Annotated in this window: 193 protein-coding genes, 6 tRNA genes, 3 rRNA genes and 1 pseudogene (2 of these 203 running past the window's edge); 65 read left to right on the top strand and 138 right to left on the bottom strand. The window is 71.7% G+C overall.

Annotation, left to right across the window (positions count from 1 at the left end; translation table 11 throughout):
* The 3 genes from ACN9MM_RS28530 to ACN9MM_RS28520 form a co-directional block, all read left to right on the top strand.
* A protein-coding gene (locus ACN9MM_RS28530) for an Lhr family ATP-dependent helicase (RefSeq protein ID WP_426366542.1) crosses the window boundary here: on the top strand, positions 1–1218 show its end. The gene continues 3432 nt to the left of window position 1, outside the view; only the last 1218 of its 4650 coding nucleotides appear in the window; its start codon lies off the left edge, out of view; it ends in the stop codon at positions 1216–1218.
* Between the two features lie 174 nt (positions 1219–1392).
* Positions 1393–2196 carry a DNA-formamidopyrimidine glycosylase family protein gene (locus tag ACN9MM_RS28525; RefSeq protein WP_426366541.1) on the top strand — a complete coding sequence of 268 codons (804 nt, stop codon included), beginning with the start codon at positions 1393–1395 and terminating at the stop codon, positions 2194–2196.
* Between the two features lie 44 nt (positions 2197–2240).
* Positions 2241–3005, top strand: coding sequence for an SDR family NAD(P)-dependent oxidoreductase (locus tag ACN9MM_RS28520; RefSeq protein ID WP_426368849.1), 765 nt, complete (start codon positions 2241–2243; stop codon positions 3003–3005).
* Between the two features lie 497 nt (positions 3006–3502).
* Here ACN9MM_RS28520 and ACN9MM_RS28515 read toward each other — a convergent pair whose 3' ends face one another.
* The 8 genes from ACN9MM_RS28515 to ACN9MM_RS28480 form a co-directional block, all read right to left on the bottom strand.
* Entirely contained in the window at positions 3503–3886 is a 384-nt protein-coding gene (locus ACN9MM_RS28515; protein WP_024758922.1) for a helix-turn-helix domain-containing protein, read from the bottom strand.
* Positions 3887–3995: 109 nt separating this feature from the next.
* A complete protein-coding gene (locus ACN9MM_RS28510) occupies positions 3996–4517 on the bottom strand; it encodes a CinA family protein (RefSeq protein ID WP_426366540.1) in 522 nt (173 codons plus the stop codon).
* Complete coding sequence (gene pgsA, locus ACN9MM_RS28505) at positions 4514–5188, bottom strand: CDP-diacylglycerol--glycerol-3-phosphate 3-phosphatidyltransferase (protein WP_426366539.1); 675 nt, start codon at positions 5186–5188, stop codon at positions 4514–4516. The genes ACN9MM_RS28510 and pgsA overlap by 4 nt, the downstream gene beginning before the upstream one ends.
* Positions 5185–6690: a 30S ribosomal protein S12 methylthiotransferase RimO gene (gene rimO, locus ACN9MM_RS28500; RefSeq protein ID WP_426366538.1), complete on the bottom strand. Its 1506-nt coding sequence runs from the start codon at positions 6688–6690 to the stop codon at positions 5185–5187. The genes pgsA and rimO overlap by 4 nt, the downstream gene beginning before the upstream one ends.
* A 102-nt stretch (positions 6691–6792) precedes the next feature.
* Positions 6793–7617 carry a helix-turn-helix domain-containing protein gene (locus tag ACN9MM_RS28495; protein ID WP_382868723.1) on the bottom strand — a complete coding sequence of 275 codons (825 nt, stop codon included), beginning with the start codon at positions 7615–7617 and terminating at the stop codon, positions 6793–6795.
* Positions 7618–7839: 222 nt separating this feature from the next.
* Positions 7840–10641: a DNA translocase FtsK gene (locus ACN9MM_RS28490; RefSeq protein WP_426366536.1), complete on the bottom strand. Its 2802-nt coding sequence runs from the start codon at positions 10639–10641 to the stop codon at positions 7840–7842.
* A gap of 147 nt (positions 10642–10788) precedes the next feature.
* Positions 10789–11463 (bottom strand): response regulator, encoded by a 675-nt coding sequence (locus tag ACN9MM_RS28485; protein ID WP_093873786.1) that lies wholly within the window; start codon positions 11461–11463, stop codon positions 10789–10791.
* A gap of 304 nt (positions 11464–11767) precedes the next feature.
* Positions 11768–17245 (bottom strand): HAMP domain-containing protein, encoded by a 5478-nt coding sequence (locus ACN9MM_RS28480; RefSeq protein WP_426366534.1) that lies wholly within the window; start codon positions 17243–17245, stop codon positions 11768–11770.
* A 269-nt stretch (positions 17246–17514) separates the two neighbouring features.
* Between ACN9MM_RS28480 and ACN9MM_RS28475 the strand changes: the two genes are divergently transcribed.
* Complete coding sequence (locus tag ACN9MM_RS28475; protein WP_426366533.1) at positions 17515–20160, top strand: SpoIIE family protein phosphatase; 2646 nt, start codon at positions 17515–17517, stop codon at positions 20158–20160.
* Positions 20161–20259: 99 nt separating this feature from the next.
* Here ACN9MM_RS28475 and ACN9MM_RS28470 read toward each other — a convergent pair.
* The 6 genes from ACN9MM_RS28470 to dapA form a co-directional block, all read right to left on the bottom strand.
* Positions 20260–20332, bottom strand: a tRNA-Thr gene (locus ACN9MM_RS28470).
* Positions 20333–20336: 4 nt separating this feature from the next.
* A 5S ribosomal RNA gene (gene rrf / locus ACN9MM_RS28465) occupies positions 20337–20453 on the bottom strand.
* Between the two features lie 84 nt (positions 20454–20537).
* Positions 20538–23657, bottom strand: a 23S ribosomal RNA gene (locus ACN9MM_RS28460).
* Positions 23658–23944: 287 nt separating this feature from the next.
* Positions 23945–25470: ribosomal RNA gene (locus tag ACN9MM_RS28455) — 16S ribosomal RNA — on the bottom strand.
* Together the 16S, 23S and 5S rRNA genes with 1 tRNA gene alongside form the textbook arrangement of a ribosomal RNA operon.
* A gap of 511 nt (positions 25471–25981) precedes the next feature.
* Positions 25982–27667, bottom strand: a complete 1686-nt coding sequence (locus tag ACN9MM_RS28450) for a ribonuclease J (RefSeq protein WP_426366531.1) — start codon at positions 27665–27667, stop codon at positions 25982–25984.
* 100 nt (positions 27668–27767) lie between these two features.
* Positions 27768–28667: a 4-hydroxy-tetrahydrodipicolinate synthase gene (gene dapA, locus ACN9MM_RS28445; protein WP_426366530.1), complete on the bottom strand. Its 900-nt coding sequence runs from the start codon at positions 28665–28667 to the stop codon at positions 27768–27770.
* Between the two features lie 337 nt (positions 28668–29004).
* On the opposite strand from dapA, the gene ACN9MM_RS28440 reads away from it, so the two are divergent.
* The gene (locus ACN9MM_RS28440; RefSeq protein ID WP_426366529.1) at positions 29005–29244 is read left to right on the top strand and encodes a hypothetical protein; all 240 of its coding nucleotides are present in this window, start codon (positions 29005–29007) and stop codon (positions 29242–29244) included.
* A gap of 54 nt (positions 29245–29298) precedes the next feature.
* On the top strand, positions 29299–29859 hold the full coding sequence (locus tag ACN9MM_RS28435; protein WP_426366528.1) for a hypothetical protein: 561 nt from the start codon (positions 29299–29301) through the stop codon (positions 29857–29859).
* Here the strand turns inward: ACN9MM_RS28435 and ACN9MM_RS28430 are convergent.
* The 6 genes from ACN9MM_RS28430 to eccD form a co-directional block, all read right to left on the bottom strand.
* Complete coding sequence (locus ACN9MM_RS28430; protein ID WP_426366526.1) at positions 29849–30301, bottom strand: hypothetical protein; 453 nt, start codon at positions 30299–30301, stop codon at positions 29849–29851. The genes ACN9MM_RS28435 and ACN9MM_RS28430 overlap by 11 nt on opposite strands.
* A gap of 5 nt (positions 30302–30306) precedes the next feature.
* The gene (gene dapB / locus ACN9MM_RS28425; protein ID WP_426366524.1) at positions 30307–31059 is read right to left on the bottom strand and encodes a 4-hydroxy-tetrahydrodipicolinate reductase; all 753 of its coding nucleotides are present in this window, start codon (positions 31057–31059) and stop codon (positions 30307–30309) included.
* Positions 31060–31084: 25 nt separating this feature from the next.
* Positions 31085–32464, bottom strand: a complete 1380-nt coding sequence (locus tag ACN9MM_RS28420) for a M16 family metallopeptidase (RefSeq protein ID WP_426366523.1) — start codon at positions 32462–32464, stop codon at positions 31085–31087.
* Entirely contained in the window at positions 32461–34680 is a 2220-nt protein-coding gene (locus ACN9MM_RS28415; RefSeq protein ID WP_369146847.1) for a polyribonucleotide nucleotidyltransferase, read from the bottom strand. The genes ACN9MM_RS28420 and ACN9MM_RS28415 overlap by 4 nt, the downstream gene beginning before the upstream one ends.
* A gap of 296 nt (positions 34681–34976) precedes the next feature.
* Positions 34977–35267: a 30S ribosomal protein S15 gene (gene rpsO, locus ACN9MM_RS28410; RefSeq protein ID WP_189806146.1), complete on the bottom strand. Its 291-nt coding sequence runs from the start codon at positions 35265–35267 to the stop codon at positions 34977–34979.
* Positions 35268–35468: 201 nt separating this feature from the next.
* Entirely contained in the window at positions 35469–36941 is a 1473-nt protein-coding gene (gene eccD, locus ACN9MM_RS28405) for a type VII secretion integral membrane protein EccD (RefSeq protein ID WP_426366521.1), read from the bottom strand.
* Positions 36942–37146: 205 nt separating this feature from the next.
* Here eccD and eccCa point away from each other — a divergent pair, with 205 nt between their 5' ends.
* Positions 37147–41100, top strand: coding sequence for a type VII secretion protein EccCa (gene eccCa / locus ACN9MM_RS28400; RefSeq protein WP_426366520.1), 3954 nt, complete (start codon positions 37147–37149; stop codon positions 41098–41100).
* Between the two features lie 87 nt (positions 41101–41187).
* Positions 41188–41472 (top strand): DUF397 domain-containing protein, encoded by a 285-nt coding sequence (locus ACN9MM_RS28395; protein WP_426366518.1) that lies wholly within the window; start codon positions 41188–41190, stop codon positions 41470–41472.
* Between the two features lie 65 nt (positions 41473–41537).
* Here the strand turns inward: ACN9MM_RS28395 and ACN9MM_RS28390 are convergent, their stop codons facing one another.
* The 4 genes from ACN9MM_RS28390 to eccB form a co-directional block, all read right to left on the bottom strand.
* Positions 41538–41828 carry a WXG100 family type VII secretion target gene (locus ACN9MM_RS28390; protein ID WP_382868529.1) on the bottom strand — a complete coding sequence of 97 codons (291 nt, stop codon included), beginning with the start codon at positions 41826–41828 and terminating at the stop codon, positions 41538–41540.
* A gap of 53 nt (positions 41829–41881) precedes the next feature.
* The gene (locus tag ACN9MM_RS28385; protein WP_365225803.1) at positions 41882–42220 is read right to left on the bottom strand and encodes a WXG100 family type VII secretion target; all 339 of its coding nucleotides are present in this window, start codon (positions 42218–42220) and stop codon (positions 41882–41884) included.
* A gap of 190 nt (positions 42221–42410) precedes the next feature.
* Positions 42411–43676: a type VII secretion-associated serine protease mycosin gene (gene mycP / locus ACN9MM_RS28380; RefSeq protein WP_426366516.1), complete on the bottom strand. Its 1266-nt coding sequence runs from the start codon at positions 43674–43676 to the stop codon at positions 42411–42413.
* A 13-nt stretch (positions 43677–43689) separates the two neighbouring features.
* Positions 43690–45234: a type VII secretion protein EccB gene (eccB, locus tag ACN9MM_RS28375; protein ID WP_426366514.1), complete on the bottom strand. Its 1545-nt coding sequence runs from the start codon at positions 45232–45234 to the stop codon at positions 43690–43692.
* A 190-nt stretch (positions 45235–45424) separates the two neighbouring features.
* Between eccB and eccE the strand changes: the two genes are divergently transcribed.
* From eccE to ACN9MM_RS28335, 8 genes are all read left to right on the top strand, one after another.
* Entirely contained in the window at positions 45425–46729 is a 1305-nt protein-coding gene (gene eccE / locus ACN9MM_RS28370) for a type VII secretion protein EccE (protein WP_426366513.1), read from the top strand.
* Positions 46729–47502, top strand: a complete 774-nt coding sequence (locus ACN9MM_RS28365) for a hypothetical protein (RefSeq protein WP_426366512.1) — start codon at positions 46729–46731, stop codon at positions 47500–47502. The genes eccE and ACN9MM_RS28365 overlap by 1 nt, the downstream gene beginning before the upstream one ends.
* Before the next feature lie 228 nt (positions 47503–47730).
* Positions 47731–51033: an SCO5717 family growth-regulating ATPase gene (locus ACN9MM_RS28360; RefSeq protein WP_426366511.1), complete on the top strand. Its 3303-nt coding sequence runs from the start codon at positions 47731–47733 to the stop codon at positions 51031–51033.
* Between the two features lie 192 nt (positions 51034–51225).
* Positions 51226–53058, top strand: coding sequence for an ABC transporter substrate-binding protein (locus ACN9MM_RS28355; protein ID WP_426368848.1), 1833 nt, complete (start codon positions 51226–51228; stop codon positions 53056–53058).
* A 3-nt stretch (positions 53059–53061) separates the two neighbouring features.
* On the top strand, positions 53062–54123 hold the full coding sequence (locus tag ACN9MM_RS28350) for an ABC transporter permease (RefSeq protein WP_426366509.1): 1062 nt from the start codon (positions 53062–53064) through the stop codon (positions 54121–54123).
* Positions 54120–55004, top strand: a complete 885-nt coding sequence (locus tag ACN9MM_RS28345) for an ABC transporter permease (protein ID WP_426366508.1) — start codon at positions 54120–54122, stop codon at positions 55002–55004. The genes ACN9MM_RS28350 and ACN9MM_RS28345 overlap by 4 nt, the downstream gene beginning before the upstream one ends.
* Positions 55001–55966, top strand: a complete 966-nt coding sequence (locus tag ACN9MM_RS28340; RefSeq protein WP_426366507.1) for an ABC transporter ATP-binding protein — start codon at positions 55001–55003, stop codon at positions 55964–55966. The genes ACN9MM_RS28345 and ACN9MM_RS28340 overlap by 4 nt, the downstream gene beginning before the upstream one ends.
* Entirely contained in the window at positions 55963–56946 is a 984-nt protein-coding gene (locus tag ACN9MM_RS28335) for an ABC transporter ATP-binding protein (RefSeq protein ID WP_426366506.1), read from the top strand. The genes ACN9MM_RS28340 and ACN9MM_RS28335 overlap by 4 nt, the downstream gene beginning before the upstream one ends.
* 88 nt (positions 56947–57034) lie before the next feature.
* Here the strand turns inward: ACN9MM_RS28335 and ACN9MM_RS28330 are convergent, their stop codons facing one another.
* The 9 genes from ACN9MM_RS28330 to rimP all read right to left on the bottom strand — a co-directional run bounded on the left by ACN9MM_RS28330 (position 57035) and on the right by rimP (position 68842).
* Positions 57035–57988 carry a bifunctional riboflavin kinase/FAD synthetase gene (locus ACN9MM_RS28330; protein WP_426366505.1) on the bottom strand — a complete coding sequence of 318 codons (954 nt, stop codon included), beginning with the start codon at positions 57986–57988 and terminating at the stop codon, positions 57035–57037.
* Positions 57989–58026: 38 nt separating this feature from the next.
* Positions 58027–61725: a trypsin-like peptidase domain-containing protein gene (locus tag ACN9MM_RS28325; protein ID WP_426366504.1), complete on the bottom strand. Its 3699-nt coding sequence runs from the start codon at positions 61723–61725 to the stop codon at positions 58027–58029.
* A 207-nt stretch (positions 61726–61932) separates the two neighbouring features.
* Positions 61933–62832 (bottom strand): tRNA pseudouridine(55) synthase TruB, encoded by a 900-nt coding sequence (gene truB / locus ACN9MM_RS28320; protein WP_426366502.1) that lies wholly within the window; start codon positions 62830–62832, stop codon positions 61933–61935.
* Positions 62829–63269: a 30S ribosome-binding factor RbfA gene (rbfA, locus tag ACN9MM_RS28315; protein WP_329850685.1), complete on the bottom strand. Its 441-nt coding sequence runs from the start codon at positions 63267–63269 to the stop codon at positions 62829–62831. The genes truB and rbfA overlap by 4 nt, the downstream gene beginning before the upstream one ends.
* A 30-nt stretch (positions 63270–63299) precedes the next feature.
* Positions 63300–63593: a DUF503 domain-containing protein gene (locus ACN9MM_RS28310; RefSeq protein ID WP_362415579.1), complete on the bottom strand. Its 294-nt coding sequence runs from the start codon at positions 63591–63593 to the stop codon at positions 63300–63302.
* 150 nt (positions 63594–63743) lie between these two features.
* Complete coding sequence (gene infB, locus ACN9MM_RS28305; protein WP_426366501.1) at positions 63744–66839, bottom strand: translation initiation factor IF-2; 3096 nt, start codon at positions 66837–66839, stop codon at positions 63744–63746.
* 151 nt (positions 66840–66990) lie between these two features.
* Positions 66991–67272 (bottom strand): YlxR family protein, encoded by a 282-nt coding sequence (locus ACN9MM_RS28300; RefSeq protein WP_426366500.1) that lies wholly within the window; start codon positions 67270–67272, stop codon positions 66991–66993.
* A gap of 74 nt (positions 67273–67346) precedes the next feature.
* On the bottom strand, positions 67347–68342 hold the full coding sequence (nusA, locus tag ACN9MM_RS28295) for a transcription termination factor NusA (protein WP_426366498.1): 996 nt from the start codon (positions 68340–68342) through the stop codon (positions 67347–67349).
* 2 nt (positions 68343–68344) lie between these two features.
* Positions 68345–68842, bottom strand: a complete 498-nt coding sequence (gene rimP, locus ACN9MM_RS28290; protein ID WP_383665481.1) for a ribosome maturation factor RimP — start codon at positions 68840–68842, stop codon at positions 68345–68347.
* A 125-nt stretch (positions 68843–68967) separates the two neighbouring features.
* Between rimP and ACN9MM_RS28285 the strand changes: the two genes are divergently transcribed.
* From ACN9MM_RS28285 to ACN9MM_RS28270, 4 genes are read left to right on the top strand one after another with little or no spacing between them, the layout of a single operon-like run.
* Positions 68968–69717, top strand: coding sequence for a hypothetical protein (locus tag ACN9MM_RS28285; protein WP_426368847.1), 750 nt, complete (start codon positions 68968–68970; stop codon positions 69715–69717).
* Complete coding sequence (locus ACN9MM_RS28280; RefSeq protein WP_426366497.1) at positions 69714–70130, top strand: ferritin-like domain-containing protein; 417 nt, start codon at positions 69714–69716, stop codon at positions 70128–70130. The genes ACN9MM_RS28285 and ACN9MM_RS28280 overlap by 4 nt, the downstream gene beginning before the upstream one ends.
* Before the next feature lie 46 nt (positions 70131–70176).
* Entirely contained in the window at positions 70177–71076 is a 900-nt protein-coding gene (locus ACN9MM_RS28275; RefSeq protein WP_426366495.1) for an aminoglycoside phosphotransferase family protein, read from the top strand.
* Positions 71077–71122: 46 nt separating this feature from the next.
* Entirely contained in the window at positions 71123–72052 is a 930-nt protein-coding gene (locus ACN9MM_RS28270; protein WP_426366494.1) for a slipin family protein, read from the top strand.
* 54 nt (positions 72053–72106) lie between these two features.
* Here ACN9MM_RS28270 and ACN9MM_RS28265 read toward each other — a convergent pair whose 3' ends face one another.
* From ACN9MM_RS28265 to ACN9MM_RS28225, 9 genes are all read right to left on the bottom strand, one after another.
* Positions 72107–73807, bottom strand: a complete 1701-nt coding sequence (locus ACN9MM_RS28265) for a proline--tRNA ligase (protein WP_426366492.1) — start codon at positions 73805–73807, stop codon at positions 72107–72109.
* Positions 73808–73916: 109 nt separating this feature from the next.
* Positions 73917–74462 (bottom strand): GNAT family N-acetyltransferase, encoded by a 546-nt coding sequence (locus ACN9MM_RS28260; protein WP_426366491.1) that lies wholly within the window; start codon positions 74460–74462, stop codon positions 73917–73919.
* A gap of 41 nt (positions 74463–74503) precedes the next feature.
* Positions 74504–75349 carry a GNAT family N-acetyltransferase gene (locus ACN9MM_RS28255; protein WP_426366490.1) on the bottom strand — a complete coding sequence of 282 codons (846 nt, stop codon included), beginning with the start codon at positions 75347–75349 and terminating at the stop codon, positions 74504–74506.
* Between the two features lie 168 nt (positions 75350–75517).
* On the bottom strand, positions 75518–76675 hold the full coding sequence (gene ispG / locus ACN9MM_RS28250) for a flavodoxin-dependent (E)-4-hydroxy-3-methylbut-2-enyl-diphosphate synthase (protein WP_426366489.1): 1158 nt from the start codon (positions 76673–76675) through the stop codon (positions 75518–75520).
* 103 nt (positions 76676–76778) lie between these two features.
* Entirely contained in the window at positions 76779–78086 is a 1308-nt protein-coding gene (locus ACN9MM_RS28245; protein ID WP_426366488.1) for a M50 family metallopeptidase, read from the bottom strand.
* Positions 78083–79333 (bottom strand): 1-deoxy-D-xylulose-5-phosphate reductoisomerase, encoded by a 1251-nt coding sequence (dxr, locus tag ACN9MM_RS28240; RefSeq protein WP_426366487.1) that lies wholly within the window; start codon positions 79331–79333, stop codon positions 78083–78085. Before dxr ends, ACN9MM_RS28245 begins: the two co-directional genes overlap by 4 nt.
* Positions 79334–79367: 34 nt before the next feature.
* Entirely contained in the window at positions 79368–80603 is a 1236-nt protein-coding gene (aroA, locus tag ACN9MM_RS28235; protein WP_426366486.1) for a 3-phosphoshikimate 1-carboxyvinyltransferase, read from the bottom strand.
* Between the two features lie 88 nt (positions 80604–80691).
* A complete protein-coding gene (locus tag ACN9MM_RS28230) occupies positions 80692–81324 on the bottom strand; it encodes a PE-PGRS family protein (RefSeq protein WP_426366485.1) in 633 nt (210 codons plus the stop codon).
* Between the two features lie 147 nt (positions 81325–81471).
* Positions 81472–83394: an acyl-CoA dehydrogenase family protein gene (locus tag ACN9MM_RS28225; protein ID WP_426366484.1), complete on the bottom strand. Its 1923-nt coding sequence runs from the start codon at positions 83392–83394 to the stop codon at positions 81472–81474.
* A 134-nt stretch (positions 83395–83528) separates the two neighbouring features.
* Between ACN9MM_RS28225 and ACN9MM_RS28220 the strand changes: the two genes are divergently transcribed.
* Complete coding sequence (locus ACN9MM_RS28220; RefSeq protein ID WP_426366483.1) at positions 83529–83831, top strand: putative quinol monooxygenase; 303 nt, start codon at positions 83529–83531, stop codon at positions 83829–83831.
* Between the two features lie 110 nt (positions 83832–83941).
* On the opposite strand, the gene ACN9MM_RS28215 is transcribed toward ACN9MM_RS28220, so the two are convergent.
* Both ACN9MM_RS28215 and ACN9MM_RS28210 read right to left on the bottom strand, forming a co-directional pair.
* Positions 83942–85387, bottom strand: a complete 1446-nt coding sequence (locus ACN9MM_RS28215) for an aldehyde dehydrogenase family protein (RefSeq protein ID WP_426366482.1) — start codon at positions 85385–85387, stop codon at positions 83942–83944.
* A 172-nt stretch (positions 85388–85559) separates the two neighbouring features.
* Positions 85560–86555: an EamA family transporter gene (locus tag ACN9MM_RS28210; protein WP_426366481.1), complete on the bottom strand. Its 996-nt coding sequence runs from the start codon at positions 86553–86555 to the stop codon at positions 85560–85562.
* Positions 86556–86706: 151 nt separating this feature from the next.
* Here ACN9MM_RS28210 and ACN9MM_RS28205 point away from each other — a divergent pair, with 151 nt between their 5' ends.
* The gene (locus tag ACN9MM_RS28205) at positions 86707–86919 is read left to right on the top strand and encodes a hypothetical protein (RefSeq protein WP_426366480.1); all 213 of its coding nucleotides are present in this window, start codon (positions 86707–86709) and stop codon (positions 86917–86919) included.
* A gap of 23 nt (positions 86920–86942) precedes the next feature.
* Here the strand turns inward: ACN9MM_RS28205 and ACN9MM_RS28200 are convergent, their stop codons facing one another.
* Positions 86943–88496, bottom strand: a complete 1554-nt coding sequence (locus ACN9MM_RS28200) for a PucR family transcriptional regulator (RefSeq protein ID WP_426366479.1) — start codon at positions 88494–88496, stop codon at positions 86943–86945.
* A gap of 179 nt (positions 88497–88675) precedes the next feature.
* Positions 88676–91219: an ATP/GTP-binding protein gene (locus ACN9MM_RS28195; protein WP_426366477.1), complete on the bottom strand. Its 2544-nt coding sequence runs from the start codon at positions 91217–91219 to the stop codon at positions 88676–88678.
* Between the two features lie 278 nt (positions 91220–91497).
* Here ACN9MM_RS28195 and gabT point away from each other — a divergent pair, with 278 nt between their 5' ends.
* Positions 91498–92832: a 4-aminobutyrate--2-oxoglutarate transaminase gene (gabT, locus tag ACN9MM_RS28190; RefSeq protein ID WP_426366476.1), complete on the top strand. Its 1335-nt coding sequence runs from the start codon at positions 91498–91500 to the stop codon at positions 92830–92832.
* A gap of 124 nt (positions 92833–92956) precedes the next feature.
* Complete coding sequence (locus ACN9MM_RS28185; RefSeq protein ID WP_426366475.1) at positions 92957–93736, top strand: phosphatase PAP2 family protein; 780 nt, start codon at positions 92957–92959, stop codon at positions 93734–93736.
* Here ACN9MM_RS28185 and ACN9MM_RS28180 read toward each other — a convergent pair.
* From ACN9MM_RS28180 to ACN9MM_RS28145, 8 genes are all read right to left on the bottom strand, one after another.
* Positions 93657–95474, bottom strand: a complete 1818-nt coding sequence (locus ACN9MM_RS28180; RefSeq protein WP_426366473.1) for a chitinase — start codon at positions 95472–95474, stop codon at positions 93657–93659. The two genes, ACN9MM_RS28185 and ACN9MM_RS28180, sit on opposite strands and share 80 nt — an antisense overlap.
* A 97-nt stretch (positions 95475–95571) precedes the next feature.
* The gene (locus ACN9MM_RS28175) at positions 95572–96051 is read right to left on the bottom strand and encodes a hypothetical protein (RefSeq protein WP_426366472.1); all 480 of its coding nucleotides are present in this window, start codon (positions 96049–96051) and stop codon (positions 95572–95574) included.
* Positions 96052–96164: 113 nt separating this feature from the next.
* Positions 96165–97583 carry an NAD(P)/FAD-dependent oxidoreductase gene (locus tag ACN9MM_RS28170; protein WP_426366470.1) on the bottom strand — a complete coding sequence of 473 codons (1419 nt, stop codon included), beginning with the start codon at positions 97581–97583 and terminating at the stop codon, positions 96165–96167.
* Between the two features lie 37 nt (positions 97584–97620).
* Entirely contained in the window at positions 97621–98415 is a 795-nt protein-coding gene (locus ACN9MM_RS28165) for an ABC transporter permease (RefSeq protein ID WP_187623001.1), read from the bottom strand.
* The gene (locus tag ACN9MM_RS28160) at positions 98415–99341 is read right to left on the bottom strand and encodes an ABC transporter permease (RefSeq protein ID WP_426366468.1); all 927 of its coding nucleotides are present in this window, start codon (positions 99339–99341) and stop codon (positions 98415–98417) included. The genes ACN9MM_RS28165 and ACN9MM_RS28160 overlap by 1 nt, the downstream gene beginning before the upstream one ends.
* Positions 99338–100507, bottom strand: a complete 1170-nt coding sequence (locus tag ACN9MM_RS28155) for an ABC transporter ATP-binding protein (RefSeq protein WP_426366466.1) — start codon at positions 100505–100507, stop codon at positions 99338–99340. The genes ACN9MM_RS28160 and ACN9MM_RS28155 overlap by 4 nt, the downstream gene beginning before the upstream one ends.
* A gap of 43 nt (positions 100508–100550) precedes the next feature.
* Complete coding sequence (locus ACN9MM_RS28150; RefSeq protein ID WP_426366465.1) at positions 100551–101798, bottom strand: polyamine ABC transporter substrate-binding protein; 1248 nt, start codon at positions 101796–101798, stop codon at positions 100551–100553.
* A gap of 49 nt (positions 101799–101847) precedes the next feature.
* Positions 101848–103362, bottom strand: coding sequence for a gamma-aminobutyraldehyde dehydrogenase (locus ACN9MM_RS28145; RefSeq protein ID WP_426366463.1), 1515 nt, complete (start codon positions 103360–103362; stop codon positions 101848–101850).
* 175 nt (positions 103363–103537) lie between these two features.
* Here ACN9MM_RS28145 and ACN9MM_RS28140 point away from each other — a divergent pair, with 175 nt between their 5' ends.
* Positions 103538–104086 carry an NADAR family protein gene (locus ACN9MM_RS28140; RefSeq protein ID WP_426366462.1) on the top strand — a complete coding sequence of 183 codons (549 nt, stop codon included), beginning with the start codon at positions 103538–103540 and terminating at the stop codon, positions 104084–104086.
* A gap of 55 nt (positions 104087–104141) precedes the next feature.
* Here ACN9MM_RS28140 and ACN9MM_RS28135 read toward each other — a convergent pair whose 3' ends face one another.
* Positions 104142–104843: a DUF4190 domain-containing protein gene (locus ACN9MM_RS28135; RefSeq protein ID WP_426366461.1), complete on the bottom strand. Its 702-nt coding sequence runs from the start codon at positions 104841–104843 to the stop codon at positions 104142–104144.
* A gap of 75 nt (positions 104844–104918) precedes the next feature.
* On the opposite strand from ACN9MM_RS28135, the gene ACN9MM_RS28130 reads away from it, so the two are divergent.
* From ACN9MM_RS28130 to ACN9MM_RS28105, 6 genes are all read left to right on the top strand, one after another.
* On the top strand, positions 104919–105950 hold the full coding sequence (locus ACN9MM_RS28130) for an adenosine deaminase (protein ID WP_426366460.1): 1032 nt from the start codon (positions 104919–104921) through the stop codon (positions 105948–105950).
* A 19-nt stretch (positions 105951–105969) separates the two neighbouring features.
* Positions 105970–106659, top strand: coding sequence for a glycerophosphodiester phosphodiesterase (locus ACN9MM_RS28125; protein WP_426366458.1), 690 nt, complete (start codon positions 105970–105972; stop codon positions 106657–106659).
* On the top strand, positions 106656–107435 hold the full coding sequence (locus tag ACN9MM_RS28120; protein WP_426366457.1) for an SAM-dependent methyltransferase: 780 nt from the start codon (positions 106656–106658) through the stop codon (positions 107433–107435). Before ACN9MM_RS28125 ends, ACN9MM_RS28120 begins: the two co-directional genes overlap by 4 nt.
* Positions 107435–108571, top strand: a complete 1137-nt coding sequence (locus ACN9MM_RS28115; protein ID WP_426366455.1) for a sensor histidine kinase — start codon at positions 107435–107437, stop codon at positions 108569–108571. Before ACN9MM_RS28120 ends, ACN9MM_RS28115 begins: the two co-directional genes overlap by 1 nt.
* The gene (locus tag ACN9MM_RS28110; RefSeq protein WP_426366454.1) at positions 108568–109272 is read left to right on the top strand and encodes a response regulator; all 705 of its coding nucleotides are present in this window, start codon (positions 108568–108570) and stop codon (positions 109270–109272) included. The genes ACN9MM_RS28115 and ACN9MM_RS28110 overlap by 4 nt, the downstream gene beginning before the upstream one ends.
* Positions 109273–109368: 96 nt before the next feature.
* Positions 109369–110535, top strand: a complete 1167-nt coding sequence (locus ACN9MM_RS28105) for a serine hydrolase domain-containing protein (protein ID WP_426366452.1) — start codon at positions 109369–109371, stop codon at positions 110533–110535.
* Here the strand turns inward: ACN9MM_RS28105 and ACN9MM_RS28100 are convergent.
* The 4 genes from ACN9MM_RS28100 to ACN9MM_RS28085 form a co-directional block, all read right to left on the bottom strand.
* A complete protein-coding gene (locus tag ACN9MM_RS28100) occupies positions 110517–111047 on the bottom strand; it encodes a hypothetical protein (protein WP_426366450.1) in 531 nt (176 codons plus the stop codon). The two genes, ACN9MM_RS28105 and ACN9MM_RS28100, sit on opposite strands and share 19 nt — an antisense overlap.
* Before the next feature lie 63 nt (positions 111048–111110).
* The gene (locus tag ACN9MM_RS28095) at positions 111111–111641 is read right to left on the bottom strand and encodes an HXXEE domain-containing protein (RefSeq protein WP_426366449.1); all 531 of its coding nucleotides are present in this window, start codon (positions 111639–111641) and stop codon (positions 111111–111113) included.
* An 11-nt stretch (positions 111642–111652) separates the two neighbouring features.
* The gene (locus tag ACN9MM_RS28090) at positions 111653–112816 is read right to left on the bottom strand and encodes an ABC transporter substrate-binding protein (protein ID WP_426366447.1); all 1164 of its coding nucleotides are present in this window, start codon (positions 112814–112816) and stop codon (positions 111653–111655) included.
* A gap of 142 nt (positions 112817–112958) precedes the next feature.
* On the bottom strand, positions 112959–114395 hold the full coding sequence (locus tag ACN9MM_RS28085; protein ID WP_426366445.1) for a gamma-aminobutyraldehyde dehydrogenase: 1437 nt from the start codon (positions 114393–114395) through the stop codon (positions 112959–112961).
* Positions 114396–114585: 190 nt separating this feature from the next.
* On the opposite strand from ACN9MM_RS28085, the gene ACN9MM_RS28080 reads away from it, so the two are divergent.
* The 6 genes from ACN9MM_RS28080 to ACN9MM_RS28055 all read left to right on the top strand — a co-directional run bounded on the left by ACN9MM_RS28080 (position 114586) and on the right by ACN9MM_RS28055 (position 120777).
* Complete coding sequence (locus tag ACN9MM_RS28080; protein ID WP_382868474.1) at positions 114586–115092, top strand: Lrp/AsnC family transcriptional regulator; 507 nt, start codon at positions 114586–114588, stop codon at positions 115090–115092.
* Positions 115077–116456 (top strand): aspartate aminotransferase family protein, encoded by a 1380-nt coding sequence (locus ACN9MM_RS28075; RefSeq protein ID WP_426366443.1) that lies wholly within the window; start codon positions 115077–115079, stop codon positions 116454–116456. The genes ACN9MM_RS28080 and ACN9MM_RS28075 overlap by 16 nt, the downstream gene beginning before the upstream one ends.
* A gap of 202 nt (positions 116457–116658) precedes the next feature.
* Positions 116659–117387 (top strand): ABC transporter ATP-binding protein, encoded by a 729-nt coding sequence (locus tag ACN9MM_RS28070; RefSeq protein WP_426366441.1) that lies wholly within the window; start codon positions 116659–116661, stop codon positions 117385–117387.
* On the top strand, positions 117369–118520 hold the full coding sequence (locus ACN9MM_RS28065; protein WP_426366440.1) for a hypothetical protein: 1152 nt from the start codon (positions 117369–117371) through the stop codon (positions 118518–118520). The genes ACN9MM_RS28070 and ACN9MM_RS28065 overlap by 19 nt, the downstream gene beginning before the upstream one ends.
* Positions 118521–118569: 49 nt before the next feature.
* Positions 118570–119706, top strand: coding sequence for an LOG family protein (locus tag ACN9MM_RS28060; RefSeq protein WP_426366439.1), 1137 nt, complete (start codon positions 118570–118572; stop codon positions 119704–119706).
* A gap of 78 nt (positions 119707–119784) precedes the next feature.
* Positions 119785–120777, top strand: a complete 993-nt coding sequence (locus tag ACN9MM_RS28055) for a hypothetical protein (protein ID WP_426366438.1) — start codon at positions 119785–119787, stop codon at positions 120775–120777.
* 4 nt (positions 120778–120781) lie between these two features.
* Here ACN9MM_RS28055 and ACN9MM_RS28050 read toward each other — a convergent pair whose 3' ends face one another.
* The 10 genes from ACN9MM_RS28050 to rpsB form a co-directional block, all read right to left on the bottom strand.
* Positions 120782–121429, bottom strand: coding sequence for a dihydrofolate reductase family protein (locus ACN9MM_RS28050; RefSeq protein ID WP_426366437.1), 648 nt, complete (start codon positions 121427–121429; stop codon positions 120782–120784).
* A 78-nt stretch (positions 121430–121507) separates the two neighbouring features.
* Positions 121508–122530, bottom strand: a complete 1023-nt coding sequence (locus ACN9MM_RS28045; RefSeq protein ID WP_426366436.1) for an ABC transporter ATP-binding protein — start codon at positions 122528–122530, stop codon at positions 121508–121510.
* Entirely contained in the window at positions 122530–124143 is a 1614-nt protein-coding gene (locus ACN9MM_RS28040) for an ABC transporter permease (protein ID WP_426368846.1), read from the bottom strand. The genes ACN9MM_RS28045 and ACN9MM_RS28040 overlap by 1 nt, the downstream gene beginning before the upstream one ends.
* A 53-nt stretch (positions 124144–124196) precedes the next feature.
* Positions 124197–125291, bottom strand: coding sequence for a thiamine ABC transporter substrate-binding protein (locus tag ACN9MM_RS28035; protein WP_426366434.1), 1095 nt, complete (start codon positions 125289–125291; stop codon positions 124197–124199).
* Between the two features lie 216 nt (positions 125292–125507).
* Positions 125508–126614 carry a 23S rRNA (adenine(2503)-C(2))-methyltransferase RlmN gene (gene rlmN, locus ACN9MM_RS28030; RefSeq protein ID WP_056566000.1) on the bottom strand — a complete coding sequence of 369 codons (1107 nt, stop codon included), beginning with the start codon at positions 126612–126614 and terminating at the stop codon, positions 125508–125510.
* 79 nt (positions 126615–126693) lie between these two features.
* Positions 126694–127797, bottom strand: coding sequence for a phosphatidate cytidylyltransferase (locus ACN9MM_RS28025; protein WP_426366432.1), 1104 nt, complete (start codon positions 127795–127797; stop codon positions 126694–126696).
* Positions 127797–128354 (bottom strand): ribosome recycling factor, encoded by a 558-nt coding sequence (frr, locus tag ACN9MM_RS28020; protein ID WP_026057589.1) that lies wholly within the window; start codon positions 128352–128354, stop codon positions 127797–127799. The genes ACN9MM_RS28025 and frr overlap by 1 nt, the downstream gene beginning before the upstream one ends.
* Before the next feature lie 94 nt (positions 128355–128448).
* Positions 128449–129213 (bottom strand): UMP kinase, encoded by a 765-nt coding sequence (pyrH, locus tag ACN9MM_RS28015; protein ID WP_382871690.1) that lies wholly within the window; start codon positions 129211–129213, stop codon positions 128449–128451.
* A gap of 163 nt (positions 129214–129376) precedes the next feature.
* Entirely contained in the window at positions 129377–130213 is an 837-nt protein-coding gene (gene tsf / locus ACN9MM_RS28010; RefSeq protein WP_382871687.1) for a translation elongation factor Ts, read from the bottom strand.
* A 102-nt stretch (positions 130214–130315) separates the two neighbouring features.
* Complete coding sequence (gene rpsB, locus ACN9MM_RS28005; protein WP_426366430.1) at positions 130316–131218, bottom strand: 30S ribosomal protein S2; 903 nt, start codon at positions 131216–131218, stop codon at positions 130316–130318.
* Positions 131219–131474: 256 nt separating this feature from the next.
* On the opposite strand from rpsB, the gene ACN9MM_RS28000 reads away from it, so the two are divergent.
* Positions 131475–131969 (top strand): M23 family metallopeptidase, encoded by a 495-nt coding sequence (locus tag ACN9MM_RS28000; RefSeq protein WP_426366428.1) that lies wholly within the window; start codon positions 131475–131477, stop codon positions 131967–131969.
* Here the strand turns inward: ACN9MM_RS28000 and ACN9MM_RS27995 are convergent.
* The 17 genes from ACN9MM_RS27995 to ACN9MM_RS27915 all read right to left on the bottom strand — a co-directional run bounded on the left by ACN9MM_RS27995 (position 131966) and on the right by ACN9MM_RS27915 (position 145237).
* On the bottom strand, positions 131966–132532 hold the full coding sequence (locus ACN9MM_RS27995; protein ID WP_383668254.1) for a TetR/AcrR family transcriptional regulator: 567 nt from the start codon (positions 132530–132532) through the stop codon (positions 131966–131968). The genes ACN9MM_RS28000 and ACN9MM_RS27995 overlap by 4 nt on opposite strands.
* 53 nt (positions 132533–132585) lie before the next feature.
* The gene (gene whiG / locus ACN9MM_RS27990; protein WP_382871678.1) at positions 132586–133422 is read right to left on the bottom strand and encodes an RNA polymerase sigma factor WhiG; all 837 of its coding nucleotides are present in this window, start codon (positions 133420–133422) and stop codon (positions 132586–132588) included.
* A 239-nt stretch (positions 133423–133661) separates the two neighbouring features.
* Complete coding sequence (dprA, locus tag ACN9MM_RS27985) at positions 133662–134864, bottom strand: DNA-processing protein DprA (RefSeq protein WP_426368845.1); 1203 nt, start codon at positions 134862–134864, stop codon at positions 133662–133664.
* 302 nt (positions 134865–135166) lie between these two features.
* On the bottom strand, positions 135167–136780 hold the full coding sequence (locus ACN9MM_RS27980) for a YifB family Mg chelatase-like AAA ATPase (RefSeq protein ID WP_426366427.1): 1614 nt from the start codon (positions 136778–136780) through the stop codon (positions 135167–135169).
* Positions 136780–137145, bottom strand: coding sequence for a YraN family protein (locus ACN9MM_RS27975; RefSeq protein ID WP_426366426.1), 366 nt, complete (start codon positions 137143–137145; stop codon positions 136780–136782). The genes ACN9MM_RS27980 and ACN9MM_RS27975 overlap by 1 nt, the downstream gene beginning before the upstream one ends.
* A gap of 132 nt (positions 137146–137277) precedes the next feature.
* The gene (locus tag ACN9MM_RS27970; protein WP_005311352.1) at positions 137278–137586 is read right to left on the bottom strand and encodes a DUF2469 domain-containing protein; all 309 of its coding nucleotides are present in this window, start codon (positions 137584–137586) and stop codon (positions 137278–137280) included.
* Positions 137587–137641: 55 nt separating this feature from the next.
* A complete protein-coding gene (locus ACN9MM_RS27965) occupies positions 137642–138184 on the bottom strand; it encodes an NUDIX hydrolase (protein ID WP_426366425.1) in 543 nt (180 codons plus the stop codon).
* Positions 138181–138948 (bottom strand): signal peptidase I, encoded by a 768-nt coding sequence (lepB, locus tag ACN9MM_RS27960; protein WP_426366424.1) that lies wholly within the window; start codon positions 138946–138948, stop codon positions 138181–138183. Before lepB (ACN9MM_RS27960) ends, ACN9MM_RS27965 begins: the two co-directional genes overlap by 4 nt.
* 74 nt (positions 138949–139022) lie before the next feature.
* Positions 139023–139958, bottom strand: a complete 936-nt coding sequence (gene lepB / locus ACN9MM_RS27955) for a signal peptidase I (RefSeq protein WP_426368844.1) — start codon at positions 139956–139958, stop codon at positions 139023–139025.
* Positions 139891–140916, bottom strand: coding sequence for a signal peptidase I (lepB, locus tag ACN9MM_RS27950; RefSeq protein WP_426366423.1), 1026 nt, complete (start codon positions 140914–140916; stop codon positions 139891–139893). Before lepB (ACN9MM_RS27950) ends, lepB (ACN9MM_RS27955) begins: the two co-directional genes overlap by 68 nt.
* Entirely contained in the window at positions 140909–141748 is an 840-nt protein-coding gene (gene lepB, locus ACN9MM_RS27945) for a signal peptidase I (protein ID WP_426366421.1), read from the bottom strand. The genes lepB (ACN9MM_RS27950) and lepB (ACN9MM_RS27945) overlap by 8 nt, the downstream gene beginning before the upstream one ends.
* Positions 141749–141817: 69 nt before the next feature.
* Positions 141818–142168, bottom strand: coding sequence for a 50S ribosomal protein L19 (gene rplS, locus ACN9MM_RS27940; protein ID WP_055641117.1), 351 nt, complete (start codon positions 142166–142168; stop codon positions 141818–141820).
* Positions 142169–142295: 127 nt separating this feature from the next.
* A complete protein-coding gene (gene trmD, locus ACN9MM_RS27935) occupies positions 142296–143117 on the bottom strand; it encodes a tRNA (guanosine(37)-N1)-methyltransferase TrmD (RefSeq protein ID WP_426366420.1) in 822 nt (273 codons plus the stop codon).
* Positions 143114–143692, bottom strand: a complete 579-nt coding sequence (gene rimM / locus ACN9MM_RS27930; RefSeq protein WP_426366419.1) for a ribosome maturation factor RimM — start codon at positions 143690–143692, stop codon at positions 143114–143116. The genes trmD and rimM overlap by 4 nt, the downstream gene beginning before the upstream one ends.
* A gap of 111 nt (positions 143693–143803) precedes the next feature.
* A complete protein-coding gene (locus ACN9MM_RS27925; protein WP_020868149.1) occupies positions 143804–144043 on the bottom strand; it encodes an RNA-binding protein in 240 nt (79 codons plus the stop codon).
* A 2-nt stretch (positions 144044–144045) separates the two neighbouring features.
* Entirely contained in the window at positions 144046–144489 is a 444-nt protein-coding gene (rpsP, locus tag ACN9MM_RS27920) for a 30S ribosomal protein S16 (RefSeq protein ID WP_030690646.1), read from the bottom strand.
* 154 nt (positions 144490–144643) lie between these two features.
* The gene (locus ACN9MM_RS27915; RefSeq protein WP_030690647.1) at positions 144644–145237 is read right to left on the bottom strand and encodes a hypothetical protein; all 594 of its coding nucleotides are present in this window, start codon (positions 145235–145237) and stop codon (positions 144644–144646) included.
* A 373-nt stretch (positions 145238–145610) separates the two neighbouring features.
* Between ACN9MM_RS27915 and ACN9MM_RS27910 the strand changes: the two genes are divergently transcribed.
* Positions 145611–146336, top strand: a complete 726-nt coding sequence (locus ACN9MM_RS27910; RefSeq protein ID WP_426366418.1) for a methyltransferase domain-containing protein — start codon at positions 145611–145613, stop codon at positions 146334–146336.
* 147 nt (positions 146337–146483) lie between these two features.
* Here the strand turns inward: ACN9MM_RS27910 and ftsH are convergent, their stop codons facing one another.
* The 6 genes from ftsH to ACN9MM_RS27880 all read right to left on the bottom strand — a co-directional run bounded on the left by ftsH (position 146484) and on the right by ACN9MM_RS27880 (position 156161).
* Positions 146484–148403: an ATP-dependent zinc metalloprotease FtsH gene (gene ftsH, locus ACN9MM_RS27905; protein ID WP_426366416.1), complete on the bottom strand. Its 1920-nt coding sequence runs from the start codon at positions 148401–148403 to the stop codon at positions 146484–146486.
* Positions 148404–148535: 132 nt separating this feature from the next.
* Positions 148536–150089, bottom strand: coding sequence for a signal recognition particle protein (gene ffh / locus ACN9MM_RS27900; RefSeq protein ID WP_426366415.1), 1554 nt, complete (start codon positions 150087–150089; stop codon positions 148536–148538).
* A 129-nt stretch (positions 150090–150218) separates the two neighbouring features.
* The gene (locus ACN9MM_RS27895) at positions 150219–152663 is read right to left on the bottom strand and encodes a [protein-PII] uridylyltransferase (RefSeq protein ID WP_426366413.1); all 2445 of its coding nucleotides are present in this window, start codon (positions 152661–152663) and stop codon (positions 150219–150221) included.
* A gap of 20 nt (positions 152664–152683) precedes the next feature.
* A complete protein-coding gene (locus tag ACN9MM_RS27890; protein ID WP_015036464.1) occupies positions 152684–153022 on the bottom strand; it encodes a P-II family nitrogen regulator in 339 nt (112 codons plus the stop codon).
* On the bottom strand, positions 153019–154365 hold the full coding sequence (locus tag ACN9MM_RS27885) for an ammonium transporter (protein ID WP_382871636.1): 1347 nt from the start codon (positions 154363–154365) through the stop codon (positions 153019–153021). Before ACN9MM_RS27885 ends, ACN9MM_RS27890 begins: the two co-directional genes overlap by 4 nt.
* Before the next feature lie 320 nt (positions 154366–154685).
* A complete protein-coding gene (locus ACN9MM_RS27880; protein ID WP_426366411.1) occupies positions 154686–156161 on the bottom strand; it encodes a hypothetical protein in 1476 nt (491 codons plus the stop codon).
* Positions 156162–156586: 425 nt separating this feature from the next.
* Here ACN9MM_RS27880 and ACN9MM_RS27875 point away from each other — a divergent pair, with 425 nt between their 5' ends.
* Positions 156587–157240 carry a bifunctional DNA primase/polymerase gene (locus ACN9MM_RS27875; RefSeq protein WP_382871631.1) on the top strand — a complete coding sequence of 218 codons (654 nt, stop codon included), beginning with the start codon at positions 156587–156589 and terminating at the stop codon, positions 157238–157240.
* A gap of 66 nt (positions 157241–157306) precedes the next feature.
* Here ACN9MM_RS27875 and ftsY read toward each other — a convergent pair whose 3' ends face one another.
* Entirely contained in the window at positions 157307–158527 is a 1221-nt protein-coding gene (gene ftsY / locus ACN9MM_RS27870; RefSeq protein ID WP_426366410.1) for a signal recognition particle-docking protein FtsY, read from the bottom strand.
* A gap of 85 nt (positions 158528–158612) precedes the next feature.
* On the opposite strand from ftsY, the gene ACN9MM_RS27865 reads away from it, so the two are divergent.
* The gene (locus ACN9MM_RS27865) at positions 158613–160073 is read left to right on the top strand and encodes a cytosine permease (RefSeq protein WP_426366408.1); all 1461 of its coding nucleotides are present in this window, start codon (positions 158613–158615) and stop codon (positions 160071–160073) included.
* Positions 160074–160125: 52 nt separating this feature from the next.
* Positions 160126–161097, top strand: coding sequence for an LLM class flavin-dependent oxidoreductase (locus ACN9MM_RS27860; protein WP_426366405.1), 972 nt, complete (start codon positions 160126–160128; stop codon positions 161095–161097).
* Positions 161098–161203: 106 nt separating this feature from the next.
* Here the strand turns inward: ACN9MM_RS27860 and ACN9MM_RS27855 are convergent, their stop codons facing one another.
* From ACN9MM_RS27855 to ACN9MM_RS27840, 4 genes are all read right to left on the bottom strand, one after another.
* Positions 161204–162637: a sugar porter family MFS transporter gene (locus tag ACN9MM_RS27855; RefSeq protein ID WP_426366404.1), complete on the bottom strand. Its 1434-nt coding sequence runs from the start codon at positions 162635–162637 to the stop codon at positions 161204–161206.
* Between the two features lie 181 nt (positions 162638–162818).
* Positions 162819–166352, bottom strand: a complete 3534-nt coding sequence (gene smc / locus ACN9MM_RS27850; protein WP_426366402.1) for a chromosome segregation protein SMC — start codon at positions 166350–166352, stop codon at positions 162819–162821.
* Between the two features lie 233 nt (positions 166353–166585).
* Entirely contained in the window at positions 166586–166804 is a 219-nt protein-coding gene (locus tag ACN9MM_RS27845; RefSeq protein ID WP_359517204.1) for a hypothetical protein, read from the bottom strand.
* Between the two features lie 389 nt (positions 166805–167193).
* The gene (locus ACN9MM_RS27840; protein WP_382865969.1) at positions 167194–167475 is read right to left on the bottom strand and encodes an acylphosphatase; all 282 of its coding nucleotides are present in this window, start codon (positions 167473–167475) and stop codon (positions 167194–167196) included.
* Between the two features lie 192 nt (positions 167476–167667).
* Between ACN9MM_RS27840 and ACN9MM_RS27835 the strand changes: the two genes are divergently transcribed.
* Together ACN9MM_RS27835 and ACN9MM_RS27830 are read left to right on the top strand one after the other, a co-directional pair.
* The gene (locus ACN9MM_RS27835; RefSeq protein WP_426366401.1) at positions 167668–168594 is read left to right on the top strand and encodes a CAP domain-containing protein; all 927 of its coding nucleotides are present in this window, start codon (positions 167668–167670) and stop codon (positions 168592–168594) included.
* Between the two features lie 127 nt (positions 168595–168721).
* Positions 168722–169918 (top strand): annotated as a pseudogene (locus tag ACN9MM_RS27830) (MFS transporter); the annotation flags it as partial.
* Positions 169919–170293: 375 nt separating this feature from the next.
* On the opposite strand, the gene ACN9MM_RS27825 reads toward ACN9MM_RS27830, so the two are convergent.
* On the bottom strand, positions 170294–170878 hold the full coding sequence (locus ACN9MM_RS27825) for a flavodoxin family protein (protein ID WP_382865981.1): 585 nt from the start codon (positions 170876–170878) through the stop codon (positions 170294–170296).
* A 122-nt stretch (positions 170879–171000) separates the two neighbouring features.
* Here ACN9MM_RS27825 and ACN9MM_RS27820 point away from each other — a divergent pair, with 122 nt between their 5' ends.
* The gene (locus ACN9MM_RS27820) at positions 171001–171387 is read left to right on the top strand and encodes a winged helix-turn-helix transcriptional regulator (RefSeq protein WP_426366400.1); all 387 of its coding nucleotides are present in this window, start codon (positions 171001–171003) and stop codon (positions 171385–171387) included.
* Positions 171388–171494: 107 nt separating this feature from the next.
* On the opposite strand, the gene mutM is transcribed toward ACN9MM_RS27820, so the two are convergent.
* From mutM to ACN9MM_RS27775, 9 genes are all read right to left on the bottom strand, one after another.
* Positions 171495–172364, bottom strand: coding sequence for a bifunctional DNA-formamidopyrimidine glycosylase/DNA-(apurinic or apyrimidinic site) lyase (gene mutM / locus ACN9MM_RS27815; RefSeq protein WP_426366398.1), 870 nt, complete (start codon positions 172362–172364; stop codon positions 171495–171497).
* A gap of 187 nt (positions 172365–172551) precedes the next feature.
* Positions 172552–173340, bottom strand: coding sequence for a ribonuclease III (rnc, locus tag ACN9MM_RS27810; protein WP_426366396.1), 789 nt, complete (start codon positions 173338–173340; stop codon positions 172552–172554).
* A gap of 19 nt (positions 173341–173359) precedes the next feature.
* The gene (gene rpmF / locus ACN9MM_RS27805) at positions 173360–173533 is read right to left on the bottom strand and encodes a 50S ribosomal protein L32 (RefSeq protein ID WP_015036448.1); all 174 of its coding nucleotides are present in this window, start codon (positions 173531–173533) and stop codon (positions 173360–173362) included.
* Between the two features lie 2 nt (positions 173534–173535).
* Entirely contained in the window at positions 173536–174156 is a 621-nt protein-coding gene (locus tag ACN9MM_RS27800) for a YceD family protein (RefSeq protein ID WP_426366394.1), read from the bottom strand.
* A 171-nt stretch (positions 174157–174327) separates the two neighbouring features.
* A complete protein-coding gene (locus tag ACN9MM_RS27795; RefSeq protein WP_426366393.1) occupies positions 174328–175386 on the bottom strand; it encodes an ATP synthase F0 subunit B in 1059 nt (352 codons plus the stop codon).
* 110 nt (positions 175387–175496) lie between these two features.
* Entirely contained in the window at positions 175497–175976 is a 480-nt protein-coding gene (gene coaD, locus ACN9MM_RS27790; RefSeq protein ID WP_189806272.1) for a pantetheine-phosphate adenylyltransferase, read from the bottom strand.
* Positions 175977–176002: 26 nt separating this feature from the next.
* Complete coding sequence (gene rsmD, locus ACN9MM_RS27785; protein WP_426366392.1) at positions 176003–176584, bottom strand: 16S rRNA (guanine(966)-N(2))-methyltransferase RsmD; 582 nt, start codon at positions 176582–176584, stop codon at positions 176003–176005.
* 105 nt (positions 176585–176689) lie between these two features.
* Positions 176690–178891 (bottom strand): ATP-dependent DNA helicase RecG, encoded by a 2202-nt coding sequence (recG, locus tag ACN9MM_RS27780; protein ID WP_426366390.1) that lies wholly within the window; start codon positions 178889–178891, stop codon positions 176690–176692.
* A 59-nt stretch (positions 178892–178950) separates the two neighbouring features.
* Complete coding sequence (locus tag ACN9MM_RS27775) at positions 178951–180606, bottom strand: DAK2 domain-containing protein (protein WP_426366388.1); 1656 nt, start codon at positions 180604–180606, stop codon at positions 178951–178953.
* Positions 180607–180843: 237 nt separating this feature from the next.
* Between ACN9MM_RS27775 and rpmB the strand changes: the two genes are divergently transcribed.
* Entirely contained in the window at positions 180844–181029 is a 186-nt protein-coding gene (gene rpmB / locus ACN9MM_RS27770) for a 50S ribosomal protein L28 (protein ID WP_003957616.1), read from the top strand.
* 171 nt (positions 181030–181200) lie between these two features.
* On the opposite strand, the gene thiD is transcribed toward rpmB, so the two are convergent.
* Positions 181201–181998, bottom strand: coding sequence for a bifunctional hydroxymethylpyrimidine kinase/phosphomethylpyrimidine kinase (gene thiD, locus ACN9MM_RS27765; protein ID WP_426366387.1), 798 nt, complete (start codon positions 181996–181998; stop codon positions 181201–181203).
* Positions 181995–182957, bottom strand: coding sequence for a thiamine-phosphate kinase (locus ACN9MM_RS27760; protein WP_116158650.1), 963 nt, complete (start codon positions 182955–182957; stop codon positions 181995–181997). The genes thiD and ACN9MM_RS27760 overlap by 4 nt, the downstream gene beginning before the upstream one ends.
* Positions 182958–183190: 233 nt before the next feature.
* On the opposite strand from ACN9MM_RS27760, the gene ACN9MM_RS27755 reads away from it, so the two are divergent.
* The gene (locus tag ACN9MM_RS27755) at positions 183191–183424 is read left to right on the top strand and encodes an Lrp/AsnC ligand binding domain-containing protein (RefSeq protein ID WP_328942344.1); all 234 of its coding nucleotides are present in this window, start codon (positions 183191–183193) and stop codon (positions 183422–183424) included.
* Between the two features lie 23 nt (positions 183425–183447).
* The gene (locus ACN9MM_RS27750) at positions 183448–183942 is read left to right on the top strand and encodes a DUF3515 domain-containing protein (RefSeq protein ID WP_426368843.1); all 495 of its coding nucleotides are present in this window, start codon (positions 183448–183450) and stop codon (positions 183940–183942) included.
* A gap of 24 nt (positions 183943–183966) precedes the next feature.
* Here ACN9MM_RS27750 and ACN9MM_RS27745 read toward each other — a convergent pair whose 3' ends face one another.
* The 3 genes from ACN9MM_RS27745 to ACN9MM_RS27735 form a co-directional block, all read right to left on the bottom strand.
* A complete protein-coding gene (locus ACN9MM_RS27745; protein WP_426366385.1) occupies positions 183967–185106 on the bottom strand; it encodes a D-alanine--D-alanine ligase family protein in 1140 nt (379 codons plus the stop codon).
* 67 nt (positions 185107–185173) lie between these two features.
* On the bottom strand, positions 185174–186175 hold the full coding sequence (locus ACN9MM_RS27740) for an NAD(P)H-dependent glycerol-3-phosphate dehydrogenase (protein ID WP_426366384.1): 1002 nt from the start codon (positions 186173–186175) through the stop codon (positions 185174–185176).
* Positions 186172–186924 carry a lysophospholipid acyltransferase family protein gene (locus ACN9MM_RS27735; RefSeq protein WP_426366383.1) on the bottom strand — a complete coding sequence of 251 codons (753 nt, stop codon included), beginning with the start codon at positions 186922–186924 and terminating at the stop codon, positions 186172–186174. Before ACN9MM_RS27735 ends, ACN9MM_RS27740 begins: the two co-directional genes overlap by 4 nt.
* A gap of 127 nt (positions 186925–187051) precedes the next feature.
* On the opposite strand from ACN9MM_RS27735, the gene cofC reads away from it, so the two are divergent.
* Complete coding sequence (gene cofC / locus ACN9MM_RS27730) at positions 187052–187717, top strand: 2-phospho-L-lactate guanylyltransferase (RefSeq protein WP_426366382.1); 666 nt, start codon at positions 187052–187054, stop codon at positions 187715–187717.
* A gap of 10 nt (positions 187718–187727) precedes the next feature.
* Entirely contained in the window at positions 187728–187937 is a 210-nt protein-coding gene (locus ACN9MM_RS27725) for a hypothetical protein (RefSeq protein WP_030551092.1), read from the top strand.
* An 82-nt stretch (positions 187938–188019) separates the two neighbouring features.
* On the opposite strand, the gene ACN9MM_RS27720 is transcribed toward ACN9MM_RS27725, so the two are convergent.
* The 4 genes from ACN9MM_RS27720 to leuC form a co-directional block, all read right to left on the bottom strand.
* Complete coding sequence (locus ACN9MM_RS27720) at positions 188020–188715, bottom strand: HU family DNA-binding protein (RefSeq protein WP_426366381.1); 696 nt, start codon at positions 188713–188715, stop codon at positions 188020–188022.
* A 143-nt stretch (positions 188716–188858) separates the two neighbouring features.
* A complete protein-coding gene (locus ACN9MM_RS27715; RefSeq protein WP_015036430.1) occupies positions 188859–189086 on the bottom strand; it encodes a hypothetical protein in 228 nt (75 codons plus the stop codon).
* 104 nt (positions 189087–189190) lie between these two features.
* Entirely contained in the window at positions 189191–189784 is a 594-nt protein-coding gene (gene leuD, locus ACN9MM_RS27710; RefSeq protein WP_426366379.1) for a 3-isopropylmalate dehydratase small subunit, read from the bottom strand.
* A 6-nt stretch (positions 189785–189790) separates the two neighbouring features.
* Complete coding sequence (leuC, locus tag ACN9MM_RS27705) at positions 189791–191215, bottom strand: 3-isopropylmalate dehydratase large subunit (protein WP_017235972.1); 1425 nt, start codon at positions 191213–191215, stop codon at positions 189791–189793.
* Positions 191216–191355: 140 nt separating this feature from the next.
* On the opposite strand from leuC, the gene ndgR reads away from it, so the two are divergent.
* Positions 191356–192072, top strand: a complete 717-nt coding sequence (ndgR, locus tag ACN9MM_RS27700; RefSeq protein WP_005311436.1) for an IclR family transcriptional regulator NdgR — start codon at positions 191356–191358, stop codon at positions 192070–192072.
* Positions 192073–192194: 122 nt separating this feature from the next.
* On the opposite strand, the gene ACN9MM_RS27695 is transcribed toward ndgR, so the two are convergent.
* The 9 genes from ACN9MM_RS27695 to ACN9MM_RS27655 all read right to left on the bottom strand — a co-directional run bounded on the left by ACN9MM_RS27695 (position 192195) and on the right by ACN9MM_RS27655 (position 196193).
* Positions 192195–192270 (bottom strand) — tRNA-Glu (locus tag ACN9MM_RS27695).
* Between the two features lie 39 nt (positions 192271–192309).
* Positions 192310–192381: transfer RNA gene (locus ACN9MM_RS27690), tRNA-Gln, on the bottom strand.
* 14 nt (positions 192382–192395) lie between these two features.
* A tRNA-Glu gene (locus ACN9MM_RS27685) sits at positions 192396–192468 on the bottom strand.
* 61 nt (positions 192469–192529) lie between these two features.
* A tRNA-Glu gene (locus ACN9MM_RS27680) sits at positions 192530–192602 on the bottom strand.
* Positions 192603–192645: 43 nt separating this feature from the next.
* A tRNA-Gln gene (locus tag ACN9MM_RS27675) sits at positions 192646–192717 on the bottom strand.
* A 95-nt stretch (positions 192718–192812) separates the two neighbouring features.
* Complete coding sequence (locus tag ACN9MM_RS27670) at positions 192813–193535, bottom strand: HAD family hydrolase (RefSeq protein ID WP_426366378.1); 723 nt, start codon at positions 193533–193535, stop codon at positions 192813–192815.
* Between the two features lie 60 nt (positions 193536–193595).
* The gene (gene gltX / locus ACN9MM_RS27665) at positions 193596–195071 is read right to left on the bottom strand and encodes a glutamate--tRNA ligase (RefSeq protein WP_426366377.1); all 1476 of its coding nucleotides are present in this window, start codon (positions 195069–195071) and stop codon (positions 193596–193598) included.
* Positions 195064–195849 carry a fumarylacetoacetate hydrolase family protein gene (locus ACN9MM_RS27660; protein ID WP_356894186.1) on the bottom strand — a complete coding sequence of 262 codons (786 nt, stop codon included), beginning with the start codon at positions 195847–195849 and terminating at the stop codon, positions 195064–195066. Before ACN9MM_RS27660 ends, gltX begins: the two co-directional genes overlap by 8 nt.
* Before the next feature lie 140 nt (positions 195850–195989).
* Positions 195990–196193, bottom strand: a complete 204-nt coding sequence (locus ACN9MM_RS27655) for a hypothetical protein (RefSeq protein WP_382866036.1) — start codon at positions 196191–196193, stop codon at positions 195990–195992.
* A gap of 568 nt (positions 196194–196761) precedes the next feature.
* On the opposite strand from ACN9MM_RS27655, the gene ACN9MM_RS27650 reads away from it, so the two are divergent.
* The 8 genes from ACN9MM_RS27650 (at position 196762) to ACN9MM_RS27615 (ending at position 207344) form a co-directional block, all read left to right on the top strand.
* A complete protein-coding gene (locus ACN9MM_RS27650) occupies positions 196762–200580 on the top strand; it encodes a sensor histidine kinase (protein WP_426366376.1) in 3819 nt (1272 codons plus the stop codon).
* A 9-nt stretch (positions 200581–200589) separates the two neighbouring features.
* On the top strand, positions 200590–201003 hold the full coding sequence (locus ACN9MM_RS27645) for a roadblock/LC7 domain-containing protein (protein ID WP_030496942.1): 414 nt from the start codon (positions 200590–200592) through the stop codon (positions 201001–201003).
* Between the two features lie 159 nt (positions 201004–201162).
* Positions 201163–201567, top strand: coding sequence for a DUF742 domain-containing protein (locus tag ACN9MM_RS27640; RefSeq protein WP_017235980.1), 405 nt, complete (start codon positions 201163–201165; stop codon positions 201565–201567).
* Positions 201548–202129: a GTP-binding protein gene (locus ACN9MM_RS27635; protein ID WP_017235981.1), complete on the top strand. Its 582-nt coding sequence runs from the start codon at positions 201548–201550 to the stop codon at positions 202127–202129. The genes ACN9MM_RS27640 and ACN9MM_RS27635 overlap by 20 nt, the downstream gene beginning before the upstream one ends.
* Positions 202130–202469: 340 nt before the next feature.
* On the top strand, positions 202470–205721 hold the full coding sequence (locus ACN9MM_RS27630; protein ID WP_426366374.1) for a nitrate- and nitrite sensing domain-containing protein: 3252 nt from the start codon (positions 202470–202472) through the stop codon (positions 205719–205721).
* A gap of 7 nt (positions 205722–205728) precedes the next feature.
* Complete coding sequence (locus ACN9MM_RS27625; RefSeq protein WP_056644956.1) at positions 205729–206142, top strand: roadblock/LC7 domain-containing protein; 414 nt, start codon at positions 205729–205731, stop codon at positions 206140–206142.
* Between the two features lie 91 nt (positions 206143–206233).
* On the top strand, positions 206234–206782 hold the full coding sequence (locus ACN9MM_RS27620) for a DUF742 domain-containing protein (RefSeq protein ID WP_382866043.1): 549 nt from the start codon (positions 206234–206236) through the stop codon (positions 206780–206782).
* Complete coding sequence (locus ACN9MM_RS27615) at positions 206763–207344, top strand: GTP-binding protein (protein ID WP_073912790.1); 582 nt, start codon at positions 206763–206765, stop codon at positions 207342–207344. Before ACN9MM_RS27620 ends, ACN9MM_RS27615 begins: the two co-directional genes overlap by 20 nt.
* 194 nt (positions 207345–207538) lie before the next feature.
* Here ACN9MM_RS27615 and ACN9MM_RS27610 read toward each other — a convergent pair whose 3' ends face one another.
* The 5 genes from ACN9MM_RS27610 to ACN9MM_RS27590 all read right to left on the bottom strand — a co-directional run bounded on the left by ACN9MM_RS27610 (position 207539) and on the right by ACN9MM_RS27590 (position 216490).
* Complete coding sequence (locus ACN9MM_RS27610) at positions 207539–207733, bottom strand: acyl-CoA carboxylase subunit epsilon (protein WP_426366373.1); 195 nt, start codon at positions 207731–207733, stop codon at positions 207539–207541.
* 14 nt (positions 207734–207747) lie between these two features.
* Entirely contained in the window at positions 207748–209331 is a 1584-nt protein-coding gene (locus tag ACN9MM_RS27605) for an acyl-CoA carboxylase subunit beta (protein ID WP_426366372.1), read from the bottom strand.
* 153 nt (positions 209332–209484) lie between these two features.
* Positions 209485–211806, bottom strand: coding sequence for a polysaccharide lyase 8 family protein (locus ACN9MM_RS27600; RefSeq protein ID WP_426368842.1), 2322 nt, complete (start codon positions 211804–211806; stop codon positions 209485–209487).
* A 114-nt stretch (positions 211807–211920) separates the two neighbouring features.
* Positions 211921–215784 (bottom strand): endo-alpha-N-acetylgalactosaminidase family protein, encoded by a 3864-nt coding sequence (locus tag ACN9MM_RS27595; RefSeq protein WP_426366370.1) that lies wholly within the window; start codon positions 215782–215784, stop codon positions 211921–211923.
* Between the two features lie 196 nt (positions 215785–215980).
* A complete protein-coding gene (locus ACN9MM_RS27590; RefSeq protein ID WP_426366369.1) occupies positions 215981–216490 on the bottom strand; it encodes a hypothetical protein in 510 nt (169 codons plus the stop codon).
* 224 nt (positions 216491–216714) lie between these two features.
* On the opposite strand from ACN9MM_RS27590, the gene ACN9MM_RS27585 reads away from it, so the two are divergent.
* Positions 216715–217338: a YceI family protein gene (locus ACN9MM_RS27585; RefSeq protein ID WP_426366368.1), complete on the top strand. Its 624-nt coding sequence runs from the start codon at positions 216715–216717 to the stop codon at positions 217336–217338.
* 271 nt (positions 217339–217609) lie between these two features.
* On the opposite strand, the gene ACN9MM_RS27580 is transcribed toward ACN9MM_RS27585, so the two are convergent.
* Entirely contained in the window at positions 217610–218761 is a 1152-nt protein-coding gene (locus ACN9MM_RS27580) for a serine hydrolase domain-containing protein (protein ID WP_426366366.1), read from the bottom strand.
* A gap of 185 nt (positions 218762–218946) precedes the next feature.
* Here ACN9MM_RS27580 and dnaN point away from each other — a divergent pair, with 185 nt between their 5' ends.
* The 4 genes from dnaN (at position 218947) to ACN9MM_RS27560 (ending at position 223006) form a co-directional block, all read left to right on the top strand.
* Complete coding sequence (gene dnaN, locus ACN9MM_RS27575; protein WP_426366364.1) at positions 218947–220050, top strand: DNA polymerase III subunit beta; 1104 nt, start codon at positions 218947–218949, stop codon at positions 220048–220050.
* Positions 220051–220208: 158 nt separating this feature from the next.
* Complete coding sequence (locus ACN9MM_RS27570; RefSeq protein ID WP_426366362.1) at positions 220209–220799, top strand: AAA family ATPase; 591 nt, start codon at positions 220209–220211, stop codon at positions 220797–220799.
* Positions 220796–221428 (top strand): guanylate kinase, encoded by a 633-nt coding sequence (locus ACN9MM_RS27565; RefSeq protein WP_426366360.1) that lies wholly within the window; start codon positions 220796–220798, stop codon positions 221426–221428. The genes ACN9MM_RS27570 and ACN9MM_RS27565 overlap by 4 nt, the downstream gene beginning before the upstream one ends.
* 69 nt (positions 221429–221497) lie before the next feature.
* Positions 221498–223006 carry a hypothetical protein gene (locus ACN9MM_RS27560; RefSeq protein WP_426366358.1) on the top strand — a complete coding sequence of 503 codons (1509 nt, stop codon included), beginning with the start codon at positions 221498–221500 and terminating at the stop codon, positions 223004–223006.
* A 50-nt stretch (positions 223007–223056) separates the two neighbouring features.
* On the opposite strand, the gene ACN9MM_RS27555 is transcribed toward ACN9MM_RS27560, so the two are convergent.
* The 6 genes from ACN9MM_RS27555 to ACN9MM_RS27530 form a co-directional block, all read right to left on the bottom strand.
* The gene (locus ACN9MM_RS27555; RefSeq protein WP_426366356.1) at positions 223057–223896 is read right to left on the bottom strand and encodes a DUF1932 domain-containing protein; all 840 of its coding nucleotides are present in this window, start codon (positions 223894–223896) and stop codon (positions 223057–223059) included.
* 53 nt (positions 223897–223949) lie between these two features.
* Positions 223950–224894 (bottom strand): zinc-dependent alcohol dehydrogenase, encoded by a 945-nt coding sequence (locus ACN9MM_RS27550; protein ID WP_426366355.1) that lies wholly within the window; start codon positions 224892–224894, stop codon positions 223950–223952.
* Positions 224895–224965: 71 nt separating this feature from the next.
* A complete protein-coding gene (locus tag ACN9MM_RS27545; protein WP_426366353.1) occupies positions 224966–226291 on the bottom strand; it encodes a hypothetical protein in 1326 nt (441 codons plus the stop codon).
* Positions 226292–226334: 43 nt separating this feature from the next.
* Positions 226335–227951 (bottom strand): citramalate synthase, encoded by a 1617-nt coding sequence (cimA, locus tag ACN9MM_RS27540; RefSeq protein ID WP_426366351.1) that lies wholly within the window; start codon positions 227949–227951, stop codon positions 226335–226337.
* A 283-nt stretch (positions 227952–228234) separates the two neighbouring features.
* On the bottom strand, positions 228235–229554 hold the full coding sequence (locus ACN9MM_RS27535; protein ID WP_426366349.1) for an MFS transporter: 1320 nt from the start codon (positions 229552–229554) through the stop codon (positions 228235–228237).
* Positions 229555–229628: 74 nt separating this feature from the next.
* Positions 229629–230174, bottom strand: a complete 546-nt coding sequence (locus ACN9MM_RS27530) for a TetR/AcrR family transcriptional regulator (RefSeq protein ID WP_382866208.1) — start codon at positions 230172–230174, stop codon at positions 229629–229631.
* A 103-nt stretch (positions 230175–230277) separates the two neighbouring features.
* Here ACN9MM_RS27530 and ACN9MM_RS27525 point away from each other — a divergent pair, with 103 nt between their 5' ends.
* Positions 230278–230439 carry a hypothetical protein gene (locus ACN9MM_RS27525; protein WP_426366347.1) on the top strand — a complete coding sequence of 54 codons (162 nt, stop codon included), beginning with the start codon at positions 230278–230280 and terminating at the stop codon, positions 230437–230439.
* 20 nt (positions 230440–230459) lie between these two features.
* Here ACN9MM_RS27525 and ACN9MM_RS27520 read toward each other — a convergent pair whose 3' ends face one another.
* Positions 230460–230686: the end of an agmatine deiminase family protein gene (locus ACN9MM_RS27520; RefSeq protein ID WP_426366345.1), read on the bottom strand. It continues 790 nt past the right edge of the window; the window shows 227 of its 1017 coding nt (coding positions 791–1017); its start codon lies off the right edge, out of view; the stop codon is at positions 230460–230462.

Genomic DNA, 230686 nt, shown 5'->3' with positions numbered 1-230686 from the left:
GCGATCGAGCAGCTCCAGGGCGCGCCGGTCCCGGCCTCGGCCCTGGAGAAGCTGATCCTGCCCTCCCGGGTCCGGGACTACTCCCCGGCGCTCCTGGACGAACTGACGACGACCGGCGAGGTCGTCTGGGCGGGCGCGGGCTCGCTCCCGGGCAAGGACGGCTGGGTCTCCCTCTACCTGGCGGACGCGGCCCCGCTGCTCCTCCCGCCGCCGCACCCCCTGGAGCTGTCCGCGCTGCACGCATCCGTCCTCACGGCCCTCTCCGGCGGGTACGGGCTGTTCTTCCGGCAGATCGCCGACCAGATCCGGGCCACCACCCACCCGGACGCCACCGATCCGCAGCTGGCCGACGCCCTCTGGGACCTGGCCTGGTCGGGCCGGCTGACCAACGACACCCTGGCCCCGCTGCGCGCGCTCCTCGGTTCGGGCCGCACGGCGGGCTCCACCGCGCACCGCGCGCGCCGCACGGTCCCGCGCGGCCGGTACGGGGCGCTGACGGCCGCGGCCCGCCCGGTCTCACGCACGGGCCCGCCGACGGTCTCCGGCCGCTGGTCCCTCCTGCCTCCCCCCGAGCCGGAGCCGACGCACCGGGCGCACGCCCTGGCCCGCACCCTCCTGGACCGGCACGGCGTGGTCACCCGGGGCGCGGTGGCCGCCGAGGGCGTCGAAGGCGGCTTCTCCGCCACGTACCGGATCCTGGCCGCCTTCGAGGACAGCGGACAGGCCCGGCGCGGCTACGTCGTGGAGGGGCTCGGCGCGGCCCAGTTCGCGATGGACGGGGCGGTGGACCGGCTGCGGGCGGCCGCGACGGCCCGCGACCGCGGCGCCGAGGCCGCGGCGGGCCCCCGCGCCCTCGTCCTCGCCGCCGCGGACCCGGCGAACGCCTACGGTGCGGCCCTGCCCTGGCCCGAGCCGCCGGCGGGCGCCGGTCACCGGCCGGGCCGCAAGGCGGGCGCGATGGTGGTCCTGGTCGACGGCGAGCTCACGCTCTACATGGAGCGCGGCGGCAAGACGCTCCTCTCCTGGCCGACGGACCCCGACGACCCGGCGCTGAGCGCGGCGGCGGAGGCCCTGGCGGCGTCGGCGAAGGCGGGGTCGCTGGGCACGGTCACGGTGGAGCGGGTCAACGGCACGGCGTCCCTGACGTCCCCCCTGGCCCGCCCCCTGGAAGCCACCGGCTTCCTGGCCACCCCCAGAGGCCTCCGCCTCCGCCCCTGACCCGCCGCCACCCCCGTTGTGGGCATGCGTCCCGCCGGAGCGGTGCCCACGCCTGCCCACACGGCAGCGGGCGACGGGCCCACACCGGGTGCGGGTCACCGCCCGAGCCCACACCGGGCGCGGGCACCGCGTGCAAAGGCCCCGCCCCACCAGGCACCGGCCCACAATGGACCCGTGCCCGAAGGAGATACCGTCTGGCAGGCCGCTCACCGCCTGCACACCGCGCTCGCCGGCCAGGTCCTCACCCGCGCGGACCTCCGCGTGCCCCGGTTCGCGACCGCCGACCTCACCGGCCGCACGCTCCTCGACGTCACCCCGCGCGGCAAACACCTCCTCGCCCGGATCGAGGGCGGGCTCACCCTCCACTCGCACCTGCGGATGGACGGCGCCTGGCGGGTGTACGCCACCGGGGAGCGCCCGCGCGGCGGTCCCGAGCACCAGATCCGCGCGGTCCTCGGGAACGCCGAGTCCACCGCGTACGGCTACCGCCTCCCCGTCCTGGAGCTGATCCGTACCGCCGAGGAGGCGAACGCCGTGGGCCATCTGGGGCCGGACCTGCTCGGCCCGGACTGGGATCCCGACGAGGCCGTGCGGCGTCTCGTCGCCGACCCCGCGCGCCCCCTCGGTGCCGCCCTCCTCGACCAGCGCAACCTGGCCGGCATCGGCAACGTGTACAAGTCGGAACTGGCCTTCCTCGCCGCCGTCACCCCGTGGCTCCCGGTCGGCGAGCTCGCCCCGGACGTCCCGGCCCGTCTGGTCGCCACGGCCCACCGCCTGCTCGACGCGAACAAGGACCGTCCGGACCGCCGCACCACGACCACGCGGCGCCCGGGCACCCCGCTCCACGTCTACGGCCGCGAGGGCCGCCCCTGCCTGCGCTGCGGCACCGCGATCCGCAAGGCGGAGCTCGGCGACCGGGTCACGTACTGGTGCCCGGGCTGCCAGCGGGGCCCGGACGGAATCCGCCCCGACAATTGACGATCCGTCAGATCCGGTCGTACGGTCCGGACATGACGACGACGATGACTCTCCCGGCGTACGACCTGACCGGCCGCACCGCGTTCGTCACCGGCGCCGCGAGCGGTATCGGCCGCGCCTCCGCGGCTCTCCTCGCCCGGGCCGGTGCCACCGTCCACTGCGCCGACCGCGACGAGGCGGGCCTGAAGGAGACGGCGGCCCTGATCGCCCGTGAGGGCGGCACCGCGCACACCCACACCCTGGACGTCACCGACCGGCCCGCCCTCGCGGCGGCCGTCCGCGCCGCCGGGCCCCTCCACGTCATGGCCGCCATCGCGGGGATCATGCACACGAGCACGGTCCTGGAGACCCGGGACGAGGACCTCGACCGCGTCCTCGCCGTGAACTTCAAGGGCGTGCTCCACGCCTGCCAGGAAGCGGCCCGTTCGATGATCGACGCCGGCGTCCGCGGTTCGATCGTGACGATGGCCTCGGGCGCGATGGACACCGCGAGCCCGGGCCTGCTCTGTTACAGCGTCACCAAGGCGGCCGTCGTCCAGCTGACGAAGACCCTGGCCACGGAGGCGGGTCCGCACGGCATCCGCGTCAACGCGATCGCCCCGGGCTGGATCCGCACCCCGATGACGGACCGCCACGAGCCGGCGGCCCAGGAGCAGGCCGAGGCGGCGATGGTCCGTCACTCACCGCTCAGGCGGGTCGGCGAGGCCGAGGACATCGCCCACGCGGTGCTGCACCTGGCGTCCGACGCGTCCGCGTTCACGACCGGTCAGATCCTCCGCCCCAACGGCGGCGTCGCGATGCCCTGGTGACCCTTCGGGCCGCCTCGCCCGGAAGCCCCGGCGCGACGAGCACCCCGGACCGTACGGAGGCCGGCACCACACGCCGTCGCCCCGACGAGGCCGCGACGTGCACCGGCAGCAGGCTGAGTCCCCAGCCGCCCGCGGCCACCGCCCCCTCGACGGGCCCGGTCTCCCCCGGCACGAGGAGCAGCCGCAGCACCGCCCACCACCAGAGCCCTCCGGCCGCGAGACCGCACGCGAGCAACGCGAGCGTCACCAGCGGAACCCGTCGCCGTACCATGGCCGCCTCCTGCGGTCGACGCTAGACCGGCAGGATCACCCTGCGGGAGGGCGCACCGGGGGCAGACCCGGCGCACACGGCCCAGTCGTACGTCCCTCCCACCATGGCACGGCACCCCGGAACCCGGCATCTCCAGCGGAAGCGCCCCCGCTCCCCCGGGCATGAGAAAAGCCCCGGTCAGCGCCCCACGATGAGGGCACCGACCGGGGCTTCGCCCCACTTCGGTTCAGGCAGCGACGACGTCCACCGCTTCGGCAGGGGCCTTGATGGTCACCCGCCCGGTGGGCACTCCGGCCACCGACGTCACCGACACCGAATTGAGCATCGGGCGTACCGGCGTCGGGACCGGTTCGCTCGCCGCTGCCGACTCGGCCAGTTCGGCCAGCGACAGCTCGTCGCTCACTTCGCGCATGAGCTCGGACATCCGTACGTCCAGCGCGTCGCAGATCGCGGAGAGCAGCTCGGAGGAAGCCTCCTTCTGCCCCCGCTCCACCTCGGAGAGATAGCCGAGCGAGACTCGGGCCGACGAGGAGACTTCGCGCAGAGTACGGCCCTGGCGCTGGCGCTGCCGACGCAGCACGTCACCCAGCAGGCGACGGAGCAGAATCATCGGTGGCTCCCTCCTCGGACCGCGTAGCCGCATCCTTCTCGCCCCACCGTACCGCCTCGCGCTGCGGCCGTGCGGGGAGCGATGTCGTGTTCACTCAGGGCTGCAAACATCAATTCCCCCCGTTGTGTTCCGTATCCTGTGCCCGCGCATTTCCCGAGAGTTCCTCATGGAGCAGTTCCAGCACGCTCCGTACGCTCTCTCTACGGATTTCCGTACGATCGCCGTTCAACCTCAACGACACCACTTTCCCGGCGCGGGCGCTCGTCGCGGCCGGGCCGGCGACGGCCACGTAGACGGTTCCGACGGGCTGGCCGTCCTGCGGCGTCGGCCCCGCGACGCCGGTCGTCGAGATCCCCCAGTCGGCGCCGAGCCGGTCCCGCACACCGGCCGCCATCTGCAGCGCGACCTCGGGATCCACCGCTCCGCGCTCCGCGAGGAGGGACCCGTCGACACCGAGGAGCTCGCGCTTGAGGGTCGTGGCGTAGGCCGTGACCGACCCCAGGAAGGACACCGAGGCGCCCGGTACGCCGGTGAGCTCGGCGGCCACCAGTCCGCCCGTGAGCGACTCCGCGGCGGCCAGCGTCTGATCACGCTCCGCGAGCAGCGCCAGCACCCGGGCGGCCTCGGTCATCGCGTCGCCGTCTCCGACCGCGCGGCTTCCCGCTCCGCCGCGAGCCCCTGTCGGCGCAGGACGACGGCCTGCCGGACGTAGTCCAGACCGGTCACGACCGTCAGCACGACGGCCACCGCCATCACCCAGAAGCGGAAGGAGGCCAGCGCGCCGGTGAGCATGAGGACGTACATGCCCACGGCGGTGCCCTGGGCGAGCGTCTTCATCTTGCCGCCGCGGCTGGCGGGGATGACCCCGTGCCGGATGACCCAGAACCGCATCAGGGTGATGCCGAGCTCGCGGGCCAGGATGACGCCGGTCACCCACCAGGGCAGGTCGCCGAGCGAGGACAGTGAGATCAGTCCGGCCGCCATGATCGCCTTGTCGGCGATGGGGTCGGCGATCTTCCCGAAGTCGGTGACCAGGTTGTACGTGCGGGCGAGGTGCCCGTCGAAGACGTCCGTGATCATGGCCACCGCGAACGCCGCCCAGGCCCAGGCACGCCATACGGGGTCGTGCCCGCCGTCCTGGAGCAGCAGCAGCACGAAGCCCGGCACGAGAACGAGCCGGATCATCGTGAGGATGTTCGCGATGTTCCACAGGCTGGCCTGGTTGACGGCCGCCGTGCCCAGCTTGCCGCGCGGCGCCGGCCTACCGGTCCCGCCCGTCGCGGATGCCGGGACTCCGGTCATCTGCCCGCCTCCTCGAAAAGACACTCGGCCACCAGGTCGACGCCCTCCGTGCCGACGACCTTCGCCCTGACCATACGGCCCGGGGCCAGGTCGGAGCCCGCACCGCCGTCCGTGGTGAGCAGCAGGACCTGTCCGTCGGTCTCGGGCGCCTGGTGGGCCGCGCGGCCGATCCAGCCGCCCTCCTCGTCCTCGTCGTCCGACTCGGACTCGACGAGTACTTCCAGGGTCTCTCCGATCCGCTCCTCCGCGCGCTGCGCGGTGAGCTCCTCGGCGAGCCGGGAGAGGTGGGCGAGGCGCTCGTCGACGACGTCCTGGTCGAGCTTGTGCTCGTACGTGGCGGCTTCGGTGCCGTCCTCGTCGGAGTAGCCGAAGACGCCGATGGCGTCGAGGCGCGCGTGGGTGATGAAGCGTTCCAGCTCGGCGAAGTCCGCCTCGGTCTCGCCGGGGAAGCCGACGATGAAGTTGGACCGGGCGCCGGCGGTGGGCGCCTTGGAGCGGATGGTCTCCAGGAGCTCCAGGAAGCGGTCGGTGTCGCCGAAGCGGCGCATGGCCCGCAGCACGTCCGGGGCGCTGTGCTGGAAGGACAGGTCGAAGTAGGGCACGACCTTGTCCGTCGACGTGAGGACGTCGATCAGGCCGGGGCGCATCTCGGCGGGCTGGAGGTAGCTGACGCGGACGCGCTCGATGCCGTCGACCGAGGCCAGCTCGGGCAGCAGGCTCTCCAGGAGCCGGATGTCGCCGAGGTCCTTGCCGTACGAGGTGTTGTTCTCGGAGACCAGCATGACCTCCTTCACACCCTGCTCGGCGAGCCAGCGCGTCTCGTTGAGCACGTCCGAGGGACGGCGCGAGACGAAGGAGCCGCGGAAGGAGGGGATGGCGCAGAAGGAGCAGCGGCGATCGCAGCCTGAGGCGAGCTTTACGGAGGCGACAGGGCTGGTGTCCAGACGGCGCCGGAGCGGCGCGCGGGGCCCGGAGGCGGGCGCGAGGCCGTCGGGCAGGTCGCTCGGCACGTTCTCGGGGGCGTCCACGGTGCCGTGTCCCGGCAGGGCCACGGCCGCGGCGGCCTCCTGGCGCTCCACGGGCGACAGCGGCAGCAGCTTGCGCCGGTCACGCGGGGTGTGCGCCTCGACACTGCCACCGTTGAGGATGGTCTGGAGGCGGTTGGAGATGTCGGCGTAGTCGTCGAAGCCCAGGACGCCGTCGGCTTCCGGGAGGGCCTCGGCGAGCTCCTTGCCGTACCGCTCGGCCATGCAGCCGACGGCGACCACGGCCTGGGTCTTGCCGTGGTCCTTCAGGTCATTGGCTTCGAGCAGGGCGTCGACGGAGTCCTTCTTGGCGGCTTCGACGAATCCGCAGGTGTTGACGACGGCGACGTCCGCTTCCTCGGCGTTCTCGACGAGCTCCCAGCCGTCCGCTGCCAAGCGGCCTGCGAGCTCCTCCGAGTCCACCTCGTTACGGGCGCAGCCAAGAGTGACAAGGGCGACGGTACGGCGTTCGGGCATGGACTCAAGACTACTTCGTCCCGGCAGTTACCCCGTCGCGCAGGGTTCACCTGCGCGACAGAGGCCACATCGCGGGCCTCGGGGCCCGTCTCACGGCGGGTCTCAGCCGGCCTCGGGGTCGCCCTTGGTGTAGCTGAGCCGCTCGACCTGGCCGGATTCGAACTTGTCGTCGAGCTTCTTGCCGTTCACGTAGAGCTCGATGGCGCCGGCGTTGCCGAGGACCAGATCGACGCGCTCGTCGTCCTGGAAGGTCTTGGACTCGCCCTTGAGGAGGAGCCCGTCGAAGAGGAGCTTGCCGTCGTGCGCCTTGGCGGAGATCCAGCTCTTGTCGTCGATCGCGGAGAGCTTGACCGTGACCTTGTCCTGCGGGACCGCGGCGATCGCGCTCTCGGTGGGCTTGGGCGCGGGCTTGACCGGCTTCGGCTTGGCGGCGGAGGTCGCCTTCTCCGGGGCGGGGGCCGGGCCGCCGTCGGCGACCGTGGTCCCCTTCGGGGCGTCGTTCCCGTTGAACATCGTGAAGCCGACGAAACCGACGACGGCGACGATGGCCGCGACCATCGCGGCGGTCCAGTTGGGCCTGCGCGGCTCGGGGCGGATACGTTCCGCCTCGAAGAGCGGGGCGGCGGGGGTGGGCGCGGGACGGCCACCGTGCTCGGCGTCGTACTGCTCGATCAGGTCGGCCGGATCGAGACCGACGGCGCGCGCGAGGGTACGGATGTGGCCGCGGGCGTAGACGTCGCCGCCACAGCGCGAGAAGTCGTCCTCCTCGATCGCGTGCACGATCGGGATCCGGACACGGGTGGAGGCACTGACCTCTTCGACGGTGAGACCGGCGGCGATACGGGCCTGCTGGAGAGCGCGACCGATCGAGTCCCGGTCGTCTGCCGGGAAGGTCCGGTCGTCTTCGGGGGAGTTGCCGATGGACACGAGAGCGCCTTTCGAGCGTGTAGCCACCTGCTGGACGTTCAGTCTATGGGTGGTACGAAAGGGTGGGGCAACCGGGCGGGTGCTGTTTGTACGCCATGAGGCTGGGACATCCTTCTGTCCCTCCCTCCAACTTGACGTACGGCCAGGGGAAACGGTTGCCCACCGTTCCCTTACGAGTGAGTCTCGGCCAGGTCTCGAACCGGGTACCCGGACTCCCCGCCGCTATGCTCCCGACTCGCCCCGGATCACGGCGAGGACCCCGTCCAGCTCGTCCGGCTTCACGAGCACGTCCCGCGCCTTGGAGCCCTCGCTCGGTCCGACGATGCTCCGCGACTCCATCAGGTCCATCAGCCGGCCGGCCTTCGCGAAGCCCACGCGCAGCTTCCGCTGGAGCATCGAGGTGGAGCCGAACTGCGTCGAGACGACCAGCTCGGCCGCCTGGCACAGCAGGTCGAGGTCGTCGCCGATGTCCTCGTCGATCTCCTTCTTCTGCTTGGTCCCGACGGTGACGTCGTCCCGGAAGACCGGCGTCATCTGGTCCTTGCAGTGCTGCACGATGGCCGCGACCTCGTCCTCGGTGACGAAGGCGCCCTGCATGCGGACGGGCTTGTTGGCGCCCATCGGGAGGAAGAGCCCGTCACCCTTGCCGATCAGCTTCTCGGCGCCGGGCTGGTCGAGGATGACCCGGCTGTCGGCGAGCGACGAGGTGGCGAAGGCCAGCCGCGAGGGCACGTTCGCCTTGATCAGGCCGGTGACGACGTCCACGGACGGCCGCTGGGTGGCGAGCACGAGGTGGATGCCGGCGGCGCGGGCCAACTGGGTGATCCGGACGATCGAGTCCTCGACGTCGCGCGGCGCGACCATCATCAGGTCGGCGAGCTCGTCGACGATCACCAGGAGGTACGGGTACGGGTTGAGCTCGCGCTCGCTGCCCTCGGGCAGTTTGATCTTGCCGTCCCGGATGGCCTGGTTGAAGTCGTCGATGTGCCGGTAGCCGAAGGCGGCCAGGTCGTCGTAGCGCAGGTCCATCTCGCGCACCACCCACTGGAGCGCCTCGGCGGCCCGCTTGGGGTTGGTGATGATCGGGGTGATCAGGTGCGGGATGCCCTCGTAGGCGGTGAGCTCGACCCGCTTGGGGTCGACGAGCACCATCCGGACGTCCTCGGGGGTCGCCCTTATCATGACCGACGTGATCAGGCAGTTGATGCACGAGGACTTTCCGGAGCCCGTGGCACCGGCGACCAGGACGTGCGGCATCTTCGCCAGGTTCGCCATCACGTAGCCGCCCTCGACGTCCTTGCCGAGCGCCACGAGCATCGGGTGCTCGTCGCCGGCCGCGTCCGCGAGCCGCAGCACGTCCCCGAGGTTGACCATCTCGCGGTCGCTGTTCGGGATCTCGATGCCGACGGCGGACTTGCCGGGGATCGGCGAGATGATCCGCACGTCGGGCGAGGCCACGGCGTAGGCGATGTTCTTGGTCAGGGCCGTGATCTTCTCGACCTTCACGGCCGGGCCGAGCTCGACCTCGTACCGCGTGACCGTCGGACCACGGGTGAAGCCGGTGACGGCCGCGTCGACCTTGAACTCGGTGAAGACGTTGGAGAGCGCGTCGACGACCGCGTCGTTGGCGGCACTGCGCGTCTTGCCGGGCCCGCCGCGCTCCAGGAGGTCGAGCGAGGGCAGGGAGTACGTGATGTCGCCCGCGAGCTGGAGCTGCTCGGCCCGGGGCGGCAGGTCGGCCGGCTCGGGCGCCGGCTTCGTCAGATCCGGTACGCCGCCACCGGGGCGGTCCGCCCCGCGGGCCGGCGGTACCGGAGCGGCCTTCTCGACGGGGGCGGACGCCGCCACGGCCGCGTTCCGCTCGGCGGTGACGTCCTTGGTGAGGTCGGCGACGATCGGCGAGGGCGGCATGCCGTTCAGCACGGCGCCGTCGAGCGCGGCGGCCGCCGCAGCGGCGACGTCCACCGGGTCGAGACCGGAGTCGACGTCGTCGCGCGCGGAGGTCCTGCGGCCCGGGCGGCCGCGCCGCTCCAGCATCTCCGCCTCGGCCCGGTCCACGTCGTACGGCTCCGCCGGCCCGGCCGCGCGGCGCCGGACGGGCCGCGCGGGACGCGCCGCCGCGTCCCGCCACTCCTCGTCGTAGGCCTCGTGGTCCGGGTGCCCGGGATGGCCCTCGGCCTCGGCCGGGTCGTACGGGAGCTCGACGATGCCCAGCTTCGCACCGAGGGCGCGCAGCCGCTGCGGGATCGCGTTGACCGGGGTGGCGGTGACCACGAGCAGCCCGAAGACCGTGAGCAGCACCAGCATCGGTACGGCGAGGACCTCGCCCATCATGAAGACGAGGGGCTGGGACGCGGCCCAGCCGATGAGCCCGCCGGCGTCCTGCATGGCCGCGCTGCCGTCGCCGCGCCCCGGCGAGCCGCAGGCGATGTGCACCTGGCCGAGGACGCCGATGACGAGTGCGGAGAGGCCGATGCTGATCCGGCCGTTGGCCTCGGGCTTCTCCGGGTAGAGGATCAGCCGGATGCCGATCGCCCCGAGCAGCAGCGGTACGAGCAGGTCGAGCCGGCCGAAGGAGCCGGTCACGAGCATCTCGACGAGGTCGCCGACCGGGCCGCGCAGGTTGGACCAGGTGCCGGCGGCGACGATCAGCGCGAGCCCGAGGAGGAGCAGCGCGAGCCCGTCCTTGCGGTGGGCGGGGTCGAGCCCCTTGGCGCCGCGCCCTATCCCCCGGAACATCGCGCCGATCGCGTGGGCGAGGCCGAGCCAGGCGCCGCGCGCGAGCCGGTAGACGCCCCCGGTCGGGGACGGGGCGGGCCGCGGTGCGGGCTTCTTCGCGGCGGTCTTCCGTGCGGGGGCCCGCTTGGCGGGCGCGGCCTTCTTGGCCGGCGCCTTCTTCGCGGGCGGCTTGGCGGGGGACTTCGCGGGCGCCGCTTTCTTCGCGGCACCCGTCGTCCGGCCGGCGCGCGGTTTTGCGGTGTTCGCCGTGCCCTGGGAACCCTTGCCGGACGTACGTGAAGCCATGATGCCGAGGTTACCGGTGTGGAGACCGCCTGTCCGCCTCACCCGTTCGTGTCGTCCGCGCCGGGGCCCAACGCTGACGCCGCATCACGACGGCCCCCGCAGTGCGGGAACCGATCCCCGTCGTCCGGGACGGAGAATGACGGTGCGTCAGCTCTGGGCGGGCAGCGTCGGCGCGGCACCCGTCCCCGGCTCCAGCGCGTCGAGCGCCCGCCGCAGCCCCGTGAGCTTGCGCTCCAGGTGTGCGGCGGTGGCGACCGCGGCCGCGTCGGCGGAGTCGTCGTCGAGCTGCTTCGACAGGGCCTCGGCCTGCTCCTCGACGGCCGCGAGCCGCGCCGAGAGCTCGGCGAGCAGCCCGGCGGACTCCTTGCCGTGACCGCCCTCGCCGCCGCCCTCCAACTGCAGCCGCAGCAGGGCGGCCTGCTCGCGGAGCTTGCAGTTCTTCATGTAGAGCTCGACGAAGACGGAGACCTTCGCGCGCAGCACCCACGGGTCGAAGGGCTTCGAGATGTAGTCGACCGCCCCGGCCGCGTACCCCCGGAAGGTGTGGTGGGGGCCGTGGTTGATGGCGGTGAGGAAGATGATCGGGATGTCCCGGGTCCGCTCCCGCCGCTTGATGTGGGCGGCGGTCTCGAAACCGTCCATGCCCGGCATCTGGACGTCGAGCAGGATGACCGCGAAGTCGTCCGTCAACAGCGCCTTGAGCGCTTCCTCCCCGGACGATGCCCGCACCAGCGTCTGATCGAGCGCGGAGAGAATGGCCTCCAGCGCCAGCAGATTCTCCGGCCTGTCATCGACCAGGAGGATCTTGGCCTTCTGCACCATGCCCCGTCCTCCTCGTCCCGGCAACGGCTCTCCCCGGTCCCCCGAACCGGGGGAAGCACCGGGAGCCGCCCCAGAAGACGACTCCCTAGCGCCGTCCGTCCTTGTGCCGGTCATCGTAGCCGCACCCCGCCCGTCGCCACACCCTGTCACCGCGATGTCACTGTGCACGTACCGGAAACGCGGTGGGAGACCAGAAGGTTCCCCGTATCCCGGCCTCTCACACGCCCCTGGCGACAGTCCGTCAGCGGGCACCCCCGGAGCCCGGGGGTCCGCGCCGGGCGCGGCGCGGACCCCCGCCGCGGAGTCACTGCCCCCGCATCCAGCCCTCCATGACCGACAGCAGGTGATCGGGGTCGACCGGCTTCGTCACGTAGTCCGACGCACCGGACTCGATCGCCTTCTCCCGGTCCCCCTTCATCGCCTTCGCCGTCAGCGCGATGATCGGCAGCCCGGCGAACTGCGGCATCCGCCGGATCGCGGTCGTCGTCGCGTACCCGTCCATCTCCGGCATCATGATGTCCATCAGGACGACCGTCACGTCGTCGTGCTGCTCCAGGACCTCGATGCCCTCCCGCCCGTTCTCGGCGTAGAGCACCGCGAGCCCGTGCTGCTCCAGGACACTGGTGAGCGCGAAGACGTTGCGGATGTCGTCGTCGACGATGAGCACCTTCTCCCCGGAGAACGCGAACGTACGGCGCGGCTCTGCCTCCGGCTCCTCCCGGTCCACCGCCGGCTGACCCGGCTGCCCGGGGACCGCGCCCCGCGCCCCGGTCGCCTCCGCCGCGGCCTTCCGCCGGTGCCGGAACAGCGCCCCGGCCCCGGACCGCGCCTCCGTCCGCACGGGCGGCGGCGGGAAGTGCGGGAACGGGTGGACGGCACCGGCCATGCCCTCCTCGACCCCCTGGTGCGGGTCGTCGGCGTCCTGCGCGCCCTGCCCGTAGCCGTTCGACGGCAGCTCCGTCGGGCTCAGCGGCAGATAGAGCGTGAACGTCGACCCCCGACCGGGCTCGCTCGCCGCGAAGATCTCGCCGCCGAGCAGCCGCGCGATCTCCCGGCTGATCGAGAGCCCCAGACCCGTACCGCCGTACTTCCGGCTGGTCGTGCCGTCGGCCTGCTTGAACGCCTCGAAGATGACCCGCATCTTGCTCGCCGCGATCCCGATCCCGGTGTCGGTGACCGAGAACGCGATGAGGTCGGCCTCCGGATCGCGCAGCGACCCGGCCTCCAGGAGCTGCTCGCGGATCGACTGCGGCACGTCCGCTCCGGCCGGCCGGATCACCAGCTCCACCGCGCCCGTGTCCGTGAACTTCACCGCGTTGGACAGCAGGTTGCGCAGGACCTGGAGCAGCCGCTGCTCGTCGGTGTGGAGCGTGGCCGGCAGCTCGGGCGAGACCCGCACCGAGAAGTCGAGACCCTTCTCCGCCGTGAGCGGCCGGAACGTCGCCTCCACGTAGTCGACGAGCTGGACGAGCGCGATGCGGGTCGGCGAGACGTCCATCTTGCCCGCCTCGACCTTCGACAGGTCGAGGATGTCGTTGATCAGCTGGAGCAGGTCCGACCCGGCACCGTGGATGGTCTCGGCGAACTCGACCTGCTTCGGCGTCAGGTTCGTCTCGGCGTTGTCCGCGAGCAACTTGGCCAGGATCAGCAGCGAGTTGAGCGGCGTGCGCAGCTCGTGCGACATGTTGGCGAGGAACTCCGACTTGTACCGCATGGAGACGGCGAGCTGCTCCGCGCGCTCCTCCAGGACCTGCCGGGCCTCCTCGATCTCGGTGTTCTTCACCTCGATGTCGCGGTTCTGCCGGGCGAGCAGCTCGGCCTTCTCCTCCAGCTCCAGGTTGGAGCCCTGGAGCTCCTTCTGCCGGTGCTCCAGCTCGGCCGACCGCTCCTTGAGCTGTTCGGTGAGCTTCTGCGACTGCTGGAGCAGCACCTCGGTCTTGGTGTTGACGCTGATGGTGTTGACCGTGGTCGCGATCAGCTCGGCGAGCTGGTTGAGGAAGTCGCGCTGGATCTGCGTGAACGGCTGGAAGGACGCCAGCTCGATCACCCCGAGGACCTTCCCCTCGAAGAGGACCGGCAGCACGATCACGTGCGCGGGCGCGGCCTCGCCGAGCCCGGACGAGATCTTCAGATAGCCCGGCGGCACGTTGACCTGGATGGTCCGCTTCTCCTCCGCGGCCGTCCCGATGAGCGTCTCGCCGGGGCGGAACGAGGTCGGCATGGACCCGGCGGAGTATCCGTAACTCCCGCGCATCCGCAGCTCGTACGCGCCGTCGCCCTCGCCGACGAGTTCGGCGTCGCTGTGCGCGAAGGCCGTCGGCATGGCCACGAAGAAGGCGCCGTGCTGGGCCGAGACCACCGGGGTCAGCTCGCTCATGATGAGCGAGGCCACGTCGTCCAGGTCCCGCCGGCCCTGCATGAGACCGGAGATGCGCGCCAGGTTGCCCTTGAGCCAGTCCTGCTCCTCGTTGGCGAGGGTCGTGTCGCGCAGGTTGGCGATCATGGTGTTGATGTTCTCCTGGAGGGCCTGGATCTCGCCCGCCGCGTCGACACCGTCGATCTTCAGGTTGAGGTCGCCGCGGGTGACCGCCGTGGCGACGGCCGCGATCGCCCGCACCTGACGGGTCAGGTTCCCGGCCATCTCGTTCACGGACTCCGTCAGGTCCCGCCAGGTGCCGTCCACGTCACGGACCCGGGCCTGACCGCCCAGCTGGCCGTCCGTACCCACCTCGCGGGCGACCCGGGTGACCTCCTCGGCGAAGTTCGACAGCTGGTCGACCATCGTGTTGATGGTGCTCTTCAGCTCCTGGATCTCACCGCGCGCGTCGATGTCGATCTTCTTGGTGAGGTCGCCCTTGGCGATGGCGGTCGTGACGGCGGCGATCTGGCGCACCTGACCGGTGAGGTTGTCGGCCATGCCGTTCACCGAGTCCGTCAGGTCGCGCCAGGTGCCCGACACCCCCGGCACCCGCGCCTGGCCGCCCAGGATGCCGTCCGTGCCCACCTCGCGGGCCACCCGGGTCACCTCGTCGGCGAACGACGACAGCGTCGTCACCATCGTGTTGACGGTGTCGGCGAGCTCGGCGACCTCGCCGCGCGCCTCGACGGTGACCTTCTTCGTCAGGTCGCCGTTGGCGACGGCCGCGGAGACCCGGGAGATGTTGCGCACCTGGCTGGTCAGGTTGTTGGCCATCAGGTTCACGTTGTCGCTGAGGTCCTTCCACGTGCCGGTGACACCGCGCACGCGTGCCTGGCCGCCGAGGATGCCCTCCGTACCCACCTCACGGGCCACGCGCGTGACCTCGTCGGCGAAGTTCGACAGCTGGTCGACCATGGTGTTGACGGTCGTCACCAGCTCCAGGATCTCGCCCTTGGCGTCGACCGTGATCTTCTTCGACAGGTCGCCCGTGGCGACCGCCGTGGTGACCTCGGCGATGTTCCGCACCTGGATGGTGAGGTTGTTCGCCATGAAGTTCACCGACTGGGTGAGGTCCTTCCAGGTGCCGGAGACCCCCTGCACCTCCGCCTGACCGCCCAGCATGCCCTCGGTGCCCACCTCGCGGGCCACCCGGGTCACCTGCTCCGCGAAGTTCGAGAGCTGGTCCACCATCGTGTTGAGGGTGTTCTTCAGCTCCAGGATCTCGCCGCGCGCGTCCACGTCGATCTTCTGCGACAGGTCACCGCGCGCCACCGCCGTGGCGACCTGCGCGATGTTGCGGACCTGGGTGGTGAGGTTGCCGGCCATGCCGTTCACCGAGTCCGTCAGGTCGCGCCACACACCGGCCACGCCGGGGACCTGCGCCTGACCGCCGAGCCGGCCGTCCGTGCCCACCTCACGGGCCACCCGGGTCACCTGGTCCGCGAAGGCGGACAGCTGGTCCACCATCGTGTTGATGGTGTTCTTCAGCTCCAGGATCTCGCCGCGCGCGTCCACGTCGATCTTCTGCGACAGGTCACCGCGCGCCACCGCCGTCGTCACCTGCGCGATCTGCCGCACCTGCGAGGTCAGGTTGCCGGCCATGAAGTTCACGGAGTCCGTGAGCTCCCGCCAGCGCCCGGACACCCCGTCGACCCGCGCCTGACCGCCGAGCCGGCCCTCGGTGCCCACGTCCCGGGCCATCCGGGTCACCTGGTCCGCGAAGGACGACAGCTGCGACACCATCGTGTTGACGGTGTTCTTCAGCTCCAGCATCTCGCCGGCCACGTCCACCGTGACCTTCTGCGACAGATCACCGTTGGCCACCGCCGTCGTCACCTGCGCGATGTCCCGCACCTGGCCCGTCAGGTTGCGGAAGGCCGTGTTCACCGAGTCGGTGAGGTCCTTCCACGTCCCCGCCGCACCCGGCACCTCGGCCTGACCGCCGAGCAGACCCTCGACGCCGACCTCCCGGGCCACCCGGGTCACCTCGGAACCGAACGCGGACAGCTGGTCCACCATCGTGTTGACGGTGTTCTTCAGCTCCAGCATCTCGCCGGCCACGTCCACCGTGACCTTCTGCGACAGATCACCGTTGGCCACGGCCGTCGTCACCTGCGCGATGTCCCGCACCTGCGTGGTGATGTTCCGGAACACCGTGTTGACGGAGTCCGTGAGGTCCTTCCACGTCCCCGCCGCACCCGGCACCTGCGCCTGACCGCCGAGCAGACCCTGCGCGCCGACCTCGCCCGACACACGGGTCACCTCGTCGGCGAACGTCCGCAGCGTCTCGGTCATCTGATTGATGGTGTCCGCGAGTTGGGCGATCTCACCGCGCGCGGAGACCCGCACCTTCTGCGACAGGTCACCGTTGGCGACCGCCGTCGTCACCTCGGCGATGCCTCTCACCTGATTGGTGAGATTGCCCGCCATCGTGTTCACGGAATCGGTGAGGTCCTTCCACACACCGGCGACCCCGGCGACCTCGGCCTGACCGCCGAGCTCGCCCTCCGTACCCACCTCGCGCGCGACACGGGTGACCTCGGAGGAGAACGACGACAGCTGGTCCACCATCCGGTTGACGGTGTTCTTCAGCTCCAGCATCTCGCCGGCCACGTTCGCCGTGACCTTCTGCGACAGATCACCGTCGGCGACCGCCGTCGTCACCAGCGCGATGTCCCGCACCTGCGCGGTCAGCCGGTTCGCCATGGTGTTGACGGAGTCCGTGAGGTCCTTCCACGAACCGGACACCCCGCGCACCTGCGCCTGACCGCCCAGCTTGCCGTCCGTACCCACCTCGACGGCGACCCTGGTCACCTCGGACGCGAACACCGACAGCTGGTCGACCAGGTTGTTGGCCGTACGCGCGACCTTCAGGAACTCCCCGCGCAGCGGCCGCACGGTGCCGTCCGCACTCTCCGAACGCAGGTCCATCCGCTGGTCCAGATCACCCTCGGCCACCGCCGACAGGACCCGCCCCACCTCGGACACCGGCCGCGCCAGATCGTCGACGAGCGCGTTCGCGGCCTCGATCGCCGCCGCCCACGCCCCCTCGCTGGGCCCCGCCTCGAGCCGCTCGGACAGCTTGCCCTCACGGCCGACCACCCGCCGCACCCGGGACAGCTCCCCCGTCACGTGCATCTGCCGGTCGGCGACCTCGTTGAACACGGCGGAGATCTCCGCCATGACCCCGTCACCGGACACCGTAAGACGCTTGCGGAAGTTGCCGTCCCGCATCGACGCCAGCGCGGCCAGCAACCGCTCCAGCGCCGCCGCGTCCACCTGGACCGTCCCCCCACGGGAACGTCCGCCCCTCGCGCGCGTGCCACTGCCTCCGCCGCGCCGCGCCGCCGTGCCAGACTCCACCGTGTCCCTCCCGAAAGGGGTCGACCGTTCCGCTCCGGCTCTCGCCGTCAGCCTGCCCAGTGTTTCACCGTGACCGAACCAGGCGATAACAGTTCGGCAGCTTCGCACAGCGTCCCTACCCCCGAGGGACGGAATCAACGGTGACCGGCATCCGCTCGGACAGTGAAGGTAAGTAACCTGGCATCCGGCTGTCCAACCGCCCCGGTCCGCCCGGCGGGGGCGGTGTGGTGTGCACACGATCACCGGGCAGCGGGAGGGACAGACCGAGCATGGCAGAGCCGGGCGTCGAGACGCGTACGAGGAGTGCTGTGATCACCGCGCGGGCGACTGCCAGCTTCGAGCCCGTCGGGCGGTCCGTCGCGGCCGCCCGCGCCTTCGTCAGGGACACCCTCCAGGGCTGGGGACACCCCGAACTCGTCGACGACGCCGTCGTCCTCACCAGCGAGCTCGTCACCAACGCCGTCATCCACGCCGGCACCGCCGCCGAGGTCCTCTGCCTCCGCTCCGACGACAGCGTCCGCGTCGAGGTCTCCGACCGGTACCCCGAGCGCGAGATCCCCGTCCAGACCGGCCGCTCCCTCGGCAGCCCGGACCGCGAGAACGGCCGCGGCCTGCTCCTCTGCGCGGCACTCGCCCACCGCTGGGGCGTCGACTACTCCCCCACCCGCAAGCACGTCTGGTTCCACCTGAACCTCCCCCAGCGCCCCGTCGGCACCCGCTCCGCCGGCCCCGTCCTCCCCGACGCCCTCCTCCCGGTCGCCGAGACCCGCGTCCGCGTCGCCGTCGCCCAGATCGACCGCGGCGGCACGATCACCGCCTGGAACGAGGACGCCGAGGAACTCTTCGGCTACGGCTCCGAGCAGGTCACCGGCAAACCCCTCGGCGACCTCGCCGCCTGGCCCCACACCCCCGGCATCGGCACCGGCCTCGCCGAGGCCCTCCGCCTCTCCCGCTGGGAGGGCAGCTACGGCATCCGCTGCGCCGACGGCCGCGTGATCCCCGTCTACGCCTCCCACCTCCGGGTCCGCGACGCTCAGGGCGAGCCCTCCACCGTCTGCCTCCTGGTGCGGGAGCACGAGCGCGCCGTCCTCCAGACCCCCCAGCGCCCCGTCGCCGAGCCGGGCGCCGAGAGCCGCGCCGCCGACCCCTTCGAGGTCTTCATCGGCTCCCCCGCCCCCGACGACCTCGACGGCCTCCTCCAGCGCACGGTCGAGCGCGCCCGCGACATGCTCGACGGCGACGCCGCCTTCCTCCTCCTCGCCACCGACGACGAGACGGAACTGGAGGTACGGGCCACCACCGGGCTCCCGGCCGCCCGCCAGCGCTTCGCCCGCGTCCCCGTGGAGACCGGCGCCAGCCGCTACGGCTCCGCCCGCATGCCCGCCGTCCACGAGGACCTGGCCGCCGTCCCCGGCGCCGTGCCCCTCCTCGAAGGCACCGGCATGCGCTCGGTCGTCACCGTCCCGCTCAAGGTCGAGGGCCGCCTCACCGGCTCCCTCGGCGTGGCCGCCGAGTCCGCGAACCGCTACTCCAACGAGGAGGCCCTGCGCCTCCAGTTCGCCGCCGACCGCATCGCCCTGGCCGTCGAATCGGCTCGCCTCGGCGAACTCGAACGGCTCCGCCGTGGCTCCCTCAGCTTCCTCGTCGAGGCCTCCGACCTCCTGGCCGGCACCCTCGACCGCGACCAGACCCTGGCCCTCATGGCCCAGATGACGGTCCCCACCCTCGCCACCTGGTGCGCGGTCTACACGATCGCCGACCAGGCCTCCGACCCGTACCTCTCGTACGTGCTCCACGAGGACGAGGACCGCATCGACGGTCTGAAGGACCTGCTCTCCTCCATCGCCCCGCCCGACCCGGTGCCGACCCTCGGCGCCCGCGTCTGGTCCGCCCCGGGCGACGCCGCGCACCGCGCCGCGCTGACCGCCTCGGTCCGTGCCCTCGACCACCCGACGAGCCCGCTCTCCTCCGGCATCGACACCACCCTGGCGACCGCGAGCGCGGTCGCCGGCGAGACGGTCGTCCTGCCGCTGGTCGCCCGCAACCGGGTCATCGGCATGCTGACCCTCGGCAGGCCCTCGGAGGACCACTTCCGCCAGGAGATCCTGGAGCTCGCCGAGGACCTGTCCCGCCGGGCCGCCCTGGCCCTGGACAACGCCCGCCTGTACTCGGAGCGCGTGGCGATCAGCCAGTCCCTCCAGCGCAGCCTCCTGCCGCCCGGCCTCCCCGTGATCCCGGGCGTCGAGGTCGACGTGATCTACCGCGCGGCGGGCGAGGGCAACGAGGTGGGAGGCGACTTCTACGACGTCTTCCCCATCAGGGACGACGTCTACGGATTCGCCATCGGCGACGTGTGCGGTACGGGCCCGGAGGCGGCCGCCGTCACGGGCCTGGCCCGCCATGCCCTGCGCCTCCTGGCCCGCGAGGGCTTCGGCGGCCCGGCCGTCCTGGAGCGGCTGAACGCGGCGATCCTCGACGAGGGCGCCCGCAGCCGCTTCCTGACCCTGCTGTACGGCGAGATGCGTCCGCAGCAGGACGGCTCGGCGATCCTCAAGGTGGTCTGCGCCGGGCACCCCCTCCCGCTGCGCCTCCGCCCGGACGGCACGGTGGAGCCCGCGGCCGAACCGCAGCCGCTCCTCGGCGTCATGGAAGACCTCGAGCTGTACGAGCAGACGGTCACGCTCGACCCGGGCGACGTCCTCCTGTGCGTCACGGACGGCGTGACGGAGCGCCGCGAGGGCACCCGCATGCTGGGCGACGACGGCCTGGCCGAGGTCCTCAAGACCTGTACGGGGCTGACGGCCGGCGCGGTCGCCTCCCGGGTCCTCCGCGCGGTCGAGCGCTTCGCCCAGGCTCCCGCCTCCGACGACATGGCCATCCTGGCGATGCGCCTCCGGGAGCCGGACCCCAGCTGACGCCACCCGGCGCCTTCCCTTCAGGGGAGGCGCCGGCCCGCATCCGTCCGGGAAACGCGAAAAGGCCCCCGCCAAGAGGCGGGGGCCTTTTCATTTCGGAGCCCTTTAACGGAATCGAACCGTTGACCTTCTCCTTACCATGGAGACGCTCTACCGACTGAGCTAAAAGGGCAGATGTTCGGCGGCGTCCTACTCTCCCACAGGGTCCCCCCTGCAGTACCATCGGCGCTGAAAGGCTTAGCTTCCGGGTTCGGAATGTAACCGGGCGTTTCCCTAACGCTATGACCACCGAAACTCTATGAAGATATGAACCGCCGCACCACCCAAAGGGGGGCGTGTTCGTTACTTCAGAACTAACACAGTGGACGCGAGCAACTGAGGACAAGCCCTCGGCCTATTAGTACCGGTCAGCTCCACCCATTACTGGGCTTCCACATCCGGCCTATCAACCCAGTCGTCTACTGGGAGCCTTACCCTCTCAAGGAGGTGGGAATACTCATCTCGAAGCAGGCTTCCCGCTTAGATGCTTTCAGCGGTTATCCCTCCCGAACGTAGCCAACCAGCCATGCCCTTGGCAGGACAACTGGCACACCAGAGGTTCGTCCGTCCCGGTCCTCTCGTACTAGGGACAGCCCTTCTCAATATTCCTACGCGCACAGCGGATAGGGACCGAACTGTCTCACGACGTTCTAAACCCAGCTCGCGTACCGCTTTAATGGGCGAACAGCCCAACCCTTGGGACCGACTCCAGCCCCAGGATGCGACGAGCCGACATCGAGGTGCCAAACCATCCCGTCGATATGGACTCTTGGGGAAGATCAGCCTGTTATCCCCGGGGTACCTTTTATCCGTTGAGCGACGGCGCTTCCACAAGCCACCGCCGGATCACTAGTCCCGACTTTCGTCCCTGCTCGACCCGTCGGTCTCACAGTCAAGCTCCCTTGTGCACTTACACTCAACACCTGATTGCCAACCAGGCTGAGGGAACCTTTGGGCGCCTCCGTTACCCTTTGGGAGGCAACCGCCCCAGTTAAACTACCCATCAGACACTGTCCCTGATCCGGATCACGGACCGAGGTTAGACATCCAGCACGACCAGAGTGGTATTTCAACGGCGACTCCACCATGACTGGCGTCACGGCTTCAAAGTCTCCCACCTATCCTACACAAGCCGAACCGAACACCAATATCAAACTGTAGTAAAGGTCCCGGGGTCTTTCCGTCCTGCTGCGCGAAACGAGCATCTTTACTCGTAGTGCAATTTCACCGGGCCTATGGTTGAGACAGTCGAGAAGTCGTTACGCCATTCGTGCAGGTCGGAACTTACCCGACAAGGAATTTCGCTACCTTAGGATGGTTATAGTTACCACCGCCGTTTACTGGCGCTTAAGTTCTCAGCTTCGCCCTGTCGAAACAGAGCTAACCGGTCCCCTTAACGTTCCAGCACCGGGCAGGCGTCAGTCCGTATACATCGCCTTACGGCTTCGCACGGACCTGTGTTTTTAGTAAACAGTCGCTTCTCGCTGGTCTCTGCGGCCACCCCCAGCTCACGGAGTAAATCCGATCACCAGACGTGGCCCCCCTTCTCCCGAAGTTACGGGGGCATTTTGCCGAGTTCCTTAACCATAGTTCACCCGAACGCCTCGGTATTCTCTACCTGACCACCTGAGTCGGTTTAGGGTACGGGCCGCCATGAAACTCGCTAGAGGCTTTTCTCGACAGCATAGGATCATCCACTTCACCACAATCGGCTCGGCATCAGGTCTCAGGCTTAATGCGTGACGGATTTGCCTATCACACGCCCTACACCCTTACCCCGGGACAACCACCGCCCGGGCTGGACTACCTTCCTGCGTCACCCCATCGCTTACCTACTACCACCTTGGGTCGACGGCTCCACCACTTTCCTTTCCCCGAAGGGTCCGGAACGGCTTCACGGCCTTAGCATTAATGGGCTCGATATTGGGCGTTTCAAAGCGGGTACCGGAATATCAACCGGTTGTCCATCGACTACGCCTGTCGGCCTCGCCTTAGGTCCCGACTTACCCTGGGCAGATCAGCTTGACCCAGGAACCCTTAGTCAATCGGCGCACACGTTTCTCACGTGTGTATCGCTACTCATGCCTGCATTCTCACTCGTGAACCGTCCACAACTCGCTTCCGCGGCTGCTTCACCCGGCACACGACGCTCCCCTACCCATCACAGTCCCCGTTGGGGGTATGTACTGCAATGACACGACTTCGGCGGTACGCTTGAGCCCCGCTACATTGTCGGCGCGGAATCACTTGACCAGTGAGCTATTACGCACTCTTTCAAGGGTGGCTGCTTCTAAGCCAACCTCCTGGTTGTCTCTGCGACTCCACATCCTTTCCCACTTAGCGTACGCTTAGGGGCCTTAGTCGATGCTCTGGGCTGTTTCCCTCTCGACCATGGAGCTTATCCCCCACAGTCTCACTGCCGCGCTCTCACTTACCGGCATTCGGAGTTTGGCTAAGGTCAGTAACCCGGTAGGGCCCATCGCCTATCCAGTGCTCTACCTCCGGCAAGAAACACACGACGCTGCACCTAAATGCATTTCGGGGAGAACCAGCTATCACGGAGTTTGATTGGCCTTTCACCCCTAACCACAGGTCATCCCCCAGGTTTTCAACCCTGGTGGGTTCGGTCCTCCACGAAGTCTTACCTCCGCTTCAACCTGCCCATGGCTAGATCACTCCGCTTCGGGTCTTGAGCGTGCTACTGAATCGCCCTATTCGGACTCGCTTTCGCTACGGCTTCCCCACACGGGTTAACCTCGCAACACACCGCAAACTCGCAGGCTCATTCTTCAAAAGGCACGCAGTCACGAGATACAGCAAGCTGTATCCGACGCTCCCACGGCTTGTAGGCACACGGTTTCAGGTACTATTTCACTCCGCTCCCGCGGTACTTTTCACCATTCCCTCACGGTACTATCCGCTATCGGTCACCAGGGAATATTTAGGCTTAGCGGGTGGTCCCGCCAGATTCACACGGGATTTCTCGGGCCCCGTGCTACTTGGGTGTCTCTCAAACGAGCCGTACAGATTTCAGCTACGGGGGTCTTACCCTCTACGCCGGACCTTTCGCATGTCCTTCGCCTATCCATACGGTTTCTGACTCGTCTCACAGCCGGCAGACTGTGAAAGAGAGATCCCACAACCCCGCATGCGCAACCCCTGCCGGGTATCACACGCATACGGTTTGGCCTCATCCGGTTTCGCTCGCCACTACTCCCGGAATCACGGTTGTTTTCTCTTCCTGAGGGTACTGAGATGTTTCACTTCCCCTCGTTCCCTCCACATGCCCTATGTGTTCAGGCATGGGTGACAGCCCATGACGACTGCCGGGTTTCCCCATTCGGAAACCCCCGGATCAAAGCCTGGTTGACGGCTCCCCGGGGACTATCGTGGCCTCCCACGTCCTTCATCGGTTCCTGGTGCCAAGGCATCCACCGTGCGCCCTTAAAAACTTGGCCACAGATGCTCGCGTCCACTGTGTAGTTCTCAAACAACGACCAGCCACCCATCACCCTGCTACCGAAGCAACAAGTTCACTGGGGCCGGCATCCTCGAAGATACGAACCTTACGGCCGTACCCTCAGACACCCAACAACGTGCCAAGCACGATCAGTTGAACCATTCTCACGTTCCACGCCGAAGCAGTACTGGTGAGAGATTCTCGTGACCGTGCCAACTAATCAACGTTCCACCCATGAGCTGACCGTGCAGAACGTTTGCCTGCAATCGGTACTGTGCTCCTTAGAAAGGAGGTGATCCAGCCGCACCTTCCGGTACGGCTACCTTGTTACGACTTCGTCCCAATCGCCAGTCCCACCTTCGACAGCTCCCTCCCACAAGGGGTTGGGCCACCGGCTTCGGGTGTTACCGACTTTCGTGACGTGACGGGCGGTGTGTACAAGGCCCGGGAACGTATTCACCGCAGCAATGCTGATCTGCGATTACTAGCAACTCCGACTTCATGGGGTCGAGTTGCAGACCCCAATCCGAACTGAGACCGGCTTTTTGAGATTCGCTCCGCCTCGCGGCATCGCAGCTCTTTGTACCGGCCATTGTAGCACGTGTGCAGCCCAAGACATAAGGGGCATGATGACTTGACGTCGTCCCCACCTTCCTCCGAGTTGACCCCGGCGGTCTCCTGTGAGTCCCCATCACCCCGAAGGGCATGCTGGCAACACAGGACAAGGGTTGCGCTCGTTGCGGGACTTAACCCAACATCTCACGACACGAGCTGACGACAGCCATGCACCACCTGTATACCGACCACAAGGGGGGCACTATCTCTAATGCTTTCCGGTATATGTCAAGCCTTGGTAAGGTTCTTCGCGTTGCGTCGAATTAAGCCACATGCTCCGCTGCTTGTGCGGGCCCCCGTCAATTCCTTTGAGTTTTAGCCTTGCGGCCGTACTCCCCAGGCGGGGAACTTAATGCGTTAGCTGCGGCACCGACGACGTGGAATGTCGCCAACACCTAGTTCCCAACGTTTACGGCGTGGACTACCAGGGTATCTAATCCTGTTCGCTCCCCACGCTTTCGCTCCTCAGCGTCAGTAATGGCCCAGAGATCCGCCTTCGCCACCGGTGTTCCTCCTGATATCTGCGCATTTCACCGCTACACCAGGAATTCCGATCTCCCCTACCACACTCTAGCCTGCCCGTATCGGATGCAGACCCGGGGTTAAGCCCCGGGCTTTCACACCCGACGTGACAAGCCGCCTACGAGCTCTTTACGCCCAATAATTCCGGACAACGCTTGCGCCCTACGTATTACCGCGGCTGCTGGCACGTAGTTAGCCGGCGCTTCTTCTGCAGGTACCGTCACTTTCGCTTCTTCCCTGCTGAAAGAGGTTTACAACCCGAAGGCCGTCATCCCTCACGCGGCGTCGCTGCATCAGGCTTTCGCCCATTGTGCAATATTCCCCACTGCTGCCTCCCGTAGGAGTCTGGGCCGTGTCTCAGTCCCAGTGTGGCCGGTCGCCCTCTCAGGCCGGCTACCCGTCGTCGCCTTGGTAGGCCATTACCCCACCAACAAGCTGATAGGCCGCGGGCTCATCCTTCACCGCCGGAGCTTTTAACCAGCTCCCATGCGGAAGCCGGTGTTATCCGGTATTAGACCCCGTTTCCAGGGCTTGTCCCAGAGTGAAGGGCAGATTGCCCACGTGTTACTCACCCGTTCGCCACTAATCCACCCCGAAGGGCTTCATCGTTCGACTTGCATGTGTTAAGCACGCCGCCAGCGTTCGTCCTGAGCCAGGATCAAACTCTCCGTGAATGTTTACCCGTAATCGGGTGACACTCGCGTTGAGCGGGACAGTCATGCCGGAATATGGCCGACCGTCCACAGCGTCCTCGCTGTGTATGTTGCCTACTCGCCACAAGGGCCAGCAGGACTTTCAAAGGAACCTCGCCATCCGAAGATGGACGGGGTATCAACTAATCTGGCGTTGATTTTTGGCACGCTGTTGAGTTCTCAAGGTGCGGACGCTTCCTTCGTTCCTGTTTCCAGGCCCTCCGGGCGCTTCCTTCGTTTCCGACTCTATCAGATCTTTCCGACCCGATTTCCTCGGTGCTTTCCGGTCCCGAATTATTGTTTCTTCGAGGCCTTCCGGCGTGTTCCGACTTTATCAGAAGTTCTGAGTCGGATTTCCCGCCTCCCGGTTCTTCCTCCTGGCGCACGGCGGCGCCGGGGGCTTCCCGATCTGGCGGAGCCGTAAACGTACTGGAGCGGGGCGCCCCGATGCAAATCGAGGGGCCCCGCTCCGGTGATGCGCTGGTCAGGCGTCTCAGACCTCGATGACGACCGGGAGGATCATCGGGCGCCGGCGGTAGGTGTCGGAGACCCACTTGCCGACGGAGCGGCGGATCAGCTGCTGGAGCTGGTGGGGTTCGACGACGCCGTCCTGCGCCGACCTGTTGAGGGCCTGGTCGATCTTCGGGATCACCGCGTCGAACGCGGAGTCGTCGATCCCGGAGCCGCGGGCGTGGATGTGCGGGCCGGCCGTGATCTTGCCGGTCGAGGAGTCCACCACCACGAAGACCGAGATGATGCCCTCCTCGCCGAGGATCCGGCGGTCCTTGAGGGAGGTCTCGGTGACGTCGCCGACCGAGAGGCCGTCCACGTACACGTAGCCCGCCTGGACCTTGCCGGTGATGCGGGCGCGGCCGTCGACCAGGTCGACGACGACGCCGTCCTCGGCGATGACGATGTGGTCCTTCGGGATACCCGTCATCGCGCCGAGCTCGGCGTTGGCGCGCAGGTGGCGCCATTCGCCGTGGACCGGCATGAGGTTCTTCGGCTTGCAGATGTTGTAGAAGTACAGCAGTTCGCCGGCCGAGGCGTGGCCCGAGACGTGGACCTTGGCGTTGCCCTTGTGGACCACGTTCGCGCCCCAGCGGGTCAGGCCGTTGATCACGCGGTAGACCGCGTTCTCGTTGCCCGGGATCAGGGACGACGCGAGGATCACCGTGTCGCCGGGGACGATCCGGATCTGGTGGTCACGGTTGGCCATGCGGGACAGGGCCGCCATGGGCTCGCCCTGGGAACCCGTGCAGACCAGCACGACCTCGTCGTCCGGCAGGTCGTCCAGGGTCTTCACGTCCACGACGAGACCGGCCGGGACGCGGAGGTAGCCCAGGTCACGGGCGATGCCCATGTTGCGGACCATCGAGCGGCCGACGAAGGCGACCCGGCGGCCGTACTCGTGGGCGGCGTCGATGATCTGCTGGATGCGGTGCACGTGGCTGGCGAAGCTGGCCACGATGATGCGCTTCGGGGCGTTCGCGAAGACGTTCCGCAGGACGTTCGAGATGTCCCGCTCCGGCGGGACGAAGCCCGGGACCTCGGCGTTCGTCGAGTCGGACAGCAGGAGGTCGATGCCCTCCTCGCTGAGCCGCGCGAACGCGTGGAGGTCCGTGAGGCGGCCGTCCATCGGGAGCTGGTCCATCTTGAAGTCGCCGGTGGCGACGGCCATGCCCGCAGGGGTGCGGATGGCGACGGCCAGGGCGTCCGGGATGGAGTGGTTGACCGCGATGAACTCGCAGTCGAAGGGGCCCATCGTCTCGCGGTCGCCCTCCTTCACCTCAAGGGTGTAGGGGCGGATGCGGTGCTCCTGGAGCTTCGCCTCGATCAGCGCGAGGGTCAGCTTGGATCCGATGAGCGGGATGTCCGGCTTCAGCCGGAGCAGGTAGGGGACGGCACCGATGTGGTCCTCGTGGCCGTGCGTGAGCACGATGCCCTCGATGTCGTCGAGGCGGTCCCGGATGATGGTGAAGTCGGGCAGGATCAGGTCGACGCCGGGCTGCTCCTCCTCGGGGAAGAGGACGCCGCAGTCGACGATCAGCAGACGGCCGTCGAACTCGAAGACCGTCATGTTCCGGCCGATCTCACCGAGACCGCCGAGCGGGATGACGCGCAGGCCGCCCTTGGGCAGCTTCGGCGGGGCGCCGAGTTCAGGATGCGGATGACTCAAAAGACTCTCCTCACCATGCACGCCACGTACCGGTCGGGCACGTGGCGCGCATGACAATCGTGCACTTGCTGTTGTCAGTGTTCAGTTGTGAAGTCTGTGGTCAGAGTTCTACCCCGCCGGCGGCCAGGTCGACCTTGAGCTGCTCGGTCTCCTGCGCGGAGAGCTCGACGAGCGGCGGTCGCAGCGGGCCGGCCGGGAGGCCCTGGAGGGCCAGGGCGGCCTTGGTGGTCATGACGCCCTGGGTGCGGAACATGCCGGTGTAGACCGGGAGCAGCTTCTGGTGGATCTCCGTGGCCTTCTGGACCTCGCCGCGGAGGTGGGCGTCGAGGAGGGCGCGGAGCTCCGGGGTGACGAGGTGGCCGACGACGGAGACGAAGCCGCAGGCGCCGACGGAGAGCAGCGGCAGGTTGAGCATGTCGTCGCCGGAGTACCAGGCGAGGCCGGAGCGGGCGATGGCCCAGCTGGCGCGGCCGAGGTCGCCCTTGGCGTCCTTGTTGGCGACGATGCGCGGGTGCTCGGCGAGGCGGACGATCGTCTCGGTGTCGATCGGGACGCCGCTGCGGCCGGGGATGTCGTAGAGCATCACGGGGAGGCCGGTGGCGTCGGCGATGGCCGAGAAGTGCCGGTACAGGCCCTCCTGCGGGGGCTTGTTGTAGTAGGGCGTCACGGCGAGGAGGCCGTGGGCGCCGTCGCGCTCGGCGGTGCGGGCGAGCTCGATGGAGTGGTGGGTGTCGTTGGTGCCGATGCCGGCGACGACGTGGGCGCGGTCGCCGACCGCCTCCAGTACGGCTCGTACGAGGTCCGATTTCTCCGCGTCGCTGGTGGTCGGGGACTCGCCGGTGGTGCCGTTGATGACGAGGCCGTCGTTGCCCGCGTCCACCAGGTGGGTGGCGAGTCGCTGAGCACCGTCGAGGTCGAGTGCGCCGTCCGCCGCGAAGGGCGTGACCATGGCGGTGAGGACCCTCCCGAAGGGGGTCTGCGGAGTGGAGATCGGAGCCATGGGTAACACGCTACTCGCTGCTCAGCACCGGGTGTCCCCTAGGGGGACAGGAGAAAGGGAGCCCGGCGCTGCCTGCTCGGGGGTTCAGGCAGCGCCGGGTCCGTTTGATCAGCCTAGATGAACTTCGTGAAACGTCGCAATACGGACACTTCGCATCGTGCGTTCGGACATGTGTGCCGCATGGGACTGCACAGTCGTCCAACACCCGGTCCCGCCCCTTTCGGCGGCGTCCTACCGGAGGATGAGATTCGGCCGCTTTGATGAAAAAGGGCACCAAAACGTCAGTTCCGTCGTCTCTCCCTGTGACGCATGACGCCGAAGAAGGAGAGTGGCTCTGATGTTCCGCCGAGGAGAGGCCGTACCGTTCGCGTTCGTCGCGGAGGCCGACCACTTCCGCAGTAACGTCACTCCACCGCCCCGGGAGCGCCTCAGCGCCTCGCAGATCGTGGGCCGCACCCTGTTCGGGCTGACCGTCGTGGCCGGCCTCGCCGGGTCCCTCATCTTCGGGATGCCCTCGCTCCAGTCGGGTGACTCGGGCCCGCACCAGCAGCAGTCCGAGGCCTCCGACAACCGCTGAGGTAGCCTCACCGGGCACTGCCCCTTCGAGCGTGCTTGTGAGTGAGGACCTGTCGTGCCCCTGCCCTTCCTGACGGCCGACCGTGCTTTTGACACGACCGACCATGTCGCCCTGCCGTTCGACGACCACGATCAGTGGCGCCGACCGTACCGGCCGGGGTCGTGGCGTGTGGGGTCGGCGGCGCTCGCGCTGCTGCTCGCCTCGTTCGTCCTGCTCGCCGCCGTGATCATCGCGGTGGCCGGTGCCTTCGGCGGCGCGGGCGTCACGTTCGGCATCGCCGCGCTCGTGATCGTCGCCGCCCTGCGGATGCTGCGCGTGGGCACCTGGGTGAGCCGGGCCGGCGTGCGGCGCGTGGGCTTCCTGACGACCGTCACCGTGCCCTGGGCGAAGGTGACGTCCGTACGCACCGCCCAGCAGCCCGTGCGCTGGCTGGGACTCCCCCGTACCGTCCAGGGCCAGGCCCTGGTGCTCGACCGCCGCGGTGGTGACCAGCTGCTGCTGCTCACCACCCACAACGCCGACTTCCTGTCCCGTGTCGAGGCCTTCGACCGGGCGGCCGACACGGTCGAGGCCTGGAACGCCGAGTACGGCACGGCCCCGGCCGCTACGCGCTGACCGCACGCCCCTCGTGGAGCGCGATGGCCCGCTGCATGGCCTTGCGCGCCCGGGGGGTGTCCCGTGCGTCGTGGTAGGCCACCGCGAGCCGGAACCAGCAGCGCCAGTCCCCGGGCGAGTCCTCCGTCTCGGCCTTGCGCCGTGCGAAGACCTCGTCGGCCGAGTCCCGGAGGATCCGGCCGCCCTCGGTGCGCTTCAGCTCGTCGACGGGCAGGCCGCCCTCGGCCTCCAGCTCCGCGGCCAGGCGGTTGGCCCGGCGCGCGAAGCTGGTGTTCTTCCAGAGGAACCAGCCGCCGACGGCGGGCAGCAGGAACGCCACCGCGCCCATGCCCATCGCGGCCGGCTCGCCCGTCAGGAGGAGCAGGACGCCCTCCATCGCCACCACGCCGAAGACGAGCACCAGCACGGTGGCGAGGAAGACGTACGTGATCTTTCCGCCCATGACCGTCAGCCCAGGTCCAGGAAGTGCTCCAGGCCGAAGGTGAGGCCCGGAGTGGTGGTCACGCGGCGGGCGCCCAGGAGGATGCCCGGCATGAAGCTGGAGTGGTGCAGGGAGTCGTGCCGGACGGTGAGGGTCTCGCCCTCGCCGCCGAGCAGCACCTCCTGGTGGGCGAGCAGGCCCCGGAGGCGCACGGCGTGCACGCGGACGCCGTCCACGTCCGCACCGCGCGCCCCGTCGAGGGCGGTGGCCGTGGCGTCGGGCTGCGGGGCGCAGCCTGCCTTCGACCGGGCCTCGGCGATCAGCTGGGCGGTGCGGGTGGCGGTGCCGGACGGCGCGTCGACCTTGTTCGGGTGGTGCAGCTCGACGACCTCGACCGACTCGAAGTACGGGGCCGCGATCTGCGCGAACTTCATGGTGAGGACGGCGCCGATGGAGAAGTTCGGCGCGATGAGGACGCCGGTCTCCGGGGAGGCGGCGAGCCAGCCGTCGAGCTGCGCGAGGCGGTCCTCGGTCCAGCCGGTGGTGCCGACGACCGCGTGGATGCCGTGGCGCACGCAGAAGTCGAGGTTGTCCATCACGGAGGCCGGGGTGGTCAGCTCGACGACGACCTGGGCGCCCGCCTCGGTGAGGGTCTCCAGGTCGTCGCCGCGGCCGAGGGCCGCGACCAGTTCCATGTCCTCGGCGGCATCGACGGCCCTGACGGCCTCGGAGCCGATGCGGCCCTTGGCTCCGAGGACCGCCACGCGCAGCTTGCTCATTGCTCTTCCTTAGGGGACTTGTCGGTCAGGAGACCGCGTGGTGGAGGCGGTCCGCCTGCTTGTCCTTCAGCGGGCCGATCACCGAGAGCGAGGGCCGCTGCTCCAGTACATCGCGGGCGACCTCGCGGACGTCGTCCGGGGTGACCTGCGCGATCCGGGTGAGCATGTCGTCGACCGACACCTGGGTGCCCCAGCACAGCTCGCTCTTGCCGATGCGGTTCATCAGCGCGCCGGTTTCCTCCAGGCCGAGCACGGTCGAGCCGGAGAGCTGCCCGACGGCGCGGTTGATCTCCTCGTCCGTGAGGCCGTCGGAGGCGACCTTGTCGAGCTCGTCGCGGCAGATCTTCAGGACGTCGTGGACCTGGCTGGGACGGCAGCCCGCGTACACCCCGAAGAGGCCGCAGTCGGCGAAGCCCGAGGTGTACGAGTACACGCTGTAGGCCAGGCCGCGCTTCTCCCGGACCTCCTGGAAGAGGCGGGAGGACATGCCGCCGCCGAGGGCCGTGTTCAGCACGCCGAGGGCCCAGCGGCGCTCGTCGGTGCGGGCCAGGCCCGGCATGCCGAGGACCACGTGGGCCTGCTCGGTCTTGCGGTTCAGGAGCTCGACGCGGCCCGCCGTGCGCAGGGTGCGCCGGCCGTCGCGGGGGGCGACGGGGACGGCGTCGGTACGGGTGAGGGCGCCGGCCTTCTCGAAGGCGCGGCGGACCTGGCGCACCACCGTGGCGTGGTCGACGTTGCCCGCGGCGGCGACGACCAGGTGGGTCGGGTCGTAGTGCTTCTTGTAGAAGCGGGCGATCTGGCCGCGGCTGAGCGCGTTGATCGTGTCGACGGTGCCGAGGACCGGGCGGCCCAGCGGGGTGTCGCCGAACATCGTCTGCGCGAACAGCTCGTGCACGACGTCACCGGGGTCGTCCTCGGTCATCGCGATCTCTTCGAGGATGACACCGCGCTCGGCGTCCACGTCCTCGTCGAGGATGAGCGAGCCGGTGAGCATGTCGCAGACGACGTCGATCGCCAGCGGCAGGTCGGTGTCGAGGACCCGGGCGTAGTAGCAGGTGTACTCCTTCGCCGTGAAGGCGTTCATCTCGCCGCCGACCGCGTCGATCGCGGCGGAGATGTCGAGGGCGGACCGCTTGTGGGTGCCCTTGAAGAGGAGGTGCTCCAGGTAGTGGGTCGCGCCGTTGAGCGTCGGGGTCTCGTCGCGGGAGCCGACGTGCGCCCAGATGCCGAAGGTGGCGGAGCGCACGGAGGGGAGGGTCTCGGTGACGATCCGCAGGCCGCCGGGGAGGGTCGTGCGGCGGACCGTGCCGATGCCGTCCTTGCCCGGGAGAAGCGTTTGGGTACGGGCGACGGCCCGCCCCTCCGAAGAGGGGCGGGCCGTCGCGCGGGAACTACGGGACGTCACTTGGCAGCGTCGTCCTTGTCACCCTCGGCAGCGTCCTCGTCCGCCATGACGGGGACGAGGGAGAGCTTGCCGCGCTGGTCGATCTCGGCGATCTCGACCTGGACCTTCGCGCCGATCGCGAGCACGTCCTCGACGTTCTCCACGCGCTTGCCACCGGCGAGCTTGCGGATCTGCGAGATGTGCAGCAGACCGTCCTTGCCGGGCATCAGGGAGACGAAGGCACCGAAGGTGGTGGTCTTGACGACCGTACCCAGGTAGCGCTCGCCGACCTCCGGCATGGTCGGGTTGGCGATGCCGTTGATCGTGGCGCGGGCGGCCTCGGCCTGCGAGCCCTGGGCGGCACCGATGTAGATGGTGCCGTCGTCCTCGATCGTGATGTCGGCGCCGGTGTCCTCCTGGATCTGGTTGATCATCTTGCCCTTGGGGCCGATGACCTCACCGATCTTGTCCACGGGGATCTTGACGGTGATGATCCGCGGGGCGTTCGGGGACATCTCGTCCGGCGTGTCGATCGCTTCCATCATCACGTCGAGGATGTGGAGGCGGGCGTCGCGGGCCTGCTTGAGGGCCGCGGCCAGGACGGAGGCCGGGATGCCGTCCAGCTTGGTGTCGAGCTGGAGGGCGGTGACGAACTCCTTCGTACCGGCGACCTTGAAGTCCATGTCGCCGAAGGCGTCCTCCGCACCGAGGATGTCGGTGAGGGCGACGTAGTGCGTCTGGCCCTCGATCTCCTCGGAGATCAGACCCATGGCGATGCCGGCGACGGGGGCCTTGAGCGGCACACCGGCGTTCAGCAGCGACATGGTGGAGGCGCAGACCGAGCCCATGGACGTCGAACCGTTGGAGCCGAGGGCCTCGGACACCTGGCGGATCGCGTAGGGGAACTCCTCGCGGGTCGGGAGGACCGGCACGAGGGCGCGCTCGGCGAGGGCGCCGTGGCCGATCTCGCGGCGCTTGGGCGAGCCCACGCGGCCGGTCTCGCCGACGGAGTACGGCGGGAAGTTGTAGTTGTGCATGTAGCGCTTGCGGGTCACCGGGGAGAGGGTGTCCAGCTGCTGCTCCATGCGGAGCATGTTGAGGGTGGTGACGCCCAGGATCTGGGTCTCGCCACGCTCGAACAGCGCCGAGCCGTGCACGCGCGGGATGGCCTCGACCTCGGCGGCGAGCGTACGGATGTCCGTGATGCCGCGGCCGTCGATGCGGACCTTGTCCTTGATGATGCGCTCGCGGACCAGCTTCTTGGTCAGCGCGCGGTACGCACCGGAGATCTCCTTCTCGCGGCCCTCGAAGGCCGGGAGGAGCTTCTCGGCGGCGAGCTCCTTGATGCGGTCGAGCTCGGTCTCGCGCTCCTGCTTGCCGGCGATGGTGAGCGCCTGAGCCAGCTCGTCCTTGACGGCGGCGGAGAGCGCCTCCAGGACGTCGTCCTGGTAGTCGAGGAAGACCGGGAACTCGCCGGTGGGCTTGGCGGCCTTGGCGGCGAGGTCCGACTGGGCCTTGCAGAGGACCTTGATGAAGGGCTTCGCGGCCTCGAGACCGGCGGCGACGACCTCCTCGGTCGGCGCCTCGGCGCCGCCCTTCACGAGCTCGATGGTCTTCTCGGTGGCCTCGGCCTCGACCATCATGATCGCGACGTCGCCGTCCTCGAGGACGCGACCGGCGACGACCATGTCGAAGACGGCGTCCTCGAGCTCGGTGTGCGTCGGGAACGCGACCCACTGGCCCTTGATCAGCGCGACACGGGTGCCGCCGATCGGGCCGGAGAAGGGCAGGCCGGCCAGCTGCGTGGAGCAGGAGGCGGCGTTGATCGCGACCACGTCGTACAGGTGGTCGGGGTTGAGCGCCATGATCGTCTCGACGATCTGGATCTCGTTGCGCAGGCCCTTCTTGAAGGAGGGGCGCAGCGGGCGGTCGATCAGGCGACAGGTGAGGACGGCGTCCTCGGAGGGGCGGCCCTCACGGCGGAAGAAGGAGCCGGGGATCTTGCCGGCCGCGTACATCCGCTCCTCGACGTCCACCGTCAGGGGGAAGAAGTCGAGCTGGTCCTTGGGGCGCTTCGAGGCGGTGGTGGCCGAGAGGACCATCGTGTCGTCGTCCAGGTAGGCGACGGCGGAGCCGGCGGCCTGCTTGGCCAGACGGCCGGTCTCGAAGCGGATGGTGCGGGTACCGAAGGCGCCGTTGTCGATGACGGCCTCGGCGTAGTGGGTCTCGTTCTCCACTATGGGTTTCTCCTACGTGTTCGTCTTTGCGTCCTTCGGCCCGTGTGGCCGGGGACGGTGTGTGACGGGGCGGAGAGCTCGCCTAGGGTGCGGGCCGGTCTTCGATCGAAGCACCCGGGCATTCGTTTCCGGGGGCCACTACCGAGGACCGGCGGCTGGCCGGCGGGATCACGCTCGTCGTCATGGGGTTGTGCGACCAGACTAAGTGCCGATGCGCACTTTGTGCACGTACAGCAAAGGGAGCGGCCCCCTGAAAGTGGGAACCGCTCCCTCCGCAGCGCTCACCGTGGAACGGATTACTTGGCGCCGCCGGCCGCACCGCGGCGGATGCCGAGGCGGTCGACCAGCGTACGGAAGCGCTGGATGTCCTTCTTGGCCAGGTACTGCAGCAGGCGGCGGCGCTGGCCGACCAGGATCAGCAGACCACGACGGGAGTGGTGGTCGTGCTTGTGCTGCTTGAGGTGCTCGGTCAGGTCCGAGATGCGGCGGGACAGCATCGCGACCTGGACCTCGGGAGAGCCGGTGTCGCCCTCCTTGGTGCCGAACTCGGCAAAGATCTGCTTCTTGACAGCGGCGTCGAGAGCCACGCGGTTCTCCTCGTTGGTTCGTGCGCCCGCGAGTGCCCCTGGTCTTGATCTCAGGGGAAGCTTCCGTGACTCGACGGGCGAAGGTCCGATGGGCGCAGCTTCCAGAGGCGTCCGAGTGATCTCGGGTGCTTTCCGGGAGCGCGTACACAAACGGCCGTCACACAGCGTACCAGCTCGCCGGAGCACTCCCGTATCGCTTTCCTACTTGCTGGTCAACGCGCGGACCGAGGTGAAGACGTCGAGGACGGCGAGGGAGAGCGGGACGAGGGAGAGCAGGACGAAGCCCTCGGCCAGGTCGAGGAGCCGGCCCCAGAAGGGCGAGAGGCCCTTCCTCGGGATGATCAGGCCGATCGCGGTGATCAGCGCGGCGCCGGCGGCGACGGCGGCGGTGAGCCAGATCGTACGGATGTCGAGGCCGCCCCGGTCCCCGTAGACGAGGAGCTCCCTGACCAGGTCGGCCGGCGGGTTGAGGGAGAGGCCGAGGACGAGCAGCGCGATGGCGGCGAGGCCGGCGACGAGGACGCAGGCGACCTGCGAGGTGTACCGGAAGAGGCGGGCGCGCAGCAGCATCGCGAGGCCGGCGGCGAGGGCGAGGAGCTGGCCCCAGACGTTTCCGGCGAAGCCGAGGACGGCGGCGGAGCCGACGACGACGGCCGCGCAGCCGCCGACGAGGCCGAGGAGCATCTCGTGGCCGCGGCGGGCCTGGAGCGCGATGCGCTCGCCGTCGACGGGCTGCGCCTCCTCGCCCTGCTGCGGGTCGCCGGAGAACTCGTCGTCGGCGGCGCTGCGCGGGGCGGCGTAGCCGATGGGGAGGCGGGCGAAGCGGGCGGAGAGGCCGGGCAGGAAGGCGACGAGGCCGATGGCGACGGGCGCGCAGGCGGCGGCCGTCTCGGTGGCGGAGGACTCGGTGAGGATCGCCACGAAGGTGGCGAGGGTGCCGACGCCGGCGAGGAAGGTGGCGGCCACGAAGGGGGCGTCGCCGCTGGGGGTGAGCGCGACGAGGGCCACGGAGGCGACGAGGACGGTGACGCTGCCGAGCAGGAACTGCAGGCGGCCGGGGCCCTCGCCGGCGTCGGGCGCGAGGATCCCGGAGCCGGCGATGAGGAGCAGCGGCAGGGCGCCGAGGCCGAGGGCGACGGCGGTCGCCCGGTCCGCGTAGACGCGGGCGCGGACGCCGGCGAAGGCGGTGAGGAGGAAGCCGGCGGCGCCCGCGATGATCCCGGGGAGGCTGTGCATGTCGTGGCGGACCGGGTCGGCGAACCAGAGGACGAAGCCCATGAGGACGAGGAGCAGTACGCCGCCGACGAGTCCGGCGCCGCGCAGCAGCTCGTCGCTCCACAGGTGCCGGTCGCGGGTGACGGCGGAGGCGACGGCGTCGGAGACGTCGTCGTAGACCGCCGGCGGGAGCGACTGGGCGAAGGGGCGCAGGGAGAGCACCTCGCCGTCGAGGACCTGCTGGGCGGCGAGGGTGCGGGCGCCGTCGAGGACGGATCCGTCGCGGCGGACCAGGTGGTAGCCGGTCGGGGTGCCGGGCGCCTGGGTCTGGCCGGTGAGGCGCAGGATCTCCGGGTAGACGTCGGCGACGGCGATGTCCTCGGGGAGCGCGACGTCGATGCGGCTGTCCGGCGCCACGACGGTGACGCGGCAGAAGCCGGTCGCTGCGGTCGTACTCACGTGTGTGGACCCCCTGGTTCGCGGTTGCGCCCGTTCTGATTCGCGGTTGCGCACGATGCGCGCGCCACCCTACCGGGGACGGCCGGTGGGGGCTGCAAGTAGGATCGCCGTCCCATGGGGGAAGTCCGCGCACTCGGCTGCCGACAGGGGTCGCGTGCGGATGCTCCCGCCACGAGCCCGCCTCCAACGAGGGATTGATGCGCCGGTGAGCCAGATCGTCGTCAAACGCCCGCCGAGGTCTCTTCCTCCGGAAGTGCCCGGTGAGGAACTGGTCCTGGAGTCTCCGCCGGAACTTCCGCGGGGACAGCAGGAGTCGGCGTTGATGCAGCTCCTGCCGATGCTCGGCATGGGCTCCTCGGTCGTCTTCTTCTTCATGACGCCCTCGCCGATCATGCGGATCATGGGCACGCTGATGCTCGCGTCGACGGTCGCGATGGCCGTCGCGCAGTTCGTGAGATTCCGTCGCGGTACGCAGGGGCAAATGGCCGATGTCCGCCGCGACTACCTCAAATACCTCGCGCAGACCCGGCGTACGGTCCGGCGCACGGCGCGCAGGCAGCGGGACGCCCAGCTGTATCTGCACCCGTCTCCCGAGCAGCTGTGGTCGGTGGTGGCCGAGGGTTCCCGGGTGTGGGAGCGCCGGGTCGGCGACCATGACTTCGGGCAGGCGCGGATCGGGCTCGGGGCGCAGCAGTTGGCGACTCCGCTGGTGGCGCCGGACACGGCTCCGGTGGACGAGCTGGAGCCGCTGTGCGCGGGTGCGATGCAGCAGTTCCTCGCGGTGCACGGCACCTTGGACGGGTTGCCGATGGCGGTCTCGATGCGGGCGTTCTACCACGTGACGGTGTCGGGCGAGCCGGAGTCGGCGCAGGCCGCGGCGCGCGCGCTGGTGTCGCAGCTGGTGACGCTGCACTCCCCCGACGACCTGATGCTCGCCGTGGTGGCGGCGCGGCCGGCGCAGGAGCGCTGGGACTGGACGAAGTGGCTCCCGCACACGCAGGTTCCCGGGCAGGTCGACGGGGCGGGCACGAAGCGTCTGTTCGGCGACGACCTCGGTGAGCTGGAGAACCTGGTCCGTTCGAAGCTGGACGGGCGGACGCGGTTCTCCCGGGAGAGCCAGCCGGTGCTGGACCAGCCGCACGTGGTGGTGGTCCTGGACGGTGGGATGGTGCCGCCGGACTCGCTGCTCGCGGCCCCCGAGGGCCTGCAGGGCGTGACGATCGTGGAGGTCGTCTCCGGTGAGCTGGACGAGCCGCGCGGTGGCCTCTCGGTGGTGGTACGGCCGGGCCGGCTGCGTCTGGAGTCGGGGGGCGGCTTCGCGTACGAGGGGCTGCCGGACGGCATCTCGCTCCCGGCGGCCGAGGCGCTGGCCCGGCAGCTGGCGCCGCTGCGGATGGGCGGCGGGGACGACGACGAGCCGCTGCTCGCCAACCTGGACTTCACGGATCTTCTGAACCTGGGCGACGCGGCCTCGGTGGACGTGACGCGGACGTGGCGGCCCCGGTCGGTGGCCGAGCGGCTCCGGGTGCCGATCGGTGTCGGCGAGGACGGCGCGCCGGTCATGCTGGACCTGAAGGAGGCGGCGCAGGAGGGCATGGGCCCGCACGGTCTGTGCGTCGGCGCGACGGGTTCCGGAAAGTCGGAGCTGCTGCGCACGCTGGTGCTCGGTCTGGCGGTGACGCACTCCTCGGAGACGCTGAACTTCGTCCTCGCGGACTTCAAGGGCGGTGCGACCTTCGCGGGCATGTCGCAGATGCCGCACGTGGCTGCGGTCATCACCAACCTGTCGGACGACCTGACGCTGGTCGACCGCATGGGCGACGCGATCCGCGGCGAGCTGCAGCGGCGGCAGGAGCTGCTGCGCTCCGCGGGCAACTACGCGAACATCCACGACTACGAGAAGGCGCGCGCGGCGGGTGCCCCGCTGGAGCCGCTGGCCTCGCTGGTCCTGGTGATCGACGAGTTCTCCGAGCTCCTCACGGCCAAGCCGGACTTCATCGACATGTTCATCCAGATCGGCCGCATCGGCCGTTCGCTGGGCGTGCACCTGCTGCTGGCCTCGCAGCGCCTGGAGGAGGGCAAGCTGCGCGGCCTGGACACGTACCTCTCGTACCGGATCGGTCTGCGGACCTTCTCGGCGGCGGAGTCGCGGACGGCGATCGGCGTGCCGGACGCGTACCACCTGCCGTCGGTGCCGGGTTCGGGCTATCTGAAGTTCGGTACGGACGAGATGACCCGCTTCAAGGCGGCGTACGTCTCGGGGACCTACCGGACGGGCGGGCCGCGTCTGGAGATCGGGCAGCTGCCGGTGGAGCGGCGGCCCGCGGTGTTCACCGCCGCGCCGGTGCCGGTGGTGTACGCGGCGCCGGACCCGGCCTATCTGACGGCGCAGCGCGCCGAGGAGGACGACGCGCTCGCGGACACGGTCCTCGACGTGATCGTGCGAAGGCTGGAGGGCCAGGGGGTGCCGGCGCACCAGGTGTGGCTGCCGCCGCTCGACCAGGCGCCCTCGCTGGACCAGCTGCTGCCGGGGCTCGCGCAGACGGCGGACCGGGGGCTCACGGCGACGGAGTACACGCGTCAGGGCGGGCTCACGGTGCCGCTCGGTCTCATCGACAAGCCGTTCGAGCAGCGGCGCGAGGTGCTGTACCGGGACTTCTCCGGCGCGGCCGGTCACATGATGGTGGTCGGCGGTCCGCAGTCCGGCAAGTCGACGATCATGCGCACGCTCGTGTCGTCGTTCGCGCTCACCCACACCCCGGCCGAAGTGCAGTTCTACTGCCTGGACTTCGGTGGCGGCGGCCTGATCTCGCTGGCCGACCTGCCGCACGTCGGCGGGGTGGCCTCGCGGCTCGACCCGGAGCGGGTGCGCCGGACGGTCGCGGAGGTCATGGGCGTCCTGAACCGCCGGGAGGAGTTCTTCCGCTCGAACTCGATCGACTCGATCGCGACGTACCGGCGCAAGCGGGCCGCGGGCGAACTGCCGGGCGAGGCCTGGGGCGACGTCTTCCTGATCGTGGACGGCTGGGGCGGCTTCCGCAACGACTACGACACGCTGGAGCCGATCGTCGCCGACATCGCGGCGCGCGGTCTGGGCTACGGCATCCACGTGGTGATCACCGCCGCCCGGTACATGGAGGTGCGGGCGGCGCTCAAGGACCAGATGCTGGGCCGGCTCGAACTGCGGCTCGGTGACGTCATGGACTCCGAGTTCGACCGCAAGGTCGCGGCGAACGTGCCGACCGGTGTGCCGGGCCGCGGCCAGGTGCCGGAGAAGCTGCACTTCATGGGGGCGCTGCCGCGGATCGACGGGTCGAGCTCCTCGGCCGATCTGGCGGACGGCACGGCGGCGTTCGTGCAGGCGGTGAAGGCGAGCTGGACCGGGGCCCCGGCGCCGGCGGTGCGGCTGCTGCCGCGCAGGCTGCCGGCGGAGCAGCTGCCGAAGGGCTTCGAGTACCCGCAGCACGGCATCGCGATCGGCATCGACGAGACGAACCTGGAGCCGGTGTTCGTCGACTTCGAGTCGGATCCGTTCTTCATGATCTTCGGCGAGAGCGAGTCCGGCAAGACGGCGCTGCTCCGGCTGATCGCCAAGCAGCTGTGCGAGCGGTACACGCCGGAGCAGGCGCGGATCGTGGTGGGCGACTACCGGCGGACGATGCTGGAGGCGGTGGCGCCCTCGCACCTCCTGGAGTACGCGCCGATGGCCTCGGCCATGCAGATGCACATGGACGCCATCAACACGGTGATGACGAAGCGGGCGCCGAAGCCCGACATCACGCCGCAGCAGCTGCGCGACCGCAGCTGGTGGTCGGGTCCGCAGCTGTTCGTCCTGGTCGACGACTTCGAGCTGGTGGCCACGAACTCGGGCAACCCGCTGGCGGTCCTGGTGGAGAACCTGCCGTTCGCCCGGGACGTCGGCATCCGGTTCATCGTGGCGCGCAGCCAGGCGGGTGCCTCCCGGGCGATGTACGAGCCGTTCATGCAGCGGATGCGGGAGCTGGGCGCGCAGGGCGTGCTCCTCTCCGGCGACCCGCAGGAAGGCGACATCCTCGGCGGCGTCCGGGCGCGGCCGATGCCGCCGGGCCGGGGCACGTTCGTGTCGCGGAAGCGCGGTACGCCGCTGGTGCAGCTGGGCTGGCTGCCTGAGCAGCACTGAGCTGCCGGAACAACCCTGAGCGGAGCGGTCCCTCCCACTACTGTGGGAGGGACCGCTCCGTCGTACCACCGCGAAGGGAAAGCGCCGATGACCGACGCCGCCGAGACCACCACCGAGAGCGCGGACGCCGCCATGGCCGCCGAGAAGGAGCGCCAGAAGGAGGAGCTGTACGCGCTCGACATCTCGGGCGTCGAGTGGGAGGGCGCTCCGGGGACGAGCCCGGACGAGGAGCGCGTGGAGATCGCGCGGCTGCCCGAGGGGGCGGTGGCGATGCGCTCGTCCCTCGACAAGGGGACGGTGCTGCGCTACACGAAGGCCGAGTGGGACGCGTTCGTCCTGGGTGCCAGGGACGGCGAGTTCGATCTGCGCTGAGGCACGCACGCGCGTGAGGGGTGGCCCGTCGGAACGGGCCACCCCTCACGCGTGCTGACGAGGACTCACATCATGCGGAACCGGGCCGCGTTGCCCTTGTCGGTGTCCTGGTAGCCGGTGACCGACTCGTCGAGGAGCTGGGCGATGCGCGCCAGGTCCTGGTTCATGCCGGCCATGTCGCGGGTCAGGCGGTCCTGGCTCTCGCGGTACGCGACCTTCGCCTCGCCCTCCCAGTTGGAGGCGACGCGGTTGACCTCGGCCATGAGGTCGTCGAGCTTCTGGGTCAGCGTGCTGGAGGTGAGGCGGGTGTCGGCCGCCGCCTGCGTCACGGTGTCGTAATTGACCGCAGTGGTCATGGTGATGACTCCTGGAGTGAGAGTGGCGCGGAGGACTGGTCGGGTCGGACGGCTCAGACGCCGAGGATGGCGCTCTGGCCACCACCGGAGCTGCTGTCCATCTGACGGAAGGACCGCAGACGGTCCTCCTCCTCCTGCGAGAACCCGTCGGCGCTCATGCGCATGATCTCCTCGAGCTTCGAGAGCTCGGCGCGCATGCTGCGCAGGCGCTGGTTCAGGTCGTTCTGGACCCGGTCGTACTCCTTGCTCGCAGCGCCCTGCCAGCCCGCCTGAACGCGGTCCACCACGCTGTTGAGGGAGGTGATGCGGGCCTGAAGCTCGTCGGAGAAGTCCTGGATCCGGCCGGCGAGCTTGACTTGTTCGGCACTGGTTACGTTCAGGTCTTTCGACATCTTGCCCCTTCTTCCTTCGGTGGCTGCGACGGACCGGCCGTCGTGCCTTCCGGTCTTGATGCGGACGGGAATCTTCTGATGCCGCCCCCGTGCTGGGTTCGCACTGCCGTGCCCCCAGCGGTCACTGTAGCCATTGACGGCGGCAGTTCCAACTGCAAAGGAAGGTCCCGATACTTGACCGATACGCGCGTCACCGGACCTCCCTCCTGCGGCGGCTGTCGCGGATCACGGTGGCGGTCCCGGCGACCACGGCCACCAGGACACCTCCGATCCCCAACGTGTAGGTGGCGAGCCGTTCGGAGCGCTCCTGGGGCGTCTCCGACAGCGCCAGACGGGCCGGCTCGGGCGCCGGCGGTTTGGGCGGGCCCGGGTCGGGCACGGGCGAGGACGCGGGCGTGCCGGGCTGGTCGGCGAGCGCCCGCACCGGGTCGACCACGCCCCAACCGACGTATCCGTCCCGTCCGTTGATCGAGCGGACCGCGGTCTGCTCGATACGTGTGACGATCTGGGCGGCGCTCCAGTCCGGGTACTTGGCGCGGAGCAGGGCGGCGACGCCGGCGACGTACGGAGCCGAGAAGCTGGTGCCGTTGTCGACGCACTGGCCGCCGCCGGGGACGGTGGAGACGATGTCGACGCCGGGCGCCGCCACGCCGACGAAGTCCCCCGGCTGGGAGAAGACGGCGCGCTCGTTGTTGCGGTCGGAGGAGGCGACGGCGAGGACGCCGGGGAAGGCGGCGGGATAGGTCTTCTTGAACTTTCCGTCCGTGCCGTCGTTGCCCGCGGAGGCGACGACGACGACGCCCTTCTCGATCGCCTTGGCCACCGACCTGGCCATGGGCGAGTCCGGGCCCAGCGGCTGGGTGGTGTCCTGCGAGATGTTGATGACGTCGGCGCCCTTGGCCACGGCGTGGTCGATCGCCTGCGCCATGGTGTCGGACTTGCCGCTGTTCTTCTCGTCGTTCTGCCGGATCGGGATGATCGTGGCCTCGGGGGCGAGGCCGACGAAGCCGGTGCCCTTGCGGGGGCGGGCCGCGATGATGCCGGCGACCTTGGTGCCGTGTCCGACCTCGTCGACGGTGCCGTCGGTCTTGCCGCGCTTGTCGTCGCCGACGGAGGGGTTGTCCTTGTCGGGCTTGAGGTAGTCCTTGCCCGCCTTGGCGTCGACGGCGGGGGCGCGCAGCTGCGGGTTGACGTCGTCGACGCCGGTGTCGATGACGGCGACCCGGACGCCCTTGCCCTTGGTGTCCTGCCACAGCTCGTCCAGGAGGACCCGCTGGAGCGGCCAGGGGATGCCCTCGATCTGCTTCTTCATGGGGAAGGTGCACTCGCCGCTGCCGTCGAGGGCCGGGCCGTCCTGTCCCCGCGGGGCGGGTGCGGCGGCCGCGGCGGGGGCGGCGAGCAGGGCGGCGAGGGTGCCCGCGGCGAGCAGGCCGGCCGCTCGGTACGTCGTCGTCACCGGTGCCACCCTTTCAGGAACCCTGCGGCTGACGCGCGCTGTTGGTGTCGAGTCGCGGACCCTTCGAGAGGAACTCCGACCATTCGATCGGGACGAGGACCGGCGTGACCTTCTCGTACCCGAGACGCTTCTGGGCGTCGCTGGGTTCCGGGCGCCCGTCGGTCTGCGGCTGTTCGCCGGCGCCGATCTCGGAGTGGGCGGAGTCGCTGTCGCCGTTGGCCTGGACGGCGTACCGCAGGCCGGTGTCGGTGACGAGGAAGAGGGAGCCGTCGGGCGTCTTCTGCTTGCCCTGGATCTGCGTGTAGAGCAGGCCGGTGCCGGGGGTGACGTACGTGCTGGTGCCGCCGGCCGTGATGTCGGCGGGGTACTCGGTGCCGGCCCAGGTGGTGAGCGTGGTGCCGCCCTTCTCGTCGACGGCGGTGAGCACGTTGCACACCGTGTCGCGGGCACCGCTGCCGGTGGAGGCGTTGATCGGCTTGGACTGCAGCGTCGGCCAGTGGGCGCCGCCGTGGAAGACCGTGGGGTCCGGGACGAAGGAGGAGGCGTCGACGGTGCCGGCCTTGCCGTCCATGTCGAGGTCGCCGGTCTCCGGGGAGTTGATGAGCAGCCAGGCCGTGAAGGGCGTGACGGGCTGGACCTTGCCGGCGAGCACTACGTAGTCCTGGGGTCCGGCGCCGGTCTGGGCGCGGAGGACCATGCCGATCCGGTTCTCGGTCCCGGTGAGGGTGTTGCCGGGGATGCCGGCGGAGTCGCCGACCCTGCCGTCGATGTGCGGGAAGTCGATCTCGTCGCCGGTCTTCAGGGTGGCGAGCCAGTCGTCGGTGACGGCCTGCGGTTCCTTGCCGAGTCCCACGAGGGCGGTCAGGAGCCCGGGCCGGTCGGCCTTCACCGGGTACTTGGTGCCGGTGTGGTCGATGAGGAACTGGGCGTTCCCCTTCTGACCCTTGACGTACAGGACCTGCCCGTCCTTCAGCTGGTTGCCGCCCGCGGTCCGCTTGGCGTCCCGCTCGGCGAAGAGGAAGGTCGCCTTCTGGACGCTGGCGCCCTTCCCGCCGCCGGGCTGCTCGCAGACGGCCCACTGCTTGGCCTTGCCGGCGTCCTCCGCGACGGGCAACCGGTCGGGGGCGTACGGGATGCCGAGGATGGGGCCGCGCGGCGGCGTGCCCTCGTCCAGCTTCTTGTCGTCGACCTGGATCACCTGGAACTGGTCGGGGTTGAGCAGCAGCCGGGCGGAGGCGAGGTTGAGGACGGGGTGGAGCAGGGTCTTCCTGTCCTTGCCCTTGCCGGTCTCCAGGACGACGTACCGGGTCGTCGACTGCTTGCCGACGATGACCCGGGTGCCGGGGGTGTCCCAGCCCTTGGGGGCGGTCGGCTTGAACATGCCCCAGGCGCCGAATCCGGCGACGACGAGCGCGGCGGCGATCAGGCCGGGGACGACGGCACGCAGCGGCTTCGGCGCCCCCTCCTCCGTACCGGAGGGCGAGGGTTGGAGGAATGCCGCCACCGTGCGCTTCTTCGCAAAGGTGTACGCGTTGAGCTCGTCCCGCCGCGATGCCATGAGTCCCCATTCTCGTCAGGCGCGATCTTCGCTCGGGGCCCCGGGGTGGTGACACCCGGGCCCCGGCCTTCGGACCGGCCCCCTACTATGCCTGCTGTCCCGTGGGGTTCGTGGGGCGGGTAGGGTGATCCGGCCGCCAATGCCCTGGCGGGCCAGGGTCATCGGGACGAATTGAGGGGGATTCTCCATCATGGCTTCCGCGAGGCGGAGGCGGCCCGGCGCGGCCGCTGCCTCCACACCCCCTTCCACGGGGCCTGCCCCCGCGGTCTCACCGAGACTCCAGGCACGTCCCGGACACTTCGGTTCGTTCCGATTGCAACAGCTCGTACTGATCGAGGTGGCCGCGGCGCTGCTGCTGCTCGCCTGGGTCGTCGAGCCGATGCTCCTCGTGCCCGCGGGCGTGGTCGCCGTCGTGCTGGTGCTGCTCGCCGTCGTACGCCGGCACCGGCGCTCGCTGCCCGAGTGGCTCGGCACCTTCCTCGCGCTGCGCGCCCGTTCGCGCCGGGCCTCGTCGTTCTCGGTGCCGGAGGGCACGGAGCCGGGGCTCGCACCGCTCGTGGAGTGCGACCCCGCGCTGCGGACGTACGCCTACAGCGACCGTGACCGGCGTCCGGTCGGCATGGTCGGGGACGGCACCTTCCTGACCGCCGTCCTGCGCGTCGAGTCGGACGGCACGGCGCTGCGTCCGGACCGCGCGGCACGGCCGCTGCCCGTCGGGCTCGTCCGGGACGTCCTCAGCGTGGACGGCATCCGGCTGGAGTCGGCGCAGATCGTGCAGCACACGCAGCCGGCGCCCGCGCCGCACCTGCCCGCGCAGTCGATGGCCGCCCGTAACTACGGGCCCCTCCAGGCGCAGACGGGGTCACCCGCGGTCCGGATCACCTGGATCGCGCTCAAGCTCGACCCCGAGCTCTGCCCGGAGGCGGTCGCCGCGCGCGGCGGCGGCATGACCGGCGCGCAGAAGTGCGTGGTACGGGCGGCGGACCAGCTGGCGAGCCGCCTCGCGGGCGCCGGGTTCCGGGCGAGCGTGCTGACGGAGCAGGAGCTGACCGGCGCGCTGGCCACGTCGAGCTGCGCGAGCCCGATGGCGATCGCGCAGGCGGGCCGGGGGCAGGCGCAGGGGCGCAGGACCCAGGAGACCGCGCGGACCTGGCGGGTGGACGACCGGCGGCACACGACGTACTGGGTGGGGCGCTGGCCCCAGTTGGGCGGCCGGAGCGGCGGCGCGGGCGCGTCGATGCCGCAGCTGGTGGCCCTGCTGACCTCGCTGCCCGCGCTCGCGACGACGTTCAGCCTGACGCTGAGCGGCGGGGACAGGCAGGAGGTGACGGTGACCGGACACGTGCGGATCACCGGGCGCAGCGACGAGGAACTGGTGGCCGCGCGGCACGAGCTGGAGCGTGCGGCGCGCGGAGTGAGGACGGGTCTGGTGCGCCTCGACCGTGAACAGGTGCCCGGCATCCTGGCGACGCTTCCGCTGGGGGGTGCGCGCTGATGTCCACCGCCTCCTTCGGTACGTCACCGGCCTCGGGCGCGCCTTCCGCCCGGCGTGCGGGGCGGGGCACGCGGCCCCGGTTCGGCTTCGGGCTCGTCGGGCCGCGCCGCGACCGGCACTCCGTCCCCCTGGAACAGCTGGAGGCGCTGGCCCTGCCGGTCGGCGACGACGGCATGGTGATCGGCGTGGACGCCGAGAGCCGCCCGGCGGTGCTCGGCATCAACCGGCCCGTCCCGTACGACGTGACCCTCATCGGCGGTCTGTGGACCGCGCAGGTACTGGCCCTGCGGGCGGCCGCGACGGGCGCCCGGGTGGCGGTCGAGACCGGCCGGGCGCAGGCGTGGACGGCGCTCGCGCAGGCCGCGGGCGGCGGCCAGCCGTGCATCACGCTGCACGACGTGGGCCGGGTGCCGCCGCAGGGCGCGTCCGCCGGCAGTCCGGTGGTCGTGGTGCGCGACTGCGGCATGCGGCCGCCGCGCGGCCGTGTGGTGTCGGCGCCCTGGCAGTCGGTGGTGACGCTGCTGCCGTACCTGAGCCCGGTCGCGCCCCGGCTCCTGGAGAAGTCCTCACTCGTCGGGGTCCAGCGGGTGTCCCCCGACGAGGCGGCCCAGATCGGCCGCATCATGAGCCTGCCGCAGCACGAGTACGAGGCGCTGTCCACGCTCGCCGACGGGGTGACCCTCTGGTGCACGCCGAGCGACCGCCAGTTCGTGATGACGCAGGCGACGGACGCCGAGACCGGATTGTTGGGCGGCGCGCGCCGGATGGACTGAGCGGCGACGCCATGGCCCGAGATCGCTCAAGTACGTCCGCTTTTGCATCGTTTTGAACGGTGCGGGTTCTCACTCTGCGGCGCGGCCGGGTCACTTGGGGCCCGGAACGGGTCGCGGAGGCGGGCGCGGAGGGGCCGTCGGCCCTGCCCGGGGGCGGCTCACGGCGATTAGGGTGGAAGGGCCCCGCCCACAACGGCACAAGGGTGCTCGACCACACCAGGAGGCAAAGTGAACGGCGATCGCGACGAGATCCACGGGGGTTGGAATCCGCCCGCCGACGATCAGTCCGACGCGGATCCCGCCGAGATGACGGGTGAGTTCACCATCGACTACACCCCGCCCGCCTGGTACACGCAGAACGCGTCGGGCGGTGCGGGGGCGGGCGGTGCCACTCCCCCGCCGCCGAGCGGCGCGCCGGTCGCCGTGCCGGGCGTCCCGGCGGGCAGCGGCTTCGAGCCCGGCTGGAACGTCGCGCCGCCGGCCCCGCCGGTGGTCCCTGCGGCTCCCGCACCGGCGCCCGCCCCGCCGGCCCCGCAGCAGGTCACGCCCGTCGCCCCCACCCCGTTCCAGCAGACCGGCGCGGTTCCTCCGGTGGGGGTCCCGCCGGTGGCCGTTCCCCCCGCGGGTGTTCCCGTTCCCGGTGCGGGTGTCCCTCCGGTCGGCGCGCCTGGTGTGGCGGTGCCTGGGACGCCCGTGCCTGGTGTGGCAGTGCCTGGTGTGCCCGCGCCGGACGCCTCCGTGGCCGGTGGATCGCTGCCGCCCGCCTCCGTGCCGCCCGTCCCGGCGCCCGCGCCGGAGACGCCCGCGCCCGCGGCCTCGTTCGGGGGCGGGGACGTCGAGAGCGGCGCCACCGTGCGCTTCTCCCCCGCCGCCCTCCAGCGCGAGATCGAGGAGCGCACGGCGGAGAACGCGGCGAATGCAGAAGGCACCGAGGCCACGGAGAACACGGAGAGCCCTGACGCCGCCGAGGACTCCGCCGAGTCCACCGGTGCGGGGGACTCCGCTCCGGACTCCCCCGCCGCTCCCGGCGAGTTCGCCGCCACGGAAGCGGAGGAGACCGGAACCGCCGCCGACGGCACGGACGAGGACCCGGCCGTCGACGCGTCGAGCACCTCGGACGCCGAGGAGACGGCCGAGGCCGCCGGCGACACCGCCGGCCCGCACGACGAGCCCGCCGCGCCCGCCGCCGAGCCGGAGACGGCCACGGCGCCGGTCGCCGACGCGGAGACCGGGGCGGGCGTCGCCGCCGCTTCCCTCCCCGCCGCCCAGCCCTTCGCCGACGTCCCGCAGGGCTCCGGTCCCGGCGTGGCCCCCGGCCCTGGCGGCACCCCCGCTCCGTACGGCACCGCGGGGCAGCAGGCCGGCGGCGCCCCGGGGCCGTACCCCGGCACCCCGTACCCGGCCCCCCAGGCGGCCGCGCCCGGGCCGTACCCCGCGCCGTACCCGGTCCCGGGCGCCCCCGCCGGCGCCGGGCTGCCGCCGCTGCCCCCGTCCTTCCAGCCGGCCGCGCCCGAGCCCGCCCAGCAGTGGCCCGCGCAGCCCGCCCCGGGTGCCCAGCCGCTGCCGCCCACCGCCGCCTGGCCGGCGCAGGAGGCCCCCGTGCCGGGCGCGCCCGGCCCCGTACCGCCGCAGGCCCAGCCCCAGGCGCCGGGCGCCTACGGCTACCCGCAGACCCCGCAGGAGCACCAGGCCCCGCAGCCCCCGGCCCAGGCCCCGCAGGGCGGTTACGGCTTCCCGCAGCCCGGGACGCCTCCGCAGCAGGCCGGTTACGGCTACCCGCAGCAGCCCGGAGTGCCCGGCGGTGTCCCGCCGCAGGCGCAGGCGCCCGGCGGCTACGGCTACCCGCACCCCGGAGCCGTACCCCCGCAGGCCGCCCAGGCCCCGCAGCCGCCGTACGACGGTCAGCCGCCGGTGGATCCGCGGACCGGTGCCGCCTGGCCCTCGCCCGTGACGCACGACCAGCGGGAGCGCTCCGTGCCGGGCGCCCCGCTCGGGTACAACGCGGCCGTCGAGCTCTCCTCCGACCGGCTGCTGCGCAACAACAAGCAGAAGCCCAAGTCCAGCCGGAACCCCGGGGCCGCCAACCGCTTCAAGCTCGGCGGCAAGAAGGAGGAGGCGGAGCGGCAGCGGAAGCTCGACCTGATCCGTACGCCGGTCCTCTCCTGCTACCGGATCGCGGTCATCTCCCTCAAGGGCGGTGTCGGCAAGACGACGACCACCACCGCGCTCGGCGCGACCCTCGCCATCGAGCGGCAGGACAAGATCCTGGCGATCGACGCGAACCCGGATGCCGGCACGCTGGGCCGCCGGGTGCGGCGCGAGACCGGGGCGACCATCCGCGACCTGGTGCAGGCGATCCCGTACCTGAACTCGTACATGGACATCCGCCGGTTCACCTCGCAGGCCCCGTCGGGTCTGGAGATCCTCGCCAACGACGTGGACCCGGCCGTCTCGACGACGTTCAACGACGAGGACTACCGGCGCGCGATCGACGTCCTCGGCAAGCAGTACCCGATCATCCTCACCGACTCGGGCACCGGTCTGCTCTACAGCGCCATGCGCGGGGTCCTCGACCTCGCCGACCAGCTGATCATCATCTCCACGCCCTCCGTGGACGGTGCGTCCAGCGCCTCGACGACCCTGGACTGGCTCTCGGCGCACGGCTACGCGGACCTGGTGCAGCGCTCCATCACGGTCATCTCGGGAGTCCGCGAGACCGGCAAGATGATCAAGGTCGAGGACATCGTGCAGCACTTCCAGACCCGCTGCCGCGGTGTCGTGGTCGTGCCCTTCGACGAGCACCTGGCGGCCGGCGCCGAGGTGGACCTCGACATGATGCGGCCGAAGACCCGGGAGGCGTACTTCCACCTCTCGGCGATGGTCGCCGAGGACTTCGTACGGGCGCAGCAGGCGCAGGGACTGTGGACCGGTGACGCCCAGGGCGCGATGCCGCCGCACCTGGCCCCGCCCATGCCAGGGCAGCAGGGCCCGGGCCAGCCGATGCCCGGACAGCCCATGCCGGGACAGCCCATGCCGGGACAGTTCGCTCCCGGCCAGCCGATGCCGGGGCAGTTCGCCCCCGGCCAGCCGATGCCGGGACAGTTCGCGCCGGGGCAGCCGATGCCCGGGCAGGTCCCGGCTCAGCCGGTGCCCGGTCAGTTCGCGCCCGGACAGCCCGCTCCCGGGCAGCCGTACGCTCCCCAGGCGCCGCAGCCCGGTCAGCCGTATCCGCCGCAGCCGGGCCAGCCCCATCCGCCGCAGGGGTACCCGCAGCCGGGACAGCCGATGCCGGGTCAGATGCCGGGGCAGGCGGGTCCGATGCCGGGTCAGATCGCGCCCGGTCAGCCCGCCCCGGGTCAGCCGTACGGCCCCCCGGCGGGTCAGCCGTACCCGCCGCAGCCGGGGCAGCCCGGCATGCCTCCGGCCTGGCAGCAGCCGCAGGACGGCGGTGAGTCGCAGCCGGGGCAGCCGCTGCCCCCGCAGGCGGACCCGCAGGGCCCGCCGCAGGCGCCGCCAGCCCCTCAGCAGTAGGGCGTCACAGGATTAGACCAATGAGGCTCCGTATCGGCTCACCGATACGGAGCCTCTTGGCGTTCCCGCAGCCCACAAGGGGTTTGAGCGATCGTTGACGACGGCAGACCACCGCTGATACACCTTCGCTTCACTCATCGTCAGCCCAAGATCCACGACAGAAACTCCGACGCGAGGTCACGTCCCATGGTCATGGTCACGAAGGTTCCACCCCGTCCCACCCCTGCCCGCAGAGCCGTCCGCCTGCTGCTCGCCACCGGTCTCGCCGCCGGCTCCCTCGTCGTCGTCCCCGGCACCGCGCAGGCGGAGGACGGGAAGTCCGGCGGCACCACCCTCACCGTCGCCGTCTCCCAGAGCATCGACTCGCTGAGCCCGTTCCTCGCCCAGAAGCTCACCTCGACCAGCATCCACCGGCTGGCGTACGAGTACCTCACCAACTACGACCCGAAGGACGCCCACACCGTCCCGGGTCTGGCGACCGCGTGGACGTCGTCGGCCGACAAGCTGACGTGGACGTACACGATCCGCAAGGACTCGACCTGGTCCGACGGGCAGCAGGCCACCGCCGAGGACGCGGCCTGGACCTTCAACAAGATGATGACCGACCCGAACGCCGCCACCGCCAACGGCAGCTTCACGGCCAACTTCGCCGAGGTCACCGCACCCGACCCGCAGACCCTGGTCATCCGGCTGAAGAAGCCCCAGGCGACGATGACGGCCCTCGACGTGCCGATCGTGCCGAAGCACGTCTGGGAGAAGGTCACCGACTTCTCGAAGTTCAACAACGACAAGACCTTCCCGATCGTCGGGAACGGGCCCTTCGTCATCACGGACTTCAAGGTCGACCAGTACATCAAGCTCAAGCCGAACAAGAAGTTCTGGCGGGGCGCCCCCAAGTTCGACGAGCTGGTCTTCAAGTACTACAAGGACGGCGACGCCGCCGTCGCCGCCCTGCAGAAGGGCGAGGTCTCCTTCGTACCGAACCTGACGCCCGCCCAGGCCGCCGCGCTGAAGACCCAGAAGGACATCAAGGTCAACGACGCCCCCGGCCGCCGCTTCTACGCCCTCGCCACCAACCCGGGCGCGAAGGCCCAGGACGGAAAGACCTTCGGCAACGGCAGCAAGGCGCTCCTCGACCCGGAGGTGCGCAAGGCGCTCTTCCTCGCCGTCGACCGCACCACGCTCGTCGACAAGGTCTTCCAGGGCCACGCCGTCGAGGGCGAGGGGTACATCCCGCCGCGCTTCGGCTCGTACTTCTGGAAGCCGGAGACCGCGCAGAAGCGCGCGTACGACCCGGCCGCGGCGGAGAAGGTCCTCGACGCCGCCGGATACCGGAAGAACGCCGACGGCAAGCGGCTCGGCAAGGACGGCAAGCCGCTCGACCTGCGGATCCTCTGTCACGCCACCGACCCCAACGACAAGGCGGTCGGCAAGTACCTCCAGGAGTGGTGGGGCAAGCTCGGCATCGGCCTGAAGGTCGAGTGCCTGGACAGCGTCTCCGACCCCTGGGTCAAGGGCGACTACGACCTCGCCTTCGACGGCTGGTCGGTCAACCCCGACCCCGACTACGTCCTCTCGATCCACACCTGCGGCACCCTCCCGGCGACCCCGAAGGACTCCGGAGCCACCGACAACTTCATCTGCGACAAGCAGTTCGACGGGCTCTACGCGCAGCAGGCGGTGGAGTACGACGCCGCCAAGCGGGCGGATCTCGTGAAGCGGATGCAGTCCCTGCTGTACGACACGGGGTACATGAACGTCATGGCCTACCCGAACGCCCTGGAGGCGTACCGCACCGACCAGATCAAGTCCATCACGACCATGCCCGAGGCCGCGGGGAACCTGTGGGGCCAGGACGGCTACTGGAGCTGGTGGTCCGCCGTGCCCACGGCGCAGGCCGAGGACTCCGACGGCGGCTCGTCCACCGGAGTGGTCATCGGCATCGTCGCGGCCGTGGTGGTCGTGGTCGGCGCCGGCGTGTTCCTCGGGATGCGGCGCCGCTCCACCGCCGACGACCGCGAGTAGTACGTGACGACGGCAAGCACCCCCGCCGACGTGGCGCGGGCCGAGAAGGCCCGCGCCGCGGACGGCGCACACCGCACCGGTTCCTCCCTCGGCTATCTCCGCCACGCGGCGGGGAAGCTGGGCGGCGCGCTCGTCTCGCTCCTCGCCGTCCTGGTCACCAGCTTCTTCCTCTTCCGGATCATTCCCGGTGACCCGGTGAAGGCGATGACCCACGGCGTCCCCACCTCGGCCGAACAACTCGCCACACTGCGACGCCAGTTCGGTCTCGACCTGCCGCTGTGGCAGCAGTTCACCGACTACTGCGCGAAGGCGCTCAGCGGCGACCTCGGCACCTCCTTCCAGTTCCGCGCCCCCGTCGGGGACCTCATCGCGGAGAAGCTCCCGGCGACGCTGCTGCTCACCGGGGTGGCCGTGGTGATCTACTCGGCACTCGGGCTGTGGCTGGGCACCCGCTCGGCCTGGCGGCACGGCGGACTCGGCGACCGGCTGAACACCGGGATCGCCCTGACCCTGTGGTCGGTGCCGTCCTTCTGGCTCGGACTGCTCCTCATCATCGTCTTCTCGGTGGGCATGGGCCCGATCCCGGGGCTGTTCCCGACCGGCGGCATGGAGTCGGGGACGGGCGAGACCGGCTTCGCGTACGTCCTGGACGTCGCCCACCACCTGGTCCTGCCCGTGGTCACGCTCGTCGCCGTCGGCTACGCGCAGACCCTCCTCGTCATGCGCTCCTCGCTGCTCGACGAGATGGGCGGCGACTACCTGACGACGGCACGGGCCAAGGGCCTGCGGGACGACGCCGTGCGGCGCCGGCACGCCGTGCCGAACGCGCTGCTGCCGACCGTCACCATGATCTTCATCAACCTGGGTCATGTGGCGGCCGGATCGATCCTGGTGGAGACGGTGTTCTCCTGGCCGGGGCTCGGCGGACTCTTCTACCAGGCGCTGAGCGTGCCCGATCTGCCGCTCGTGCAGGGCCTGTTCGTGGTCTTCGCCGGCGCGATGATCCTTATGAACCTGATCGCCGACCTGCTCTATCCGCTGCTCGACCCCCGGGTGGGCCGATGACCTCTCTCGCATGGGAGCGCCGCAAGGGTTCGGCCGCGCGCTTCTGGACGTCGTACCGGACCCACCGCGCGGGGCTGTACGGTCTCGTCGGCCTCGCCCTGATCGCCCTGCTCGCGCTCGCCGCGCCGCTGATCGTCGGCTCCGACGTGCAGTCGGTCACGGAGGCGCCGGGCACGGCCCTGGAGCCGCCGAGCGCCGAGTTCCCGCTCGGCACCGACCAGTTCGGGCGCTCCCTGCTCGGCCTGCTGATCTGGGGCGCCCGGATCTCGCTGCTCGTCGGGCTGCTCGCGGCGACGCTCTCGGTCGCCATCGGAACCCTGGTGGGCATCGTCGCCGGGCACTACGGAGGCTGGTTCTCGACCGTCGTCATGCGGATCACCGACTGGTTCCTGGTGATGCCGACGCTGGTGCTCGCGATCGTCCTCGCCACGGTCATGTCCCGGTCGATGTGGACGGTGGTCCTGGCGATCGGCGTGACCTCCTGGCCGACCACCGCCCGCCTCGTACGGGCGCAGACCATCGCGGTGGAGTCCCGCCCGTACATCGAACGGGCGACCGCCCTGGGCGGCGGGCACCGGCACGTCATGACGCGGCACGTGCTGCCGAACGTGATGCCGCTGGTGCTCGCGCAGACCACCCTCGGCATCTCGACCGCCATCCTCACCGAGGCGACCCTCGCCTTCCTCGGCCTCGGCGACCCCACGGTGGTCTCGTGGGGCGGGATGCTCCAGGACGCCCGGGAGGCGGGCGCCGTCTCCTCCGGGCACTGGTGGTACCTGGCCCCGCCCGGGATCGCGATCGCCCTGGTCGCGCTCGCGTTCACGCTGTGCGGCCGGGCCGTGGAATCCGTACTGAACCCGAAGCTGGGGGTGGGGCGATGAGCCTCCTGGAGGTGCGGGACCTGAGGGTGACGTACGGCTCGGGCGTGAGCGCCGTGCCCGCCGTGCGCGGGGTCGACCTGACCCTGCAGCCGGGGACCAAGCTGGGCGTAGCCGGCGAGTCGGGCTGCGGCAAGTCCACGCTCGCGCTGGCGCTGCTGCGGCTGCTCCCGGCCTCGGCGCGGATCGAGGGCGAGATCCTGCTCGACGGCGACGACGTCCTCGCCATGTCGTGGGGCCGCCTGCGGGCGGTGCGCTGGGCGGGCGCGTCGATCGTCTTCCAGGGCGCGATGCACTCGCTGAACGCGGTGCACCGCATCGGGGAGCAGATCGCCGAGCCGCTGCTCGTGCACGGCCGGGCGACCCCCGCGGTGGCCCGCACCCGGGTCGGTGAGCTGCTCGAACACGTCGGACTCCCGGCCGCCCGGGCCGCCGCCTATCCGCACGAGCTGTCCGGCGGGCAGCGGCAGCGCGTGATGATCGCGATGGCACTCGCCTGCGACCCGCGCCTGATCGTCGCGGACGAGCCGACGACCGCGCTCGACGTGATGATCCAGGCGCAGATCCTGCGGCTGATCGAGCGGCTCGTCGCCGAGCAGTCCATCAGCCTCCTGATGATCAGCCACGACCTGGCGGTCCTCGCCGACACCTGCGACCGGCTCGCCGTGATGTACGCGGGCCGGGTCGTCGAGGAGGGACCCGCCCGGGCGGTGTACGAGGCGGCCGAGCACCCGTACGGGCGGGCGCTGTCCTCGGCGTTCCCCCGCATCGGGGACCTCGCGTCCCGGCGGGCGCCGCGCGGCCTGCCCGGCGACCCGCCGGACCCGGCGGACCTGCCCGGCGGCTGCACCTTCCATCCGCGCTGCCCGGTGGCGGTGGACGCCTGCGCGGAGCTCGATCAGGAACTGCGGGAGGCGGGCGCGGGGCGTCGGGCCGCCTGCGTACACGTGGGGAGCACGTCATGAGCACCGAGGCCCCCGCACGCCCCCTGCTGTCGGCGCGCGGGCTGCACGTCACCTTCCCGGGGCGGCGGGGCGCGCCGCCCGCCCGCGCGGTGGACGGCGTGGACCTGGACATCGGCGCCGGCGAGATCGTGGCTCTGGTCGGCGAGTCCGGCTGCGGCAAGACGACGCTGGCCCGCTCCCTGCTCGGCCTCGTCCGGCCCACGGCGGGCGCGGTCGCCTTCGACGGGCAGCCCCTCGCGTACTCCTCCGGAGCGCTCCGGGCCTACCGGAAGCGGGCCCAGCTGGTCCTCCAGGACCCGAGCGGCTCGCTGAACCCCCGGCACACCGTGTACGACGCGGTGGCGGAGGGGCTGCGGATCCACGGCTACGCGGGGGACGAGCGGACGGCGGTCGCCGAGGCCCTCTCCCGGGCCGGGCTGCGGCCCCCGGAGCGCTTCTTCCTGCGCTACCCGCACGAGCTGTCGGGCGGTCAGCGCCAGCGCGTGGTCATCGCGGGCGCGCTGGTCCTGGAGCCCGAACTGATCGTCGCCGACGAGCCGGTGGCTTCCCTGGACGCGTCCGTACGGGGCGAGATCCTGGCTCTGCTGCTGCGGCTGCGCGACGAGCTCGGCCTGTCCGCGCTGGTGGTGACGCACGACCTCGGGCTCGCGTGGAACATCGCGGACCGGGTGGCGGTGATGTACCTGGGCCGGGTCGTGGAGACCGGCACGGTGGAGTCCGTACTGACGAGCCCTCAGCATCCGTACACACGTGCGCTGTTGTCGGTGCTGCCCGAGTCGGAGGGCGCCCCGGTGGTGCTGACCGGCGAGCCGCCGGACCCCGCCCGCATCCCGTCGGGCTGCCGTTTCCACGCCCGCTGCCAGCTCCTCCTTTCGGGAGAGGCGGCGGCTGTCGCGGACCGCTGCCGCGGCGAGGACCTGCCGGTCCTGGACGGCGGCGCGGAGCAGGCGGTGGCGTGCCACTGGGTGACGCGGACCTGAGCCGCCCCGTTGTGGGCCCGCGCGCCCCGTTGCGGGCGGTGCCCACACCCGGGCGCGGGCGCACCCGGCCGCGGGCGCGGGCGGGGTGTCAGGCGCGGTCGTACTCCTCCGTCAGCTCCCGGCAGCGCTTCACGTCGCCCGCCATCGCCTGCAGCAGATCGTCCAGCGTGTCGAACTTGAGCATGCCGCGCACGTACGCCAGGAAGTCCACGGCCACGTGCAGTCCGTACAGGTCGAGGCCCTCGCGGTCGATCGCGTACGCCTCGACGGTCCGCTCCGTGCCGTCGAACTGCGGGTTGGTGCCGACCGAGATCGCCGCCGGCATCCGCTCCCCCGCGGCCGTCAGCCAGCCCGCGTACACGCCGTCCGCCGGGATCGCGGTGTGGGGCAGGGTCTCGACGTTGGCCGTCGGGAAGCCGAGCTCACGGCCGCGCTGGGCGCCGCGGACGACGATGCCCTCGACCCGGTGCGGGCGGCCGAGGATCTCGGCCGCGCCGGCCATGTCGCCCTCGGCGACGAGGCGGCGGGTGAGGGTGGAGGAGAAGGGCTGGCCGCCGCCGGCGGCCCCGCTGACGTACAGGTCGATGACCTCGACCTCGTAGTCGTAGGTGGCGCCGAGCTCGGTCAGGAACGCGACGTTGCCCGCGGCCCGGTGCCCGAAGCGGAAGTTGGGGCCCTCGATGACGGCCTTCGCGTGCAGCTTGTCGACGAGCACCTTCACGATGAAGTCGGCCGGGGACAGCTGCGAGAACTCGGCGGTGAACGGCAGCACGAGCACCGCGTCCACGCCCAGCTCCGCGATCAGCTCGGCCCGCCGGTGGTGCGGGGCGAGCAGCGGCGGGTGGCTGCCGGGCCGCACGACCTCGGAGGGGTGCGGGTCGAAGGTGACGACGACGGAGGGGACACCCAGCTCACGGGCGCGCTCGACGGCACGCCCGATGATCAGCTGGTGCCCGCGGTGCACCCCGTCGTAGGAGCCGATGGTGACGACGCTGCGTCCCCAGTCCTGGGGAATGTCCTCCAAGCCACGCCAGCGCTGCACTGTGACCGCTCCTCGTCCGCCTGTTCGCCCTGTTCGCCTTACGCAGGTCTAAGACTGCCATGTCCACGGCCGTCGGTACGCATCGGCATGGCAGTGCCGGGACTCCGCAGGGCCTGAACGGTCTCCGGGCCGAGCAGCGGCGCCCAGTCTCCCGGGGCGGCGACGATCCAGCCGGCGAGGAGCTCCGTGAAGGCGGGCAGCTCGCGGACGGCACCGGACAGGGCCCGGTCGAACCGCCAGGCGCCCTCGGGGGTACGGGCGCACAGCGCGCCGACCCGGTGCGTGAGCTCCCGGGTGCGCGGCACGCTGCGTCGCTCCGCACCCTCCGCCGCGGCCCGCAGGAGGGCCTCGAGGACGGCCTGCTCCCCGGCCTCGGCCTCGTACCGCTCGTGCTCGAGGAGTACGTCGAGCAGCTCGGCCCGCAGATGGCGGGAGGCCCCGGTGCCGGGGGCCGCGAGGACGGGCGCGAGGGCACGCCTGAGCGGCACGGGGCGGCCCCGGATCAGCCCGGTGACCAGGGGGAAGAGGACCGCCCTCGCCGCCGGGCCGTCCTCGAGGCGGCGGTCGACGAAGGCGGCGACGAGCGGGGCGGCCTCGGGGTGGCGGGCGGCGTGGTCGCGGACGAGGGCGGCGATCCGGCGGGCGAGGGCGGGCGCGTCGACCTCGGCGAGGGCCCGCAGGGCGGCGGCGGGCGCCTCGCCGCCGCCCTGCAGCCTGGCCCGGAAGGCGCCGAGGACCTCCTCGGGGTGGGTGGCGAGGGCCTCGGCGAGGGCGGTGGCGGGCACCTGGGGCTCGGCCAGTGCGCGGGGCAGGTGGCGGGCGCGGCTGTGCGGGTCGCGGACGAGGAGGCCGAGGGCGGCGCCGTGGAGGGCCTGGTCCCCGGGGCGGGCGAGCAGGGCGAGGGCGGCGTAGCGGAGGAGCTCGCGGTCGGCGGAGGTGGTGGCGTGCCGGGCGACCAGGTGTCCGTACGCGGCCGCGGCGACGCGCCGCTCCGGGCGCCCGTCGTCGTGGGCCCAGCGGTCGACGGCCCGGCAGAGCGCGGAGGGCTCGTCCTCGGCGAGCGCGGCGAGGAGGGCGTCGGCGAGCGGGTGGGCGGTGGCGACGAGCGCCTCGCACAGGTCGTCGACGGCGAGCCGCCGGTGGGTGTGCAGGAGGGTCTGGGCGGCGGTGGCGACGGCGGGCCTGTCGTCGCCGAACCAGCGGCAGAGGAGCGGCTGGACGCCCCTGGGGTCGGCGACGAGCCGCTCGGCGACGGCGTCGAGGCTGCGGTCCCCGCGGGGTGCGGCACCCGGCGGCGGGTCGGCGGGGACGAGGCGGCGCAGCAGGTCGATCCGCTCGTCCTCGCCGAGCGGCAGGGCCAGCCAGAACGCGGGCCCGAAGGGGGCGAAGACCGGGTGCGGTTCCCGGCGGGCCCCGACGAGGTCGGCGAGCAGCCGCAGGGCGGGCAGGTAGGGCCGCGGGTCCGGCACCCGCCGCACGCTCTCCCGGAACAGCCGGGCGGCCCACCAGGCCCTGTCCCCGCCGGGTCCCTCGGCGGCGAACCGCCCGAGCGCCTCGGCGAGCGCGGCGAGCCGGGGCCCGAGCCCGTCGGGTCCCTGCTCCCGGTGGAGCAGCAGCAGTGCCTGGAGCACGGGCCCGATCCGGTGCCGGGGAACGGGCGGCTGCCCGCCGGTCCCCCGCGCCTCCGGGTCCCGTTGGCGGGGGACGGAGTGGGGCTCCCGGGCGCCTGCCCTGGGCCCGGCGGATCCTCCGGTGGTGGCGGCCGGCGCGGGTGCCGGCGGCACGCCGGGGCCGCGGGGCCCGCCCGGAGCGCCGGGGGTGCCCGGCGGGGTGTCCGCACCGGGTGCGGCGCCCACCGGGCCGGGCCGCGGAGACCCGGCCGGTACCCCCGGACCGGCGGCGTGGGGCCCGGTCGGCGGGGAGGGCGGTCTCGTTCCGGGGGCGTCCTCGGGGCCTCCCGGCGGGGTCTCGCCGCGGCCGTGGACCAGGGCGTCGAGCGCCGTGTCCAGGTCCAGGTGGGACGCCTGGACCCAGTCGGCGAGTTCTTCGTGGGCGAAGCGGTAGCCGGAGCCGGCCGGGACGAGGAGGCCCTCGGTGAGGACGGCCGGGGCCCAGCCCTCCCGCCAGGGGAACAGTTCCTCGAAGGAGTCCCGGTCGAGGACGCCGTGGCCGGGGCCGAGGCACCGGCGGGCCGCCTCGTGCACCCGGCCGGTCACGCGCGCGGCGAGCCGGCGGACGGCCGTCCCCCGGACGAGGGGCCGGGCGCCCGCGGCGATCCGGACGGCGGCCCGTAGGCACACCAGGTCGAGGTAGGCCGTGAAGATCTCCTCGCGCCCGGGGCGCCCCGGCACCTCGCCCGGCAGCGCGGCCCGCACCTCGGCGAGCAGGCGCAGGGCGAGCGGGTGCCGGGCGTCCGCCGGGGCGAGGTCCGCCTCCCCGATCCCGTACCCCTCCCGTACGGCACGGGCCTCCGTCGCGGAGTACGGCCCGAGGACGACGGCGGCGGGGAGCCCGTCGGCGGAGCCGGGGTCCCGCGCCGGGCGGTGCAGGGCGCCCGGGGTGTAGAGCGCGCCGGCCTGTTCCCAGTGCTCGGGGCGGCAGGCGGTGACGAGGTGGGCCTGGTGGGTGCGTAGCCACCGCTCGGTGGCCGTGCTCCAGTCGGCGAGCCGGTGGGCGAGGAGGGGCGGCATCTCCTCGGGGCCGTCGAGGACGACGAGGAGCGGCCGGCCCGCATCCCGGGCGAGGGCGGCGGCGCGCTCCGGGGTGGCGGTCGTGGTGTCGCCGAGCGCCCCGGACGCGGCGACGATCCGGCCGGCCTGGTGCAGGGCGCGGCCGACGGCGTCGGCGAGCGAGCGGTCCTCGGCGCGCAGGTCGGCCCCGCGCAGCCGGACGGTGGGGGCGGGGGCCACGCCCCGGGCGCGGCGGGCGCAGAGCGCTGCGAGGGCGGTGGTGCGGCCGGTGCCGGGGGCGCCGACGAGGGCGAGGACGGGGGAGTGACCGGCGGTGAAGCGGGCGAACTCGCGGACGCAGTCGGGGCGTTCGACGGGTTCGGGCCAGGGGTCGGGCTCCCGTACGGGTCCGGTGGAGGTGGCGGTGAGCTCCAGGATCGCGGCGAGGTTGAGGTCGGGGCCGTAGGCGGGGACGGTGGCGGCGTTGCGCCGCAGGAGGGCGGTGAGCGGCCCGGCGGGCCTCAGCGGTACGGCGTACCCGGCGGCCCGGCGGTCGCCGCGCAGCGTGGTGCCGAGGACGGCGAGGACGGTGCCGGTGACGGTGTCGAGGACGGGGCCGCCGGCGGCCTGTCCGCCGCGCCGGAGCGCCTCGGCGCCCTCGGTGCCGATGGCCAGTTCGAGGGCGTCGGCGAGGGCGTGGAAGCGGTCGGCGGCGGTGTACGTGACAGAGGCGGGGCCGAGGACGCGGGCCTCGCGCCAGCCCTGGGCGGCGATCCGCACGTAGGTGCCGGGTTCGATCTCGGGCCGGGTCGCGAGCGGCAGCGGCCGGCCGCCGAGTCCTTCGGTCCGTACGAGCGCGAGGCCGCTCTCGGGCAGGGGGGTGACGGCCTCGGCCTCGGCGAGCCAGCTCCGGCCCCCGGGGGCGTGCAGGACGACGCGGCTGAGCCCGTCGACGGCTTCGTGGCTGGTGACCACCGTTCCGTGGTGGTCGGCGAGGAAACCGGTGCCGCGTGGCCGGCCCGCCGGATCGCAGATGCGCACCAGCGTCGCCAGGTCCCCGCTTCCCATGGGGTCGACGGTAGGCGGCCGGTGATCACCCGGAGGCGCTCACAGGGAAACGCGCCCCCCGACACTCCCCCGTTCACTCCGAGCGCCTCCCTGATGGGGTGAATTTCGGCGGCTCGGCGGGACAGGGATGGTGCGGGGGAAACCGAGGGGGGAAAGGGGTGGGGCGGGCACGCGCGTGCGTGCCCGCCCCACGACGGAGTTCTTCGCTCAGCCGAAGACGGCGAGGCTCTTCGCCTTGCCCCGCTGGTCCTCGACGAGCGCCAGGAGCTTCCCCCCGGGTCCGAAGACCGCGACGGCCCCCTTCGGGTACTCCGGCATCTCCAGGCGGACGCCGTTGAGCAGCAGCTTGGCCCGCTTCTCGTCGACGTCCCAGCGCGGGAACGCCGCAGCGGCCGCCTCGGCGACCGGCATGACCGTGAGGTCCTCCTGGAGCTGGTCCAGGGTCCTCGCGGAGTCCAGCCTGTACGGGCCGACCCGGGTGCGGCGCAGCGCGGTCAGGTGGCCGCCGACGCCGAGGCCGGCGCCGAGGTCCCGGGCGAGCGCCCGGATGTACGTACCGGAGGAGCAGACGACCGACACGACCAGGTCGACGACGGGCGTGCCGTCCTCGGCGGTCGCCTCGCGGACGTCGTACACCCGGAAGGAGGAGACGGTGACCGGGCGGGCCGGGATCTCGAACTCCTCGCCGCCCCGCACGCGCGCGTAGGACCGCTTGCCGTCGATCTTGATCGCGGAGACCTTCGACGGCACCTGCATGATGGCGCCGGTCAGCTCGGCGACGCCCGCGTCGATCTGCTCGCGGGTGACCTTCGAAGCGTCGACCGACGCCGTGATCTCGCCCTCGGCGTCGTCGGTGATCGTCGTCTGGCCCAGGCGGATGGTGCCCAGGTACTCCTTCTCGGTCAGCGCGAGGTGACCGAGGAGCTTGGTGGCCCGCTCCACGCCGAGGACGAGGACGCCCGTGGCCATGGGGTCGAGCGTGCCGGCGTGGCCGACGCGGCGGGTCCTGGCGATCCCGCGCATCTTGGCCACGACGTCGTGCGAAGTGAAGCCCGACGGCTTGTCGACGATGACAAGGCCGTCGGGCGTCTTCTCTACGGTGCTCATTCGGCGGCTTCGTCCTCGCCCGGCTTCTTGTAGGGGTCGGCCTCGCCCGCGAAGGCGGCGCCCGAGGACGCCTCCCGCACCTGGGCGTCGGAGGCACGCGCCTTGTCGAGGAGGTCCTCGATCGTCTTGGCGTTCTCCGGGAGGGCGTCGGCCACGAAGGTCAGGGTCGGGGTGAACTTGGTTCCCGCCGCCCGGCCCACGGCAGAACGGAGGATGCCCTTGGCGCTCTCCAGGCCGGCCGCGGCGCTCGCGCGCTCCTCGTCGTCGCCGTAGACCGTGTAGAAGACCGTGGCCTCCCGCAGGTCGCCGGTGACGCGGGTGTCCGTGATGGTCACGTGCGTACCCAGGCGGGGGTCCTTGATGCCGCGCTGCAGCTTCTCGGCGACCACCTCCCGGATGAGGTCTGCCAGCTTCTTCGCCCGCGCGTTGTCGGCCACTGGTCCTTCTCCTTCTTTGCCTTGCTCAAATCAGTCTTCATCAGTGTGGAGCCTGCGGCGCACCGAAAGCAGCTCCACCTCCGGGCGTGCGGCGACGAGCCGCTCACAGCGGTCGAGCACGTCCGATACGAACCCCGCGTCCCCGGCCACCAGCGCGACGCCCAGCCGGGCCCTGCGATGGAGGTCCTGGTCGCCCACCTCGGCCGCGCTCACGGAGAACTTGCGCTGGAGCTCGGCGACGATGGGCCGGACGACGGAGCGTTTCTCCTTCAACGAATGAACGTCGCCGAGGAGCAGGTCGAAGGACAGAGTCCCCACGTACATGTGGTGCCGGATGTCCCGCCGGTTCGGGTTCGGTGGCCTGCCACGCCGTCGCTTGGCAGGGACACCAGAACCGTACACGCAACGGCCGGGGCCGATCGACGGAATAAGTTCCGCCGACCGGCCCCGACTCAGTGCTGCGATCGGACGCGATCAGGCGCGCGGCTTCTCGCGCATCTCGTACGTCGCGATGACGTCGTCGATCTTGATGTCGTTGAAGTTTCCGAGGTTGATACCGCCCTCGAAGCCTTCGCGGATCTCGGTGACGTCGTCCTTGAAGCGGCGCAGACCGTGGATCGTGAGGTCCTCGGCGATGACCTTGCCGTCGCGGACGAGGCGCGCCTTGGTGTTGCGCTTGACCTCGCCGGAGCGGATGAGGACACCGGCGATGTTGCCCAGCTTGGACGAGCGGAAGACCTCGCGGATCTCCGCCGTACCGAGCTCGACCTCTTCGTACTCCGGCTTGAGGAGACCCTTCAGGGCCGCCTCGATCTCCTCGATGGCCTGGTAGATCACCGAGTAGTACCGGACGTCGACGCCCTCGCGCTCCGCCATCTGCGCGGCACGGCCGGCCGCACGGACGTTGTAGCCGATGACGATGGCGTCGGAGCCCATCGCCAGGTCGATGTCGGACTCGGTGACCGCACCCACACCGCGGTGCAGGACCCGGATGTCGACCTCTTCACCGACGTCGAGCTGGAGCAGCGAGGCTTCGAGGGCCTCGACCGCACCGGACGCGTCGCCCTTGATGATGAGGTTGAGTTCCTGGACCAGACCGGCCTTGAGCACCTTGTCGAGGTCCTCGAGGGACACCCGGCGGACGCGCTTGGCGAAGGCGGCGTTGCGCTCACGCGCAGCGCGCTTCTCGGCGATCTGGCGGGCCGTACGGTCCTCGTCGACGACCAGGAGGTTGTCGCCGGCACCCGGCACGTTGGTGAGACCGAGCACCAGGACGGGAGTCGACGGGGTCGCCTCCTCGACGTTGTTGCCCTTGTCGTCGAGCATCGCCCGGACGCGGCCGTACGCGTCGCCGACCACCACGGTGTCGCCGATGCGCAGCGTTCCGCGCTGGACCAGGACGGTCGAGACGGCACCGCGACCGCGGTCGAGGTGGGACTCGATCGCAATACCCTGCGCGTCCTGGTTCGGGTTGGCCCGAAGGTCGAGCGAGGCGTCGGCGGTGAGGATCACGGCCTCCAGCAGGGAGTCGATGTGCAGACCCTGCTTGGCGGAGATGTCGACGAACATCGTGTCGCCGCCGTACTCCTCGGCCACCAGACCGAACTCGGTCAGCTGACCGCGGACCTTGGTCGGGTCCGCACCCTCGACGTCGATCTTGTTGACCGCGACGACGATCGGGACGCCGGCGGCCTTGGCGTGGTTGAGCGCCTCGATCGTCTGCGGCATGACGCCGTCGTTGGCCGCGACCACGAGGATCGCGATGTCGGTCGACTTCGCACCACGGGCACGCATGGCGGTGAACGCCTCGTGACCCGGGGTGTCGATGAAGGTGATGCGACGCTCTTCGCCGTTGACCTCGGTACCCACCTGGTAGGCACCGATGTGCTGGGTGATGCCACCGGCCTCGCCCGCGACGACGTTCGTCTTGCGGATCGCGTCGAGCAGTCGGGTCTTTCCGTGGTCGACGTGACCCATGACGGTGACGACCGGCGGACGGGAGACAAGAGCCTCTTCGCCGCCCTCGTCCTCGCCGAACTCGATGTCGAAGGACTCGAGGAGCTCGCGGTCCTCCTCCTCCGGGGAGACGATCTGAACCTGGTAGTTCATCTCGTCGCCGAGCATCTGCAGCGTGTCGTCGGAGACGGACTGCGTCGCCGTGACCATCTCGCCGAGGTTCATCATCACCGCGACGAGCGACGCCGGGTTGGCGCCGATCTTCTCGGCGAAGTCGGTGAGGGAGGCACCGCGCGACAGGCGGATGACCTCGCCGCCACCGCGGGGAAGCATCACGCCGCCCACGGACGGGGCCTGCATGGCCTCGTACTCCTGGCGCCTCTGACGCTTCGACTTGCGACCACGACGCGCGGGACCGCCGGGACGACCGAAGGCGCCCTGCGTGCCACCACGGCCACCCGGACCGCCGGGACGGCCACCGAAGCCACCGGGACGACCGCCGAAGCCGCCGCCACCGCCGCCGGGACCACCCGGACGACCGCCGCCGCCACCGGGACCACCGGGACGACCGGCGAAGCCGCCGCCGCCACCGCCGGGACCGGCCGGACGACCGGCGAAGCCGGGACGACCGCCGCCGCCACCGCCGGGACCACCCGGACGACCGCCGGGGCCACCGGGGCCACGACCGCCGGGGCCGGGACGCGGGCCGGCAGCGGGACGCTGCGGCATCATGCCCGGGTTCGGACGGTTACCGCCGGGCGCGCCGCCCGGACGGGGAGCCTGCGGACGAGGCATGCCACCGGGGGTGGGACGGGCACCGCCCTGACCCTGCGGACGCGGGGCGCCACCGGGGCCACCCTGCGGACGCGGGGCGCCCGGAACGGCACCGGGGCCGCCGGGACGGGGAGCGCCGCCACCCGGACGGGGCGCCTGCGGGCGCGCCATTCCGGTGGAGCCACCCGAGGTGAAGGGGTTGTTGCCCGGACGGGGACCGGCCGGGCGGGCACCGCCCGGACGGGGGGCCTGCTGGCCGCCGGGGCGCGGAGCACCCTGGCGCTCCTGGCCCTGCGGGCGGGGGGAACCCTGACCCGGGCGGGCGGGGCGCTCGCCGGTGGGACGGGGACCCTGGGCGGAGCCACCGGGACGCGGACCGGCGGCGGGAGCCGACGGAGGCGCGGTGAACTCCGGTGCGGCCGGAGCCGGGGTGACCGGCTTGGGCGCGGGCTTCGGGCCCGGGCGGGGGCCCGAGGCGGCCGGAGCCGGAGAGGGGGTGCTGCTCGCGGGCGCGGCCGGCGTGACCGGGGCCGCAGGCGCGGCGGGGGCCGGCTTGGGGGCCGGGGCGCCGGGCTTCGGGGCAGCGGGACGAGCCGCGGCGGCCGGAGACGGCGCCGCGGGGGAGGGCGCCGCCTTGCGGGGCGCGCCGGGCTTGGCAGCGGTCTTGCCGGCGTTGCCGCCGGGACCCTGCAAAGCGTCAGTCAACTTGCGCACGACCGGCGCCTCGATCGTCGAGGACGCCGAACGGACGAATTCACCGAGTTCTTGGAGCTTGGCCATGACGACCTTGCTCTCCACACCGAACTCCTTGGCGAGTTCGTATACCCGGACCTTAGCCACTTTGCTCCTTTGTGAGGTCCGGGTTACCGCCGGACCGTCGCTACTTCATGGGCGTACTCATCGCGTACTCATCGAGTGCTCATCGCAATCTCGACCTACTTCCAACTCGCGAGGTACCTGACCGCACGGTGTTCCGTGCCGTACTTCTTGTTCACTGCGGTGCCGGCTGTTCGATGTGATGACGTAGTTCCGCTGTTTCGAGCGGCCCCTGGACCTTGAAGGCCCTCGGGAACGCTCGGCGGCGGACCGCCAGATCGAGACAAGCCACGGCGGGGTGCAGGTACGCACCCCGGCCGGGCAGCGTACCGCGATGATCAGGAACGCACTCGTCCTTATCCATCACGATCCGCAGCAGATCGCTCTTGGCCGCTCGCTCCCGGCATCCCACGCAGGTTCGCTCAGGGCACGCGCAGGCATGCGTCCGGCCAGACACGATTAAGTCTACCTCCCCGTACCGACCTCACCTGTTTGGGGCAAGAATCGAACAGTTGTTGGCCAAAAACGGTCTCAGTCCTGGGGCTCCGCCGGCTCGGTGTCCGGACGGATGTCGATCCGCCAGCCGGTGAGACGCGCGGCGAGGCGGGCGTTCTGGCCCTCCTTGCCGATCGCCAGCGACAGCTGGTAGTCCGGCACCGTCACCCGCGCGGAGCGGGCGGCCATGTCGACGACCTCGACCTTGGAGACCCGCGCCGGGGAGAGCGCGTTCGCCACCATCTCGGCCGGGTCGTCCGACCAGTCGACGATGTCGATCTTCTCGCCGAGCAGCTCCGCCATCACGTTGCGGACGCGGCTGCCCATCGGGCCGATGCAGGCGCCCTTGGGGTTCAGGCCCGAACGGGTGGAACGGACGGCGATCTTCGTGCGGTGACCGGCCTCACGGGCGATCGCCGCGATCTCGACCGAACCGTCGGCGATCTCCGGCACCTCCAGGGCGAAGAGCTTCTTCACCAGGTTGGGGTGCGTGCGCGAAAGGGTGACGGACGGACCGCGGACACCCTTCGCCACCCGGACGACGTACGTCCGCAGGCGCAGGCCGTGCGTGTAGTCCTCGCCCGGCACCTGCTCCTGGACCGGGAGGATGGCCTCCAGCTTGTCGTCCAGGCGGACCAGGACGTTCTTCGGGTCCTTGCCCTGCTGCACCACACCGGCGACGACATCGCCCTCACGGCGCGCGTACTCGCCGAAGGTCACGTCGTTCTCGGCGTCCCGCAGACGCTGCTGGATGACCTGACGGGCGGTGCTCGCCGCGATCCTGCCGAAGTCCGACGGGGTGTCGTCGAAGTCCTTGGGCTCCTGGCCCTCCTCCAGGTCGGAGGGGTCCTCCTTCGCCCACACCGTCACGTGACCGGTGGCCCGGTTCAGCTCCACGCGCGCGTGGCGACGGGCGTCGGGGGTCCGGTGGTACGCGATGAGGAGGGCCGACTCGATCGCCTCGACCAGCATCTCGAAGGAGATTTCCTTCTCCTGTGCCAAGCCCTTCAGGAGCTTCACGTCGATGTCCACGGCTACGCCTCCTCTTCCTTCTTGTCCTTGCGGCTGAACTCGATCTCGACACGCGCCTTCGTGATGTCGGCGAACGCGACCCTGCGGGCGGTGGGCTTGCGCCCCTTCACGCCCGGCACCTCGGTGTCGAGGCCCTCCTCGTCCACGGCGAGGATGCGCGTGACCAGGTCCCCGCCCTCAGCGAGCTGGAGCTTCACCAGACGGCCGGTGGCGCGCACGTAGTGGCGGTGCTCGGTGAGGGGGCGGTCGGCGCCCGGGGAGCTGACTTCGAGGACGTACTCGCCCTCGCCCATCGCGTCGGTCTCGTCGAGCTTCTCGGAGATCGCGCGGCTCAGCTCGGCGCAGACGTCGAGCTCCACGCCCTCGTCCGAGTCGACGACGATCCGCAGCAGCCCGCGGCGGCCGGCCCGGGACACCTCGATCTCTTCCAGATCCAGGTCCTTCGCGGCGACGAGCGGCTCCACGAGTCCGCGCAGCCTGTCGCTCTGGGTGGTGCTCATCCGGGTGACTCCTCGGCCGCGTGTGCTGTTGTGGGTTTCGTCGCGTGTCAGACCAAAGGGTATCCGGTCCGGGAGGGTGTTGCCGTCCACCGCCCCGGGGGCCGCGGGTACGCTCGCCTGCGGTGATCTCGACGATCTTCGACGACGGACGACAGACGGGGAGAGCAGGCGTGGGGACGACGGGCAGACGCGCACTCCTCGTGGCGGGTGCGGCGGCGGGCGCGACCGCCCTCGCGGGCTGCACCTCACCCTCCGGCGGGCAGGCCCGCCGGCCGAGCGCCGCCGAGCTCGCGGCCGAGCGGGCGGCGCGCGCCGAGGCGGCCCTGCGGCTGCGGGCCGTGACCGCCGCGCGCGGTCTGCTGGAACGTTACGACGCCACGCTCGCCGCGCATCCCGCCCTGGCGCCCCGCCTGACCCCGCTGCGGGGCGCGGTGGCCGCGCACGTGAAGGCCCTCGGCGAGGGCGGCACGACGGTGGGACCGACGCCGGGGGCCACCCCGGCGGCCTCCGGCCCGGCCACGGCTCCCGGCCCCGCGACGGCCGCCGGCTCCGACCCGGTCCCTCGCTCCGCCGGCGCCACCACGTCCGGCCCGGCCCGGGCCTCCGGGTCCGCCTCCGGATCAGCCACCGCCTCCGCGACCCCCAAGGCGTCCGCCCCCGCCGCGCGGAAGTCCGCGGGCTCCCCCGCGCCCGTACGGGTGGCGGCCGACCCCCGGGCCGCGCTCAGGGAGCTCGCCGCCGCCGAACGCGCGTCCTCCGACGGCCACACGGCCGCCCTGCTCACGGCCCCGCCCGAGTACGCCCGGCTGCTCGCCTCCGTGGCGGCCTCCGGCGCCGCCCACGCCTACCTGCTGACTGAAGGAGCCCGCGCATGAGCGCCCTCGTCGCGACCCAGGCCGCGCTGGCCGCCGAGCATGCCGCGGTGTACGGGTACGGGGTCGTCGGCGGCCGGATCGGCACCGAACGGCGGGCCGAGGCCACGGCCGCGTACGAGGCGCACCGGGCGCGGCGGGACGCGCTGCGCCGGACCGTGCGGGACCTCGGCGGGGCGCCGGTGGCGGCGGAGGCCGCGTACGAGCTGCCGTTCCGGGTCGAGGACCCGGCCGGGGCCGTACGGCTCGCGGCGGTCCTGGAGGACCGGGTGGCCGGGGTGTACTCCGATCTCGTCCGGGCCGCCGAGGGCCGTGCGCGGGGCGAGGCGGCCGCCGCGCTCCGGGAGGCGGCGGTACGCGCGGTCCGCTGGCGCGGCAGCGACGTAACCTTTCCTGGGCTCGCCGAGCGGGTGTAGTCCCGCCCCGACCGAGTGCCGACCCGACCGAAGGAACAACGTACGCATGGGTTTCGAACCGCCGCAGCGACTGGCCAGGACGCTCGGTGCGGCGTACGGGGAGGCCGTGGCGGCCGAGTGGCTCGGGAAGCTGCCCGGGCTCGCCGAGCAGGCGCTCGCCCACGCCTCCCTCGACGCCGAACGGGTGATGGCCCCCGGCGGCCGGAGCAGTCTGGTCGTGCTCGTCCGGCGCTCCGACGGCTCCCCCGCCGCGCTCAAGATCGCACCCCCGTTCACCCGGCCTGACCTCGAACGGGACGCGCTGGCGCACTGGAACGGCTGGGGCGCGGTCCAGCTCCTCGACGGGGCGGGTGAGGGCGCGCTCGTCCTCGAACGGCTGCACCCCGAGGTCTCCCTGCGGTCCCTGCCGGAGGCCAAGGCGCTCCTGGAGGCCGCGGGCACCGTACGGAAACTGTGGGTCGAGCCCCCGGCGGAGCACGGCTTCGAGACGGTGGCGGACCGGACGGCCGAGCAGGCCGCGGCCATGGATCGCCACCGGGCCGACGCGGCGGCCGGCGCGCCGGTGGCCGCGGCGCTCGCGGCCCGCGAGGAGCTGGTGGCGGCCGACTCGGAGACGGTGCTGCTGCACGGGAACTTCCGGCAGGGCAAGGTGCTCGCCGGCGACCGGACGCCCTGGCTGGCCGTCGGTCCCGAGCCGCTGGTCGGCGAGCGGGCCTACGACCTCGCCCGGCTCGTACGGGACCGGGTCGAGGACCTGGTGGCCGCGTCCTCGGGGGCCTCGGCGGCCCGGCGGCGGGTCAACAAGCTGGCGGACTCCCTGGACCTGGACCGGGAGCGGCTGCGGGGCTGGACCCTGTTCCGCGCGGTGGAGTCGGCGACGCGGGCGCTGACGGCGGGGCGGCGGCAGGATGCCGAGCTGCTCCTGGAGTTCGCGAGCTGGCTGTAGGGGAATACCCTCTTTGTAACGTTCGGCTCGATTCCAGGGGGCCGTGATGATCGAAGAGGTACTGGTGGCGGCGGCCGGCGCGGCCGCGGCGATCGCCGTGTACGCGGCCGCCGCGGCGCGGGTGGTCAAGCAGTACGAGCGCGGTGTCGTCTTCCGCTTCGGCAGGCTGCGCAGCGACGTCCGGTCTCCCGGTTTCACGATGATCGTTCCGCTCGTCGACCGCCTGCACAAGGTGAACATGCAGATCGTCACGATGCCGGTGCCCGCGCAGGAGGGCATCACCCGGGACAACGTGACGGTGCGGGTGGACGCGGTCGTGTACTTCAAGGTCGTCGACGCGGCGGACGCGGTGGTGCGGGTCGAGGACTACAAGTTCGCGGTCTCGCAGATGGCGCAGACCTCGCTGCGGTCGATCATCGGCAAGAGCGATCTCGACGACCTGCTGTCGAACCGCGAGAAGCTCAACCAGGGTCTCGAGCTGATGCTCGACAGCCCGGCGATGGGCTGGGGCGTCGCGATCGACCGGGTCGAGATCAAGGACGTGTCACTGCCGGAGACGATGAAGCGCTCGATGGCCCGGCAGGCGGAGGCGGACCGGGAGCGGCGGGCGCGGGTCATCAACGCGGACGCGGAGCTCCAGGCCTCGAAGAAGCTCGCGGAGGCGGCGGGCGTGATGTCGGCGGAGCCGGCGGCGCTGCAACTCCGGCTGCTGCAGACGGTGATGGCGGTGTCGGCGGAGAAGAACTCGACGCTGGTCCTGCCGATCCCGGTGGAACTGCTGCGCTTCCTGGAACGGGCGACGCCGGCGGCCCCGGCGGAGGCGGAGCAGGCGACTCCGGCGGCCGCGGCGGAGGCGGGGCGGATCACGGCGCCGCTGAGCGAGGCGTACCTGAAGGGCCGGGCGGCGGCGGAGGAGTCCGTCGACGACCTGACGGGCACCTCGGTCGAACCGTCTCCCCGCGAGAGCGACCGCTGACCCCCACGCGCACGGAAGAGGGCGGGACCCCGTGGGTCCCGCCCTCCCTTCGCGCTACGCCGTCAGGCGGGCGAGCGCCTCGTCGACGGTGAGCTCCTCGCGCTCGCCCGTCCGGCGGTCCTTCAGCTCGACCACGCCCTCGCCCGAGCGGCGGCCCGCGACGAGGATCTTCGGGACGCCCATGAGCTCGGCGTCGGTGAACTTCACGCCCGGGGAGACGCCCGCGCGGTCGTCGACCAGGACGCGGAGGCCGGCCGCGGAGAGCTTCTCCGAGACCTCCAGGGCCAGCTCGATCTGGAGCGCCTTGCCGGCGGCGACGACGTGGACGTCGGCCGGGGCGACCTCGGCGGGCCAGCACAGGCCCTTCTCGTCGGCGGTCTGCTCGGCGAGCGCCGCGACCGCGCGGGAGACGCCGATGCCGTACGAGCCCATGGTGACGCGGACCGGCTTGCCGTTCTGGCCGAGGACGTCGAGCTTGAGGGCGTCGGCGTACTTGCGGCCCAGCTGGAAGATGTGGCCGATCTCGATGGCGCGGTCCAGCTTGAGGCCGGTGCCGCACTTGGGGCACGGGTCGCCCTCCTGGACGACGACGACGTCGACGTACGCGTCGACCTCGAAGTCACGGCCCGCGACGACGTTCTTCGCGTGCATGCCGTCCTTGTTGGCGCCCGTGATCCAGGAGGTGCCGGGGGCCACGCGCGGGTCGGCGAGGTACGTGACCTTGTCGAGGCCCTGCGGGCCGACGTAGCCGCGGACCAGGTCGGGGCGGGCCACGAAGTCCGTCTCCGTGACCATCTCGACCGTGGCCGGGGCGAAGTGCGCCTCGACCTTGTCCAGGTCGACCTCGCGGTCGCCGGGGACGCCGACCGCGACGATCTCGCCGTCGACCTTCACCAGGAGGTTCTTGAGGGTCGCGGAGGCCGGCACGCCGAGGGAGGCCGCAAGGGTCTCGATCGTCGGGGTGTCGGGGGTGGGGATCTCCTCGGCGGCGGCGACGGCGGAGCCGTCGACCGGCTTGAGCTCGTAGGTGATCGCCTCGGTGTTCGCGGCGAAGTCGCAGTTCGGGCAGTCGGCGAAGGTGTCCTCGCCGGCCTCGGCCGGGGCGAGGAACTCCTCGGACTTCGAGCCGCCCATCGCGCCCGCGGTGGCGGCGCAGATGCGGTAGTCGAGGCCGAGGCGCTCGAAGACGCGCTGGTAGGCGGCGCGGTGCAGGGCGTACGAGTGGGCGAGGCCCTCGTCCTCCGTGTCGAAGGAGTACGAGTCCTTCATGAGGAACTCGCGGCCGCGCAGGATGCCGGCGCGGGGGCGGGCCTCGTCGCGGAACTTGTTCTGGATCTGGTAGAGGATCACCGGCAGGTCCTTGTAGGACGAGCACTGGTCCTTCACCAGGAGCGTGAAGATCTCCTCGTGGGTCGGGCCGAGGAGGTAGTCGCCGCCCTTGCGGTCCTGGAGGCGGAAGAGCTCGGCACCGTACTCGTCCCAGCGGCCGGTCGCCTCGTACGGCTCGCGGGGCAGCAGCGCGGGGAGGGTGACCTCCTGGGCGCCGATGGCGTCCATCTCCTCGCGGACGATCCGCTCGACGTTGGAGAGGACCTTCTTGCCCAGCGGCAGCCAGCTCCAGATGCCGGCGGCGGTGCGCCGGACGTAGCCGGCGCGGACGAGGAGCTTGTGGCTGAGGACCTCGGCGTCCGCCGGGTCGTCGCGCAGCGTCTTCGCCATCAACTGGGACATGCGCTGGACCGGTGCGTTGGCCATGGTTCTCGTACTCCTGCCGGAACTGGGGGTCCCCCCTGCTCGAACGCAGCCGAGAGCTTGGGGGAGGTGATGGCCCCGAGGTTATCCGGGCCGCCCCTGACAGGAGAAATCAGTTCCGGCGCTTGAGCGGCAGGGGGGCGCCCATGACCGCGTACGGGCGAGGGGCGCTCGGGAAGTGCACCTGGCGGGCGAGGTCCTGGTAGCCGAGGGCCCGGTAGAGGCCGCGGGCCGGGCTGTCGGTGTCGATCGCGGAGAGGATCGAGCGCGGCTCGGCGGCGCCGTCGGTGATGGTGGTGATCAGCCCGCGGCCCACGCCGCGGCCCTGGAAGTCGGGGTGGACGTGGAGTTCGGTGATGACGAAGGAGTCGTCGAGCCAGTCTGCGGTGCCGGTGGCGCGCAGGTACGTCTCGACGACGGTGGACCACCAGTGGGTGCGGTCGTTGGGCATCCCGTACACGAAGCCGACGAGCCGCCCGTCGGGGGTGGTGGCCCCGTAGCTACGGGCGCCGGGGCTGAGGAGGTGGCGCAGCACGATGTGTCGGCGCACGGCGACCTCGCCCGCGTCCAGGCCGAAGGCGACCGCCTGCACGGCGAGGGCCTCGTCCACCCGGGCGGCCAGATTGACCGGACCGATCACGACCTCTGCGTCATCCATGCGGCGCACCCTACAAGCCCCGCCCGCCGTGGACGTCACGTTCAGAACAGCACGCTCATGAAGGCGCCGGTCTCGCGGAAGCCGACGCGGCGGTACGCGGCCCGCGCCGGGGCGTTGAAGTCGTTGACGTACAGGCTGACGACGGGCGCGACGTCGGCCAGGGCGTACTGGAGGACGGCGGCCATGCCGGTCTCGGAGAGGCCCTTGCCGCGGTGTTCGGGGGCGACCCAGACGCCCTGGATCTGGCAGGCCAGGCGGGTGGCGGCGCCGATCTCGGCCTTGAAGACGACCTTGCCGTCCTCGATGCGGGCGAAGGAGCGGCCGGCGCCGACGAGCTCGGCGACGCGGGCCTGGTAGAGCAGCCCGCCGTCGTTGGCGAGCGGGGAGACGCCGACCTCCTCGGTGAACATGGCCACGCAGGCGGGCATGATCGCCTCCATCTCGTCCTTGCGGACGCGGCGCACCAGCGGGTCGGGCGCGACGGTGACGGAGGGCTCCTCGGCGACCATCAGGGGCTGGCGGGCGCGGACGTCCCTCGCGGGGCCCCAGCTGGGCTCCAGGAGCCGCCACAGCTCACTGGTGGCCTCGACGGGGCCGACGATCGAGGAGCAGCGGCGGCCGATCCTGCGGGCCCGGTCGGCGAAGGCGCGGACGGCTTCGGGGGTGGCGCAGAGGGGGACGAGGTTGGCGCCGGAGTAGCAGAGCGAGCGGAGTCTGCCCTCGGTGTACCAGCCCCACATCTCGCCGCCGAGGCGCCAGGGATCGAGTCCGGCGACCTGGACGCGGGCGGTCACGAAGGCGTTCTCGACGGGGGCGCTCTCCAGGACGGCGAGCGCGGCGCCGAGGTCGGCGGGTTCGAGGACCCGAGTGGTGGTCTCTGTCAGCACGAGGGGGCCTCACGGGACGGATCTGCTGGTCTCCGCACTGTACCCCCGTGCCCTGTGGCGGGGCCCGTCACAGGCGAGAAGCCCCTCCGCCCGGTGGGGCGGAGAGGCTTCTCGCACGGGGATGCCGGGCGGTCAGGCGCCGATGGCGACCGTCGGCTCGCCGCTGGGTCAGGCGCCGATGGCGACCGTCGGCTCGCCGCTGGCGACGCCGTCCTTCTCCATCTGCTCGGCGATCTTGAGCGCCTCCTCGATGAGGGTCTCGACGATCTTCGACTCGGGGACGGTCTTGATGACCTCGCCCTTGACGAAGATCTGGCCCTTGCCGTTGCCGGAGGCGACGCCGAGGTCGGCCTCGCGGGCCTCGCCGGGGCCGTTGACGACGCAGCCCATGACGGCGACGCGCAGCGGGACGGTCATGCCGTCGAGGCCGGCGGTGACCTCCTCGGCGAGCTTGTAGACATCGACCTGGGCGCGGCCGCAGGACGGGCAGGAGACGATCTCCAGGCGGCGCTGGCGCAGGTTCAGCGACTCCAGGATCTGCATGCCGACCTTGATCTCCTCGACCGGCGGCGCGGAGAGCGAGACGCGGATGGTGTCGCCGATGCCCTGGGAGAGCAGGGCGCCGAAGGCGACGGCCGACTTGATGGTGCCCTGGAAGGCCGGGCCCGCCTCGGTGACGCCGAGGTGCAGCGGGTAGTCGCACTGGGCGGCGAGCTGGCGGTAGGCCTCGACCATGATGACCGGGTCGTTGTGCTTGACCGAGATCTTGATGTCGCGGAAGCCGTGCTCCTCGAAGAGGGAGGCCTCCCAGAGGGCGGACTCGACGAGCGCCTCGGGGGTGGCCCGGCCGTACTTCTTCAGGAGGCGGGCGTCGAGCGAGCCGGCGTTGACGCCGATCCGGATCGGCGTGCGGGCGTCGGAGGCCGCCTTGGCGATCTCCTTGACCTTGTCGTCGAACTGCTTGATGTTGCCCGGGTTGACGCGGACGGCGGCGCAGCCGGCGTCGATCGCGGCGAACACGTACTTCGGCTGGAAGTGGATGTCGGCGATGACCGGGATCGAGGACTTCCGGGCGATCGTGGCGAGCGCGTCGGCGTCGTCCTGGGTCGGGCAGGCCACGCGCACGATCTGGCAGCCGGAGGCGGTGAGCTCGGCGATCTGCTGGAGCGTGGCGCCGATGTCGGAGGTGCGGGTCGTCGTCATCGACTGGACGGAGACGGGCGCGTCACCGCCGACGGCCACGCTGCCGACCTGGATCTGGCGGCTCTTGCGCCGCTCGGCGAGCCGGGTCGGAACGGTCGGGATACCGAGAGAAATCGCGGTCATCTGAAGTGCAACCTCAAGGTTGTGCGTCGGCGGGCTCAGGTCTCCGAGGTTACCGCCCCGGGGGCGGGGGGCCGGACACCACCGGGTGCGGCCCCCCTGGGAGCTACGTGATCTTCACCGGGTTGACGATGTCGGCGGCGAGGACGAGCAGCGTGAAACAGACGAAGACACCGGCCACCACGTAGGCGGCGGGCATCAGCTTGGCCACGTCGAACGGGCCGGGGTCGGGGCGCCTGAAGATCCGGGCCGTGTGGCGGCGGACGGACTCCCACAGGGCGCCCGCGATGTGGCCGCCGTCGAGCGGCAGCAGCGGGAGCATGTTGAACAGGAACAGCGAGACGTTGAACATGACCAGCAGGTTCATGAACCACACGAGGATCGTCGTGGGCGGGGCCTCGACGGTCATCAGCTCGCCGGTGATGCGGGCGGCGCCGACGACGCCGACGGGCGAGTCGTCGGCGCGCTCGCCGTCACCGAAGGTGGCGTCCCACAGGCCGGGGATCTTGCCCGGGAGGGCGATGACCGAGTGGACGCCGTTCTCCAGGAGGTCGGTCATCCGCTCGGTGGTCTCGCCGAAGGTGAGCGGCGCGACCTCGGTCTTGGAGGCGAAGCCGAGGTAGCCGGCCTTGATGTACCGCACCGGCTGGACGAGCTTGCCGTCCGCGTCCTTCAGCGGCACCTCGTTCGAGACGAGGGTGGGGTGCAGGTCGACGCGCTGTCCGGCCCGCTCGACGGTGACCGTCGCCGGGCCGATGGTGGCGCGGATGCGGTCCGAGAGGGTGTCCCAGTCGCTCACCGGGGCCCCGTTGAAGGCGACGATCTTGTCGCCCTCCTTCAGGCCCGCCTTGAACGCCGGGGAGACGGGGTCGCCCGCCTTGCACTTCTCGCGCTTCTCGCTCTGCTCGATGACGCACTTCTGGACGCCCGCGACCGACGTCGTCTGCCCCTCGGTGCCGATCGTCATCATCGAGCCGAAGAACAGCGCCGCCGCCAGGACCAGGTTCATGAACGGTCCGGCGAACATCACGATCACGCGCTTCCACGGCTTGCGCGTGTAGAACAGCCGCGTCTCGTCGCCCGGCTGGAGCTCCTCGTACGAGGCCTCGCGGGCGTCCTCGATCATCGAGCGCCAGGGCGAGGTGGAGCGGGCCTCGATCTTGCCGTCCTCGCCCGGCGGGAACATGCCGATCATGCGGATGTAGCCGCCGGCCGGGATCGCCTTGAGGCCGTACTCGGTGTCGCCGCGCTTCTTCGACCAGATGGTGGGGCCGAAGCCGACCATGTACTGCGGCACGCGGATGCCGAAGAGCTTGGCCGTGGAGAGGTGTCCGAGCTCGTGCCACGCGATGGAGACGAGGAGGCCGAGGGCGAACAGCACGATGCCCAGGGCGTACAGGAGCAATTCGGTCATGCGCGGGCCTCCGCTGTTGCCTTCGCTGCGAGCTCTCGGGCCCGGGCGCGCGCCCAGGTCTCCGCTTCGAGGACGTCCGGAACGGTGAGGGAAGTTCCCTCGGCGGGAACGCCGTGCTCCGTGACGACCGCAGTGACCGTATCCATGATTCCGTTGAACGGCAGCCGGCCTGCGAGAAACGCCTCGACGCACTCCTCGTTCGCGGCGTTGAAGACGGCCGGGGCGGTGCCGCCCAGCTCGCCCACGTGCCGGGCCAGGCCCACGGACGGGAAGGCCTCGGTGTCGAGCGGGAAGAACTCCCAGGTGGAGGCCTTGGTCCAGTCGAAGGCGGGGGCGGCGTCCGGGACCCGCTCGGGCCAGCCGATGCCGATGGCGATCGGGCCGCGCATGTCCGGCGGGGTGGCCTGGGCGAGCGTGGAGCCGTCCGTGAACTCGACCATCGAGTGGACGTACGACTGCGGGTGGACGACGACCTCGATGCGGTCGAACGGGATGTCGTAGAGCAGGTGGGCCTCGATGACCTCCAGGCCCTTGTTCACCAGGGTCGCGCTGTTCACCGTGATCACCGGGCCCATCGCCCAGGTCGGGTGGGCGAGCGCGTCCTCACGGGTGACGTGCGCCAGCTGCTCGCGCGTACGGCCGCGGAACGGGCCGCCGGAGGCCGTCACGACCAGCTTGCGGACGTCGGCGCGGGTGCCGGCGGCGAGCGCCTGGAAGAGGGCCGCGTGCTCGGAGTCGACCGGGATGATCTGGCCCGGCTTCGCGAGTGCCTTCACCAGGGGGCCGCCGACGATCAGCGACTCCTTGTTGGCGAGGGCGAGGGTGCGGCCCGCTTCGAGGGCGGCGAGGGTCGGCGCGAGGCCGATGGAGCCGGTGATGCCGTTGAGGACGGTGTGGCACGGGGAGGCCGCGAGCTGCGTCGCGGCGTCCGGCCCCGCCAGGAGCTCGGGCAGGGGCTCGGAGCCGTACAGCGCCTTCAGCGCCTCGCGCAGCTCGGGCAGCGCCTCCTCGCGGGCCACGGCGACCGCGGCGACCTTCAGCCGGTGCGCCTGCTCGGCGAGCAGTCCGATCCGGCCGCCGGAGGCGGCCAGGGCGGTGACCCGGAAGCGGTCGGGGTTGCGCAGCACCAGGTCGATGGCCTGGGTGCCGATGGACCCGGTCGAGCCGAGGACGACGATGTCCCGGCGTCCTTCGGAGACATCGAAGGCGATGTGCGGGTCGGCGAGAGGAGAGGGGCGGTCGCTCATGCCCCCCATTCTTGCCGCAAAGACCGGGCGGTCTTCACGGGGTGCGGGCGAAAGCGTCGAACACGCGGTGGAAGTCGGGGAACGTCTTCTTCACGCAGCCGGGGTCGTCGAAGGTGATGCCCGGGGTGCGCAGCGCGGTGACCGCGAAGGACATGACGATCCTGTGGTCGCCGTGGGTGGCGATCTCGACGGGTCCGGCCGGGGTGCCGGGGTGGATCTCGATCCAGTCCGGGCCGGTCTCGACGGTGATGCCGAGGCGGCGGAGGTTCTCGGCGCAGGCGTCGAGACGGTCGCACTCCTTGACCCGGGTGTTGGCGACGTCCTCGATGCGGACGGGCCCGTCGGCGAACGGCGCGATCGCGGCGAGCGTCGGCATGGTGTCCGAGATGTCCCGCATGTTGACGGTGAGTCCGCGCAGGGTGCCGGTGGAGCGGACGGTCGTCCCGGCGGCGGTGGTCTCGACGTCGGCGCCCATGCGGCGCAGCACGTCGACGAAGGCCAGGTCGCCCTGGAGCGCGCCGGTCCCGAGGCCGGGGACGGTGACGGAACGGCCCGGTTCGAGGGCCGCGGCCGCGAAGAAGTAGCTGGACGTGGAGGCGTCGGGCTCGATGCCGTAGGTGAGCGCCCGGTAGCCCGTCGGGGCGACGCGGTAGGTGCGCCCCTCCCGCGTGACCTCGGCGCCGAAGGACCGCATCATCGCGAGGGTGATCTCGACGTACGGCTCCGAGACCAGGTCCGTGACGATGATGTCGAGGCCCTCGGCGGTCAGCGGACCCAGCATCAGCAGGGCCGTCAGGTACTGGGAGGACTGCCCGGCGTCGAGGGTCAGCGCGCCGCCCTTCACGCCGGAGGCGTGGACGTCGAGCGGGTGGTGCCCCTCCTGCTCGCCGTGCCGGAGGTCGACGCCGAGGTCGCGCAGGGCGGTGCTGAGCGGGCCGAGGGGACGGCGGCGCATCTGCGCGGAGGCGTCGAAGCGGTACGTGCCGTGGCCGGCGGCGGCGAGGGTCGGCAGGAAGCGGGCGGTGGTGGCGCCGTCACGGCAGTACACGTCGGCGGTCTCCACGCCGGGACCGGCGGGACGGCCCTCGATGTGCCAGGCGTCGGGCTCGCGGCGGACGGCGTAGCCGAGGGCGCTGAGGCCCTCGGCGAATCCCTCGGTGTCGTCGGAGACGAGCGGGCGCAGGAGGGTGGTGGTGCCCTCCGCGGCGGCGGCGAGGAAGAGCGCGCGGGCGGTGACGGACTTGGAGCCGGGGATGTCGATGACGGTCACGCGGTCATTGTGTCGGGCCTCGCCGACCTGGTGGGCGGGCGTTCCGCATGGCGGAACGCCCATGGGGTGCCTCGTCGGTCGGGCCGGATCAGGGACGTGCCTCGACCGGGTCGCCCAGCCGCACCTCGGCCCAGCGGGCCGGGGCACCCTCCTGGGCCTCCACGCACAGGTAGAGGCGGCAGGTCACGGCGTCGTCGCTGAGGACGGCGAGCTGGCCGAGCCGTCCCGCCCCGGGCAGGCGCGCGGGGGTGTCCGGGGCGGTGGCCGGAATCGGCGCGAGTTCGATCTGGGCGCCCTGCACGGAGGTGAAGAGGCCCGCCACCTCCGCGTGGGACTCGGCGCGGAGGCCGACGTCGCTCTTGCCCGCCGCGATGACTCCGGGGCCCTCCTCGCTCTCCCCGACGACACCCGCGCCGGTGGCCCGCGACACCCCGTGGACGCCTTCGTTGAAGAGGGTCTCGCCCAGCACGCCGGTCTCGCCCCGGCCGCGCACACCGCACTGGGACCCGCGGCCGATCACACCGGTCTCACCGAATCCGGCCACTCCGGGGGAGTGGGTGGACGGCTCGCCGACGCCGAGCACGCCCGCGCGTGTCTCCAGCTCCTTCTGTACGTCCCGAGGCGCCGGCCGGGCGTACCCCGCGACGCCGGTCACCCCCTGTCCGAACACGCCGCTGCTCTCCCCGGAGGCTGTCTCGGCCATCGCGTCGGTGTGCGCCATCGTGGGTCTCTCTCCTGGTGTCCCGGTTCCCGTGGAACTGCCCCGCTCACGCTAGGAGCGGCCCCGGGCCGCGACCAGCGGGGCTGCTCCAAGCGGCCGAGCCGCGCGCCGGGCCGCGCGCCCAGGACCTGGTCGCCGCCCGTGTGGTCAGGGGATCCGGCGGTGGACGTTCTCCTCCGTCGTCGGGCCCGGGGTCGCGTCCGCGATCCAGGGGCCCTCGCCGCTGGGGTCCACGATGCCCGCCTCCAGCCAGGTGTAGCGGCCCGCGAGGACGCCGTCGACGATCCGCCGGTCCAGGTCGTCCGTGTTCGACCAGAGCCGGCCGAAGAGCTCCTCGATCCGGAGCCGCGCCTGGTGGCAGAAGGCGTCCGCGAGCCGGTGGGCCTCGGTGCCGTGCTCCCCCGTGCTGCGGAGGAGTTCGGCCCGTACGCACGCCGCGCTCATCGCGAACAGCTCCGCCCCGATGTCGACGATCCGCCCGAGGAAGGCCTGTTTGAGCTCCATGCGGCCCTGCCAGCGGGACATCCCGTAGAAGGTGGAGCGGGCCAGCTTGCGGGAGGTCCGCTCGACGTACCGGAGGTGTCCCGCGAGGTCGCCGAACTCCCCGTACGCCCCGGGGAGCTGTCCGGCGCCGGTGACGAGTCCCGGCAGCCAGCGGGCGTAGAAGCCGCCGGCCCGGACGCCCGCGCGCGCCTTGTCGCCGAGGGACTTCTCGGGGTCGATGAGGTCCCCGGCGACGGAGAGGTGGGCGTCGACGGCCTCGCGGGCGATCAGCAGGTGCATGATCTCGGTCGAGCCCTCGAAGATCCGGTTGATCCGCAGGTCGCGCAGGACCTGTTCGGCCGGGACGGCCCGTTCGCCGCGGGCGGCGAGCGAGTCGGCGGTCTCGTAGCCGCGTCCGCCCCGGATCTGGACGAGCTCGTCGGCGATCAGCCAGGCCTTCTCGGAGCCGTACAACTTGGCGAGGGCGGCCTCGATGCGGATGTCGTTGCGGTCCTCGTCGGCCATCTGGGACGCGAGGTCGACGACGGCCTCCAGGGCGAAGGCGGTGGCCGCGATGAAGGAGATCTTGGTGCCGACGGCCTCGTGCCGGGCGACGGGCCTGCCCCACTGCTCGCGCTCCCCCGACCACTCCCGGGCGATCTTCAGGCACCACTTGGCGGCGCCCGCGCAGGCGGCGGGGAGGGAGAGCCGGCCGGTGTTGAGGGTGGTGAGGGCGATCTTGAGGCCGGCGCCCTCGGGGCCGATGCGGTTCGCCGCCGGGACCCGGACGCGGTGGAAGCGGGTGACGCCGTTCTCCAGGCCGCGCAGGCCCATGAAGGCGTTGCGGTGCTCGACGGTGATGCCGGGCGCGTCGGCCTCGACCACGAAGGCGGTGATGCCTCCGGGGTGACCTTCGGAGGCGGGGACGCGGGCCATGACGACGAGCAGGTCGGCGACGACGCCGTTGGTGGTCCAGAGCTTGACCCCGTCGAGGACGTAGTCGGCGCCGTCGGGTACGGCGGAGGTGGCGAGCCGGGCCGGGTCGGAGCCGACGTCGGGCTCGGTGAGCAGGAAGGCCGAGAGGGCGGTGCGGGCGAGCCGGGGCAGGAAGGCGTCCTTCTGCTCCTGGGTGCCAAAGAGCTTCAGCGGCTGCGGTACGCCGATCGACTGATGCGCGGAGAGCAGGGCGCCGACGGCGGGGCTCGCGGAGCCGACGAGGGCGAGCGCCCGGTTGTAGTACAGCTGGGTGAGGCCGAGCCCGCCGTACGCCGGGTCGATCTTCATCCCGAGCGCGCCGAGCTCCTTGAGTCCGGTGATCGTCTCGTCGGGGATGCGGGCCTCGCGCTCGATGCGGGCGCCGTCGATCCGGGTCTCGCAGAAGTCGCGCAGGACGGCGAGGAAGGCCTCGCCGCGGCGGACGTCCTCGGCGGCGGGGAGCGGGTGCGGATGGACGAGGTCGAGGCGGAAACGGCCGAGGAACAGCTCCTTGGCGAAGCTGGGTCTGTGCCAGTCCCGCTCGCGCGCGGCCTCGGCGACCTGCCGGGCCTCGCGCTCGGTGACCTTGGGCCGCTGGGTGGGTGCGGACATGGACACCTCCTTGGGCTTCCTGTCCGTCGTACCCGATTCCGGCCGGTCCGGAAAGAGGAGGGGATTCCTCCGGGTACGTCCTCCAGGTGAGACGCCCCGCCCTCCCGGGGCGGCCCGGGCGTAGGGTCCGCGGCATGTCTCAGCCGATCAAGCTCATCGTCCTCGTCGCCACCCTGCCCGGCCGGGGCGCGGAACAGCTCGCCGCCTTCGAGGCCCTCGCACCCCTGGTGCGGGCCGAGGAGGGCTGCCTGCAGTACGACCTGCACCGCGTGGCCGACGACCCCGACCGTTTCGCGCTGATCGAGCGCTGGGCCTCGGCCGAGGCCCTCGCCGCGCACGACGCCGCCCCGCACATGGTCGCGGCCGACGCCGCGAACAAGGCCTTCCGCGCGGGGCCGGCCGAGGTCGTCCGTCTCGTGGACGCCCCCGTCGCATGAGAACCGGATGCCCCGTCGCATGAGAACCGGACGCCCCGCCGCATGAGAAAAGGCGGCCCGAGCCCCCGCACAGTGGGCTCGGACCGCCTGGTCTTGGTGGGGCGTGCGCCTTACAGCGCGAGGCCCGTCAGGACGAGGACACGCTCGTAGGTGTAGTCGTCCATCGCGTACTTGACGCCCTCGCGGCCCACGCCGGAGCGCTTGGCGCCGCCGTACGGCATCTGGTCGGCGCGGTACGAGGGGACGTCGCCGACGATCACGCCGCCGACCTCCAGCGCGCGGTGGGCGCGGAAGGCGGTCTGCAGGTCGTGGGTGAAGACGCCGGCCTGGAGGCCGAAGTCCGAGTCGTTGACCGCGGCGAAGGCCTCGGCCTCGCCGTCGACCTTGGCGATGGTCAGGACCGGGCCGAAAACCTCGGCGCGGGCCAGGGTGACGTCGGCCGGGAGGTCGGTGAGGACGGTCGGGGCGTAGGTGGCGCCCTCGCGCTTGCCGCCGGTGAGGAGCTTCGCGCCGGCCGCGACGGCCTCGTCGACCCAGGACTCGACGCGCTGGGCTGCGGCCTCGTCGACGAGCGGGCCGACGTCGGTGGCGTCGTCCGCCGGGTCACCGGTGACCTGCGTCTCGACGGCGGCGACGATCTTCGGCACCAGGCGGTCGTAGACCGAGGCGTCGGCGATCACGCGCTGCACGGAGATGCAGGACTGGCCGCCCTGGTAGTTGGAGAAGGTCGCGATGCGGGTCGCGGCCCAGTCCAGGTCGGCCTCGGAGGACCAGTCGGGCAGGACGACGGCCGCGGCGTTGCCGCCGAGCTCCAGGGTGCAGTGCTTGTGGGGCACCGACTGCTGGATGGCGTAGCCGACCTTGTCGGAGCCTGTGAAGGAGATGACCGGGAGGCGCTCGTCCTGGACGAGGGCGGGCATGCGGTCGTTCGGCACGGTCAGGATCGACCAGGAGCCGGCCGGCAGGTCGGTCTCGGCCAGGATCTCGCCCAGGACCAGGGAGGAGATCGGGGTCGACGGGGCCGGCTTGAGGATGATCGGGGCGCCGACGGCGATGGCCGGGGCGACCTTGTGGGCGCTGAGGTTCAGCGGGAAGTTGAACGGCGCGATGCCGAGGACGACGCCGGTGGGGATGCGGCGGGTGAGGGCGAGGCGGCCCGCGCCGCCGGCCTCGGTGTCCAGGCGCTGGGCCTCGCCGGCGTTCCAGCGGCGGGCCTCCTCGGCGGCGAAACGGAAGACGGAGACGGCACGGCCGACCTCGCCGCGGGCCCACTTGATGGGCTTGCCGTTCTCGGCGGAGATCAGCAGGGCGATCTCCTCGGTGCGCTCGGCGAGCCGCTTCGACACGTGGTCGAGGGCGGCGGCGCGGACGTGCGCCGGGGTCGCGGCGAACTCGTCGACGACGGCGTGCGCGGCGGCGACGGCCTCTTCGACCTGGGCCTCGGTGGGCACGCTGACCTTGCCGACCAGACGTCCGTCGTACGAGTTCGTGACGTCGAAGGTGGCGTCGCCGGTGGCCTCACGGCCGGCGAGCCAGAAGGCGTGGGTGGTCGTCATTGCGTCCCGGCCCTTTCCGTTTCGGGGAGCGAGCGATTGCTCTGGTGACACGTTAGGGCCGGGGCGGCGGGCGCGGGCTTGTCCGGTATGGAGTAGTGGGGGTGGGGACTCTGTCCGCTTCGGCCGAAGAGGGCGGAGGGCCGAGGGGCGGTCACGGACGGGCGGCCCGTGATCACCGGCGCCGCTCGGTCGAGACGATGAGGCAGACGCCGCCGACGACGATCGCGCCGCCGAGGAGGATCGGCCAGGTCAGGGCCTCGTCGAGGACGAGGGCGCCGAGGAGGACGGCGACGACCGGGTTCACGTACGCGTAGGTGGCGGCGAGGGAGACCGGGGCGGTCTGGAGCAGCCAGGCGTACGCGGTGAAGGCGACGAGCGAGCCGAAGACGACGAGGTACGCGAGGGCGGCCCAGGAGCGGCCGGAGACGGCGCCCAGGTCGAGGCCGTGGTGCTCGCCGCGCACGAGGCCGACGGTGAGCGCGGCGAGGCCGCCGGCCAGCATCTCGTACGCGCTCGCCGTGAAGGGGTTGGCCGGCATGGTCAGCCGGGCGGAGGAGACCGAGCCCGCGGACCACAGCAGGGCCGCGACGAGGACGAGCACGACGCCGCCGATCTTCACTTCTCCGCTGAGGCCCGGGACGGTCAGGACGCCGAGGCCCGCGAAGCCGAGCAGGACGCCGCCGAAGGCGCCGAGTCCGGGGCGGTCGCCGAGCACCGTGCGGAGCAGGACGACCCAGACGGGGACGGCGGCGACGAGGAGCGCGGCGAGGCCGGAGGGTATGGAGGTCTCGGCGAGGACGACGAGGCCGTTGCCGCCGAGGATGAGGAGCAGGCCGACGAGGACGGCGGAGCCGAGCTCCCGGCGGGTGACCTTGAGGGCCGCGGGGCCCTGTCGCCAGGCGACGATCGCGGCGAGGAGCAGGCCGGCGGTGACGAAGCGGGCGCCGCCGGAGAGGAACGGCGGGAGGGTCTCGACGACGATCCGGATGCCGAGGTACGTGGACCCCCAGACGACGTACACGATGCCGAGCGCGGCCCAGACGGCGCCGGTGATCCGGCGGGCCGGTGCGGCCGGTGCGGCCGGTGCGGCGGCGGAGGAGGGGGCGGTACGGAGATCGGGGGCGGCCGGGAGCGTCTCGGGGGCCGGGTCGACGGCAGGGCTTGTCATGAGCAGGAGATTAGGGAGTGCGACCCCGGACGACCAACAGAACTGCCCGGATCCGGGCAGGCTCAGCGGATTTCGGACGGCGTGACAGCCCTGGGGGGCCTTGCGGAGGGGTGGGAGGATGACCGGGACCGTACGACCCCAGGGGGAAAGCATGATCCTTTACGTACTGATCGGAGTCCTGGTCGTCGCCGTCGCCGGCTGCGCCAGCGTGGTGTGGGCGTCCCGCGGCGGCCCGCGCTGGGTGCGGGCCGTGGCCACGGTGACCCTGCTGGGCGGCGAGGTGGTCCGCGCCGGACAGCGCCGCAACAAGAGTCGGACGAGCGGCGACACGTTCACCGGCGACTACGGCGGCGGCTCGGACTAGGCCGCTTCGCGCTCCCCGAGGCGCTATTCCGCGCCCTCGCCCGTCGCCTTCAGGGCCAGCCACAGCTCCATCCGTACGTCCGGATCGTCCAGGGAACGGCCGAGGATCTCCTCCACCCGGCGCATCCGGTACCGCAGCGTGTGCCGGTGGACGCCCAGGTCCGCCGCCGCCGCGTCCCACTGACCGTGCCGGGAGAGCCAGGCGCGCAGCGAGGCCACCAGGTCGCCGCGCCCGGTCGCGTCGTGCTCCCGCAGCGCGCGGAGCATCCCGTCGGCGAAGGCGCGGACGGCGTCGTCGGCGAGGAGCGGAAGCACCGAGCCCGCCGCCAGGTCCTCGTGCTCGACGAGCGCCCTGCCCCGCCGCCGGGCGACCGAGAGGGCCTGCTCGGCCTGCTTGTACGCGGCTGCCGCGGCGCTCGGGCCCGCCGGAGCGGAGAGGCCGACGACGACACCGGCGTCCTCCGCCTCCCGCTCGGCGTACCCCTCGCAGGCGGCGACGACCGCGCCCCCGTCGGCGGCCAGGACGACGAGCCGCTGCGCGCTCTCGGCGACGGTGAGCACCGCCTCGCCCGCACGGGCGGCGGCGGCCTCCAGGGACTCGGCGAGGACGGGCAGCGGGGGCTCGCCCGCGGTGTCTCCCCCGGCGGGCTCGGCGACCAGCAGCCGGTAGGGGGCGTCGAGCAGGCCTCCGTAGAGGTCTCCGGCCACCGCGCGGGCGGGCTCCGGCTGACCGGCGAGCATGAGGCGCAGCACCGCCGCGCCGAGCCGCTGCTCCGCTTCCTGGAGCGAGCGGGAACGTTCCGTCGTGAGGGTGAGCAGGGCGATCGCCGAGTGCACGGCGTACCGCTCGGCCGTGCCGAGGGGCGCGCCCGTGCCGACGGCGAGGGCGCCGCGGACCCGGCGGCCGGTGCCGAGCGACTGGAGCTCGACGCGGTCGTCCGTACCGCCGACGACGGCGCTGGCGGGCGCGGGCCGCTCGCGCAGCCGCTCGACGTCGGGGGTGAGGCGGGCGGCGCGGCGCGCGGCCCACTCGGGCGCGACGGCGACGACGGCGCCGGAGGCGTCGTACAGCGCGGCCCAGCCGTCGACGTGGGCGGCGAGCCGCGCGACGACGGCCTCGGGGCCCTCGGCGAGCGCGGCGCGGGTCAGCTCGCGCTGGGCCTCGAAACCGGCGGTGACGGCCCGGTACTGGTCGGCGGAGATGGCGGCCGACACGGCCTTGCTGATGGCGAGGAACGGCGTCCGGCGCGGCACTTCGAGCAGCGGCAGGTGCTCCTCGCGGGCCGCTTCGAGCAGGGCCGGCGGGATCTCCTCGTAGTTGACGCCCACGGCGAACCCGAGCCCGACGACCCCGGCACCGAGCAGCCGCCGCACATAGCGGCGCATCGCCTCCAGGTCCTCCGCGTCGAGGGTGAGCGCGGTGGTGAGGAGGAGCTCGCCGCCCTCCATGTACGGGACGGGGTCGGCGAGCTCGCTGACGTGCGCCCAGCGGACGGGGGTGTCGAGGCGGTCCTCACCGGCGCGGACGATGAGCTTGAGGGCGGAGTGCTGTACGAGCGAGGCGAGGGTGGGCGGCATTGGGGACCGTCGGACCTTTGAGCGAGGACCGCACGCGGGGGGAGCCGTGCACGGCCGGGGGAGGCGCCGCTCAGCCGAGCGGCGCCCCCGATTGTGCCAGCCCCACCGGGAGCCCGCTCAGCCGCGCGAGCCGTGAGACGGCTCGGCCACGGGGGCCGCGCGGGGCGCCGGGTGCACGGTCAGCCGCGCAGGTCGACGAGGACCGGTGGTGTGTGCGCGCCCTGGGCCGTGGTCAGGGACACGACGGCGTGACCGGGCGGCACGGCGTGCGCGAGCTCGGAGGCGGACCACCGCTCGCGCTCGACCTTCCGGGTCGTGACCGCGTCCGTGGTGACGGCCTTTCCGGTGACCTTCTTGCGCAGGGCGTGGATGAAACGGGTCATCGGCTGGTCGGCGAAGACCGTGTGGTGGGCCACCTCCGTGGTCTCCACCCACTCCTTGCCCCAGGTCTCGGCGAACCCCCGGCCGTCCCAGGTCGTGATGCCGGAGAGCGCGACCCGGCAGCCGACGGCGCCGAGCAGCGGGCCGTGCAGGGCCTCGGGCACCTCGCCGAGGGTGCGCAGTCCCAGGACGACACCCGCGTGGTGCGGGCGCAGCCGCTGGAGGGAGCGGACGGTGCCCGTGGTGAGCGCCCCGGTGGCGTCGTCGAGGACGAGGGCGAGGAAGTGCCCGCGCTTCGCGCCCGTCCTGGCCGCCGCCGTGAACTGGGCGAGGACCAGCCGGGCGAGGAGCCGCGAGGCCTCCTCGTGGCCGCGCTCGGGCAGCTTGATCCGCACCCGCAGCGGGTGGTGCACGACGGACTTCAGCGAGAAGGGCCGTACCTCGCTCCCGTCGGCGCCGAAGAACTCGGCGAACGCCGGCCGGTCGAGGAGCGACAGGCGGTCCGCGAGGGGCGGCCCCGCGTCGGCGGCGGTGCCGGCCTGCCGGATCCGGGCCTCCAGCTCACGGCGCATGGCCGCGGCGTCGGCCGGGAGCCGTTCGAGGAGGGCCGTCAGCGTCTCCGGGCCCGCTTCGAGGAGCTCACGGAGCACCGGCACGGACGGGAAGCGGCCGTGGACCGCCCTGTAGGGGCCGATGAGCTGGGCGAGGACGGTGGCGGCCCGCCGGGCGTCGAGGTGCTCGACGTCGCCCACCAGGCCCTCCGCGAGCAGCGCGGCCGCCTCGTCGGGGTCGCCGAGGCCGGCGTACAGGTCGAGGTCGTACGGCGAGGCCGGGTCGCCCGGGCGGATCACGACGTCGTACGCCCCGTCCGGGCCGAGCGGTGCGTCGGCCGTGCCCACGGCGACGACCGCGCACGCGCCGGTGAGGGCCTGCAGGGTGAGCGACTCGGCGACCGGGCCGGTCAGGCGGGTGGTCTTCCCCGCGCCGGAGGGGCCGACGACCAGCAGGGAGGTGGCGAGCGCGGCCGGTTCGAGGGCGAGGCCGACGCCCCGGTAGGCGGCCGGGTTCCGCTCCTCGGCCGCGCAGCGGCCGATCCGGACCTGGCCGAGGAGGAGGTCGTGGGTGGCGGCGCGGCCCGGCAGGTCGCGGTCGCCGGAGGGGTGCGCCCCGGCCGCGGCGCCCTGCCGGAGCACGGTGCCCGCGAAGGAGGCGAGGCCGCCGGCGTGCGTCCGTGCGCGCTCCAGGTCGCGGCGGACCCGGGCGCAGTCCACGTCGTTCATGCGGCCGGCGGACAGTTCGGCGGCGAGCAGGTCCGCCGCCTGCCGCTCCCCCGCCGCCCGCAGCTCGGGCCACTGCGAGAGGGGTACGGGCGCTTCCGGGTCGAGCGGCGGCGGGGTGCCGTCCGCCGGGGCGGCGGCGCGGGCCTTGAGCCACCCGCGGATCAGGGCGGGCCAGCCGCCGAGGCGCGCGAAGGGCCAGAGCACGGCGGCCGTGATCAGCGCGTACAGGGTGTAGACGAGGACCGGCGAGGCGAGGACGTCGTACCCGCCGCCGAGGAGCACCACGAGGGAGAGCAGCGGGCCGACGACCGGCAGCGCGTCCCAGCCGACGCCGGGGAAGGCGTCCGGCCAGACGAACGTCAGCGCGATCAGCGCGGCGGCGGCCGTGAACGCGGCGCGCACGGGCGGGCGGCGGTCGGCCAGGAGGTGCCGGGCGAGTTCGGCCCAGGCGCCGAGGCGGGCCATCGCGTAGAGGAGGACGGCGAAGAAGACCCCGTCGTAGACGACGTGGGCCTCGCCGCCGTGCCAGTCGCGGGGCGAGGTGCCTCCGGCGTACCACCAGTCGGCGGGGGTGAAGGTGGCGAGCGGGATCCACTGGTAGGGGACGGCGCCGCGGCGCCAGGCCGACCAGAGCAGCAGCCCCACGACGAGCGGGATCAGCAGCCCGGCCACGGTGACGGGCGCGAGCTTCCGCGCCTCCCGGGGCGGCGGCGGTGGTACGTGCCGGAACCGCCAGATCCCGGGCGCGGCCTCGGGCCGGGGGGCGTCGAGCCAGGCGACGGCGGGCGTGGCGGCGGGCACCGCGCCGTGGGAGCCCCCGGGAGCGGCGGCCCCCGGAACGGTGGCGCCGGGCGCGGCCGCCGGCCGCGGCGGCACCCGCGGCGGAGCCGGGACATGCGGCGGAGCCGGGGCATGCGGCGGAGCCGGTACGTGGTGCGGCGGAGCCGGGACGGGCGCGGGGGTGCCGGGGGACGTCGGCCGGCCGTCGGTCGGCGGCGCCGTCGGGCGCGGGACCGCGCCCCCCCTGGTGTCGCGTGACTCGTACGTGCCGTCGGTCTCCATGAAACCCCTGCCCCCTGACCAGCCAGGTCGCCGCGTCTGTGCCACCGTCAATCTAGTGGGCCCCGGGCCGCCGGGAGGGGATTCGACCACCCGTGCGGCCGAACGGCCTCCCGTTCGTCCGGGGGCGGTCCGCGCCGCGGAAGCGGAGCCGTCATGTCCAACCCGGACAACGACACACCCGTCACCACTCCCGATCGGCGCATGCCTCCGCCCCTCCCCCGCGCCTAGCCTGCGGAGGAAACCCGCAAGTGCGTCCAGAACACCCCCAGGAGCCCCGCATGAACGCTGTCCCGCAGGAGCGGCGCATCGTCACCGCCATCCCCGGTCCGAAGTCGCAGGAGCTTCAGGCCCGCCGTCTCGACACGGTCGCCGGTGGCGTCGGCTCCACGCTGCCCGTCTTCACCGCGCGGGCCGGTGGCGGCATCATCGAGGACGTCGACGGCAACCGCCTGATCGACTTCGGCTCCGGCATCGCCGTGACCTCGGTCGGCGCGTCCGCCGAGGCCGTCGTACGCCGCGCCGCCGCGCAGCTGCAGGACTTCACCCACACCTGTTTCATGGTGACGCCGTACGAGGGTTACGTGGAGGTCTGCGAGGCGCTCGCCGAGCTGACCCCGGGCGACCACGCCAAGAAGTCCGCGCTGTTCAACTCCGGCGCCGAGGCCGTCGAGAACGCGGTGAAGATCGCCCGCTCGTACACCAAGCGCCAGGCCGTCGTCGTCTTCGACCACGGCTACCACGGCCGCACCAACCTCACCATGGGCATGACGGCGAAGAACATGCCGTACAAGCAGGGCTTCGGTCCGTTCGCGCCCGAGGTCTACCGCGTGCCGGTCGCCTACGGCTACCGCTGGCCCACCGGTGCCGAGAACTGCGGCCCCGAGGCCGCCGCGCAGGCGATCGACAACATCACCAAGCAGATCGGCGCCGAGAACGTCGCCGCGATCGTCATCGAGCCGGTCCTCGGCGAGGGCGGCTTCATCGAGCCGGCCAAGGGCTTCCTGCCGGCGATCGTGAAGTTCGCCAACGACAACGGCATCGTCTTCGTCGCGGACGAGATCCAGGCCGGCTTCTGCCGTACCGGCCAGTGGTTCGCCTGCGAGGACGAGGGCATCGTCCCGGACCTCATCACCACCGCCAAGGGCATCGCGGGCGGTCTGCCGCTCGCCGCCGTCACGGGCCGCGCCGAGATCATGGACTCCGTCCACGGCGGCGGTCTGGGTGGCACCTACGGCGGCAACCCGGTGGCCTGCGCCGGTGCGCTCGGCTCCATCGAGACGATGAAGGAGCTCGACCTCAACGGCAAGGCCAAGCGCATCGAGGAGGTCATGAAGGGCCGCCTCACCGCAATGCAGGAGAAGTTCCCGGTCATCGGTGACATCCGCGGCCGCGGCGCCATGATCGCCATCGAGCTCGTGAAGGACCCGGTCACCAAGGAGCCGCACGCGGAGGCCGCCGGCGCGCTCGCCAAGTACTGCCACAACGAGGGCGTGCTCGTCCTGACCTGCGGCACCTACGGCAACGTGCTGCGCTTCCTGCCGCCGCTGGTCATGGGCGAGGACCTGCTGAACGAGGGTCTGGACGTCATCGAGGCCGCGCTCGCGCAGATCTGACCGGCGGTCGGATCGCGGGCCGGATCACCGATCTGACACTCCGTGTGAAGACTCTGTGGGGGGCCGATGGTGGGATACGTTTCCCGCTGTCGGCCCCCCTTTCCGTGACGTACGGTTTCTGCAGATGAGAGAAACACCCCGGGCGGAGCCTCCCCAGCCCCGTCCACACCGTGCCTTCGCGCACACCACCGGGGCCTCGTGCCCCGGGACTCCTCACCGATCGGATGGCCGCCCGCCCCACACCCCCCGGGGCGCGCGGCAGCCCGATCCCCTCGGCCGCCCTGGAACCACCCCCCCTGTTCCAGGGCGGCCGGCTCTCTTCTCGGCGCTCGTCGCCCTCGCCGTCGTGACCTGGCAGGTGCTCGTCCACGGCCCCTTGGCCAGGCTCGACGAGCGGGTGTCCCGGTCCCTGGTGGACACGGCCCCCCGGCGCCTGACCGAACTCGCCTCCGACCTCGGCGACATGGCCGTCGCCCTGCCCGTCCTCGCCTGCGCGATGGCGTACGCGGTGTGGCGCGGGCGCCGCGCCGCCGCACTGCGCGCGGGCCTCGCGATGGCCGCCGTACCCCTCCTGGTGATACCGCTGAAGGAGTGGACCGCGCGCCCCGGCCCGCTGGAGCCCTGGGCCCAGGGCTACTTCCCCTCGGGCCACACGGCCACCGCGGCGGTCGCCTACTTCGGAGCGGCGTTCCTCGTCTCGAACCGCCTGATCCCCGTCGCCGCCGTGCTGACGGCGGTGACGGGGACCGGGCTGGTCCTGCGGGGTTTCCACTGGCCGCTGGACGTGTTCGCCAGCCTCTGTCTCTCGCTGATCGTGCTGGGCGTCAGCTCCCGTTGGCGGCGTTCCCGAAGTACGTGTCGAAGTTCTGCGAGAACTGCCACTGGTTGTAGCGGTCCCAGTTGATCGACCAGGTCATCAGGCCGCGCAGGGACGGCCACGTCCCGTGGGTCTGGTAGCTGCCGCAGTTCGTCTTCTTCGTGAGGCAGTCCAGGGCCTTGTTCACCTCGGCCGGGGCGGTGTGGCCGTTGCCCGCCTGGGTGGAGGCGGGGAGGCCGATGGCGACCTGCTCGGGGCGGAGGGCCGGGAAGAAGCGGTCCGTGTTGCCGGCGACCGGGAAGCCCGTGAGGAGCATGTCGGTCATGGCGATGTGGAAGTCGGCGCCGCCCATCGAGTGGTACTGGTTGTCGAGGCCCATGATGGAGCCCGAGTTGTAGTCCTGGACGTGGAGCAGGGTCAGGTCGTCGCGCAGGGCGTGGATGACCGGCAGGTAGGCGCCGGCGCGGGGGTCCTGGCCGCCCCAGGGGCCGGAGCCGTAGTACTGGTAGCCGAGCTGGACGAAGAAGGTCTCGGGGGCCATCGTCAGGACGAACTTCTCCCCGTACTTGGCCTTGAGGGTCTTGACCGCCTGGATCAGGTTGACCACGACCGGGCTGGTCGGGTTCCGGAAGTCGGTGTCGCCGGTCTGGAGCGAGAGCGAGTGGCCCTCGAAGTCGATGTCGAGGCCGTCGAGTCCGTACTCGTCGATGATCTTCGAGACGGAGGAGACGAAGGTGTCGCGGGCCGCGGAGGTGGCGAGCTGCACCTGGCCGTTCTGGCCGCCGATGGAGATGAGGACCTTCTTGCCGGCGGCCTGCTTGGCCTTGATCGCGGCCTTGAACTCGGCGGGGGACTCGACGCCGGGGCATTCGGTCGCCGGGCAGAGGCTGAAGCGGATGTCGCCGGAGGTCACCGAGGTCGGTTCGCCGAAGGCGAGGTCGATGACGTCCCAGGAGTCGGGGACGTCGGCCATGCGCGTGTAGCCGGAGCCGTTGGCGAAGCTCGCGTGGAGGTAGCCGACGAGGGCGTGCGCGGGGAGGCCGCCCCCGCCTCCGCCGCCTCCGGAGGTGGTGGTCGCGGTGACCGCGGCGGACTTCGGGGATTCTCCGGCGCTGTTCACGGCGGTGACCTGGAAGGTGTACGGGGTGGAGGCGGTGAGGCCGGAGACGGTGGCCGAGGGGGCGGTGACCGTCTGGACCCTGGTGGACCCCTGGTAGACGTTGTACGAGGTGGCGCCGGAGACCGCCGTCCAGGTGAGCGGCACGGAGGTGGAGGCCGGGGAGCCGGCCGTGAGGCCGGTGGGGGCGGCGGGGAGCTGGACCGGGTCGCCGCCGGGGCCGTACAGGGAGAGGTCGTCGGCCTGGTAGGCGGGGGTGCCGTACCAGCCGTGGGTGTAGATCGTGACCGAGGTGGTCGAGGCGCCCGTGGTGAACGAGGTGGTGAGCTTCTGCCAGTCGGGGGCGGAGCCCGTCCAGGTGGAGACGTCGGTGGTGCCGGTGCCGGAGGCGCCGAGGTAGACGTAGCTGCCGCGCACCCAGCCGCTGAGCGTGTAGCTGGAGTTGGGCTTCACCGTCACGGTCTGGGAGCACTTGGCGTTGTCGCTGCCGGCCGGGGTCGCCTGGAGCGCTTTCGTCCCGCCGTGCACGGGTGACGGGACGACGGCGCCGCTGCCCGCCGTGCAGGTCCAGCCGTCGAGGCCGGTCTCGAAGCCGCCGTTGCGGGCGAGTTCGGTGTCGGCGGCCTGCGCCGCCGGGGTGAGTGCGAGGAGCCCGCCGGCGGCGAGGGAGCCCGCCAACAGCAGGGTGAGGGGTCTGGTGCGGTCCACAACTGCCTCCGGGGGTGGGGGAATCGAGGTGGAGCGCGCCACAGCATGGTCCAGACCAATCAAGTGGTCAAGACCTCTGTACGGCCCGGAGCTCTGCTCAGATCCCGCTCGGCCCCCTTCCGTCCCTTGCCAGCCCGCCTGCCGCCTCGTGCATCGCCAGCTCCAGGAGCGAGGCGTCGGTGAGGGTACCCAGGCCGTCCGGCGCCACCAGCCAGCGCGCGGCACCGGTCACCCGCCCCGGGTACGGGACGACGATCCAGGTGCCGGAGCCCGCGCCGCGCACCCCGGTGCCGAGCCAGCGGGCGGCGGTTCCCGGCGGGACGAAGAAGCCCGTCCGGGCGTCACCGAAGTCGGCCAGGACCGGGCCCGGCCGGTCCACGAGACGGGTCAGCACGTCGAGCGTGGGATGCCCGAGCTCCCCCGGCAGGATCAGTACGTCCCAGCGCCTGCCGGCCGGCAGCAGGGCGACCCCGTGGGGGTTGCGCTCCCACTCCCACCGGCAGGCCTCGGGATCCGGTGCGACCGCGGCCAGCCACTCCACCGCGGCCCTGACGCCCGAAGCCCCCGTACCAGTCATCGCGACGATCTCCTCTCCGTGTGGACACGGTGTCCACACGGAGAGAGCGGGTACGGGGGCTTCTCTTACGCGACTTCGACTACTCGCCGGTTGTGACCTGCGTCACACGGCCGTCAGCTGTCGAAGCCGAGGCCGAGCCGGTCCATGGCCTTCAGCCACAGGTTGCGCCGGCCGCCGTTCTCGTCGGCGCGGGCGAGCGACCACTTGGTGATGCCGATGCCGGCCCAGGCGACCGGCTCGGGCGGGAACGGCAGCGGCTTCGAGCGGACCATCTCCAGGTCGGTGCGCTCGGTGCGCTCCCCCGCCAGCAGGTCGAGCATCACGTCCCCGCCGAAGCGGGTGGCGCCGACGCCGAGGCCGGTGAACCCGGCCGCGTACGCCACCTTCCCCTGGTGGGCCGTGCCGAAGAAGGCCGAGAAGCGCGAGCAGGTGTCGATCGCGCCGCCCCAGGCGTGGCTGAAGCGGAGCCCCTCCAGCTGCGGGAAGCAGCGGAAGAAGTGCTCGGCGAGCCTGAGGTACGTCTCCGGGCGGTGGTCCATCTCGGCGCTGACCTTGCCGCCGAACGGGTAGATGGCGTCGTAGCCGCCCCACAGGATGCGGTGGTCGGCGGTGATCCGGAAGTAGTGGAACTGGTTCGCGGAGTCGCCGAGTCCCTGCCGGTTCTTCCAGCCGATCGAGGCGAGCTGCTCAGGACTGAGGGGCTCGGTCATCAGGGCGTAGTCGTAGACCGGGACGGTGTACGCCCGGACCCGCTTGACCAGCGACGGGAAGACGTTGGTGCCGAGCGCGACCCGGCCGGCGACGACCTTGCCGTACGGGGTGCGGACGCCCATCCCGGCACCGACCGACACCAGCTGGAGGCCGGGGGTGTTCTCGTAGATCCGGACGCCCAGGTCGAGGCAGGCCCGCTTCAGGCCCCAGGCCAGCTTGGCCGGGTGGAGCATGGCGACGCCGCGCTTGTCCCACATGCCGCCGAGGAAGGTGGGCGAGTCGACCTCGGCCCGTACGGCGTCCCGGTCGAGGAGTTCGACGCCGTCCGCGAGCCCGAGCCGGTCGAGCTCCGCGTACACCTCGGCCAGTTCCTCGACCTGGTACGGCTCGGTGGCGACGTCGATCTCGCCGGTGCGCTCGAACTCGCAGTCCAGCGCGTAGCGGGCGACGGTCTCCTCGATGGCGTCGAGGTTCCGCTCGCCGAGCTCCTCCAGCTTCGCCAGCTCGCCCGGCCAGCGGGCGAGGCCGTTGCCGAAGCCGTGCGTGAGGGAGGCCGCGCAGAAGCCTCCGTTGCGGCCCGAGGCGGCCCAGCCCACCTCGCGGCCTTCGATCAGTACGACATCCCGGGAGGGGTCGCGCTCCTTGGCGAGGAGCGCGGTCCACAGTCCGCTGTATCCGCCGCCGACCACGAGGAGATCGCACTTCTCGGTGCCGGTGAGGGCGGGCAGGGCTCCGGGCTTGCCGGGGTCTTCCAGCCAGAAGGGGACGGGCTGGGCGTCGGAGAGAGATTGTGCAGCGAGACGCATGGCGACTGGGGCCATGGTTTCCAACTCCTTCGGTGCCTGAGACGGCTTTCGCTCAGGCTGTTGCTGTTTTCTTGCGCCGGTTCGTAATGATCTGCCCGGCCACGACCACCAGTACCGCGAGGACGAACATCGCGGTGCCGATGACGTTGATCTGAACGGGGGTTCCGCGCTGCGCCGAGCCCCAGACGAACATGGGGAAGGTGACGGTGGAGCCCGCGTTGAAGTTGGTGATGATGAAGTCGTCGAACGAGAGCGCGAAGGCGAGCAGCGCGCCGGCGGCGATGCCGGGCGCGGCGATCGGCAGGGTCACGCGCAGGAAGGTCTGCGTCGGCCCCGCGTAGAGGTCGCGCGCGGCCTCCTCCAGGCGCGGGTCCATGGACATGACGCGGGCCTTGACCGCCGTCACGACGAACGACAGGCAGAACATGATGTGGGCGATCAGGACCGTCCAGAAGCCCAGCTCGATGCCCATGTTGAGGAAGAGCGTCAGCAGCGAGGCGGCCATGACGACCTCGGGCATCGCCATCGGCAGGAAGATCAGCGAGTTGATCGCGCCGCGCGCCCGGAAGCGGTAGCGGACCAGTGCGAAGGCGATCATCGTGCCGAGGACGACCGCGCCGACCGTCGCCCAGGCGGCGAGCTGGAGCGAGAGCGAGAGTGACTCGCACATGTCGGCGACGCCGCAGGGGTCCTTCCAGGCGTCGAGCGAGAACTCCTGCCAGGAGTAGTTGAAGCGTCCCTTCGGCCTGTTGAAGGAGAACGCCATCACCACGAGGTTCGGCAGGATCATGTACGCGAGCGTCAGCAGGCCCGCGATGACGACGAGGTTGCGTCGTATCCAGCGCATCAGACCAGGTCCTCCGTTCCGGCGCGGCGGATGTACACGGTGACCATGCCCAGCACGATCGCCATGAGGATGAAGGAGAGCGCGGCCGCCGTCGGGTAGTCGAGGACCCGCAGGAACTGCGACTGGATGACGTTGCCGACCATCTTGGTGTCCGTCGAGCCGAGCAGTTCGGCGTTGACGTAGTCGCCGCTCGCCGGGATGAAGGTGAGCAGGGTGCCGGAGACGACACCGGGCATCGACAGCGGGAAGGTCACCTTGCGGAAGGTGGTGGCCGGGGAGGCGTACAGGTCCTGCGCGGCCTCGTGCAGCCGGCCGTCGATCCGCTCCAGGGAGGTGTAGAGGGGCAGGATCATGAACGGCAGGAAGTTGTACGTCAGACCGCAGACCACCGCCATCGGGGTGGCGAGGACACGGTCGCCCTCGGTCCAGCCGAGCCAGCTGGTGACGTCCAGGAAGTGGAGGGCGTTGAGCGCCTCGACCACCACGCTGTCGTCGGCCAGGATCGTCTTCCACGCGAGCGTGCGGATGAGGAAACTGGTGAAGAAGGGGGCGATGACGAGGACGAGGAGCAGGTTCCGCCAGCGGCCGGCCTTGAAGGCGATCAGGTACGCCAGCGGGTAGCCGAGCAGGAGGCAGAGGAGGGTCGCGGTCCCGGCGTACAGCAGGGAGCGGACGAACTGCGGCCAGTACTCCTGGAAGGCCTCCCAGTACGTCTGGAAGTGCCAGGTGACCGCGAAGCCCTGCTCCAGGGAGCCGGTCTGCACCGAGGTCGAGGCCTGGTAGACCATGGGCAGCGCGAAGAAGACGACCAGCCAGATGATGCCGGGAAGCAGCAGCCAGTACGGGACGAGCCGCTTGCGGGTGGAGGGCTTGCGCAGAACCGGTTCCTCCGCCGGAGGAGCGGCTTTCTCCAGGGTTGTCGTCACGAGGCGTCCTCCACCGTCTCCACGCCCGCGTCGATGTCCTGCGCGGCGTCGAGGCCGAAGGTGTGGGCCGGGTTCCAGTGCAGGACGACCTCGGCGCCGGGACGCAGTCGCGCGTCCCTCTCGATGTTCTGCTCGTAGACCTGGAGCTCCGCGCCCGCCGGGCTGTTCACCACGTACTGGGTGGAGACGCCGATGAAGGAGGAGTCGACGATCCGGCCGGTCACCCGGTTGCGGCCGTCGGCTATCGAGCCCGCGTCGTCGGCGTGCGCGAGCGAGATCTTCTCGGGGCGGACTCCCACGAGCACCTTGCCGCCCCGTCGGACGGCGGAGGTACAGCGGTCCCCGGGCACCTTGAGCTTGCCGCCGCCGGCCGTGACGATCACGTCGGCGCCGGTCTCGGCGACCTCGGCCTCGATCAGGTTCGAGGTGCCGAGGAAGTTGGCGACGAAGGTGGTCTGCGGGTTCTCGTACAGGTCGGCGGGGGCGCCGAGCTGCTCGACACGGCCGCCGTTCATGACCGCGACCTGGTCGGCCATGGTCATGGCCTCCTCCTGGTCGTGGGTGACGTGCACGAAGGTGATGCCGACCTCGGTCTGGATCCGCTTGAGCTCCAGCTGCATCTGGCGGCGCAGCTTGAGGTCGAGGGCGCCGAGCGGCTCGTCGAGGAGCAGCACCTGCGGGTGGTTGATGAGCGCGCGGGCCACGGCGACGCGCTGCTGCTGGCCGCCGGAGAGCTGGTGCGGCTTGTGGTGGGCCTTGTCGCCGAGCTGGACGAGCTCCAGCATGTCGTCGACCTGCTTCTTCACCGACTTGACGCCGCGGCGGCGCAGGCCGAAGGCGATGTTCTCGGAGATGTCCATGTGCGGGAAGAGCGCGTAGGACTGGAAGACGGTGTTGACCGGCCGCTTGTACGGCGGGAGGTCGGTGACGTCCTTGTCGCCGAGGAAGACGGTGCCGGTGCTGGGGTCCTCCAGGCCGGCGATCATGCGCAGGGTGGTGGTCTTGCCGCAGCCGGAGGCGCCGAGCAGGGCGAAGAAGGAACCCTGCGGGACGGTCAGGTCCAGCGGGTGGACGGCGGTGAACGAGCCGTACGACTTGCTGATCCCGGTGAGACGGACGTCGCCGCCGCCCGCGTTCGTTCCAGTGTGAGCAGTCTTGTCAGTCATGGGTTGTGGTCCCAGGGAGTGAGAGAGGTGGACGAGGCCGGACTCAGGCGCCGATGAGCTTGGCGAACTTCTCCTCGTACGCCGTCTCCTCCGCGCTGGTGAGCGAGCGGAAGGCGTGCGACTTCTTGGCCATGGCCTTGTCCGGAAGGATCAGCGTGTTGTCCGCGAGCTCGGGGTCGATCTTGGCGAGCTCGTCCTTGACCCCGTCGACGGGGCACACGTAGTTGATGTAGGCGGCGAGCTGGGCCGCGACGGGAAGCTCGTAGTAGTAGTCGATGAGCTTCTCGGCGTTCGTCTTGTGCCGGGACTGCGCGGGGACGAGCAGGTTGTCGCTGGAGGTGATGTATCCGGCGGACGGTATGGAGTACTTGATGTCCGGGTTGTCGGCCTGGAGCTGGATGATGTCGCCGGCCCAGGCCAGACAGGCCGCGATGTCGCCCTTGTCCAGGTCGGAGGTGTAGTCGTTGCCGGTGAAGCGGCGGATCTGCTTCGTGTCGACGCCCTTCTGGAGGCGCCCGATCGCCGCGTCGAAGTCGGCGTCCGTGAACTTCCCCGGGTCCTTGCCCAGGTCGAGCAGGGTCATGCCGACGGAGTCGCGCATCTCGGTGAGGAAGCCGACCCGGCCCTTGAGCGAGGGGTCGTCGAGGAGCTGCGTGACCGAGTCGACCTTCTTGCCGCCGGTCGCCTTGGAGTTGTACGCGATGACGGTGGATATGCCCGTCCACGGGTACGAGTAGGACCGGCCCGGGTCCCAGTCGGGGCGGCGGAACTGCCCGGACAGGTTCGCGTACGCGTTGGGCAGGTTCGCCGGGTCGAGCTTCTGCGCCCACCCGAGCCGGATGATGCGGGCGGCGAGCCAGTCGGTGACGCATATCAGGTCGCGGCCGGTGTCCTGGCCGGCCGCGAGCTGCGGCTTGATCTTGCCGAAGAACTCGACGTTGTCGTTGATGTCCTCGGTGTACTTGACCTTGATCCCGGTGCGTTTCGCGAACGCCTCCAGGGTCGGGCGGGACTTCTCGTCCTCGCTGACGTCCATGTACTCGGTCCAGTTGGAGAAGGCGACGCTCTTCTCCTTGGCCGAGTCGTCGGTGGAGGCGGGGCCCTGGCCCTCCCGCTTGGCGGGCGGGATGCCACAGGCGCTCAGGCCGGCGAGACCGCCGACCGTGAGCGCGCCGACGCCGCCCGCGCGCAGCATCGAACGGCGGCTGAGGGCGCCCCGGCCGCTCGTCAGGCTGCGGCGTATCGCCGCCAGCTGCGCGGCCGACAGGCTGTCGGGCTCGTACTGCTCCATGCGCTGTGCCCTTTCGGGATGGGTGGGCCGCTGGTCGGGCGGCAGTCTGTTATCGGTCCCCGAAGATCGTGCGGTGCCAGTCCTTCGCAGCCACCGCGGTGTTGTCGAACATCACGTGCTTGACCTGCGTGTACTCCTCGAAGGAGTACGCCGACATGTCCTTTCCGTACCCGGAGGCCTTGGTGCCGCCGTGGGGCATCTCGCTGATGATCGGGATGTGGTCGTTGACCCACACACATCCCGCCTTGATCTCCCGCGTGGCACGGTTGGCCCGGTAGACGTCACGGCTCCAGGCGGAGGCGGCGAGGCCGTACGGGGTGTCGTTGGCGAGCCGGATGCCCTCGTCGTCGCCGTCGAAGGGCAGGGCCACCAGGACCGGACCGAAGATCTCCGACTGCACGACCTCGCTGTCCTGTGCGGCGCCGGTGATCAGGGTGGGTCGGTAGTATGCGCCGTTCTTGAGCTCTCCACCAGGGGCTTCGCCTCCGGTGACGACGGTGGCGTAGCCGCGGGCGCGCTCGACGAAGCCGGCGACGCTGTCGCGGTGGCGGTGACTGACGAGCGGTCCGAGGTCGGTGCCGGGCGCGAAGGGGTCGCCGACGCGGACGGTCTCCATGAGCTCGGCGACCCGGGCGACGAAGGCGTCGAAGAGCGGGCGCTGGACGTACGCGCGCGTGGCGGCGGTGCAGTCCTGGCCGCTGTTGATGAGGGAGGCGGCGACGGCGCCCCGGGCGGCGGCCTCCAGGTCGGCGTCGTCGAAGACGAGGAACGGGGCCTTGCCGCCGAGTTCGAGGTGGAGCCGCTTCACGGTGGCGGTGGCGACCTCGGCGACCCGCTTGCCGACGGGGGTGGAGCCGGTGAAGGAGGTCATGACGACGTCGGGGTGGCCGACGAGGTGCTCGCCGACGACCCTCCCGGAGCCGCTGACGATGTTGATCACGCCGTCGGGAAGGCCCGCCTCCTTCGCCGCCATCGCGAACATCAGCGAGGTCAGCGGGGTCAGCTCGGCCGGCTTCAGGACGATCGTGTTGCCCGCGGCGATCGCCGGGAGGATCTTCCACGCGGCCATCTGGAGCGGGTAGTTCCAGGGGGCGATGGAGCCGACGACGCCGAGCGGCTCGCGCCGGATGTACGAGGTGTGGTCGGCGGAGTACTCGGCGGCCGACTGGCCCTGGAGGTGGCGGGCGGCGCCCGCGAAGAAGGACGTGTTGTCGATCGTGCCGGGCACGTCGAACTCGGTGGTGAGCTTGAGGGGCTTGCCGCACTGGAGCGACTCGACCCGGGCGATGTCCTCGGCCCAGTCGGCGAGCACGCCCGCGAGGCGGTGCAGCGCGTCGGAGCGCTCGCCGGGGGTGGCTCCCGCCCAGGCGGGGAAGGCGGCCTTGGCCGCGGCGACGGCCTCGTCCACGTCGGCGGTGGAGGCGAGCGCGTACGTGTAGACGCTCTCCCCCGTCGCCGGGTCGATCACGCTGTGTTCCTGACCTGAGGTTCCGGCGCGGAGCTTTCCGCCGATGTACTGCGCGCCGTCCGCGAAGCGGTCCGTCACCTGGAAGCGGTTGCTCATGACGCTCTCCGTTGTCCCAGCTCGAATTGAGTGCCGATCCTGGCATGGGGATAGTGGTCCAACAAGTGATTCCGTTGTTGCCTTTTGGTTACGCGACGGATTCGGTCGACCATGTGTCGAGGCGGCCGGAAAATCTCCGTACGGAGTGTCCGTGGCGGATGCCAGACTCGCATGTATGACCAAGATCGAAGAGCTGACACAGCAGGTCACCAGGGGTGACCGGGTGAAGTGGCTGCATTTCTGGGGCCACCGTCCGCACCCCGACGGCCGCCTTTCGGCGAGCTGTCTGAGCCAGTGGTGGCCGGCACCCTTCGTGGTCGACGGCGTGGGCTACGCGACCGCCGAGCACTGGATGATGGCGGCCAAGGCCCGCCTCTTCCGGGACGCCGACGCCGAGCGGGCCGCGCTGACCGCCCGTACCCCCGCGGAGGCCAAGAAGGCGGGCCGGCTGGTGCGGGGCTTCGACGACGCCGTCTGGGAGCGGGAGCGCTACGGGATCGTCGTCGAGGGCAGCGTCCACAAGTTCTCCTCGGACGAGGCCCTGCGCGCGTACCTCCTGGGCACCGGCGAGCGCGTCCTGGTGGAGGCCAGCCCGCTGGACCGGATCTGGGGCATCGGGCTCGCCGCGGACGCCCCCGGGGCGCACGACCCGGCGCGCTGGCGCGGGCTCAATCTGCTCGGGTTCGCCCTGATGGAGGCGCGGGAGCGGCTGCGCACCGCCTGACGCATGCGCGAGGGGCCCCGCACCGTCGGTGCGGGGCCCCTTCACACGGCTGCGCTCAGTGGCCGTCGCCCTCGATCTGGAGGACCGAGGCGAACGGGTCGTCGGACCCGGAGTCCTCGAAGGACGTGGAGTCCTGGGAGATCGCCCAGATCATGAAGCCCAGGAACACGGCGCTCACCAGCGTGCCGATCGAGCCGAGCACGATGCCCGCGATCGCCATGCCCCGGTTCGTCGCCTCGCCCCGGCCAGCCTTCTTCAGGCCTATGATGCCGAAGATCAGCGCCAGGATGCCGAGGATCACGCCCAGGCCGTACATGCAGAAGCCCGCGACGGCGATGATGCCGAGCACCATCGCGGCCGTGCCCATGCCGTTGGACGGGGACTGCTGCCAGCCGGGCTGGCCGTACGGCGATGCGTATCCGGGGTAGCCGTAGCCGCCGGACGTGTCCGCCGGGTAGCCGTAGCCGGAGGCGCCCGGGGCCGGGGCCGCGGCCGGGTAGCCGTAGCCGCCGGGCGTGTCCGCGGGGTAGCCGTAGCCGGGCGTGGCCGCCGGGCCGCCGGGGGCGACCGGGGGCGGCGGGACGTCGCCCGCCGGGGCTCCCGGCGCGGCCGGGAAGGACGTCATCGTCGGCTGGTCGTGCACCGGCGGGGGCGACGGCGTCGCCGGCTTGCTCAGTTCCACCCCGTCGCGGTTCGGCGGAGCCCAGGGGTCCGCCGGGTCGTAGCCGCCCTGCGGCCGGTCTCGGTTGTCAGACATGGGCCTCCCCCATCGTGGTCACGCCATGCTACGACCTCACCCCGGAGGGGGATCCGCCCGGCCTACGATGATCCGATGACCGATCTCCACCCTTTCATCGCGGGGCTCCCCAAGGCCGAGCTGCACGTCCACCACGTCGGTTCCGCCTCGCCGCGGATCGTCGCCGAGCTCGCGGCCCGGCACCCCGACTCCAAGGTCCCCACGGACCCCGAGGCGCTCACCGACTACTTCACGTTCACGGACTTCGCCCACTTCATCGACGTCTACCTGTCGGTCGTCGACCTGGTCCGCACCCCCGAGGACGTCCGGCTGCTGACCTTCGAGGTCGCCCGGGACATGGCCCGGCAGAACATCCGGTACGCCGAGCTGACCATCACCCCGTACTCCTCCACCCGCCGCGGCATCGACGAGCACGCCTTCATGGCGGCCATCGAGGACGCCCGCAAGGCCGCCGAGACCGAGTTCGGCACGATCCTGCGCTGGTGCTTCGACATCCCCGGCGAGGCCGGCCTCGTCTCCGCCGAGGAGACCGCGCGGCTCGCCACCACCGACGGGCTGCGCCCCGAGGGCCTGGTCTCCTTCGGCCTCGGCGGCCCGGAGATCGGCGTGCCGCGCCCGCAGTTCAAGCCGTACTTCGACCTGGCCCGCGCGGCCGGCCTGCACTCCGTCCCGCACGCGGGCGAGACGACCGGCCCGGAGACCGTCTGGGACGCGATCCGCGACCTGGGCGCCGAGCGCATCGGCCACGGCACCAGCTCGGTCCGGGACCCGGAGCTCCTCGCGTACCTCGCCGAGCACCGGATCGCCCTGGAGGTCTGCCCGACGTCGAACATCGCGACCCGGGCCGTCGCCACCCTGGAGGAGCACCCGGTCCGGCAGATGGTCGACGCCGGGGTCCTCGTCACGATCAACAGCGACGACCCGCCCATGTTCGGCACGGACCTCAACAACGAGTACGCCGTCGCCGCCCGTCTCCTCGGCCTCGACGAGCGCGGTGTCGCCGCCCTCGCCAAGAACGCCGTGGAGGCCTCCTTCCTCGACGCGGCCGGCAAGGCGGGGATCATGGCCGAGATCGACACGTACACGAACGACTGGCTGGCGCGCTGACGCCGACGAGAATGGGGCCATGCGCCCTGTCACTGCCGTAGGCCACCGCGGCGACCCGTACCGCGTCCGTGAGAACACGCTCCCCTCGATCGCCTCGGCGATCGAGCAGGGGGCGGACGCGGTCGAGATCGACGTCCGGCTGACGGGGGACGGGGTGCCCGTCCTCCTCCACGACGACACCCTGAAGCGCCTGTGGGGTCACGACCGGCCCCTCTCGGGCCTCACGCACGAGCTGCTGCGCGAGCTGACCGGCGGCGGGGTGCCGACCCTCCGCGACGCCCTGCTCACCGCCGGGGACCACCGGCTGATGCTCGACCTGCCGGGCGGGAACGAGGACTCGGTCCGGGAGATCGTCCGCACGGTCCGCGAGTGCGGGGCCGGGGAGCGCGTCTATTACTGCGCGGGCGCCGTGGCGATGCTCCAGGTGCGGGCCGCCGATCCGTCCGCCGAGATCGCCCTGACGTGGACCTCGCTCGCCCCGCCCCGGCCCGTGCTCCTCGACGCCGTCCGGCCGAAGTGGCTCAACTACCGCTTCGGTCTGGTGAGTCGGGCCCTGACCGAGCGGGTCCACCGGGACGGGCTGCTCGTCTCGGCCTGGACCGCGGACACACGGCGCACGATGCGTAAGCTGATCGGGAACGGGGTCGACTCGGTCACCACGAACCGGGTCGACGCACTCGCCGCCGTGCTCCGAAGGACACAGACATGAACGACCGGATCCGGACCGACATCGCCCACAACGCCCGGGTGTGGAACTACTGGCTGGGCGGCAAGGACAACTATCCGGTGGACCGGGCGGTCGGCGACCAGGTCACCGGCTTCTACCCGAGCATCGGCGAAGTGGCCCGCGCGGACCGGGCGTTCCTCGGGCGGGCGGTCACGCATCTGGCGGCCGAGGCGGGCGTCCGCCAGTTCCTGGACATCGGTACGGGCCTGCCGACCGCCGACAACACCCACGAGGTGGCGCAGCGGGTCGCCCCCGACGCCCGGATCGTCTACGTCGACAACGACCCGATCGTCCTCACGCACGCGCGTGCGCTCCTGACGAGCGCGCCCGAGGGCGTCACGGAGTACGTCGACGCCGACGCCCACGACCCGGAGCGGATCGTCGCGGCGGCCGTCGGGACGCTCGACCTCTCCCGTCCGGTCGCGGTGATGATGCTCGGCATCCTCAACTTCGTCCTGGACACCGACAAGGCCCGGTCGATCGTGCGGACCCTGATGGCCGCCATGCCCTCCGGCAGTCATCTGGTGCTCACCCACCCGACCCTGGAGCCGGAGCTCGGCGGCGAGGGCAACAAGGCCGCGATGGACTTCTGGAACGAGAACGCGACCCCGCCGATCACCGCCCGCACCCGCGAGGAGTTCACCTCCTTCTTCGACGGACTCGACCTCCTGGAGCCGGGCGTCGTCTCCTGCTCCCGCTGGCGCTCCGGGGCGGGCGCCGTGGTCGCGCAGTTCGGTGCGGTGGGCCGCAAGCCGTAATGGGCATACGGGGGATGCGGGAGCTGCGGGAGCTCCGCACATGGGGGGCCGCCCATCCACGGGCGGTGGACATCGGCCTGGCGCTCGTCGTGCAGGCCGCGATGACGATGCCGTTCGTGGTGCCGCGCGGGCCCGAGCTCGAACCGGCGACCTGGCCCGCGTACGGGCTGACGACGCTGACCGTGGTGCCGCTGGTGTGGCGGCGGCGCGCGCCGATGGCGGTGCTGCTCGCGATCCTGGCGACGAGCGCGCTGTACAAGCTGGCGGTCGAGGGGCCGGGGCAGCCGCTGCCGTACACGGGCCTGGTGAGCGTCTACACGATCGCGGTGCTCGCGCCGCCGTGGCAGCGGCTGGTGACGGCGGGACTCATGCTGGTCGCGGTGCCGGCGTCGGTGTGGCTCAACACCCAGTCCGCGCGCGAACTGACCTTCTCGCTCTTCGTGTTCGGCGCGGCCTACGCGTTCGGGCGGCTGACCGATGCCCGGCAGCGGGCGCAGGCCGTGGAGTCGGAGCGGGCGGCGGCGCGTGAACGGGCCAGGATCGCCCGGGAGATGCACGACATCCTCTCGCACGCGGTGAGCCTGATGATCGTGCAGGCGGAGGCCGGACCGCTGGCCGTGCGGGCCGCGCCGGAGCGGGCGGAGGCCGCGTTCGACGCGATCTCGGCCGCGGGCCGCGACGCGATGACCCAACTGCGCGGGATGCTGGGCGTGCTGCGGGAGGGCGAGGACGCGCCGAGGGCGCCGCAGCCCGGGATCGGCGACCTCCCCGTGCTCCTGGAGCGGGTGCGGGACGGCGGTCTGGCCGTCGGGTACGCGACGGAGGGCGGGGTGCGGGCGCTGCCCGCGGCGACCGGCGCGAGCGTCTACCGGATCGTGCAGGAGGCGCTGACGAACGTGGTGAAGCACGCGAAGGCCCGTACGGCCGACGTCCGGCTCGCCCACGCCGACGGGATCCTGCGGGTCACCGTCACCGACGACGGGCGCGGCCCGCAGGGCGGCCCCGGCGGGCACGGACTCGTGGGCATCCGGGAACGGGCCGCCGCGCACGGCGGGACGGCGGAGACGGGCCCGGGACCGGGCGGCCGGGGATTCGAGGTGCGGGTCCTGCTGCCCGTGGGGGAGGAGAAGAGATGACGATCCGGGTGGTGGTCGCGGACGACCAGGAACTGGTGCGCAGCGGCTTCGCGATGATCCTGGACGCGCAGCCCGACATCGAGGTGGTGGCGGAGGCCGGGGACGGGGCGGAGGCCGTCGAGGCGGTGCGCCGGCTCGCGCCGGACGTGGCGCTGCTCGACATCCGGATGCCCCGGACGGACGGCATCGAGGCCTGCCGGGCGATCAGCGCGGAGTCCGGCTGCCGGACCGTGATGCTGACGACCTTCGACACCGACGCGTACGTGTACGAGGCGCTGCACGCGGGCGCGAGCGGCTTCCTCCTCAAGGACGTGCGGCGGGACGACCTGGTGCACGCGGTACGGGTGGTGGCGGCCGGCGACTCGCTGCTCGCGCCGTCCGTGGCGCGGCGGCTCGTGGAGCAGTACACGGCGGGCGGGCCCCGCAGGTCCGACCCCCGGCTCGACGTCCTCACGGGCCGGGAGCGCGAGACGCTGCTGCTGCTCGCCCGGGGTCTCTCGAACGCGGAGATCGCGGCGGAGTTGGTGGTCAGCGACCACACGGTGAAGACGCACGTGGGGAACGTGCTGGCCAAGCTGGGGCTGCGGGACCGGATCCAGGCGGTGATCTGCGCGTACGAGACGGGCCTGGTCGCGGCGGGCTCTCCCCCGCCCGGGGGAGGCGCCGGGGACGCTCCCTCCCCCGCGCCGGGGAGGAACTGACCGGCCGAAGACCGCCGGTGCGGGCGATCCGCCGATCGCCGCAGGTCAGCAGGATGGAGCCACCGAGAACAACGGCTCACACCCACGGAGTTGACCATGAGGACGTCCACCCGCACCCTGCTCGCCGCCGCCCTGGTCCTGGGAGTCGCGGCGGGCCCGGCGCTCACCCCGGCCTTCGCGGCGCCCGGTCCCGCGATCTCCGCCTCCGAGTCCCGGACCGCCGACCTGTCGGCGGTGATCGCGGGGCTGCCCCGGGCCGACGCCACCGCCGCGCTGGTCCGGGTCGGCGGCACCGAGGGGTCCTGGCAGGGCAGCGCGGGCGTGCACGACCTGGAGACGAAGGCCCCGGCGGACCCGGCGGCCCGCTTCCGGGCCGGTTCGGTGACCAAGGTGTTCACGGCGGCGACCGTCCTCCAGCTGGCCGCCGAGGGCCGGATCGATCTGGACCGGCCGGCCCGCGCGTACCTGCCGGACCTGATCCCCGGCCGCTACGCCACGGTGACGGTTCGCCAGCTCCTGAACCACACCCACGGCATACCGGCGGCCGGCATACCGGGCGAGACGGTCGAGGAGTGGTACGCGAACCGCTTCGTGGTCCACACCCCGGAGGAGCTGGTGCGCTCGGCGACGGCGCAGCCGCGGGAGTTCCGGCCGGGCACGAGGCAGCATTACCTGAACATCGGCTACACGATCGCCGGACTGATCGTGGAGCGGGTCACGGGCGACTCGTACGAGCACCAGGTGGAGCGGCGGATCCTGCGCCCGCTCGGGCTGCGGGACACGTACTTCCCGGGCGCGGACCCGGAGATCAGGGGCCCGTACAACCACGGCTACCAGACGATGCGGCTCGACGACGGCTCGACGGGACTGCGGGACGTCTCGGTGTGGGGGGCGACGGACGGCTGGGCGGCCGGTGACCTCGTGTCGACCACCGCCGACCTGGAGCGCTTCACCCGGGCCCTGTTCAAGGGCCGCGTGGTGCGCGGTCCGCTCCTGGAGGAGATGTTCACGCTCCCCAAGGTCCCGGACCTCTCTTCCGGCGACCCGGCCGCGTACTCCGCCGGTCTGTCGATGAAGCGCCTGGGCGGCCGCGAGGTCTGGGGCAAGACGGGCGGCCGCTGGGGCTACAACACGGCGATCGCGTCGACCCGCGACGGCTCCCGCACCCTCGTCTACAGCGTCAACGCCACCGACGCCAAGGGCCAGGACATGAACCCGACGGCCCTGCGCCTGATGGTGGCGGCCTACGGCCTGCCGGACTGAACGGGGCTCAGGGCCTCGAGTCGCCTGATCAGCCGGTGTACGTGGAGGAGCGGCAGGATGCCGATGACGCCGAAGGACATGTCGATGACGGACCACCAGAAGGGGATGTCCCGGATCGGGCCGCAGATCAGGGCGAGCGGGATGATGCCGACGCAGGCGATCATGCCGAACTCGATGACCCAGATGTTGCGGACGGGGTCGCGGTAGGGACCGTAGAAGGCGACCGCGATGACGAGGTGGGCGAAGGCCAGCCAGTCGGTGCCGTACAGCAGGTACGGGGCCTGCTCGTCGGCGGTCGTCAGCCCGCCCCGCACCCGGTGGATCCACTCGGCGAGGCCGGGCAGGAGATCGCCGACGGGTGCGGCCCAGCCGGTCGACGCGGAGTCGAGGAGGCGGAGTTCGGTGACGAGCGGGAAGGCGGTGGCCCCGCTCAGGACCAGGCAGACGACGAAGACGATCAGCCATGTGCGGATGCGCGTGAGAAGGGCTCTCGGCCCGTTCGTGTCGCTCATGGGAACAACGTACACCCCTCTTGAACGTGTTCAGAAAGGCAGGGTGGTTGTTTTTGAGCGCGTTCAGAAGCGGGCGGCGATCCGGCTCCCCACGGCGTGCGAGACCACCGTCGCCCCCGCCGCCACCGCGAGGCCGGCCACCACTCCCCCGAGCCGGACGGGCCGCAGCACGCCCGCCCGCCGCAGCCGGCCGCGGGCCCACAGGGAGAAGGGGATGACGACGAGCGGCGAGGTGACCGAGCCCGGGGTCACGTCCCGTACGGCGGCGGCCTGGGCGAGGTGGACGAGCCCGTGCAGCCCGAAGCCGGTCACCGCCCCCTGGTAGAAGGCGGACCTGCCGCCGGAGCGGACACCCGCCGCGGCGGCCGCGGCGACGATCACCGCCATCACCCCGACGGCCGCGGCGAATTCACGCTCGTCGATCCTCCCGGCCGCCCGCCACACCGCCTCCGGCACGTCGGGGAAGCGCTCGCGAAGCCCCGGCAGGTTCTCCCGGAGCCAGCGCGGACCGCGCGCCAGCTCCTCGGCGTCGTGCACCGCCCAGGCGAGGAACAGACCGTACGTGGCGAGCGGGTTCAGGCGCGTGTCCGTCATGATCGTGCAACTCACAGCCCGACGATCGAGTTCCACCTCTTCGCGAACTCCTGGCGCTCCTCGGCGGTGATGTCACGGGCGATGGCCAGCCGGCTCCGCATGTCGGCGTCCGGGAAGATCAGCGGGTCCTCGGCGAGCGCCACGAGCTCCTCGTCGCCGGAGTCCGCGAGGACGTTCTGGGCGGCGGGCACGGGGCAGACGTAGTTGACCCAGGCGGCGAGTTCGGCGGCGACCTCGGGCTCGTAGTAGTAGTCGACGAGCTTCTCGGCGTTGGACTTGTGCTGGGCGAGGTTGGGGATCATGAGGGACTCGGCCCAGAGTTCGGCCCCCTCCTCGGGGACGACGAACTCGATGTCCGGGTTGTCGGCCTGGAGCTGGATGACGTCGCCGGAGTACGCCTGACAGGCCAGGACGTCACCGGTGGACAGGTCCTTGATGTAGTCGTTGCCGGTGAAGCGCCGGATGTGCTTCGTCCGGACCAGCCCCTCGATCTGCTCGCACAGGCCGTGGAAGTCGTCGCCGGTCCACCTGGTCACGTCGACGCCGTTGCCCAGCATCAGCAGGGCGAAGGACTCGTCGAGCCCGGAGAGCAGGGTGACCTTGCCGCGCAGGTCGTCGGCCCACAGCTCCTTGGTGGAGCGCAGTTCCCTGCCGAGCTTCTTCCGGTTGTACGCGATGCCGGTGATCCCGGACTGCCAGGGCACGCTGTGCAGCCGGCCCGGGTCGAAGGCGGGCGACGTGAGCTGCGGGCTGAGGTTCTTCGCGACGTGCGGCTGGGCGGCGCGGTCCATCTCCTGGACCCAGCCGAGGCGGACGAAGCGGGCGGCCATCCAGTCGCTGACGACGATCAGGTCGCGGCCGGTCTCCTGGTGGTTCATCAGGGACGGGCTGATCTTGCCGAAGAACTCGTCGTTGTCGTTGATCTCCTCGGTGTACCGCACGGATATCCCGGTCCGCTTCCGGAAGGCGTCCAGGGTGGGCCGCTTCGACGTGTTCTCGTCGTCGGTGTCGATGTACAGCGGCCAGTTCGCGAAGTCGAGCGTGCGGTCGCGCGCCGAGAGGTCCCGGCCGGCCCGGTCGCCCTCCTCTACGAAGGCGGCGGGGACCCCGCAGCCGGCGAGCAGGGACGCGGCCCCGACACCGCCGATGCCGCGCAGCAGGGACCGGCGGGACATGTCTTTCCTGGCTGTCGCTCTCACCCGGTCAGCATCCCGTCCCCGCGCGACCTGCGGCAATGGACGGTCCGTCGAGCGACGGACCGCGGCCCCGACACCCTGTCGATCAGAGTGCCGGGGCCGCGGCGGGGCCTGGCTCGGATCAGCCCAGCGAGGTCATGACGTGCTTGATGCGCGTGTAGTCCTCGAAGCCGTAGGCGGAGAGGTCCTTGCCGTAGCCGGACTTCTTGTAGCCGCCGTGCGGCATCTCGGCGACGAGCGGGATGTGGGTGTTGATCCACACGCAGCCGAAGTCGAGGGCCTTGGACATGCGCATCGCGCGCGCGTGGTCCTTGGTCCAGACGGAGGAGGCGAGGGCGTACTCGACGCCGTTCGCGAACTCCAGGGCCTGGGCCTCGTCCGTGAAGGACTGGACGGTGATGACCGGGCCGAAGACCTCGTTCTGGACGATCTCGTCGTCCTGGTTGAGGCCGGAGACGACGGTCGGGGCGTAGAAGTAGCCCTTGTCGCCGACGCGGTGACCGCCGGCCTCGACCTTGGCGTGGGCCGGGAGGCGCTCGATGAAGCCGGTGACCTGCTTCAGCTGGTTGGCGTTGTTGAGCGGGCCGTAGAGCACGTCCTCGTCGTCCGGCTGGCCGGTCTTCGTCTCGGCGGCGGCCTTGGCGAGGGCGGCGACGAACTCGTCGTGGATGGACTCGTGCACGAGGACACGGGTCGCGGCCGTACAGTCCTGGCCGGCGTTGAAGAAGCCCGCGACCGCGATGTCGCCGACGGCGGCCTCGATGTCGGTGTCCTCGAAGACGACGACCGGGGCCTTGCCGCCCAGCTCCAGGTGGACGCGCTTGACGTCCTTGGCCGCGGACTCGGCGACCTGCATGCCGGCGCGGACCGAACCGGTGATGGAGGCCATCGCCGGGGTCGGGTGCTCGACCATGGCCTTGCCCGTCTCGCGGTCGCCGCAGACGACGTTGAAGACGCCCTTGGGCACGATCTGCCCGATGATCTCGGCCATCAGGAGCGTCGACGCGGGGGTCGTGTCCGAGGGCTTGAGGACGACGGTGTTGCCCGCGGCGAGGGCCGGGGCGAACTTCCACACGGCCATCATCATGGGGTAGTTCCACGGCGCCACCTGGGCGCAGACGCCGACCGGCTCGCGGCGGATGATGGAGGTCATGCCCTCCATGTACTCGCCGGCCGAGCGGCCCTCGAGCATCCGGGCGGCACCCGCGAAGAAGCGGATCTGGTCCACCATCGGCGGGACCTCCTCGCTCGCGACGAGGGCGGTCGGCTTGCCGGTGTTCAGCACCTCGGCGGCGATGAGGTCCTCGGCACGCTCCTCGAACGCGTCCGCGATCTTGAGGAGTACCTTCTGGCGCTCGGACGGCGTGCTGTCACGCCAGGCGGGGAAGGCCGCCGCGGCGGCCTCCATGGCGGCGTCGACGTCGGCCTGCCCGGAAAGCGGGGAGGTGGCGTACACCTCGCCGGTGGCCGGGTTGACCACCTCGATGGTGCGGCCGTCGGCCGCGTCGCGGAACTCCCCGTTGATGTAGTTACGCAGCCGGCGCAGCTCGGTGGTCACTTGCCACCCCTCCTGTCACGTTCTGTCTTCGCACGTCCTTGTGCGGTGTCCCGATGGGCGAGACACCTCAGCCTAATCGCTCGACAGACGCTTTCAACAGCCCCGGCCCCCCGCAACTTCGGATTCGGTGAGATCTGGACCCCATCACAACGAATTTCATCGCTCCCGGCTTGCATGACGGCCCATCTCGGTGCACAGTGAAGGCGTGGCCAGTCGAAGCACAGACTCCAGAACCGGAACCGGTTCGTCCCCGACGATCGATGCCGTCTCCCTGGCAATCATCGAGCAGCTCCAGCAGGACGGTCGCCGTCCCTACGCGGCGATAGGCAAGGCCGTGGGCCTCTCCGAAGCCGCCGTGAGGCAGCGCGTCCAGAAGCTCCTCGACCAGGGCGTCATGCAGATCGTCGCCGTCACCGACCCTCTCACCGTGGGATTCCGGCGGCAGGCGATGGTCGGCATCAACGTCGAGGGTGACCTGGATCCGGTGGCGGAGGCGCTCACGGCCATGGCCGAGTGCGAGTACGTGGTGATGACCGCGGGCTCCTTCGACCTGATGGTGGAGATCGTCTGTGAGGACGACGATCACCTGCTGGATGTGATCAACAAGCGCATCCGCACCCTGCCCGGCGTGCGCTCCACCGAGAGCTTCGTCTACCTCAAGCTCAAGAAGCAGACCTACATGTGGGGAACCCGATAATCGTGACCCAGGACCTCTCCAAGACCGCGTACGACCACCTGTGGATGCACTTCACCCGCATGTCGTCCTACGAGAACTCGCCCGTTCCCACCATCGTGCGTGGTGAGGGCACCTACATCTTCGACGACAAGGGCAAGCGCTACCTCGACGGTCTCGCGGGTCTCTTCGTGGTCAACGCCGGACACGGCCGCGAGGAGCTGGCCGAGGTCGCGTACAAGCAGGCCAAGGAGCTCGCGTTCTTCCCCGTGTGGTCGTACGCGCACCCCAAGGCCGTGGAGCTCGCCGAGCGTCTCGCCGACTACGCGCCGGGCGACCTGAACAAGGTCTTCTTCACCACCGGTGGCGGCGAGGCCGTCGAGACCGCCTGGAAGCTCGCCAAGCAGTACTTCAAGCTGCAGGGCAAGCACACCAAGTACAAGGTCATCTCGCGTGCGGTCGCCTACCACGGCACCCCGCAGGGCGCCCTGTCCATCACCGGCCTGCCGGCCCTGAAGGCCCCCTTCGAGCCGCTGGTCCCCGGCGCGCACAAGGTGCCGAACACCAACATCTACCGCGCCCCGATCCACGGCGACGACCCCGAGGCCTTCGGCCGCTGGGCCGCCGACCAGATCGAGCAGCAGATCCTCTTCGAGGGCCCCGACACCGTCGCGGCCGTCTTCCTGGAGCCGGTGCAGAACGCCGGTGGCTGCTTCCCGCCGCCGCCCGGCTACTTCCAGCGCGTCCGCGAGATCTGCGACCAGTACGACGTGCTGCTCGTCTCCGACGAGACGATCTGCGCCTTCGGCCGCCTCGGCACGATGTTCGCCTGTGACAAGTTCGGCTACGTGCCGGACATGATCACCTGCGCCAAGGGCATGACCTCGGGCTACTCCCCGATCGGTGCCTGCATCGTCTCGGACCGCATCGCGGAGCCGTTCTACAAGGGTGACAACACCTTCCTGCACGGCTACACCTTCGGTGGCCACCCGGTGTCCTCGGCGGTCGCGATCGCCAACCTGGACATCTTCGACAAGGAAGGCCTGAACCAGCACGTCCTCGACCAGGAGGGCAACTTCTTCAACACCCTGAAGAAGCTGCACGACCTCCCGATCGTCGGCGACGTCCGCGGCAACGGCTTCTTCTACGGCATCGAGCTCGTCAAGGACAAGGTCACCAAGGAGTCCTTCACGGACGAGGAGACCGAGCGCGTCCTGTACGGCTTCCTCTCCAAGGCGCTGTTCGAGAACGGTCTGTACTGCCGTGCCGACGACCGTGGCGACCCGGTCATCCAGCTGGCCCCGCCGCTGATCGCCGACCAGGGCACCTTCGACGAGATCGAGGGAATCCTGCGCAACGTGCTCACCGAGGCCTGGACCAAGCTCTAGAGGTCCCTCAGCATCACGCCGCCCTCACGGCGTGACCCCGGCCCGGGTGTGCGGCCATCCGAGTGGATGGTCGCCGCCCGGGCCGTGTGCTGTCCGTACAACCGGATCTGAATCCTTACGGTGCCGAGTGACCGACAGGCCCGTCCCTTCGTTCCCCCGGACGGGGGAAGGCGAGTATCGGATCCGACACGAGGTGTACGCGATGGCCCCACCGGACAACGACGTGCTCTGGGCGCGTTCCCTGCACTGCGCCCTGGGCGGTTCGGACGCGCTCAGCGGCGTCTCCCTCGGCGTCCGCGAGGGCGAGATCCTCGCCGTCGTCGGCCCCCGCGGCAGCGGCAAGACCACCCTCCTGCGCTGCCTCTCCGGCCAGCTCGTCGCCCAGCAGGGCGAGGTCTGGTTCAACAGCGGCCCCGTGCACACCCTGGGCCCCGCCCAGCGCGAACGGCTCCGCCGCGACCGCTTCGGCTGGATCGACCCCGAGCCCGGCCTCGTCCCCGAGCTCACCGGCTGGGAGAACACCGCCCTGCCGCTGCTGCTGCGCGGGGCCTCCCACCGGGCCGCCAAGACGGCCGCCCTGGAGTGGCTGGAGCGGCTCGACATCGGCGACTGCGCCCGCAGACGGCCGCACGCCCTCACCCAGTCCCAGCGCCAGCGGATCGCGATCACCCGCGCCCTGGTCACCACCCCGTCGGTCCTCTTCGCCGACGAACCCACCGCCACCCTGCACCGGGCCGACGGCGCACAGGTCCTGCGCACCCTCACGGCCGCGGCCCGCTCGCACGGCATCACGGTGGTGCTCGCCACCCACGACGGCGAGGTCGCGGCGCTCGCCGACCGCACCGTCGCCCTCCTCGACGGACGCAGGGTCGGCGCCGTACCCCCGGTGTCAGGGGCGGAGGGCGTCGCCGCGTGCTCGCTCTCCGTCTAGCCCGCGGGACCCACCCCCTCGTGCTCACGCGCCGGCTCCTGGTCGCCGCCGCGGCCGCGGGGGTGGGTTTCCTCCTGCTCTGCACCCTCGGATACGCCGTCGGGCACCCGGAGCGGTCCTCCGCCTCGGTGCTGCGGCTCCTCTGGTGCGCCCTGCCCCTCGCCGCCACCGTCCAGTTCGCCGTCGCGGTGGCCCGCACCGACCCCAGCACCCGGCCGCGCCCCGGACTCTCCGCCATCGGCCTCGGCCCCGCCCGCCTCACGGCGATCGCCGCCGCGTCGACGGCCGTCGCCTGCACGCTCGGCTCCGTGGTCGCGCTCCTGTTCTACCTGCACCTGCGCGGCGACATCACGGGCCTGCCCTTCGACGGGGCGGCCGCCGACCTCCTCGCCGCCGACCAGCCGGTGCCGCTCGCCGCCGCCCTCACCCTGCTCGCCGTGCTCCCCGTCGTCGCCGCCACGGCGGCCGGTCTGGCCCTGCGCCCCCGCACCGCGCCCGCCGCGCCCGAGGGCGCCGAGACGACGATGCCGTCCGGGCTGCCCTGGGGCGTCGCGCTCGTCGCGGTCGGCCTCGCGATCGAGACGTACGCCGCACAGAGCGGCGCCGGGAGCGGACTCCCCCTGCCGGGCCGCTTCGACGGCAACCCGGCGGGCGTCCTCGCCGGCTGGGTCCTCACCGCCGTGGGCCTCGCCCTGGCGGGACCCGGCCTCACCCACGGCTGCGGGCGGCTCCTCCAGGCCGTCCGGCCGGGCGCCACCCGGCTGCTCGCCGGCCGTGTCCTGACGGACGAGGCCCGCCGCATCGGCCGCCCGCTCGGCGTGGTCAGCGCGGTGCTCTCCGGCACCCTCGCGGCGGCGTCCCTGTACGACGCGGACGCGGGCTCCGACGCCTTCGGCCCCCTCACCGGCCTCGGCGCGGCCCTCATCCTGGCCTGCACCACCGCCACGCTCCTGACCGCCGCGCTGGAGTCCCGGCAGGGCCGCGCCCACACCACCGAGGCACTCCTGCGCATCGGCGCCCCGCCCACCGTCCTGCGCACGGCGGCCCTGCTGCGCGCCGGCGTGCTCCTCGCCGTCTTCCTCCCGCTGACCTGGGCGGTCGCGGCCCTGGCGGCACTGCCGCTGACCGCCTGACCCACCCGCACGAGGGGCCGCCCGGTGCGGCGGCCCCTATCGTGGGCCCATGGCGACGCCTCCCCCGGAACCCCGCCCGCCCGGACCGCGCGAGCCCGGACGCGAGATCCACACCCTCGCCGACTTCGACGCCGCCCTCGCCCGTCCCGGCTCCCTCGCCGGACACCGGATCCAGTCGGTCGACCTCACCGGACGGACCTTCGCCCTGCTCAGTGCGGTCACCGCCGAGGCCGTCTTCCTCGGCTGCCGGATGGAGCCCGAGGCCGCGGCGAAGGTCCGCGCGGACGGCGCGCTCGTCTTCCCGCCCGTCCCCGAGCTGCCCTTCGACCCCTACCGGGCCCGGCTCTACACCCCCGACGAGCTCTTCGAGGGGATCGCCGGGACCGGGTACGAGTCCACGCCCGACTTCCTCGCCTACACGTGGTTCGGCCGGACCAGGTCGGACGGCGACATCCTCTCCTCGATGCTCCGCTCCCTCCACGACGACGCCGTCTCCGACGCCCTCGGCGAACTCCTCGACGGAGCCCGGGTCGTCGGCGTCATGGGCGGACACGCGATGGGCCGGGGCACCGAGGCGTACGCGGGCGCGGCCCGGCTCGGCAGGTCCCTGGCCCGCGCCGGTCTCACCGTCGCGACCGGCGGCGGACCGGGCGCGATGGAGGCCGCGAACCTCGGCGCGTACCTCGCACCCCACGAGGACGCGGCCCTCCCCGAGTCGCTGGGCTTCCTCACCAGGGCCCCGTCCTTCGTCCCGTCGGTGACGGAGTGGGCCCGCGCCGCCTTCGCCGTACGGGCCCTGTGGCCGGACGGCGGGGAATCGGTCGGCATCCCCACCTGGTTCTACGGCCACGAGCCGCCGAACCCCTTCGCCTCCCACATCGCCAAGTACTTCGCCAACGCCACCCGCGAGGACGGCCTCCTCGCCCGCTCCACGGCGGGCATCGTGTTCCTGCCGGGCGCGGCGGGCACGGTCCAGGAGATCTTCGACAACGCGACCCCGAACTACTACGCGTCCCGGACCGCCCCGACCCCGATGGTCCTGGTGAACCGCGCCCACTGGACCACCCGCCTCCCGGCCTGGCCGCTGCTCCGGGCCCTCGCCGCGGACCGCCCGATGGAAGCCCGGATCGCCCTGGTGGACTCGATCGACGAGGCCCCGGCGGCGCTGGAGCGACTCTCGGCGTAGCCGGGCTCCGCCGTGCGGGGGAGGCGGTGGCGACCGGGGGCCGACGCCGGCGGGACCCTCCGGCGGGACGCTCGGGCCATGACACCCACTCGGACCATGACCCCGAAGAGACTCCTGGCCGCTTGGCCGTCCTGGGCCGGCCGTGCGGCCCTCGTCTGGTCGCTGCTGTACGCGGCGGGCGCGGCCCTCGCCGCCCTCACCGGCCCCGCCTTCGGCTACGCGCTCCTGGCCAAGGGCACCGGCACGGGCGCGGAGGCGGGCGCGGCGGTGCTGTACGGGGCCGCCGCCGTCCTCGCGTACGCGATGCTCCGCCGCCCCGGCGTCCGACAGCTGTCGACGGCGGCCTGGGCGGTCGTCGCGCTCTGCCTGACCTCCGGCTTCCCCGCTCTCCTCAGCCCCACCCACCTGCTGTTCTTCCTGTCCCGGAACCAGGACCCGGTCGACTGGGCGGCCCTGGTGAACCAGTCGCTCGCCGTCCTGGGCGCGGTGCTGTGGGGCCGCGCGGCCCTCGCCCACCGCCGCCGGACGCTCGGCACGTGCCCGTACTGCGGCGGGCGCGGCCACACCTCCACGGGCACGGAGGGGACGCCCGCCACCCGCGCCGGTCTCGTCGCGGTCGCCGCCCTCGCCCCGTACACCGTCCTCAAGACCGCCTGGGCCCTGGGCGTCACCCCCGGCTACACGGGCACGGGCCGGCCCGGCGCCGACCCGGAGTACACCAGCGACCTGGGCCTCTGGCTGTACGACCACGGGGTGGACGTCACCGCCGTCCTCGCTCTCGTCGGCATGAGCCTCGCGCTGGCGCTGACCCGCCCCTGGGGACGGCGGCTGCCCCGGCTGCCGTTGCTCGCGCTCGGCTGGGCCGGGGCGGGCGCGCTCGCCCCGTTCGGCGCCTTCCTGGCCGCGCTGGGTGTCCTCACCTGGACGGGTGCTGTCGACGCCGGGATCGCGGACCACGCCCCCTGGGTCGTCGCCGTCGCCTACGGCGGCTTCTGCGCCTACGGGCTCGCGCTCGGACGGGCCACCCGTGTGTACCAGCGGGCGACCCGTACGGCGTGCGGGCGCTGCTAGCCGGTCACTTCCGCCAGTAGAGGTGGTGCGTCACGGTGCCGCCCGGGCTGGGCACGACGTCGCGGTGGAAGCGGTCGAGGAGGTCGTCGGGCGAGTCCCAGAAGCGCACCCCGGCGCCGAGCTTCACCGGCGAGACCGCGACGTGCAGGGTGTCGACGAGGTCGGCGTCGAGGAACTCCCGGATCGTGGTGGCGCCGCCGCCGAGCCGGACGTCCTTCCCCTGCGCCGCCTCCCTCGCCTTCGCGAGGGCGGTCGCCGGGTCGGCGTCGATGAAGTGGAACGTGGTGTCGGAGAGCGTGAACGAGGGGCGGGGATGGTGGGTCAGGACGAACACCGGCGTGTGGAACGGCGGCTCGTCGCCCCACCAGCCGCGCCAGTCCTCGTTCTCCCAGGGCCCGCGCAGCGGGGAGAACTTGTTGCGGCCCATGATCTCGGCGCCGATGTTCCGGGCGAAGTCCCGGGTGAAGTAGTCGTCGAGGCCCCGGCTGCCCCCGGGGTCGGTGCGGTTCGGCCAGCTCGCCGTGGCGCCCGCCCACGAGAACATCGCCGCGGGGTCCGCGTGCCCGAACGGCCGCTCCAGGCTCTGCCCCTCCCCCGTGCCGAATCCGTCGGACGAGACCATGAAGTTCTGCACTCTGAGCAACTGGCCCATGACTGTTCCTCCCGCGTGGTGGGCAATGACGCCGTACGAACAGGAGACTCCCCCGGCCGGGAAAACTCATCGCATCCCCTACGGCATGTCGTCCCCCAGCACCACCACGTCCTCCACCCGGAACTCCACCCCCACCGGGGCGCCCTCCTCCGGCGCCTCCCGCAGCGGCAGCTCGGCCTCCAGCGCGGGCCCCTCGGCCGGGCGGAGCCGTACGACGACATGGCTGCCCCGGAAGGTCCGGGTCTCCACCGTCCAGACCGGGTCCTCCGCCACCAGCCGCACGCCGCCCGGGCGGACGAGGAGCCGCCGCTCCCCCTCCGGCGAGCCGTCCGGGACGGGGATCTTCCCCCACACGGTCTGCGCGGCACCGCCGGTCACCCGCGCCGCCACCACGTTGTCGAAACCGAGGAACCGCGCGACGAACTCCGACGCGGGCCGCCGCCACACGTCGACCGGCGTCCCCGACTGGGCGATCCGCCCGTCCCGCATGACCACGACCCGGTCGGCGAGCGCGAAGGCCTCGCCCTGGTCGTGGGTGACGGCGAGGACCGTCGTCCCGAGCCGCCCGAAGAGCTGCCGCAGCTCCACGACGAGCCGCTCCCGCAGCCCCCGGTCGAGCTGGCCGAGCGGCTCGTCGAGCATCAGGAGCCGGGGCCGGGGCGCGAGGGCGCGGGCCAGCGCCACCCGCTGCTGCTCGCCGCCGGAGAGCGCGGCGACGGACCGCCGCTCGGCCCCGGGGAGGCCGACGAGGTCGAGCAGCTCCCGCACCCGCCCGGCCTGCTCGGTCTTCCGGGCGCCCCGCATCCGCAGCCCGAAGGCGACGTTGCCGGCGACGTCCCGCTGCGGGAACAGCTGGTGGTCCTGGAACATCAGGCCGACGCCCCGCCGGTGCACCGGCACCCCGGCCTGGTCGGCGCCGCCGAGCAGCACCCGGCCGCCGTCGAGCGCCTGGAGCCCGGCGACGGACCGCAGCATCGTGGACTTGCCGCTGCCGCTGGGGCCGAGCACGCACACGATCTCGTGCTCGGCGACCTCCAGGTCCACGGCGTCCAGCACGGCCCGCTCCCCGAACCGTACGGTCGCGTCCTCGATCGAAAGCATCAGAACTCCCCGGAGGTCCGGTCGGTGCGCAGCCGTTCGAGCAGCAGCAGGGACACCGCGCACACCACCATCAGAATCGTCGAGAGGGCCATCGCCTGCCCGTAGTTGAGCTCGCCGGGCCGGCCGAGCAGCCGGGCCACCGCCACTGGCAGCGTCGGGCTGTCGGGCCGGGCGATGAACACGGTCGCCCCGAACTCGCCGAGCGACACCGCGAAGGCGAACCCGGCGGCGATGAGCAGCGCCCGCCGCACCAGCGGCAGGTCCACCTCCCGCCAGGCCCGCCACGGCGAGGCGCCGAGCACGGCCGCCGCCTCGCGCAGCCGCTCGTCGACCGCGCGGAGCACCGGCAGCATGGTCCGTACGACGAAGGGCACGCCGACCAGGGCCTGCGCGAGCGGTACGAGGATCCAGCTGGCCCGCAGGTCGAACGGCGGCTCGTCGAGCGTGATGAGGAAGCCGAAGCCGACGGTCACGGCGGAGACCCCGAGCGGCAGCATGAGCAGCGCGTCGAAGCCCCGGGTGAGACGCCCGGCCCGCCGGGTGAGCGCCGCCGCGGCGAGCCCGCCGATGACCACCGCGAGGGCGGTGGCGGCCACCGCGTACCGCAGCGAGTTCCCGATGGCCTCCAGCGGCGGGACGAGGAAGGTCCCGGACTCGTCGAGCGAGCCGAGCGCACGGTAGTAGCGCAGCCCGTACCCGTCGGGCCCCGCGAAGGAGCGCTCCACGAGCACCCCCAGCGGCAGCAGGATCAGCAGCGCCACCGAGACGAGGACGCCCGCGAGCAGCGCCCACTGCCCGGCGCCGCGCGGCCGGCGCGCGGTCGACTCCGGCGCCACGAGCCGCAGCGCGGTCTCCCGCCGCCGTACCGTCCAGGCGTGCACGCCCAGGATCGCGCCGACGGCGACGAACTGGACGAGGGTGAGGACGGCCGCCGTCCGCAGGTCGAGCAGCCGGGCGGTCTGCCGGTAGATCTCGGCCTCCAGGGTGGAGTACGCGTCCCCGCCGAGGATCTGTACGACGCCGAAGGAGGTGAAGGTGAAGAGGAAGACCATCAGGGCGGCCGCCGCCACCGCCGGCCCGAGCGCGGGCAGCGTCACCGTCCGCCAGGCCGTCCAGCGCGAGGCGCCGAGGACCCGGGCGGCCTCCTCCTGGCGGGGGTCGAGCTGCGACCAGAGGCCGCCGACGGTCCGGACGACGACCGCGTAGTTGAAGAAGACGTGCGCGAGGAGGATCGCCCACACGCTGGTGTCGAGGCGCAGTCCCCACAGCTCGTCGGTGAGCCCGTGCCGGCCGACGAGCGCCAGGAACGCGGTGCCGACGAGGACGGTCGGCAGCACGAACGGCACCGTGACGACGGCCCGCAGCACGCTCTTGCCGGGGAAGTCGAAGCGGGCGAAGACGTACGCCCCCGGTAGCGCGACCAGCAGGGTCAGGCCGGTGGAGGCGAGCGCCTGCCAGACGGTGAAGCCGAGCACGTCGAGGATGTCCGGCCGGGTCAGCGTCTCGCCGATCCGGTCGAACCGCCAGGTGCCGTCGGGCCGCAGCCCCCGGTCCACGATGGACACGACGGGCCAGGCGAAGAAGACCCCGAAGAACGCGACGGGCAGGGCCATGAGACCGAGCCGCGCCGCGCTCCCCTTGAGGTCGCGGGTCGCCCCGGGACGTGTCACTTCAGGACGAGCGACGACCACTGCTGGATCCACGGGTCACGCTTCTCGGCGATCTTCTCGGGCGCCATGGTCTCCGGCTTGTCGATCACGACGCCGTGCTTGGTGAAGAGCTCCGGCAGGGCCGCGTCCTTCGCCACCGGGTTGACGAACATCTGGAGCGGCATGTCCTCCTGGAACTTCTTGGAGATCAGGAAGTCGATCAGCGCCTTGCCGCCCTCGGGGTTCTTCGCGCCGTCCAGCAGGCCCGCGAACTCGGTCTGCCGGAAGCAGGTGCCGGTGGAGACGCCGGTGGGCGCCACCTTCGGCTGCGGCTCGCCGTACAGCACCTCGACGGGCGGGCTGGAGGCGTACGAGACGACCAGCGGCCGGTCGCCCTTGGCCTGCTTGCCGCCGGCCGAGCCGGAGAACTCCTGGTTGTAGGCGAGCTCCCAGCTGTCGACGGTCTTCACGCCGTTGGCCTTGAGCTCCTTCCAGTAGTCCTGCCAGCCCTCGTCGCCGTACTTCGCCGCCGTACCGAGGAGGAAGCCGAGGCCCGGGGAGGACCGCTCGGGGTTCTCCACGACCAGCAGGTCCTTGTACGCCGGCTTCGCGAGGTCGTCGAAGGTGACCGGCGGCGCCAGCTTCTTGTCGGCGAAGTACTTCTTGTCGTAGTTGACGCAGATGTCGCCGGAGTCGATCGGGGTGACCCGGTGCTCCTTGTCGAGCTGGTACGCGGCCGGGATCCGGTCCAGGCCCTTCGCCTCGTACGGGACGAAGATCCCGTTGTCGAGGGCGCGGGACAGCAGCGTGTTGTCGACGCCGAAGAAGACGTCGCCCTGCGGGGAGCCCTTGGTCAGGATCTCCTTGTTGACGGCCTCGCCGGCGTCGCCGCTCTTCAGGACCTTGACCGTGAAGCCGGTCTGCTTCGTGAACGCCGCCAGCACCTCCTTGGAGGCGTTGAACGAGTCGTGGCTCACCAGCGTCACCGTCTTCGGTGCGGGCTCGCCGGTCTTGCCGGCCGCGCCCCGGACCTCATCGGTGCCGCAGGCGGCCAGGCTGGTGACGCCGAGCGCCGCGACGAGCGCGGCGGCGGCGGCCTTCTTGATGCTCACTGGACTTTCCTCCTGGGTGTGACCAGGAAGAGACGCGGCCCTGCCCACGTCCGTCGGACGTGGGCAGGGCGCAACAGCTTGAGTTGCGACCGAACTTCCTACCCAGAATGACCTGGGCAAGGTTCAGAGGGTCTGCGGTCTACGGTTACCGCACTCTCAGCGCTGTGGCGCTCCCCTGTCGGAATATGGAGATGTGTTCGACCTCAGACTACAAGGTCAGCGTTCGGCGGCTGCGAGCTGCCCACAGGCACCGTCGATCTCCTGGCCCCGGGTGTCCCGCACGGTCACCGGGACGCCGTGGCGGGCGATCGCCTCGACGAAGGCCTTCTCGTCCTCCGGGCGGGAGGCCGTCCACTTCGAACCGGGCGTCGGGTTCAGCGGGATCAGGTTGACGTGCACCCGCTTGCCCTTGAGGAGCCTGCCGAGCAGGTCACCGCGCCAGGCCTGGTCGTTGATGTCCCGGATGAGGGCGTACTCGATGGAGATCCGGCGCCCGGACTTCTCCGCGTACTCCCAGGCCGCGTCGAGGACCTCCCGCACCTTCCAGCGCGTGTTGACGGGCACGAGGGTGTCCCGGAGCTCGTCGTCGGGCGCGTGCAGCGAGACGGCGAGACGGCACTTGAAGCCCTCGTCGGCGAAGCGCAGCATCGCGGGCACGAGACCGACGGTGGAGACGGTGATGCCGCGCTGCGAGAGACCGAGCCCGTCGGGCTCGGGGTCGGTCAGCCGCCGGATGGCGCCGACGACCCGCTTGTAGTTGGCGAGCGGCTCGCCCATGCCCATGAACACGATGTTGGAGAGCCGCGCCGGTCCCCCGGGCACCTCCCCGTCGCGCAGCGAGCGCATGCCGTCCACGATCTGGTGCACGATCTCGGCGGTCGACAGGTTCCGGTCGAGGCCCGCCTGCCCGGTCGCGCAGAACGGGCAGTTCATCCCGCAGCCGGCCTGCGAGGAGATGCACATGGTCACCCGGTCCGGGTAGCGCATGAGCACCGACTCCACGAGCGTGCCGTCGTGCAGCCGCCACAGGGTCTTGCGGGTGGTGTCGTCGTCGCACGAGATGTGCCGCACCACGGACATCAGATCGGGCAGCAGCTCGCCGGCCAGCTTCTCCCGCGAGGCGGCCGGGATGTCGGTCCACTCGGCGGGGTCGTGCGCGTACCGCGCGAAGTAGTGCGTGGACAGCTGCTTGGCGCGGAACGGCTTCTCGCCGATCGCGGCGACGGCCTCCTTCCGCTCGGCGGGCGTGAGGTCGGCCAGGTGCCGCGGCGGCTTCTTGGCTCCGCGGGGGGCGACGAAAGTGAGTTCTCCGGGCTTGGGCATGGTGGTACCAGTGTCGCAGAGATACGAGGAAGGGCCCGCCGTCCTGTGGACAGCGGGCCCTTCCGTACGAAAGCCCTGGTCAGGTAGTACCGACGAACAGGGCCAGCAGCAGCCACACCACCGGAGCGGTCGGCAGCAGCGAGTCCAGCCGGTCCATGATGCCGCCGTGGCCCGGCAGCAGCGTGCCCATGTCCTTGATGCCCAGGTCACGCTTGATCATGGACTCGCCGAGGTCGCCGAGCGTCGCGCTCGCCGCCACCGCGAGACCGAGGATCAGGCCCTGCCACCAGGCCCCGTCGTCGATCATGAACTCCATGCACAGCGCGCCCGCCGCCATCGCGAACGTCACCGCGCCGACCAGGCCCTCGCGGGTCTTGCCGGGGCTGATCCTCGGGGCCAGCTTGTGCTTGCCGAAGCGCCAGCCGATCGCGTACGCCCCGGTGTCGCTGACCACGGTCAGGATCAGGAAGGCCAGCACCCGCTGCGGCCCGTCGTCCGCGGCCAGCAGCATCGCCACGAACGTCGCCAGGAACGGCACGTAGAACGCGGCGAACACGCCCGCCGTGACGTCCTTGAGGTAGCCCTCGGGCGGCTCCGTCATCCGCCAGACGAGCACCGCGAGCGCCGTCAGGGCCATCGCCACCCAGGCGCCCTCGGCGCCCCGGACGTAGCCGGCGACGACCATCGCCGCGCCGCCGACCGCGAGCGGGACCAGCGGAGCCTTGATCCCCTTGCGCTCCTGGAGGCGGGAGGTGAGCTCCCAGAGGCCGACGACCACGGCGACCGCTATCACTCCGACGAACGCGGGTGCCCAGATGTACAGCGACGCGATGATGACGGCGCCGAGTCCGACTCCGACCCCTATGGCCGCGCCCAGGTTGCGCCCCGCGCTCTTCTTCTGCCGTGGCGCCGGCGGCGCGGGCGGCGGAGGCGGGGTGGGGCTGGACATGGGCTCCTGCGGGTGCTCGTGCGGCGTCTCGTCACGGAACAGGGGACCGCTCGGGTGAGCGGCCCCCCGGCCGTGACCGTCCTGGAATCCGCCGGCGGGAACGTCGGGCACGATGGGCATGGGCCGAGTCTGCGCCGCCTGATGCCGATCGTATGCGGGACCCGCCGGGGCGGGCCCCTGGTCGGGTCCCCCGCGGCCTGAACCGGCCGGGGCCCCCCAGGAAGAGTCGTTCATCAGACCTCGAGCAGCTCGGCTTCCTTGTGCTTGAGCAGCTCGTCCACCTGCGCGACGTACTTCGCGGTGGTGTCGTCGAGCTCCTTCTCGGCGCGGCGGCCCTCGTCCTCGCCGACCTCGCCGTCCTTGACGAGCTTGTCGATGGTCTCCTTGGCCTTGCGGCGCACCGAGCGGATCGAGATCTTCGAGTCCTCGGCCTTGCCCTTGGCGACCTTGATGTACTCCCGGCGGCGCTCCTCGGTCAGCTCGGGGAACACCACACGGATGATGTTGCCGTCGTTGCTCGGGTTGACCCCGAGGTCCGAGTCCCGGATCGCCTGCTCGATGTTGCGCAGCGCGCTCTTGTCGAACGGCGTCACCACGGCCATGCGCGGCTCCGGGACGGAGAAGGACGCCAGCTGGTTGATGGGGGTGATGGCACCGTAGTAGTCGGCCACGATCTTGTTGAACATCGCCGGGTGCGCACGGCCGGTGCGGATCGCGGCGAAGTCCTCCTTGGCGACCACGACGGCCTTCTCCATCTTCTCCTCGGCCTCGAGGAGGGTCTCTTCGATCACCACATGCTCCTGCGTGTCGTCGCGTTGTGTCCTGCACGGTGTACGACCGGCAGGGCTCTGTCCATCCCCTTGCGGGGCGGTTCCCCGGTTCGGGTCAGGCCCGGGTGCCCTGGTCGCTCACGAGCGTGCCGATCTTCTCACCCTTCACCGCGCGAGCGATATTGCCCTCGGTGAGCAGTTCGAAGACGAGGATCGGGAGGTTGTTGTCCCGGCACAGGGTGATGGCGGTGGCGTCGGCGACCTTGAGGTCGCGGGACAGCACCTCGCCGTACTCGAGCGCGTCGAACTTGACCGCGTCGGGGTTGCGCTTCGGGTCGGAGTCGTAGACGCCGTCCACGCCGTTCTTGCCCATGAGCAGGGCCTCGGCGTCGATCTCCAGGGCACGCTGGGCAGCGGTGGTGTCCGTGGAGAAGTACGGCATGCCCATGCCCGCACCGAAGATGACCACGCGGCCCTTCTCCAGGTGGCGCACGGCGCGGAGCGGGATGTACGGCTCGGCGACCTGGCCCATGGTGATGGCGGTCTGGACGCGGGAGTCGATGCCCTCCTTCTCCAGGAAGTCCTGGAGTGCGAGGCAGTTCATCACGGTGCCGAGCATGCCCATGTAGTCGGAGCGGGCCCGGTCCATGCCGCGCTGCTGGAGCTCGGCGCCACGGAAGAAGTTGCCGCCGCCGATCACAATCGCGATCTCCGCGCCGTCGCGGACGACGGCCGCGATCTCACGCGCGATGGCGTGCACGACATCGGGGTCGACGCCCAGGCCGGTACCGCCGGAGAAGGCTTCTCCGGACAGCTTCAGCATGTAGCGGCCGACCTGCTTGCCGTTGTTGTCGTCGCCCTGTACGGCGCCCTGATTCATGGAGATCTCCTCGTGCACATACGAAGGAGGCCATTGCCTTGGGTCCTCGCGGTATCCCGTACGGCAATGGCCTCCTCGTCAGATCTGCGGTCGTCCTGCGCGTGCGCGGACGACTGCCTCAGACCCTACCGGGGTCCGGCGTCCGTCGCGTTCGCGTACGGACTCAGATGCCGACCTTGATGCGGGTGAAGCGCTTCAGGGTGACACCGGCCTCGTCCAGGACCTTCTGGACGGACTTCTTGTTGTCAAGGGCGTACGGCTGGCCGAGCAGCGTGGCGTCCTTGAAGAAGCCGTTGACGCGACCCTCGACGATCTTGGCGATCGCGGCCTCGGGCTTGCCCTCGGCGCGGGTGGTCTCCTCGGCGACGCGGCGCTCGGTCTCGACGACCTCGGCCGGAACGTCTTCCTTGGTGAGGTACTTCGGCGCGAAGGCGGCGATGTGCTGCGCAATGCCCTTGGCGACGTCGGCGTCGGCCTTGTCGAACTCGACGAGGACACCGATCTGCGGCGGGAGGTCCGGCATCGTGCGGTGCATGTACGCGAAGACGAAGCCGTCGGCGAACTGCGCGAAGCGGTCCAGGACGATCTTCTCGCCGAGGTTGGCGTTGGCCTCGTCGACGAACGCCTGCACGGTCTTGCCGGCCTCGATCTCGGAGGCGAGCAGCGCCTCCAGGTCGGCCGGGGCGGTGGCGGCGACGTGCTCGGCCAGCTGGGCGGCGACGGCCTGGAACTTGTCACCCTTGGCGACGAAGTCCGTCTCGCACTTCAGCTCGACGAGAACGCCCGAGGTGTTGTCGTCGGCGATGAGGGAGACCACGGCACCGTTCTCGGCAGAGCGGCCCTCGCGCTTGGCGACGCCCTTCTGGCCCTTGATACGGAGCGCCTCGACGGCCTTGTCGACGTTGCCGTCGGCCTCGTCCAGGGCCTTCTTGCAGTCCATCATGCCGGCGCCGGTGAGCTCGCGGAGCTTCTTGACGTCAGCGGCGGTGTAGTTCGCCATGAGTCTGTTTCTCTCTCGAAGTCTGAAAGATCGGGCGGGTCCACGGGTGGACGGCGGGGGCTTCGTGGGCCCCCGCCGTCGTCACCCGAAGGTCCTGAAGGGTCAGGCCTGCTCGGCGTCCGCGGCCGGAGCCTCGGCGGCCGGAGCCTCGACAGCGGCCTCGGCCGGAGCGGCCTCGGCGGCGGGGGCCTCGGCGGCGGGGGCCTCGGCAGCCTCGTCGGCCTTCTTCTCACCCTCGAGCAGGTCGCGCTCCCACTCGGCGAGGGGCTCGCCGGCGGCCTTCTCGCCCGGCTTCGAGTCGCCGGTCGCGGCGCCGGAGCGGGCGATGAGGCCCTCGGCGACGGCGTCGGCGATCACGCGGGTGAGCAGGGTGACGGAGCGGATCGCGTCGTCGTTGCCCGGGATCTTGTAGTCGACCTCGTCGGGGTCGCAGTTGGTGTCGAGGATCGCGACGACCGGGATCTTCAGCTTGCGCGCCTCGCCGACGGCGATGTGCTCCTTCTTGGTGTCCACGATCCAGACGGCGCTGGGCACCTTGGACATCTCGCGGATACCACCGAGGGTCTTCTCCAGCTTGGCCTTCTCGCGCGAGAGCACGAGAAGCTCCTTCTTGGTGAGACCGGAAGCGGCGACGTCCTCGAAGTCGATCTGCTCGAGCTCCTTGAGGCGCTGCAGACGCTTGTAGACGGTGGAGAAGTTGGTGAGCATGCCACCGAGCCAACGCTGGTTGACGTACGGCATGCCGACACGCGTCGCCTGCTCGGCGATGGCCTCCTGGGCCTGCTTCTTCGTACCGACGAACATGATGGAGCCGCCGTGGGCAACGGTCTCCTTGACGAACTCGAAGGCGCGGTCGATGTACGACAGCGACTGGAGCAGGTCGATGATGTAGATGCCGTTGCGCTCGGTGAAGATGAAGCGCTTCATCTTCGGGTTCCAGCGACGGGTCTGGTGACCGAAGTGGACGCCGCTCTCCAGCAGCTCCCGCATCGTGACGACGGCCATGGCCGTATCTCCTTGGGTTTCTCGGTTGTGTTCCTGACGCCCCGGCGCGCCGTGCCACGAAGGACCGAAAGGCGCTGCCACCCGCCGCGAGGACTGGTGGCGGGGCGTGCGAAGTCGACCCGGTGTCCCGAGTCGCCATAGGAAGTGTACGGGACCCCGGGAGCGCCGGGTGACGGCACTGTCCACAACCGGCAGGTAGTCCACAGATACCGTCCGTTACCGGAACGAACCGATCATCCGGGGAACGGTTTCCCCCATGCACCTGACGATCCTGCTCGCGACCCTGACCCTGCTCTGGCCCGTGGGCCCGCCCCCGCCGGAGATCGTCCGGGGCTGGGAGCCCCCGCCCGGCCCGTACGCCGCGGGTCACCGCGGCGTCGACCTCGCCGCACCCCCGGGCACCCCGGTCCTGGCGCCGGCCGCGGGGACGGTGACCTTCGCGGGCCCGGTGGGCGGACGCGGCGCCGTGTCCCTCACCCTGCCGGGCACGGGCGCTCCCCCGCTCCGCATGACGTTCACCCCGGTGACCCCGCTGGTGCCGCCCGGCACCCGGGTCGCACCGGGCACCCCGATCGGGAAGGTCGCGGAGGGCCCCCACTGCCCCGTGACCTGCCTCCACTGGGGCCTCCTGAGGGGGGAGGAGTATCTGAACCCCCTCCTCCTGACGAGGAGAGCCCCTTCGCGGCTGCTTCCGCTCGCCGGCGGCCGGGCCCCGCGAGCCCGGCATGATCCGGAAGGCGGGCGGCCCTAGGCCGAGGGGCCCGTGACGCCGTGGAGGGCCATCGTGACGGCCGCCTCGGCGATGTCCGCCGGGTCCTCGGCCGCGCCGAGCTCGATGCGGCGGACGGCGGCGTCGACGACGCCCTGGAGCAGCATGGCGCCCAGGCGGGGCTGGGGCTGGCCCAGGGCCGCGAGGGCTTCGACGATCATGGCGACGAGGCCGCCGTGGGCGGCGCGGATCTTCTCGCGGGCGCCGTCGTCCAGTTCGCTCGCCGAGATGGCGACGACCGCCCGGTGGCGCCGGTCCCCGACGAGGTCCAGCTGCTTGCGGACGTACGCCTCGACCTTGCCGCCCGGCGTCTCGGCGCCGGCCATGGCGGCCTCGACCTCGGCGGCCCAGACCGGGAAGTCGACGGCGCAGAGCTCTTCGACGACGGCCGCGCGGGACCGGAAGTACTCGTAGACCGACGAGCGGGCGAGGCCCGTGCGCTCGGCGAGGGCGGGGAAGGTCAGCGCCTCCGTACCGCCCTCCGACAGCAGGGAACGCGCGGCGTCCAGGAGGGCGCCGCGCTGCATGGTCCGGTGCTCGGCCACCGAGGCCGCTCGAATCCTGGGCACGGCTCCACTCTACGACCGGCCCGCAAGGGTCAGCGGCCGACGTCGGCCAGCTTGGCGCGGAGCTGGAGGACGGACTTGGTGTGGATCTGGCTGACGCGGCTCTCGGTGACACCGAGGACGTGGCCGATCTCAGCCAGGGTGAGGCCCTCGTAGTAGTAGAGCGTGACGACGGTCTTCTCCCGCTCGGGGAGCGTGTTGATGGCGCGGGCGAGCAGCCGGCGCAGCTCGCGGTCCTCGGCGATCTCGACGGGGTTGTCGGCGGCGGTGTCCTCGAGGGTGTCCATGAGGGAGAGCCGGTCGCCGCCCTCGCCGCCGACGTGCAGCAGCTCCTCCAGGGCGACCACGTTCGCCAGGGACAACTGGCTGAAGACCGCGTGCAGTTCCTCCAGCGTGACCTCCATCTCCGCGGCGACCTCGCTCTCCGAGGGGGTCCGCCGGAGCTGGGCTTCGAGGGTGGCGTAGGCCCGCTCGACGTTGCGGGCCTTCTGGCGGACGGAGCGCGGGATCCAGTCCAGGGCGCGGAGCTCGTCGATCATGGCGCCGCGGATGCGGGTGATCGCGTAGGTCTCGAACTTGATCGCCCGCTCGACGTCGAACTTCTCGATGGCGTCGATGAGGCCGAAGACGCCGGAGGAGACGAAGTCGGCCTGTTCCACGTTGGACGGCAGCCCCACGCTGACCCGGCCGGCGACGTACTTGACGAGCGGCGAGTAGTGCAGGATCAGCTGCTCCCGCAGCCGCTCGTCGCCGGTGTCCTTGTACGAGCGCCACAGCTCGTCGAGTGAGGTCGGTGCGGGCGGTCGCACGGCGCCCCGGGCTGCTGGGGGCGCCGCAGCGCGGTCAGACCCGGAGGTGTGCTGGGGCATGCGTCGCCTTGAGCCGTTCTGGTTTCGAGTGTGCCGGTGCGGTTGTCCTGTAGTGAATTCTCGTGAGCGTAGCGTGAGTGTGCTGTCGCGGTGAGCGAACATCGGCGGATCGCGCCGCTCCGGGTGGACGCCGTCGGCCACATCTTCGAACCCGGGCCGTGGCGCGTGTCGGCCCCTCGGGTGCGGCCGAGAGAACTCGATTGTTCATCGCCGTCACCCTTTCACCCGAATGCTCCAGGTCAAGTACCGCCTCGCCGCGCGTTCGACGCCTCTGTCGCGGTGTTCGTCAACTGCCATCCCTCCCCGTGCCGTTCGACGAAGCCGAGCGAGTGGAGTTCGTACAGCTTGGCGAGGGTGTCGTCGGGGGTGGTTCCGGCCCGGCGGGCGATGACGGTGGTGGGCGTGGGGCCGCGGGCGGGGACGGCTTCGAGGACGTGCGCGGTGGCGCGGGCGAGGAGGTCGCGGGGCAGGACGGGGCCCCGGCGCACGGGGGCGAGCTGACCGATGTCGCCGACGAGCTCGACGATCTCGTCGGCGTCGGTGACGAGGTGGGCGTCGCCGCGCAGGAGCTCGTGGACGCCGGCGGAGAGCGCGCTGGTCACGGGTCCTGGGACGCCCATGGTGTGGCGGCCGAGACGCCCGGCGGCGCGGGCCGTGACGAGGGAGCCGCTGCGGTGCTGGGCCTCGACGACGACGGTGCCGCGGGTGAGGGCGGCGATGACGCGGTTGCGGAGGATGAACCGGCTGGGCGTGGGGTGGCTGTCGGGTGGCAGCTCTCCGACGACGAGCCCCTGCTCCGCGACGCGCCGGATGAGCCGGTCGTGGCCGCGGGGGTACGGCGTGTCGACGCCACAGGCGAGGACGGCGACGGTGGCCCCGCCGGCGGCGAGGGCGCCCCGGTGGGCGGCGCCGTCGATGCCGTAGGCGGCTCCGGAGACGACGACCCAGCCCTTGCGGCTGAGGCCCGCGGCGAGGTCGGCCGCGGTGTGGGCACCGTACGGGGTGCAGGCTCGGGCACCGACGAGGGCGACGGAGCGCAGCGCCCAGGTGCGCAGGTCGGCCGGGCCGCGGACCCAGAGCCCGATGGGGCGGGCGTCGCCGAGGTCGTCGAGTTGACGCGGCCATTCGGTGTCGCCCGGGACGAGGAAGCGTCCGCCGAGGCCGTGGACGGTGTCGAGGTCGTGGTGGGGGCGGGCGGCGGTGGCGCGTCGCCGCCAGGAGGCGACGCGTGGGGCTCCGGTGCCGGGGAAGGAGGAGCTGTCGTCCCCGGCGTGGAGGAGGCGGTCGAGGAATCCGGCGGCGCCGTACCGGCGCAGCCAGCGCCCGGCGTGCTCGTCACCGGGCTCGACGGACCGACTGAGAACCGCCCGCGCCAGGTGCTCACCGGCGGGAGCGGGTCCGCTTGGCGCGACGGAACCGGTCGCGCCCGGCCCGGGCGCGATGGGCCCGGATGCGACGGGCCCGGGCGCGATGGGCCCGGATGCGACGGGCCCGGGCGCGATGGGCCCGGATGCGAGGGGCCCAGATGCGGGGCGGGCGGACGTGGCGGGCCCGGGCGAGGCAGACGCCGCCGTGGCGGGCCCGGGCGAGGCAGACCCGGCCGTGACAGATCCAGGCGCGGTCGGCCCGGATGGGGTGGCCCCAAGCTCGGTGGGGTCGGGGGCAGTCGGGTCCGATGCGGTGGGGTCCGGAGTGGTGGGGTCCGGGGTGGTGGGGTCCGGGGTGGTGGGGTCCGGGGTGGTGGTCATGCGTGGCTCCCCGCTCCGACGGGTACGCCGCGGGCGACGCCGGTGCGCAGCTCCAGGGCGAGGGCGATGTCCTCGCTGCCGGGACGGTCGCGCCCGTCCAGGTCGGCGACGGTCCAGGCGACGCGGAGCACGCGGTCGAGGCCGCGGGCGGTGAGAAGTCCGCGTTCGACGTCGCGTTCGGCGGCGGCGAGGGCTCCGGGTGCGGCGAGGTGGCGGGTGCGGAGCTCGTGTCCGGGGATCTCGCTGTTCACCCGCCAGGGGGTGTCGGCGAGGCGCGCGGCGGCCCGCTCCCGGGCCTCGCGGACGCGGGCGGCGACGGTGGCCGTGGTGTCGCCCCGGCCGCCCTGGCCGAGGAGGTCGGCCCGGGTGACGGGCTCGACCTCCACACGGAGGTCGACGCGGTCGAGGAGGGGTCCGGAGAGCCGTGCCTGGTACCGGCGGACGACGGAGGCGGGGCATTCGCAGCCGGCGCCGTACAGGGTGTGCCGGCCGCAGGGGCAGGGATTGGCCGCGATGGCGAGGAGGAAGCGGGCGGGGAGGCGGACGACGCCGGCGGCGCGGGCGATGACGACGTGCCCGGATTCGAGGGGCTGGCGCAGCGCGTCGAGCACCTTGCCGGAGAACTCCGGGGCCTCGTCGAGGAAGAGGACCCCGCGGTGGGCCAGGGAGACGGCGCCCGGCCTGGGGAGGCCGTTCCCGCCGCCGACGAGGGACTGCATCGTGGCGGAGTGGTGGGGTGCGCAGTAGGGGGCGCTGCGGACCAGGGGCTCCCCGGGCGGGAGGATGCCGGCGACGGAGTGGACGGCGGTGACCTCCAGGGACTCCTGCCGGGTGAGGGGCGGGAGGAGTCCGGGGAGCCGCTCGGCGAGCATCGTCTTGCCCGCGCCGGGCGGACCGGAGAGGAGCAGGTGGTGGCCGCCCGCGGCGGCGACCTCCAGGGCGAGCCGGGCCCGCTGCTGGCCGGCGACGTCGGCGAGTTCGGGTCCTTCGGCGGGCCCGGCGGCGAGTCCGGTGCCGATGCCGGCGCCGGGGACGAGGAGTCCGGAGAGCATCGCGTCGGGCCGGCCCTCCTCGGCGGCCTCCTCGTCGGGGACGGGTTCGTCGGTGAGGACGGCGATGAGCTGGCCGAGGGTACGGACGCCGAGGACGGAGACGCCGGGGACGAGCGAGGCCTCTCCGGCGGTCTGTTCCGGGACGACGACCTGGCTGTATCCGGCGTCGGCGGCGGCGAGGACGGCCGGCAGGACGCCGCGGACGGGCCGGACGCGTCCGTCGAGGCCGAGTTCGCCGATGAGGACGAGGTCGGCGATGGCGCGCGGGTCGATCCGTTCGGCTGCGCTGAGGACGGCGGCGGCGACGGCGAGGTCGAATCCCGAGCCGCCCTTCGGGACGGATGCCGGGCTGAGGCCGACGGTCAGCTTCTTCTGGGGCCATTCGGCACCGGAGTTGACGACGGCGGCGCGGACCCGGTCGCGGCTCTCGCTGAGGCTCTTGTCGGGGAGGCCGACGAGGGTGAAGGCGGCGACTCCGGGTTCGAGGTCGGCCTGGACCTCGACGACGACGCCTTCGACGCCGACGAGGGCGACGGAGCAGGTGCGGGCGAATCCCATCAGGCCACCCCCCGGGCGTGGGTGAGGACGGGGGCGCCCTTGCGCGGCAGGACGATGCCGACGAGGTCGATGCGGACGCCGCCGGCGGGGGCCGGGGTGCCGTTGCGGTCCAGCCAGCAGGCGGCGAGGCGGCGGAGCCGCTCGGCCTTGCGGGGCGTGACGGCGGCCATCGGATGTTCGTAGGCGCCGTCGCGCCGGGTCTTGACCTCGCAGATGACGAGGGTGTCGCCGTCACGGGCGACGATGTCGATCTCCCCGCTCCGGCCGCAGCGCCAGTTGCGGGCGAGGATGTGCATGCCGTGCGTGGTGAGCCGGCGGGTCGCCAGCTCCTCCCCGTACCGTCCGAGGGCTTGGGTCCTCTTCATGCGGTACCACCTCCGTCACCGACTGTGACGGAGCGTGGCGGGCCGCGTGCGGCGCTGTGTACGGCCGGGAGGCTGTGGAGAACGTCGTCACCCCTGGGGGTGGTTTCCGCCGAGAAGGGTGCGCGAGCGGGCTCAGCTGCCGGGAAGTTCGAGGTCGCTCTTGTTGAGCTCCTCGATGTTCACGTCCTTGAAGGTCAGGACGCGGACCTGCTTGACGAACCTGGCGGGCCTGTACATGTCCCAGACCCAGGCGTCAGCCATGCTGACCTCGAAGAAGACCTCACCCTGCACCGAGTGCACCTGCATCTCGTAGTCGTTGGTGAGGTAGAAACGCCGCTCGGTTTCGATCACGTATTTGAACAGCCCGACGACGTCGCGGTACTCCCGGTAGAGCTTCAGCTCCATCTCGGTCTCGTACTTCTCGAGGTCCTCGGCGCTCATGGCATGTTCCCCTTCAGCCGTGCGTCCCCCTATTGTGCGCCAGTCGTACGCGCCCCTAAACGATTTCCGGGGCGAGAACCACCGGCACACTCGGAGGTCCCTCGTCGAGCAGCGCCTTGAGCAGCTCGGCGAGTCTGGTCGGGTACACCGTCTCACGCGCCGCCGACAGTTCGGCGGAGGTCCACCATCTCAGGCCCGCGAGGCTGCGGGTCTCCAGTTCCGTGAGGGCCTGCGGCCGGGGCGCGGCCTCGGTCCGGCGGGTGCGGGCCAGGTAGTACCACTCGTCCTGGTCCCAGCGGCGCCCGTCGAAGGGGAAGGAGCAGTACCGCTTCCAGAGCACCGGGCCGAGGTCGACCTCGGTGATGCCGGTCTCCTCCGCGAGTTCGCGCAGCGCGGCCTCCTCCCGGGTCTCGTCGCCCTCCAGGCCGCCGCCCGGGGTGAACCACCAGGTGTCGTCCGGGTCGGCGGGCTCGTATCCGTGCATGAGCAGGATGCGGTCGTCGGGGTCGAGCAGCACGACGCGCGCGACCCGCCGCCGCAGGCGCTCCGGCTCGGGGCCCGGCCTCGCGGCGGCCTCCGGGCTGCCCGTGTCCGTCATGCCCCCACCTTCTCGCGTGCGCCGGGCCGCGGCCCTGCGGACCGGCGCCCGGTCAGGAGGCGCGCCACCGGTCCGTACGCGGCCCCCAGGAGGATCAGCGCCGTGCCGGCCGCGACGGCCGTGAGGAGCGCCTTGAACGGTCCCGGCTGCGAGATGCCGCCCGGGAGTCCGGCGAAGCCCTCGGGGGGCGTCAGGAGGCCCTTGGCGGGCCAGACGACGGCGTCGACCCTGCCGACGACCGTGGAGCGCGGCACGGAGCCCTGTCCGGCCTCCTCCATGTGCGTACGGGAGTCGAGCGAGGTGTGGCGGTCGTCGCCGAGCAGGAAGAGGTTGCCCTCGGGGACGGTCACGGAGAAGTCCTGGCCCGAGGCCACCGTGCGGCCGCCGGGTCCGGGCCGCAGGTACGGCTCGTCGACGGGCCGGCCGTTCACGGTGAGCCGCCCGTCCCGGTCGCAGCAGGCGACGGTGTCGCCGCCGACGGCGGCGACCCGCTTGACCATGGGCGAGGAGCCCCAGAGGGGGTCCTCGAAGACGACCACGTCACCGCGCCGCACCTCGTCGCCGTCGATCCGCTGGGCGAAGATCTTGGATCCGACGTCGAGGGTCGGGGTCATGGAGTCGGTGGGGACGGTGTACGGCTGGTAGAGCACGGCTCCCCAGACGAATCCGCCGAGGAAGAGCACACAGCCGACGGCCACGGCCAGCCCCGACAGCACGCTGCCGAGGCGGCCGTGGCCGCCCTTGGTCCGTATGGTTCCGCTCATGTGCGCACCCCGTAGGTCTGTCGGCGGACCGTAGCCCTGTCGACGGTCCGGGACGGCACCCTACCCGCGGGTCGCTACTCGGCGGTATGCCGTGCGGCCTGCTTCTTCCGGCGCCACAGCACGATCGGGAGCGCTCCGGCGAGACCGGCCGCTCCGGCCGGGACCGCGGCCATGGCCTTGTTCAGGGCCGGCTGGTCGAAGACCTCGGGGACGGGGAGCGTGGCCCAGCGGGTGACGGGCCAGGCGATCACGACGGCGCGGCCCACGACCTCGTCGTCGGAGACGGTGCCGCCGCCGGGGAGCTGCTGGTGGAAGCGGGAGTCCAGGGAGTTCTGGCGGTTGTCGCCCATGACCCAGATCCGGTCCTTGGGGACCTTGATCGGGCCGAAGGAGTCCTGGCAGGGCACCGCGCCGGGGGCGAGGTACGCGCTCTCGTCCAGCGCCACGCCGTTGAGGACGACCTTGCCGCCCTCCTTGCAGGAGACGGTGTCGCCGCCGACCGCGATGACGCGCTTGATGAGGTCCTTCTCCTCGGCGGACGGCATGAGGCCGATGAAGCTGAGGAACTTCTGCACGACGTTCGGCTTGGGGGTCTCCTGGCCCTCCAGCCAGCCGCCCGGGTCGTGGAAGACGACGACCTCGCCGCGCTCGGGCTCGGAGCCGAACCAGGGGGTGAGTTTGTCGACGAGGACCCGGTCGCCCTTCTGGAGGGTGTTCATCATCGATTCCGAGGGGATCGAGAACGCCTGCACCAGGAAGGTCTTGATCAGCAGGGCGAGCACCAGGGCGATGCCGACGAGGAGGGGCAGTTCCTTCCAGAAGGAACGCTGCTTCTTCGGGCCCCTGTCGGACCCGCTCGCCGCGTCGTCGCCGCCATCGCCCGGCGTCCCGCCGTTCGGCGGCTGCGCCTGCTCGTCACCCGTCACGTCGCCACCCGCCGTGTCATCGCCGAAGGCCCCGTCGGCCCTCTTCTCGGGCCCATCGTGTCCGGATCGTGCGCCGACGGCCAAATCCCCCACATCCACTCCTCAGTCCGTGCGAACGCCCGCCCCGGGTCAGGGACAGGCCCACCACTCCCATAACGAGCAGAAGTTCCGCAGGGGTCGGGAGCCCGGGCAATCCGTTCAGATTCCGCTGGGACACACTATGCGACAGATCGGATGCGGTCCCGGTACCCGCACGGGCGTCCGGCACGTCGGCGAAGGTGTCCCGCTCCTCCAGGCCGCGCCAGTGTCCGAAGGGCCAGGCGATCACCACGGCACGCCCCACGACCTGCTCCTCCGAGACGGTGCCGTGGCCCTCCTCGTCGAGGTGGTAGCGGGAGTCGGCCGAGTCGGAGCGGTGGTCGCCGAGGACGAAGATGCGGCCCTCGGGGACCTTCACCTCGAAGGGGATCGAGGACGGCGGGTTCCCGGGATGCAGGTACGGCTCGTCCAGCGGCACGCCGTTGACGCTGATCCGCCCGTCCTTGCCGCAGCAGCGGACGGTGTCGCCGCCGACCGCGACGACCCGCTTGATGAGGTCCCGGTCGTCGGCCGAGGGCAGCAGTCCGATGAAGGTCAGGGCCTGCTTGGCCTGCTTGACGCCGATCGGGTCGTCGGCGGGCGGCGCGGCCTCCTGCCGGAGCCAGGTGCCGGGGTCCTTGAAGACGACGACGTCGCCGCGCTGCGGGCGGGCGCCGAACCAGGGCGTGAGCTTGTCGACGAGGACCCGGTCCTCGATGCGGATCGTCTGCTCCATGGAACCGGAGGGGATGACGAACGCCTGGACCAGGAAGGTCTTGAGGACGAGCGCGATGAACACGGCCACGACGATCAGGACCGGGATCTCGCGGAGCGCGGAGCGCTGCCGGCGCCGCCTGACCCTGCGGGCCAGCCTGCGCCGCTCGGCCCGTCCCGGCCGGGCGGCACCCTGTCCGGCCTCGGGGGCCTGTGCGGACCCGCCGGGCGGACGGCCCCGGCTACCCATGGGCTCCGGCTCCGTGTCCGCCGGCCGGCACGGCCGGCACGGCGTCGAAGACGTCGGTGCCCGGCACGGTGGACCAGCGGCCGAAGGGCCAGGCGATCCAGTCGGCGCGGCCGACGACCTTGTCGACGGGGACCATGCCGCCGCCCGGGTTGCCCAGGTGGTCGCGGGAGTCGCTGGACTGGCTGCGGTGGTCGCCCATGACCCAGAGCCTGTCCTGCGGGACGACGATGTCGAAGGGCACGCTGGAGGGCCGGTCGCCGAGCATCACGTACCGCTCCTGGACGGGGACGCCGTTGACGGTGAGCCGGCCGTCCTTGTCGCAGCAGACGACCCGGTCGCCGCCGACGCCGACGACCCGCTTCACGAAGTCCGTCTCGTCGGGCTCGGCCAGGCCGAGGGCGGCCGCCCCGTCGTGCAGGAGTCCGGTGACCGGATTGCCCTCGGGCTGCTCCCGTACGAAGGAGCCGGTGCCGTCGAAGACGACGACGTCGCCCCGGGCGGGCGCGCTGCCGAAACGGTACGCCAGCTTGTTCACGAGGATGCGGTCACCGACCTGGAGCGTCGGCTCCATCGACCGGCTGGGGATCAGGAACGGCTGGATCACGAAGTGACTCAGGAGCAGCAGGAACGTCACGAAGACGCCGCCCACGAGGGCGGTGCGCCGCCAGGAGGGGGCCCGCCCGGACTCCTCGGGGACGCGCGCCGAGTCCTCGGACTCGCGCCCGGCGTCTTCGGGGGCCCGCAGGGAATCGTCGGAAACGCGCGCGGAGCGCGACCCCTCCTCCGTGTCGGAAGAGGGATCGCGCTCCGTGTGCTGTGCTTCGGTGTCCATCGCTGGCAGAGCCTATCCGGCCTGTCTGTGCGGGGAGTCGGAAGCGTGGCGCGTGCCGGGAGCCGGGGCTCAGCGGTCGCGCTTCTCCTTGATCTTGGCAGCCTTGCCGCGCAGCTCGCGCAGGTAGTAGAGCTTGGCGCGACGGACGTCACCGCGGGTCACGAGCTCGATCTTCTCGAAGATCGGGCTGTTCACCGGGAAGGTGCGCTCGACGCCGACGGAGAACGAGACCTTGCGGACCGTGAAGGTCTCGCTGACGCCCGAACCCTGGCGACGGATGACGACGCCCTTGAACTGCTGGATACGGGAGCGGTTGCCCTCGATGACGCGCACGTGGACGTTCACGGTGTCGCCGGGACGGAAGGCGGGGAGGTCGGAGCGGATGGAACCCGCGTTGACCTGGTCGAGCAGGGAGGCCATGGAGGTCTCTTTCCTCGCTGATGCCACAGGTCATCAGCGGTACGTTCGAATGATTCGGGACGTCGTCCGTTACTGGCGGCGTCGTTCCCCCTGTGGCAGGGGCGCGCGCCGGACGGACGACAGCGGCCTATTCTTCCACGCCCTCGACCCTGCGCCAAAATCGGCCGCCGGGCTCGGGCGCCCACCCCATCATCGAGAGGATCTCGCGGTCCTTCTTGTCGAAGGCGGACGGGTCGCAGCGCTCGATGAGATCGGGCCGGTTGGCGGCGGTGCGCCGGAAGGCCTCGTCGCGCCGCCAGCGGGCGATCTTGCCGTGGTGCCCGCTGAGCAGGACGTCGGGGATGCCCCGGCCGCGCCACTCCGGGGGCTTGGTGTAGACGGGGCCCTCCAGGAGGTTGGCCATCGCGCCCGGGGCGAAGGAGTCGTCCCGGTGGGACTCGGCGTTGCCGAGGACGCCGGGCAGCAGGCGGGCGACGGCCTCGGTGACGACGAGGACGGCCGCCTCCCCGCCGGCGAGGACGTAGTCGCCGATGGAGACCTCGTAGACGGGCATCCGGGTCGCGTACTCGTCCATGACGCGGCGGTCGATGCCCTCATAGCGGGCCGGCGTGAAGATCAGCCAGGGCCGCTCGGAGAGTTCGACGGCGAGCTCCTGGGTGAAGGGGCGGCCGCTGGGGGTCGGGACGACGAGGACCGGTCCGTGCGCGCCGGCCTCGTAGCCGTCGGCGAGCGTCTGGTCGAGCGCGTCGCCCCAGGGCTCGGTCTTCATGACCATGCCGGGGCCGCCGCCGTAGGGGGTGTCGTCGACCGTGTTGTGCCGGTCGTACGTCCAGTCGCGCAGGTGGTGCACGTGGACGTCGAGCTGTCCGCGCGCGCGTGCCTTGCCGACGAGGGAGACGTTCAGCGGTTCCAGGTACTCGGGGAAGATCGTGACGACGTCGAGCCTCATGCCGTCTCCCCGGCGGACTCGTCACCGGACGCCTCGCCGTCGTCCCGGGAGGAGACGATCTCGGCGCGGTCGTCGATCAGACCGGGCGGCGGGTCGATGACGGCCCGCTGCTCCTCCAGGTCGATCTCGGTGACGATCGACGACACGAAGGGGATCATCAGCTCGGTGCCGTCGGGGCGCTCGACGATGAAGAGGTCCTGGGACGGCAGGTGGGAGATCTCGGTGATCCGGCCGATCTCGGTGCCGTCGGCGAGGACGACGTCGAGGTCCATGAGCTGGTGGTCGTAGTACTCGTCCTCCTCCTCCGGTAGTTCCTCGGGGTCGATCTCGGCGATGAGGAGGGTGTTGCGCAGGGCCTCGGCGGCGTTGCGGTCGCGGACGCCCTCGAAGCGCAGCAACAGCCGGCCGCTGTGGACCTTGCCGGACTCGATGGTCAGCGGCCCGGCGGAGGCCGGGTCGGTGAGCAGTACGGCACCGGGGCCGAGCCTGAGCTCCGGCTCGTCCGTCCGCACCTCGACGGTGACCTCGCCCTTGATCCCGTGGGCGCGGCCGACCCGCGCGACTACCAACTGCACTGCTCCACACTCTCCTGTCACACAGCTCGTACGTACGACAACGGGCCGGGGTGGGCTCTTCAGCCCTCCCCGGCCCGTGCCGGCACAACTAAGGTGATGCTGCCGGCCTGCTCAGCGGACCTGGTCCACGTCGACGAGGTCGACGCGGATCCCCCGGCCGCCGATGGCGCCCACGACGGTGCGCAGCGCACGCGCGGTGCGGCCGTTGCGGCCGATCACCTTGCCGAGGTCGTCGGGGTGGACCCGGACCTCCAGCACGCGGCCCCGGCGCAGGTTGCGCGAGGCCACCTGCACCTCGTCGGGGTTGTCGACGATGCCCTTCACGAGGTGCTCGAGAGCCTCCTCGAGCATGATCAGGCCTCGGTCGACTCGGTGGACGCGGCCTCGGCCTCGTCCGCCTTCTTGTCGGCCTTCTTGGCCTTCGGGGTGATGGCCTCACCCTTGTCGTCGCCGCCCTCGAGGGTCTTCGCGAACTCGTCGAACGAGGCGCGCTTCGCCTCCTTCGTGGCGGGGACGAGCAGAGCCTTCTCGGGGGCCGGCAGGCCCTTGGCCTTCTGCCAGTCGCCGGTGAGCTTCAGGATGGCGAGAACCGGCTCGGTCGGCTGGGCGCCGACGGACAGCCAGTACTGCGCACGCTCGGAGTCGACCTCGATACGCGACGGGTTGTACGTCGGGTGGTAGAGGCCGATCTCCTCGATCGCGCGACCGTCACGACGGGTGCGCGAGTCGGCGACGACGATGCGGTAGTGGGGCTGGCGGATCTTGCCGAGGCGCTTGAGCTTGATCTTGACTGCCACTGGAGTGGTGTCTCCTGGTCTTGACGTGGTTGGGCACTTGAGATGCCACGTGGGGTTGCGGTACTCGGGTGCCCGATGGACGCGTCAGCCGGAGGAGAGAGGGGTCCTATGCGACTGTCGAGTACAGCTAGCCATTGTGCCACACGCCGCCGGCTCAGTTGGCGGCGCCCACCGTCTCGGGGATGCGGAAGGGCTTGCCGCAGCCGCCGCAGACGATCGGGGCCTGGGCCAGCACCGATGGCACCACGCGCACGTTCCGCCCGCAGTCGCAGACGGCCTTGACGCGGACGCCTCCGCCCGAGGAACCGTGCCGGGCGGCCGGTCCGCGGAAGGAGCGCTTGGTGTCGGCGGCCGTGGCGACCGTGTGGGCCTTGAGGGCGCGCTGGAGCCGCTCGATGGTGGGCCGGTAGCGGCGCCTGGCCTCGGGGTTGAGCGTGACCAGGGAGAAACCGCTGCTGGCGTGCGGCTCCTCGGGATGGTCGAGGCCCATCTCCTCGGCGATCGCGAGGAATCTGCGGTTGTGGTAGCGGCCGGCACGGGAGGTGTCGCGGACACCTCGGGCGGCGGCGATGCCGTGGACTGCCTCGTGGAGCAGTCGTTCGAAGGAGAGCTCGGCGCCGCAGGCGGACGAGGATTCTCCGATCAGGGACTCGGGCGCGGCAAGGTCGGGCAGCTCGGGGTGGTGCCGCTGAATGTCGGCCCACGCCTGTGCCAGCTCTGCGGCGAGAACAGGTGGTGTCGTGCTCACGTCGCGTACAACGAGCCGACGTGCCCCCGGGTTCCATTCCGGGGCATCCCAAATATTTTGCACGTACCCGTCAGTTGCCTTGATGCGTACCGACGCGGGCCAGTGCCCCGATCTGCGGAGAAGTCACGCAGGGAACGTCAAGCCGGTGCGTAGTGGCGCATACGCCCCGGCGCGTGGCCGCGGTGCGCGCGCCCCCGAGGGGCCGGAGCGGCCCGGGGACTTTTGCGAGGACATTACCCGGTGCGGACGCAAGGCGGCGCACCGCCCCTCCCCCGGACGAATCCGTCCGGCGCGAGCACTGGACGCGGCCGGGGATGCGCAGTTCCCTGACTACGGGGGGCTGTCGTCCGAGCACGGATTGGGGCGCTTTTCCATGACACCTACGCTCGTCCCGCACCACCCCGCGCGCGATTGGGCCGAGATCCAGGAACGGATGCTGGTCCCGCTCTACGAGGCGGTGTACGACCGCGTCGGTGTGGGCGCGGGATCCCGGCTGCTCGGCCTGGGCTGCGGCTCCGGCCTGGCCCTTCTGATGGCGGCGGCGCGGGGCGCGCGGGTGGCCGGCGCTGACCGCGACCACGCGCGCGTGGAGCTGGCCAGGGAGCGGCTGCCGGAGGGCGTCACGGTCACCGAGGAGCTCCCGGAGGACCTTCCGTACGACGTGATCACGGCCTTCCACACGACGGACACGGTGGTCCCGGAGCTCCGGGCACTCACCCGTTCGGCGCAATCGGGCACGGCGGTCGTGCTCGCCGGCTGGGGGCCGCCGGAGCGGTGCGCCACGGAGCCGGTGCTGCGGGTGGCGGCCCGGCTCGCGGACCGCGGGCCGGTGCCGGGACCCGATCTGGACGCGCTGGTGGCGGACGCGGGACTGCGGCCGGCCGGTTCGGGCCGGGTGGCCTGCCCCTTCGGGTACGCGGACGAGTCCAGCGCGGTGCGCGGGCTGCTCTCCACGGGCGTCTTCGACGAGGCGGTGCGGGCGACGGACCTGTCGCAGGTGGAGAAGGAGATCGAGGAGGCACTCGCCCCGTACGTCCGCCCGGACGGGACGGTGTGGATGCCGAACGTCTTCCGGTACGTCGTCGCCCGGGTGCGATAGGCCCGGCACGGCCGGCCGCGGCGTCACGAGCCCGGCCACGAGCCGCCACCGTCGTGGGGCCGGCCGTGAGCCCGGCCATGAGCCCCAACCGCGGACCCGGCCGCGAGCTCCCACCGCGACCCGGCCATGGACCCGGCCGTGCCCCCCTCAGAGCTCCTTCTTCACCCGCGGGATGCCCGCGGCGCGGTAGGCCGCGTCCTCCTCCAGGGTCTCGTTGGCCAGGAGGGCCTCGGCGAGGGTGTCCAGCTGGTCGCGGTGCTCGCGGAGCTGCCGTACCGCGCTCTCGTAGCACTCGTCGACGATGCGGCGCATCTCCTCGTCGACGGTGTCGAGGGTCGCGGGGGCGGCCGAGAGCCCGTACGCCTGCTGGGCGTCGCCCGGGATGGCGGTGAGGCGGCCGACGCGCTCGCTCATGCCCCAGCGGCCCACCATGCCCCGGGCGATGTTGGTGACCTGTTCGAGGTCGCTCTCGGCGCCGGTGGTGATGACGCCGAAGACGACGTGCTCGGCCGCCATGCCGCCGAGGGCGCCGATGATCCGGCCCCGCAGGTAGTCCTCGGTGTAGGCGTACTTGTCGGCGTCGGGGGTCGACAGGGTGACGCCGAGGGCCCGGCCGCGGGGCACGATGGTGATCTTGCGGACCGGGTCGGCGCCGGGCTGGAGCATGCCGAGCAGGGCGTGCCCGCTCTCGTGGTACGCGGTCCTGCGCCGCTCCTCCGCGGGCATCACGAGCGGCCGTTCGGCGCCGAGCTGGACCTTCTCCAGGGCGTCGGACAGATCGGACTGGGTGACGGCCTTCTGGTCGCGCTTGACCGCGAGGAGGGCGGCCTCGTTGGCGAGGTTGGCGAGCTCGGCGCCGGTCATGCCGGGAGTGGTCCGGGCCACGTGCTCCAGGTCGACGTCCTGGGCGAGCGGGATCTCCCGGGTGTGGATCTTCAGGATGGCCTCGCGGCCGCCGCGGTCGGGCGGGTTGACGTGGACGATCCGGTCGAAGCGGCCCGGCCGGGTGAGGGCCGGGTCGAGCACGTCGGCGCGGTTGGTGGCGGCGAGGACGATGACCCCCTCGGAGCCGGTGAAGCCGTCCATCTCGGTGAGGATCTGGTTGAGGGTCTGCTCGCGCTCGTCGTGCCCGCCCATCCCGGAGCCGCCGCCGCGGGCCCGGCCGATGGTGTCGATCTCGTCGATGAAGATGATCGCGGGGGCGACCTTGCGGGCCTCGGCGAACAGTTCGCGGACCCGGGAGGCGCCGACGCCCACGATCATCTCGATGAACTCGGAGGCGGAGGCGGAGAAGAACGGCACCCCCGCCTCGCCCGCGACGGCCCGGGCGAGCAGCGTCTTGCCGGTGCCGGGAGGGCCCGCGAGGAGCACGCCGCGGGGCATCTTGGCGCCCATCTCGCGGTAGGCCTGCGGGTTCTTCAGGAAGTCGACGACGTCGTTGAGCTCGCCCTCGACCTCGTCGATGCCGGCGACGTCCTGGAAGGTGGTGCGCCGGCCGCCCTCCAGTTCGACGGGTTTCGGCGGCTGCTTGCGGCCGAGCATGCCGCCGGCGCCGCCCATGCCCGCGCTCATCCGGCGGGCGATGAACACCCACAGCACGACGAGCAGCAGCATCGGCGCCAGGGAGATCAGGAGGTTGGCGAGGAAGCTGCGCTCCTGGACGACGGGCTGGGCGGTGACGACGACGTTCTGCTTGGTCAGCTGCGCCCACAGGTCGTCGTCGGCGAAGGCGGGCCGCTGGGTCTGGAACTTGGTGTAGTCGCCGTCGCCGTCCGGGACGGGCTGCTTGTTCTTCAGCTGCCCCTGGATCGCGTCGCCCTTGGAGTAGATCTTGGTGACGTTCCCGGCGGCGACCTGCTTGTCGAACTCGGTGTACGAGATCGTCGGCCCGTCGCCCTCGTTGAAGAACGAGAGCACGAGGTTGGCGATCAGGTACACGACGAGCGCGGTGAGGATGAGGCTGCCCCAGCCGCCGGGCATCCGCTTCTTCGGCGACGGGGGCGACGGTGCCCCTTCCGAGCGCCAGGGCTGGTCGGTCCGTTCGCGCGGGGGTACGGGGTTGGCCACGTGGCTCTCCTCGGGGCGGCAGTGGCCCCAGTATCGAAGAGCTGGACGAACCGGGCATCGCGGGCGGCGTGGAGGAGTGAAAAGGGGCCCGGGGCGGTTTCGCACCGCTCCGGGCCCCTTCTCGTACGCGTGTCAGCCCATGAACTTCTTGAACTCGTCGGGGAGCTCGAAGTCCTTCGGGGTCTGCCCGGCCGCCGGGAGACCGAAGGCGCCGCCGGCCTGGGCCTGCTCGCGGCGCTCGGCCTCGGCCTGCTCCTCGGCCTTCCGCTTCATCGGGTTGCCGCTCTTGCGCTTGCCCTTGGCCTGCTTGACCTGCTTCTTCTGCCGGCCGGGGCCGCCGCCCATGCCCGGGATGCCCGGCATCCCCGGCATGCCGCCGCCCTGCGCCATGCGGGACATCATCTTGCGGGCCTCGAAGAACCGCTCGACCAGGCCCTTGACCGCGCTGACCTCGACGCCGGAACCCTTGGCGATACGGGCCCGCCGGGAGCCGTTGATGATGGTCGGGTCCTGGCGCTCGGCCGGGGTCATCGACTTGATGATGGCGCCGACGCGGTCGACCTCGCGCTCGTCGATGTTAGCGATCTGCTCCTTCATCTGGCCCATGCCGGGCAGCATCCCGAGGAGCTTCGAGATGGAGCCCATCTTGCGGACCTGCTCCATCTGCGCCAGGAAGTCGTCGAGCGTGAAGCCCTCGCCCTTCTTCGAGGCGAGCTTCGAGGCCATCTTGGCGGCCTCTTCCTCGTCGAAGGTCTGCTGCGCCTTCTCGATGAGGGAGAGCATGTCGCCCATGCCGAGGATGCGGGACGCCATGCGGTCCGGGTGGAACGCGTCGAAGTCGTCCAGCTTCTCGCCGTTGGAGGCGAACATGATCTGCTTGCCGGTGACGTGCGCGATGGAGAGCGCGGCACCACCGCGGGCGTCGCCGTCGAGCTTGGACAGCACCACGCCGTCGAAGCCGACGCCGTCGCGGAAGGCCTCGGCGGTGTTGACCGCGTCCTGACCGATCATGGCGTCGACGACGAAGAGGACCTCGTCGGGGCTGACGGCGTCGCGGATGTCCGCGGCCTGCTGCATCAGCTCCTGGTCGATGCCGAGGCGGCCGGCGGTGTCGACGACGACGACGTCGTACAGCTTGGTCCGCGCGTACTCGATGGAGTCCTTCGCGACCTGGACCGGGTCGCCGACGCCGTTGCCCGGCTGCGGGCCGTAGAAGGCCACGCCCGCGCGGTCCGCGACGACGGAGAGCTGGTTGACGGCGTTGGGGCGCTGGAGGTCGCAGGCGACGAGCAGCGGGGAGTGGCCCTGGCTCTTCAGCCAGACGCCCAGCTTTCCGGCGAGGGTGGTCTTACCGGCACCCTGGAGACCGGCGAGCATGATCACGGTCGGCGCGGTCTTGGCGAAGCGCAGGCGGCGGGTCTCGCCACCGAGGATGCCGATGAGCTCCTCGTTGACGATCTTGATGACCTGCTGGGCCGGGTTGAGGGCGTGGGAGACCTCCGCGCCCAGCGAGCGCTCCTTGACCTGCTTGATGAAGGCGCGGACGACCGGAAGGGCGACATCCGCTTCGAGCAGCGCGATACGGATCTCGCGCGCGGTGGCGTCGATGTCCGCCTCGGACAGACGGCCCTTGCCGCGGAGGTTCTTGAAGGTCGCTGCAAGGCGGTCGGAGAGGGTATCGAACACGGCGGTCGCGGATCCTCGGTGTCGGGGGCGGTCGGATTGCCCTCCAGGGTATCGGGCCGCTCGAAGTGTGTGCCCCCGCCCGCCGAATCCGGCGCGCGGGGGTGGTGCCGTACGGGCCGGATCAGGCGGTCACCGCAGCGCCTCCTCCAGGGCGCGGGCCAGGTCGATCGCCTCCTCGTCGGGCAGGAGGGAGCCGTCCGGGCGGGTCACGTACAGGGTGTCGACGGCGTTGGCGCCCAGGGTGGAGACGTGCGCGCTCCGCACCCGTACGGCCGCGCCCTCCAGGGCCCGGCCGATGCGGTGCAGCAGGCCGGGGGCGTCCTGGGCGCGGACCTCGATGACGGTGGCGAGGCGGGAGTCCGCGGCGGCGACGGTGACCCGGGGCGGCGGGGCGGCGAGGCCCCGGCGGCGGGGGTAGGCGGCCTCGCGCTCGGCGAGCCGGGCGGGGATGTCGAGGGAGCCGTCCAGGGCGCGCACGAGGTCGGCGCGGAGCCGGGCGGCCTCGGGCAGGGAGCCGTACTCGGCGGCGACCCTCCAGTCGAGGACCAGGACCGAGCCGGAACCGAGGCCGCCGGGCAGGTCCACGGCGCGGAGGTCCGCGGCGCGGACGGTGAGCCGGTGGAGGGCGAGGACGCCCGCGACGGCGGGGAGGACCCCGGGCTGGTCGGGCAGGGCGATGAGGAGTTCGACGCCGACGGGCTCGGGTTCCTCCTCGTCGAGGGGCTGCTCGTCGCGGGTGTGGAGGGCGAGGACGGGTTCGCCGGTGCGCAGGGCCTCCATCGCGAGCCGTTCCTGCTCGGCGCTGGGCGCGGCGGCCTCGGGGTCGGGCAGGGGTGCGCCCGTGAGGACGCCGGCGACCCGTTTGACCAGGTCGGCGACGAGCGAGGCCCGCCAGGAGGACCAGGCGGCGGGGCCGGTGGCGAGGGCGTCGGCCTCGGTGAGGGCGTGCAGGAGCTCCAGGGTGCCGAGGCTGCCGACGGCGGCGGCGACGGACTGGACGGTGGCGGGGTCGTCGAGGTCGCGCCGGGTGGCGGTCTCGACGAGGAGCAGGTGGTGGCGGACGACGGTGGCGACGACGGCGGTGTCGGTGCGGTCGAAGCCGATGCGGGCGGCGAGGTCGCGGGCGATGGTCTCGCCGGCGACGGAGTGGTCGCCGGGCCAGCCCTTGCCGATGTCGTGGAGGAGGGCGGCGACGAGGAGGAGGTCGGGGCGGCCGACGCGGCGGGTGAGCGAGGAGGCCCGTACGGCGGTCTCGACGAGGTGCCGGTCGACGGTCCAGGTGTGGACGGGGTTGCGCTGGGGCCGGCAGCGGACGCGCTCCCAGTCGGGCAGGAGCCGTGTGACGAGTCCCTCGGCCTCCAGGGCCTCCCAGACGGGGACGGTGGCCTCGCCCGCGCCGAGGAGGGTGACGAGCTCCTCGCGGGCCTCGGCGGGCCAGGGCACGGGCAGGGGCCCGGCGGCGGCCGCGAGGCGGCGTACGGCGTGCAGGGAGAGCGGGAGCGCGGACTGGGCGGCCGCGGCGGCGGCCCGCAGCGGCAGGACGGGGTCGCGTTCCGGCCGGGCGCTGCGGGCGAGGACGGCCTCGCCGTCCATCTCGACGACGCCCTCGGCGAGCGGGGTCCGCTCGACGGGGGGTTTCGTGCCGCCGCGGCCGAGGAGGGTGCGCAGCCGCGGACGGACCGAGCGGGCCCTGAGGACGCGGTTGACCTCGCGCCAGGTGACGTCGGAGGCGTACGAGACCGTCCGGGCGGCCTCGTACACCTCGCGGAGCAGGGTGTCGGCGTCGAGGAGGCCGAGTTCGGCGGCGACGGCGTCCTGTTCCTGGAGGGCCAGCCGGTCGGTGGCGCGGCCGGTGGCGAGGTGGAGGGCGTCGCGGGCGTCGAGGAGGCGGCGGCGGGCGGTGTCGAGGCCCTCGCGGGGGGCGTCGGCGAGCCAGGACGCGGCGACGGCACGGAGGACCTGGGTGTCGCGGAGGCCGCCCCTGGCCTCCTTGAGGTCGGGTTCCAGGAGGTACTGCAGCTCCCCCGTGCGCTCGGCGCGTTCCCGGCAGAGCTCGTCGAGTTCGGGGAGCCGCCGGGGGGCCTGGTTGCGCCAGTCGGCGAGGACGGTGGTGCGCAGGGCGGCGACGAGGCCGTGGTCGCCGGCGAGGGGCCGGGCGTCGAGGAGGCCGAGGTGGGCCTTGAGGTCGTCGGCGGCGGTGGCGCGGGCCTCGGCGGGGGTGCGGACGGAGTGGTCGAGGGCGAGGCCGAGGTCCCAGACGGGGTACCAGATCCGGTCGGCGAGGGCCGCGACGGCGGCCTGGTCGGCGGTGCCGTCGTGGAGCAGGAGGAGGTCGAGGTCGCTGCGCGGGGAGAGTTCGCCGCGCCCGTAGCCGCCGACGGCGACGAGGGCGGTCCCGCGGGGCGGCGCGACGGCGGCGAAGAGGCCGGCCAGCCAGTCGTCGGTGAGCCGGGCCAGGGCGGCACGGCGCGGCGGCCCGGGCCGCTCCTTCTCCTGGAGGAGGAGCAGCCGGGCCGCCGCGTAACCGCCGGGTCCCGATTCTTCGGTCGTGTCGCTCGTGTCGAGGTTCGTCACCCGGCGGCTCCCATCCGTGCTTACAGTGCGTCCGGCCCGCGCTCGCCGGTGCGGACCCGTACGGCGGTCTCGACCGGCACGCTCCACACCTTGCCGTCTCCGATCTTGCCGGTCCGGGCGGCCTTCACGACGACGTCGATGAGCTGTTCGGCGTCCTCGTCCTCGACGAGGACCTCGATGCGGATCTTGGGGACCAGGTCGACGGTGTACTCGGCGCCCCGGTAGACCTCGGTGTGGCCGCGCTGGCGGCCGTAGCCGCTGGCCTCGGTGACGGTGAGTCCGTGGACGCCGAACGCCTGGAGGGCCTCCTTGATCTCGTCGAGCCGGTGCGGCTTCACGACCGCGGTGATGAGCTTCATGCGTCCACCTTCTTGTTCTCGCTCAGGGCGGGCGTGGCCACGGAGGTGGTGCGTCCCGTGATGCCGCCGCCGGCGCCGCTGAAGTCGTACGCGGTCTCGGCGTGCTCGACCTGGTCGATGCCGGAGACCTCGTCGTCCTCGCTGACCCGCATCCCCATCGTCCTGTCGATGATCAGGGCGAGGAGCGCGGAGGCGATCAGAGAGTAGGCGAGGACGGCGAAGACGCCCACGGCCTGCTTGCCGAGCTGCTCCAGGCCGCCGCCGTAGAAGAGGCCCTTGGCGTCGGACTGGACGCCGCCGGTGGCGAAGAGGCCGACGAGGAGGGAGCCGGCGACACCGCCGACGAGGTGGACGCCGACGACGTCGAGGGAGTCGTCGTAGCCGAACTTGTACTTGAGGCCGACGGCCATGGCGCAGAGGAGACCGGCGATGGCGCCGACGGCGATCGCGCCGAGCGGGCTGACGGCGCCGCCGGACGGGGTGATGGCGACGAGTCCGGCGACCGCGCCGGAGGCGGCGCCGAGGGTGGTGAAGGAGCCGTGGCGGATCTTCTCGTACGCGAGCCAGGCGAGCATGGCGGCGGCGGTGGCGACCTGGGTGTTGACGAACATCACGGCGCCGACGCCGTCGTCGTTGCCGAGCCAGGAGCCCGCGTTGAAGCCGAACCAGCCGAACCAGAGGAGACCGGCGCCGAGCATGACCAGCGGAAGGCTGTGCGGGCGCATCGGGTCCTTCTTGAAGCCGACGCGCTTGCCGATGACGAGGATCACGCCGAGGGCGGCGGCGCCCGCGTTGATGTGGACGGCGGTGCCGCCGGCGAAGTCGATGACGCCCATCTCGAAGAGCCAGCCGCCCGCGCCCCAGACCCAGTGGGCGACGGGGAAGTAGACGATCGTGACCCAGAGGGTGATGAAGAGGGCCCAGGCGGTGAACTTGACGCGGTCGGCGAGGGCGCCGCTGATGAGCGCGGGCGTGATGATCGCGAACATCAGCTGGAAGACGGCGAAGACGTACACCGGGATGGTGTAGCCGTCCCAGAGCTCGGTGATGCCGATGCCGCTGAGGCCGACGTAGTCGGAGGACCAGCCGATGAGCGAGCCCGAGTCGGTGCCGAAGGCGAGGCTGAAGCCGAAGACCACCCAGAGGATCGTGACGATCCCGAGGCTGATGAAGCTCATCATCAGCATGTTGAGGGTGGACTTGACGCGGACCATGCCTCCGTAGAAGAAGGCGAGCGCCGGGGTCATCAGCATGACCAGGGCGGAGCAGATGAGCATGAACCCGGTGTTGGCGGCAGACAGCTCGGGGGCGTCTGCTGCCAGGGTCGTGATGGCTGGTGCCATCGGCGTCTCCTCGTCGTCGAATGCGGCCTGTGCGGGGCGGGGCCGGGGAGCGTCCGGCCGTGAGGGGTGGCCGGTTATGCGCCAGAGATTCGCGCAGCGCGGTTTCCGCCGATGCCGCTCGATGTTTCGGCCCAGTGACGAAGGGGTCGGGCGTGTTACGCGACCGTGAACGGTCGTGTCGGTCCGGGGAGACGCCCGGGGAAACGGACCGGCCGCGCCGGGCGTCCGTGTGACCTTGCGGCGGGGGAGCCGAGTCGGGCTTTACGGGACGTCCGGCGCGGCCGGGGTCTGTGCGGGCTCGCGGGGTGCGAGCGGGGGGGTCAGACCGCCTCGGCGGCCTCGGGCAGGAGCTGGGTGAGCCGGTCGGTGAGCTGGACGACCTCGGCGACGTCGCTGTAGTTGCGGGCGGCGTGGTCGACGGTCTTGCGGAGCCGGGTGTTGACCCGCTCGGAGCGGATGCTGCGGGCGACCCCGAGTGCCTTCTCGGCGAGGACCACGGACTGCTCGGGCTCGCGCTTGAGGAGGTGCACGGTGGCCATGCCGATCAGGTTGAGCGCGTACGACCGCTGGTGGTCGGGGTCCTTCTCGAAGAGCTCGACGGCCCGCTCCATGACGGGCTCGGCGAGCGAGGCGTAGGTCGGGGACCGGCCCGCGACATAGGCGAGGTCGCGGTAGGAGTGGGAGTTCTCGCCGTTGAGCTCGGCCTCGGAGAAGAAGCCGATCCAGTCGGGCTCGGGCTCGCCGTCGAGGCCGACGTCGGCGAAGGTGTCCTCGGCCATCCGGACGGCCCGCTTGCACTTGGAGGGCTGCCCCATGTTGGCGTAGGCGCGGGCCTCCATCGCATACAGCATGGCCTGGGTGCGGGCGGTGGCGCAGTCCCGACTGCCGTACTGGGCGAGGTGGATGAGTTCGAGGGCGTCGTCGGGCCGGCCGAGGTGGATCATCTGGCGGCTCATGGACGAGAGGATGTACGAGCCGAGGGGCTTGTCGCCGGCCTCCTTGGCGGCGTGCAGGGCGAGCACGAAGTACTTCTGGGCCGTGGGCTGGAGGCCGACGTCGTAGCTCATCCAGCCGGCCAGTTCGGCGAGTTCGGCGGCGCAGGTGAAGAGGCGTTTGGCGGTGGCGGCGGGCTGGGACTCCTGGAGGAGGTCGGTGACCTCGTGGAGCTGGCCGACGACGGCCTTGCGGCGCAGTCCGCCGCCGCACTGGGCGTCCCACTTGCGGAACATGGCGGTGGTGGACTCCAGGAGGTCGAGCTCGATCTCGGAGAGTCGGTTCGGGCGGCGGGCGTCGACGAGGGGCTCGGGCCGCTCGATGTCGGCGACCGGGGTGGGCACGAGCCAGCGCTGCATCGGTTCGATGAGGGCGGGTCCGGCGGCGAGCGACAGGGAGGAGCCGAGGAAGCCCCGGCGGGCGAGCATGAGGTCGCTGCGGGAGAACTCGCTGAGCAGGGCGACCGTCTGCGGTCCCGCCCAGGGAAGGTCGACGCCGGAGACCGAGGGCGACTGGTGCGCGGTGCGCAGGCCGAGGTCCTCGACGGCGACGACGGAGCCGAAGCGCTCCGAGAAGAGCTCGGAGAGGATCCGCGGGATGGGCTCGCGGGGCTGCTCTCCGTCGAGCCAGCGCCGCACGCGCGAGGTGTCCGTGGAGATGTGGTGCGCGCCCATCTGGCGCGCACGGCGGTTCACCTGGCGTGCCAGTTCGCCCTTCGACCAGCCGCTGCGCACGAACCACGAGCCCAGCTGCTCGTTCGGGCGCTTGCCGGCAGTCGTACCGTCTGCGCCGTTGCCGCTCACTGGAACGCCCCCATCCACCTGAAAACCTGTCGTCCGAACCCCTATCAGAATGCCGTGTCTCGGGGCACCCGTCCGGCGTTCGCACTCCTTCGAGCTGGAAACCGGGTTGCCTCCGGCATACCCACGCGTGCACGGCGGTCCCGGGTTCGAGTACCGAAAGTAACCCTACGATCACCCCTCCACGAGGGCGATTCAAGAAACGCCACCATTCGCCACCCCTTCGAATGAACTCACCTGGCGTGGAACGCGATTCACTTGACATGCGACGAACCGGAGTCGGCGGACGGAAGCGCGGAGAGGCGCGTGTCCCGGCCCGCACCACCCCTTCCACGACCGTGCGCCACATTCCGTGACGGACCGTGACGAAGGGTGACGGCGGTGCTCCGGGTCGTAACCACCGGCGCGCTCGACCCGTTGGAGGGGGCATGGGTTTCACGATCGGCGGCATTCGTGAGATGCGGTCCGGCGCACGCCGCCGCGTACGCACCACGGAGTGCACAGCGGTGGCCGAGTACACGGGACTGTGGGGCTGGGACGTCGTCCCCGGCGCGCGTGCCGTCTCCGGCCAGTGCTCCTGCGGGGACCGGGCGTGCGCGGCCCCGGGCGCCCACCCCCTCTCCTTCGCGGAACCGGTCCCGGCGGGCGCCGGCCTGGACGACGCCACCAAGGCCTGGTCCGAGTACCCCGGCGCGACGCTGCTCCTCCCGGTCGGCCGGGCCTTCGACGTGATCGAGGTCGCCGAGGCGGCGGGCCGGCGGGCGCTGGTGCGCCTGGAGCGCATGGGGCTGCCGCTCGGCCCGGTGTGCGCGACCCCGACCGGCCGGGCGCGGTTCTTCGTGGCCCCGGGCGCGGCGGCCGAGCTGCCGCAGCTGCTGTACCGGATGGGCTGGGACGACGCCGATCTGGACCTGCACTGTCTGGGTCCCGGCTCCCACGTCACCGCTCCCCCGTCGGACCTGGGCGGGCACGGGCCGGTGCGCTGGCTGCGGCCGCCGACGCTGGACACGGCGGGCGCGCCGCCGCAGGCCCGGCTGCTGCTCGGCACCCTGGCGTACATCTGCCACCGGACGCACTTCTGAGTCCTGGTACGAGGAAGGGCCCCCGCCACGTCGTGGCGGGGGCCCTTCCTCGTGCCGTACGGGGTGTCAGTCGCCGATGAGGGCGTCGACGAAGGCGCCCGGCTCGAAGGGCGCCAGGTCGTCCGGGCCCTCACCGAGACCGACCAGCTTGACCGGGACGCCCAGCTCGCGCTGGACGGCGACGACGATGCCGCCCTTGGCGGTGCCGTCGAGCTTGGTCAGCACGATGCCGGTGATGTCGACGACCTCGGCGAAGACGCGGGCCTGGATCAGGCCGTTCTGGCCGGTGGTGGCGTCGAGGACGAGGAGGATCTCGTCGAGCGGGCCGTGCTTCTCGACGACGCGCTTGACCTTGCCGAGCTCGTCCATGAGGCCGGTCTTGGTGTGGAGCCGGCCGGCGGTGTCGATGAGGACGACATCGGCCTTCTCGGCGATGCCCTCCTTGACCGCGTCGAAGGCGATCGACGCCGGGTCGCCGCCCTCCGGTCCGCGCACGGTGCGGGCGCCGACGCGCTCGCCCCAGGTCTGGAGCTGGTCGGCGGCGGCGGCGCGGAAGGTGTCGGCGGCGCCGAGGACGACGGACTTGCCGTCGGCGACCAGGACACGGGCCAGCTTGCCCGTGGTGGTGGTCTTGCCGGTGCCGTTGACGCCGACGACCATGACCACGCCCGGAGTGTCCTCGGGGCTCTCGGTCTTCACCGAGCGGTCGAAGTCGCCGAGCAGGGCGACGAGCTCCTCGTGGAGCAGGCCGCGCAGCTCGTCGGGGGTGCGGGTGCCGAGCACCTTGACGCGCTCGCGCAGCCGGTCGACGAGCTCCTGGGTGGGGGCGACACCGACGTCGGCCGTGAGAAGCGTCTCCTCGATCTCCTCCCAGGTGTCCTCGTCGAGGTGCTCGCGGGACAGGAGCGTGAGCAGCCCCTTGCCGAGCGAGTTCTGGGAGCGGGCGAGGCGGGCCCGGAGCCGCACGAGGCGGCCGGCCGTGGGCTCGGGGACCTCGATCTCGGGAGCGGCGGGCTCCTCGACGGCGGGTTCCTCGACGGCGACCGGGACCTCGGGGGCCGCCTCGGCGGGGAGTTCGACCTCCTCGACCGTGCGGCGTGGTTCCTCCCGCGGTGTCTCCGCCTCCTCGCCGACGTGCGGTTCGGCGGGCGGAGCGGTGATGGTCGGCGTGGTGGACGGCGGCTCGGCCGGCGGCAGCTGCTTCTTCTTGCGACCGCTGATCACGAGCCCGCTCGTCACGGCGACCGCGACGACCAGAGCGATGACTACAGCAAGGATGAGTTCCATAACCCGACCAGTATCGGCCACGAGGGGGCCGTTGGAGGAGCACGTACGCTGGGTGGGTCCCCCCACATCTGTACGGAGTACCCCCATGCCCCACGACGCCTCCGAAGCCGCAGGCGCGACGCACGACGGTGCCATGGAGACCCGCGGTCTCGAACCCGTCCCCGACGCCGAGCGGACCGGCCGGGTCCGCGAGCTCTTCCCGACCTGGGTCGCGGCGAACATCAGTGTGCTGCTGCTCACGATGGGCGCGGGCCTGATCGTCTTCAACGGCCTGAACTTCTGGCAGGTCCTGACCGTGGCGATCGCCGCGCCGGTCCTGTCGTACGGGATCGTCGGCCTGATCTCGATCGCGGGGAAGCGGGGCGGCGCGCCCGGCATGGCGCTGTCGCGGGCCGTGTTCGGTCAGCGCGGAAACCTCTTTCCCGGTGCGCTGATCTGGGTGGCCCGCTGGGGCTGGGAGACCATCAACGCGGTCACCGGCGCGTACGCGGTGCTGACCGTCCTCGATCTGCTCTTCGGCGTGAAGTCGAACACGCTCCTCATCGTCGTGACGCTTGCGCTCTTCGTGACCTGCACGTTCCTGGTCTCGGGCCTCGGCATCAACGCCCTGCGGGTGTGCAGCAAGTGGTCGACGTACCTCTTCGGCGCCTTCTCCGTGCTCGTCCTGGTCTACCTGGTGGCGAACACCGACTGGTCGGCGGTCTTCGACAAGCCTGCCGGTTCGACGGCGATGATGGTCGCGGGCATCGGCACGATCGCGGCCGGCGGCATCAGCTGGGTGCCCTCGGGGCCCGACTTCACCCGCTACCTGCCGCGTACGGCCTCGTCGCGGGCGATGGTCGGGTCCACGATCGGCGGCGCCGGGATCGTGGTGCTGCCCATGGTGCTGATGGGTGCCGTGATGGCGGTGTCGACGCCGGACCTGGCCTCGGCACAGGACCCGGTCTCCTTCATCGGCGAGCTGCTGCCCCTGTGGATCTCGGTGCCGTACCTGGTGATCGCCCTGATCGGGATGCTGCTGATCAACTCGATGTCGATGTACTCGGCCGGGTTCACGGCGCAGACCCTGGGCATCAAGGTGTCCCGGGCGGCGGCGGTGAGCGTGAACGCCGTGATCAGCCTGGTCTTCGGGTTCCTCCTGATGGTCGTGGCGACCAGCTTCATCGGCTCGTTCATCTCCTTCCTGACCCTGCTCGCGGTGGCGTTCTCGGCGTGGATCGGGGTCTTCGGCGTGGACATGCTGCGCCGGAGGTCGTACGACGCGAAGGCGCTGATGGACACCACCCGGACCAGCGCCTACTGGTACCGGGGCGGTTTCGCCTGGCAGGCGATGACGGCGTGGGCCGTGGCGCTGCTCGCGGGGCTGCTGTTCACGAAGGTGGACTGGTTCTCCGGTCCGCTCGCCTCGTCCTGGATCGGTGAGAACGGTCTGGGCTGGGCGGCGACGATCGTGGTCGCGGGCGCGCTGTACGCGGTGCTGCCGCGCACTCCCGCGCGGGTTCCGACCGAGCCGGCCGCCGAGGTCCGCGAGACCGTTTCCATCTGACGCTCCGTCAGCTACTGTCCCCCTTCCGCGCACCAGCGAAGGGGGACTTCCCATGCCGTTCAGCGTCGTACGGTTCAACCTCGTCGATCCGCAGGCGACCCCGGAGTCCCTCTCGGAGCGCTACCGGGCCGCGCTCGCCATGGCCGCGTACGCCGACGGGCACGGGGTCGACACCGTGCAGACCGAGGAACACCACGGGGTCGAGAACAACTGGCTCCCCTCCCCCTTCGCCTTCGCCGGCGCGGTCTTCGGCGCGACCCGCAGGATCGCGGTCACGGTCTCGGCGATCATCGGCCCGCTGCACGATCCGCTGCGCCTGGCCGAGGACATCGCGGTCCTGGACCTGCTGAGCGGGGGCCGGCTCGTGACGGTGGCCGGGATCGGCTACCGCCCGGAGGAGTACGAGGAGCGCGGGGTCGACTGGGGACGGCGGGGCAAGCTCCAGGACCTGCTCCTGGAGACCCTGCTCACGGCCTGGACCGGGGAGCCGTTCACCTACCAGGGCCGTACGGTACGGGTCACCCCGCGTCCCTTCACCCGGCCGCATCCGATGCTCCTGGTCGGCGGCTCCTCGCGGGCGGCGGCACGGCGGGCGGCCCGGCTCGGGCTGCCGTTCTTCCCCAGCGCGCACCTGCCGGAGCTGGAGACGTACTACCGGGAGCGGTGCGCGGAGTACGGCACGGAGGGCTGGACGATGATGCCGGCGGAGGAGACCCCGCTGCTGCACGTGTCGGAGGATCCGGACCGGACCTGGGCGGAGCACGGGGAGCACTTCCTGCACGAGGCGCGGACGTACGCCTCCTGGCAGTCGAAGGACATCCGCTCGGCGGTGCGTTCCGCGGCGACGACGGTGGCGGAGCTGCGGGCGGAGGGCGTCTACCGGGTCGTCACCCCGGAGGAGTGCCTGGCGCTCGGCCTGGAGAGCCTGGTGCTGCACCCGCTGTGCGGCGGGATGCCGGTGGAGGAGGGGTGGCGGAGTCTGCGGTTGTTCTGCGACCGCGTACTGCCCGGACTCCCGGCCTGAGAACGGCGTCCCGCCCCGGCACTCGGCCCGGAGACGGCGTACCGCCCCGGCCGGAGGCGTGGGGCCTCGGCCGGGGCGGTCGTCGTGAGGAGAGGGGCAGCGGGGATTAGCCCATCTCCTCCAACGCCTTGCCCTTCGTCTCCTTGACGTACCGGAGCACGAAGGGGATCGAGAGCACGGCGAAGACCGCGTAGATGACATAGGTGCCGGAGAGGTTCCAGTCCGCGAGGGACGGGAAGCTGGCGGTGATGGCCCAGTTGGCGATCCACTGGGCGGAGGCGGCGACGCCGAGGGCCGCGGCGCGGATCCGGTTGGGGAACATCTCGCCGAGGAAGACCCAGACGACCACGCCCCACGAGAGGGCGAAGAAGAGCACGAAGACGTGGGCGGCGACGAGGGCCACCACGCCCTGGGTCTCCGGCAGCTTGCCGTCGACGAGGTCGGCGGAGAAGGCCCAGGCCTCGAAGGCGAGGGCGATCGCCATGCCGACGGAGCCGACGAGGGCGAGCGGCTTGCGGCCGACCCGGTCGACCAGGACCATCGCGATCACGGTGCCGATGATGTTGATGATCGACGTGGTGAACGAGTAGAAGAACGAGCTGGACGGGTCGATGCCGACGGACTGCCAGAGGGTCGCGGAGTAGTAGAAGGCGACGTTGATGCCGACGAGCTGCTGGAAGACCGAGAGTCCGATGCCGACCCAGACGATGGGCAGCAGCTTGAACCTGCTTCCGGCGGTGAGCAGGTCCTTGAAGGTGGACTTGTGCTCGCTGCGCATGGCGCGGTCGATCTCGGCGACGCGGTGGTCGAGGTCGACGCCCTTGCCCTCGACCTCGGCCAGGACCTCCTTGGCCCGGTCGGTCTTCCCGACGGAGATGAGGAAGCGGGGCGACTCGGGGATCGCGAAGGACAGCATGCCGTAGAGGAGCGCGGGCACGACCATCACGCCGAGCATCCACTGCCAGGCCTCCAGGCCGCCGATCTCGCCGCGCTGGTCGCCGTCGGCGAGCTGGAGGATCCCGTAGTTGACGAGCTGCGAGATGGCGATGCCGATGACGATCGCGGCCTGCTGGAAGGAGCCGAGGCGGCCGCGGTAGGCGGCGGGGGCGACCTCGGCGATGTACGCGGGGCCGATGACGGAGGCCATGCCGATGGCGAAGCCGCCGATGATCCGCCAGAGGGCGAGGTCCCAGAGGGCGAAGGGCAGCGCGGAGCCGACGGCGCTGACGGCGAAGAGCACCGCGGAGATCTGCATGCAGCGGATGCGGCCGATGCGGTCGGCGATCCGGCCGGCGGTGGCGGCGCCGATGGCGCAGCCGATCAGGGCGATGGCGATGACCTGCGCGAGGGTGCCGGAGCCGATGTCGTAGCGGTCGCGGATCGCCTCGACGGCGCCGTTGATGACGGAGCTGTCGTATCCGAAGAGGAAGCCGCCCATCGCGGCGGAGGCCGTGATGAAGATGACGTGGCCGAGGTGGTCCGGGTGAGCGGCTCGGCCTTCGGAAGGCGGCGGCGTGGGCGCCTGCGCAGTGCTGGTCACATGGACTCCTCGGTGGGGGGCGAGCCCTTCCAGTGGCGCACAACTTCACGCCGCCCACCACGTGAAGGTAAAAGCAACGTTGCAGAGACTATGCCTTCAAGTTTCTAAGTCAATAGTCGATGTCGTGTGACTTTATAAGTGACACGAGGGCGCTTGAGTTCAATAGTTGAACGATGGGGCCTCAGCGCAGTCGCTGGCTGATCACCTTGGAGACGCCGTCGCCCTGCATGGAGACGCCGTACAGCGCGTCCGCGACCTCCATCGTCCGCTTCTGGTGCGTGATCACGATCAGCTGCGAGGACTCCTGGAGCTCCCGCATGATCCGGATCAGCCGCTGGAGGTTGGTGTCGTCGAGTGCCGCCTCGACCTCGTCCATCACGTAGAACGGGCTGGGCCTGGCCTTGAAGATCGAGACCAGCAGCGCCACGGCGGTGAGGGAGCGCTCCCCTCCGGAGAGCAGCGAGAGCCGCTTGACCTTCTTGCCCGGCGGGCGGGCCTCCACCTCGACGCCGGTGGTGAGCATGTTGTCCGGGTCGGTGAGGACGAGCCGGCCCTCGCCGCCGGGGAAGAGCCGGGAGAAGACCCCCTCGAACTCGCGGGCGGTGTCCCGGTACGCCTCGGTGAAGACCTGCTCGACGCGCAGGTCGACCTCCTTCACGACCTGAAGCAGGTCCGTGCGGGTCTTCTTGAGGTCCTCCAGCTGCTCCGAGAGGAACCGGTGCCGCTCCTCCAGGGCCGCGAACTCCTCCAGGGCCAGCGGATTGACCTTGCCGAGCTGGTGGTACGCCCGTTCGGCGGCCTTCAACCGCTTCTCCTGCTCCGAACGGACGAACGGCCGCGGGCGAACCCCGGACGCCTCCTCCGGGTCCCCCTCCACCGCGGGCGACGGGGGCACGGGCTGGTCAGGGCCGTACTCGGCGACCAGGGCGGTCGCCTCCACGCCGAACTCCTCCAGCGCCTTCGCCTCCAGCTGCTCGATCCGCAGCCGCTTCTCGGCGCCGAGCACCTCGCCCCGGTGCACCGAGTCCGTGAGCTTGTCGAGTTCGGCCTTGAGGTCCCGGCCCCGGGACCGGGCGACCGTCAGGCCCTTCTCCCGGTCGGCCCGCGCCGCCTCGGCCACCACCCGCTCCCGCTCGGCGCGGACCAGGGAGACCTCGACATGGGCCAGGAGGGTGCGGGCACCGGCGGCGACCGCGCCCGCGACCCGCTCCTCGTGGCGCAGCCGGGCCCGGCGCTGCTCGGCACGCGCGCGTGCCTCCCGTTCGGCGCGGGCGGCCCGGTCGAGCGAGTCGGCCCGTCCGGCGAGGCCCTTGACCCGCTCCTCGTGGGTACGGACCTGGAGCCGCGCCTCCATCTCGGTCTGGCGCGCGTGGGAACCGTCGATCGCGAGCCGGTCGCGCGTGGAGGTGTCGGGCTCGTCCTCGGCCGGCATCTCCTCGGCCACGAGGAGCCGTTCGGTCAGCTCCTCGGCCTCGGCGGTGGCCTTCTCCAGGGCGTCCTGCGCGCGGGCGGCGGCCGCCGCCGTCCGCTCGGCCTCACCCGCCGCTCCCCTGGCCTGCCCGGCGAGCCGGCCGAGCCGCTGGGCGACGGCGGACCTCTCGCGTTCGCCGGCCCGGCGGCGGGTGTCGAGCTCCTCGACGAGCGCCCCCGCGGTGCGGCGCCGCTCGACCGCCTCGTCCCGCGCCGCGGACGACTCCTCGCACAGTACGGCCAGTTCGTCGAGCTCGGCGGCGGCCTCGGCGACCGAGGCCTGGACTTCGAGGAGGCTGGGCGCGCCCGCGGAGCCGCCCTGCGCGAAGTGCGCCCCGAGCAGGTCGCCCTCGGCGGTGACGGCGGTCAGCGCCGGCCGGGTCCTGACCAGATCGGCGGCCTCGTCGAGGTCGGCCACGACCACGATTCCCGTGAGCAGGCGGCGGACGGCGCCCAGGAGTTCGGCGGGGCCCCGGACGAGGTCGGCCGCGTACGGGTGCGCCTCGGGCGCCGCCGGGGGCTGCGGCTCTGGGGCTCCGGTGAGGATCAGGGAGGCCCGGCCCGCGTCCTGCTTGCGCAGGTGCCGCAGGGCTTCGGCGGCGGCCGAGGGGCCGTCGGCGGCGAGCGCGTCGGCGGCGGCGCCGAGGGCGGCGGCGACGGGGATCTCGTACCCCGGGGTGACGGTGAGGAGTTCGGCCGCGGGGCCGAGAAGTCCGGTGAGCCCGGCGGAGAGCAGCGCGCCCGTGCCGTCCTTGCGGCGCAGCCCGAGGGCGAGGGCGTCGTGCCGGGCCCGGGTCGCGGCGCGGCGGCGCTCGGCGTCGGCGGCGGCCTCGCGGGCGGCGCCCAGGGCGGCCTCCGCGTCGGCGAGTTCACGGCGGGCGGCCTCGTACCGCTCGCTCTGCTCGGCGTCCTCCGCGTCGAGGCCGTCGACCTCGGCCCTGAGCTGCTCGTACTCCTCCTGGGCGGCGGCCGACCGCTCGGCGGCCTCGTCGCGGGCGGCGGCGAGCCGGTCGATCTCGGCCTGGGCGGAGGCGGCGCGGGAGCGGGCCGCGTTCACCTGGCCGTGGAGCCGGGCGAGGCCCTCGCGCCGGTCGGCGATCGCGCGGGCCAGGTCCTTGAGGCGGCGTTCCTCGGCCGCGAGGGTCCGTTCCAGGTCGGCGCGGTGGACGACGGTGTCCTCCAGGGCGCGCTCGGCGGCCTCCAGGGCGGCTTCGAGCTCCGCCTCCTGTTCGCGGACGCGGGCCGCCTCCCGCTCCAGGTCCTCCGGGTCGCGGCCGCGCCGTTCCTCGGCGGGTGCGGTGGTGGCGCTCTTCACGCGCGCGTCGGCCAGGGAGACGGTGCCCCGCACGCGTTCGGCGAGTTGGGAGAGGGCGTACCAGTTCTGCTGGGCGCGCTCCAGGCGGGGCACCAGCGAGCGGGCCTCCGCTTCGAGCTCGGCCTCCTCGGCGAGGGCGGCGCGGAGCTCGGCCTCGGTGGCCTCCTTGCGGGCGAGCAGCGCCGCCTCGTCGGCGACCTCGGCCGTGAGCGCCGCCTGGAGCCGGACGAGGTCGTCGGCGAGGAGGCGGAGCCGCGCGTCGCGCAGGTCGGCCTGGATGACGACGGCGCGGCGGGCGACGGCCGCCTGCCGGCCCAGGGGCTTGAGCTGGCGGCGGAGTTCGTCGGTGAGGTCCTGCACGCGCGCGAGGTTGGCCTGCATCGCGTCCAGCTTCCGCAGCGCCTTCTCTTTCCGCTTGCGGTGCTTGAGGACTCCGGCGGCCTCCTCGATGAAGGCGCGGCGGCCCATCGGGTCGGCGTGCAGCACGGAGTCGAGCTGTCCCTGTCCGACGATGACGTGCATCTCGCGGCCGATGCCGGAGTCGGAGAGCAGGTCCTGGAAGTCGAGGAGGCGGCAGGTGTCGCCGTTGATCTGGTACTCGCTGCTGCCGCCGCGGAACATGATCCGGGTGAGGGTGACCTCGGCGTAGTCGATGGGGAGGGCGCCGTCGGAGTTGTCGATGGTCAGCGAGACCTCCGCGCGCCCGAGCGGGGGGCGCCCGGTCGTGCCGGCGAAGATGACGTCCTCCATCTTGCCGCCGCGCAGCGACTTGGCGCCCTGCTCGCCCATCACCCAGGACAGGGCGTCCACGACGTTGGACTTGCCCGACCCGTTGGGCCCCACGACACAGGTGATTCCGGGTTCGAACCGCAGCGTGGTGGCCGAGGCGAACGACTTGAATCCGCGGAGCGTCAGGGCCTTGAGGTGCACCCCGGGGACTCTACCGGGGTGCGCGCGTTTCACCCGCGACGGCGTGGGGCAGATCCTCGGATGAGGAGGGGTGGTACGCGGGGGAAACAGCGGGTGAAAGAGAGAAGGGACGCCGAGGCGCCCCTTGCAGGTCCAGCTGCCGTGCGCGTGCGTCGATCCGCACGATCAGCTGTGTGGGTGTCCGGCTGCGCCGACTGAGAATGCTTTCCACCTGGCCCCTGGGGGCTGGGTTGTCAGGTGAGCGCAGGCTCTGCCTGGGGTACGTCGAGGTCGATGCTGTTCAGCAGCGACTCTCCCTGGTGATGAGCGGCGGCAGCGGCGAGCGTGTCGTTCTCGGACTGGATCCGTACCAGCTCGGATTCGAGGTCCTGGACGCGCTGCTGAAGCCGTCGCATCTCGGCGAGGAGTCGCGGGTCGGAGCCGCCGACGTAACCGAGAAGCGCCTTTGCCATGATGGATGGTCCTCCACAATGAGTGACCGACCGAAGCGGTGTGGGTCGTGAGGGATTCGCACCCGCGGTGCTCGGCAGTACTGCTTGTCGTGCCGGTTCCACTGCCAAACAGCTAAGGTGCGCGGGGATTCCAGCGTCTCACCAAAAAGTTTGACGGTCAACACGATCACGCCCCGTTTGAAGGGCTACCGAGGAGTCCACGGCCGCTCAGCGGGCGGCGGGGCCTTCGAACTCGGTGCCTCGGGGGCGTCGCGATCATCCTTACGGGGCAGCCTCGCACGCTCGGCGTCCGTTGGCAACCATCAGGCGGTTCGCTGGTCACGCCCCTGTTACCGCGTGTCCGCCCGGTGCCCCTCTCGGTCACCGGGCGGAGTGTCGGAGCGTGATCGTCAGCGGATGGCGAAGCCGTCGTAACCACCGCGCGGGGTGTCCCAGATCTCAGTGACACCGTCCACGCGTCCGGGTGTGTCGTCGGACCGGAGCCAGTCGAGGAGACGGTGGCAATTCTCACGCGGCCCCTCGGCCACCACCTGCACCCGGCCGTCGTCGAGGTTGAGGGCGAAGCCCACCAGGCCGCCGATCTCCAAGGCGTTTGCCCTGGTGAACCAGCGGAAGCCCACTCCCTGTACCCGGCCGCGCACCCAGGCGGTCATCCGTACGTCGTCACTCATGGCTGCACGCTAACGGGCGGATTGCCAGATGAGCACATCGCCCCCGCTTCTCATGGACTACAGTCCCGACCGAACACGCCTCACCCGTTCGGACGCGCACCGTTCGACTGCCGATCCGGAACGGTACCGACAGCAAAGATCAGCAAAGTCCGGCAAAGATCCAGCGAAGACCAGCAGAGGAAGGCAGAGCAGATGGGACGCCACCGTCGCTCCGGCGCCGCACCCGCCGCAGAAGACTATGCGGCCGGTTCGGACCGCCCTCACAAGGGTGCCCGCCGCCGCCGGCCCGTGCGCAACGGCCTGCTCGGCGCCTCGGCGGCCGTCGCGGTCGGCGCCGTCGCCGTCGCCTCGGGTCTGCTCCCCGGCGGGGACACGTTCACCGTCGGCAGTGCCGGTACGAGCGAGCAGCAGGTCCAGACCCGGCAGGCCCCGGAGCTGACGACGCAGGGCGGATCCACCCGCACTCCGGCCTTCACGGGCACGGAGGCGAGCGCGGGGAACACCCGGACCACGCCCTCGGCGACCCCGTCCGCCAAGCCCAAGCCCAAGCCGAAGCCGAAGGCCACTCCGTCGGAGAAGCCGAAGCCGAAGCCCACCCCGACGAGGTCGAAGACGCCCGCGGTGAAGCCCGCTCCGGCCAGGACCTCGGCCGCGCCCACGACGAAGGCGCCCGCGCCGAAGCCGGACCCGACCACCGCCGCGCCGACCGAGAAGGCCCGGGTCACCTCCACCGCCGACCGGGGCGAGGCCGCCGAGGCCGAGGTCATCCGCCTGGTGAACACCGAACGCGCCAAGGTGGGCTGCAGCCCGGTCCGCTCGGACGCGAAGCTGTCGGCCCTGGCCGGCGCGTTCAGCGCGGACATGGCCGCCCGCGGCTTCTTCGACCACACGGACCCGGACGGCGACACCCCGTGGGTCCGGGCGGAACAGGCGGGCGTCACCGGCATGGGCGGCGAGAACATCGCCCGCGGCCAGGTGGACGCGGCGGCGGTGATGGCGTCCTGGATGAACAGCGACGGCCACCGCGCCAACATCCTGAACTGCGACTTCACCACCCTGGGCGTGGGCGTCGTCTTCGGCGACGGCGGCCCGTGGTGGACCCAGGACTTCGGCTACTGAGTCTCCGGCGGGGCACCCGCCTCGTGAAGTGGGCCGTCCCGGGCCGTGATCGGCGCCGGGGCGGCCCCTCTCGTTTCCCGGCCACGGCCGAGCTGCGGGGTGCCGCAGCGCGTGTGAACCTGCCCCTGTGAACGTCCAGGAACATGGTGCTGCACCCAAGGACCCCGGCACGTCCGCTCCGGTCGCCGTGCTCATCGCGACGTGCGTCTCGACCCTGGTCGTCAACGCGAACACCTCGGCGGTGAGCATCCTGCTCCCGGCGATCAGCGAGGACACCGGCACCTCGCTGGACACCCTGCAGTGGGCCGTCACCGGGTACTCGCTGGTGGGAGCGGCGGTGATCGTCACCTCGGGGGCCCTCGGCGACGTGTTCGGACGGCGGCTGGTCTTCCTGGGGGGCCTGGCGCTGTTCATCGTCTCGTGCGTACTCATCGCGCTCTCCGACAGCGGCGCCGGGGTGATCGCCGGCCGGGCGATCCAGGGCGCTTCGGGCGCGACGATCCTGGCCTGCGGAATGAGCCTGCTGTCCGTGGCCACCTCGGGGGAAGGGCAGGTCCGGGCGGTGACGCTGTGGGGCGGCGCGTCGGCGGTGGGCGCCGCGGCCGGGCCATTGGTCGGTGGCGTGCTGGTCGACGGCACGGGCTGGCAGGGCCTCTTCTGGATCGACGCGGGCCTTGCGCTCGCCTGTGTGCCGGTCACGCTGAAGGGCATCGCCGAGTCCCGTGATCCGGAGCGCAGTCGCTCGATCGACTTCGCGGGTACCGCACTGATCGCCGCCATCCTCGCCCCGGCCCTCCTCGCCCTCAGCGAGGGGGCGAACTGGGGCTGGACGTCGGCCGCGGTGCTGGGCTGCTTCGCGGTGGCGGCGGTGGCGTGCGTGGCGTTCGTCGCGGTGGAGCGGCGGGTCCAGGCCCCCTTGGTCGACCTGCGGCTCCTGAAGGACCGCGTACTGATCGGGGCGACGGTCGGGATCCTGCTGAGCGCGGGCGTCATCAACGGTCTGATGTATCTGGTCAGTCTCTACTTCCAGAACCCCGCCACCCTCGCGCTGAGCCCGTTCGAGGCGGGCCTGGCGACGCTGCCGGCGACCGTGGGCCTGATCGCGGTCACGCCGCTCGTCCCCCGGATGGTCCAACTGCTGGGCATCGGACCCGTGATCGCCCTCGGCTTCGCGGCGGCGACGGCCGGCTGCCTGCTGCTGTTCTTCGTCCAGGGCGACTGGCGGTACGCGGCGTTCGTCCTGCCGCTCGTGCTCCTGGCCGCGGGTCTGGGGCTCGTCAACGGCCCGGCGAGTTCGGCGTCCACCTCGTCGGTGTCCGCCGCCGATGTCGGCGCGGCGTCGGGCATTTCGAACATGGCGCGGTACATCGGTGCCGCGGCGTTCACGGCGGCCGTGGCGACGGTCAACGCCACGGTGGGAGCGTCGCGGCAGGCGGAAGGGGACGGGGCGGCGGACGCTCTGGCGGCGGGCCTGTCCAGCGCGTGTCTGCTGCTCGCGATCGCGTCCGGGGTGGGCATGCTGCTGTCGGTCCTGGCCGTTCGGGCCCGCCGGCGCCGGGCCGGGCCGGGCCGGGTGCCTACGGTGCGGCCGCGGCGTCGCACGCGCACACCGTCCACGTCGAGAGCCGGTGACCGTGTGAACGCCCGAGGGCCCCGTCACCTGCGCGGTGACGGGGCCCTCGGGCGTGACGCGCGGGGGTCAGACGGCGGCCTTGCCGGCGGCGAAGGTGCGGGCCGTGGCGGCGACTCGGCGGCCGAGGTGTTCGGCGGTGGCGACGTCGGCCTTGTGGACGCCCTCGGGGCCCTGGTCCGTGTGGGTCTGGGCGCCGGCGCCGGAGAAGAAGCCGAGGCGGTTGAGGTCGTTCTCGGAGGCCTCGCTGCTGTTCCAGCCGGGCTTCAGGCCCAGGTTGACCCAGGTCATGCCGTGCTGGCCGGCGAGGGTCTGGAAGAACTGGAGGGTGTGCAGCTTGTCGCCGCTCTTGGAGCCGGAGTTGGTGAAGCCCGCGGCGAGCTTGTCCAGCCAGGCGTCGGTGAACCAGCGCTTCGAGGTGGCCTCGGCGAACTGGTGGAAGGCGCCGGAGGCGGTGCCCATGTAGGTCGGCGAGCCGAAGACGATCGCGTCGGAGGCGTCGAGCAGCTCCCACTCGGCGTCGGTGATGCCGTCGACCTTGATCAGGTGGACGGTGGCGCCCGCGTCGGCGGCGCCGTCACGGACGGCCTCGGCCAGGACCGCGGTGTGGCCGTAGCCGGAGTGGTAGGCGATGGAGACGACGGGCGTGGTCACGAGAACTCCTCGAAGAGGTGTGCAGGGGTATGACCAGAAGTAGAGCACTAACTTTTGGAAAGCGCAAGCGACTGGATAGCGCACACCTGGTCGTAAGCGCTGTGCGGGAGTACGGTGGACCCATGACTGACGACCTCGCCTACGACGTGTTCGCGCGCGCGTGTCCCTCGCGCGGCACACTGGAGCACGTGACGGGCCGCTGGGGCAGCCTCACCCTGGGCGCCCTGCACGAAGGGACGTTCCGCTTCAACGAGCTGCGGCGCCGGGTCGACGGCGTGAGCGAGAAGATGCTGTCGCAGACCCTGCACGCCCTGGAGCGCGACGGCCTGGTCCATCGCGAGGCCCAGCCCACGAACCCGCCGCGGGTCGACTACCGGCTCACCCCGCTCGGCCGCGAGATCGCGGAGCGGCTGATCGGTCTGATCGAGCTGGTGGAGGGGCGGATGCCCCAGGTGGAGGCCGCCCGCGAGAGTTACGACGCGGAGCGCGCGACCCCCGTCACGACCTGAGAACCGCGACCCCCGTCACGACCTGAGAACCGCGGCCCCCCTCACGGCCTGAGAGCCGCCACCCCCCTCACGGCCTGAAGGCCGCCGTCCCTCTCCGTGCCCAGCGCTCAGGCGGTGGTGCGCGGCGGGCGCTGGCAGCGCGGGCAGAAGTAGCTGGACCGGTTCATCCAGGCCCGTCGCCGCATCGGCGTGCCGCAACGGCGGCAGGGCTCGTCCTCGCGTCCGTACGCGTCGAGCGAGCGGTCGAAGTAGCCGGACTCGCCGTTGACGTTCACGTACAGGCTGTCGAAGCTGGTGCCGCCGGCGTCGAGCGCCGCGTTCATCACGTCCCGGACGTGGGCGAGCAGCTCGGCCGAACGCGGCCGGGTCAGGGTGGCGGTCGGCCGGTCGTAGTGCAGCTTCGAGCGCCAGAGCGCCTCGTCCGCGTAGATGTTCCCGACGCCGCTGATCAGCGACTGGTCGAGCAGCGCCCGCTTGATCGTCGTACGGCGCAGTCGCAGCGCGCTCTGGAAGGCGGCGTCGTCGAACGCCGGGTCCAGCGGGTCGCGGGCGATGTGCGCGATGACGTCCGGGAGCCCGTCGGTGCCGTCCGGGGCCTGGTCGTGGAGCGAGAGGCCACCGAAGGTGCGCTGGTCGACGAAGCGCAGCTCGGTGCCGGCGGAGTCGTCGAAGCGGACACGGATCCTGAGGTGCTTCTCGTCCGGGGCGCCCTCCGGCTGTACGAGCAGCTGGCCGCTCATGCCGAGGTGCCCCAGCACCGAGGTCCCGGTCTCCGCCAGCGGCACCCACAGGTACTTGCCGCGCCGCCGCGCCACCTCGAAGCGCTGCCCCTTCAGCCGGGCCGCGAAGTCTTCGCCGCCCGCCGGGTGGCGCCGTACGGCCCTGGGGTGCAGCACCTCGACCTCGGTCACGGTCCGTCCGGCGACCCAGCGCTCCAGTCCGCGCCGTACGACCTCGACCTCGGGCAGCTCGGGCACGGGACTCCTCCGGAGGGGTACGGGGTGGTGGTCCCGGGGTTTTCCGCTCCTGGTCCACCGGGCAGGCCCGGCCAGCCTACCGCCCGGTGCCGGCCCGCCCCGCTCCCCGGAAACGGCTCCGCCCGCCCCTGGCTGGGGCGGGCGGGAAGGCTCCGCTGAAGGAGTGCGGCAGTACGCGGGGTCGCGGTCAGGCGGTGGCCGCCGGAGCGGCCCCGTCCTTCCGGGCCGGCTCGTCGGCGTCGGCCGCGGCCTTCGCCGCCGCCGCGCGCTCGTCCGCGGCCGCGCGGATCGCGCGCCACGCGGATTCCGCCGCCTGCTGTTCCGCTTCCTTCTTGCTGCGGCCGGTGCCGGTGCCGTACGAGACACCACCGACGCGGGCGGCAGCAGTAAAGGTCTTCTCGTGGTCCGGACCCTCTTCGGAGACGAGGTACTCCGGGACACCCAGCCCCTCGGCCGCGGTGAGTTCCTGGAGACTGGTCTTCCAGTCCAGGCCGGCACCGAGGTTCGAGGACTTCTCGATCAGCGGGTCGAAGAGCCGGTGCACCAGCTCGGACGCCGCGTCGAGGCCCTGGTCGAGATAGACCGCGCCGATCACCGCTTCAAGGGTGTCGGCGAGGATGGACGCCTTGTCCCGGCCGCCCGTGCCCTCTTCGCCCCGGCCGAGCCGGATGAAGGAGCCGAGTTCGAGGCCGCGGCCGACCTCCGCCAGTGCACGCGAGTTGACCACCGCGGCCCGCAGTTTGGCCAGCTGGCCTTCCGGCAGGTCGGGGTGGGTGCGGTACAGCGTGTCCGTGACCACCAGGCCGAGCACGGAGTCCCCGAGGAACTCCAGTCGCTCGTTGGTGGGCAGACCGCCGTTCTCGTACGCGTACGAGCGGTGGGTCAGCGCACGCACCAGAAGGGCGGACTCGAGCTGATACCCGAGCCGCCCTTCCAGAAGCGTGTGGGACGAGGCTGCGCTGATGTTCTCAGACATCGTGCCTCTCACCAGCCACTCAGACCGAGAGGACCTGGCGCTTGTTGTAGGTGCCGCAGCTCGGGCACGCGATGTGCTGCAGCTTCGGCTCCTGGCAACGCTCACACGAAACCAGGGTGGGGACCGCAGCCTTCCACTGCGACCGGCGGTGGCGCGTGTTGCTGCGCGACATCTTCCGCTTCGGAACAGCCACGGCTACTTCTCCTGCTTCTCGGCGGCGCTTCGGACGTCCCCGTCAGAGGCTTTGCCGCTCATGTTGTCCTTCTCATCGGTTCCCAGCGAACCGGCGAGTCCCTGCAGTGCCGCCCAACGAGCGTCGACGGCGTCATGGTGGTGGTCGGGGTTCTCGTTCAGGTTGGTTCCACACTCGGAACACAGACCCGCACAGTCCTCCCGGCACACCGGCTGCATCGGCAGTGCGAGCACCACCGCATCACGCAGCACGGGTTCGAGGTCGAACATGCCGTCCTCGAGGGGGATCATGTCCTCGTCTGCCTCGGCTTCGTCGTCCGCGGCCGCCCTGGAGCGGCCCCGGTCGTCGGAGTCGGGGTACGAGAACATCTCCTGGAAGTCCACGTCGAGCTCCAGCTCGACGGGCTCCAGACACCTTACGCACTCCCCCTCGGCCGATGCACGGGCGGTGCCTGTGACAAGCACCCCTTCCATGACCGACTCAAGACGGAGATCGATTTCCACCGGAGCGCCCTCGGGCACTCCGATCACTCCTTCGACGCCCAGGTCCCGGGGGGCCTCGATCGAACGGGAGATCCTCTGGAGGGCACCAGGACGCCGCCCCAGCTCGTGCGTGTCGAACACGAGGGGGTTGCGGTGGTCGAGGCGCGTGCTCAGGGCTCTTCCTGCTTTCGGATCGTTCTGCTGCGTGGAGGAGGCTGCCAGCCGTGGGCAGCAAGGATCGCGGACGTAGCGCGACCGAAGAGCCAGGATACTGGACGCTTCGCTCAGGGCCCAATCCGGGCCCCGTGCCCCTTACTGTCCCTGTTCGTACCGGCGCAACTGCTCCAGGTCGATCATGCTCGTGTCGAAGAAGCTGGTCTCGTCGAGCGCGGCGGCCTGCTGCGGCTGATGGGACTGGTGGGGCTGGGCGTGGACCTGGCCCCGGGGGTCGTACTGCTGCTGCTCGTAGCCGTACTGCCCCTGGTACGCGTAGGGGTCCTGCTGCTGGTAACCGTAGGCGTCCTGCTGCTGGTACGCATAGGCGGGGTCCTGCTGGGGCTGCTGGGGGTAGCCGTACGGGTCGGGCTGCTGCGCCGGGATCTGCGGGGCCTGCGGGGCCTGCGGGGCCTGCGCCGGCGCGAGGTCGGAGAGCTCCGCGAGCCCGGCGAGGTAGTCGGCGTCACTGGTGTGCACCGTGCCGCCCAGACCGTCCTGCGCGGCCATGTGCTCACCGAGGGCGTCGGTGGCGATCCGGCCGTGCAGCTTCTGCCGGCCCCGGCCGACGGCCTCCAGGGTCTTGCTGAGGACGGCCTCGAAGGCGCCCAGCTTGGCGTCCACGTACTCGTCGGCCCGCTGGATCAGGGTCTGCGGGTCGGCGCTGTACTCGGGGGCGTCCGCGTCGGCGTAGCCGTCCTGGTCGAGGCCCGGGCCGCGGCCGAGGAGCTTCTCGCGCCCGCGGTCGACGGAGCCGATGGTCTTGTTGAGGACGACCTCGAAGTTGGCGAGCTTGGAGTCGACGTAGTCGTCGGCCTCGGCCTTGACCTCCTCGGCCTCGCGGCGGGCCTCGGAGAGGATCCGGTCGGCCTCGTCCTGCGACTCGCGGGCGACCTGGGTGTCGGAGACGATCGAGCCCCGCTCGGCGTGGGCGGCCTCGATGATCCGCTCGGCCTCCTGGCGGGCCTGCTCCACCATCTGCTCGCGGCCGCCGATCAGCTCCTGGGCCTGCGCGAGGGAGCCGGGCAGGGCCTCTCGCACCTCTTCGAGCAAGGCGAGCAGATCGGCGCGGTTGACCACGCAGGACGCCGACATGGGCATGGAGCGGGCGCCCTGCACGGTCGCGACGATCTCGTCGAGCTTCTTCTGCACGTCCACCTGGTGCTCGCCACTCTCTACAGCTGGATGGAGACGGACGGGACGACTGTAAGGGCAGTCGGCGCCCGTCCGACACCAGGTGACGGAGCGTCAGCGGCGGTGGCCGCGCGTCACTTCTGCGCGAGCCGCTCGGTGAGCCGGCCGAGGACCAGCGGCGGGACGAGGTGCGAGACGTCGCCGCCCCAGGCCGCCACCTCCTTGACCAGGGAGGAGGAGAGGAAGCTGTAGGTCGGGTTGGTGGGGACGAACAGGGTCTCCACGCCCGAGAGGCCGTTGTTCATCTGGGCCATCTGCAGCTCGTAGTCGAAGTCGCTGACGGCGCGCAGGCCCTTGACGATCGCGGGGATGTCGCGCTGCTTGCAGAAGTCGACGAGGAGGCCGTGGAAGGACTCCACCTCGACGTTGCCGAAGTCGGCGGTGACCTCACGGATCAGCTCGATCCGCTCGTCGACCGTGAACAGGCCCTTCTTCGACTGGTTGATCATCACCGCGACGTGCACGACGTCGTACAGCTTGGACGCGCGGGCGATGATGTCGAGGTGTCCGTTGGTGATGGGGTCGAATGACCCCGGACAGACGGCGCGGCGCAACTTGGGTCCCTCGCTCTCCGGTCCGGTCATCGTGCGTCTTCGCACGTAGAGGCGGCGCGACCGTACCAAAACGTTCCCTCGCCGTAGCGACGGGACCGCAGGGCCTCGAATCCGGCCGGCCAGCCGAACTCCCCGCCTCGGGTGCTGCGCTCCACGGTGACGAGGGCATCCTCGCTCAGCCAGCCCCCGGAGCGCAGTGTGAGGAGAATCTCGCGGAGTTCGTCGTCCCCGACGGCGTAGGGCGGGTCGAGGAAGACGAGGTCGTACGGATCGGCCGGGGCCGGACCCGTGACGATCTGCTCGGCCTTTCCGGTGCGGAGTTCGGCGCCGGGCAGACCGATCGACCGGACGTTGTCCCGGATCGTCTTCGCGGCGCGGGGCTCGGCCTCGACGAGGAGGGCGTGGACGGCTCCCCGGGACAGCGCCTCCAGTCCGACCGCGCCGGAGCCCGCGTACAGGTCGGCGACCCGGGCGCCGGCCAGGCCGTGGAACGCCTCCCAGGTGGAGAAGAGGCCCTCCCGCGCCCGGTCGGAGGTGGGGCGGGTGCCGTTGCCGGGGGGCACGGCCAGGCGCCGTCCGCCGGCGGTACCGGCGATCACGCGGGTCATCGGTGTCCTCGTCCTGCGTCGTCCAATGCGTAGGTCCCAGGATATGGCCGCGGGCCGGACCCCCGGCCCGTTCCCAGGACGCTTCCCGGACCCTGCCCGTCCTCGTCAGCCCTTCTCCAGGTACTCCTCCCGCTCCTCGCTGAGGAGGGCGTCCAGCGCGGTGCGCAGGCCCGGGTGGGCGGTGAGGTCGGGGTCGGCGAGGACGAGGGCGGTGGCCTCCTCGCGGGCGGCGGCGATGACCTCCTCGTCGTCGATGACGGTGAGGACCCGCAGGGAGGAGCGGACGCCGGACTGGGCCTGGCCGAGGACGTCGCCCTCGCGCCGCTGTTCGAGGTCGATGCGGGAGAGTTCGAAGCCGTCGAGGGTGGTGGCGACGGCGTTCAACCGCTGGCGGGCGGGGCTCGCCTCGGGCATCTCGCTGACCAGGAGGCAGAGGCCGGGGGCGGAGCCGCGGCCGACACGGCCGCGCAGCTGGTGGAGCTGGGAGACGCCGAAGCGGTCGGCGTCCATGATCACCATCGCGGTGGCGTTGGGCACGTTGACGCCGACCTCGATGACGGTGGTGGCGACGAGGACGTCCAGCTCGCCGGCGGCGAAGCGGCGCATCACGTCGTCCTTGTCGTCCGGGTGCATGCGGCCGTGCAGGACGGCGATGCGCAGGCCCGCGAGGGGGCCGGTGCGGAGCTTCTCGGCGACGTCGAGGACGGCGAGCGGCGGGCGCTTCTCCGCCTCGTCCTCGGGGGACGCCTTGGACTTCTTCTTCTGGTCCTCCTCGTCGCCGATGCGGGGGCAGACGACGTACGCCTGGTGCCCGTTCCCGACCTCCTCGCGGACCCGCTCCCAGGCACGCGCGAGGAAGTGCGGCTTGTCGGCGGCGGGCACGACGTGGCTGGCGATCGGCGAGCGCCCGGCGGGCAGCTGGTCGAGGACGGAGGTCTCCAGGTCGCCGAAGACCGTCATGGCGACCGTGCGCGGGATGGGGGTGGCGGTCATCACCAGGAGGTGCGGGGGCTGCTTCCCCTTGCCCCTGAGGGCGTCGCGCTGCTCGACGCCGAAGCGGTGCTGCTCGTCGACGACGACGAGCCCGAGGTCGTGGAACTGGACCTTGTCCTCGATCAGCGCGTGCGTGCCGATGACGAGGCCGGCCTCGCCGGTGACGAGATCGAGCAGCGCCTGGCGGCGGGCGGCGGCGCCCATGGAGCCGGTGAGCAGGACGACCTTGGTGGCGCGCTCGGCGCCGCCGAGCATGCCACCCTCGGCGAGTTCGCCCATCATCTCGGTGACGGAGCGGTGGTGCTGCTGGGCGAGGACCTCGGTGGGCGCGAGCATCGCGGCCTGCCCGCCGGTGTCGACGACGGCGAGCATGGCGCGCAGGGCGACCATCGTCTTCCCGCTGCCGACCTCGCCCTGGAGGAGGCGGTGCATGGGGTGTTCGGTGGCGAGGTCGTCGAAGATCTCCTGCGAGACCTTCGTCTGGCCGTCGGTGAGGGTGAAGGGCAGCTTGGCGTCGAAGGCGTCGAGGATGCCGTCGGGGGCGGGGCGCCGGGCGACGGCGGGCAGTTGGGTGTCGGCGTGCCGGCGGCGGGCCAGCGCGACCTGGAGCACGAAGGCCTCGTCCCACTTGAGCCGCTCGCGGGCGTCGGCGATGTCCGCCTTGGTACGGGGGCGGTGGATCATCCGCAGGGCCTCGGGCAGCTCGGTGAGGCCGCGTCCCTCGCGCAGGGCGGGCGGCAGCGGGTCGACGGCGTCCCCGGCGCTCGGCAGGACGGCGTCGACGGCCTTGGCGATCTTCCAGGACTCCAGCTTGGTGGTGGCCGGGTAGATCGGGATGAGGGCGCCGGCCCAGGTGACCACGCTGTCGGCGGGCTCGTCGCCGTCGCCCCGGAGGAGTTCGTACGCGGGATGGGCGAGCTGGAGACGGCGGTTGAAGAGCGAGACCTTGCCGGCGAACATCGCGCGGGTGCCGGGCAGCAGGTCCTTGTGCGGCTTGTGGACGCCCTTGCCGAAGAAGACCAGCTGCAGGCGGCCGCTGCCGTCGGTGATGGTCACTTCGAGGCGCTGGCCGCGCCCCTTGGAGCCGTTGAAGGTGTGCACACGGGCGTCGGCGACCTGCGCGACCACCGTGACGTGCTCGTCGAGCGGCAGGTCGGAGAGCGTGGTCAGCTCCCCGCGCTCGGCGTACCGGCGGGGGTAGTGGTGGAGCAGGTCCCCGACCGTGTGCAGGTCGAGTGCCTCGGCCATGACCTTGGCGGTGGCGGGGCCGAGGGACTTCTTGAGTGGTTCGTCGAGCGCGGGCACGCCTTCCATTGAAGACCACGGGACCGACAGCCGTGGCGAAGGCTGTGGACAACCGCCGGGATCGGGGCCTATTCCACCCCGATGAGCAGCGGCGGGGCGCCCGCGCCCGCGTGGTACGTGGTGGTGTCGACGGCCAGGTAGCCGCGCCGGACGTGGCGTTCCAGGTCGGGGGCGAGGCCGGGCGGGGTGTCGTCGGCGACGACGAGCGTGACGAGTTCGCCGCCGGCCGAGAGCATGCGGTCCAGGACGGTGCGGGCGGTCTCCGTGAGGTCCTTGCCGATGACGGCGACGTCGCCCTCGATGAGGCCGAGGACGTCGCCCGCCTGGCAGACGCCCGCCGAGGTGAAGGACTGGCGTTCGGCGACGGCGAGTTCGGCGTAGCGGGTGGCTCCGGCGGCGGCCGTCATGGCGACGACGTCCTCGTCGAAGCGGCGGTCGGGTTCGTGGACGGCGAGGGCGGCGATGCCCTGGACGGCGGCCCGGGTCGGGATGATGGCGACGCGGATGCCCTCGGCCCTCGCCCGTTCCGCGGCGGCGGCCGCGGTCTGGCGCAGGTCGGTGTCGTTGGGCAGCAGGACGACCTCGCGCGCGTGTGCCCGGCGGATCGCCTCGACGAGCTCGTCCCGGGCGGGCGGTTCGCCGGGCCTGCTGCGGACGGTGGTCGCGCCGGCCTCTGCGCAGAGTCCGGCGAGGCCCTCGCCGGGGACGACGGCGACGACGGCGCGCTGGGCGCGTTCCCCGCGTCCGGCGCCGGGCCGCGCTCCGGCCGCGGCGTCGGCCGCGAAGTGGGTGATGCGGATGCGGTGGGGCCGGCCGGCCTCGACGCCGGCCTCGACGGCGGCGCCCGCGTCGTCGACGTGGACGTGGACGTTCCACAGGCCGTCGCCGCCGACGACGACGAGGGAGTCGCCGAGGGCGTCGAGCCGGGCCCGCAGCAGGTCCACGGCGGTGTCCCCGGCCTCCAGGAGGTAGATCACCTCGTAGGCGGGTCCCGCCTCGCCGTCGCAGGTTCCCTCCGGAGCGGCCGGCACGGCCCGTACGTCCCCGAGGAGCCGTACTCCGTCCTTCGGGGTCTCGACGCGCTCCGGCACCCCGCCGCCGACGGTCTCCAGGAGCGCTCCGAGGACGGCCACCAGGCCGCGTCCCCCGGCGTCCACGACGCCGGCGCGGCCGAGCACGTCCAGCAGGCCGGGGGTCGCCGCCAGGGCGTTCATGGCCCCGTCGTGGGCCCGTGCGGCCACCTCGGCGAGCGTGCCGCCGCCCGCGCAGCCGTCCGCGGCGGCCGAGGCCACGGTGAGGACGGTGCCCTCCACGGGGTGGGCGACGGCCCGCCGGGCGGCGGCGGCCGCCTCGGCGAGGGCGCGGGCGAGGTGATCACCGTCACGTCCTTCGGCGAGGACGGCGGCCATGCCGCGCAGGAGCTGGGCGAGGATCGTGCCGGAGTTGCCGCGGGCGCCGAGCAGGGCGCCGTGCGCCATGGCGCGTACGGTCTCGGCGGTGTCGGGCACGGAGGCCGCGAAGACGGCTTCGACGGCCCGGTGGGCGGCCTCGGCCGTCAGGTACAGGTTGGTGCCGGTGTCCCCGTCCGCGACCGGGTAGACGTTGATCGCGTCGATCTCCTCGCGCTCCCGTCCGAGGGCGTCGAGGGCCCTCGCGCACCAGGTCCGGACCGCTTCGGCGTCGAGCTCGACGAGCTCCTCGTCAGGCTGAAGGGCTCGCGACAACGGGGGGTCCTCCTTCGGCGGTGAGCTCACCGCAGGGTAGACCGGGGGTCACCCGCTCGTGACCGGGGCCCGGGGAGAGGTCCGCGGAGACCATGGTAGTTTCGTTCCACGGAAGCAGGCGTTGTATGCTGCTTCGGTTGCCCGGTTCAAACCGGGCCATCCCCCGGCAAGCCACTTCAGACTCCTGATTCCGGTGCGCCGGATTTCACTGTAATTCTGAAGTCTTTGGAGTGACCCGTGGCTGCCAACTGCGACGTCTGCGGCAAGGGGCCGGGCTTCGGCAACAACATTTCGCACTCGCACCGCCGTACGTCCCGTCGCTGGAACCCGAACATCCAGCGCGTGCGTGCCGTGGTCGGTCGGACGCCGAAGCGGCTCAACGTCTGCACCTCGTGCATCAAGGCCGGCAAGGTCTCGCGCTAATTGCGACGTTCTGTCGTAGCGCAGCCCCTGCGGTTGCCTTGAGAGGCCGGTTCACCTCGGTGAACCGGCCTCTTGCCATGCCCGGGAACAGGTCCGGAAGCAGATCTCGAAGCAGATCCGGAAACGGGTCCGGACACAGGTCCGGAAGCGGCTGAGCCGCCCCCGGACCGCTCAGCGCGTCCGCCAGCCGTGGTCGACCGGGCCGATGCCCGAACCCAGGGCGAATCCGGCGGCGATGGCGCCCGTCACATACTCCTTCGCCTGCCGTACGGCCTCCGGCACCGCCAGGCCCTTGGCGAGGCCCGAGGCGACCGCCGAGGCGAGCGTGCAGCCCGTGCCGTGGGTGTGCCGGTTGTCGTGGCGCGGGGCGCGCAGCCAGTGCTGCTCAGTGCCGTCGGTGAGCAGGTCCACGGCCTCCTGGCCGGTGGGCAGGTGCCCGCCCTTGATCAGGACCCACTCCGGCCCGTACGACAGGACCGCCTCCGCCGCGACCCGCATGTCGCTCTCGTCCACGACGTGCACGCCCGTGAGCTGCGTCACCTCGTCGAGGTTCGGGGTGGCGACGGTCGCCCGGGGCAGCAGCCGCCGGCGTACGGAGTCGAGCGCGCTCTCCGCGAGCAGCGGGTCACCGTGCTTGGAGACGCCGACGGGGTCGACGACGACGGGGGCGCCGGTGTCCGCGAGGAGGTCGGCGACGGTCTCCACGAGCGCGGCGGAGGCGAGCATGCCGGTCTTCACCGCGTGGACGCCGATGTCGTCGACGACGGCCCGGTACTGGGCGCGCACGGCCTCGGCCGGGAGTTCCCAGACGCCTTGGACGCCCCGCGAGTTCTGGGCGGTGACGGCGGTCAGCACGCTCATGCCGTGGACGCCGAGCGCCAGCATCGTCTTCAGGTCGGCCTGGATGCCCGCGCCGCCGCCGGAGTCCGATCCGGCGACGGTGAGCACCAGCGGCGGAGGGAAGCTCACTCGGTCTCGCCGAAGTGGTCCCAGCCGCCCACGCTGTGCCAGGGCGCGCCGTCCACGGTGACCTGGGGCAGCGCCGAGGGGTGGAGGACCTCGCCGATGACCTTCCAGCGGGCGGGGAGCTTCACGTCCGGCGGGAAGGTGGCCACGATGGCGTGGTCCTCTCCCCCGGTGAGCACCCACTGCATGGGGTCGACGCCGACGGCCTGGCCGATGTCGTTCATCTGGGTGGGGATGTCGATGAGTCCCGAGCGCAGGTCGATGCGGACCTTGCTGGCCTCGGCGATGTGCCCGAGGTCGGCGATGAGGCCGTCACTGACGTCGCACATGGCGGTGGCGCCGAGGCCGGCCGCGGCCGGGCCCGCGTGGTACGGCGGCTCGGGCCTGCGGTGGGCCTCGACGAAGGCGCGCGGGGAGCGGAAGCCGCGGGAGAGGACCGCGTATCCGGCGGCGGACCAGCCGAGCCAGCCGGTGTAGGCCACGACGTCGCCGGGCTGGGCGCCGCCGCGGGTGACCGGGTCGTGGTTGCGGAGGTCGCCGAGGGCGGTGATGGAGACCATGATCGTGTCGCCGCGTACGACGTCGCCCCCGACCACGGCCGCGCCCGCGACCTGACATTCGTCGCGCAGGCCGTCCATGAGTTCGGTGGGCCAGGTGACCGGCAGTTCGGCCGGGACGACGAGGCCGAGGAGGAGCGCGGTGGGGACCGCGCCCATGGCCGCGATGTCCGCGAGGTTCTGCGCGGCGGCCTTGCGGCCGACGTCGTACGCCGTCGACCAGTCGCGGCGGAAGTGACGTCCTTCGAGGAGGATGTCCGTGCTGGCCACCACGCGCCGGTCGGGGGCGGACACGACCGCGGCGTCGTCGCCGGGCCCGATCCGTACCGCCGGGGTGGAGGTGAGCCGGGACGTGAGCTCCCTGATGAGCCCGAACTCGCCCAGCTCTCCGACTGTGCCCTTCACCGCGTCTCACCTCGTGTCTTCGTGCCGGCCGGCGGGCGGGGGCGCGTGGTCTCGCGCCGCGGGTCGCGGGCCGTCACCGTGCTGGGTACCGTCAAGTAGACCGTCAACTTCTGTCCTGCGTACGCCACACCCCGAGCGCCTCCGGACGCGCGGGTCTCCCCGTGGCCCGCGGCGACGCGGTACCGTGGCGTCCCTTTCTCCCACAAGATCCTCGTGGTCGCCCTGGAGGTTCCGTGGTTCAGGCGTACATCCTCATCCAGACCGAGGTGGGCAAGGCGTCGACCGTCGCCGACACCATCTCCAAGATCCAGGGGGTCATCCAGGCCGAAGACGTGACCGGTCCGTACGACGTGATCGTGCGCGCGCAGGCGGACACCGTCGACGAGCTGGGCCGCATGGTGGTCGCCAAGGTCCAGCAAGTGGACGGCATCACGCGCACCCTCACCTGCCCGGTCGTTCATCTGTAGCCCCCGTCTACGCTTGGCCGGTGATGTCTTCCCACCGGCCCTTCGGCCTGCCCGCCGCCGTCACGGCCGCCGTCCTGCTGTCGGCCGTCGCCGGCTGTTCCTCGCCGGACGCCTCGGCGTCCGTCGTGGTCCCGAGCCCGCCGGCGGAGGAGGCGTCCTACTGCCAGGCCCTGGCGAAGGAGCTTCCCGACACCGTGGCGGGGCTTCGGCGGAGTGACCCGGAGCCCGGCTCCGAGTTGACCGCCGGGTGGGGTGACGGTGCGATCGTACTGCGCTGCGGGGTCCCCCGGCCCGAAAAGATGAGCGACCCGAAGGCGCAGGGCGTCTCCGCGAACGGCGTGCGCTGGATGCTGGAGGAGCGCGCGGGTGACGGGCCGCGTTTCACCTCGGTGTACCGGAAGACGTACGTCGAGGTGACGCTGGACGCGCGGTACGCGCACGACGCCGGCCCGCTCACGGATCTCGCGATCCCCGTGGAGCGGGCCGTTCCGTGCGCCCTGGAGCCGGAGTGCGCCTGATGGCACCCCGGCGCCACCGGTCGCCTAGCGCAGGCCCGTGGAGCGGGTCAGCGCGGCCTGGATGAGCCGGTCGACGAGCTCGGGGTAGCTCACGCCGCTCTCCTGCCACATGCGCGGGTACATGGAGATGGGCGTGAAGCCCGGCATGGTGTTGATCTCGTTGATGACGAAGTCGCCGTCCTCGGTGAGGAAGAAGTCGGCGCGGACCAGGCCCTCGCAGGACACGGCCTCGTAGGCGGCGACGGCGAGGCGCTGGACCTCGGCGGTGGCCTCGTCCCCGATGGGGGCGGGCACGATGCCGGAGGCCGAGTCGATGTACTTGGCCTCGAAGTCGTAGAAGTCGTGGTTCGTGACCGGCGGGATCTCGGCCGGGACGCTGGCGCGCGGGCCGTCCTCGAACTCCAGGACGCCGCACTCGATCTCACGGCCGCGCAGCAGCGACTCGACGAGGATCTTGGGGTCGTGGCGGCGGGCCTCCTCGATGGCCTCGTCCAGGCCGGAGAGGTCGTCGACCTTGGTGATGCCCATGGAGGAGCCGCCGCGGGCCGGCTTCACGAAGAGCGGCCAGCCGTGCTCGGCGGCGAACTCGACGATCTTCTTGCGGGCGGCAGCGGGGTTCTGCTCCCACTCGCGCGGCCGGATGACCTCGTAGGGGCCGACCGGGAGGCCGAAGGAGACGAAGACCCGCTTCATGTACTCCTTGTCCTGGCCGACGGCGGAGGCGAGGACGCCCGCGCCGACGTAGGGGACGCCGGAGAGCTCCAGGAGGCCCTGGAGGGTGCCGTCCTCGCCGTACGGGCCGTGGAGCATCGGGAAGACCACGTCGACCTCGCCGAGGGCCCTGGGCACGTTGCCGGGCTCGGTGAGGACGACCTCGCGGTTGGCGGGGTCGACGGAGAGGACGACGCCGCCCTCCGCGGACTCGGCCAGGTCGGCCACGTTCGGCAGGGCGCGGTCGGCGATGGCCATCCGCTCCGGGGCGTCGGCGGTGAGCGCCCAGCGCCCGTCCGTCGTGATGCCGATGGGCAGCACGTCGTACTTGTCCCGGTCGATGGCGCTCAGGACGGCGCCCGCCGTGACGACGGAGATGGCGTGCTCGGAGCTGCGGCCGCCGAAGACGACGGCCACGCGCGGCTTGCGGGGGCTCTGGGTGTTCTCGCTCATATCGCGATGAGCGTACCTTGCGACTCCCGAACTCCTGAGCGCCCCGCTCGTGCCTTGCGCGTTCGGCTCAGCGGCGCTCGGGCTTGGCCGAGCGGGACATGAGCTCCTTGAGCGCGACGACCGGCGGCTTGCCGTCGTGGACGATGGAGACGACGGTCTCGGTGATGGGCATGTCGACGCCGTGGCGGCGGCCCAGATCGAGCACGGACTCGCAGGACTTGACGCCCTCGGCGGTCTGCCTGGTGGCCGCGATGGTCTCCTGGAGGGTCATCCCGCGGCCGAGGTTGGTGCCGAAGGTGTTGTTCCGGGAGAGCGGCGAGGAGCAGGTGGCGACGAGGTCGCCGAGGCCCGCGAGACCGGAGAAGGTGAGCGGGTCGGCGCCCATGGCGAGGCCCAGGCGGGTGGTCTCGGCGAGGCCGCGGGTGATGAGCGTGGCCTTGGAGTTGTCGCCGAGGCCCATGCCGTTGGCGATGCCGACGGCGAGGCCGATGACGTTCTTCACGGCCCCGCCGAGCTCGCAGCCCACCACGTCGGTGTTGGTGTACGGGCGGAAGTACGGGGTCATGCAGGCGGTCTGGAGCCGCTGGGCGACCGTCTCGTCGGAGCAGGCGACCACGGCGGCCGCGGGCTGCCGGGCGGCGATCTCCTTGGCCAGGTTGGGGCCGGTGAGGACGGCGACGCGGTCGGCGGGCACGTCGGCGACCTCGGTGATGACCTCGCTCATGCGCTTGGCGGTGCCGAGTTCGACGCCCTTCATGAGGGAGACGAGCACGGTGTCCGGGGCGAGCACCGGCCGCCAGGCGGCGAGGTTGCCGCGCAGGGTCTGGGAGGGGACGACGAGGACGGTGAAGTCGGCGTCCGCGGCGGCCTCGGCGGGGTCCGCGGTGGCCGTGATCCCCCGCGGGAGTTCGACGCCCGGCAGGTAGTCGGGGTTGACCCGGGAGGTGTTGATCTCCTTGGCGAGTTCGGCCCGGCGGCCCCAGAGGCTCACCTCGCAGCCCGCGTCGGCGAGCACCATCGCGAAGGCGGTGCCCCAGGATCCGTTGCCGAAGACGGCTGCCCTGGTCACTTGGTGCCCTCCCCGGCGGCCTTGCGCCGCTGCTCCAGGCGGGCCCTGCGGTGGTCGTACGGCTCGGCGGGCGCCTTCTCCCCGCGGACCTCCTCCAGGAGGGCGGTGATGGCGGCCATGATGACCTCGGTGGCCTCGCGGAGCACCTCGGGCGTCGCCTCGAGGCCGTCGAAGCGGGAGAGGTCGACGGGCGGGCCGGCCTGCACGGTCAGCGTCTTGCGCGGGAACAGCCGGAACTTGTTCTCCTTGGCGTACGGCGGCATCGCGAGGTTGGCGCCCCACTGGGCCACCGGGATGACGGGGACCTTGGTGAGCAGCGCGACGCGGGCGGCGCCGGTCTTGCCGGCCATGGGCCACATGTCGGGGTCCCGGGTGAGGGTGCCCTCGGGGTAGAAGGCGACGCACTCGCCGCGCTCGATGGCGTCGACGGCGGCGCGGAAGGCGTCCAGCGCGTTGGTCGTCTCGCGGTAGACGGGGATCTGGCCGGTGCCGCGGAGCATCATGCCGACGAAGGGGGCCTTGAAGAGGGCCGCCTTGGCCAGGAGGCGCGGAACACGACCGGTGTTGTACTGGTAGTGCGCGTAGGACAGCGGGTCCAGGTAGGAGTTGTGGTTGACGGCGGTGATGAATCCGCCGTCGGCCGGAATGTGCTCCATACCGCGCCAGTCCCGCTTGAACAGAACCACCAGGGGGGGTTTGGCGATGACCGCCGCGAGGCGGTACCAGAAGCCGATTCTGCGGCGGGGCACTCGGACACCTTTCTCCGGGACTGGCTGGCAGGGGGTCAAGTGTCGCCCCATGCTCCTGCTCTGTCGAGTGACACCGTACGCCCCGGGCCCTCCGGCGGGCCGCGTGGGCGGGACAGAATGGGCCCCGATGAAGCAGCTGCACCCGACGCACACCGACGCCGACGCCGGCTGGTCCCTGGTCGTACCCCTGAAGCCCCTTGCCCTGGCGAAGAGCAGACTCGCCGCGGCGGCGGGAGCGCGGCTGCGCCCCCGGCTCGCGCTGGCGTTCGCCGAGGACACGGTGGGCGCGGTGCTGGAGTGCGCGTGCGTGCGCGATGTGGCGGTCGTCACGGACGATCCCGCGGCCGGCGCGGCCCTCGCGGCCCTGGGGGCGCGGATCGTGCCGGACTCCCCGGCGGCGGGGCTCAACGCGGCGCTCGCGCACGGGGCCCGTGCCGTGCGGGCGGGGCGACCGCACGCGCGCGTGGCGGCGCTCAACGCGGACCTTCCGGCACTGCGGTCCGCGGAGCTGGCCCGGGTCCTGGAGGCGGCCGGCAATTTTCCGAGGGCATTTCTCGCGGATGCCGCCGAAATCGGTACGACATTCCTCTCGGCGGCGCCGGGTGTGGAATTGGAACCGGCATTCGGGGGCGCGTCGAGGCTGCGGCATTTGTCTTCGGGGGCGGTGGAAATCCGGCTCGACGGGGTGGATTCCGTACGCCGGGACGTCGACACCGGGGAGGATCTGGCGGCGGCCCAGGCCCTCGGACTCGGCCCGCGGACGGCCGCCCGGTGGCTGACGGCGGCCGGATAGGCTGCGGTCCATGCAGGCGACCGCGTTCACGTACGACCCCGAGACCCGCAGCGGCAGTGTGCTGCTCGACGACGGCACCCCCGTGGAGTTCGGGGCGGAGGCCTTCGAGGCGGGCGGGCTCCGGCTGCTGCGGCCGGGGCAGCGGGTGCGGATCGAGGCCGAACCGGGCACGTCGGGTGCGGGCCTGCGGATCACCCTGGTGACGCTGCAGACGTTCTGAGACGCCCGGCCGGGCCGTCCGGACGCGCCGCGGGCCGGGCTCCCCGAGGGGAGCCCGGCCCGGCGGGTCGGTACCGCGCGTCCTACTTCTTGGCGGCGGTCTTCTTGGCGGTGGTCTTGCGCGCCGTCGTCTTCTTGGCGGGCGCCTTCGTCGCCGTGGCCTTCTTCGCGGCCGGCGCGGTCTTCTTGGCCGTGGCCTTCGTCGCCTTCTTGGCGGCGGCCGTGGTGGTCTTCTTGGCGGCGGCGGAGGTCTTCTTCGCCGCGGCCGTGGTGGCCTTCTTCGCCGGCGTCGCCTTCTTGGCGGCCGTCGTGGCCTTCTTCGCGGGGGTCGCCTTCTTGACGGCGGCCGTGGTCTTCTTCGCCGGGGTCGCCTTCTTCGCGGCGGCCTTCTTGGCGGTGGTGGCCTTCTTGGCGGCGGCCTTCTTCACGGTCGCGGAGGCGCCACCGGTGAGGCTGCCCTTGGGGGCCTTCTTGACGGAGACCTCGCCGCCCTTGGGGAGCTTCTTCGAGCCGCTGACCAGGTCCTTGAAGCCCTGACCTGCACGGAAGCGCGGGACGGAGGTCTTCTTGACCCGGACGCGCTCACCCGTCTGCGGGTTGCGGGCGTAGCGGGCCGGCCGGTCGACCTTCTCGAACGAGCCGAAACCCGTGACCGAGACCCGGTCACCGGCCACCACGGCACGCACGATGGCGTCGAGCACGTGGTCGACGGCTTCGGCGGCCTGCTGACGACCGCCCATCTTGTCGGCAATCGCTTCTACGAGCTGCGCCTTGTTCACGTCTTCCCCTTCGGAGACATTGCCAGAACGAAAGTGTTCAAGCTTTTTCGCACGTTAGGCATGTATATACCGCAAATCAAACACGAAACGGTCTAATCACCCTAGTGCCGCAACGCAGAAGTCCCGTTGCGGAGTTCCTGGTGTCAGTCGTCCTCTGGGAATCGGCCCTCGTCGAGGTCCTTCATCAACCGGTCGAGACGCGTTGCCGCGTCCTTGAGATCGTGCTTCGCCGCTGCCGTGACGACCAGCAGCTTCCGGGACAGCGCCATCCTTACGCCCTCCGGGACTTGCAGTGAGCGCACTCTTGTGTGCGCTTCCTTCAATCGGGCGGCGACTGCCTCGTAGAGCTCGAGTTGGCTGTCGCGTTCCATGCACCGATTGTGCCATCTAGGGCGAGTTGTCGCCCGACAGGGTCTCAACAAGCGACTGCGCCCCCCACCGGGCGGTGGGGGGCGCAGTCTTGGAAAAGCGCTGCTCAGACCGTAATTGTACGGGGCTTGAAGGCCGGTCGAGCCGCCTCGAAGGCCGCGATGTCGGCTTCGTTCTGAAGGGTGAGGCTGATGTCGTCCAGGCCGTTCAGCAGACGCCAGCGGGCGTTCTCGTCGAGCTCGAAGTCGGCGTCGATCCCGGCGGCCAGGACCTTGCGCGCCTCCAGGTCGACGGTGATCTCGGCGGTCGGGTCGGCCTCGGTCAGCTCCCAGAGGGCGTCCACCGTCTCCTGCGGGAGGACGACGGTCAGCAGGCCGTTCTTCAGCGAGTTGCCGCGGAAGATGTCGGCGAAGCGGGCGGAGATGACCGCCTGGAAGCCGTAGTTCTGGAGCGCCCAGACGGCGTGCTCGCGGGAGGAGCCGGTGCCGAAGTCGGGGCCGGCGACCAGGACCGAGGCGCCCTGCCGCTCCGGGCGGTTGAGGACGAACTCGGAGTCCTTGCGCCAGGCCTCGAAGAGACCGTCCTCGAAGCCGTCGCGGGTGACCTTCTTCAGCCAGTGCGCCGGGATGATCTGGTCGGTGTCGACGTTGCTGCGGCGCAGCGGGACGGCCCGGCCGGTGTGCGTGGTGAAAGCTTCCATGGTTCCTCAGACCCCCGCGGTGGTGGCGACGTCGGACAGATCGGCCGGGGAGGCCAGGTGGCCCAGGACGGCGGTGGCGGCGGCGACCTGCGGGGAGACCAGGTGCGTCCGGCCGCCCTTGCCCTGCCGGCCCTCGAAGTTGCGGTTGGAGGTGGACGCGGAGCGCTCACCGGGAGCCAGTTGGTCGGGGTTCATGCCCAGGCACATCGAGCAGCCCGCGTGCCGCCATTCGGCGCCGGCCTCCTTGAAGACCTTGTCCAGGCCCTCCTCGACGGCCTGCAGGGCGACCCGGACCGAGCCGGGGACGACCAGCATGCGGACGCCGTCGGCGACCTTGCGGCCCTCCAGCAGGGACGCCGCGTTCCGCAGGTCCTCGATGCGGCCGTTGGTGCAGGAGCCTACGAAGACGGTGTCGACCTTGATGTCCCGCAGCGGCTGCCCGGCGGTCAACCCCATGTACTCCAGGGCCTTTTCGGCGGCCAGGCGCTCCGAAGCGTCTTCGTACGAAGCCGGGTCGGGGACGTTCGCCGAAAGCGGCGCGCCCTGGCCGGGGTTGGTGCCCCAGGTGACGAACGGCGCCAGGGAGGCGGCGTCGATGACGACCTCGGCGTCGAAGACCGCGTCCTCGTCGGACTTCAGGGTCTTCCAGTACGCGACGGCGGCGTCCCAGTCCTCGCCCTCGGGGGCGTGGGCGCGGCCCTCCAGGTAGGCGAAGGTGGTCTCGTCGGGGGCGATCATGCCCGCGCGGGCGCCGGCCTCGATCGACATGTTGCAGATGGTCATCCGGGCCTCCATCGAGAGCTTCTCGATGGCGGAGCCGCGGTACTCCAGGATGTAGCCCTGGCCGCCGCCGGTGCCGATCTTGGCGATGATCGCCAGGATCAGGTCCTTCGCGGTGACGTCCTCGGGCAGCTCGCCGTCGACCGTGATCGCCATGGTCTTCGGGCGGGCCAGCGGCAGCGTCTGGGTGGCGAGCACGTGCTCGACCTGGCTGGTGCCGATGCCGAACGCCAGCGCGCCGAAGGCGCCGTGCGTGGAGGTGTGCGAGTCGCCGCAGACCACGGTGGTGCCGGGCTGGGTCAGGCCCAGCTGCGGTCCCACGACGTGGACGACGCCCTGCTCGACGTCGCCCAGCGGGTGCAGCCGGACACCGAACTCGGCACAGTTCTTGCGGAGGGTCTCCAGCTGCGCGCGGGAGACCGGGTCCGCGATCGGCTTGTCGATGTCGAGGGTCGGGGTGTTGTGGTCCTCGGTGGCGATGGTGAGGTCGAGGCGCCGCACCTGCCGGCCGTTCTGCCGGAGGCCGTCGAAGGCCTGGGGGCTGGTCACCTCGTGCAGCAGGTGCAGATCGATGAAGAGGAGGTCGGGCTCGCCCTCGGCGCGCCGGACGACGTGGTCGTCCCAGACCTTCTCCGCGAGTGTCCTACCCATCGCTTTCCCTCCGGCCGACGTCTACGCCGGCACAACTAGAGACCCGTTTCGCGGGCCGTTGTGCGGCCGCGTCACCAGGGTCACAGGTTCCGAGAAAAATTGAACTTGCGTTTCACAGAGTGAGACGCGAATATCGTTGCATGGACAACTCTAGCGGCGTAGGCGTTCTCGACAAGGCAGCCCTTGTCCTGAGCGCCCTGGAGTCCGGTCCGGCCACCCTCGCAGGACTGGTCGCGGCGACGGGACTCGCACGACCCACGGCACACCGACTGGCCGTGGCACTGGAACACCACCGGATGGTGGCGCGTGACATGCAGGGCCGGTTCATCCTCGGACCGCGCCTGGCGGAGCTCGCCGCCGCGGCCGGCGAGGACCGCCTGCTCGCGACCGCGGGCCCGGTTCTGACGCATCTGCGCGACGTCACCGGCGAGAGCGCCCAGCTCTACCGGCGCCAGGGCGACATGCGCATCTGCGTGGCGGCGGCCGAGCGGCTCTCGGGCCTGCGGGACACGGTCCCGGTCGGCTCGACGCTGACCATGAAGGCCGGCTCGTCCGCGCAGATCCTGATGGCCTGGGAGGAGCCCGAGCGGCTGCACCGCGGCCTCCAGGGAGCCCGCTTCACGGCGACGGCCCTGTCGGGCGTACGGCGCCGCGGATGGGCCCAGTCGATCGGTGAGCGGGAGCCGGGCGTCGCGTCCGTCTCCGCGCCCGTACGCGGCCCCTCGAACCGCGTGGTGGCCGCCGTGTCGGTCTCGGGTCCGATCGAGCGCCTGACGCGCCACCCGGGCCGTATGCACGCCCAGGCGGTCATCGACGCCGCCGCCCGTCTCTCCGAGGCGCTCCGCCGCAACGGCTGAGCTCCTCCGTCCCTCCTGTTCGTACCGGCCCACCGCTCCAACGCCGCAGCGGTGGGCCGGAGTTGTGTGCCGGGACACGAACAGCGAAGAAGCCCTCCCCCGAAGGGAAGGGCTTCCTCATGTGGTACCCCCGACCGGATTCGAACCGGCGCTACCGCCTTGAGAGGGCGGCGTGCTAGGCCGCTACACAACGGGGGCCTTGCGGATCAGATCCGCGGTGCAGATGAGCTCTGCGAGCTGGCCTACCTGGACTCGAACCAAGAATGACGGTACCAGAAACCGTAGTGTTGCCAATTACACCATAGGCCATGGTGGTTACACCGTACCCCCGACCGGATTCGAACCGGCGCTACCGCCTTGAGAGGGCGGCGTGCTAGGCCGCTACACAACGGGGGCCCTAGCGATCCTGCATCGGGTTCACCGGGTGCGACCCAGGTGATCCCGCGGGAAGGATCTGTACCCCCGACCGGATTCGAACCGGCGCTACCGCCTTGAGAGGGCGGCGTGCTAGGCCGCTACACAACGGGGGCTTTGCGGATGAGATCCGCGTACATTGCAGATGAGCTCTGCGAGCTGGCCTACCTGGACTCGAACCAAGACTAACGGAACCAGAAACCGTCGTGCTGCCAATTACACCATAGGCCACCGGGGCGTGATCACTTCGAGAGGCGATCTTGCTCGGCTTGCGCTTTCGGGGCTTTCCGGCCTTTCGGCCCGTTCCCCTCGGCGCAGAAAGAACATTACCCGAAGGTGGACGGTGCTCCAAAACGCGTATCCGCACGCAGCAGCCCGGGCAGCTGGTGGAGGTCGGTGATCCGGGACAGCTCGGGCCTCCCGCCGGTCCCCGCACGGTCCAGCCAGATCCCCCGGAGCCCCGCCTCCACGGCCCCCCTGGCGTCGATGTCCGGCTGGTCCCCCACGTACGCCACCTCGTGGGGGCGCAGGTCAAGGGCGGTACAGGCGGCGTGGAAGGCCTCCGGGGCGGGCTTGGCCACGCCGAGCTCGGCGGCGCACAGCACGGCCTCGAAGCGGTCCCGTACGCCCAGGGCGCGGAGCTTGTGCTCCTGGTTGTGGATGCTGGAGTTGGACAGAACTCCGTGACGGTAGTCACGAGCCAGCAGGTCGAGGACGGGCACGGTGTCGGGGAACAGCTCCCAGGCGGCCTCGTAGTGGACCACGTACCGGTCGGACCAGTCGTCGGCCTCGGCGGCGGTCAGCGCCGGCCGGCCGAGGAAGTCCCGCACGCGCGCGCGTCGCTGGTCCCGGAAGTCCCCGCCCTCCGCCTCGTACCGGCGCCAGTGCAGCTCCGTGAGCTCCTTCCAGCGCCGCAGGGCCTCCTCGGCGGAGCCCCACGCGTCGAGCAGTCCCTCGGCGACGAGATGGGCCCGCATCCCGGCCCGGTCGGCACTCGCGTAGTCGAAGATCGTGTCGTCGATGTCCCAGAGCACCGCGCGGATGGCCATGGAGACGACGGTACCCCCGTCCCGGGCTCGGGACGGGGGTACCGGTGCGTGCGGTGCGGATCAGGCGGCGAGCTTCGCCAGGGCCGCGTCGATGCGGGCCAGGGTCTTCTCCTTGCCCAGGATCTCCAGGGACTCGAAGAGCGGCAGGCCGACCGTGCGGCCGGTGACGGCGACGCGGACCGGGGCCTGCGCCTTGCCGAGCTTGAGGCCGTGGGCCTCGCCGGCGGCCAGGACCGCGTTCTTCAGGGACTCGGGGTCGCTCCAGTCGGCCGCGTCGAGCCTCTCGCGGGCGGTGGTGAGCAGGGCCGCGGGCTCGCCCTTCATCGCCTTGTCCCACGAGGGCTGGTCGAAGACCGGCTCGGCCAGGAAGAGGAAGTCCACGTTGGCCGTGATGTCCGAGAGGACGGTCACCCGGGTCTGGGCGTGCGGCGCGATGGCCTCCCAGGCGGCCTGGTCGAAGTCCTCCGGCGCCCAGGGGGCGTGCGGGGCGCGGAGCCAGGGCTCGCAGGCCGCGGCGAAGGCCTTCACGTCCAGCATCCGGATGTGGTCGGCGTTGATCGACTCGGCCTTCTTGAGGTCGAACCGCGCCGGGTTGGCGTTGACGTCGGCGATGTCGAACTTCGCCACCATCTCGGGGATGGTGAAGATGTCCTGGTCGGCCGAGAAGGACCAGCCGAGGAGCGACAGGTAGTTCAGGAGGCCCTCGGGGAGGAAGCCGCGCTCCCGGTAGAGGTTGAGGGAGGCCTGCGGGTCGCGCTTGGAGAGCTTCTTGTTGCCCTCTCCCATGACGTACGGCAGGTGGCCGAAGGAGGGGATCTCCTTGGCGACGCCCAGCTCGATCAGCGCCTTGTAGAGCGCGACCTGGCGCGGGGTGGAGGAGAGCAGGTCCTCGCCGCGCAGGACGTGGGTGATCTCCATCAGGGCGTCGTCGACCGGGTTGACCAGGGTGTAGAGCGGGGCGCCGTTGGCCCGGAGGATGCCGTAGTCCGGCACGTTCTCCGGGGTGAAGGTGAGCTCTCCGCGGACCAGGTCGGTGAAGGTGATCGGCTCGTCGGGCATCCGGAAGCGGACGATCGACGCGCGGCCCTCGGCCTCGTAGGCCGCCTTCTGCTCGTCGGTGAGGTCGCGGCAGTGGCCGTCGTAGCCGGAGGGGCGGCCAGCGGCGCGGGCGGCCTCGCGGCGCTCGTCGAGCTCCTCGGTGGTGCAGTAGCAGGGGTACGCGTATCCGCCGGCGAGCAGCTTGTCCGCGACGTCCTTGTAGATGTCCATCCGCTGGGACTGGCGGTACGGCTCGTGGGGGCCGCCGACCTCGGGGCCCTCGTCCCAGTCGAGGCCCAGCCACTTGAGGGAGTCGAGCAGCTGGTTGTACGACTCCTCGGAGTCGCGCGCAGCGTCGGTGTCCTCGATGCGGAAGACCATGGTGCCCTCGTTGTGCCGGGCGAAGGCCCAGTTGAAGAGAGCGGTGCGGACCAGGCCCACGTGGGGGTTGCCGGTCGGCGACGGACAGAAACGGACGCGGATTTTCGCGTTAGCCACGCTTGATCACCTTATTGGTGAGAGTGCCGATGCCTTCGATGGTGACGGCGACCTCGTCGCCGACGTTGAGGGGGCCGACCCCGGCGGGGGTGCCGGTGAGGATGACGTCGCCGGGGAGCAGCGTCATGGCCTCGGTGATGTGGACGACCAGGTCCTCGATGGAGCGGATCATGTCGCTCGTCCGACCCAGCTGGCGCTGCTCGCCGTTGACCGTGGCCTGGATGGTCAGGTCGCTCGGGTCGAGGTCGGTCTCCACCCAGGGGCCCAGGGGGCAGGAGGTGTCGAAGCCCTTGGCGCGGGCCCACTGCTTCTCGCGCTGCTGGGCGTCGCGGGCGGTGACGTCGTTGGCGCAGGTGTAGCCGAAGACGACGTCCTTCACGCGCTCGCGGGGCACCTCGCGGCACATGCGGCCGATGACCACGGCCAGTTCGGCCTCGTGGTGCAGCTCGTTCGAGAAGGAGGGGTACTCGATGGCGTCGCCGGAGCCGATCACCGAGGTGGTGGGCTTGAAGAAGGCGACGGGGACGTCGGGGACCTCGTTGCCGAGTTCGGCGGCGTGCTCGGCGTAGTTGCGGCCGATGGCCACGACCTTGTTGGGGAGCACGGGCGGCAGGAGCCGTACCTTGCTCAGCGGGACCTTGGTGCCGCTGAGCTCGAAGTCGGTGTACGGGATGCCCTTGATGATGTCGAGGACGAGGCCGCCGGACTCGACGGTTCCCTCGCCCTCGACGGCGCCGAAGGCCACATTGCCGTCGATGGAGAATCTGGCGATGCGCACGAGTGCTGTCGCCCCTCACTTGGTACTGGCTGGAGTCTGACGCTCCAGGCTAACGCGGCGAGGGGGCGGCCGACCGGCGATATCACCGGGGGTGATGGAAGGTGATGACGAGCGGGACGCGGGTGGTGTCCCGCGTCACGTCAGCGGGACGCGGTGGCGTACGGCTGGGGCTGGTGCGGGGCCGGGGCCTGCATCAGGACGGTGCGGCGCGGGTTGGCCGTGTTGCCCGGGAGCTCGACCGCGTACTCCGGCTGGGCTCCCCGGCCGAGTTCTGCGGCGTCCGAGAGGTGGACGAGGGTGGAGCGGCGGGGGTTGGCCGTGGTGCGGAGCGTCGTCGTCTTCATCGCGGTGATCAGACCTTGTTCCGGGACGGGCGCCCGTACGGGCGCGAAGGGGTGTAAAGCGTCAGGCTAAACATGCGATTCCCTTCGAATGCATGGCTGAGACATCGATTCGCGTGTGAGTTTGCTCACCACACGCGACACATTCCGGGCATTACGGACCGTCGCCGGTCACCACGGAAAGGGACATTCCGCCACTGAATGAGCTATTCCGCTCCTGATCATGGCGACTGGGACACACGGGGATGCCCGCTCATTGGGCAGGAAAAGTCCGAATCCTCCGTGATCATCTTCTACATGGGGTGACATCCCGTGCACGCGTTGTCATACCCCTCCCGCCACGACACGCGGCCCTTGTTGGAGATCCGGCACTGTGCTGGAATTCCACGCACCGCCGCGGGTTTCAAGCCGGCGCGCAGGAGGCGCGACGCAGCGCCGGCCGAGTGGCGGGGAAGGGGGAACTGCGCCGGTCACCGACGACCACCTGGAGCGCTCCACGCGCTCCGATTGACGCCGACACCGTCCTCTCCGTTCACCCGGAAGGACGCCTGGTCCAGAGGTTGCGACGCTAGTGCAGGGACGTTTCAAGAGGGATGGCTCGGGGTCTCCCCAGGCCCGCCAGGGCCGGGCGGATGCTCCGGAGCAGGAACCGCGTGCCGGGACCGACCGCGGTCCCTCGGCCCCGCACACCCCGAACCAGGGTCAGGGTCCGTCCGGCGAGGGCGGTGAGACCGGCAGGCGTGCGAGCGCCAAGGCCAAGTCCGCCGAGCCCTCCGCCACGCCCCCCAAGGCCCGGGCCGAGAACGAGGTCGGACCTCGAATAGCCCTGCGCAACTGGCGCATCTCCACGCGCCTGGTCGCGCTCCTCACCCTCCCCGTGGTCGCCGCGACCACGCTGGGCGGCATCCGCATCAGCGACTCGCTCCAGGACATGGAGCAGCTCGACCACATGCAGCTGCTGACCAAGCTGACCCGTGAGGCGACGGACCTCGCGCAGGCCCTGCAGGCCGAGCGCGACCTGTCCGCCGGCCCGCTGGCCAACGGCCGCCCGGTCAGCGACTACCAGGTCGCCAACCCGCGCCGCAAGACGGACCGCGAGTACAAGGCCTTCCTCGACGCCACCGAGGACATCCCGGCCACCGAGGGCGACGAGGCGCTGCGCAGCATCCGCCAGAACGTCAGCCAGATCGCCTCGCAGGTCACCGAGCTCCACTCCATCCGGGGCAGCGCCTACGAGAAGGGCGTGTCCCACTCGGTGACGGTCGAGGCGTACAGCCGCCTCATCCGCTCGCTCCTCAGCCTGTCCCAGGACATGGCGCAGGCGACCAGCAACCCCGAGATGATCAAGCGGACCCGCGCGCTCGCCGCGTTCTCGTCCGCCAAGGAGTACGCCTCCATCCAGCAGGCGATCATCGCGGCCGCGCTCCCGCCGAGCGACCGGACCAAGGGCCGGATCCAGCAGGGTGACCGCCTCTACGGCGAGGCCGCCCTCAACAGTGAGGGCGTCGAGCTCAAGTCCTTCCAGGCGATCTACGAGTCGACCGGCGGTGACGCCGCCGAGCGGACCGAGTCGCTGAACAACGGCGACCCGTCGATCAACGCCGCCAACAAGTACGCCGAGCGCGTGCTGAACTCGGACACCGCGATGCCGGAAGGCGCGCCGCGCGGTCACCTGAACTTCACCGACGAGTACAGCACCAAGATCACCGCCATGAACCGCATCGAGCGAGGTCTGCTCGGTGACATGGAGACCATGGCCCGTGAGCTGAAGCAGGAGTCGCAGCGCGACGCCATCATCAACGGTGCGCTGATCCTCCTCGTCCTCGGCGTCTCGCTCATCGGCGCCTTCGTCGTGGCCCGGTCCATGATCCGCTCGCTGCGCCGGCTCCAGGACACCGCGACCAAGGTCGCCCAGGACCGTCTGCCCGAGCTCGTCAAGCAGCTCTCCGAGTCCGACCCGCAGGACGTCGACACCTCCGTCGAGTCCGTCGGTGTGCACTCCCGGGACGAGATCGGCCAGGTGGCCGCGGCCTTCGACGACGTGCACCGCGAGGCCGTCCGCCTCGCCGCCGAGCAGGCCCTCCTCCGGGGCAACGTCAACGCGATGTTCACCAACCTCTCGCGCCGTTCCCAGGGCCTCATCCAGCGTCAGCTCTCGCTCATCTCCGAGCTGGAGTCCCGCGAGGCCGACCCGGACCAGCTCTCCTCGCTGTTCAAGCTCGACCACCTCGCGACCCGTATGCGCCGGAACGGCGAGAACCTCCTCGTCCTCGCCGGCGAGGAGCCGGGCCGCCGCTGGACCCGCCCCGTCCCGCTGGTCGACGTCCTCCGTGCCGCCGCCTCCGAGGTGGAGCAGTACGAGCGCATCGAACTGGCCGCGGTCCCGGCGACCGAGGTCGCCGGCCGGGTCGTCAACGACCTCGTGCACCTCCTCGCCGAGCTGCTCGAGAACGCCACCTCGTTCTCCTCCCCGCAGACCAAGGTCCGGGTCACCGGTCACGCGCTGCCCGACGGCCGTGTGCTCGTCGAGATCCACGACACCGGCATCGGCCTCTCCCCCGAGGACCTCGCCGCGATCAACGAGCGGCTCGCCTCGCCGCCCACCGTGGACGTCTCCGTCTCCCGCCGCATGGGTCTGTTCGTGGTCGGCCGCCTGTCCCTGCGACACGGCATCCGGATCCAGCTGCGCCCGTCCGACTCGGGCGGCACCACCGCGCTCGTCATGCTCCCGGTCGACGTCGCCCAGGGCGGCAAGAAGCCCATGCCCAAGCCGGGCGCGGGCGGCCAGGGACAGATGCCGCAGGGTGCGTCCGCCCCCGGCGGCCGTCTCCCCGGCGGTCCCGGCGCGGCCGGTGGCCCCGGTGGCGGACGTCCGGGCCAGGGCGGTGCCCCGTCCTCGGCGGCCGGCCGCCTCGGCGCCGGTGCCACGCGCGGCCAGGTCGGTACGAGCGGTCCGCGGGCCGCGCTGCCCGCCCGTGACGGTGCCCCGCTCGCCGGCGGCCCGCAGGGCGCCCCGCAGTCCCGGACCCCGCAGCCGCAGAACGCGCAGCTGGAGCAGACCGGCCAGCTGCCGCAGATCCCGCAGGCCCCCCAGTCGCCGGACGCGATGCGTCCGGGCCCCGGCGGGGGCGGCCTCATCGGCGGCGCCGCGAGCGCCATCCCGTCCCGCACGGACGTGTGGGGCAACCAGCCGGGCCCGCAGGCGGGACCCGGCCAGCAGCAGCCGCAGCAGCAGCAGGGCAACCAGCAGGGCGGGTACGACTTCCCGCGCGCCGAGCTGCCCGGCGGCAACCCGCAGCCGCAGCGCCCGCAGGCCACGAGCTGGGGCAACGACCCGCAGCAGCCGGTCCGGCGCCCGCAGCAGGAGATGTCCCCGCTGGACGCCCCGCGCGGTCACGAGGAGCCGGAGGCCGCGAGCCAGTTCGGCGCGCCGCAGGGCCCTGGCTCCACGGGCCAGTTCCCGCGTCCGGACTTCGGCGCCCCCCAGCAGCCGCAGCAGGGCCGGCCGCAGCAGCCGCAGGCCCCGCAGGCGTACCAGGGCGGTGGCCAGGACCCGGCGTCGACGGCGCAGTTCCCGCGCCCCGACTTCGGCGCCCCGCAGGGTCCCGGCTCCACCGGCCAGTTCCCGCGCCCGGACTTCGGCGCCCCGCAGCAGCAGCCGCAGCAGCCGCAGGCCCCCCAGCCCCAGGCGTACCAGGGCCAGCAGCAGCAGTTCGGCCAGCAGCCCTACGTACCGCAGGCGCAGCAGCAGGCTCCGCAGGGCCAGGCCCCGGCGCCGCGTCAGCGGACCGGCGACGACTTCGGCGCCCCGCGCCCGGCCGAGCCGGTGCGTCAGCAGCAGCCGCAGCAGCCGCAGCTCCAGCAGCCGCGCCGTCCGGAGGCCCTGCCGCCGGCCGGTGGCGCGGGCGACGGTCGTACCCCGCTGTACGACAACCTGGAGACCAACTGGTTCCACCAGGAGCAGGCCCAGCAGCAGGCCCAGCAGCAGGCGGACCTGACGCAGACGACGCAGACCCCGGTCGTGTCGCAGCCGTCCGCTCCGGCGCCCCGTCCGGCCGGAGACCCGGCCGGCGACGGCCGCCAGAACGGCGGGGCCGCCTGGCGGACCTCGCCCAACGACGAGCTGGTGCGCCAGGCGGAGCGGGTGCGCAAGCCCGCGGCCGGCGGCGTCACCACCTCCGGTCTTCCGCGCCGTGTGCCGAAGGCCAACCTCGTACCCGGGACCGCACAGGAGCAGGCCCACTCGGCCGGCCCCCAGGTCTCGCGTGCACCCGACGACGTCCGCGGCCGGCTCACCAATCTGCGCCGCGGCATCCAGCAGGGCCGCCAGGCCGGCAACTCGACCACGGGTAGCCACCACCTCGGTCCGAACCATCAGCAGGAGCGTTAGTTGAACGCGATGAGCCAGGCGGCGCAGAATCTGAACTGGTTGATCACCAACTTCGTGGACAACACCCCCGGGGTGTCCCACACGGTGGTGGTCTCCGCCGACGGACTCCTGCTGGCCATGTCCGAAGGATTCCCCCGCGACCGCGCCGACCAGCTGGCGGCGGTCGCATCCGGACTGACCTCGCTGACCGCGGGCGCGTCCCGGATCTTCGAGGGCGGACCCGTCGCGCAGACCGTGGTGGAGATGGAGCGCGGCTTCCTCTTCCTGATGTCCGTCTCCGACGGCTCCTCGCTGGCCGTGCTCGCCCACCCCGAGTGCGACATCGGCCTCGTGGGCTACGAGATGGCGCTGCTGGTCGACCGGGCCGGCAGCGTGCTCACCCCGGATCTCCGTGCGGAGCTCCAGGGCAGCCTGCTCCACTAGCGGTCACGTACACCGGACACCCGACCGACCGACCGACACCGACAGGGCGGTACGCCCCTCCGTACCGCTCTGCGCACCGTTCACCGTCCGGCCGCCCCACCCGGCCCCCCACCGGCCCCATCAGACGGCAGAAGTCTTGCTGTCACGCCCGGAGGATTCATGACCCCGCCCCCCGCCTCTCACGATCCGTACGGCGCCTCAGTCGACGAGTACGGACATGAGGGCGACCAGCCGCTGGTGCGTCCTTACGCGATGACCGGCGGCCGGACCCGGCCGCGCTACCAGCTCGCCATCGAGGCACTGGTCAGCACCACGGCCGACCCGGCACACCTCGCCACGCTCCTGCCGGAGCACCAGCGGATCTGCCACCTCTGCCGCGAGGTCAAGTCGGTGGCCGAGGTGTCGGCCCTCCTGTCGATGCCGCTCGGCGTCGCCCGGATCCTCGTGGCCGACCTGGCGGAGGCCGGCATGGTGGCGATCCACCAGCCGGGCAACGGAGAGACCGGCGGCACGCCGGACGTGACACTGCTCGAAAGGGTGCTCAGTGGACTTCGCAAGCTCTAGCGGCGGCGCGGCCAGATCGACCACCAGCGCGAAGATCGTGGTGGCGGGCGGCTTCGGCGTGGGCAAGACCACGTTCGTCGGCGCCGTCTCGGAGATCAACCCGCTGCGTACCGAAGCCGTCATGACCTCCGCGTCGGCCGGCATCGACGATCTGACGCACACCGGTGGCAAGACGACGACGACCGTCGCCATGGACTTCGGCCGCATCACGCTCGACCAGGACCTGATCCTGTACCTGTTCGGCACCCCCGGACAGGACCGCTTCTGGTTCATGTGGGACGACCTGGTCCGCGGCGCCATCGGCGCCGTCGTCCTCGTCGACACCCGCCGCCTCGCCGACTGCTTCCCCGCCGTCGACTACTTCGAGAACTCCGGCCTCCCCTTCGTCATCGCCCTCAACGGCTTCGACGGAGCCCAGCCCTACCAGCCCGAAGAAGTCCGCGAGGCCCTCCAGATCGGCCCGGACACCCCCATCATCACCACCGACGCCCGCCACCGCGCCGACGCCAAGAGCGCCCTCATCACGCTCGTCGAGCACGCCCTCATGGCACGGCTCAAGTAGAGGATCGGGCCAGGACAGTTGTCATATGCCTCCGTCGGGGGCGGTCTGTGTCGTTCGACACGGCCGCCCTCGCGTTCATAACATTTCGACAGAGAATTGGGGCGCCTCGGACACCCGACGCATCCGATCGGTGTCGCTGCGCTCACCTGAGCCCCGCCATTTGGCGGGGCTCGCTCTTTATGCCCGTTTTATGTGAGGCCTGGACCACTGGAAGAGGCCGCTTCCCACTGTTTGGAACGGACCCCCTTCACGTGCTGCAATTCATGAACTCCCGAGTAGTACGGCCCTGAACGAAACACCGGCACAACGTAGGTGCCGACGCCGAGAGGTTGTTGGTCGAGTGAGGCGAAGCAAGGAAAGCTCCGCGGAGCAGGAGACGCGGGGCAACTTCACGCCGCCGTCGCGTACAGCGGTGTCGCCCGCGGACGTTCCCGTGACGCCGCCCCCCACAGAGGCACCCAAGGGAAGCTCCAGCAAGCTGTCGCCCCGCAACTGGCGGGTGCCCACCCGTCTGAACGCGATCCTCTGCATACCCGTGCTCGTCGGCCTCGTCATGGGCAGCTTCCAGGTCAAGTCGGCGATCGACACCTGGCAGGAGGCGCAGGACGCCGAGAAGACGGCGCTCATCGTGCGCGCCGCCTCGGAGTACGGCACCGCCCTGCTCAACGAGCGCGACCTCACCGCGGGCCCGCTGCTCGTCGCGAAGACCCCCGAGGACCGCAAGGTCGACGACGTCACCCGGGCGTACGCCGCGACGGACGCCGCCAAGGCGAAGTTCGACGAGGCCGTCAAGGACATGCCGTCGGGCCAGGGCCTGGAGCGCCGCCTGCGGCTGTTCCAGGACGAGGAGCCCAAGCTGGAGACGCTGCGCAAGGCCGCGTACACCCGCTCCCTCGACCCGGTGAACACGCAGCTCGGCTACACGGGCGTGCAGCACTACCTGATGGAGTTCTCCAACGAGCTCGGCCTGGGCACCGGCAACATCACCAGCTACGGCCGCACGGTCTACGCGATCCAGCTCTCGAAGGGCGCGGAGTCCCTCCAGCGCTCCATCGGTACGCAGCTCCTGGTCCGGCCCAGCCACGGCGAGGCCGTCTTCGCCCAGCAGTCGGTGGCGTTCAACTCGTACAACTACCTGGAGCAGATCGCCCTCGGCGAGTTCAACTCCGGCGGTCTGCCCGAGGACGTCGAGCTGCTCAAGAAGGTCATGGCCGGCAAGGCCGCCGACGGCGAGAAGAAGATGGCCGCGGCCGGCGTCGAGCTCCCCAAGGGCAAGGACGGCTCCGTCTACTCCGGCGTGGCCTCCCAGATCGGCACCGCCAAGAGCGCCGAGGGCATCGCGGACCTGAAGGGCAAGGGCATCACGCCCGAGACCTGGATGGCCGTCGCCACCGCCAAGTTCGACGGCTACAGCGAGGTCGAGAAGACCCTCGTCGACAAGGCCGTGACCGAGGCCGCCGACATCTCCGACGAGGCCAAGACCGACGCCTGGGTCAACGGCGGCATCGTCGTCGTCGCCCTGCTGGCCGCTTTCATCCTCGCCGGGATGATGGCGCGCCAGATGAGCCGCTCGATGCGCCAGCTGCGGACCGCCGCCTTCGGCATCGCCGAGCAGCGCCTGCCGATGCTCGTCGACCAGCTCTCCCGTACGGAGCCGGGCCGGGTCGACACCCGCGTCCAGCCCATCCCGATCGACTCGCAGGACGAGATCGGCGAGGTCGCCCGCGCCTTCGACCAGGTCCACCGCGAGGCCGTCCGGCTCGCCGCCGAGCAGGCCATGCTCCGCGGCAACGTCAACGCGATCTTCACCAACCTCTCGCGCCGCAACCAGTCGCTGATCGAGGGCCAGCTGACCCTCATCACCGACCTGGAGAACAACGAGGCCGACCCGGACCAGCTGGAGAACCTCTTCCGCCTGGACCACCTGGCCACCCGTATGCGCCGCAACGGCGAGAACCTCCTCGTCCTCGCCGGCGAGGAGCCGGGCCGCCGCTGGGACCAGCCGGTCCCGCTGGTCGACGTCATGCGCGCCGCCTCCTCCGAGGTGGAGCAGTACGAGCGCATCGAGCTGGCCGGCGTGCCGGAGGCCGAGATCCACGGCCAGGCCGTGACCGACCTCGTGCACCTGCTCGCCGAGCTCCTGGAGAACGCCACCACGTTCTCCTCCCCGCAGACCAAGGTGCGCGTCACCGCGACCCGTCTCCCCGACGGCCGCGTGATGGTCGAGATCCACGACAAGGGCATCGGCCTCACCGCCGAGGACTTCGCGGACATCAACCACAAGCTGGCGAACCCGCCGACCGTGGACGCCGCCGTCTCGCAGCGCATGGGCCTCTTCGTGGTCGGCCGGCTCGCCGACCGGCACGGCATCCGGGTCCAGCTCCGCCCCTCGGGCGAGCAGGCCGGGACGACCTCGCTGGTCATGCTGCCGGACGCGATCACGCACGGTGGCGGCGGCGAGCAGCCGCTCCAGGACGACTTCACCGTCTCTCAGATCATGCCGCAGCAGCAGCCGAACGCCTTCGAGGCCGCTCCGCCGCAGCAGATGCTCACCGCGGCCGACCTCGGCTTCGACGACTCGCGCTACGAGCAGCCGGCCGAGGAGGAGCGTCAGCTCGACCCGGTCAACCGCTCGCTCCAGCGCGGGGGGCGGCGTGCCGCCCTGGAGGCCCAGGCGCAGGGCGGCGACACCCCGCCCTTCCAGGAGGAGGCGGAGCAGTACGACCGGGCCCAGGAGTACGACCAGGGCCAGGAGTACGGGCAGCAGCAGGCGCAGGAGTACCCGGCGGAGCAGCAGTACCAGGCGGAGCAGCAGTACCAGGGGGAGCAGCAGTACCCGGCTCAGGAGTACGGCCAGGAGTACGCGGCCGGCTACCCGCAGCAGGACGGCTACGCCTACCCGCAGCAGGGCTACGAGACGTACCCGCAGCAGGGCTATGCGGAAGGCTCGTACGAGACCTCGGGAACCGAACACCAGCAGTACGACAATGCGTTCGATCCCCAGTCCCACCAGGCACAGTGGCCCGATCAGAGCGCGTACCAGGGTGGCTACGGGCAGGATTTCGGAGCGGAATCGGAATCTGCTCCGAGCGCTCCCGAACAGGCCCCCGAGCGCGTAGGCTTCGACCGTCCGGGTCCGACCGCGAGTCCCTCCCCGGACGCCGGACACGCGCTGACAGACGCAGGTCTGCCGCGCCGCGGCAGCGTCGCCCCGCCGACGCAGCAGGTGCCGCAGCAGGCGCCGCAGCAGCCGAAGCCCGCGCAGCCGGTGCAGCAGCAGGACGAAGCCGAAGGCTCCGACGCATGGCGCTCGACCAACGACGAGCGCTGGCAGCGGGCCGGCAAGCTCAAGGACCCCAAGGCGGGCGGGGTCACCTCGTCCGGTCTTCCCCGGCGGGTCCCGAAGGCCAACCTGGTCGAGGGCACGGCTGAGCAGACTCCGCAGGGCGGCCCCCAGGTCTCCCGCGCCCCCGAGGACGTACGGGGCAGGTTGAGCAACCTGCGCCGGGGCGTCCAGCAGGGACGCAACGCGGGAACGGACACGAACGGATCGGGCCTCGGCCCGGGCAGTACCTACAACCAGGAGCGTTAGTGTGAGCATGAGCCAGGCGGCGCAGAATCTGAACTGGTTGATCACCAACTTCGTGGACAACACCCCCGGGGTGTCGCACACGGTGGTGGTCTCCGCCGACGGACTCCTGCTGGCGATGTCCGAGGGCTTCCCTCGTGACCGCGCCGACCAGCTGGCGGCCGTCGCCTCCGGACTGACCTCGCTGACCGCGGGCGCGTCCAGGATCTTCGAGGGTGGTGCGGTCAACCAGACCGTGGTGGAGATGGAGCGCGGCTTCCTCTTCATCATGTCGGTCTCGGACGGCTCCTCGCTGGCCGTCCTCGCGCACCCGGAGGCCGACATCGGTCTCGTGGGCTACGAGATGGCCCTGCTCGTGGACCGCGCGGGCACCGTCCTGACACCTGACCTCCGGGCGGAACTTCAGGGAAGTCTGCTCAACTAACAGACGGACAGTGCGTTTCGTGCCACCGCACCGTAAGGTGCGGTGGCGCGGTTCAAGGGACATGGACCGCGAGGCAGTCGGAGGAGGAGACGTGGGTACACCCCCGGGCGCGAGCCCTTACAACGGTTATGGCGCGCACCAGGCGCCGCTGGGCGACGCCGCGCAGAACCGGTTCAACTTTCCCTCCACCCCGAGCAGACAGGGCGTGTCGCAGCCCTACGCGCAGCCTCAGGTCCCGTCGGCCGCGGGTTCGCCGTCCGCCTCGCGCGGGCCGTCCTCCTCGGGCGGCTCCGGTGGGCACAACCCGCTGGTGCGTCCGTACGCGATGACCGGTGGCCGGACCCGGCCGCGTTACCAGCTCGCCATCGAGGCGCTGGTCAGTACGACGGCCGATCCGGCCCGGCTGCAGGGGCAGTTGCCCGAGCACCAGCGGATCTGCCGGCTCTGCTTCGAGATCAAGTCGGTCGCGGAGATCTCGGCACTTCTCTCCATTCCCCTCGGCGTCGCCCGAATCCTCGTCGCCGACCTGGCCGAGGCCGGACTCGTCGCCATCCACCAGCCGGGCGGCGACGAGGCCGCCGGCGGTCAGCCAGACGTGACACTGCTCGAAAGGGTGCTCAGTGGACTTCGCAAGCTCTAGCGGCGGCGCGGCCCGTTCAACCACCAGCGCGAAGATCGTGGTGGCGGGCGGCTTCGGCGTGGGCAAGACCACGTTCGTCGGCGCCGTCTCGGAGATCAACCCGCTGCGTACCGAAGCCGTCATGACCTCCGCCTCCGCGGGCATCGACGACCTCACCCACACCGGCGACAAGAAGACGACGACCGTCGCCATGGACTTCGGCCGCATCACGCTCGACCAGGACCTGATCCTGTACCTGTTCGGCACCCCCGGACAGGACCGCTTCTGGTTCATGTGGGACGACCTGGTCCGCGGCGCCATCGGCGCCGTCGTCCTCGTCGACACCCGCCGCCTCGCCGACTGCTTCCCCGCCGTCGACTACTTCGAGAACTCCGGCCTCCCCTTCGTCATCGCCCTCAACGGCTTCGACGGAGCCCAGCCCTACCAGCCCGAGGAAGTCCGCGAGGCCCTCCAGATCGGCCCGGACACCCCCATCATCACCACCGACGCCCGCCACCGCGCCGACGCCAAGAGCGCCCTCATCACGCTCGTCGAGCACGCCCTCATGGCACGCCTGCGGTAGTCCCGACGGACGCACGGCAGAAGGCCCCGCACCTCGATCGGTGCGGGGCCTTCAGCATGCCGTGGGCACTCCCCCCGCAGGGCGGAACGGGTGGGCACAACGGAACGGCGCCCTCGCGGGCGCGTCCGCCCCTGTGCCGACGGCGAAGGGCCCCGCACCGATGTCGGTGCGGGGCCCTTCGTACGGCGGTCGCGTCAGCGCCAGCTGTGGGGCGCGCGGAAGCCGTGCTCGCGCTCCAGGCGGCGCCAGCCGGCCGCGGTGCGGCCGTGCGTGGCGGTCTCGGTGGGCTGGGAGGCCGCGCGGGCGAGCAGCACCGCGGTGATGGCGGCGAGCTCCTCGGGGTCGGCGGTGCCCTTCTCGACGCGGAGAAGGTTGGCGGGGCTGGTCACGTGGATGACTCCTCTTACTGAGGCGGGTTGCCGTGCTTGCGGGACGGCAGGTCGGCGTGCTTGGTGCGGAGCATCGCGAGAGACCTGATGAGCACCTGGCGGGTGTCGGCGGGGTCGATGACGTCGTCGACCAGGCCGCGCTCCGCCGCGTAGTACGGGTGCATCAGCTCGGCCTTGTACTCCTTGACCATGCGGGCCCGCATGGCCTCGGGGTCCTCGGCCTCCGCGATCTGCTTGCGGAAGATGACGTTGGCGGCGCCTTCGGCGCCCATGACCGCGATTTCGTTGGTGGGCCAGGCGTACGTCAGGTCGGCGCCGATGGACTGGGAGTCCATCACGATGTATGCGCCGCCGTAGGCCTTGCGCAGGATCAGGGAGATCCGGGGCACGGTCGCGTTGCAGTACGCGTACAGCAGCTTCGCGCCGTGCCTGATGATTCCACCGTGCTCCTGGTCGACGCCCGGCAGGAAGCCGGGTACGTCCAGAAGGGTGATGATCGGAATGTTGAAGGCGTCGCACATCTGCACGAAGCGCGCGGCCTTCTCGGACGCCTCGATGTCGAGGACGCCGGCGAGCGACTGGGGCTGGTTGGCGACGATGCCGACGACCTGGCCGTCGAGCCGGGCCAGCGCGCAGATGATGTTGCGGGCCCAGCGCTCGTGGATCTCCAGGTAGTCGCCGTCGTCGACGAGCTCCTCGATGACCTTGTGCATGTCGTACGGGCGGTTGCCGTCGGCGGGCACGAGGTCGAGGAGGACGTCGGAGCGGCGGTCGGCCGGGTCCTCGGAGGCGACGGTCGGCGGGTTCTCGCGGTTGTTCTGCGGGAGCATCGAGAGGAGGTAGCGGACCTCGGCGATGCAGGTCTCCTCGTCGTCGTACGCGAAGTGCGCGACGCCCGAGGTCTCGGCGTGCACGTCGGCGCCGCCGAGGCCGTTCTGGGTGATCTCCTCACCGGTGACCGCCTTGACGACGTCCGGACCGGTGATGAACATCTGCGAGGTCTCGCGGACCATGAAGACGAAGTCCGTCAGGGCGGGGCTGTAGGCCGCGCCGCCGGCGCACGGGCCGAGCATCACCGAGATCTGCGGGATGACGCCCGAGGCCTTGGTGTTGCGCTGGAAGATGCCGCCGTAGCCGGCGAGCGCGGAGACGCCCTCCTGGATGCGGGCGCCGGCGCCGTCGTTCAGGGAGACCAGCGGGGCACCGGCCGCGATGGCCATGTCCATGATCTTGTGGATCTTCGTGGCGTGGGCCTCGCCCAGCGCGCCGCCGAAGATCCGGAAGTCGTGCGCGTACACGAAGACCGTGCGGCCCTCGACCGTGCCCCAGCCGGTGATGACACCGTCGGTGTACGGCTTCTTGGCCTCCAGGCCGAAGCCCTGGGCGCGGTGCCTGCGCAGCTGCTCGACCTCGTTGAAGGAACCCGGGTCGACGAGCAGCTCGATGCGCTCGCGCGCGGTCAGCTTGCCCTTCGCGTGCTGCGCCTCGGTCGCGCGCTCACTCGGGCCACGCAGCGCCTGCTCGCGCAGGACGTGCAGCTCGGCCACTCGGCCACGGGCGTCGGCGGGCTCGCTCGGGATCTGGTCCACAACGGTCATGTACCGACCCTACGAAGTCACACAAGGAAACCCCGCCGTCGACTCCGTACAGTCTCGCGTGTCGAATCCTGGTGGGGCTGGACAGAACCCTGCCCCGTCCAGCCCGAGTCAACAGCCAGACACCCCCCGTGTTTGTGGGGTGTCGACATAGACCTAGAGGAGGACCTCGCAACCGTGGGTCGCGCCCCCGGTACCCGGGGTGACGCGAAGCCGCAGCGTGGACCCGGTGGCGAGGACCTCCACCGAGGGGTCGTGGCGCACCACGCGGCGGACGGGGTGGTTCCACACCAGCTCCAGGGGCTGTCCGGTGCGGAGCGGCTCGGACACCCTCAGGTCGAGCACGGAGCGGCGGCGCCGGACGAGGACGCTCGCGGGCGCGGTGACCGTGAGGGGCCCCACCGTACCGGCCTGCCAGAAGTTCGCCGCGGTCAGTCCGAGGGACGGGACCGCGATCGCCTGCCGCTCGGCGGTGTTGTCGAGAACGTGCAGCCAGCCGCGGTCGGCGGCACGGGCGGCGAGCGTGCGCCGGGAGGCGCCCGGCATGAGGAGGTACGCGTACGAGGCGGCCACCGGGTCGGTGCCGTGGTCCAGCCAGAGGGTCTGGTAGCGGCGGGTGCGGCGCTCGGTGGAGCTGGTGGTGTTGATGTCGCTCCAGGCGCCGGTGCGGTCCTCGCGCAGGGTGCGGAGGTCTCCGGCGCCGGCCGGGAAGACCCAGCCGCCGTGCCCCTCCAGGTGCGCCCAGCGCTCGCCGGTGGTGAAGGCCTGGGTGCCCGCCTCCCCCAGGAGGCGGTTGTCGACGACCGTCTCGACGGGCACGCCGTCGCTCGCGGTGATCCCCGCGCCGAGGCAGACGACCGCGTCCGCGGCGCAGAACCAGGACTTGCGGGCCTCCAGGGTGGAGCCGAGGCCCTTGAGGTGCTGGCCGACGGCCGCGTACTCGCCGTCGGTGGCCCCGCCGACCCAGCGGACGGCCGGCCTGGCTGCGCCCCACTCGCCGCCCGCCCGGTCGGCGAGGCGCTTGGTGGAGACGGTGGTGCCGGGAAGGCGGTACGGGTCGACGGTGGGCCAGAACCAGTCGGTGTACTGGTCGCCGAGGTCCGGAGTCCACCAGGAGAGCATTCCGGCGCCGGTGTGCCAGCCGCGCGGGTTCTCGCCGTTGCCGCACTCGTAGTACGTGATCCGGTTCGAGGCCATCGCGAGGTTCGCGGCCCAGCCGGGGCGGCGGTGGACGGCCCGGTCCATGGCGGCGAAGAGCCGGTGGCCGGTGGGTTCGGGGGCAGCGGGGACGGGGGCGGCGGCCACGGCGTGCAGCCGGGCGAGGTCGGCGACGCCGAACTGGCGGGCGGCGAGGATCGGGGAGACGGTGTCGCGCTCGATCCAGCCCTTCACGCGCGCGTGCCACCGGTCCCGCTCGGCGGCGGACGCCCCGCCCGCGAGGAGGGCGACGGCGGCGATGACGCCCTGGCCGTGGAAGTGGTCGGAGCGCATGATCCGCCGGTCGTCGTTCTTGAGGAAGCCGCGGCTGATGGCGCGCCCGTTGACGCTGTCCATCATCAGGCCGTCGTAGATCAGGGGCGCGTAGGCCTTCTCGACGCTGTCAAGGACGATCTGCCGGTTCGGGTCGGTGACGGCCCAGGTGGATCCGGCGAGGAGGGAGAAGAGCCGGCCGAGGCCGTCGAGCATGACCTGACCGTAGGTGCCGGAGTAGGCGACCCAGGTGTGCTGGACGAAGGAGCCGTCGGCGTAGAGGCCGTCGCCCTGGGAGACGTACGGGAAGACGGGCGAGAGGGCGTCCCGGGCGAGGGCGATCTTGGCGGGATTCGCGCCGAGGACCCCGCGCAGCGCGACCGAGCGGCAGAGGTCGACGCGGTTGGCGCCGGTGGAGGTGCCGGAGTAGTCCAGGAGGACCGAGTCGGGCACGAAGTGGTCGACGGCGGCGCAGGCGGCGGCGATCCGCTCGGCGCCGAGGCGGGGGTGGAGCGCGGCCACGACGTCCATGAGGAGGCGGGGGCTGCCGATCTGCCACTCCCACCAGTTGCCGTAGCGCGGGGCGCCCGCGCGGTAGACCGTGGCGGAGAGGTGGTCGAGGCCGCGCAGCACGTCGGCGAGGAGGCCCTCGTCGCCGGTGAGGCCGGTGCCGGGCTGTGCGTACGCCTGGGTCATGGTCCACAGGCGGCTGTAGCTCTGGGTGATGCCGGCCGGCGGGTCGAAGGGGGCGTCGGGCCAGAGCGAGCCGGCGGTGGCGGCCATGCCCGCGCGGAAGGTGCGCGCGAGCGTGCCCGTCTCGGCCAGCCGGCCGGCGTAGGGCTCGGCCCCGGCGTCGAAGCCGGAGCCGAGCTGGAGGTCGAGCCAGCGGAGCCGCAGTGTCTCGAACTCGTCCGCCGCGTCGGCCGCGTGGGCCCGGGGGGCGAGTGCGAGGGCGGCCGCGGCGGCGGCTGTCGTGCTCAGGAAGGTGCGGCGGGACCAGAGGGGCAGGGACACGGGAGCCTCCCGGGGGAAGTGGTGGAGAGCCGGTCGGCGCCCGGTGTAACACCCTGTTTCCGACGCAATCAATGAGCACAGCAAGCGCTTACCGCATTGCGGTTCCCGTCAGCTGCCGCAGTGGAGGCGGGCGCTCCCCCAGTCCGCGTGGTCGTTGCCGTTGCCGTCGCCGCCGTCGCCGACCACCAGGTCGACGTAGGAGGCGCCGGTGACGTCGGCGGTGAGCGACCAGGCGGGGTCCGCGGCCTTGAGGACCGGGGACTTCACCTTCTCCGCGCCGTCCGCGAGGACGCTGAACTGCACGCTGCCGCGGCTGGTCTGGACGTCGTCCACCCCGACCTCGGCGGTGAGCGAGGTGCACCGGCCGCCGAGGTAGTAGCGGACCTTGGCCGGTGCGTGGGTGCCCAGGCCCTTGGCGTGCGCCACGCCGCCGATCCGCAGCGGGGAGCCGTCCCCGGTGCCGGTCTCGCCGTTGGAGAGGTCGCGCTCGACGGGTCCCCAGCCGTTCTCCGCCGAGGTCCAGTCGAGGTCGCTGACCCAGCTGTCGGTGGTGGGCGGCGGGGGCAGGGTGCGGACGGTGGCGGCGGCGGTGAGCTTCCGCTCCCCTCCCCCGACGCCGTACGTGACGGTGGCGCCCAGCGGGTACGACCGGTAGGCCGCGTCCGCCGGCGGTGTCACCTGCCAGGTGGCGGTGGCCTTGGCGCCCGGGGCGACCGTGCCGAGGCCGACGGGCGCGGCGGGTTCGGCGGTCCAGCCCTCGGGGAGGGCGAGGACGGCCAGGGCGCCGGTGACGTCGGTGGCCTCGTCGTTGCCGAAGGTGGCCGTGACCTGGTTCGGGCGGCCCGGCTCCAGCGTCTCGGGTGCGGTGACGGTGAGCGTGCCGCAGGCGGCGCGCTCGGCGGACGGGCCGAGGTCGGTGACGGTGAAGCCGTCGAGGGCGAAGTCGGCGCCCTCCGGGGCGTCCCCGCGCTTGCGCAGGCCGGTCCAGGTGTCGCCACAGCCGGCGGTGACGGTCTCGGCGAAGTGGCCGGTGGTCCGCTGCTGCCCGATCGGGGTGCGGCGGGTCTCGACGGCCGCCCCGGTGCCGCCGGTGCGGTCGTAGCCGGTGACCCACTCGTACGCGCCGGCGTGGCTGGACTGGTAGTCGTACTCCACGCGGTAGTCGTGGCCGTCCTTCATCGGGACGGTCCAGGGTGCGGTCCGGTAGACGAGTCCGCTGTTCTCGTCGTGCGACTTGAGGCTCTCGGCGCCGTCGATGACGTCGTCGATCAGCTTTCCGTTCCAGCCCGCCCGGGTGTACGGGGCGTGCAGCTGGGCGATGTGGGTGCGCGGGTCGGTGGTGCCGCCGGCGTCGCCCTTGAGGAAGGGCCCCCAGCCCTGGTCGACGGCCTCGAAGTCCTCGTACGAGACCGGTCCGGCCTTCGTCGCGGGGGCATCGGGCACGATCCGCACGTCGTCGATCCGGACGGTCGCCGTGCTGCCGCCGGCGGCCTGGATCCGCAGCGGGACGGTGCCGGAGGCGGGCGCGGTGAAGGTGACCCTGGCGCGCTGGAGGCGGGTGCCGTTCCAGTCGGAGGCGGCGACCCGGTCCTCCAGGGAGGAGCGCTCGACGGTGACGGAGGCGGCGCCGGCGGAGAGGGTGGTCGGGCGGGTCTTCCCGGGCTCGACCTCGACGAGGGCGGAGGCGGTGTACCGCTTGCCGGGGGTGAGGCGGGTGATCTGCTGCCGGACCGAGGCGGTGGCGGTGCCGCCGAGCTTCGCGCTGTTGCGGCCCTGGTCGTCGGTGTCACGGGTGACGGTGCCGGCCTTGGTCCAGGCGCCGAGCTTCGCGTCGTTGAAGCCGGGGTCCTTCACCGGGGTGCCCTGGCCCCAGCGCGGGGCGGCCTGGGCGGGGGCGCTGTCGGGGTAGAGGACGTAGGGCTGTCCGGCGACGGCGTCGAGGGTGATCCGTCCGCCGGAGGGGCGTACGGTCGCGGTCCTCACGCGGCCGTTGTCGGTCAGCTTGTACACGGTGTACGCGCGCGTGCCGCCGGGGACGGCCCAACTGGTCGTGCCGCCGGACTTGTTGTAGTGGTAGAGCTTCTTGCCGCCGTCCCAGGGGAGCAGGTAGCCGTCGCCGTCGAGGACCTTGCGGCCGTTCTCGTAGAAGGTGCGGCGGCCGTTCTCGACGGTGCCGCGGACGCCGCCGGTGAAGGTGATGTCGGTGCCGTTCCAGCGGGTGATCTTCTGCTGCTGGAGGTACTTGGCGGGCAGGTTCCGCTGCCAGATGTTGGCGGAGAAGGCGTTCCAGTCGGTCTCGCCGGTCCAGCCCTCGAAGTCGACCAGGGCGGTCTGGCCGAGGACCGGGTCGTTGTTCCAGACGTCCTTCTCGCCGTTGCGGATGAAGCGGATGATCTGCGAGTTGAGGCCCTTGTTGGTGGCGCCGCCGTAGTCGAGGTCGTTGGCCCAGTGGGACCAGAGGGAGGCCCGCTCGAACTTCTCGGCCCACTCCGTGGCGACGTTCCAGCCCTGCCCCTGGACGGCCTGCATCGTCTTGTCGGCGATCCAGCCGTGCGTGTAGTAGACGTCGATGTAGATCATCGACAGGTTGGGGTCGGTCTCGTCGCGGAGCTGCTGGAAGCGGCGGGCGAGGTCGCCGCTGTTCACGTCCCTGCGCTGGTCGATGTAGTAGCTCTGGTTGAGCCAGTTCCAGCCGGGCCTGCTCTTGTCGACGAGGGTCTCGCTGAAGTTCTTCGCCTCGGGGTACGCCTCGGTGGCGTTCACGTGGACGCCGAAGCCGGCGCCCCACTTCCTGCCCTCGCGGAGCAGGGTGTTGAGGTCGGCGAGGCCGCCGGCCCGCTTGTTGTAGTTGCCGCCGTAGTCGGGGTGGGCCGAGTCGTGGCCCTCGGAGGCGTACCCCTTGAGCAGCGCGAACTGGCCGAGTCCGTCCGTGGAGAGCGAGATCCGCTTGACGTCGTCGAGGGTACGCAGGAAGGGGTGGGTGGCCTGGGACGCGAAGTTGAACGGGATGTGGGCGACGACCCGGTCCGGCGTCTGCTCGCTGCCGGGGGCCTTGATCCCGATGGCACGGAAGGCGACGGCGCCGTCCTGCCAGTCGGTGGTGCCGTCGGCGTTGGCGTCGGGGGTGACGACGACCTTGGCCCAGGGCAGGTTGTCGCCGCTCTCGGGCTTCGGGGCTCCTTCGCCGCGGTAGGTCCACTGGCCGGACCAGACGCCGACGCGGGTCTCCGTGCCGTTCTTCCGGGCCTGGTGCCAGAAGCGGGCGCCGTCGCGGGCGGAGGCGCCGGAGGGCTTGTCGTAGCTGGAGTTGGACTCGACGGCGGCGGCGAGCTGCCCGGTGTTGACGATCGCGTAGCTCGCGCCGACCGGGTTCGCCTCGGCGGCGGTGGCGTCGGTGACCCGGCCGAAGACGTCGGCGGTACGGGTGGAGTCCGGGTCCAGCCGGGTGAAGGCGGTCGCGGCGCCGGTGTCCGACGAGCCGACGGAGACCAGGTCGTGGCCGGGCACGTCGATGGTGCCGACGCGGAAGGCCTCGGTGTCGCGGACGGCGGTCACCTTGAAGGTGGTGGTCCGGCCGTCCACGCTCAGCCGGGCGTCGATCTCGACGCCGGGCAGGTCGGGGAAGGCCAGGGTGTACGCGGCGGAGCCGGCGGTCAGGACGGGGGCGGCCTTGACCTGGACGGCGTGGGCGGTGCCGTTCAGCACGACCCGCGTGACCGGGGCCGTACTGCCGAGGAGACGGGCTCCGCTCGCGCGGTCGGTGTACGACAGGACGCGGGGGAAGTCCTCGGCGACGGCGACGGAGAGCTGCCCGGAGCCGATGACGGGGCCGGCGGCCGTGGCCGCGGGGGACGTGGGGGCGGCGGCCGTGCCGGCGTCGGCGAGGGCGGGCCCGGACAGGGCGAACACCGTGGCCGACGCGGCCGCGAGCGCACAGGCCGCACGGAGTCTGGAGGTGAGGGGGAGGGACATGCGGACCAGTCAGCCGCGCCCCGGCGGCACCGTCAACGAGATCGCGCCGTGCGGGCCTCTCCAGTCCAAGAACCCCCTTCGGTTAGTCCAAGTGGACCGCCGAAGGGGGGCCTTGGGGAGCGGTGCGGTCGACCTTGGGGAGCGGTGCGGGTCGGCCTTGGGGAGCGGTGCGGTCGGCCTTGGGGAGCGGTGCGGGTCAGCAGCCGCCGCAGTTGTAGAAGGTCACGTCCCAGTGGTTGCCCTCGTCGGCGTAGACGTTGCCCGCGCCGGACTTCCACTGCGGGGCTCCGTCACCGCGCAGACCGATGTAGGTGAAGGTGTTCTTCACGTAGTTGGTCACGCAGGTGGCCTTGCCGAAGTCGAGCTTGTAGCCGTTCCAGTGCGAGTAGGTGCCGCTCGCGTGGCCGGTCTCGGTGCCGCCGGTGATGTTGAGGGCGCAGCCGCTGGCGCTCCTGAGGGTCTGGGCGCCCTGCGCCGTGGCGAGGTTGAGCTGCTCGAAGGACGTGCAGGTGGGGTTGTTGCGGTCCGAGCAGCCGCCGGACGAGGACCAGGTGATCCCGGAGGAGCGGAACATCGAGGTCGCGGTGGCGTGGCTGATCTTGGTGACCGCGTGGGCGTCGGTGGCGGTGGAGAGGGCGCCGAATCCGGGGGCGAAGAGGGCGCCCAGGACGAGGGCGACTGCGGTGAGGACGGAGCGGAGCTTCACGGGGGTTGCCTCCTGCTGGTGACCGTGTCGGGTGGGACGGCTGTGCAGGTGGTGCTCGTCGCGCAGGGAGATGGTGCCGTAGTTCTACGCGCGTCCGCCAGAGGGCGTCGGTGTCGGTGTGACGCCGTTCGGGTGAACAGCCTCCATAGATGTTGAATGTTGAACGGAATAGGGCTACAGTCGTTCTCGTTGAAGGTTCAACAAACACCGACAAGGAGCACGTCATGGGTCTCTTCGGCCGCAAGAACACCGAGTCCGCCGCCACCACCGCCACCGCCACCGCCACCCTGCCGGTCGACCCGGCCCTGGCCGCGCTGACCGGCGACTACACCATCGACCCGGCGCACAGCAGCATCGGCTTCACCGTCCGTCACGCGATGGTCACCAACGTCCGCGGTACCTTCGCCGAGCACGAGGGCGCGCTGAAGCTCGACGGCTCGAACCCCCACGCCTCCTCCGCCTCGATCGACGTCAAGATCGCTTCCATCGACACCGGCATCGGCGACCGCGACGGCCACCTGCGCAGCGGTGACTTCTTCGACGCCGAGCAGTTCCCCCTGATGACCTTCCGCTCCACGGGCGCCGAGCAGCTGGGCGGCGACAAGTACCGGATCAACGGCGACCTGACGATCAAGGACGTCACCAAGCCGCTCGCCATCGACCTGGAGTTCAACGGCACCGCGACGGACGTCTACGGCAACGAGCGCGTCGGCTTCGAGGGCTCCGCCGAGATCCTGCGCTCGGCGTGGGGCCTGACCTGGAACGCGGCCCTGGAGACGGGTGGCGTCATGGTCAGCGACAAGGTCAAGCTGAACTTCGACATCTCCGCGATCAAGAACGCCGCCTGATCCCTTCCGGCCCCCCGGACACACGAGCGCGCCCGCCCTCCGCAGCAGCGGAAGGCGGGCGCTCGGCGTTCCCCGGCCCGGAGGTTCAGCCGCGCTTCTCGGCGGCGGCCCGGAAGGCGAGAGTGGTCCTCGCGTCCTCGGCGAGGTCGCCGTCGCCCGCCGGCGCCCCTGTCTGTGGCACGCACGTCACCGCGGCCTCGGCGAGCGGGAGGGGCGCGGCGGACCCGCGGCGGTGACGATCTCGCATCGCCCGGCACCGCGATCGCGCAGGTCAGACGGCCTTCGTCGCCGCCTCGACGACCGCCTGGACCAGCCGGTCGTTCTCGGGGGCGCCCGGGCCGGCCAGGAAGCCGAAGCGGCGGCGGGCGTAGCTGTAGGCGAGGCCGGTGGCCGGGTCGGCGAAGGCCTGCGAGCCGGGGGCGCCGCTGTGACCGATCGCGGTGGGGCCCAGGGACGGGTAGCGGGTGGCGAGCGGGACGAAGCCGAGGCCGAAGGCGTTCTCCGCGCCCGTGACGAGGTCGGTCCCCTTCGAGTGGATCCGGGCGAACTCGGCCAGGGTGCCGGGGGCGAGGAGCGGAGGGCGGCCGTCGAGCTCGCCGGCGATCGCCGCGTACATCCGGGAGAGGCCGCGGGCGGAGCCGATGCCCCCGCCGGAGAGCGGGGCCTGGGCGCGGACGGCCCGGGAGTTGGCGTACGCGACGTCGTCGAACGGCGGATCGGCGTGGAGGTTGAACGCGATCGCCAGGAAGCTGTCCGGTGCGATCGGGTTCTCGGCGAGGACGGCCTGCTGGGCCGGGGTGGGCAGGAGCGGGAGGGCCGTACGGAAGCGGGGTTCGAGCTCCTCGGGCAGGCCGAGGTAGTAGTCGAGGGCGTACGGGGCGCGGACCCGCTCCTCGTACAGCTCCTGGGCCGTGCGGCCGGTGGCCCGCAGCACCACCTCGCCGACGAGGGCGCCGATGACCGTGCCGTGGTAGCCGTGGGCGGTGTCCGGCTCCCAGAAGGGGCGCTGCCCGGCGAGGCGCGCGGCGATGAGACGGTCGTCGGCGATCTCCTCGGGCGTGAGGCCGTCGTCCGCGCCGATCACTCCGGACCGGTGGGACAGCACCTGCCGCAGGGTGACCCTCTCCTTGCCCTCCGCGGCGAACTCGGGCCACCAGGAGGCGACCTCGCGGTCCAGGTCGAGGACGCCGTCCTGGACGAGGAGGGCGACGACCAGGGCCATGGCGCCCTTGGAGGAGGAGTAGAGCCCGAGCAGGGAGTCTCCGTCGACGCCGTCACCGCCCCAGAGGTCGACGACGAGCCGGCCGTGGTGGTGGACGGCGAGCTGCGCGCCGCCGTCCCGGGCCTCGTTCGCGGCGACCCCCGCGAACACCTCTCGTACGGACTCGAACCCGGGCTCCACCGTGCCGTGGACGTCGGTCATGACGCTGCTCCCCCTGTGTGTCGCTGTCGCCTTGAGACAGCAGAACGATCAAGGGAGGGATTCTCTTCCCGTCCGCGGGAGTTCGGCACGCCGCCTGGGGGTCGAGCGGGCGGCCGGCTTGCGCTCGGACACCTCGAAACCGCTGGTCAACCCCCCTGTCAGTGGCGGCCGCTAGCGTCGTCGGCATGGAATTCCGTATCGACAGCGCCGTGTTGACCGACGCCGTGGCCTGGGCCGCGCGCGTGCTGCCGGCCCGCTCCCCGATGCCCGTCCTCGGCGGTCTGCTCCTGGAGGCGGGCCCCGGCGGACTGCGCGTCTCAGGCCTCGACCACGAGGCCTCGGCCCGTGTCGAGGTCGAGGCCGACACCGCCGTCGAGGGCCGGGCGCTGGTCCTCGGTCGGCGTCTGCTCGACATCTGCAAGGTGCTGCCCAAGGGCGTCACCGAGCTCGCCGTGGAGGGCGCCCGCCTCTCGGTGACCTCGGGCGACGCCCGCTTCGGCCTGTCCCTGCTGCCACTCGACGACTACCCGGCCGCGCCCGCGCTGCCCGCGGTGCGCGGACTCGTGGACGGGGACGCCTTCGCGGCGGCGGTCGGCCAGGTCGCCGTGGCCGCGGGCCGGGACGACTCGCTGCCCGTCCTGACCGGGATACGGCTGGCCCTGGACGGCGCCACCCTGACCCTGGCCGCCACCGACCGCTACCGGTACGCGGTCCGCACCCTGGAGTGGCGGCCGGAGGCCGGCGCCCCTGCGGAGGGTGCGGACGTGGTCGTGCCGGCCCGCCGGCTCACCGAGATCGCCCGCTCCCTCGCCGGCGCGGGCCCGGCGCGCCTCGCCCTCGACTCCGGCTCCCTCGGCTTCGAGAGCGCGGGCACCCGCACCACCACGCGGCTGCTCGACGGCCGGCTGCCCCGCCACGACAAGCTCTTCGCCCTGGGCGAGCACGCCCTCGCGGTCACCGGGCGGGCCCCGCTGACCGAGGCCGTCAAACGGGTCGCGGTCGTCGCGGAGGGCGACAGCCCGGTCCAGCTGGCCTTCTCCCCCACCGGCCTCCACCTCCAGGCGGGTTACGAGGACGACGTGGCCTCCCAGCACCTCCCCGCGACCCTCACGGGCTCGGAGTCCCTGACGGTCGCCTTCAACCCCGACTACCTCCTGGACGCGCTGGGCTCACTGGACTCCCCCGAGATCCGCTTCCACCTCCTGGGCCCCGGCCAGCGCGCCCTCCTCACCGACGCCCCTCAGCCCACCCACCGCCACCTCCTGATGTCGGTGAAGCCGCTGGTCTAGCACCCGCCCCGGAGGCTTCGGAGCAGCAGCAACCAGCGTGTCAGGAAGTGCCGTTGGGGCTATCCTGAGCGCCGCAGCGCGGAGTGCCATAGGTTCACTCGACGACATCATCAGGGGGATTCTTGTCGACGGATGCGGCAACATCGACGGCCGAGCACGTGCCACTCGTCCTGGTCGCCGGTTTCGCCGGCTCGGGCAAGTCGGAAGCGGGGAAGATGCTCTCCCTGGCGACGGGCTGGTCGCTGCTCGACAAGGACACCCTGACGCGTCCCCTCACCGAGTCGCTCCTGTCGGCCCTGGGCGGAGACCCCGACGACCGGCAGTCCCCGCTCTACGGGGAGCAGGTCCGCCCTCTCGAGTACGACTGTCTGATGAAGACCTGCTGGGAGAACCTGGAGCACGGGGTCCCGGTCATCGCCGTCGCTCCCTTCCTCAAGGAGGTGGCCGACACGCAGTGGATCACGCGGACGCTCCGTCGGTGCGGCCGGATCGGTGCCGGCGCCGAGATCCTGTGGGTGGACAGCGACGAGTCCTCCATGCAGGAGCGCCTGACCGCGCGCAACGCCCGCCGGGACACATGGAAGCTGGCCAACTGGCGCGAGTACCTCAGCACCATCACGCTGGACCAGCGCCCGGTGCGGGAGCACCTCCTCATCGACAACCGGGTCACCGCACCCACACCGCTGGCGGAGCAGGTCGAGGCCGCCGCGCTCACGTTGACCGCTCGTTACGGTGGGGGCACGGCATGACGGCGACCCCCACCGGCGGCGTGCTCCTCTTCGGTCCCCCGGCCGCCGGAAAGGACACCGTCAGCGCCGAACTGCACGCGCTCGACCCCCGGTTCTCCCAACTGGTCAAGGTGAAGGTCGGCTCCGGACGCTCCACCGGATACCGGATGGCCTCGGAGTCCCAGCTCGCCGAACTGAGGCATGCCGGGCGGATCGTCCTGGAGACCGAGCGCTACGGGAACACCTACGCCGTCGACCGCGCCGACCTCGACGCCCTGCGGGCCGCGGGAGGCGTTCCTGTGGTGCACGTCGGCAGCCTCGCGCACCTCAGGTCGTTCCTGGCAGCGGTGGACGAACCGTGGCTGTCCGTCCTGCTGTGGCTGCCACGGGCCGAGTGCGCGCGCAGGTCGGCGGGGCGGGGCGACCGCGACACCCGGGACCGTCTGTCCGTCTGGGACACGACACTCGAGGACCTGGCGGGCTCGGACCCGGACGAGAACCCCTTCCACCTCCTTCTGCGCACCGACCTGCGGCCCCCGGAGAACACGGCGAGAACCGTCCGGGAGGCCTTCGTGTCGGGCCACGCGCGGTCGGCGAGCGGGCGGGAGCTCGTCGACTTCCTCCGGCAGGAAGCACCAGCCGGCCACTGACGAGGCGGCAGGGGTGCGGTACGGCCCTGGACGGAAGCGCGTACCTGAGTCACCGGGGGGAAGAGACTCGTGATCAGCAATCTCAGAGCGCTGGCTCTGGCCGTGGGCGTGACGCCCGGCGAGGGCGACCGTGATCTGCTCGTACGGCAGCGGGACGTGGACGGTCCGCTGCATCTCGACCGCGTCTCCGCGGACCGGCTCGAACTGGTCCACGTCGACACGGCCGGAATCCTGGCGGTCCGCTCGTGCGTCATCGAGGAGCTCGTCCTCGACCACTGCGCGGCGGACGCCATCCTCATCACCAACTCGAGGATCGGGCGGCTGACCGTCCGCAACGCCCCGGCCACCTGCGAGATCTCACTCACCGAGTCGACGGCGGACGTGGTCGACGTGCACTCGTGCGGGCCGCTCCGGGTGCACAACGTCCGGGTCGCCGAATCGGTCCAGATCGCCGCCCTCCGCGGTGGCATCCGCCTCAAGGGCCTGCGGACCTCCGTACTCGCCGTCCGCAGCCAGACCTCGTCCGGACGGCGGGGGCGCCCCGATGCCCGCCTCGAGAACGTCCGGGTGACGGAGTCCCTCGTCTTCGACGACCTGTGGCTCTCCTCGCTCGCGCTCCAGGACATCGACGCGGCCTCACTGGAGCTTCGGCGGGTCCGGCTGGACGCTCCGCTGGCCGGGTCCGGTGTCCACTGCCGGGACTTCCTACGGATCAACGGCATGGTGGTGACCGGCGGGGCGGGTTGCCTCGAGGACAGCAACGTCCAGGGGATCGTCGAGGTCAAGGGCGTGCGCCGGATCGCCGCGACGGTCCCGCGGCAGCGCCCGAGGCAAGGGGGCGCCCCGGATCCGGACGGCGGACCTCCGGCGGCCGCCGAACCCCTGGAGCTGACGTTCCGCTCGTCCACCGTGTGCCGGGTCCGCGTCTCGGCCGAGGACGGGGCACCGCTCGTCGTCGGCCTGGACAACTCGGTCGTGACCGAGGCCCTGTCCATGCCGTCGGGTCCCGCCCGTTTCCGGCTGGACGGTGACTCGACAGTTCAGGAAGTCGACCTGGGCAACGCGGTGTTCCGGCGTGCCGCACATGTCAACGGCTTCCTGGAGCGCGTGTTCACCCGCGTGACGGCCAACTCCCTGGAGGCTGTTCGCGCCACGCTGGAACGGCAGCGCCGCACTTCCGAGGCGGACGAGCTGTACTACCGGATCAGGCAGCGCGAAACGGAACAGGCCCCGTGGCCGCGCCGGATCCTGGGGCACGGCGTCCTGGGCGGGATCCTCGGCTGGGGCGTCCGCGCGCGCAATCCCGCCCGGGCTCTCCTGCTCGGCATCCTGTCCACCGCGGTGGGGTTACGCCTGACGGGCGCGCCGCCCGGCCTGGGTTCGGAGAGGCTGGTGGACGTCTCCGCGGCGGCGAGGTCCCTGGCGATGGCCTGTGCGCTGTGGCTGAACGTCGGTGTCGGCGCCCCGTCCGAGGTGAAGACGTACGCCTGGACGGCGACCGCGGTGTGCTTCACGATCGGTGGAATGGTCTTCACGACGCTGACGGTCGGCATCGTGATCCGCAAGCTGGTCCGGTAGGGCCTGCCCGGTCCCTATCCGACCGGACAGGCCTTGTCCGCCTCGCCCCGTCAGGTCCCGGCGTCCCGCAGAGAGCGCAGGGCCTCGGCGATGTCGAGCGGTCGGCCACTCTCCGGTGACCACCGTTCCAGCGTCTCCGCCGCAGCGCGTACGGTCTGGGCGGGCAGGCCGGCCGCGGCCAGCAGGTCGGCCGCGTCGGCGAGGTCGGGAGCCCATCGCCAGGCGCGGTCGGCGGTCTTGGGCAGGTACTCGGTCTCCACGAGGTAGCTGCGCGTGCGCCGCCCCGCGATGTCGAGGAGCTCGTCCGTGACTCCGTACGCGTCGGCGGCACCGTACGCCAGGGCGGCGACCAGACGGGACGTCTTCTGATAGGCCGAGTAGATCAGCTTCAGGACGGAGGCCTGGCCGAGCTCCTCTCCCACCGCGCGCGCTTCGACGTCCGTACCGTCGAAGAGCCCCGCGACCCGTTCCACCGCCGCGCCCGGCCCGGCGAGGAACAGGAAGGGCGACTTGCCTCCGACGGGAGGAGACCCCACGACGGCACCGTCGACCACCGTCGCGGGCCTCAACCGGTCCGCGACGGCGGACAGCCGCGCCGGTCCCAGGGGGTTCGCCTCCACGAAGACCGTTCCCTCCGCGAGCCCGTTGACGGCGACGAGTTCCGCGACGTCCTCGGCGCCGCCAGGAGCACAGAGGGACAGCACGACGTCGGCACGGCGTATCCCGTCCGCCAGGGACACGCCTTCCAGCCCCGCCTCGTGCGCGCGCCGGCGCGTGGCGTCGCTGCGGCCCTCGGGGCACCAGAGCACGGTGATCCCGCGGGATCGAAGCTGGGCACCGACGGCGGCTCCCATGCTGCCGGGGTGCAGAAGTGTGACGACGGGCGCCATCGAGATCTCCAGAGTGCGTGGGTGCGGTCGTGGACCGGCCGAAGACCGGCAGGTCAGGCCAGCACGGCGACCTTGAGACGTCCGGGAACGCGCTGCGCGTAGAGCTCGTACGCCTCCGGGGCCGCGTCGAACGGGACGGTGTGGGTGATCAGCCGGGCCAGGAAGTCCGTGTGGAGCTCCACCAGAGCCCTGGCCTTGGTGAGGTACTCCCGCCACGGCGGTCCGACCGAGCTGACGAGCGCGACGTTGCGCCTGAAGGCCTCCTCCAGGGGCAGGACCGCTCCAGGCCTCGGCACCCCCATCACCAGGACCGTGCCCCGCGGCCGGACGAGCCGGATCGCGTCCGCGACGGCGTCCTGTCCGTGGCCCACGATCTCGACGACGATGTCCGGAGCCCGGTCGAGATCGGCCCCGGACAGTCCCGCCGCCGCGACGTCGAAGTGGCGCTCCGAACCCCAGGTGGCCGCTTCCGGCTCCGGTACGGGGTCGACGGTGGCCACCTCAGCACCCCGCAGTCTCAGCAGCCAGGCCGCCAGGTGCCCCAGCGCGCCGAAGCCGAGGATCAAGACCGAACGCCCGGACACATCGCCGAGCCGCTCGACGGCGTAGACGACGGTGGAGAGGGGCTGCACGATCGCGGCGACGGCCGGAGGCACATCGTCCGGGACGACCACGGCCGCCTCGTCCGACGCCACGAACATCTCCTGTACACCCCTGTCGTGCTGCGGGATGCCGACGATCCTGCTGCCGACAGGCAGGCGATCACTACGGCTGTGCACCACACGTCCCACGGCCTCGTGCAGGGGGAAGCCGGGGGCGGCCGGGAAGCCGGACCATTCGGATCCGTCCCAGCGCGGGATGTCACTGCCGCACACGACCCCGGATTCCAGTCGCACGACGGCGTGCCCGGCCTTCAGGTCCTGTGGGTCCGGCAGGTCGAGGGCGACGGCCTCGAACGTTCTCGGCCCGGTCAGTCGGTGTGCTCTGTAGGTGGCCACGCGGCCCCCTCCCCCCGTGAGCGGCATCGTCCCGGGGAGCCTACCGGCGCCCGCTCGGTGATCGACAGTCCCTAGAACCCGCCGCCCCCGTCGAATCCCCCGCCGCCGCCGAAGTCGCCGCCGCCGCCTCCGAAGTCGCCCGAGCCGAAGTCGCCCGCGCTGAAGTCGCCGCCGGAGAAGTCGCCGCCGCCGTACTCGGAGGCGTAGGCCGGGGTGGAGAGCATGGAGCCGAGCATGGTGCCCACGAGGAGGCCGGGGAGCATGCCGCCGCCGAAGTAGCCGCCGGCCCAGGGGCCGTAGGCGGGGCCGGCCTCCCAGTAGGGGCGGCGGCCGGTGTCGGTGTCGACGGTGCGGGCCGCGGGGTCGAGGCCGTCGTCGAGGCGGGCCGCGTCGGCCGCGCAGACCGGGACCTGGCGGGGGGCGCCGCCGGCCGGGGTCCAGGTCCGGTCGTCGGCGGCGGGACCGTGGCGCGGGTCGAAGAAGCACGGGGGCCGGCGCTCGGGGAGCGGGCGGGACTCGCGGCGGGCGGCCAGGACGGCGAGGGAGAAGCGGCCGTCCTCCAGGGCCTCGGTGACGCCCCGGACCTCGTGCGGCCGGGTGACCGCGCCCATGAGGGACTTGGCCCTGTCGTACGAGTCGAGGGCGCGCTCGTAGTCGCCGCGCATGGCGTCGTCGGCGCCGCGCTCGGCGGGGTGGAAGTCGAGGCGTTCGAGTTCCTCGCCGAAGGCGGTGATGTCCTCGTCGACGACGACCCGGAGCCGGTCGAGGGCGGCGCGTTCCTCGGTCTCCTTGCGGAGCCGGTTGCGGCGGACGACGGCGTAGGCGCCCGCGCCGCCCGCGACGACGACCGCTCCGAGGGTGACGAGCCCTGCGACGGGCACTCCGGAGTCCTCGCCCGTGGCGCCCCAGGAGGAGGGGGCGTGGCCGCGCATCGCGGGCAGGGCCTGGTCGGCGAAGTTGTTGAGCTCGGTGGCGGCGTCGACGTCCGGCGCGCGTACGGAGGTGACGAGGTTCTGCACGGCGGCCGGGGACATCACGGACGGGTCGACGCCCGCGTCGAAGCGGTCGCCGAGGCGCACCGCGTACAGGCCGGCGACGCCGGTCTGGGCGCGCAGGTTGTCGATGAGGCCCTTGGGCGGGAACTGCGCGTTCGCGGGGAGCACCGCCACGAAGAGCGGCTTGTCCGCGTCCTTGATCTTCTGCGCGAGGGCTTTGGCGTCGGCCGTGGAGAGCTGGCCGGCGGCGCCGGGGTCGACGTACACCGGGCCCTGTCTCAGGGCGGCGGCGGCGTCGGACACGCCCGTGGCCCTGGCGCCCGCGGTGGGCGCCAGGGCCAGGAGCAGCAGCAGAGCCAGCCCGGCGAGGGCCGACCACACGGACATCGCCCTGGTCCTCATGGTTCGACGCTACCCGAACCGGACCAACGGGGATATAGAGGGACTATTCCGCGGGGTCGACCCCGGCCCTCAGGAGGCCGTAGGTGAAGGCGTCCTCCAGGGCCTGCCAGGACGCGGCGATGACGTTCTCGCCGACGCCGACCGTGGACCACTCGCCGTTGCCGTCGCTGGTGGTGACCAGGACCCGGGTCGTGGACTCGGTGCCGTGGCGGCCCTCCAGGATGCGGACCTTGTAGTCGACCAGCTCGAACTTGGCGAGCTGGGGGTAGATCCGCTCCAGGCCGACCCGGATTGCCTTGTCGAGGGCGTTGACCGGGCCGTTGCCCTCGGCGGTGGCGACGATCCGCTCGCCCTTGGCCCAGAGCTTCACGGTCGCCTCGTTGGCGTGGGTGCCGTCGGGCCGGTCCTCGACGATCGCGCGCCAGGACTCCGTACGGAAGTAGCGGCGGGCGCGGCCCTCGGCCTCCTCGCGGAGCAGCAGCTCGAAGGAGGCGTCGGCGGCCTCGTACGTGTAGCCCTTGAGCTCGCGCTCCTTGACCCGCTCGACGACCCGGGCGACGAGCGCGCGGTCGCCGCCCAGGTCGACGCCGAGCTCCTTGCCCTTGAGCTCGATGGAGGCGCGTCCTGCCATGTCGGAGACCAGCATCCGCATGGTGTTGCCGACGAGCTCGGGGTCGATGTGCTGGTAGAGGTCGGGGTCCACCTTGATCGCGGAGGCGTGCAGTCCGGCCTTGTGGGCGAAGGCGGAGACGCCGACGTACGGCTGGTGGGTGGAGGGGGTGAGGTTGACGACCTCGGCGATGGCGTGCGAGATCCGGGTCATCTCGGCGAGGGCGCCCTCGGGGAGGACCCGCTTGCCGTACTTGAGCTCCAGGGCCGCGACGACCGGGAAGAGGTTGGCGTTGCCGACGCGCTCGCCGTAGCCGTTGGCGGTGCACTGGACGTGGGTCGCGCCCGCGTCGACGGCGGCGAGGGTGTTGGCGACGGCGCAGCCGGTGTCGTCCTGGGCGTGGATGCCGAGGCGGGCGCCGGTGTCGGCGATGACGGTGGCGACGACGGCCTGGATCTGGGCGGGGAGCATGCCGCCGTTGGTGTCACAGAGGATGACGACGTCGGCGCCGGACTCGTGCGCGGCGCGGACGACGGCCTTGGCGTAGTCGGGGTTCGCCTTGTAGCCGTCGAAGAAGTGCTCGCAGTCGACGAAGACGCGGCGGCCCTGGGAGGTCAGGTACGAGACGGTGTCGCGGACCATCTCCAGGTTCTCGTCGAGGGTGGTGCGCAGGGCGAGCTCGACGTGCCGGTCGTGCGACTTGGCGACGAGGGTGATGACCGGAGCGCCGGAGTCGAGGAGCGCCTTGACCTGCGGGTCCTCGGCGGCCTTGCCGCCGGCCCGCCGGGTGGCGCCGAAGGCGACGAGCTGCGCGTTCTTGAACGCGATCTCCTGCCGGGCACGGGCGAAGAACTCCGTGTCGCGCGGGTTGGCACCGGGCCAGCCGCCCTCGATGAAGCCCACGCCGAAGTCGTCGAGGTGCCGGGCGATGGTCAGCTTGTCCGCGACGGTGAGGTTGATGCCTTCACGCTGCGCCCCGTCGCGCAGCGTCGTGTCGAAGACGTGGAAGCTGTCGTCGAGGCGCGAGCCCTCGGCGTTCTCCGTGGTCATGGCTGTGATGGCTCCTGTCGGATGTGGCTCCGGAAGGTATGGATCCACTTGCCCCCATTCTCACGCGTCGTCCGCTTCCGGCGTGGGTGGGGCCGGAAAACGAAAAAACCCCTCGCGGGTGCGAGAGGTCTGCGCGCGGGTCTGGGGCACGGTGTCCACTGCCGCGGGGGTAAGTGCCGCGATTCAGTGGCCACTGCGGACCGGCGCGCCGCTGCCGATAATCATCGTGGTAGCAAGCACGCCGGAAGTCTGACACAGGTCGCGTTTCAGCGGGACGGGAGTCTCACGATACGGGCAGTCGATCTCGCTTCGAGGCGGCGGAGGCGGCGCCGACCCGGCCGAGGTCGATGTCGCGGGTCTCCCGCATCGCGAGGTAGACGACCAGGGAGACGGCCGCGCAGCCGGCCACGTACCAGGAGAAGCCCGACTCGACGCCGGCGTCCTTGAACCAGAGCGCCACGTACTCCGCGGTGCCGCCGAAGAGGGCGTTGGCGATCGCGTACGGCAGGGCGACGCCGAGGGCGCGGATGCCGGTCGGGAAGAGCTCGGCCTTCACGCAGGCGTTGATGGAGGTGTAGCCGGTGACGACGACGAGCGCGAGCAGGGAGAGGCCGAGGGCGGGCCAGAAGGAGCCGGCGTGCCGGAGCATCGTCAGGATCGGGACGGTGAGGAGGGTGGAGCCGACCGCGAAGGTGATGAGGAGCGGGCGGCGCCCGATCCGGTCGGAGAGCCGGCCGGCGAGGGGCTGCAGACAGGCGAAGACGATCAGGGCGCAGAGGGAGACCAGGGTGGCGGTCCGCTTGGGCAGCCCGGCGGAGTTGGACAGGTACTTGGTGAGGTAGGTGGTGTACGTGTAGTACGCCACGGTCCCGCCCATGGTGAGCGCGACGACGAGGAAGGCCTCCCGCTTGTGCGCCCACAGGGCCTTGAGGGTGCCCTGCTGCCCCTGCGCGACCCCTGAGCCGGCGGTCTCCTCGTACACCTCGGTCTCCAGCATGTTCCGGCGCAGGTAGAAGACGACGGCCGCGCCGAGGGCCCCGACGACGAACGGGATGCGCCAGCCCCAGGCGTGCAGGGCCTCGTCGGAGAGGGTGTGCTGGAGGAGGAGCAGCAGGGCGAGGCCGAGGACCTGTCCCGCGGTCATGGACACGTACTGGAAGCTGGAGGCGAAGCCGCGGTGCTCCGGCGCGGAGGCCTCGGTGAGGTAGGTGGCGCTGGCCGCGTACTCGCCGCCGACGGAGAGGCCCTGGAGGAGGCGGGCGAGGAGGAGGACGGCGGCGCCGCCGTACCCGGCGACGGCGTACGTCGGCGCGACGGCGATCAGCACGGCGGAGGCGGACATCAGCGTCACGGTGAGGGTGAGCGCCGCCTTGCGGCCCTTCCGGTCGCCGACCCGACCGAGGAGCCAGCCGCCGACGGGGCGCATGAAGAAGCCGACGGCGAAGATGCCGGCGGTGTTCATGAGCTTGGCGGTGTCGTCGCCCTCGGGGAAGAAGGCCCCCGCGAAGTAGGTGGCGAAGCTCGCGTAGACGAACCAGTCGAACCACTCGACCATGTTGCCCGCGGAGCCGACCCAGATCTTCTTCCAGTGCTCTCGTCCCATGGGCAGGAACCGTGCCGGAACCGCCGCGGGGGCCACAAGGCGGTGGGGGCAACGATCGGGAGTACTTGCGTGCCTTACGGTCGCGAGATCAGCGTTTCGGCGACGAACTCCCTTACGTGGTCGATGACTTGCTCGCGGCCCGTGCCCGGGATGCCGACGGCGACGTGCACGCTGAAGCCGTCGAGCAGGGCCCGCATCCGGGTGGCGAGGCGGTCCGGGTCGACCGGGCGGAACTCGCCCCGCGAGACGCCCTCGGCGAGGATCGCGACCAGGTCCCGGTGCCAGGCGCCCTCGATGGCGGCCTGCCGGGCGCGGGCGTCGTCGTCGGCGTTCTGGGACCGGTTCCAGACCTCCAGCCAGAGGGTCCAGTGCGGGTCGCGCGGGCCGTCGGGCACGTACACGTCGATGTACCCGTCGAGCCGGTCGCGGGCCGTCCCCGGCCGCGACAGCAGGGCGCTGCGCTCGGCCCCGAGCCGCCCCTCGCTCCACTCCAGGGTCTGCAGCAGCAGCTCGTCCTTGGTGCGGAAGTAGTAGAGGAGGTGCCCGCTGCTCATCCCCACCTGGCGCCCGAGGCCGGCCATGGTGAGCCCGTCGAGCCCGCGCTCGGCGATCGTGCCCATGGCCGCGGCGAGCACGTCCTCCCGCGGCGGGGCGGCCTGGTTGCGCCGGCGGGGAGGGGAGGGGCTCGGGTTGCTGCTCTGACTCACTCGTACGTTCTACAGGATGCGGCCGTCGGGCCCATCCCCGAAGGCCGCCATCCAGCAGGAGACGGCCGACGGGACCGATCTCGCGCTCGTCGCCGCCTGCGTCTCCGCCCTCGGAGGCGCGTGCAGCGGCGTCGCGGCCATCATGGTGGCGCGACGCCGGCCCCCGTCGGACGAGTGATCCGACGGGGGCCGGCCGGGTCACACCGCCGGCTGCTGCTGCGTGATGCAGTGGATGCCGCCGCCGCCCGCGAAGATCGTGCGGGCGTCGACCAGGACGACCTCGCGCTCCGGGAAGAGGCGGCGGAAGATCTCCGCGGCGAGCTCGTCGTGCGGGTCGTCGAAGGCGCAGAGGACGACGCCGCCGTTGCACAGGTAGTGGTTGATGTACGAGTAGTCGACCCAGTCGCCCTCCTCGTCCTTGAGGA

The organism is Streptomyces sp. E-08, from assembly GCF_049913095.1.
GTDB lineage: Bacteria > Actinomycetota > Actinomycetes > Streptomycetales > Streptomycetaceae > Streptomyces.
The sequence above is the reverse complement of the archived record's forward strand: the minus strand, read 5'-3'. Positions and strand labels throughout refer to the sequence as shown.

Coding starts and splice junctions, on each gene's coding strand:
- ACN9MM_RS28185 (WP_426366475.1), top strand. CDS start 92,957: ATGAGAGAAACACCCCGGGCGGAGCCTCCCCAGCCCCGTCCACACCGT.
- ACN9MM_RS28025 (WP_426366432.1), bottom strand. CDS start 127,797: ATGAACGACTCTTCCTGGGGGGCCCCGGCCGGTTCAGGCCGCGGGGGA.
- ACN9MM_RS28200 (WP_426366479.1), bottom strand. CDS start 88,496: ATGCCGCCCACCCTCGCCTCGCTCGTACAGCACTCCGCCCTCAAGCTC.
- dapA (WP_426366530.1), bottom strand. CDS start 28,667: ATGGCTCCGATCTCCACTCCGCAGACCCCCTTCGGGAGGGTCCTCACC.
- dapB (WP_426366524.1), bottom strand. CDS start 31,059: ATGAGCAAGCTGCGCGTGGCGGTCCTCGGAGCCAAGGGCCGCATCGGC.
- ACN9MM_RS28270 (WP_426366494.1), top strand. CDS start 71,123: ATGATCGAAGAGGTACTGGTGGCGGCGGCCGGCGCGGCCGCGGCGATC.
- recG (WP_426366390.1), bottom strand. CDS start 178,891: ATGGAAGGCGTGCCCGCGCTCGACGAACCACTCAAGAAGTCCCTCGGC.
- ACN9MM_RS27865 (WP_426366408.1), top strand. CDS start 158,613: ATGCCCCACGACGCCTCCGAAGCCGCAGGCGCGACGCACGACGGTGCC.
- ACN9MM_RS28145 (WP_426366463.1), bottom strand. CDS start 103,362: ATGAGCAACCGCTTCCAGGTGACGGACCGCTTCGCGGACGGCGCGCAG.
- lepB (WP_426366421.1), bottom strand. CDS start 141,748: ATGGACACCGAAGCACAGCACACGGAGCGCGATCCCTCTTCCGACACG.
- ispG (WP_426366489.1), bottom strand. CDS start 76,675: ATGACCGCGATTTCTCTCGGTATCCCGACCGTTCCGACCCGGCTCGCC.
- ACN9MM_RS27625 (WP_056644956.1), top strand. CDS start 205,729: ATGAGCCAGGCGGCGCAGAATCTGAACTGGTTGATCACCAACTTCGTG.
- ACN9MM_RS28150 (WP_426366465.1), bottom strand. CDS start 101,798: ATGGAGCAGTACGAGCCCGACAGCCTGTCGGCCGCGCAGCTGGCGGCG.
- ACN9MM_RS28125 (WP_426366458.1), top strand. CDS start 105,970: ATGCGCCCTGTCACTGCCGTAGGCCACCGCGGCGACCCGTACCGCGTC.
- ACN9MM_RS28485 (WP_093873786.1), bottom strand. CDS start 11,463: ATGGTGCAGAAGGCCAAGATCCTCCTGGTCGATGACAGGCCGGAGAAT.
- ACN9MM_RS28345 (WP_426366508.1), top strand. CDS start 54,120: ATGACCTCTCTCGCATGGGAGCGCCGCAAGGGTTCGGCCGCGCGCTTC.
- ACN9MM_RS27595 (WP_426366370.1), bottom strand. CDS start 215,784: ATGTCCCTCCCCCTCACCTCCAGACTCCGTGCGGCCTGTGCGCTCGCG.
- ACN9MM_RS28440 (WP_426366529.1), top strand. CDS start 29,005: ATGTTCCGCCGAGGAGAGGCCGTACCGTTCGCGTTCGTCGCGGAGGCC.
- leuD (WP_426366379.1), bottom strand. CDS start 189,784: ATGGAAGCTTTCACCACGCACACCGGCCGGGCCGTCCCGCTGCGCCGC.
- cimA (WP_426366351.1), bottom strand. CDS start 227,951: ATGACCACGGAGAACGCCGAGGGCTCGCGCCTCGACGACAGCTTCCAC.
- ACN9MM_RS27525 (WP_426366347.1), top strand. CDS start 230,278: ATGCGGCCGTCGGGCCCATCCCCGAAGGCCGCCATCCAGCAGGAGACG.
- ACN9MM_RS28325 (WP_426366504.1), bottom strand. CDS start 61,725: ATGGGAAGCGGGGACCTGGCGACGCTGGTGCGCATCTGCGATCCGGCG.
- ACN9MM_RS28000 (WP_426366428.1), top strand. CDS start 131,475: ATGCACCTGACGATCCTGCTCGCGACCCTGACCCTGCTCTGGCCCGTG.
- ftsY (WP_426366410.1), bottom strand. CDS start 158,527: ATGGAACTCATCCTTGCTGTAGTCATCGCTCTGGTCGTCGCGGTCGCC.
- truB (WP_426366502.1), bottom strand. CDS start 62,832: ATGAGCACCGTAGAGAAGACGCCCGACGGCCTTGTCATCGTCGACAAG.
- ACN9MM_RS28515 (WP_024758922.1), bottom strand. CDS start 3,886: ATGATTCTGCTCCGTCGCCTGCTGGGTGACGTGCTGCGTCGGCAGCGC.
- pgsA (WP_426366539.1), bottom strand. CDS start 5,188: ATGACCGGAGTCCCGGCATCCGCGACGGGCGGGACCGGTAGGCCGGCG.
- ACN9MM_RS28260 (WP_426366491.1), bottom strand. CDS start 74,462: ATGGATGACGCAGAGGTCGTGATCGGTCCGGTCAATCTGGCCGCCCGG.
- ACN9MM_RS28475 (WP_426366533.1), top strand. CDS start 17,515: ATGGCAGAGCCGGGCGTCGAGACGCGTACGAGGAGTGCTGTGATCACC.
- ACN9MM_RS28175 (WP_426366472.1), bottom strand. CDS start 96,051: ATGACTGGTACGGGGGCTTCGGGCGTCAGGGCCGCGGTGGAGTGGCTG.
- rimP (WP_383665481.1), bottom strand. CDS start 68,842: ATGAGCACCACCCAGAGCGACAGGCTGCGCGGACTCGTGGAGCCGCTC.
- lepB (WP_426366424.1), bottom strand. CDS start 138,948: ATGAGCGGAACCATACGGACCAAGGGCGGCCACGGCCGCCTCGGCAGC.
- rnc (WP_426366396.1), bottom strand. CDS start 173,340: ATGTCTGAGAACATCAGCGCAGCCTCGTCCCACACGCTTCTGGAAGGG.
- ACN9MM_RS28275 (WP_426366495.1), top strand. CDS start 70,177: ATGGGTTTCGAACCGCCGCAGCGACTGGCCAGGACGCTCGGTGCGGCG.
- ACN9MM_RS28120 (WP_426366457.1), top strand. CDS start 106,656: ATGAACGACCGGATCCGGACCGACATCGCCCACAACGCCCGGGTGTGG.
- ACN9MM_RS28365 (WP_426366512.1), top strand. CDS start 46,729: ATGTCCACCGCCTCCTTCGGTACGTCACCGGCCTCGGGCGCGCCTTCC.
- ACN9MM_RS28130 (WP_426366460.1), top strand. CDS start 104,919: ATGACCGATCTCCACCCTTTCATCGCGGGGCTCCCCAAGGCCGAGCTG.
- ACN9MM_RS28135 (WP_426366461.1), bottom strand. CDS start 104,843: ATGTCTGACAACCGAGACCGGCCGCAGGGCGGCTACGACCCGGCGGAC.
- ACN9MM_RS28100 (WP_426366450.1), bottom strand. CDS start 111,047: ATGAGCGACACGAACGGGCCGAGAGCCCTTCTCACGCGCATCCGCACA.
- ACN9MM_RS28335 (WP_426366506.1), top strand. CDS start 55,963: ATGAGCACCGAGGCCCCCGCACGCCCCCTGCTGTCGGCGCGCGGGCTG.
- ACN9MM_RS27535 (WP_426366349.1), bottom strand. CDS start 229,554: ATGGGACGAGAGCACTGGAAGAAGATCTGGGTCGGCTCCGCGGGCAAC.
- dxr (WP_426366487.1), bottom strand. CDS start 79,333: ATGAGCGACCGCCCCTCTCCTCTCGCCGACCCGCACATCGCCTTCGAT.
- ACN9MM_RS27890 (WP_015036464.1), bottom strand. CDS start 153,022: ATGAAGCTCATCACCGCGGTCGTGAAGCCGCACCGGCTCGACGAGATC.
- ACN9MM_RS27845 (WP_359517204.1), bottom strand. CDS start 166,804: ATGGCAAAGGCGCTTCTCGGTTACGTCGGCGGCTCCGACCCGCGACTC.
- dnaN (WP_426366364.1), top strand. CDS start 218,947: ATGGAATTCCGTATCGACAGCGCCGTGTTGACCGACGCCGTGGCCTGG.
- rlmN (WP_056566000.1), bottom strand. CDS start 126,614: ATGCCCAAGCCCGGAGAACTCACTTTCGTCGCCCCCCGCGGAGCCAAG.
- trmD (WP_426366420.1), bottom strand. CDS start 143,117: ATGAGGCTCGACGTCGTCACGATCTTCCCCGAGTACCTGGAACCGCTG.
- ACN9MM_RS27670 (WP_426366378.1), bottom strand. CDS start 193,535: ATGGCCATCCGCGCGGTGCTCTGGGACATCGACGACACGATCTTCGAC.
- ACN9MM_RS27655 (WP_382866036.1), bottom strand. CDS start 196,193: ATGAAGACGACGACGCTCCGCACCACGGCCAACCCCCGCCGCTCCACC.
- ACN9MM_RS27580 (WP_426366366.1), bottom strand. CDS start 218,761: ATGACCGACGTCCACGGCACGGTGGAGCCCGGGTTCGAGTCCGTACGA.
- ACN9MM_RS28210 (WP_426366481.1), bottom strand. CDS start 86,555: ATGACAAGCCCTGCCGTCGACCCGGCCCCCGAGACGCTCCCGGCCGCC.
- ACN9MM_RS27965 (WP_426366425.1), bottom strand. CDS start 138,184: ATGACGGACACGGGCAGCCCGGAGGCCGCCGCGAGGCCGGGCCCCGAG.
- ACN9MM_RS28055 (WP_426366438.1), top strand. CDS start 119,785: ATGACACCCACTCGGACCATGACCCCGAAGAGACTCCTGGCCGCTTGG.
- ACN9MM_RS27835 (WP_426366401.1), top strand. CDS start 167,668: ATGGGACGCCACCGTCGCTCCGGCGCCGCACCCGCCGCAGAAGACTAT.
- ACN9MM_RS28310 (WP_362415579.1), bottom strand. CDS start 63,593: ATGTACGTGGGGACTCTGTCCTTCGACCTGCTCCTCGGCGACGTTCAT.
- ACN9MM_RS27975 (WP_426366426.1), bottom strand. CDS start 137,145: ATGAAGAGGACCCAAGCCCTCGGACGGTACGGGGAGGAGCTGGCGACC.
- eccB (WP_426366514.1), bottom strand. CDS start 45,234: ATGGCATCGCGGCGGGACGAGCTCAACGCGTACACCTTTGCGAAGAAG.
- ACN9MM_RS28115 (WP_426366455.1), top strand. CDS start 107,435: ATGGGCATACGGGGGATGCGGGAGCTGCGGGAGCTCCGCACATGGGGG.
- ACN9MM_RS28070 (WP_426366441.1), top strand. CDS start 116,659: ATGGCCCCACCGGACAACGACGTGCTCTGGGCGCGTTCCCTGCACTGC.
- ACN9MM_RS27910 (WP_426366418.1), top strand. CDS start 145,611: ATGACACCTACGCTCGTCCCGCACCACCCCGCGCGCGATTGGGCCGAG.
- ndgR (WP_005311436.1), top strand. CDS start 191,356: ATGGACAACTCTAGCGGCGTAGGCGTTCTCGACAAGGCAGCCCTTGTC.
- rpsB (WP_426366430.1), bottom strand. CDS start 131,218: ATGGCCGTCGTCACGATGCGGGAGCTGCTGGAGAGCGGCGTCCACTTC.
- ACN9MM_RS27725 (WP_030551092.1), top strand. CDS start 187,728: ATGCAGGCGACCGCGTTCACGTACGACCCCGAGACCCGCAGCGGCAGT.
- ACN9MM_RS27750 (WP_426368843.1), top strand. CDS start 183,448: ATGTCTTCCCACCGGCCCTTCGGCCTGCCCGCCGCCGTCACGGCCGCC.
- tsf (WP_382871687.1), bottom strand. CDS start 130,213: ATGGCGAACTACACCGCCGCTGACGTCAAGAAGCTCCGCGAGCTCACC.
- ACN9MM_RS27545 (WP_426366353.1), bottom strand. CDS start 226,291: ATGAGGACCAGGGCGATGTCCGTGTGGTCGGCCCTCGCCGGGCTGGCT.
- ACN9MM_RS28155 (WP_426366466.1), bottom strand. CDS start 100,507: ATGACTGACAAGACTGCTCACACTGGAACGAACGCGGGCGGCGGCGAC.
- ACN9MM_RS28510 (WP_426366540.1), bottom strand. CDS start 4,517: ATGACCGAGGCCGCCCGGGTGCTGGCGCTGCTCGCGGAGCGTGATCAG.
- gabT (WP_426366476.1), top strand. CDS start 91,498: ATGAACGCTGTCCCGCAGGAGCGGCGCATCGTCACCGCCATCCCCGGT.
- ACN9MM_RS27820 (WP_426366400.1), top strand. CDS start 171,001: ATGACTGACGACCTCGCCTACGACGTGTTCGCGCGCGCGTGTCCCTCG.
- ACN9MM_RS27585 (WP_426366368.1), top strand. CDS start 216,715: ATGGGTCTCTTCGGCCGCAAGAACACCGAGTCCGCCGCCACCACCGCC.
- ACN9MM_RS27860 (WP_426366405.1), top strand. CDS start 160,126: ATGCCGTTCAGCGTCGTACGGTTCAACCTCGTCGATCCGCAGGCGACC.
- ACN9MM_RS28490 (WP_426366536.1), bottom strand. CDS start 10,641: ATGGCTTCACGTACGTCCGGCAAGGGTTCCCAGGGCACGGCGAACACC.
- ACN9MM_RS27530 (WP_382866208.1), bottom strand. CDS start 230,174: ATGGGCACGATCGCCGAGCGCGGGCTCGACGGGCTCACCATGGCCGGC.
- ACN9MM_RS28340 (WP_426366507.1), top strand. CDS start 55,001: ATGAGCCTCCTGGAGGTGCGGGACCTGAGGGTGACGTACGGCTCGGGC.
- ACN9MM_RS28230 (WP_426366485.1), bottom strand. CDS start 81,324: ATGGCGCACACCGACGCGATGGCCGAGACAGCCTCCGGGGAGAGCAGC.
- ACN9MM_RS28040 (WP_426368846.1), bottom strand. CDS start 124,143: ATGGCCCTGCCCGTCGCGTTCTTCGGGGTCTTCTTCGCCTGGCCCGTC.
- rsmD (WP_426366392.1), bottom strand. CDS start 176,584: ATGACCCGCGTGATCGCCGGTACCGCCGGCGGACGGCGCCTGGCCGTG.
- ACN9MM_RS28220 (WP_426366483.1), top strand. CDS start 83,529: ATGTCTCAGCCGATCAAGCTCATCGTCCTCGTCGCCACCCTGCCCGGC.
- rplS (WP_055641117.1), bottom strand. CDS start 142,168: ATGGCCTCCCTGCTCGACCAGGTCAACGCGGGTTCCATCCGCTCCGAC.
- ACN9MM_RS28355 (WP_426368848.1), top strand. CDS start 51,226: ATGGTCACGAAGGTTCCACCCCGTCCCACCCCTGCCCGCAGAGCCGTC.
- ACN9MM_RS28205 (WP_426366480.1), top strand. CDS start 86,707: ATGATCCTTTACGTACTGATCGGAGTCCTGGTCGTCGCCGTCGCCGGC.
- ACN9MM_RS28110 (WP_426366454.1), top strand. CDS start 108,568: ATGACGATCCGGGTGGTGGTCGCGGACGACCAGGAACTGGTGCGCAGC.
- leuC (WP_017235972.1), bottom strand. CDS start 191,215: ATGGGTAGGACACTCGCGGAGAAGGTCTGGGACGACCACGTCGTCCGG.
- ACN9MM_RS27745 (WP_426366385.1), bottom strand. CDS start 185,106: ATGAGCGAGAACACCCAGAGCCCCCGCAAGCCGCGCGTGGCCGTCGTC.
- ACN9MM_RS28095 (WP_426366449.1), bottom strand. CDS start 111,641: ATGACGGACACGCGCCTGAACCCGCTCGCCACGTACGGTCTGTTCCTC.
- ACN9MM_RS27980 (WP_426366427.1), bottom strand. CDS start 136,780: ATGGGATTCGCCCGCACCTGCTCCGTCGCCCTCGTCGGCGTCGAAGGC.
- whiG (WP_382871678.1), bottom strand. CDS start 133,422: ATGCCCCAGCACACCTCCGGGTCTGACCGCGCTGCGGCGCCCCCAGCA.
- ACN9MM_RS28265 (WP_426366492.1), bottom strand. CDS start 73,807: ATGGCCAACGCACCGGTCCAGCGCATGTCCCAGTTGATGGCGAAGACG.
- ACN9MM_RS28105 (WP_426366452.1), top strand. CDS start 109,369: ATGAGGACGTCCACCCGCACCCTGCTCGCCGCCGCCCTGGTCCTGGGA.
- ACN9MM_RS28215 (WP_426366482.1), bottom strand. CDS start 85,387: ATGACGACCACCCACGCCTTCTGGCTCGCCGGCCGTGAGGCCACCGGC.
- ACN9MM_RS28395 (WP_426366518.1), top strand. CDS start 41,188: ATGACCGACGCCGCCGAGACCACCACCGAGAGCGCGGACGCCGCCATG.
- cofC (WP_426366382.1), top strand. CDS start 187,052: ATGAAGCAGCTGCACCCGACGCACACCGACGCCGACGCCGGCTGGTCC.
- ACN9MM_RS28060 (WP_426366439.1), top strand. CDS start 118,570: ATGGCGACGCCTCCCCCGGAACCCCGCCCGCCCGGACCGCGCGAGCCC.
- ACN9MM_RS28050 (WP_426366437.1), bottom strand. CDS start 121,429: ATGGGCCAGTTGCTCAGAGTGCAGAACTTCATGGTCTCGTCCGACGGA.
- ACN9MM_RS27605 (WP_426366372.1), bottom strand. CDS start 209,331: ATGACCGTTGTGGACCAGATCCCGAGCGAGCCCGCCGACGCCCGTGGC.
- ACN9MM_RS27925 (WP_020868149.1), bottom strand. CDS start 144,043: ATGCTCGAGGAGGCTCTCGAGCACCTCGTGAAGGGCATCGTCGACAAC.
- ACN9MM_RS27970 (WP_005311352.1), bottom strand. CDS start 137,586: ATGAGCGCCGAGGACCTCGAGAAGTACGAGACCGAGATGGAGCTGAAG.
- ACN9MM_RS28430 (WP_426366526.1), bottom strand. CDS start 30,301: ATGGGCGGAAAGATCACGTACGTCTTCCTCGCCACCGTGCTGGTGCTC.
- ACN9MM_RS28090 (WP_426366447.1), bottom strand. CDS start 112,816: ATGTCCCGCCGGTCCCTGCTGCGCGGCATCGGCGGTGTCGGGGCCGCG.
- ACN9MM_RS28170 (WP_426366470.1), bottom strand. CDS start 97,583: ATGGCCCCAGTCGCCATGCGTCTCGCTGCACAATCTCTCTCCGACGCC.
- ACN9MM_RS28390 (WP_382868529.1), bottom strand. CDS start 41,828: ATGACCACTGCGGTCAATTACGACACCGTGACGCAGGCGGCGGCCGAC.
- pyrH (WP_382871690.1), bottom strand. CDS start 129,213: ATGAATCAGGGCGCCGTACAGGGCGACGACAACAACGGCAAGCAGGTC.
- rimO (WP_426366538.1), bottom strand. CDS start 6,690: ATGCCCGAACGCCGTACCGTCGCCCTTGTCACTCTTGGCTGCGCCCGT.
- ACN9MM_RS27640 (WP_017235980.1), top strand. CDS start 201,163: ATGACCCCGCCCCCCGCCTCTCACGATCCGTACGGCGCCTCAGTCGAC.
- ACN9MM_RS28280 (WP_426366497.1), top strand. CDS start 69,714: ATGAGCGCCCTCGTCGCGACCCAGGCCGCGCTGGCCGCCGAGCATGCC.
- ACN9MM_RS28245 (WP_426366488.1), bottom strand. CDS start 78,086: ATGACCGAATTGCTCCTGTACGCCCTGGGCATCGTGCTGTTCGCCCTC.
- ACN9MM_RS28520 (WP_426368849.1), top strand. CDS start 2,241: ATGACTCTCCCGGCGTACGACCTGACCGGCCGCACCGCGTTCGTCACC.
- ACN9MM_RS27565 (WP_426366360.1), top strand. CDS start 220,796: ATGACGGCGACCCCCACCGGCGGCGTGCTCCTCTTCGGTCCCCCGGCC.
- ACN9MM_RS27875 (WP_382871631.1), top strand. CDS start 156,587: ATGGGTTTCACGATCGGCGGCATTCGTGAGATGCGGTCCGGCGCACGC.
- eccE (WP_426366513.1), top strand. CDS start 45,425: ATGGCTTCCGCGAGGCGGAGGCGGCCCGGCGCGGCCGCTGCCTCCACA.
- ACN9MM_RS28225 (WP_426366484.1), bottom strand. CDS start 83,394: ATGTCCGCACCCACCCAGCGGCCCAAGGTCACCGAGCGCGAGGCCCGG.
- ACN9MM_RS28195 (WP_426366477.1), bottom strand. CDS start 91,219: ATGGAGACCGACGGCACGTACGAGTCACGCGACACCAGGGGGGGCGCG.
- ACN9MM_RS27715 (WP_015036430.1), bottom strand. CDS start 189,086: ATGGAACGCGACAGCCAACTCGAGCTCTACGAGGCAGTCGCCGCCCGA.
- ACN9MM_RS28140 (WP_426366462.1), top strand. CDS start 103,538: ATGACCAAGATCGAAGAGCTGACACAGCAGGTCACCAGGGGTGACCGG.
- lepB (WP_426366423.1), bottom strand. CDS start 140,916: ATGGGTAGCCGGGGCCGTCCGCCCGGCGGGTCCGCACAGGCCCCCGAG.
- ACN9MM_RS28045 (WP_426366436.1), bottom strand. CDS start 122,530: ATGCTTTCGATCGAGGACGCGACCGTACGGTTCGGGGAGCGGGCCGTG.
- ACN9MM_RS28385 (WP_365225803.1), bottom strand. CDS start 42,220: ATGTCGAAAGACCTGAACGTAACCAGTGCCGAACAAGTCAAGCTCGCC.
- ACN9MM_RS28165 (WP_187623001.1), bottom strand. CDS start 98,415: ATGCGCTGGATACGACGCAACCTCGTCGTCATCGCGGGCCTGCTGACG.
- ACN9MM_RS27555 (WP_426366356.1), bottom strand. CDS start 223,896: ATGGCGCCCGTCGTCACACTTCTGCACCCCGGCAGCATGGGAGCCGCC.
- ACN9MM_RS27645 (WP_030496942.1), top strand. CDS start 200,590: ATGAGCCAGGCGGCGCAGAATCTGAACTGGTTGATCACCAACTTCGTG.
- ACN9MM_RS27885 (WP_382871636.1), bottom strand. CDS start 154,365: ATGGCACCAGCCATCACGACCCTGGCAGCAGACGCCCCCGAGCTGTCT.
- ACN9MM_RS27840 (WP_382865969.1), bottom strand. CDS start 167,475: ATGAGTGACGACGTACGGATGACCGCCTGGGTGCGCGGCCGGGTACAG.